Below are 230686 nucleotides of genomic sequence, written 5' to 3'. Positions count from 1 at the left end.
GATCTAACTGATGGGCGAATTCATGAAGCACAACGTTACGTCCATCTCTCCAGTTATTAATGTCTTGTTTCACTTGTTCCCAAGACACTACTACTTGATCGTTTGTCCACGATTCACCTAGTCTGGCCACACGCCTTTCCTCAATAACATATTTTCCAACGGAATTCGTTTCCTGAACAAAATAAGCGTTGGGATACACCAGAATTGAACGAAGTCTGGGGAAGTACTGCCCACGTTCATTTAATAGAAGTAAACAAGCAACAGCAGCAACACTCAATTTCATTTCCTCTGTCACCTGTAATCCTCTACAGCCAATAAATTGCTTTTCTGTTAAGAAAACTTGAATATGTCCCTGAAGTCGTCTGAGTTCATCGGGAGAAAGACACAGATAAATGGGAAGATTATTTTCAATAATGGCATTCCAAAGTGGGGGAAAAGGACGATGTTTGAGACGGTTTCTTCGCCTTTTGACTCTAACGGGATTGACTAAAATCCCAATCAGAATCAGCCCAATGATGATAAATACAACTATTGTTTGAATCATTGACTTCTGAATAGGTTACATATTTAAGTCACTGGTGAGCAGAAAATTTAGATAAAATAATTGTTCTTATTGTGGCTCAATAACTCAAATTAAATGGGACTTTTCTTGCTTTTAGGGACTTCCAAGAAATAAATTATCCACTCTTGTGGGGTGGGCGACACGAGCGCCCGTTGACAGGGGCGGACAAGATGTCCACCCCATAAGAAAAGTTGTATATTTTTTTATTTGTCAGTCCCTTACAAAGTTTCATAATCCCACATATCACCGTTATTGAATCAGAATTATGCAAGATTGGACCTTGGCAGAAAGGCTGTTTTGAAGTCCTTGCTCAACTTTGACAATCAGTTTGTCAAAAGCTTCTTGATTTGCTGTCAGTTGTTCTTGAAGAACTTTCTCTAACTCAGGCTTTATTTGATCGCATATATCCTCAATTTTTTTGTCGCTCAAAAAATTAGAACGAATCCAACTAGGTACATCTACATTTGTCTTAATTACTTCTTGAACACCCTTACGATTTAGCTCCATTCCTGCTGCCATCAACGAAGCCCCATATACTAGTGCAATCGGCCAGGTTAAATGCCCAGTTAGGATGAGAGTGATAATGCTAGCCACAGCGCCTCCACCAATTACTATATTGACGATAAATGCTACTGTCTCAGCCAGAATAGCATCTCCAATTTGTAATTCTGGGTTAACAAAAGTTGGGTCAATACTATCCTGAAACCTTAAGCTGCTTCTAGGTATGTGAAACTTTCGACAGATTGGATCGGTTTGTGCGGCTAAATCAGGTTGGATTTTATTGCTAAACCAAGATGCGCATTGATGATTAATTATCTGCACGGCGCGATCGCTTTTGAGCCACTGTTCTGCCCGACCGATCAAAGCTGTTTCTAAATCGGCTAAAGTCCGTATTTTGTTTTTTTGCCAATCTTTTAAACTTGGTTTAACTGCATTGACAATCAAGCCATCCGCCAAAGGCTTAGTTAGTGATGCGATTAACTCTGGAATATGCCTTTCAATCAAACCTTTAAGCTGGTTTGAGGTAAATAGTTTGTTCACTTCTTGCTTAAAAGCAGCAGCACGCAGATCCCATCTTCCTACTCGTGCTAAACCCATTGCAATGCACCGTTCCGGTTCTGGATCGGGGCGAAGCAGCGTTTCTGGTTCGGGAAACATTTCCTGACAAAGAACGTGCGTAAACTTCATGCGAGATGCACCACCAGTCATCAGCACAAGTTTGGGCACGATTCCACGTTTTTCTAGCTTTTCTTTTGCTTCCTTTAAAGAGTCACTAAATGATTTAATCCAACTATGATTTTCCAGTTCAGGTAAGGGTTGATTTAAAATTTCCTCCATCATCAATTTATTCACTTGGGGAATAAAATAAATCTGTTCGTTGATCGACTCGAACCCACGCGCAAAGGATTCAGGATCGCTGTATAACTGTTCATTAGAAAAGTAATCTTCTTTAGCTTTGCGACAAGCAAGTTCACAACGAGCTTGGTGATGGGGATATTCTTTAAATACTTTTTCCAGTAATGCTTTTTGTTCGTGGTTGGCGAGAGTCCGGGCAAAAATAGCTTTGTCAATTAAGGATGCTCCCAAAGTATTACTCCCGAAATCTATCGGGATTTCTTCTAAGCTTTTAACCAGAGTAAAATCTGTGGTTGAAGAACCAATATCGACAATTAGCACCGAGCCAACAAGTTTGTCATACTCCAACTTCCCGGCTTCCTTGGCTTGCATGAAAGCAGCCCGCGATTCCGGTACAACATTGAGTTGGGGAATACCAGCTTCTTGAAGTAGCTTTTGGTATTCGGTGCGATCGCTAACTGACCATCCTGAAGGGCAACCAATGTAAAAATAGCTACTATCTCCACCTGCAAGTTGTTTGCTTTCTTTCAAAAGGCGGTAGTAGGTTGCCACAAAAGTGCTAATTGTTTCCCGATATTTGGGATCGTTGTTGGGTTTTTGCTTGAAAGAAATTGTCAGTTGGGTGACACCAGCTTGAATTAATGCTTGTTCGCCGACTAGATAACCGAGTTTGGGATGCCAGCCAAGAGCTGTAATTTGGTTTTTTTTGTTATTAATTTCCAACATCTGGGGGGGTTCGATGCTTTCCACGATCGCTTTCGCTACAGCCGTTTCACCGTGTCCCAAATCAAAACCAATTGTTTCTAAAATTTCCATACTTTTATTATCTATTATTCTCTAGCAGAGGAATATGCTGGTTCAATTACCCTACCGCGCCTAATTAAGCGATCGCCTTTCAACAAAGCTGGCGTTAGAGTCACGTGTTCTTTGGTATCGGGGTCAATACTTGGCTCAAAGTCAAAATATTCGCGATCGCTATTCGATCGGTAAATTTGAGCGTTAATTCCCTGAGACATTAAAATCTGTGGCAGAAGTTTCGCCAGTTCATAAGCCATTTGGGGTTTATCAAGTTTGGATGCGCCCATTAGTCTTTGGAGAAAATTCAATAACTCTGGCAATTCTTCTATTGCTAAATCGCCTTCATGTTTATTTGATTCTTCTACTCTAGCCACTGCTAGGTCGATAGTGTTGAGAGCATCGCCAAGGTGATCTAGAAATACTTTGCTATCAACCCGGAGAATCGCTTGAGGTAATTCCAATACTCCTTCAGATATAGAATTATTTTGCTGGTTGTTTGATTCGAGTTTAAGTACAATTTCTAGTCCGATCAGTAGAGAAGTTAATAAGATAGCCATCCACGCACCTGGGTTAGTTTTAGTTAAAGAAAACAACGAACCTAAGATGCCTATATAAATTAGTCCCTTTAGCAGTTTCAGGATTAATCTGCTGCTAAACAACTTTGTCCCTGTATTAGTAATTTGTCTTTGTTCTGTTGGAGCAACTTGAAGATAGTTAGCCGCAGCCAAAGTGGCGATGGACTGCCGCAGCGTATCCAGGAAAAAGGAAGCCAGACGAACTTGAGCCAAATTAAGCTTTTCAATGTAAATTCTTTCGAGATGATCGAGTCGGTTTTGCACCAGTTTAACTATTTGCTCAATCCCGATTGTGTTATCAATATCTATCTGGAGTTGGTTGCGTTCTTCGCTAAAAAGTGAAGTAATTGTTTTCATTGCATTGATTAAGACTTTAACGTTATTAATTAGAAGTGAAATGAACACTCGTTTTTTCATTTCACTCGGTAATCAGATAATGACGAAATAATTCATAATTATTAATTATGAATTAGGTTGATTGCAAATTACCCCATCAAAAGGAGGAGCAGAATGTTTATCTGCGTCATTGCAGACTACGGTACAGGAGATCCGGCATTTACTGAAGTCACACAACGTCTGCTGATGACTTTTCCCCATGCTCAAATTCATTTGCTTTCGGTTCCAGCATTCAGTACCTTAGCAACGGGATTCTGGATTGCCCAACTCGGACTCAACCCTGGCCCTAGCGATCGCCTAATTTATCACAACTGTGCGCCTCGTCAGGACGATCCTGAAGCTCGTCGAGATAATGAAGGTGAAGGGTTAACTTATGCCCTTCTATCTAATGGTGTAAAAGTAGTGGGTGTGAATGCAGGCTACACCCTCTCCTTTATCAAAGACCATACAAAGGAGTTGCGAGTCGTCAACGTTTCCCGTGGTGGTTCGCAGTTTCGCTCACGAGATGTATTTCCTCCAGCTGCAGCTGCGGTTATGAATGAAGATTTTAGCATTCTGGGAGATAGCCTCAAGAGCGAGCAAATCCCAGATGTTCCACCAGATCGCATTGCCTGGATTGATGGCTACGGCAACATTAAAACAACTATTGGGGCGCATACAGTTAACTTGGAGCCTCAAAGCAAGATCGTCATCCGAATTGGAGATGTGGTCAGTGATGCAGTGTATTCTGATGGCAGTTTCAAGGTGTCTGAAGGAACTTTAGCCTTTGCTCCCGGTAGTTCTGGTTGGTCAACAGGTGATTCCGGAGAACCATTGCGCTTTTTAGAGCTATTTTTGCGAGGAGGGAGTGCTTGGGAACGCTTTGGTCGTCCCCGTGTGAATCAGCAAGTAACTCGAATTGTCTGAAATCGGGTAATTGGCTTGTGTTACTGTCAGTAGACCGAAAATTTTTCCAGAACCCTTACCAGCCGTTGATTAGAGTTTAGAAACACAATTTGCCGGAATCCTGTTAGAGTCTGCTTTTCCAGAAACGAGGTTGTTGGTGGTTTAAGGGTGCATTACAAGCATAAACGCAGCTCGCACTTCGACACCTTTCGGCTTCGCGGTAGTTGAATCTCGACTTCGCTCGATTACCGCGCAGTCGAAACTCAGGGCAAGAAGCTCAGTGACCATCGTAGACATCGCGATCGTCAACATCAAAACCTCGTCTGAAACCCTGATTCTTTCGTCAACAAAAGTTTTCGATCTACTGACATTTAGTCTTACCGTCAGTCATAACGTGTTATTATTTGCTTCGAGATTCCTAGCTGTTTGTTCTGATAAAATACAGTGCTTGTTTTTGTTATCCCACTCAAAAGTGCACAAGTTTCCAATTCCTGGGAGCGTGTTACACAATTATTTGAAAGATGTATTAAATCAGTTTGCAATCAAACCTCACCTAACTTTCACGTTATTGTTGTTTGTAACGAAAAGCCCAAAATAGAATTCACTCATCCTCATATTACATACATTACAGTTGATTTTTCACTTCCAAACGAGCCTACCCCTGTAGCCAAAGGAGATACAGATAAAGGGCGTAAAATCTTAAAAGGATTGATGTATGCGCGTCAATTTTATCCCACTCACACTATGACAGTTGATGCTGACGATTGTGTGAGTCAAAAGTTAGCGAAATTTGTTCAACAACATCCTGATTCTAATGGATGGTTTATAAATAAAGGTTATAAATATCAAGAAGGCAATAATTACATCTATATCAAAAGAAGCAATTTTTATAAAATGTGCGGTACTTGTAATATTATTCGATATGATTTGAATGATCTACCAGAAACCGCAGAATATAATCGTGGCTACGGATACTATAAATATTATATAGACCACGCTAAAGTGAGAGAGATTTTAAAGAACAAAGGAAAATCCATTAAATCATTACCATTTCCAGGTGCAGTTTATATTTTGGCAACAGGAGAAAATCTTTTTGAAAATTCAAAAAGATTAAGATTTAGCATTTTTAATCGTAAATTATTAAATCAATCATTGAGAGACGAATTTGGATTATACAATCTACAGCAATCCAAAGAGATTTATCAACTATCAGAATTGTAAATTTTTTGGGAAAAAAATCTCATAAATGGTCTTATACAATCTGTTAGCAAAGTGTAACGCACCAAAAGCTTGAAATTGTGCCGTAGTTTCTGCGCTAACACAACGCCAGTTACTACAACGTAAAGCCTTCTCTTTTCCCAAAGTGAGACGCTACGCGTAGCTTGCTTCCACCAAGTGGTAAGGAGAGGTTTGTCTGCAATCATTGGTGTCAACTTAACGTAAAAACAAGTCTAGAACTAGCTTTTAGATTGCCTCGTTCCCAGTCTCCGACTGGGAATGCTCGTCTTTGAGGCTCCGCCTCTCTTGCTGGTGGCAGCAGCCCAATTGAAGTGCATTTCTAGCCAGAGGCTAGAAACAAGGTTTTAAAGGAGTTTCAGCTTAAGTTGACACCAATAATCTGCAATACGCCATACGTAGGTTGCTTCCCTGTAAGGGTACACCAACAGCATGACTTCTCTACGAGAGGCTGCGCCAACGCTTAGAGCAAGTACTCAAGCGTCGGAAACCTCCGCAACGCACTGGCCCACTACGTGTATTTTATAAATCAAATATTAGTCCTATATAATGGAGTCTTTTGCGAGGCTGATAGGCTACAGTGCCACTATGCCAAAATTTAAATCAAAATCTCAGCAATCTAAAAAATCAAAATCGAAAAAGCAGGCTAAAAAGGAAACTTCTACCCTTAGTCTCAAAGAACAGTTAGCCCAAAAGCGCAAATCTGCTCAAGTACGTAAAGAACTTACTAGCTTACTCACCACCGCCGTTTTTGGCGGTGTCTTCGTTGGCATTCTACTTTTTTTCGTAGCTGGAATTAAAGCAGCAGTCCCTGGTGTGTTAGGGATAATAGTCATGTCCCTTTCCTACAAATATCCGCGCCAAGCCCTATATGCCTTCATCATTTACATACCTGTGGGAGGTACTGTCACCTACTACTTGGGCAATAGTCCCATACTCCAATTAGCTAAAGATGCCTTTTACGTTCCAGCGCTAATTGGACTTTGGCAGACTTGCCGTAGACAGGGGCTACCGATAATTATTCCCAAAGGCATTAAAATCCCACTTTATATTGTTTTGGCTTGCAGTCTGCTAACACTGTTGTTTGTTAATGGTGGACAACAATTTAACCCGCCTAGTGCAGGACTATTAGAAAAAGCACCCCCAGAAATACCATTAGGTATGGGAATTCTGGGACTAAAAGTATTTTTAGGCTATGTCCCCCTGATTGGTTGTGCCTACTATCTAATTCGCGATAAGCGGGATTTTCTATTTTTATTGCGCCTCCAGATTGTCCTCACACTGATTTGCTGCGCGCTAGGATTTATTCAATATTTTTTACTACTAACTGGTGTATGTCAGGGTACTAGAGGTCTTGAAGGAGATGCTTTATTTAGAGCAACACTCGAAGCCCGATGTTATTTTGGTGGAGCGCTAGTATATAGTCCCGAAGAAGGAGTTATTCGCCTACCAGGGACATTTGTAGCTCCTTGGCAGTGGGCTTGGTTTTTAATTTCTAGCACCTTTTTTACCTTTGCCACCGGCTTCACCGATCCCTCGCCAATATGGCGGATTATCGGTTTAGCTTCGATAGCGGGAGTCTTTATCGATGCTGTAATCTCTGGGCAGAGAATCGCCTTAGCTTTAGTACCAATCTGCTTCGGGATTTTGCTATTGCTTACCGGACAACTTGGCAACCTGAAACGATTTATCCCCATAGGCGTGGGACTTGCCTTCATTCTGGGAATTGCGATGGTGACTAACCCTGCTGTCGTACAAGAGAGAACCGAGAGTTTTGTCAGTCGTTGGAACGCTTCACCACCTCAAGATTTTATCATCCAGCAGTTTGAAGAAAATTGGAAAAACGTAGACGGGCCATTGGGAAGCGGCTTAGGACGAGCAACAAACTCTGCCCGTGTGATGGGCCAAACTAAACTTGTGGAAACCTACTATCCCAAAGTACTTTATGAAGTGGGAATTTTTGGATTACTATCATTTTTGGGTTTGGTAACAAGTTTAACAATTCTGGGCTTTAAAACCTATCGCTCGATAAAGAACCGTAATTTCCGTAGTTCCGGAGCCGCTTTGTGGGTGTTTATATTATTTATTAGCACCAACACTTACTACTATCCTCTGGATGTCGATCCTGTTGCTGCCTATTATTGGTTTTTTGCGGGAGTTCTTTTTAAGTTACCAGAACTGGAGAAACAAGATAAGGAAGAAGCCAACCCCCAACAAAAAAAGAAGAAACGTTTAAAAACAATTTAAACGAAATAAAAATGGCCAAAGATATGATTGGAGGTCAAAAATCCCTCAGTATTTCAAACCTACCTCGAAATTCTCGCCATACACTTATTTTTCGATGATACTTATTGATAGGTAAGTAATTTCGTAGTCAGAGAGAGGAATGAAAGTGAGGTTTTTCAAAATCCGTGAAAATACAGTATGTAAATTAAAGCAATAACCACTTACTGAATTTCATGAAAATTAATTTCTAAAAGGCTATTATAGAGACAGTAAAATTACTTAAATAAAATTTATGAATAATTGGCCATTAGTTACTGTAGTTATTGCAACCTACGGACGAGAAGAAGCGCTACGGGATAGCATTGTGGATGTCTTAAAACAGGATTATCCAAATTTTGAAGTTTTAATTGTAGACCAAACTCCAAAACACCAACCAGAAATTCAAGCCTACTTAGAAGAGATGGCAAAGGCAGGTAAAATTAAATGGTTGCGCTTAGATTGGGCAAGTTTACCAGGGGCGCGGAATTATGCTGTCCGGCGGTCATCTGGTGAAATAATATTGTTTATTGATGATGATGTTCAGTTAACCCCAGGATTGTTAGCAGCCCATGCGAAAAATTATGTGCAAAATCCAGAGGTGGGGGCTGTAGCCGGTCGGGTCTTTGACAGAATGAAATTAGGTGATTCTAAAGGAGATTTAGAGATTGAATATCTGCCTCCCGAAGCTATGGACCCAGGAATTGCTTGGTATCATATTGATTTAGTACATACCATCAAACCCCAACAAGTGCTGACAGCGAGAGGCTGTAATATGTCATTTCGTCGCGAAATTTTTACTAAGTATGGATTGAGGTTTGATGAAAGGTTTCGCGGTAGTGCAGTACGCGAAGAGTCAGATTTTTGTTTGCGGGTAAGACAGACGGGATATAAGATTTGGTACGACCCAGAAGCCCATTTGGTGCATTTAGGCGAAGAAACAGGCGGTTGTCACGATATTAGTATGCGATCGCTAAAATATCAACTCACCTTTTACCACAACCATTTTTTACTAGGGCTGAAAAACCTCACTGTTACTCAAGCTTTACGCCTATACGCCCGTTTATTTGATTGTCACGTTCTCGGACGGCCACCTTGTCACAAAAGCGGTTCCCCCATCAAAATTGCCAGTCGCGCTATTTTCTACACTTTGGGTTTTTTCAAAGCCTTGGGTACTGTCATTCAATCACTTTGGAACGATGGTCAAATTTACAGTCGATTGGATGAACAAGTTTAGCTAGGAGTTAGGAGTTAGAAGTTAGTGAAGGACAAATAACAAATACTTCGACTACGCTCAGTACAAGTGACAAATGACAAATGACAATGAAAATTTTAGTTGCAAGTCACACTTATATCGTAGACCTTAACTGTGAAAAATTACGCGCTTTATCTCAACTAGAATCTGACATTGAAGTGACAGTTGTAGTCCCAAAGCGCTGGAAACCAGGCGGTGTACAAAACAGAATTATTGAAACTGAATACCGCAATGAAGGCAGATTTAAAATAGTTCCAGTTTCTAATTTTAGTCAAAATCATCAGGGACTTCTTACCTTTGGCGCTGATTTGATATCTTTATTAAAACAATTTCGCCCGCAAATCATCCAAGTTGAACAAGGTTCTAGAGCCTTGGCTTATACTCAAATGATTGCCTTAAATCAGCTATTAGGACTCAAGTCAAAAAATATATTTTTTACCTGGTGGAATCTTCCTTATGAACTGAAACTACCAATTTCTCTATTAGAAAAATATAACCTCAAGCACAGCCACGGGATTATTTCTGGCAATCAAGATGGAGCAGAAATTTTGCGGCAACGGGGATATACAGGTGCAATTAAAGTCATGCCACAACTCGGTGTAGATGAAAGTTTATTTACTCCTAAAGCCCAGCCAGAGTTAGCAGCTAAGTTGGGCATTGAAAAAGAAGATTTTGTAGTAGGTTTTGTAGGGCGATTTGTGCAAGAAAAGGGGTTATTAACGCTTTTGCAAGCTTTAGCTACTTTGAAAAATAAACCTTGGAAATTACTATTATTGGGAAGAGGAGAGTTGCAAAGTGAATTAATCAAAATTGCAGCAGAAAACAATATTAAAGAACGATTAATTTTGATAGAAAGTGTTCCCCATGATGAGGTTGCAAATTATATCAATTTAATGAGTACTTTAGTATTACCTTCAGAAACAACTTATAAGTTTAAAACCTTAACTTCTGCTGGCTGGAAAGAGCAATTTGGTCATGTACTAATTGAAGCAATGGCTTGCCAAGTTCCTGTAATTGGTTCGGATTCTGGGGAAATTCCCTATGTAATTGGCGATGCTGGCTTAGTATTTCCTGAAGGTGATGTTCAAGCTCTTGCTAATTGCTTAGTTCAATTAATGGATAAACCAGATTTTGCTCAGACTCTCGGTGAAATGGGTTATCAAAAAGCAATGATTCAATATACAAATAAAGCTTTGGCTAAACAGCAATTAGAATTTTATCAAGAGTTAGTCATTAGTCAGTAGAGACGCGATTAATCGCGTCTGTACATTGGTCATTAGTGAATAATAAATGACAAAAGACAAAGGACAAATACTTCGACTACGCTCAGTACAAGTGACAAATGACGAAGGACAAATGACAAAAAAATGAAAGTGTTACAAATTGTCCCCTCAATTTCTCTAATTTACGGCGGGCCGAGTCAAATGGTACTTGGATTAGCTCCAGCGTTAGTCAAAGAGGGAGTAGAAGTTACAATTCTCACAACTGATAGTAATGGTGATAATGGTCAAACACCTCTGGATGTCCCTTTAAATCGCCCAATTAAACAAGATGGCTATGAAATAATTTACTTTCGTTGCGCGCCGTTTCGTCGCTACAAATTTTCCCTCGATTTATTAAACTGGCTAAAACGTCACGCTCATGAGTTTGACATAGCACATATTCATGCTCTATTCTCGCCAATAATTAGTGCTGCTGCTCTTGTGTGTCGTCAGCAAAAGCTACCTTATATTTTCCGTCCTTTGGGTACTCTCGATCCGGCTGATTTACAGAAGAAAAAGCAATTAAAACAGCTTTATGCCGCAATTATAGAACGTCAAAATTTAGCTAGTGCCGCAGCAATTCATTTTACTAGCGACCAAGAAGCTAAAATATCAGAACGATTTGGAGTATCTACGCCAGATTTGGTGATTCCCTTGGGTGTGATTCCCCGTCAATCTTCTGTTAAAAATGTATACAGTCAGTTAGAAATACCAAAGGATGTACCATTGGTGCTGTTTATGTCACGAATTGACCCGAAAAAAGGGTTGAATTTGTTGATTCCGGCGCTAGAGAAGCTGTTAGCGGTTGGTTATAAGTTTCATTTTGTCTTAGCTGGGACTAATCCCCAAGAACCAGATTACGAACAAAAGATAATATTCCAAATTCAAAATTCACCATTGCGATCGCACACTACAATTACAGGCTTTGTCACTGGTGAGTTAAAAATTAGTTTACTACAAGCGGCTGATTTATTTGTCTTACCTTCCTACTACGAAAATTTTGGGATTGCTGTAGCTGAAGCGATGGTTGCAGGTGTACCCGTAGTCATTTCTGACCAAGTGCATATTTGTCAACAGATACGTGATAGCGAGTCGGGTTGGGTAGGTGCAACAGATGTGCAAACACTGGTAGAGTTACTACAAAAAGCTTTGGAAAATCCCGCAGAACGCCAACGACGAGGATTAAACGCCCAAAAGTATGCCTTGGAAAATTTTAGCTGGGATGCGATCGCAAAGCAAACAATCCAAGCCTACCAGGAAATTCTCACAAATAAATGAATTTAACCCAACGCAGATAATAAAAGTTTTTGCCAAATAGGTGCTAGAATCGCTTTGACAAGGATATCCGCAATCGCAAAACCAATCCTAATTGACTAGGACTTACCCATAAATAATAAATTTTTACACTATGAATTTTCAAATAGCTCAGGTGATACCAAGTTTCACGCCTCGCCCAAGCCATAATTTGCAAGATTTGAATCCTCGGAAGTTAATAGAAAAACTATTAGATATAGGATACAAACGCATATTGTTATGTGGGACAATGTTGGATCAATTTAACGATGGCATATACCTATGGGTAGACGATGATGTTGATATGCTGTTAGGCTGTTACTTGTATCTAGAGCAAATTATCTTGCTAAAAAAGCCATATAAGCACTTCTCATCACTTGGTGATGGATTATTAACTATTAGTTCAGAGTCTAATACGGAGATAACGAAAGTCACATTAGAGTACTGCCCCGGCTTAAATGTAGCTAATTTAGTTACACATACTATAACTGTGGCTGCTGATGAATATGTGGGTGGTGGAGAAGTATCGTTTATGAAATACTAAATCTTGTGTATTCTGGCAAACAAATTAATTTAAATCAACGCAGACAATAGCAGTTTTTGCCAAATAGGTGCGAGAATTGCTTTGACAACGATATCCGCAATCACAAAACTAATTCCAATCAACATATAAGTTTTCGGAAAGGGAGACTTTGGAACTTCCCCTCTGATGCGAGTTATTAGATTTAATCCTAATGCAGCTAAAGCTACCCCAGTGGCGATAAACCCGATTATCCGCAAAATTGACCACGGATACCACCCTAAAATAGCTGCTAGCCAGGGTTTAGCACTAACTTTTACTAATTCTGCAACATAAAAATTCATGTAGTTCAGCATCCAAGTGCCGAATATCAATGCCGCACTACTTAAGGTGAGAACGCAGAGAATAGAAAAAATTCCGTATTGCAATAAATGGTCTGGTAAAAATAAACGGATTGTTCCTTCCATACCTTCTCCCGTGCGAATCCAGTGGAACATTTCTGTAGTGTATGACTGTCCGCGAAGAATAACTTTTGCTGCTGTTTCTGGTACGATTGTTGTTACTATAATCACGGCAATACTCTGCAAAACTCCCCACAGTAACATCCACCAAAAAGCACTTTTATATTCTTGACGACGCACTTGTAAAAAGAAAATGGGATAGGGGACAGCAGCACCTAAAATCGGCATCAACTGGGGAACTCCAAAAACAAAACTTGCTGTTGTGCTGAGGATAACACCAATCACTAAAAAGATTACTATCATCATAAGTAATTCAAAATTCAAAAATAATAAATATATTTGTAGTTTTTATTCTGACTATTTGCTTTATAGCGTTTCCCAGGCAACTGAGGTACACCTAAGTCTTGCTCACCAAGGTTAATAGCTTTAAAAACGTACCTCACTAGGTCGGGAACCGCTATATAACAATTGAATTTGTAATAAACCTCATCTATGTTGAAACCTAGAGTTTTTTAAAAGATATATTGATGTAGGTTGGGTGGAGTGAAACGCAACCCAACATTACCACCAAATTTTATGTTGGGTTACGCTATCGCTGCACCCAACCTACTTATCTCGCAGTTGTGCTGAGGAGAACACCAATCACTAAAATTATTACTATGATCATAATTAGTTTATAATTCAAAAATCATAAACATAATTTGTACCCTTTCTTCTCAATACTTACATTATAAAAATTAAAATTTTAACAGTTTCAAAACTTATCAAGATATTGTATCTATGCCAATAAAGGTTCCCGTAATTCTGCAATAATCTGGAAATATTATTAATCAAGAAGCCTAGACCTGCAATGGCTTGTACTCAGCTATTGCCCTGATATTTGGAATTCTCTATGTAAAGAAAAACCTCTAAAAAAACATATTAATTAAATGCATATATGTGTACTTTAGTCAATATAATTCTTGCAAAAGTCCGGGAAAAGGGGAAGGGGAAAAGGGTAAAGAAACTCAAAATCCTTTCCCTTTAACCTTTACCCTTTCCCCTCTCTTGCAAAAATATATTTTTGCAAGAGGTCTAATAGTTTTTACCTCTCTTTCGTCCCTTATCCGAGAGCGCTGACAACCTAAAATTTTGTTTCAAACTGCTAAAGTCCGACTGAGAAATAGGGGTTTTATGTCATGATGGCATAGCATACTAGAATATATATGCCTTTCTAACTACAGGGAATCTCTCATGGCTCTCCGTCTAGGTGACACAGTACCCAACTTTACGCAAGCCTCAACACACGGCGACATCGATTTTTACCAATGGGCAGGTGACAGCTGGGTTGTGCTGTTCTCTCACCCTGCTGATTTTACACCTGTTTGTACAACAGAACTTGGCACAGTTGCCAAGCTCAAACCAGAATTTGACAAGCGCAATGTTAAAGCGATCGCACTCAGCGTTGATGACGTAGAATCCCATAAAGGCTGGGTGGGAGACATTGAAGAAACTCAAAGCACCACTCTGAACTACCCGATTTTGGCGGATGCAGATCGCAAGGTTGCCGATCTGTACGACATGATCCACCCGAATGCTAATGCGGCGGTAACAGTGCGATCGGTTTTTGTGATTGACCCCAATAAGAAACTCCGCCTGAGTTTTACCTATCCTCCCAGCACAGGACGTAACTTTGATGAACTGTTGCGGGTGATTGATTCTCTGCAATTGACTGATAATTACAGCGTGGCGACACCAGCTGACTGGAAAGATGGAGAGGATGTTGTAATTGTCCCCTCACTCAAAGATCCAGAAGTACTCAAACAGAAATTCCCCAAAGGTTACGAGGAAGTAAAACCCTATCTACGGGTAACTCCTCAGCCTAACAAGTAAATCTGAAAATGACTTCTGATAAAAAGCAAGGGCGCAAAGATATAACTTTGCGTCTTTGTTTTTTTGCGTGAGAATATAGTCAGTGGGCTAGCATCCGAACCTGGAGGAAATCCCGATGTTCTCATCCCCTTTGGTTTTGCAAATTCCGTCATCAATGCAAATGACAGACGAACAATTTTTTGAATTCTGTCAGGTGAATCGTGACTTACGCATTGAGCGAAATAAATTCGGAGAATTGGTAATTATGCCTCCTACTGGTTCAGAGACAGGAAATCGAGAAGGTAACATATTTGGGCAATTGTGGGTTTGGTCGGAACAAGATGGTACAGGTATAACTTTTAGCTCTAGTACCGGATTTAAATTATCAACAGGTGCAGAACGCTCTCCAGATGCTTCCTGGATTAAACTAGAACGGTGGAATTCTCTGTCTCCAGAACAACAGCGGAAGTTTGCTCCTATTTGTCCAGATTTTGTAGTTGAACTCAAATCTGCTAGCGACAACCTCCAAACTTTGAAAGAAAAAATGGAGGAATATATGAACGAGCCAGGAATACAGTTAGGCTGGTTAATTGACCGTAAGCAGCGTCAAGTTTATATTTATCGTCCTGGATTGCCAGAGGAATGTTTAGATAATCCTGCTAGTGTAAGCGGCGAGTTGGTATTACCTGGGTTTATTTTGAATATGAGTAAAATTTGGTGAGAAAATTTTATCGAACAGAATACATAATATTACTTGTTATACCAAGCTTTTCGCCACTGTTGCATTTGTTTAATTTCTATATCTTGGGCTTTAACAATTTCTTGGGCTAATTTCTTGATTTCAGGGCGTTTCGACTTACTTAAGGCATCTTGCGCCATTGTTACAGCTCCTTCATGGTGAGGAATCATCGCATTGATAAAGCGCAGATCGAATTCCGCATCAGCTGCACCTAAATCTTGACTCATCACCATAGTTTTCATTTGGTCAGATGACATTTCTATCATGTGGTTCATTTGACTGTTGTAAGCCATTGGTTTATCTCCCGCCTTGGGATACCAAGCTTGTCGCCACTGCTTCATCTGAGTGATTTCTTGGTTTTGCGATTTGATGATATTGTCTGCTAGCTTTTTGATTTCAGGGCGTTTTGATTTCTGCTGCGCAACATTCGCCATTTCCACAGCCCCTTGATGGTGCGGTATCATAGCATCGATAAATCGTAAATCAAAATTAGCATCGGCTGGGCCTAAATCCATTCCCATGCTGTGATTCATCATGCCACCACCGTGATTCATCATCTGCTTGTCATTAGCATTGCTGGTGGTTTCCTTTGACGCTTGGCTTTGGTTCTGGGAAGCAGTATTGCTACAGCCTGTAATTAACCCACTAGTTGAAGCGATCGCAACAAAAGTTAGCCCTAAAAAGCCATTCCTTAAAAATAGCAGTTGCATAAATCTTACTTAACATATTTTTAATTTTAACTATCTAATAATCCAATGAAATTAAGATAAAATTTAAAGATTCCCAACAACTTATTTTTACAAAGCCGGGGATCTTGTTTGTCATTGCACTGATTGCTCATGCCTATACTCGGTACATAGGAGATTTATCGGGTTTACGAGCGATCGCTAATGCCTGAACCTGCTACTGTAAAATCGATTGCTGACGGTATTTCAGAAGACTAAGTTATCTTGAACAAGAACGTTTACGTGCCGAAGAGGCAGAAGAACGCGCACAAGCAGAGCAAGAAATTGCTCGACTGTGGGAGGCTTTACGTATACAGGGCATCGACCTAGAGAATATTTGATGACATCAAAAAATTAATTAAATACATTTTCAAGTTAAAATTTAGTAATCAATGTGTAAAAAAGCGTAATCTTCTGAAAGTAGGGCATCGTTTGCAAGCAACAGAAATTAAGGATCGGTTAAAGTCCCTTATTGAGCAAGCCTCCTCGATAGATCATAATCTAGCGAGAAGATTAGATGAAATCAATCGTTGGGTAAAAGACATTAAGCCAGGTTCTCTGACTGCAAAACCCTTTGTAATAGCCTTTCTGTTAGAGGTGATTACAGATTCTACAATTTGGCTGATGATTAAATCCTTACCTTCAGAAGAAGAACAAAAAGCAAAATTCGAGATGATGACGCCGATTGAGAGATATTGGTATGGTTATCTCTTTCCCAGATGGTTCAATGCAAGTGACTCCAAGTTTCATATTTGGAAACAAAAATTGATGGCAGGCGAGTTTAATCAGGTTGATAATGATATCATTAGATCGATAGCTCAAGATATTGTTCAGCGAGAAGGTAGTTTTTGGCAGCGTTATATAGCCGACCTTTCTATGGCAACAGATTTAATTGTTAGTCGTAACAATCAACCACTGTGCATTCAAGTTACCAGTGTTAGTGAAGAACTCAATCATCAAAAGTACGAAGCTTGGCAAAATACACTGCGATCGTGGGAAATCGAGAGGGGGCTGTTTTTAAGTTACAATCCCAAAGATACTAATTTTGTCAACCAGTTAGTCAACGTGGCCCTGTATAACAGTGATTACCTTTCTGGTGGCAAATATTTAAAATTTTAGTGACTTTTCAGGAATTTCATATTTCAGATTTGTGTCTAGCCTATATACTTACGTGCTAATTACAGCTTTTATGCCTAATAAGAGAGAAACTCACTGCAACAATCAAGTAGATACATTTGCTGAAGCTTTAGCGACGGCGCGACAAATGCAGCAGAACTGGTTAACTTACGGTGTTGATTTTGTCAATATTTACGTTGAAAATGTGGAGGGAGACTGGCTAGAAACGTGGGGACATGATGAAATATTAGGTAATTTTCAATTAGATACTATTAAAGAATTTCTGGTAAGTAATGATACTGTAGCTGTGAGGGTAAGAGAGCATTTAGGAGAGCGATCGCTGTTTGATTTTGCAGTAAACTTAGATGAAGTTTGGAAAATTTCCCAAATAGATGACAGGCTATCTGCTGTGAGAAGCTTGTTAGCTGGTGAAGGAAATAGTGTTGATACAAATGATATCAGATTAGTGGATTTAGCAAATAGTCTACTAGTAAAGTTGACAGAGATTTTGTGAAATTTAGAATCACAGCAGCAGACACAATAAACCGTTTGTAGAGACGGCGATTTATCGCGTCTTTGTCATAACCAGGTTCATATCCCCCTCATCCCCTTTGTGGAATCTAAACATCTGTTATTGTATCCATCAATGAAGATGTCGCTAGATAAGGTAGGATATTTTGGAACCAATCACAGCAAGTGCGATCGCAACTCTCGCTTTTACCAAAGCATTTGAGCAAAAAAATTGTAGGTTGGGTGGAGGCTTTGCGTAACCCAACCCAACATATATAGGAATCCGATTTGATTCCTGAATCACTCGTAGAGACAGGGGACAGGGAACAGGTAAAAAGGAATAAAAGTGTACTGAGTTTTTTCAGAAATCAAATATGAGTCCTATATCTGAAGTTTTGATAAAACGGGCAAGACGAACTGGTAACTGAGCATCGACAATAAATTTCATGAGGCGATTCGATGAATGCTTTTGACTTGGCACAGTCGAGCGGCAAATAACAAGACAGCCAAAATATCTTTAGATTCTAAATCTTCATAATCTGCCAAGATTTCCTCAGTAGTCATGCCAGAACTGAGCAGTTCCAAAATAAACTCAACTGGATAACGAAGTCCTCGAATGCAGGGTTTACCGTGGCAGATATTTGGATTATGAGTGATGCGTTGTAGAAGTGTGTTATCCATAAACTCTTACCATATTTTTGTTCTCATCTTTTAATTTTAGATGCGAACTAACAGCAGTCCATTGCGATCGCACTAAGCTAGATGTTAAAACTTTGGATGTATTGACTTATACGCAAATTACCCCACTCTCGCTGCGATCGCACACATTTAACCCTCTTCAAAATGCACCATAACCACGTTAAGCTGAATTAGAGTGGCAATTTATTGCGCTTTTTAACATGCAAATCTCTGTTTGAGTCAAAATTTAATTTTTTCTGCTTGAGAAACCCGGAATGCTAGACCGAATTTTTGATTACCTCGACTTTCATTTCACCATTGAAGCCCCGATAGTTCTGCTGATCTTGGTGCTTTTAGAGGCGCTGTTATCTGCCGACAATGCCATCGCCCTCGCGGCGATCGCTAGGGGGCTGGAAGACGAAGAACTTGAGCGTAAAGGACTCAACTTTGGTTTAGTCGTTGCTTATGTGCTGCGAATCACCCTGATTCTCACTGCTACTTGGGTACAACAATTCTGGCAATTTGAATTATTGGGCGCTGGTTATCTGCTGTGGTTGGTATTCCAACACTTTACCTCGGAAGAATCCAATGACGAACACCATCACGGGCCGCGTTTTAATTCGTTGTTGCAAGCCATACCCGTGATTGCATTTACAGATTTGGCATTTTCTTTGGATAGCGTGACAACTGCGATCGCAGTTTCTCAAGAAAAATGGCTAGTGCTAACGGGTGCAACAATTGGTATTATTACGCTGCGATTCATGGCGGGATTGTTTATCCGTTGGCTAGACGAATACGAAAACCTAGAAGACGCAGGCTATGTAACTGTCGCCTTGGTGGGCTTACGTTTGTTGTTGAAAGTAGTTAACGATAGTTTAGTTCCACCAGAATGGATCATGATTGCTGCCATCTTCCTGATTTTAGGCTGGGGATTTTCTAAGCGCGTTAGTACTGAATTACCCCAAGTAGAACCGGAAAAGAGCGAAGTCTCTAAATAAGTGAGGACGAAGGAAGAGTTAGGAGCCAAGAGTGAGGAGTTAGGAGTTATTAATTATTATGAGTTTTTAACTTTGGGACTTCCAACAAATAAATTCTCCAATCTTGTGGGGTGGACATCTTGTCCGCCCAAGGCTTGGGGCGCTCATGTCACCCACCCCACAAAAAGTAGTTGAGTATTTTTTTATTTGGAGTTCCCTTTTAACTCCTAACTCCTAACTTTTAACTCCTAACTCCTAACTTCTAACCCCCCATTACTCGTGCAACCAAGGCGTTAAGTGTGGTTGCCAACTGACTAATTCTTCATCCTTAAACCATAGGGCTATTTCCCGTTGCGCGGTTTCTTGAGCATCAGAACCGTGGATTAAGTTGCGACCAATATTCAGACCAAAATCGCCCCGAATCGTTCCCGGCTCTGCTGTTAAAGGGTTCGTCGCACCAATAATCTTTCTAGCAGATGCCACGACACCATCACCTTCCCATACCATTGCTACCACTGGGCTAGAAGTGATAAATTCGACTAGACCAGCAAAAAAGGGACGTTCCCGGTGAACATCATAGTGTTGTTCAGCCAATTCTCGACTGACTTTTAGTAACTTTAAACCAACTAGAGTAAAACCTTTAGTTTCAAAGCGACGGATAATTTCCCCCACTAGTCCCCGCTGTACTCCATCAGGTTTAATTGCTAAGAATGTGCGCTCCATTACTATCTCCCAAAGCTTAATAAAGTTTTTATCTAGTCAATTGTCCTTTGTCCTTCGTCCTTTGTCGTCCTCTGTCTTGAGTCTAAGGGTTTTGCACTAATGACCAATAATCAATACTTCGACTACGCTCAGTACAAGTGACTAATGACTAATGACTAATGACTAATGACTAATAACATACGACTCTTGACCAATCAGAGTTTATCTCAGAAATTATCCTTGGGTGCATATACGTTCCTAAATGAATGCGCTAAATTGTTAACTCGTGGGTGAAAAACAGAGGTTAGGAAAAAATGGGTGTTGAGTCAACTGCTACATCTGACGAGGTGGTACAAGTACCGTCCAATGGACAAAAAGAAGTGAAAAATCACAAGCAAAAAAAACTGTTACCACCGAGTTCTACCACAGGAGATTTACCTCGCTCCTGGAAAATTGAGGATAGCGAAGCCTTGTACCGCATTGAAGGATGGGGACAACCTTATTTTTCCATTAACGCTGCTGGTAACGTTACCGTCGCACCCAAGGGCGATCGCGGGGGATCTCTTGACTTGTTTGAATTGGTCAATGCCATGAAGCAGCGCAACTTGGGACTTCCCATGTTGATTCGCTTTTCTGATATTTTGGAAGACCGGATTGAGCGGTTGAATGCTTGTTTTGCCAAAGCGATCGCTCGCTACAATTACCCTGGTGTCTACCGTGGTGTGTTTCCCGTCAAATGCAATCAAGAACGGCATTTGATTGAGGATTTAGTCAAATTTGGCAAACCCCATCAATTTGGTTTAGAAGCCGGTTCCAAGCCAGAATTAATGATTGCTCTAGCTGTGTTGGATACACCAGGAGCATTGTTAGTTTGCAACGGCTACAAAGACCGAGAATATATCGAAACGGCAATGTTAGCCCAAAGACTAGGGCAAACACCAATCATCGTCTTAGAACAGATTGAAGAAGTTGATTTGGTAATTGATGCCAATCGCCAGTTAGGTATTAAACCGATATTAGGTGTTCGTGCTAAACTCAGTACCCAAGGTATGGGACGTTGGGGAACCTCTAGTGGCGATCGCGCTAAATTTGGTTTGACAATGCCTGAAGTCATCGAGGCTGTTGACAAGTTACGCGAAGCTAACCTGCTCGATTCTTTGCAGTTGATGCACTTTCACATCGGCTCACAAATCTCTGCCATTAATGTGATTAAAGATGCTATCCAAGAAGCCAGCCGCATTTATGTGGAATTGGCAATGCTGGGAGCGGATATGAAATACCTTGATGTTGGTGGCGGCTTGGGCGTAGATTATGATGGCTCCCAAACCAACTTTTATGCATCGAAAAATTACAACATGCAGAACTATGCCAATGACATCGTGGCAGAGTTAAAAGATACCTGTGCAGAGCGGCAGATTCCCGTACCAACACTGATTAGTGAAAGTGGACGAGCGATCGCTTCCCATCAGTCGGTACTGATTTTTGATGTTCTTAGTACTAGTGATGTTCCTCTCGACAACCCAGAACCTCCACAAGAGGGAGAATCCCCAATTATTAATTATCTTTGGGAAACTTACCAATCCATTAACAAAGAGAATTATCAGGAGTTCTACCACGACGCAACACAATTCAAAGAAGAAGCCATCAGCCGCTTCAACTTAGGAATTTTACGCCTTAGAGAACGAGCCAAAGCCGAACGCCTTTACTGGGCTTGTTGTCAAAAAATTCTTACCATCACTAGACAGCAAGAATACGTACCCGATGAACTAGAAGACCTAGAGAAAATCATGGCTTCCATCTACTACGTGAATATGTCAGTGTTTCAATCGGCACCAGATTGCTGGGCGATCGATCAACTATTCCCGATCATGCCAATCCACCGCTTAGATGAAGAACCAACACGGCGGGGAATCTTAGCAGACCTTACCTGCGACAGTGATGGCAAAATCGATCGCTTTATTGACCTGCGCGATGTCAAGTCGGTTTTAGAACTGCACACCTACAAGCCCGGAGAACCCTATTATTTGGGAATGTTCTTAAATGGAGCTTACCAAGAAATCATGGGCAATTTGCACAACCTGTTTGGCGACACCAACGCCGTTCACATCCAATTAACGCCCAAAGGCTACCAAATTGAACACGTTGTCAAAGGTGACACCATGAGCGAAGTAGTAAGCTATGTCCAGTATGACTCCGAAGATATGGTGGAAAACATTCGCCAGCGCTGCGAGAAAGCATTAGAAGAAAAGCGCATCACCCTAGCGGAATCTCAGCGACTACTGCAAACCTACGAGCAGAGTCTTAGAAGATATACGTACTTAAATAGTTAAGAGTTAGGAGTGAAGAGTTAGGAATAAAGTTAAGAGTTAGAAGTGAAGAGTTAGGAATAAAGTTAAAAGTTACAAGTGAAGAGGGAAACATGAAATAATAACTCCAAACTCCAAACTCCTAACTCCTAACTCCTAACTTTAATTTGTATTTGTCCCCAACAATTCCTCTATCGCTTGTCGCTCAACAGGGGTATGTGATGGCGGTGTCTGACGGGCATCGGTAATCAGCCAGTCTAAAGCAGCAGCTTGAACATCGATCGCAGCGCCGGTTTTATCTACGCAATAACGTCCAAATACCAGCTTATCGACTAACCGGATTCCAGGGCCCAGGCGCGACCATTCAAAAATGACGCTGTTTTCCACTGTTGCACCACTACATATCCAACAATTGGGGCCAATCATGGCTGGGCCGACAATTTTAGCTCCGTCTTCGATTCTCGTCATCCCACCAATATAAACTGGGCCTGTAATATCCACTTTGTCCCAATTTACGGCGACATTTAAGCCAGTGTAAATACCAGGGGCGACTTCATGACCAGGAATTTGCACATTCTTGATTTCACCCAGCAGCACGCCGCGAATCGCCCGCCAATAGTCTGGGACTTTACCAATATCTACCCATTCAAAGTCCATAGGAATGGCGTAAAAGGGGGCTTTGATTTCTACCAATTTGGGAAACAATTGGCTACCAATGTCATATTCAACATTAGAGGGAATATAGTTAAAAACCTCTGGCTCAAAAATGTAAATACCTGTGTTGATGTTGGTGCTGAGGGCTTCTTCAGTTGAAGGTTTTTCTTGGAAAGCTTTGACACGTCCCTCTTCGTCAGTCACAACCACACCATAGCTAGAAACTTCTTCCTTCGGAACAGATTTAGTGATAATAGTAGCGATCGACCCTTTAGCTCTATGCCATTTAACTGCCGCAGTTAAATCCAAGTCAATTAAAGCATCACCACATAAAACTACAAAGGTATCATCAAAAAACGGTGAGAAGTCTTGGATGCGCCGCATTCCTCCAGCAGAACCTATCGCTTCCCCCACCAGTTTTCCGTCGTCATCAATTTTCCCTTCAAAGGAATAGGCAATTTGCACCCCAAACCGCTGACCATCACGGAAATAGTTTTCTATTTCCTCAGCCAAATGACTAACATTGACTAGAATCTGGTCAAATCCATGATGGCGTAACAGTTCTAGCAAAAACTCCATCACTGGCTTTTGCAGGATGGGCATCATCGGCTTGGGCATAGTGTACGTAATCGGACGCACGCGAGTACCCTTGCCAGCCGCGAGAATCATCGCTTTCATAAAAATTTATTCCTCAACCACAAGCCAGTTTACTTTCATCGAGTGATACTTAATCATCAGTTTTGATTTCTGCTCTAAGTCATCCCCCAGAATAGGGATAACAGGAACTTAGCGTTTATTACAACCATCGATATACTTAGATGACAAGCGATCGCTTATCTTTTCAATTTACTCGGATTTTGGGGCTGAATCAAAAATCTATGACAATCTAGGCAGCAGCTATACTGGAGCCAGGAGGAAAATCCCATAAAATAAATTCCTATTTTTCTCACAAGCAAGCCTGAAATCTTGATGCCAAAGACTCACTTTGCTTTCTGCTTCACTTCGACTCCTTTCAAATCAGCACGGGCTGAACCTTAGCTATCCGCTAACGGAACTCAGCACTCTTCATGGACTTAGTTCATCGGATTCTCAAAAGGTTTGCCGATATTAGCTGAATCTCTAGTTAAGCGAATTTTAATTTCATGATAAAAATCCTCTTGAAATAGCTCTACTTTCGATTGAGCCGAGAGTAATAGTAGTGCCCAGAAAACGCTAACTAGGTTACTGTGTTTAGACTCATGTCCAGACCCATGTCCAGAGCCATTTTGGTTAAGAAGTTTTGTCTTAGTCCATAATTCTACAAGTTGTTCTAAATTCAACCAATTTTGTTCTAAACTTAGCTCTCTTGTCGACAATTTCAATACCTGCTCCAGTTCTGTGGCGACTTCTGTCAGATTTTCTTGGTGAGCTAACTCCAGCGCCTCTCGCATACTTTGAACGCTAGGTTGACGCCTGGGACGAATCGGTTTGCTGACTTTTTCTACCAGTTTCAGTTGGTTAGCCATAATCTGCAATTGCTCAATTAATTCTTGCAGAGTCACCCGGCGCTTTGGTGGTGGCATCGCTGCTGGACGACGACGTAATTGCCGTTCTAAGGGTAGACGATGACCCTGATGTAATATACCGTCTTCATCTGACAATAGAGCATCATCTTCTACACCATCTTGTGCATCTTCTACTGTTGACAATTGCATCAAGGTATTTGCCTTGAATAATACCAGCATTGATGCTGATAAAAATGCCTGTCCAGATTGAGACAAGTCCGCTTCATAGCCTCTTGTTATTGCCCCCGGTGCCATCAGTTCTAAATAGCGGTCAATCACCTCGATCACTTGGACATCCCAAGGATCAATTTCCCCTTGCTCGGCTTGGTAAATCAAAAATGTGATTGTTTCTAACAGCTCGGAAGCTTCCATCAACAGGTTCTAAGTTAATTAATGAGAATCAAAAGACTATAAATTCAAGACTAAACTAATTGACTATTGGCAAAGCGTATACTCTATACATTCGCTTGCGCTTCTTTTTTCAGAACTTGCCTGCTGGCAATATCCTCTAAAATTTGTAATCGATCACCATTGTGAATTGTGAGATTAGATTGTGCAACTTTTGATCTTGGGCATTGGACATGGGGCATTGGGCATTGAGAAGAGACAAGGTAGACAAGGAAGAGGGGGGAGATAAGAAAGAGACTTGTTCAATAATTCCCCCTTGTCCCCCTTGTCCCCTTGTCTCCCTTGTCCCTTTGTCCCCTCTGCCCCCCTGCTCCCTTAATCAGGAGGCGAATCATGGGCAATAGTGACAGTTGAGACAAAATCACTCGGCTTGCCGCTCTTAATCGCATCGAAAGTGCCCTTAATAGTACCAGCAATTGGAACAGCAACAATTGTCCCTAACAAGCCAGCAATCTCAAATCCCATCAAAATAGCTACAAAAATCCAAATGGGATTGAGTCCGATAAAATTGCCGAGTATTCTGGGAGCTAACAAGTTATCTTTAAGCTGTTGCATGAGAATTGCCGCGATCGCAACTTGAACTGCTAACCACCAATTTTGCAGTAGTACTAAAATTGTCACCAGACCAATACCCAGAGACGCCCCAATAAAGGGAATGAGTTCTGAGATCCCGATTAAGATGGCAAACAACAGGGCAAAGGGCACTTTCATCACTAAGAATATTGGTGTCAAAGTTAGCACCATGAACAATCCTAGTAATAACTGGCCAAGGAAGAAGTTCTGAAAGTTTAAGCGCAAGGATGTGGTGAGGGGATCTCCAATGTTAGAGGGCAAAAGATTGATCAGACCATACCAGACGCGATCGCCATATAAAAGCATATAAAATGCAAGCACAATGACTAACACTAAGTCAACTAATCCAGAAAGTAGTGTTCCAGCAAATCCTACTGCACCAGAAGCTAGCTGTTGTAATAAATTCTGAATGTTGGCATTGATTTGACTGCTCACAACACTTAAATCAATTCGCAAATGTCGTTTCTCTGCCAGCATCTCAAATTGCCTTAGGTTTGTTTGACTGGCTGCTAACCAATCAGGGATCTTATTTAACAGTTGGATTGTTTGGTCAACGATCAAGGGTACTAGGGTAACGCCTAAAATTCCCAGCAGAGTTAATGTTGCCAGTAAAACTAAGATCACCGCCTGAGTACGGGTGATCCGGGCACGTTCAAAGAACTTAACCGGGTAATTTAGGAGAAAAGCCAGAATCGTCGCAATGCTCAAGACAGTTATGGGATGCTGGAAATAGCGAAAAAGCACAGACAGCAACCAGATATTGAGAGCGATAATCGGACCGCTCAGACCATAAATTAATAAGCGTTGAAGGGAGGCTGAACGGCGCATCTGACGCAACCTATTTTAAATATTTCTTGAGAGAATTTGTAAAATTCTTGATGGCACTGATTATCATCATAGATATTTTTAACAAAGATATATATATAAGCGTATCTGATAGCAAGGAAACAAATCACAATGGACAAAACTGTAGCTGGCCTTCGCAAAGACTACACCTTGGAAGGCTTGAGCGAACTCGAAGTAGAACTCAATCCTTTTATCCAATTTAAAAAATGGTTCGATCAGGCACTTGCCGCACAGCTCCCTGAACCGAATGCCATGACCATTGCCACAGCCACACCAGACGGTAAGCCTTCAGCCAGAATGGTGCTGCTTAAAGATTTTGATCGACGAGGCTTTACCTTCTTTACTAACTACAATAGTCACAAAGGACAAGAATTAGCAGAAAACCCCCAGGCCGCTTTAGTTTTTTGGTGGGCAGAACTGGAACGTCAAGTCCGGATTTCAGGGTATGTGGAGAAAGTTTCCGAAACTGAGTCTGACCAATATTTTCACAGTCGCCCAGCTAACAGTCGCCTGGGTGCATGGGTATCTAATCAAAGCGAGGTCATAGAAAGTCGAGAAGTCTTAGAGCGACGCTTGCAGGAGTTTCAAAGCAAACATGAAAATCAGGAGATTCTTCGACCACCTCATTGGGGCGGCTTACGAGTTATCCCTACAGAAATTGAGTTTTGGCAAGGACGCCCTAGCCGTCTGCACGATCGCTTGCTCTATAGCCGTTTAGATAATAGCACTTGGAAGATTGAGCGGTTGTCACCCTGAAGAAGAAGCAAGAGAGCAGGGAGCAGGGAGCAGCTTTCAAGGGCAGGCTTTTAGGCTTTCGATAAATAGTTGAGAATGTTCTCAATTATTGAACGTAGTTTTAAGTTCTCAGACAATGGTTTTGGTTTTAAAATCCCAAAAATTTGTCTAATCAAAAAAACCTGCCCCAGAAAGGCAGGGAGCAGGGGGCAGGGGAGCAGGGGAGCAGGGGGGCCTTTCAAGGGCAGGCTTTTAGGCTTTCGATAAATAGTTGAGAATGTTCTCAATTATTGAACGTAGTTTTAAGTTCTCAGACAATGGTTTTGGTTTTAAAATCCCAAAAATTTGTCTAATCAAAAAAACCTGCCCCAGAAAGAGCAGGGGGGCAGAGGAGACAAGGGGACAAGGGGGAATTCTTAAACAAGTCTCTCCCAAGTCTTCCCCCTCTTCCTTGTCTACCTTGTCTCTTCTTCATGCCCAATTCCCAATGCCCCGCATCACATTACCACTGGGCGATCGCATCTTGAATTGCTGCCCTTGCTTCTGATAGAGATTGGGCGCGGGCATCACCCTCATTCAGGCTATTAGCGTTAATAAATTGAATGTCTGTAAGCCCAATAAAGCCGAAAATTGCCCGCAAGTAGGGTTCTTGGAAGTCGTAGGCAAGAAAAGGAGATGTGGCGCTAAAGTCACCGCCGCGAGCTGTGATGATAACTGCTTTTTTGCCTTGGACTAACCCTTTAAAACCTTGAGCATCTAAGGCAACAGTCCGGTTAATACGAACGATTTGGTCGATGTAAGCCTTAAAGGTGGAAGGTATATTGAAGTTATACATTGGCACTCCAAAAACGTAGCGATCGGCTGCCAAAAACTCATCAACCAGTTCGTTAGAAATCCTAAGTGCCTCAGTTAATTCTGGGGTATGGGTTTCTGGTGGTGAAAATGCCGCCGCAATCCAAGCTTCATCAACGTGAGGAACTGGGTGATGCCCTAAATCTCGATAGGCGATCGCATCTTCAGGATGCGCTACTTTCCAAGCACTGACGAATTCCTTAGATAATTCTCTGGAGTGCGATCGTTCACCACGGGGGCTGGAATCAATATGTAGAATGTTTACCACAAATATCTCCTGATTAACAAGGATTTATGCTTTTACTTTTTTTGAATCTTTATTTCAAAGCATTACATCAGATACTAAAAGTAACTAGTTACTAAAGTAAAGTAAAGTATTTTTAGGGCTATTGTCTAAGATATTTTAATTGTGGACTTCAAGACAGTTCCATCCACACCGAAAGCTCTTTCATATCAAATAGAGGAAGTTTTTGAATACCAGCTTTTTCAAGGCTGTTGTCTTCCGTTCTTCCGCGCCAGATTACGCAGAGTACAAAGTCTACGATCGCTCCTTCATTACGCAACGCTTCGGTACTTTTTACAACCTGACCACCTGTTGTAATCACGTCTTCAATGATACACAATTTTTTTCCTTGGATATCAATTCCTTCTGCTATTTTCTCAGTACCGTATTCTTTTTTTGTCTTCCGAACAAAGACAACTGGTAATTCAACTTCTAATGAAATTGCTGTTGCTAAAGGAACTCCCCCTAATTCCAGTCCGGCTAGAATTTCCGTTTCTGGTGGAATCTTTTTTACCATTTCTTTAGCTAACTGCTTCAGTAACAAAGGATTAGATTCAAACTGATATTTATCAAAGTAATGAGAAGATATCTGACCAGAACGTAACCGAAACTCGCCTTTTAAATAGGAAACACGAACAATTTCTTTAGCTAATTCGCTATGACTCATTTTTACAAAAAGCTGGAGAAAAGGTAAAAAAGCCGATGCATTTTCCATCGGCTTCGCTAACAATATTTAACAGATAAATAGTCTACTGTTCTTGGATTGCTGCTGCTTTAGGAGGAAACTGAATTCTGGGATCTGGCATGAAATTATATCTCAAGTACAATCCTCCTGAGACAAACAGGATAATTAACAACCCACCGATACCAAGGGGACTAGGAAGCCAGAAAATAGCTTCTATGTGATTTAGCTCACCAGGCTGGAGTTTCCACACTAATTGATTGCCATTTTTTTCTGGCTCAATTGCAGTTTCAGTTAGTTGAATATTTTTGGCTCCCCAAGGAGTCTTCAAGCTAAATTCCAAATCAAGAATTGAACCAGCATTCGCCAGAACATTACCTTTGCTGGCAATTAGAGAGAGCGATCGCAAGTCCAAATCATAAATCAACCGATTTCGGACTAAAAGTAAAAAATTATTCTCCTCCAAGAGAACGTTTGATTCAATTTTCGGCAGTTCTGAGCCAGATTCGCTCTGTACAGACTCAGAGGGTTGATTCGCACGAGAGTTAAAGAATTCGTTGAACTTCTCTTGCAATTCCCTACCACTGCTAAAAGGAATTGTGACGATGATTTCTTCTGGGGAAACTCGCTGTGCTTTACCCTCAAGTTGACGGGCGCGGCGTTCTATGCTCTTTAACCACTCATACACCGAATCGCCGCTAAAACTGGTTAGCCGTTCTCCCAACTTAATATGCTGTACTAGTTCGCCACTATTTGAGTTGGCAAAGTTAAGCCCCACATCGTACTTCACACAGCCAGTCAGTAGCAGAGATGTTAACAGCACGAGCCACAGAATAGGATTTCGGATGGGAAAGACTCGGTTCATTCGATTTCGACCATTCAGTCGTGAGGGCAATTTCATATTTGCCAACACGAAATTAAACGATCTGACTAACCACAAGAAAATCTTTCCGAAAATTGAAGAATTCATAACTATAAATCTCCCCAAAAGTCAACAGATTTTGGATTTTAAATACTTCGACTTCGCTCAGTACAAGTTTTGGATTTTGGATTGACCCCACTGATAAACGGATAAAGCTCAAAAATTTTAAATTTTGGATTTTGGTTCATGCCTCAACCCTTCTGGGTGAAGCATAAACCACAAGAATCCAAAATCCAAAATCCAAAATCCAAAATTATTATCAGCTAGGAGTTCCGGAAAAATTCAACCAAACCAAGTACGAGATGGTTAAACCAATGGCAATTAGCGCCACCCAGATAAAGCGATTATCTCTGGTATTGACCTGACTGAGGTCAACAAATTCTCGCTCGGCAGGTTTTGGCTTTTGCTCCCCAGAAGATTTAGTAGACTTAGCAGGTACAGAAATTTTGAGTTCATTATCGGCTAATGCGCCCAAATCGGGGATTTCGGTCATCCATTCGCTGGGTCTTTTCAGCTTTGGTGCTTTTAAGATATAAAGCATCCGCCGCGCTTGTTTGCTGATTTCAAAATGGGCATGGCGTTTGAGTCTTTCGCAAAGAGCGATCGCATCATCCGTGCGTCCAGCCGCTTCATAAGCTGTCACTAGATGAATTTCTACTTCGCCCCCAAGACGAGAATTACGAGCTAATAGAGCGCTGGCCTTTTCTAAATTTTCTACGGCTTTGCGGTATTGCCCATTCTCAAAGGCAACTTTCCCAGCCTGGTAGCGGGTTTTAGCAATTTCTAGACTTTCTGTATTCACGTCTTATACAAAAATTAGCACTATTTTCATTTTGCCAATGCCAGCAATCTTTTTAGAATCTTTTCAAAAGCTGGCAATCTGAAAGTGGATAAACTTCTAAAATTTTAAGTAAGTAGCTGCGACTATTTTCTGATTAAAAATTCCGGTATCAAATGCAGGTGAGCAAAATTATGTTGAAAATCAAGCATTCGCAACTGAATTGGCTCTTAGCAGGTATGACTTTAGCAGTGATGGGTGTAAGCATTGCTCCAGCTTCTGCCCAGCGCGCATTCGTGATTGATAGTGGTTATGGAGTCAGGCGATCGCATTCCGCCCAGCGCGCATTCGTGAATGATGGTGGTTATGGAGTCTGGCGTAGCTGCGGAGCAGCTTGTCGTCAGACATCGCCTTCTGTGGGTTCCTTTATTTATGGTAGTCCGATTCCTACGCCGATGCCTGTAGATCCAACAACAGGACTGATACCACAACGCAATCATTACCGCGATTATTCCTATCCCCAGTTCAGGCAAAACGTGAGAAATTTCACGCCGATCGATCCAACAATTCGAGACTCAACCCTAGTTAATCCAGTAATTATCAATAATTCATGGCCTCGTACACCATTTAGCGGTGGGCGATCGCGAGTTATTATTACCTATCCTCGGTAGAGTAGGGAGATGAGGGGATAATAAGAACTCTTTACTCCTCACTCCTCACTTCTCACTGAGCACTCGGCACTCTAATAGGTAAACTGCGAACCGAGAATCATCGTCCCAATCCCAACATCAGTAAAGATTTCTAGTAACAGGGCGTGGGGAATGCGACCATCGATAATGTGTGCGGCACGGACTCCTTGAGCAAGCGATCGCACACAACAATTCACTTTGGGAATCATCCCACCGCTAACTATACCATCAGCAATCAACTCGCGGGCTTCACGAATATCTACTTTCGGAATCAAAGTAGATTGGTCTTTGTAATCTTTTAAAATTCCACTGGTGTCAGTCAGTAAAATTAACTTTTCTGCCCCTAATGCAGCAGCGATTTCCCCGGCTACGGTATCGGCGTTAATGTTATAAGCTTGTCCCGTTTCGTCTGCGGCGACGCTAGAGACTACCGGAATATAGCCATTGCTAGCGAGGGTTTCCAAAATCTTGATATTCACATTGGTGACTTCCCCCACAAAGCCGATGCCTTCTTCACCTTGGGAACGGGCTGTAAATAGATTACCGTCTTTACCGCAAAGTCCTACAGCCAATCCACCAGCTTGGTTAATCAAGGAGACAATTTCTTTATTAACTCGACCAACTAAAACCATTTCCACCACATCCATTGTGGCAGCATCAGTGACTCGCAGACCATTTTTAAACTGTGGTTCGATGCCCAGCTTATCTAACCAACTGTTAATTTCTGGGCCACCACCGTGGACTACAATCGGACGCAAGCCCACGCAGGATAAGAATACAATGTCGCGGATAACTTTGTCTTTGAGTGCGCTATCTTTCATTGCTGCGCCACCATATTTGACAACAACAGTGCGACCGGTGAATTGTTGAATATAAGGTAGTGCTTCGCTGAGTACACGTACACGAGTGGCTTCAGCTTGCCTGATGTATTCAGAATCGTTGACCGTCATGAGGAGCCGCCGTTAAGAGTTAAAACCTATTTCAGTAAGTGTAGAAGACTTTGTAACTCGTCACAATCTCTGATGCCATTGAGTATGTCTGTACTGATAAGCCATAGCTGTTTAGTTCGTCTCAGAAATGTGAAAATCTATAAAAGAAGGACTAGCAACCAAAATCGAAAATTATCAGGAGAAATATGGATACACCGATTCTCGATCGGCTAATTGAAGAATTAAAAGTGATGCCTGAAGACTTGCAATATCGAGTGCTGGAGTTTGCCCGAACTTTACTAGGTTCGCAAATTCATGGTGTTCCAGGTAAACAATTATTAAATTTTGCAGGTACAATATCACCAAACGATATTCAGTTGATGCGCGAAGCGATTGAAGAAGGTTGCGAACAGGTAGATATAGATGAGTGGTAGATACCTGCTTGACACTAATATTATTATTGCTTTATTTGCAAATGATATCGAAGTAAATAATCAGCTGGTAAATGCAGAAGAAATTTTTATTCCTAGTGTTGCTATTGGTGAATTGTTTTACGGTGCAATAAAATCAGGGCGATCGCAAGGGAATTTAAAACGTATTGAGGAATTTATTGCCAGAAATACGGTCATTGGATGTGATGTAGAAACTGCCCGTAAATATGGTGAAGTTAAGAATAAATTGCACCTCAAAGGTCGTCCATTACCCGAAAATGATATTTGGATTGCATCTGTTGCAATTCAGTATCATTTAATTCTTGTTACGCGAGATGCTCATTTTCAAGAGGTTGAAAACCTACAAACAGTAGCTTGGTGAATACGTCTTGTACACAAGTAGCTTCAGCTTGCCTGATGTATTCAGAATCGTTGACCGTCATGAGGAGCCGCCGTTAAGAGTTAAAACCTATTTCAGTAAGTATAGAAGACTTTGTAGCTCGTCACAATCTCTGATGCCCAATTTAAGTAAGTATATTTGTACTATAATGACTCTAGCAATCTGGCTGGATTTGTAAAAATATGGTTGCTTGTTGTGTAGATAACACAGCAATAACAGTAATAGTGGCAGTATCTCTTTTGTAAGGAGATACTTTTATAGGACTTACGCACTCAGATCCCCCAACCCCCTTAAAAAGGCAGGGCTGTTTCATCCGAAATTTCAGGGATTTTGTCAAGAGTATGAGTCAGAAATTTGCTTGAGTGGGAAAAACAAAAACTACCACCTCAACCAGTAAATTTAAGTGCAATCGTCATTTTCCTGCCCAATCAGATTTTTAAGTCACCTGATTTTTTTGCTTGAAACGCTTGTAAATCAGTGCCTTTTAGGGAATGAATCAGCCCTGCCTTAAAAAGGGGGCTTTAGAAGTTCCCCCCAATTTATCGGGGGGCTAGGGGGGATCTAGGCTTCAAGCTTCAGTGCGTAAGTTCTATTTTAGTGGTGTTAATAAGCGCTTTATTAGAGTCATGGATATTAAAGAATTACTCAAACAGTATGCCTCTGGGGAAAGAAATTTTATTGGCGTTAGTTTAAGGGATGCTAATTTACTAGGTATTAACTTGAGCGAGGCTAATTTAAGCAACTCTAATTTAAGAAATGCCGAGTTACATGGGGCTAATCTTCAACGAACTATTCTTAAAGGAGTTGATTTACAAGGAGCAAATCTACGTTATGTAATGCTAGATGAAGCAGATTTGAGTAATGCCGATTTAACTGAGTGCAATTTTCAATATGCCAGCTTAAAAAGGGCAAAACTAACAAACTGTAAAATCTTGGAAAGCAGTTTAGAAGGTGCAAATCTAGAAGGTACAAATCTAGAAGGTGCAGAAATAGTCGATACAAGTTTCGAGGATACAAATCTCACAAATGCTAATTTAAGTAATGCTGAGATTGGAGAATCAAGTGGTTCGCCAGAATTCAGGGGCGCTATTTTGTGCAACACGATTATGCCAAGTGGTCATATTTGCAACGACAATTGTAATCCTGCTGCGATTAAAGATATTTTGTTGCAACGTTACGCATTAGGAGAACGGGATTTTACAAACAATTTCAGTTATGTTGAATTAAGGCTTTCTGATTTGCAAGGAGCTGATTTAAGTGGTGTACAGCTTCCTGGTATAAAACTGTGGAATGGTCTTTTACAAGGCGTAAATCTAAGTAATGCAAATTTGAGTGGTGCTTGGTTAATTGAAATTTTTTTCCAAAATGCCAATTTAGAAGGTATTAATCTTGAAGAAAGCAAATTGAGTAGCTCATCTTTTAAATCCACTAATTTAAGAAGATCAAACTTCAAAAGTGCTAGATTGGACGTGGGAAAACATGGTTTTGTTGTGACAGATTTAACAAATGCAGACTTCACTGAAGCGGATTTGAGTAATGCCAATTTAGAAAGAACTATAGTCAGTAAAGCTAATTTTACTAAAGCTAACTTAATAAATGCAAATCTAAGTAAGACTGATTTGATGCGTGCCAATTTCAGCGAAGCTAACTTAACTGGAGTTAACTTGAGTGAAGCAGTTTACTGTTCAGAAACAATTTTTCCTGCAAATGTTGATTTATCTCAAGCTATCCCAATTATCTCTGGAGTAAATTTATCTGGACATCACAAATATCTTTTATCTTGCAGAGATTTACACTCTCTTAATTTAAGTAAAGCTAACTTAAGCGGTCTTTACATGAATGATGTTAATTTGAGTGGTGCAAACCTTAATGAATCTAATCTTAGCAATACTCGTTTAAGTCATGCAAATTTAAAAGGTGCAAGTTTAATAGGTGTTAACCTTACTAAGGCTTCTTTAGGTGGTGCTAATTTAAGTAATGCTGATCTTAGTTATAGCATCATGACTAATACCAATTTAGTAGGAGCATTTTATAATTCAGAAACTATTTTTCCTAATGGTACTGATTTATCAAAAGCTATATATCTTGATTCAGGCGCAAATCTATCTAATATCTTTTTCACAAAAATTAATTTAAATAGAGTTAATTTATCTAACACCAACTTAAGTAATTCAATTTTAAAGTATATTGACCTAAGTTATGCAAACCTAAGTTATGCTAATCTAACTAATGCCAATTTGGAAGGCGCGATTTTAGATGGTGCAAATCTGAAAGGAGCAATATTCAGTACTACTATTATGCCTGATGGTAGTGTTCGGAATAACTGATACTAAATAAATCACTGTTGCCAAATTACCCGACACAACAAGCAAGCGATCGCTCTTTCAAACCTCTAAAATTAAAATCATTCGGCTGAAGCTAGGGAATGAAAATGACCACACTGCTAATTCAAACTGAAAGCACACCCCTAACGGTAAATTTCCCCTCTCTTGTAGAGATGACAAATGAGCAGTTCTACGAATTTTGTCAAGCCAATGGAGATTTACGAATTGAGCGTACTGCCAATGGGGAAGTCATCATTATGCCACCAGCTTTTTCAGATACGGGCAACCGTAACTTTAACATTGCTGCACAGCTTGGGTATTGGACTGAACAAGATGGCACTGGCATAGGCTTTGACTCCAGTACAGGTTTTACACTACCCAATGGAGCGATGCGTTCCCCTGATGCTTCTTGGATTGAACTGGAGCGCTGGAATGCCTTAACAGATTCACAAAAAGCTTCGTTTGCACCAATTTGTCCCAGCTTTGTGATTGAGTTGCGCTCCTTAAGCGTAGGCGTAGCCCGTCGTAGACATCGCTTGATAAAATTACAAGAGAAAATGCAGGAGTACATCGATAACGGTGCATCATTAGGCTGGTTAATCGATCGGCAGAATCGAAAAGTCTACATTTACCGTCCGAATCGAGAAGTTGAAATTTTGGATAATCCCGAAGCAGTTAGTGGCAATCCAGAATTACCAGGGTTTATCCTGCGGATGAGCAAAATTTGGTAATTTGAGTCTTCCTAATGAGAAACAGGTTTTTTCAGCACACTAGGAATTGCCTCAAGTATTCGCTTGGCAACATCTTCAGGTGTATCTCCCTCTCGCTCGATGATGTGCAAATCGGCTTGAGAGTAAAGTGGTGTTCGTTGTTCGAGGAGCGATCGCAACTTAGCTTTAGGATCGATATCTTGCAGCAGTGGCCTTGTGGTATCCTTAGCTAAACGGCTGTAAATTATCTCCACTGGCGTATCTAGCCACACTATCAAACCGTGGTGCAAGTAACCCCAATTTTCTCGCCGCAATACAATGCCCCCACCAGTTGCGATAGTCAACTTTGTAAAAGCGCAAACTTGTGAAAGTACGTCGCTTTCTAACTGGCGAAATCCAGCTTCACCAACTTGTGCAAATAACTGATTGATAGATTTACCTGTTGCTTGGGCAATTACATCATCGGTATCTACAAACCCATAACCCAGTTCTTTTGCTAGTAAGCGCCCTACTGTCGTCTTACCAACGCCCATAATACCAATTAAGTACAGGTTGACTCCTTGTAATAAGCTGCTCACCAGTTGCTTCGCTCCAATTCTGAGTGCTGAGTCACAGTTTCTAATTATAAACTTAACGATTCATACGTGCGTATTCAAGCAATGCCTGGGTTAGGTTGTGCCAACACACTCGATCGCCCATCACATTGGAAAAGCGATCGCTAATAAGATGATAATCATAATATAATTTGTTCTTATAGGAGCGTTTCTCGATCGGATGTCCAAAATACCAGTAATCTCAGAACACATTGAAATTACTCCGGGTGTGTGTGGGGGTAAACCGCGCATTGCTGGACACCGAATTAGAGTGCAAGATATTGTTATTTGGCACGAACAGATGGGGCTTTCCCCTGACGAAATCGTTTATCATTATCCCAGCATCACTTTAGCTGATGTCTATGCTGCTCTAGCTTATTACCACGATCGTCAAGATGAGATCAGGCAGCAAATTGCAGAAGGAGAAGCCTTTGTTAGAGAAGTACAAACTGAAACTCCTTCGATTTTGCAAGAGAAACTAAAGAATCGAAATGACACAAAAAATTCGATTCCACCTAGATGAGAATGTTAGTAATGCTATAGCAGAAGGCTTACGTCGTCGTGGGATTGATGTGACGACTACATCAGAAACAGGACTGATAGCTGCATCAGATGGAGAACAGCTTTATTTTACAATATCTCAGAATCGGGTAATTTTCACTCATGATGATGGCTTTGTGATACTTCATCAAGGTGGCTTGATTATGCACTCAGGAATTATTTACTGTGCTCAAAATCGGCGCTCAATTGGGGAAATATTGAGGAGTTTAATTTTAATCTGGGAAGTTCTTGAGCCAGAAGAAATGAAATATCAACTTGAATTTATCTGAAAGCTTTTATTGTTTTACTTAAATGTAAAAAAGCAATGCGATACTTTCTGGTGTGTCCGTTACGCGTAGCTTGTTTAAGAGCAGGGGTATGCTAACGCATCTTGGGCGACTCCAGTTTTTCACCTTGATTGAGTATCTGACTTGGTTACTCAGCATTTATTCTATGTATTTATCTAATCAATTAGAAAGATAAACTCTAGCAGTATTACTGCTATGACTTTGATAAACTCCATTAGAAATTTCCGCAGAATTATAACTGTAAAGTAGACATCTCAGGAATTTATTTTCAACGGGCATTAAGGGTTTTTCCTTTGCAAATTCAAAATCAACGTGTAACTTTTATCACTTGAGATTGGTTTTAGCCTATACAAATACATCTTCTATTTGAGTTGAATGAATTACTGTTATTACTAATATGAATGTATTTAAAGTAACTTAGGCAATAAAGTAACGATTCTTCTCTGAAATTACCATCAGTAATAACTGATGAATTTCTTAGGAATGTAGTAATTTTTCGGAAGTAACTAGGTAATTGCTGCATAATAATGCCTATGCTTAACCAAAAAATTAACTTAGCTTGTTTGAAACTTTATCCAAACAATATCTGTCTATCTGAATAATCAGGGTTTTTACTCTGATGGATAATTTTAAGTATACACAATACCGTGTTTCTAACAGCACAGGGTCGTTATTCTAAAAGTTCAGTTATAACAAGACTCGCTCAATTAAATGTTTTTAATAAAGGTGTAAATAATGACTGATTTACCGCGATCGCCCAAAAAAAACTTGCAAATAAATTGAAGTTTCGACACAAAGACTACTGCATATTCCACCCCAATAAGCCTGAATGAATAAATATTGTATGAATGAGGTGTCAACCATGACTCGAATTCGTGACGTTGTAGAAAGAGCTTTAGCAACTGGTTATTTGACAGTTGAAGCTGAAGATCAACTACGACAACTGTTGACTACTCGATATGACTTGGAAGATTTTAATGCTTTCATGACTTTGCAGGAAGCCGCTATGACTGGTAAGGTCAAGCAGGAGTCTAGAGAGCGGTGTGGCATTAAATAGAGATGTCGCCTGCTACATCTCACCGACGGGGGCGTTTACCATCATCTTCAAAATCATCATCATCCTCAAAAAATTCCCAATCATCATCATCGGCTTGATTGGTAGTTGGCGGCTGGTAAGGGGGGATAATTACTCGGTAATCAGCATCGTAAATTGATTCAGTTTTTCCTGCTGCCGTATTTTTTGGCTCGCGGTAGCTGTAGGAATAAACTGAACCAGACCGAGAGCTGCTTTTGGCTTCTGATTGACGTTCGTAAGTTGTTGAGTCTCTAGGTTGTTGAGCCTGAGAATTAGGAATAGATGCTTCTTCTGACTTTTCATCAAAGTTCCAATCATCATCTCTACTGCTATTTGTCTCCCAATCATCAAATTCCTCACTGCTAGGCTCTTCTCTTTTACTAGCTGGTGGTGGAGGATTAGCAGGGCGAGATGTCGGTTCTTGTCTTTGAGTTGCCTTCGCACGACTTGAAGGGGCGGTTGCTCTATTAGAAGTTTGGCGTTGTCCTGCCACAAAATAATTGGATAAATTAAATAAGGTAGCAATCAATATCGATGTGAAAGCACCAGTGGCAGTACTGAACAAAATCCATATCGCTAGTGGTAATGGTTGAGTTCGCACGCCCAAAAATACTAGCGATAGGGCAGGTGAGAAATTTTGGACTAATAACAGCGTTAGTCCTCCCAGTACTGCCACCAATAGAATTAAGCGAATTACAGCCATAGCAATTTTGTCAGTTGTCATTTACTGAAGAGGAAAGGGGGCAGGGGGCAGAAGGCAGGGGACAGGGGGAAAACCTCATAAATAAATTTATTGACCCTAATAGAGCCGAGAATTCCAGAATCTTTCTCCCTCTGCCCCCTGCTCACTACTCCCCTGCCTCTTTGGTCAGTGGTCAGTTATCAGTCTGAATATTATTCGTTAATTACTCTTCACTGACTACTGACACTATCAGCCATCTCTATCATTACCTTTTTAGGACTATTGTGAAATTTACAATAAATCCACTCAGGGTGTTAGCGACGACCTTGCCACCGCTGAATTGGAATACAGTCAATATCTAGTTGATCTAAAGCACGGGCAACTACAAAATCAACTAAATCCTCGATGGTTTGGGGATTGTGATACCAGGCGGGAATAGCGGGGACAACTCTCACTCCAACTTCTGCTAAAGAAGTTAAGTTACGCAGGTGGATGAGGCTAAAAGGCGTTTCACGCGGGACAATAACCAGCTTTCGCCCTTCTTTGAGTTGGACATCCGCTGCCCGTTCTAGTAAATCGGAACTCAAGCCAACTGCTAGCTTTGCTACTGTACTCATGCTGCATGGAATAATCATCATCCCCAGAGTGGCAAAGGAACCGCTGGCAATTCCGGCTCCGACATCGCTCCAAGGATGACACCGGAGTTTACCGGCAAGTGCAACACCAGCTTGCTCTCGCCAGAATTGTTCTTGCCCGGTTGGTTCTGGTGGCATCCGAATTTCCTGTTCTGACTGCCAAACCATGTAAGTTGATTTAGAGGCAACCAATTCAATGCTATACTCCGCTTCTAGCAAAAATTTGATCGCGCGAACAGCGTAAATCAGACCAGATGCGCCCGATACGCCTAAAATTAAAGGTTTGGTGTTATTTGACACGTAAAGTTTAGTTTATAAGAGGCAGGGGGCAGGGGGCAGGGGGCAGGGGGAAAGGTACAAACCTCGCCGTAGGCGAAAGCACCGTTGCTCTCATTCTTTCCTTGGTTGAGAGCAACAAGCGTAAGTGGCGTGGTTTTTCTCCCCTGCTCCCTGCTCCCTGCTCCTCTGCTTTTTCACTTTACTCATCCTCAGAGTAAGGATCTAGGTCATCAGGCTCCATATCATTTGGTAAGTAGAGGTCTGAAAGGTCTTCACGGGAATCATTGCCAGTTAAACCTTTGGCAATGCCATCGCTACCGACTGTTACCAAATCAATTTGCTGACGGTAGTAATCGACACTCTTAACTTGGACGGCGACGCGATCGCCTAATCGATAAGAAGCGCGATTTTTGCGCCCAAATAGTGCTTGTTGTCTGGCGCGATATTCATACCAATCGTCTTTGAGAGAACTGACGTGTACCAATCCTTCTACTCGCAAAGGCACACCAGGATTACTGCTGGATTCCACCTCGGCTGCTGGTACTTCAATTTCCACAAAGAAACCGTAGGATTGAACCCCGGTAATCACGCCTTGAAATACCTGACCGATGCGCTGCTTCATCAGTTGGGCTTTTTGCAGTCCGGCTAAATCGGCTTCGGCTTCTTGGACTTCTTTTTCTCGGTCGTTGATTTGGACAATTACCCTGGTCAAATCGCTTTGCAGTTCTTGTTGCAATTCTGGGGGTAAAACGTTCCAGTTAATTTCCTCATGGCTGGAGGAGTGGCGGAGGTTAACGCGCTCTCTGACACGGGTATTGCGGCGATCGCGTCCGTTTTCCAGTAGCGTGTAATACACTCTCTGCATCAGCAAATCTGGGAACCGCCGCAAGGGAGCGCTAAAATGAACATATTGCGGTAGTGCCAGACCAAAGTGAGATCCTTTGGTGGTACTGTATGCAGACGGTTTCAGTGTATCTTGTAATAAGTAGGTAAGAACTTGCTCGGAGGGAGATTCAGCAAAAGCTGTGGTCAAATGTTGGTAATCTAAGGGTTGGATATCAACTTCTGGATCTAATGTGAGGTCAACGCCTAAATTCACTGCCAATTTCAGCATTTCCTGGACATCTTCAACATCAGGTGTGCCTTGGACTCGCCAGATAGCCGGAACACCAAGAGCATTTAAGTGAGTTGCAAACAGTTGATTAACTAATAGCACCAACTCCGTGAGTAGCGATCGCACTGGTAAATCATTCACCACCACAGCACCGAGAATTCCCTCATCATAATAGGCGTTTTGGCTAGGCGGCAGATTCAACTGGAGGCTACCACGATTTAACCGTACCTGTTTCACGGCTGTTTGCAAGGCTTGGAGGTCTTGCAGGATTTGGAAAACCTGTGATGATTTATCTTCAGCTTCACCTGTGAGAATTGCTTGGGCAAGTTCTGTACTCAGTGCAGTCTCGACATTGATGACACTGGGTTGAATTTCCCATTCCAGCACTTCTCCCGATTGGGGATCGATGGTAATTAAAAAAGAGATAGTTAAGCGATCGCTCCCAGGTACTAAAGAACAGCGTTCTGCTACAGCTGGGGGCAAGATTGGCAACACCAATTCTCCCAAATACACTGATTTGCCTCGTTTGAGTGCTTCTCTATCTAAGGCTTCGTCAGGTTGGACATAGTGAGAAACATCGGTGATATGAACGCCCAAAAGCCAATTTCCGGCTAAGTTTTTTTCTAAACTAAAAGCGTTTTCTATAATTTTGGTATCGCTATTTACTCCTTCAATCGTGAGAGTAAACAAATTACGTAAATCTAGCCGATTTTTCAGGTCTGCTTTGAGGAGCTTTTTGGGCAACCTCGCAGCTGCTTCTAGAACATTATCTGGAAAAGTCCGGGAAAGGTCGTGTTTGCACGTAACTAAATCTATATCAGCAGCAGCTTCGGCATCACTACCGAGGATTTGCACCACTCGACCAAGGGGAGGATATTGTGCCAACGGGTAACGCAAAACTTCCACATGAACCAAATGATCGATCGCTTCTTCTAACTTTGCCCCGTTAGGTTGAATCTTGAGTTCAAACAGTAAGCGATCGTCTAAAGGCACAGCCCGAAAACCAGTTTCTACTTGCTTAATTCGTGCCAGTAAAGTGTGGTTAGAGCGTTCGAGAATCAACTTCACCTCTCCTTCAGGAGAGCGACGGCGACTGCCTTCTTTCAGAACTCTTACCAAAACGCGATCGCCATTCCAAGCATTACTCAGATGACTTTCGCGGATGTAAATATCCTCGGCTCCTTCCACATCTTGAATAGCAAAGCAAAAGCCTTTACTAGAACAACGGAGTTTTGCCTCGATTATTCCCTCTTCTGAGACACGGCGGTACTTGCCCCGTTCCTTCACTAAAATACCGATTTTTTCCAGAACATCTAAGGCAATGTGAAGTTTTTGTAAACTTTTTTCATCTTCACAGCCAAGTTTCTTTTCTAAAACCTTCCGAGCTACCAATTTATCATCGGTGAAATTGGCAAGGAGTGTAGCGATTGAAAATTCCATGCAGTGAACCGACCTTTGGTCAAAACATCATTTGTTGTTTAATCTGGTTCTTTTCTGTATACTCTCACGGCTTACAGAAACAAGCTGGAAACTAATTGCTCTGAAGCAAGCTTCCTAAGTTCTAAGGAAAGGAAGCCCGACCCAGTAAAAGCGGGAAACTACTCCCGCAGTTCCTTTGCAAAGAAGCCGACCCACGGACAACTCTGGGCGTTTACGAACTTCTCACTGCACGATGCTCTCAGAATTCGCCTGCGTTCAAGTTCCTTCACCTAACCAAACTTAAGATTGCACGCCTGATTAAAATTTAGCCCCGCTAGTTAATTACGCGACGGGTTTTTAAGAAGCTGGGTTTAGAGAATCCATACTGCCCAAAAGCGCTATGCAAGGAAGCCACTGCTGTGAGGTAGCCCCAGTCTTGGCGGTTCCCGTCGATAGCGCAGCGTTAGCGAGTTATCGAGCGTCTGGGGACTGCCGAACCCGGAGGGTCTTTTCCAAGGAGAGACGCTAAAAGCCTTAGCGAGTCTGCGAGCATCTGAGGTCTCCCCAAGTAAAGCAAGTGGCGTGGAAAGTACAGGTGTTTGATTGTCTAGAGAGAAGGTAATTTTACGCCATTAGACTCTGATTTTTAACTAAAAGGAACTGCTGGTGAACCCAATTTTCCCACATGTAGAATCGGTAACAATTAGGTAAGCAGCTTAATAAGCAGCGAGGGCGAACCTTATCTCCATTATTGTAGATTTAGAGCGCACTTCCAGAAAATAGTTCTAGATATCGAGTTGGCTAATCAGTATAGCATTGCAAGCAAGACTACCCAGATAAGTTAGCACTGACCAAAAATTTCGTCAAAAAAGAGCTACTGCTACAATTAGGACATCCAGGCAAGGGACTTCCAATTAAAAAAATAATCAATTACTGTGTAAGCAGGGGAGCAGCACAACTCTTGGAGACGCTCCGCGTAGCTTGCTTCCACGAAGTGGTACGACTCATTTCGGCTACGCGGTAATTGAGCGTAGTCGAAATTCAATGACCAACGCTCAGTGACCGAGGAGCAGGTGGTCACTGAGCGTAGCCGAAGTGGGAGCAGGGGAAGAAAGAAGAATATCATTTAAACAAATTGATTAATTTATTCTCTGGAAGTCCCCAAAGCAAGAATATTACCTTGACGGCTCAGAGCAGAGAATTATACCTACTCATTGCCTGCCAAGAAACTGATGATACATAGTAGGCAATTAAAAATGAATAAATACAATATTGGCAGGCAGGAAAGGGTATCGAGTGGATGTAAATTAAAGTAAGGGCAGCCGATCTCGCTTGAATATACAGGCAGTATCAACCCCGTTATTAAAAATATTTAGATTGGTAGCAGTATTATGTTGGCTCAATTCCAGAGCTTGTATCCCAAGGGCAGTTTGATTTCTGAATTAGTGCAAATTTTTCAAGGAAAATATATTGTTCGGGCAAGCGTGCAAATTGAAGGCGTAACCCGTGCTACGGGTATGGCAGCAGCAGAAACAGTAGAAGCAGCAGAAGACCAAGCTAGAAACAGGGCGCTGATAGTTTTGGGTATTACAAACGCGCCACCAGAATCAATCGCGTTGACTTCAAATCCAGTTTCGCCAGCACAGCTAAATCCTGACTTAAATATTAAAGGTGGATTGAATGAGCCTGCTGCTTATTCCTCTGCAAAAAATGAGAATTTTGTTAGTAGTCAGTGGCCAGCAGTCAGCGACAAAGAAATCTCTATACCGCCTTCCAAAGAACGGAACATCAAACCAGAAGTAGTAACAAGTAGTAAGGAACAATACGGGTATAGCAATGCTGCGCCCCTAGCAAGCGATACCTATAGCCAAGATTTAGGTCAAAATCCGATGACTGCCAACCGGGAGCTAGAATTCGATCCTCCAGTTGAGAACTTGGAAATAAACTTTGATAACCAGCCAGAAAATCAAACCTTTCCGGCAATTTCTGCCAACAATGTCACACCATTTACACCCCGGAGTTACAGCCCTCAAGAAAATGCCACTACCCCGTCAGTGACAGGAAAGAGAAAGAAAAAAGCTGAACCAGTTGATTTATCAGATGTAATTGCTAAAACAGATGTCGAACTTCAGCGTTTAAACTGGACACCAGAACAAGGACGGGAGCATCTGATTAAAACCTACGGTAAGCGGGGGCGGACTTTGCTGACTGAAGAAGAATTACACGGATTCCTCAAATACTTACAATCTCAGCCAGACCCAATAGCAGGATTTTGATTAGTCATTTGTCATTAGTCATTAGTCATTTGTAATGACTAATGACTAATAACATCGGCTCTTGAAACAGTAACGAAGCTATGGAACCTGTGAATTTTTCTGAAGTAATTGCTCAAACAGACGTTGAAATGCAGCGATTAGGCTGGACAACAGACCAAGGACGGGAACATCTGATAAAAAATTATGGGAAGCGATCGCGTACTTTACTGACACAATTAGAATTACTAGACTTCCTCCAATACCTTGAATCTCAACCATTAGATCGAGTTGTGACTGCCAAAATTAATGTTGACATCGAACAGTTATGTTGGACACAACAGCATGGGCAAATTAATGCTGAAATCGAACGGTTATGTTGGATGAAAGAGGAAGAACAGAAGTATGTCATAACAACTTCTAGCAAGCAAAGTCAGAATTCGCCTACCCAAGAAGAATTATTAGAATTACCCAAATATTTAGAATCTCAACCTACAGTAGAATACTCTAGCGTTCTTGATGCAGAATATAAAGAGTTGCAAAATTTCTCTACATACTCAAAAAAATCAAATAAGGTAATTCCCAAAATGTCTTTTGAGGATTTATCAAATGTAATTGCTAAAACAGATGTCGAAATCCAGCGCTTAGGCTGGACACCAGAACAGGGGCGGGAGCATTTGATTAAAACCTACGGTAAGCGCGGGCGGACTTTGCTAACTGAAGAAGAATTACACGAATTTCTCAAATACCTGCAATCTCAGCCAGACCCAAGAGCAGGATTTTGATTAGTCATTAGTCTTTTGCTAATGACTAATGACTAATGACTAATGACTAAACAACAGCAACTGCTGGGCGACTACCAGCGGAGTGACGGTCAATCACTTGGTCAATCAAACCGTAGTCCCTGGCTTCCTCTGGCGACATGAAAAAGTCACGTTCAGTATCTTCAGCAATGCGCTCAATTGGTTGACCTGTATGTTCGGCTAAATAGTCATTTAGCCGCCGCTTATGATAGAGAATTTCCCGCGCCTGAATTTCAATATCAGTCGCCTGTCCTTGAGCGCCGCCTAGAGGTTGATGAATCATAATCCGAGAATGGGGTAGGCTCATCCGTTTACCCTTAGTACCCGCGCTGAGGAGAAAAGCGCCCATACTCGCCGCCAATCCGGTACAAATTGTACAGACATCAGGGCGAATATGTTTCATAGTGTCAAAAATGCCCATACCAGCCGTCACCGAACCACCGGGAGAATTGATGTACATATAAATGTCTTTCTCCGGGTCTTCAGCATCCAAATACAGCAGTTGGGCAACAATCAAGTTGGCAATATTGTTATCAACTTGTTGTCCCAAAAAGATGATGCGCTCACGTAACAGCCGTGAGTAGATGTCAAAGGCGCGTTCACCTCGACCCGATTGTTCAATAACGATAGGAATCATGGAAGCGTGTTTGTGGCTACTTTAAATACATTTTATCGGTGACAGCCCGAAACTGGGGCTGATCTCTACTATTCCCAGGTAGATATAAGTAAATCTTGGCTATTCTGTCTGATTCAACAAAGGAGCAAAATGTGCTTTTGCAATAGATTCAACCTCCAAGGGCACTTTTTAGCGACAAAAGCTGTCTAAGAAAATATCCCGGTTTAGGGAAGAATAAATCAAAAAACTTCAATTGTCGCCAATCTTATATCTCGGACTTTACTGTACAACCTTGGCGATGTATCGACTAGACCGATAACCGAAATCCGATTTGCTTAGGGAATTATGTTAACGAGCAGTAACATTTTAAACATTTTTTTAGGATTTCCTTCGGCATTTATCAAGTTATTTTTGTTAGATTCGGTAAATCGCGAGTACGAGGTGTATTTAGAATAACCAGTCGCAGTTGAAATGCTATCCATTCACAAGAGACGTGCCATGCTGGAAAAACTTATACAAGCCGCCATCATCACCTTCTTGCTCCATCTGATAGCAGGACTTAGCCCAAATACTTTAATACAAACAAAGACAGCATCACCTGTGCGAGAAACGCCACCAAATATTGTTAGCTTGCTATTGCGATCTTTTCAATAAAAATGTTTCATAAATTGCAGTGGTGTAAGTAATAAGGCGTACATAAACCTAATTATTAGGGACTGACAAAAAATAAATTATCCTAAATTATTTGTAGATTTGTAGAGGCACAAGGCCTTGTGCCCCTATGTTCGCTGAAAGTCCCTTGTATAACAATAATTAATTGCTTTGTAGTTAGCGCTGACTACAAAACTGCATTTTTTACACCAACTTACTTAGGCGAGATGAAAAACAAAGTAATAATTCGTTCGTTGAGTTTCTTACTTAATGTATATAGCTGTCTTAAGCTAACATTCTTGAGAACGGGGTAGACTGAGCAAAGAAGGCAACTACTGGCATTTGATCATGACTAATCGCCTTGCTGAAGCTAAGAGCCTCTATCTCCGCAAACACGCCGAAAACCCGATTGATTGGTGGCCTTGGTGTGATGAAGCACTTGCAACTGCAAGAGCGCAAAATAAACCGATTTTTCTTTCCATTGGCTATTCTAGTTGCCACTGGTGTACTGTCATGGAAGGCGAGGCTTTTTCTGATATTGCGATCGCTGACTACATGAACAGCAATTATCTTCCGATTAAAGTAGACAGGGAAGAAAGACCAGACCTCGATAGCATCTATATGCAAGCTTTGCAGATGATGAGCGGTCAAGGAGGTTGGCCTTTAAATATTTTTCTTTCCCCAGAAGATTTAGTGCCGTTTTACGCTGGTACTTATTTCCCTGTAGACCCCCGCTATGGTCGTCCGGGATTTTTGCAAGTTTTGCAAGCGCTTCGTCGTTATTACGATACAGAAAAAGCGGACTTACAACAACGTAAAGCCTTAATTGTTGAGTCTCTGCTCACGTCTGCGGTGTTGCAAGACGGTACAACAGATGAGCTTGAAGACCATGAATTACTCCGCCAAGGTTGGGAAACTAGCACAGGTGTAATTACTCCTAGTCAATCTGGCAATAGTTTTCCGATGATTCCCTACACAGAATTAACACTGCGGGGAACTCGATTTAATTTTGAATCTCGTTATGATGGCAAGCAAGTTTGCACCCAACGGGGACTAGACTTAGCGCTGGGGGGCATTTATGACCATGTAGGCGGTGGTTTTCATCGCTATACTGTTGACCCGACTTGGACAGTACCCCACTTTGAAAAGATGCTCTACGACAATGGACAGATTGTCGAGTATCTGGCTTATTTATGGAGTGCAGGAATACAAGAGCCAGCTTTTGAAAGGGCGATCGCTGGTACTGTACAATGGCTGAAGCGGGAAATGACTGCGCCTGAAGGTTACTTCTATGCTGCTCAAGATGCCGACAGCTTCACAGAATCCACGGCTGTAGAACCAGAAGAAGGAGCCTTTTATGTCTGGAGTTACAGCGAACTACAACAACTGTTAACGCCTGAAGAATTAACCCAATTACAACAGCAATTTACGGTGACGCCTAACGGCAACTTTGAAGGACGTAATGTTTTGCAAAGACGCCATTCAGGTCAACTGAGTGCAACGCTGGAAAAGGCACTGAGTAAGCTGTTTACCGCTCGTTACGGCGTTAGTCCTGAATCTCTAGAAACTTTTCCCCCGGCTCGAAACAACCAAGAAGCAAAAACCACTAACTGGCCAGGTCGCATTCCCTCTGTGACAGATACAAAGATGATTGTCGCCTGGAATAGCTTGATGATTTCTGGGCTAGCTAGGGCTGCTGGGGTTTTTCAACAACCTTTGTACCTGGAATTAGCAGCACGAGCGGCGAATTTTATTTTGGAAAATCAGTTTGTCGATGGGCGTTTCCAGAGACTCAACTATCAAGGAGAACCAACCGTTTTAGCCCAGTCTGAAGATTACGCTTTGTTTGTTAAAGCTCTCTTGGATTTACAAGCTTGCAACCCTGAGCATAAGCAATGGTTAGAAAAAGCGATCGCTATCCAAGATGAATTTAACGAATTTCTCTGGAGTGTAGAATTAGGTGGTTACTATAACACATCAAGCGATTCTAGTCAAGATTTAATTGTTAGAGAGCGCAGTTACGCAGATAATGCTACACCGTCAGCTAATGGAATTGCGATCGCTAACCTTGTCCGTCTCGCCTTACTTACCGATAATCTAGATTATTTGGATTTAGCAGAACTTGGTTTGAAAGCTTTTAGAAGTGTAATGCATCGCGCTCCCCAAGCTTGTCCTAGCTTGTTTACAGCTTTGGATTGGTATCGTAACTCTACCTTGATTCGTAGCACCACTGAGCAAATAAACTCGCTGATCCCCAAGTTTCTACCAACGGCTGTGTTTGCCATAACATCTGATTTACCAGAGGGGAGCGTTGGGTTGGTTTGCCAAGGCTTGAAGTGTCTAGCACCAGCAGAAAGTGTAGAACATTTATTGCAGCAAGTGGAGAAAAGTCAGGTGAGGGCGGGAAATAGTTTTATTTTTCCCAACTAGAATGTTGCCAGCAGGTCATCCACTCCCGATCGTAACTTTCTGCGCGGTTGCTCATTTGACCCCGTATAATGATGATGCCTAAACAGACCAAGGATTAACCATTACAAGCCCTATCCCAGCAAAATCTTTTTCGTTACGGGTGACAAGTGATAAAGAGTTATGAATTGCGATTGCTGCAATCAGAGAATCCATGAGAGGTAGAGGTCGCCCATTCTGTTCTAGTTGCCCAACTAAATTCCCCACAACACCATTGTTGAGATATCTATACTTAAGATTCTTTGTTGAAAGCGATTGGGTAGAGTTTGATTCAGCCAAGTTGTTAGAGATTCTTTGCACTTAGATGCAGTAATTTTGCTGATGCCTTTAGCGATTTCGCCAATTGTAATGACGCTGAGGTAAAGTGTTTCTGGCACTTGGGCATCTAGCCAATCTAAAACTTGTTGATGTGGTTGTTTGGCAACAAGTTCGGAAATTACGCAGGTATCAAGGAGGTAGGTCATAGGGTGAAGGCATCGCGGTGAAGGGTGCGATCTCGACTCAGGTCAAGTTCTTCGGTAAGTTCAGCTAAAGGGGATTGACGGAAAAACTCTGAGAGTTTGCTTGGTTGATCTGGGTGGGTGTCATTGTGTGTGGTCAGGCTTTGGGCAAGTATTTGGATGATGTACAGTTTATCGTTGGGGGAAAGCTGAAGGAGTTGTTGTTCAAGTTCTTGGATAGGCATGATGGGGTTTAAGTAGAAGATAAATTTATTCTACTTTCAGCGTCAGGGGTTAATTTAGTTTGACTCGTTTTTTACCCTCTGTTTTTTTGACGAATGACTATTAACTCATGTAGCAAATTAACAGCGATTGTGTTATCTGGAGGTAAGAGTTCTCGGATGGGTCAAGATAAAGCCTTGATTCCCATTCAAGGGATACCATTGTTGCAGCGAGTTTGTGGGATTGCTCAAAGCTGTGCTGATGTTGTTTATGTAGTAACTCCCTGGCCTGAACGCTATCAAGACTTGCTTTTGCCTGGTTGTCAATTTATCCGAGAAGTACCTTTATCTGGAGAATCTCTAGCCCACGGGCCTTTAGTTGGATTTGCTCAAGGACTAGCCGAAGTAGAGACAGAATGGGTACTGCTGCTAGCTTGCGATTTGCCGAGGTTGCGAGTTGAGGTGTTGCAAGATTGGGTAACTAGACTCGATCGCGTCGGGGATAATGCGATCGCAGCTTTAGCTTGTCATCCCAAAGGCTGGGAACCTCTGTGTGGTTTTTATCGCCGTCGCTGTTTGCCACAACTCCTAGAGTTTATCAACCAAGGGGGGCGATCGTTTCAGCAGTGGCTTCGGCAATATCCAGTAGAAGTTCTGCCCTTAGCAGAACCCGAAATGCTACTTAACTGTAATACACCAGAGGACTTGGCTTTAAGTTGAGTTGGAGAGTGGGGACTTAATCGTGAACTGAACCTGCCGAAACTTTGGTAATCTACGCGCAGCGTCTTGATTCTGAATTAGGAATTCTGACTCCTGAATTCTTGCCTATTCAACGTTTTAGCCCTAACGTGGAACTGCTAACTATATGTATTAATTAAGGATGCGAGGAGGAATCATGGGGCAGACACAGGAGCTAGGACAAATTATCATCCTGAATGGTGTCCCGCGATCGGGAAAGTCGAGCATTGTCGCAGTGATTCAGGAGACATTTGATGGTCTGTGGATGAATTTGGGTGTTGATAGATTTATGCAAATGACTCCCGCACGATACCTGCCTGGGATTGGTTTGCGGCCAGGGGGAGAACGCCAGGACATCGAACCCTTTGTTCCCATTCTTTACAGCGCCATGTATGAGTCTATCGCTGCCCACAGCCGCTTGGGTCTGAATGTCGTGGTTGATGTCGGACACCATGACGCCTACGCAATAAAGCGGGGTATTCTGGCTGATAGTGCCCGACGTTTGAAGGGATTGCCGGTTTTGTTCGTAGGCGTTCACTGCCCCATTGAGATCGTTATGGAACGACGACAAAACACGGGGTGGAATGTGGGAAGTACAGCTGACTCCCCCATACCACATCCGGTTCAGTTATGGCAACGTGAAGTCCACATCCCTGGCATTTATGACCTGGAAGTGGATACCTCTTTGTTAAGCCCAGGTGCGTGTGCTGAGATAATACGCCAGTACCTCGCAGATAGTCCAACACCGTCGGCATTCCAACGACTCGCTACACACTATACTTAACCTGTAGTTATAACTGTGTTAACTATATTTGGTATGAATTTGTAAAGTGTGTGATTCTATCAGTTAAAAGTTAAAAGGGAAATTCAATCCCTTTTTACTAATTTTGCAAGAAGTCTACTTAACTCGACAGAATTTGCGATCGCTATCACTCTGAGGATATTGCCAAGAATAGGCAAAGTGGCTAACTCCCTTAAGTTGGGGGGCAAATTGGCGGAGTGCCTGCATTTGCACCTCTAGGGATGGACGATTACTAACAGATTTTCCCCACTGACCGGCTAAAGCTGGGATTATCTGCGTACCCGGTTTTGCCATACTCAAAACCCGTTGCACTTGCGACACGATACAACTGACATTACCGCAATTTCCATAAGCCATAGGATGCCACTCTAATGTATTGGGAAACCGATCCCAAGGTTGCAAACGAGAATCATACCCTTGTCCAACAGTTTGGTTGCCATCAGGAAAAAACACCACTCCTGTAGAAACACCTTGCTGCTTTGCTGGGTAACTAGCGATGGTGACAAAATCTAGAATTCCTTGCATAGCGTGGGCAACGGCAAGCTGCCACAAGTCCCATTGTAAAATTCTTTGTCTATCGATTGCAGACAAGATTGACTTTTGCGCTAGTGGGATGCGTCCTTGCCAAAGAGGTTCACCTTCTTGAGGATAAAGTTTATCAACTTCAGCTACATCTCCCCCAGTGACAAATCCCTTGCTTAAAAAGCGACGAATCAAGTCCAGCGCTTTGTAATTCTGTGCCCGTTTAAATAAAGCTTCTTGGGTTGCGGGACTAAATAGCCATAAATCTGAAACTTTAGTGGCGATAGAATCACTTCCAGCTTGGCGAGGATAACGCACGTAATCCAATAGCAAGCCATCTGGACGACGGCGCAAAACTTCTTGTACCAATTGGTAGTAGTCGCGTTTTGCTTGCAGGTTGTAGGGGTCGATAAATAGTTGAGAGCCATTATCTACCACATATAAACTTGTTTGACCTTTGCCATTACGAGCGATCGCACTTTCTCTATCTGGACGCTGGGCGTAAGTATAGCCGAAATTTGTGGTAAACATCCAAGCATATACCTTTAAACCACGTTGCCGACCTTTTTTTATTGCCGTGGCGAGTATATCAATGTTTTCTGCCCCTGGAGTGCGAATCACAGCAGGCCAAACCGTCGGGTTAGCTCTTGCTGGTAATAGTACCTGCCCATCGTAAAATACTTCTATATAAACTTGGTTATAGCCGCCATTAACAATCCGATCCATAATTTGATCGATTATTCCTGGCTGAATGTCACAAGGATACAAGCGTAACCAAATGGCTTGGGTTTGCGGCCAAGTTCGAGAGCGACATTGCTTTAATTTCTGCGCCTGTTCTTGTATTATGCTTTGGTAGCGCGTTTGAGCATCTTGTTTGCCTTTGAGCGCTGACAAACGTAAGTTTTCTTTTTGTTGCGCCGCAGCTGATGATAACTGACAATACTCAGTTACTTGCGCTCTTGCTGGTTCGCTTCTCAAGTTGGGGAGCAACAAACTACTAGTAAAAACAACAGCGAATAAGCGCCGCCAAAATAATATCGATCTTGCAAAGTTCAAGGGACGGTTAGACATATCTAGCAGTAGATGGACACAATAATCATCGACCCCAACTTAGATAATTGTGGGCAATGTGTATCAAAATTTATAGTTCAGTAACAAGGATTTTGAAACCTACTTTTTCAAGACTCCTAAACAGGTATTTGTGTTGCCATTGGCTCTAGAAGGGTAGGTTTCGCCGCTTGGGGAACTCCAAATTGTGCAATCAACGCTACTTCTTCCTTGTCTTTTGGAAGGCTTACGCAAAATAGCTCTCAAACTCTATATTCCCCTGACTCCACCAAAGTTCTGGGTGAGGGAAGCTGCCACTCAGAGTTCTCTGTGCCTTGGAGCAGTTATTTCTCAAAAATAGGATGCAGCCGAAAGTTAACCATTCAATCTCCACCCACTATCAATCAATACAGTTCAGAATGAGCAAGAAAACCCAGATGTAGAGACGCGATTTATTGCGTCTTGAAAGACCAATTATCTACACCAATAACCCTTAAACCAAGCATATTGTACTATCAATACTGCTTAGGGTAAAGCATTTTTAACTTGGAATTGGGTTTAGGTTAAAGCTTTTTATTTCCCCTTTCACTTTTTCTCAAAACCTACGCAGTATTGACCCGCTATGTTTAGAAGTCTTAAGTATTTTGTTAAATAAAATAAACTCTGAACACAATAAATACATAATTATTTTTTTCTGATTTAATTAAATATGACATGCTGTCATACTCAATATCGATATATATTCCCCATTTCAAAACTTACAACAAAGTGCAGCATTTTTTCGACTAAACCTATCTCTAGGATCGATCAATTAGTAGCTCTTTGTTGTGAGAGGAATATTAGCATTCTGCCTAAGGAACAGCAGGAATAAAATACTTATTTTTTCTAGCTGAATCAACTCGAAAATATTTAAAAATGCGGAATATCTTAGATTATATCCGTATATTGCTGTGCTACTCAATCGCTCATAAAATTATGAAGAAATTACCGATCGCTTTGATTTTAGTAATATTTACTACTGTCAGCATCCTGTTAGGGCCAAGTAAAGCGTATGCCCAATCTTTCCAGCCAAATGTCCAAGGTGTGCAGAGCCAGATAAAATATACTCGCAGTAGTGTTTTTTCTGAAAAAGGTAAAAAGGATTTAAACTCATTGGCAAATGCGTTGGCACAAATGCGAGCTTTGGCTTGTCAAGATTCTAAAAGTTGGTATTACCAAGGTGCAATCCATTGGACTCCAGGTTTGAGTAATTTTCCCCAGAGTAACTCACTCTGTAACAAATATACTGAAGCTGCATTCAACGATCCACAGCAGCAACAAGAGGTACAAAAACTGTTAGAGGCTTGGCAACATTGTACTCATGGAAGATCCGATCAAAATTTAAACTTACCCATCGCTCAAATTGCTGGCAAGAATTTTTTACCTTGGCATCGACTTTACCTAGTTTACTTTGAGAAAATTGTTCGTAAACTCTCTAAAGATCCTCAATTTGCAATTCCATACTGGGACTACACTAGGGCAGATAAAAGAACTATGCCACCGGAATTTATCACATCTAGCTCTCTATATACAAACTTGAGAAATAGTGTCCTCAATTTTGTTGGTGGAGCGGTTGAACAAATCGAACAACAACAGATTAAGAAGGATAAAAACAAAGCATACAAAACTAATATTTTTAATCAATCGCCTCTCAATTTTAGTAATCAAATTGAGAACTCACCTCATGGTGAAATGCATGGTTACATAGGTGGTGATGTTGGTGATGCAGCCAATCCTATCTGGAATAATCAGCCTGCTCCCGCTCAAATCGGGCTAATGGGAGATGTTGGTACTGCTGGATTTGATACTATCTTTTGGATACATCATTCTAGCATCGATCGCTACTGGGAGTCTTGGCAAAAAGCACCAATAAACCCAGAACAAAAAGAAGCTAGACAAGCGAAACCGGAGGATTTGCCACTACCATCGAATTTAGCCCCAATCTATACCTTTGCTGATGAAGATGGTAATCTAGTAAGTCATAACACTCCTCAATCAGTTATTGATGCAATTTATAGTGTGGACTATAAATACGATCGGCTAGATCCAGATGCAAAAGTAGCACTTGTTAAAAGCGTTGTCATAAAACCAACAGAATTGAGGGCTAGACTAGCCTCACCCGTTTCTGTTCTGGCTGATGGGCAACAACTTCATCAGAGCTTAAATAAATTAACAGATGTGACTGTGCCATTATCTACTCCTCTGCAAAAGATTCCTGTATTATTAGATGCTCGGACTGTAACGGAATCTGTGGGACAGGAATTATATTTGTTGGAAGTTAAATTGTCTTTCACAGAAAAACCAATCGGCAACTATAACGTCTATGTCAATTTGCCCCGTACCAAGTCGATCTCTAGCATAATCAGCGATATAGATCGCTACTATGTTGGTTCTGTTAACTTCTTTGATGTGCATGGCGAAGATGCAAACAGTAAAACCTTTGTTTTTGATGTCACTAAAGAAGTTAATGCACAGTTATCTGAATTGAAAGAGCCTCAGACAGAAAATATAGAGGTAAAGTTTGTCTCAGATAGTACTGCTCGTTCGCAGGAAATTTACATTGAAAATATTACGCTACGCAAATTAGCGTAACTAAAATCTGACTTATATAAGTAGTTTGAAAGACTTTGAGTGAATTTAAGGCGATCGCGTTTATCTCGCTTCAATTATATGAGGTATGCGATCGCTTTCACCTATTTGTCACTAAGCTACTGAATTTGCCAACAACACTATTCTGTTATCTTTGCAGTAAAATTTAATAAATAGCAAGTAAATATTGACAATAAGTTTACATTATGTATAGGTAAATTATGACCAAGCTGATTTTTGCTCTGGTTTTAATCATATTTACTATTGGGAATATACAGAACTTAAATAATACATACGCACAGGTATCTCAAAATAACATTCGCCAAATTAATTGGAAAAATCAGGTTTTAGTGAATACCCAATCATCTTTTAATCTTGCAACTCAAGAGCAGCAGCAAGCAAAGTTTATTTCCTCTCAACAGGTTAAAACAAAGTTGACAGATAATCCATTGACACCAACGCAAGTAACTTTTCCCTTATCTACCCCTCTGGAAATTGATACAGCTAGGTCTGAGGAAGTTTATCTACTGGAAATTCAAGTTGCTTATCAGGGTGAGCCAAAAGGAAACTACAGCGTTTATCTTAATTTACCAAACCTCAAAGCGATCGCTGATATCGATACTTACTATATTGGTTCGGCTAATTTCTTTGATCTACCAAGTCCAAACCAAGGTATAAAAAAGTTTAATTTTTATATTACACCTGAGTTGATTAAGCAGGTGCAAAAGCGCGTAAAACCATCAAAAATTCAAAATTTAACATTGACTTTCATTCGCGACCAAGGTCATGCAAGCACAGAGCTTGTTATCGATCGGGTTGCACTATCAAAATTATGAGCTGCTTGAGTCTGTGTGCAGCTCTGGCTACATAAACAAAATTGAAAATTTTCAACTTGGATTCAGATCAACTCAAGAAAGTGGTAAGAGCTAATTTGTCAACTCAAGTAAAGTACTTGTCTAATCAGGGTTTCAGTAATTTAAGTCAATACAGCACTTATTCGCTGAAACTTAGACCTAGCAATGAGTTGAGTACCCTTCAGATTTTCTTTACGAATAAGCTCTAAAACTAATTCGTAATTCATATTTATAATCAGTGTTGGCTCTGTAGCCATTTTAATTACGAATTAGAAATTACGAATTAGTAATTAAATAGTTAACCGCCACGCTTTAGCGCTGTCTCTACCTGCTGCAACTCTTTTTCTAGACGATTTTTGAGTTTTTCAGGTACAGGACGATTTGGGTAAGAACTGTAATGTCCAGCCAGAGAATTGAGGGCTGTCCGTATGGTTGTAAACGAGCCAAGACCAGAAACAGAGTTAACCCGCTGGTAGCGAGCTGAAAAGTCATTAATTTTTTGCCGCGCTTCTGCTTGAATTGCTGCCTTGTCTGGTGAATCTTGTGAAAGATCCAGAGCTTGTCTCATAATATTGACCACAGCTAAGGTGTCTTGACGATAATCCCCAGTCAAACTATCTGGACTGCCAGAACAACCCATTAAGCCGATAGCTACAACCAAAACCAGCGCAAGCAAACGCGACCAATAGCGCTTCATCTGCATAAGTAAAACAATACGTAAATCAACGTCCATCCTATCTTGGATTGGTAACTTGGGGATCAATTGAGTGGGGAATGGGGGGTGGAGGGGAAGCAGGGGGAGCAGCACTTCGACTACGCTCAGTGACCGAGGAGCAGGGGGAGCAGGGGGAGCAGCACTCGACTACGCTCAGTGACCGAGGAGCAGGGGAGCAGGGGAAGCAGGGGAGCAGGGGGAGAATAAAAATTACCTCTTTTCCCAATGCCCAATGCCCAATTCCTAACGACTAATAACTTTTTGATAAAGAGTATCTCGTTGTTGGTAAGGTCTTCCTAAAGAAGCGATCGCAGTTTGCAAGGTTTCCACTTCCATATACGTACCGCCCAAAGCACCTGCCATTGTGGTAATGTGTTCCTCCATCAAAGTGCCGCCGATATCGTTGCAACCCCAAGCTAAGGCTTCTGTCGCACCTGCAAGCCCCAGTTTTACCCAACTCTGCTGATGGTTGGGAATCCAATTACCTAAGTAAATCCGCGCTACAGCTCCTAATAGCAGAGCATCACTCAAAACTGGTTGATCGCGTCCGACACGGCGACGTAATGATTTAGGCGCTTCTTGACCTACGAAGGGTAATAAAATAAACTCTGTAATCCTGGCTGGATATCCCCGATTGATAGCAGTTTTTTGGAGCGATCGCAATTTTTCTAAATGCCCGATTTGCTGTTCGTGGGTTTCAATATGCCCAGATAACATGGTGCTGGTGGTATGCAAGCCTAATTTGTGAGCAGTGCTGACAATTTCTAGCCAAGTGGCTGTGTCAATCTTCTCTGGACACAATATCCGCCTGACTTCATCATCTAATACTTCCGCTGCTGTTCCCGGCATTGAGCCAACACCAGCATCATGCAAAGCAGTAATCACCTCAGCATATTCCAGTCCGTCAAGTCTGGCAATAAATTGCACTTCCTGGGGAGAAAAAGCGTGTAAATGTATCTGGGGAAATTCCTGTTTAATGGTTTCTACGACTTTCAGGTAGTAGGGTAAAGATTTACCATTTATCAGTGCTTGTGGATTTAATCCCCCCTGCATACAGATTTCTGTTGCACCCCGTTTTACTGCATCTGTGGCTTTTTCCAAAATTTGCGCCGAATCTAACCAGTATGCATCGGTATCACCATCATCTCGACGGAATGCACAAAAACTACAGTGCTGCTCACAAATATTAGTAAAGTTAATATTACGGTTAATTATGTAGGTGACAGTATCGCCTGCTTGAGTGTGGCGGAGTGTATCGGATGTAGTACGTATTGCTGCGATCGCCTCTGGCTCTGTTTGTTGTAACAATACTACTCCCTCTTCGGGGGATAAGTCGTATCCCATCAAAGCACGTTCCAGAATTGTTTCAAACGCAATTTTTGTCAGCATTACTTTCTTAATTTCTCGGTAAATCTTAATTTTATGAGCTTGGAAATAATAAAATTCTACTTAATAAATATACTAATTTATTGTAAATCCCAAATTTGAACATAAGTTTTACCTTGAAAGCTGTTAAAAGAGCTTATCTTATCCCATAACACTACCTTTTTATAGTTTATAAAACCCATTAATAAAAAAATAATTGTGGTTCAACCACAACTATTTTAATTGATTAATCTATATCTTTGTATTAGCAGGAATCTTTAGTAAAATGATATTACTAATTTGTTCTTACTTGTGGTTTTCGTCGATGTTGTATTAACAATCCAATCGCCATACCAATACCGACAAAGGCTGTAAAGTAAAATAAACCAATCAATCGGATGTAAATTGGTGGTGCGATCGCTTCAACTTCAACTTCCTGTGCTACCTTCACTGGTGTAAATTGATGGCTAGATCCTGGTAAAGGAGTTGCTTCCACCTCGATTTTGTGAGGTGAACCATCGAAAAATTGTTCAAGCCATGTTAACTTACCTTGTTCGTCAGGAATACCTTTGTAGTCAAAGACTGTTAAATTGTGTTCTGTGGCGATCGCTTTTATCTGCAAAGCTACATCTGTTATCGGTTGTCCGGTTGTAGCATCTTTCACCTGTAACGCTAAATTCGCAAGTTTTCCGACAGTTGCGTTTTTATCTCCCTCTAGATTGATTTCTAATCCCTGAGATTTTTGAGATGATGGTGCGATCATTTCAGTACTAGTTGAGTGATGTTCGCTGCCATGAGCTTCTGCAACTTCTGCACTAATATTGATAACTAATAAGGTTATTATAGCCACTACAGTTAATGCACTTAATAAAAGGCGAACTGACTGTGGTGCAATTTCTCCTTGTTGTAGTTCTTCTTGTCCGCCAATAATCCAACCACCCAACAATCCAAGTGACAGTAAAATAGCTGCAATTACAGCAAAATATTTATATTTGATTGGATTTTCGTGGACATTTAAATTTAAGGTTTGTTCATAAGCAGCAAAAGTGTTTGCTACCAAAGGTGACACTTTAACGAATAGTTGGTAATTACCGCGGATGGGTAACATCTGCTGAATTTCTAGCTTCCCATCAGGTGCATTGGCATTCATTTCCAACAATTTTGTCCCCTCAACAATGGGAAAATCTGTTGTTAGCCAAGGATTACGCGGCGGTGTCAAAATTTGTAAATTAATTTTGGCATTTGTTAAAGATTTACCCGCAGCATCAACAGCTTGTAAAGTCAAAGTAACAGGAGATTGTGGTTTTTCTGCTTCTGCTTCAAAGGGGAGAATACGTTCTAAAGGTGGATTGGTAGAAAGTAGGACTTTGGACGTAGGAATTTGGGAACTTCCCACAAAGGAATAAAGAACTGACAAAACAATGCAAACAGCGCTGATAACTCCAAAAAGCCGATATTTTTTCATAAAAACTTACGGTAAATGTGAAGCTTATGTAATTTCTGCAAGTTAAGCTTTCATAGCAGTGGATGAAAGTTACTCCAGATTATTACTAAGTAAAACAATCCCAGTCAAAGAATTAGTCAGAAATCAGACATCATTTTAAATCAAGTTAAGGTGATGTAGAGATGGTTTGTTTATCATCTCTACAAAACCTAAAAGTTATTTCCCAGCAAAAAACTGGCGCGAAATTTGCACTATTTTAGCGTCGTAACTTTGTTATGTGATGTAGCAAAGCTTCATGCACCTAAAAATCTTGGGATTATGATAATTTAGTGACATGCAACGCCTAATGTGTGGTGACGCGTTGAGTGTGCTGTGTTATGAACCGCAGGATAGGTGGAGAACAAAACAGTCCAGATAACTAAAGAAGATAGGAGCATATAAAGTGTTACCTGCACAGGTTTGGATAAGGTAATACCTGCGGTCTTCTGCAATAGTGAAATATGAGAAAAACTAGTCATTTTTGACCTCCTAATAATAAATTTGGCTAATTCATCAATCAAAGGGCATAACGCCACTTGATTGCAAAAAGATATACCATCAACTTTGTATTTGACAAGTGTGTATCAAATGTCTTGTGTAATTCGACTTTAGTGAATACTATACTATCCTTTGACATCGGGCGATCGCGATGCAGAAATCTACACATAAAGTCCATACAAATAACAAAAGAATGACACATGATTTTGAGTCATGGCATTTTCAGCGCTGCTAACACGAAGGTAACAGATAAAAATTAAAAATTCTCATATTACCTAAGCATTCAAAATTCCTTGAATAAAGGTAACTTATGTTATCTCTAAACCAATTCAATACATTAGAGATTAGCAATAGTTTCTTGCTTGTGTCCATATTCAAGGTGCTATTATACTCATTGTTTATACTGGAAGTATTGCTGAAGCAATCAGCATATCAGGAATATGTATGAACCAGTTAGTTTTATCTAAATATTATTTATACATAAATAATCGTATAAATACAGTGAAAATCACGTAAATATTGCGAAAGTTTTTAGAGTTCATCTAGATTTAACAACTTAACTGGCAATTTAGAAGGACTTAAAAATTATTGACAATAATTATTAATTCCTCTAATATCTAAAAGCAATTGCAAATCTTTTGCAATTCTTTTTTATTGCTAACTGTAACTAAATGTCATGCCCAACAACTTCGCTCTAAGTAACGGAAAACCTTGGAGCCGCCGTCAATTATTGCAGCTGGGACTAGCAGGTGCTGGAATAACTGGTGCAGCTGGACTTTGGCAGATGCTAAATATACCAAGTAAGTCAATCGTGAAAGTGCCACCATTCGATAGGTCAGCACCAGACGATGTTACTAACCCAATGAAGATGTTGAGAGATTTTGATTATGGGACAGTGAAGCAAGAAAATGGGCGGACTATCCGAGAATTTCAGTTAACTGCTGGTTCTTCCATCATAAAACTCAATAGTGCTGTCTCTTATAACATCTGGGATTTAAACGGTCGCATACCAGGGCCAACGCTACGGGCAAAACAGGGCGATCGCATTCGGGTATTATTTCTCAACAACGCTGGACATTCTCATTCTTTACATTTTCATGGCGTTCATCCAGCAGAAATGGATGGTGTTCGCCCAATCAGCAATGGTAGCGCCACAATCTACGAATTTGATGCTGAACCTTATGGCGTTCATTTATACCACTGCCATATTGAACCAGTCACCCGTCACATCGCCAAGGGACTGTACGGAATGTTTATCATCGATCCACCGACTCCCCGTCCCCCGGCTGATGAAATCGTACTAGTGATGGGTGGATATGACGTGAATGATGATAGCCATAACGATTATTACGCCTTCAACGGTCTGCCCCACTATTACATGCATAATCCTATTGGCATTTACAAAGATCAGTTGATTCGATTGTATGTCCTCAACATCATTGAATACGATCCAGCAGTAACGTTTCATCTCCATGCCAACTTCTTTGATGTCTATCGCTACGGCATGACTATGACTGCTAGTGAGAAAGCAGATGTGATTACGATGGGTATCGCAGAAAGACACATTTTAGAATTTGCTTTTCGTTATCCAGGTAAGTATATGTTTCATCCCCATCAAGATGCGATCGCAGAAAACGGTTGTATGGGTCAATTTGAAGTACTTGCTGATAGTAACTCTCAAAATAATGTTAAACATTCTTGACAATATTCTTAGTAATTTGTAATTAATTTATTAAAATTTTCGCCAACTAGTTGATAAAAAATCTCATTATATGCAAAAGTAAAATCTATGACAATCTGTCAAACAAACTACTTTCTAGTAATAGTTTGAGTAATAGTTTGAAATGTTTCAATTAATACCTTTTAATTCGTGTGAGGAGCAAAGATGATAAAACTTCGTTATATCTGTTTAGCAGCAGCAACAGCGGTAATAGTTACCTTGAGTTCTTGTAGTAATACGCCAACCGCAGAAAATCCATCAGCACCAGTTGCTAGCACTCCAGCTACAGAGGCAGTAAGTAATAACAGTCATAGCGGTCACAGTAACAAAGAAAAAATTAATATTAACAGCGCTATATTGTCAGAATTGGATAAATTTGAAGCTAAACTAGGTGTTCCGGCTTTATCCAACAAAATCCAGGCAGCTCGTCCCTACGGTAGCCCAGAAGATTTAGTTACTAAAAAAGTAATTACTCAAGAACAGTTTGACCAAATTAAAGACCAAGTTGGCGTTCAAGAAGTGGTACTTACAGGTGAAGCAAAAGATGTTGATTATATGTCTAAATTAGGCTTAATGAAAGGGCATCTTTTGGTAGCCAAAGAACTGCTAGATCAGAATCAGCCGAAACAGGCAGAACCTCATATTGGGCATCCAGTAGAAGAGATTTACGTTGACGTGGAAGATCAACTTAATGAACGCAAAGTCAAAGAATTTAAGACAACTTTGGTGAGTTTGCAAGATTTAGTGAAATCTAGTCCGAAGGATAGCAAAGTCAAAACTAATTTTACCTCTTCAATGCAAGCAGTTGATGGAGCGATCGCAGCTTTGCCAGAAGCTCAACGCTCAAAACCAGGATTTACGCTACAGGTAATTAACGAACTACTAGATTCAGCCAACTCCGAATATGGCGCGGCGATCGCAAATGGTAAAGTAACCGCGCCAATTGAGTATCAAGACTCCCGTGGTTTTGTCTTTTACGCCAATGAATTATACAAAGGAATCTCTAGTCAAGTAGCTCAAGCAGATCCCGAAGCACACAAAGCGATCGATACTAGTTTTGCTGAACTAATAAAAGTTTGGCCCGCCGCCATCCCACCAGCAAAAGCAGTAAAAATTCCTAATGATGTTACCAAGCTAGTGAAAACCATTGAGGAAAACTCTCAAAAAGTAGTTGACAAATCCAATACCCAAGCACAACGATAACACTTTAATTTAATGGAAACTATAGGTTAAGGAGTTTAAAATAGTTAGGAGTTAAGAGTTAAGAGTTATGAGTTATGAGTTATGAGTTATGAATCCCAAACTACTAACTCCTAACTTCTAACTCCTAACTAATTACAACGAGTTTAAAATAGTTAGGAGTTAAGAGTTATGAATTATGAGTTATGAATCCCAAATCCCAAACTCCTAACTCCTAACTCCTCACTTCTAACTCTTAACTAATTACACTCCCTTCGTTACTTTAACTAACAACTGATGCAAGAACTTGACCAGAAAAAGACTATTGACCTGCTGAACGCCATCATGGAATTTGAACTAGCAGGAGTAGTGCGCTACACACATTATTCTTTGATGGTAACTGGCCCTAACCGGATTCCAATTGTAGCTTTTTTCAAAGCACAGGCTAGTGAATCTTTACTTCATGCCGAACAAGTGGGAGAAATTCTTACCGGTTTAGATGGGCATCCCTCCCTGAAAATTGCCCCAATGGAAGAAACCTACCAGCATAAAGTCAAGGATATCTTGGAAGAAAGTTTATCCCATGAAAAAAAGGCATTGGATCTGTATAAAAAATTGCTTGATACTGTCACCAATGCCAGCATTTACCTTGAAGAATTCGCTCGCGGTATGATTGGACAAGAAGAGATGCATAATCTCGAACTGAAAAAGATGCTACGCGATTTTGGTTAATAGTCATTAGTCATTAGTCCTTAGTCATTAGTCATTGGTCATTAGTCAAAAAGAAATTCAAAGGACAAAGGACAGATGACAAAGAACAAAGGACTAATGACAAAGGACAAAAGACAAAGGACAAAAGATGAATTTTAGTACTGCTCTACCTACTTTTGTAATCACACTTCGAGAAGGAGTGGAAGCTGCCCTTGTTGTTGGTATTGTGCTAGCTTTGCTAAAAAAAGCTAAACAATCCCGACTCAATTCATGGGTATATGCTGGTGTCGGCGTTGGCATTGTCGTCAGTGCCTTAATAGGCGTGTTATTCAGTTGGATAATTCAAGTACTGGGAGCTGCGAATCCTCAATACACCACCGTTGTTGAACCAGCGCTAGAAGGTGTATTTAGTGTATTAGCGATCGCAATGCTCAGTTGGATGCTAATCTGGATGACTAAACAAGCCAGATTCATCAAAGCGACAGTTGAAGGAGCAGTAACAGAAGCACTGACACAAAACTCCAATGCTGGCTGGGGTGTTTTTACTTTAATTTTAATTGCCGTTGTCCGCGAAGGCTTTGAAACTGTTCTCTTCGTTGCAGCAAATTTTCAACAGGGATTAATGCCAGCGTTGGGTGCTATCGCTGGTTTGGTAGCCGCATCTGCCATTGGGGTGCTGCTATTTAAATGGGGTGTCAAAATTAACATCCGCCAGTTTTTCCAGGTAATGGGCGTTTTATTAGTGTTAATTGTCGCTGGGTTAGTAGTTTCAGCCTTGAAACATTTTGACGAAGCAGTAGCTAACCTTGCCCTTAGCAGTCGTGCCACAGAAAGCCTTTGTTTCTATTACGAACGTTTTACAAAAGTCCACTCCTGTATTTTGGGGCCAATGGTTTCCAATACTTCCACAATCTTGCCTGACGAACAGTTTCCTGGGATTATTCTCAAATCTTTATTTGGCTATAGAGACAACCTCTATCTTGTGCAAGCAGTAGGATATGTGACATTTTTACTCACCATTGGAGGACTGTATTTCCGCAGCCTTGGGGGTACTTCTTCTGAAGGTAAAAAGAATATCCCTTTTGGTCAAAAACCAATTAGTTCTGCAAAAGATTAAAAGCACAGTCGGTTACCTCGTTTTCAGTCTCCCTTATTCCCAGTTTATGACTGGGAATTGCCTTTGGATAGCTACGCTAATGTCGATTCAAAAGTAGCTGCCTTAGTTAAAGTCACAGTTAATATTTTTGCCATTGTAATTGAATACAAATGTGTTCAAGTAATACCAATTTGAAAAAATAATCCGACAAATCAACCACTTGTAGAGACGCGATTCATCGCGTCTTTAACCATTCATCGCGTCTTTAACCAAGGATGTGTTGCAATCATTAATTGAATTGGTATACTCAAAAAGTAAATGAGCAAAATTTTTATATTAAATTCCTTACTATTGCTTTCTCAAATACTCAATCCAGAAGCCAAATTTTTAGATTTAAAAAATAAACTAGAAAAGAAAGGGTTTCAGGTAATCATTGCACTACCACCAAAACGAGGAGCTTATGGGTTATTAAGAGAAGCTGACAAAAAAATTTGGATTAATCCCGTAGTGTTTGAATTACATATTGGAACTCAAACACTAATCCATGAAACTGTTCATGCAGCGCAGGTATGTGCCGGAAAAGGAAAAATAAAAACTTTAGGTTTAGACATTCAACCAAGCAATTATGCTCGACCATTTTTTAGGCGCTATACCGATGTCAAACGACAAGATTTAGAAAGAGAAGCCTATGCAGTACAAACTCAACCTAATAGTTTTGAATTAGCTATATCTCTTCTTCAACAACACTGTAAATAGCTAGTTTAGTAAATGCAAAAGCTAAAGCGCCTTTATTTAACTGCTTTCTAATACAAAGTGTTATTGAGTACTAATATTGAGTGCAAATAATGCTTTAAAACACGAATTTATTAATTATTTTTTAGTACAAAATAACAATACAGATGCTTTGCAGGAGTTTCAAACTAATTTGAATGTTGAAGTAATCATAGTAATTGTCAAATTCATGTTGTCTTACTATCTATCGAGTACACGCATTTATAAGACGGTTTGGAAAACTAGGTTCTCTAGTATTAACTTGACACTCCTTTTTTCCAACTTCCCTGTTGTTTTTGATAACTCCTATAAAAATTCTCTCTTGTTGTAACTCAAATCGGCAAATAGCGTCATCAGAAGTGATAAAACTCGGTTCAAAGTTCTCATAAACACTAAAAATTTTACCATTTGGACATTTTACTCGCTCAACAAGATTAATATGATTACCTAGAGCTAATTGTACGATAAACACAAAAAGAATGAAACAGCCAAAAAATCCTGTTACTACAATACTAAAAAATTTTAGCAAGTCTTCTTTGAACAAAAAGCTATTGATAAATAGTAATAAAGGTGTGATATAAAAATATAATGCGGTAATTTTATTGAATAGGTCAAACTCAAAAATAATTTTGCTTGACCAATTTAAATCCCAGTTAAAAATGAGCGGTATTAGACTAATTATAATAACCTCTAAGTTGTCTGAAGGTCTATCAAGTCTACTTATCAAGAACAAACGAATCCATCGCCAAAAGTTTTTGAGAAGTTTCGCAATCTGCATTTTGAAATACTGGTATCTATAAATAATAATGCTTAATATAGCACTCAGATTTTATTTGTGAAAACATACTGACACTGAAAAGCCTGTTTGATCGGGGTTTTATCTAAATTACCTCCGATAAATGCATCCTTTATTGACTGTTATCGCAGTATTGAGCTAAGTACCCTGTGGTGTAAACAACGCTTGCTTAAGCTGCTGACAAGCCTTTTCTATTGCATTTATACTACCCGGATTCACTAGGCCAAAATAATCAAACACATAGACTCGGTTATTTTTAGTTGCTTGTAGTTGCTGCCAAAAAGCTTCCTTTTTCAACGAATCTAAAAGCGTCGCTTCTGAATTCCCTTGTGGAGGATTAACTAAAATTATCACCTCTGGATTTGCTTCTAAAACTTTCTCAGCCGAAAGCGTCACATAACCACCAATTGGGCTTTTTCCTTGTAAATCTGCTGCTATATTTTTCGCTTGAAATTTCGCCAGCAAATCTCCTGCCCAACTATTTTTATTTGGTGCTAAAATTGGTTGACGACTAACCAGTGCTAGTGTTGAAATACTCTGAGTTGGCTTATCTGGTAAGAAAGTTTTATAACGGTTTAACAAAGGCTGAGGATCGGCATTAATTAACTGAGCGAGCTTTTTAGTAAGTTCTTCTAGAGATTCCCAGCTATTCACCTTAGTGAGCAAAGTTTGAATTCCTAGCTGCTGAAGTTTTTGAATTGGAATGTTAGAAAAACCTTCAGCACCAATAACTAAATCTGGTTTGAGTGCTACTACTTTCTCTAAATTTGGCGGATTTTGGCCTTCACTAACACGCGGAACATCTTTAAATTTTGAGTCATTCTTAAATAGTTTACTCCCAGTAATTCCGACAACTTTTGTTCGATCGAGTCGGGAGAGAATGTCAGCAGAAAGTGAAGAAAGAGCAACAACTCTTTTTGCTGAACCTTTTAGTAATTGCTGAGAGTTTGTGTTAGTCGCCTCAGTGGTATTTTCCACTTTGGTTTGTGGTTGCTGAGTAGTTACAGTGGTGCAAGCAACTAAAACTATACTCAACAAAATTGCAAAAGCAGATAAGAGCCAACGACGATGCATATTAAAATTCTTTCTAAGGTAAGAATGGTATAAGATTGATATCGAGCCAGGATGTAATATACTGCTAACACAGATATACGACTATCCCAATGTAATTGTTCCAATCCCTAGTTAAACTTACTTCGTCTCCATCCAATTTTCACCAACACGCGCCTCCACAAGCAAAGGAACACTCAACTGCACTGCATTTTCCATCACCGATTTAATTTGTAGTTGTAATTCTTCCCACTCATTAGGGGGAATTTCAAATACTAATTCATCGTGAACTTGCAACAACAAACGCGCCTGATAGTTTTTCAAAACCTCATGCAATCTCACCATTGCAATTTTGATAATATCAGCGTTAGAACCTTGAATTGGTGCATTAGCCGCGGAGCGTAATAAACCTGCATCCAAAGCACCCAAATTCTTCAATTTACTCAGATCGATATCTTCTGGGTTACTGCCTTTTAGTTTGCGTAAACTGTTATTAGTAAAGTCAAAATAGCGACGGCGACCGAAAATAGTTTCTACATAACCACGAGCGATCGCTTCTTTTTTCACTCGCTCCAAATACGCAAATACTTTCGGATATCGTTCATTAAACCGCTTAATGAACTCGTTGGCAATGGTCTTATCTATCCCAGTTGAGCGTGAAAATCTTAGAGAACCCATTCCATAAATTACGCCAAAATTGATAGTTTTTGCTATTCCTCGTTCTTCTGAGGATATATTTTCTTTTTCAAAAACTAACCGCGCTGTCACAGTATGAACATCTTCATTTTGCTGATATGCTTGCACTAATATCGGCTCTTGACTTAAATGAGCCAAAATCCGTAATTCAATTTGTGAGTAATCAGCAGCCACCATTAACCAACCAGGTTCTGGCAAAAACGCCTTCCGAATCTGGCGACTAAAAGCTGTACGAATGGGAATATTTTGCAAATTCGGATTAGAAGAAGATAATCTACCAGTTGATGTTGCTGCTTGGTTAAAATCAGTATGTACTCGCTGGGTATCTGGACGCACCAATGCAGGTAATGCATCAACATAAGTAGACTTTAATTTAGATAGGGTGCGATATTCAACGATCGCTTTAACAAATCCAGTGTTATCATCTTCTTGAAGTCTTTCTAGTGTTGCTGCATCTGTAGAGTAGCCCGTTTGAATTTTACGAGAATGTCTGGTGCTTAACCCCAATTTTTCAAATATAATTTGGCTCAATTGCTTAGGAGAACCCAAGTTAAAATTTTCTCCAGCTATTCCAGTTGCTTCCTCTTTTAACCTGGCTAACTCAGTTTCTAAATGCTGCGAAAGTTCTTGTAAATAAGCTGAATTAATCCGAACACCTGTGTATTCCATTTCGGCTAAAACTGCTTCTAGTGGCTGTTCTACTTCCAAAAATAGCTTAGATAAAGCTGGAATTTTATCCAGATCCTCGCGCAATTTTGACACTAAACCAAAGGTAGAATAAGCATCCATCCCACAGTAATCTGCGACGGCGGGAATATCTATATCAGCGATATTTTTGCCTTTAGGAACTAAATCTAAGTAACTTTTAGCTATCAATCCCAAATATCGCAGCGACAAATCCATCAAATTATGACTTGAATCTGGATTTAGAATATAACTCGCTAGCATGGGATCAAACACCACTCCTGCCAAATTAATTCCTTGACTTCTAAGAACTAAGCGGTCAAATTTAGCATTTTGTAAAGCTTTGGGATAATCGGCACTTTCGAGAATTGGACGTAGTGTTTCCAGCACAAAATCTTTATGCAAATTTTCTCCAGTTTTGTGCCCTACAGGAATATAGGCTACCTCATCTGGTTGCGTTCCCCAACAACAACCAATTCCTACTAATTCAGCATCTCTTGGTTCTAAATCGGTAGTTTCAGTATCCCAAGCAACGGGTGTTTCTGGATTAGTGAATTTTTGCAAAACCCTCACTAACTCAGTTAATTTTGCTTCAGTGTTTATGATGCGTGGTGTAATTGGAGAAGTAGATTGTTGTGGAACTGCTGCTGTATCACTAGCACTGAAAAACCACAAATCATTATCTTCATCAGCGCTGAATTCTGAGTTAGTATTGGGATTAATTGCATTTGTTTTGGCTTCTTGATTATCTTCAACTTGGCCACCAAAACGTTGCTGAAGGTCGTTGATTCTACCTAAAAAAGACTTAAATTCTAATTTTTCTAAAATTGGTGATAAGACGTTTGTATCAAAGCCTTTTAATTTGCAATCTTCTAAATCAAATTCTATCGGGACATCTAATACTATGGTTGCCAAATAGCGAGACTTCTCGGCATCCTCTTTACCTGCTGCCAGTTTTTTCTGAGTTGCGCCTTTAATTTCATCTAACGCAGCATAAACATTCTCAAGTGAACCATAGGTATTTAGCAGCTGCACTGCTGTTTTTTCGCCAATTCCCTTGACACCAGGAATATTATCTGATTTATCACCACAAAGAGCTTTAAAATCAACAATTTGTGAAGGTAAAACGCCCATCTTCTCTTTGACTTGTTCTGCTTTAAATTCCGTGATGCTATTTGTAGAGCGCTTTAGGGCATCTGGACTAAAATTCAGAACAGTGATTTCTTTGTCAGAGTCGATTAGTTGAAATAAATCGCGATCGCCAGTCAGAATCTTCACCCTATACCCAGCCGCAGTTACTCGCTGTGCTAAGGTTCCCAAAATATCATCAGCCTCAAAACCAGGGGCAGTGAAAAAGGGTAGATTAAAGCCATTCAGCAACTCATGCAGGTTTGCTAAGTCGGGAATGAAGTCTTCTGGTGTTTCCGGGCGATCGGCTTTATAAGTCTCGTCCGCTTCGTGGCGAAAAGTTGCCTCAGCCAAATCAAAAGCGATCGCCATTGCTTGAGGCTGTTGTGTTGCCATTACTTCCAACAGGCACTTCACAAAACCAAAACATATACTGGTGGGAATCCCTGTTTTGGTACGCAGTCCTCCATCTCGCCCTTTGGCGAAAGCAAAGTATGAACGATAAGCGAGAGAGTGCCCATCTACGAGGATGAACGTGGGGCGTGTTGTAGTTGCAGAAGTAAAAGTTTCAGACATAGCCCTATTTTAGCTAGAAGCTTTGTCACATAGTTAGCAATTTCAAAGCTTTGGCTACCTTTATTGTTACTCCTTGATGTCAAGAAGCGGGTAAGCCCTCAGTTAACTGGTATCTTAAATTAAAGAACTTGAGTCAGACAACTGATTTAAAGGTAGATAAGCCACCTTCGCAAGCAATCAGATCGTCAAAATAAAAGTGCTGAAATCAGTTATGTATCAATTCATCGAGTAGCAATTTATCGATAAGTTGCCGATCGCGAATGCAGTTATCTTTACGATCCGAACCAGATACAGATTGGGAAACGCTCACAATTTACATAGGAGCCACATGAGTACAATCACGACTAAGGATGGTACGCAAATCTATTACAAGGACTGGGGACAGGATAGCCTATTGTCTTCAGCCACGGCTGGCCACTGAGCGCGGATGCTTGGGAATCGCAGATGTTTTTTCTCACCTCACACGGCCACCGCTGCATCGCACACGATCGTCGTGGTCATGGACGGTCGAGCCAACCGTGGAATGGCAAGGCGATCGCAGTTCAGGCAAATGTTGCCAATTGAGTGTGAGAGTCTGATGAAAGCAAACTATCTCCAAGGAGTTTTGCACCGATGGAAACAGCAGATGTCATTGTTATCGGCAGTGGTCAAGGAGGCATTCCACTGGCCGCTGATTTTGCCAATGAGGGACGTAAGGTTGTCTTGTTTGAGCGGGATGCTTTAGGTGGCAGTTGCATCAACTATGGCTGCACTCCGTCTAAAGCGTTCTTAGCAGCGGCTCATGCAGCAGGGCGATCGCGCCAGGCTCAGAAGTTAGGTATCCACACGGAAGTAGAAGTGGATTTTCCCGCTGTCATGGAGCGAGTTCGGGGAATCCGCAGCAGCTTTAATCAAGGGATTCACCAGCGATTGGAGACTGCGGGTGTCAAAGTCATTTGTGGCGAAGCTGCTTTTGTGGGTGAACGGACGGTCAAAGGTGGAGATGTTACCCTTCAGGCTCCTCTGGTAATTATTAACACGGGTACGTCATCGCTGATTCCTGACATTCCTGGACTTGCAGGAACTCCTTACCTGACCAACCGCAACTTCTTTGACTTGAACACCTTACCAGCCCGTTTATTGGTGATTGGAGGCGGCTATATTGGCTTGGAATTGGGACAAGGACTAGCGCGTTTGGGCAGTCAGACCCACTTAATTGTTCGGGGCGATCGCGTGCTTGGGCAAGAAGAGTCTGATGTCAGCGAGGTCTTAGCAGAAGCATTAAAGCAGGATGGGATTGGGCTTCATTTTGGAGTTAATGTCAATCACGTTGCTCATGAAAATAATCTGTTTAGGCTGACTCTAAGCAGTGGCGAACAACTTCAAGGAGAAGCGTTGCTGGTTGCGATTGGACGGAAACCCAATACAAGTGCATTAAATACAGCCGCCAGTGGAATTGAGCTAGACGATCGAGGATTTATTAAAATTGACGACCAGTTCCATACCACCTGTTCTGGAGTCTATGCGATCGGGGATGCTGCCAAACAGCCTGCCTTTACCCATGTGTCGTGGGAAGACTATCGCCGCTTAAAAGCAATTTTGTGTGGAGAAAACCGGACACGGAGCGATCGCGTTCTTGGCTATGCGGTCTACACAGAACCCCAGGTGGGGCGAGTGGGTATGACCTTAGAACAGGCTCAGAAACAAGGCATCAACGCGCGTGCTGTTACGTTATCCATGAGCCAAATTGCGCGTGCGATCGAGTGGGGGCATGACCTCGGATTTTATCGTATGGCGATCGACAGCGACACAGACAAAATTCTAGGAGCAACCCTGGTAGGCTACGAAACTGCTGAACTGGTGCATGTTTTTTTATCCCTGATAGAAGCAGGAGCAACCTGGCAGTTGTTAGAGCGATCGGTTCACATCCATCCCACCTATGGTGAAGCTTTACCCAGTCTGGCACGGTTGCTGCTTGGAGATAATATGCCAGGATGTCCGAATATGTGATATCGTGTCCGGTTAAAGACTTATCATGAAGACGGCAGGGGAGCAGGGGGAAAGAGGGTTTCCTGGTTTTTGCACAGATGCGGGAATTATAACTAATTAGGCGGACATCATATGAAGAGGTTTTATTGATGTACAACGTCAGTTGGCATTAATAATCTAAATGCCTAAGCCAAGAAGACATCCTCCTGACTCAGCTACAAAACTATTCTCTGTTTCGATTGCTCATTTACCCCTGGTACTAATGAGCTTTTTATATAGCCCAGTTTCTACGTATTTGCAGCTTTAGTACGGAAGCCAAGTAGAACCAACTCTTGGCAGATAAACCAGGCCAATTAAGTACGTGAGTATAAGCATAGTAACTAGATAGTAACTAGATCCTTAAGTTATCACCAGAAGTCAGGAATCTATCTTCTGAGCCTTTTATGTTTAATTAGGTTGACTTAGCTTACATCTCAGGAACCAACAAAAACTAGCTTAATATTTCGACATCAGATTACCACTATCAAAATCACTTTACCTTAATAAAACTTTATATATACCGTTGAAAAAGTCTATTTATCGAAGGAATTTAAACATAATAACTTTACAGAAAGTTACGTGTATTTATCAAGACTACAAGCAAAGTTTCGGAGTTAGAAATAGGTTAGTAATCCCGTAATGATTCGTTTCAGAAAGGCATCTTTTATCCATGACAACAAAACTATTCAACACTCTAGCTGCTGCTACAACCTTGGCAGGAATTGTTGCAACATCTGGAGCAGCTAATGCAGCTTCTCTCTCTTACAGTAGTTCCACTAATTACGATTTCACAAACATCATTGATGCACCTTTGAGCGTCCAAAAATTTGACTCATCTTTGGGCACACTCAAGGGTGTAACGATAAGTTTTACTGGCGACATACTTGGAAATGCAGGTTTTGAAAACAGGAGTCCAACCCCGACTCAAGTGACAGTAAATCTTGCTAGTCAACTCAACTTAAAACTAAATAATCAGTCTTTGTTTGCGCTCAATCCACAAGATATATCGAGTTATCAAGCTGCTAAATATGACGGCATCACTGATTATAGTGGCACCTCTGGAAAGACTATTTCTAATTTAACTGCCACACAATCTGCAACTCAGTCTTTCACCAATACCCAATTTTTGCAGTCTTTCACTGGTAATGGCGACATAGACTTTTTGTTCTCAGCTTTAGCCAACTCAGTAGTTACGGGTTCGGGCAACATGAGATCCTATATTGATACTTATGCCAAAGCAGGTATCAAAGTAACTTATGACTACGATGAGGTGAAAGCAGTACCTGAGTCTTCTGCCACACTGGGAATTGGTTTAATTGCTGGGCTTTGTTTGTTGTCACAACGCAAAAAAAGCTGGATCAAGATGTTTAATTAATAGACTTTCTTGAAGAGGTAGATTTCTTTTATCCTATCTATCAAGCAGACTCTCTAATTTAAATTAAAAAACCCGATTCTTCTCGAAAAAATCGGGTTTTTTATTGTGCTTATTAGGTTGAATTTTTAATAAGGTTTAAAACATCCTATTATTGGCGATCGCTATAAATAATTATTGATATGAAGTGGTTGATTAGAGAACCCAATTTTTTATATGACTCTCTACTGGTCGCCAGAGCCTGTTAACCTCTTACTGGAACTTAAAATTTAGGAAATTATGCCGAAAGCATCTACCGATCGTCAGGCTGCTGCAAAAGACATTAAACTACTAGTTTTGGATATAGATGGCACGATCGCCGGACACTCTAACACTATCAGCGAACCTGTAAAGCAAGCAATTTTTGCAGCGCAAGCACGAGGAATTCAAGTGGCGATCGCGACAGGTCGAATGTATCGTTCAGCCTTGCGCTTCCACCAAGATATCGGCTCTACCCTACCATTAATGGCCTATCAAGGAGCCTGGATTCAAGACCCGAACACCCAAAAAATTCATCGCCATTGGGTTGTTTCTAGAGAAATCGCCCACCAGTTACTCGACTATTTTGAACAGCCGGAATTGCGATCGCTTCTATCTGTTCACTTTTACATCAACGATCGGCTATACGTTCGTGAGTTAACCAGAGAAACCAAAATTTATGCAGAACGTTCTGGTATTATTGCGATTCCTGTGGGTGATTTACGTCAAGCCTTAACGAATGAACCGACAAAAATTCTTGCTTTGTCTGATGACACTGACTTAATCGATAAACTATTAGGAAATTTGCGCCGTCAATACACACCTGCTGAACTTTATATGACGACATCTGTTGCTACCTTTTTTGAAGCAACTAACGCCTCTGTAAATAAGGGGACTGCTGTACGTTACCTAGCCGAAGAGTTGCTGGGATTACAATTAGCCAACGTTATGGCGATTGGCGATAACTTCAATGATGTGGAAATGCTGGAGTATGCCGGACTTGGTGTAGCTATGGGCAACGCACCAGCAGGAGTGCAAGCGATCGCTAATTGGGTAGCTCCTAGCGTAGAGGAAGATGGGGCAGCAGTAGCAATTGAAAAGTTTTTGCTGTAGTGAAAGAATTTTTTCAAATCTAACCCATACAAATCAGAAAGGACACCGACGACTGGCCGTGTTTCGTCTCGGTGCCCCTGCTGGTTCGCTCCTCACACACCTGCTAATGTATCCGAGGTGGTGCATTGAGTCAATAGCTATATAAAAAGTTTTTATTTTTACCTAAGGGGCATTACCGATTTATAGCTCCAAAGGCGCAAAAACCCCCAGATTTTCCTCTAGGACAAATTTTAATACTGACTGAGTAGCCATGAGCAATCCCAGTCTAGCTTGGGCTAGCTCTGGTGAAGTAATTTTCACCTCACCCCAAATCCGGCAATTAGACCAAAACTTTTCAAAAGCTTGGCTCAAATTCAGTGCTACTTTTTCCCATTTCACAGAATCGCTAACATCAGGGCACTCTATGTTGTCTACCACTTGTATTAATTCGCCAATCAGACGACGCTCATCTGGGTGATTCAGTTGTAGTGTTCCGTCGCAATTAAGCCAAGGTAGTGGGTTAGGAAAAATAACATCCCAAAAAACTGGACTAGTATTTGGAACTGGTTCTCTAAGTTTAATCAATCCCTCTCGATGAGCCAGTAGCACTAGCGAACAGCAGCGTGCATGAGCATATTCAACAGCAAACAATGAATTGGGCATTGGGGATTGGGAAAGAGGAGGCAGGAGGCAGAAGTTCTTTAATTTTGAATTTTGAATTTTGAATTTTGAATTGATTTCTCCCCCTGCTCCCTGCTCCCTGCCCCCCATCTCCCCCTCTTCCCCTAAACTCCCGACTACGAGACTTTGTAACCAAGTCGCTAAGGCTGAGTGAGTTAATTCAAAATTTATCCAACCAGGGGGAACTATTTGGATGCTAAAAACGTCCTCACAAATCCCTGATAAATCTGAAGCGATCGCCCTAGCAAGCTCCATCGCTTTTCGATTCTGAGATTTTGATAGTCGCAAAGACACACTTGAGGTATAGATAACTCTATTGTCATTTCTACCTTTATGTAGAGGAATTTTTTCGTTTTTTATGCACTTATTTTCTATTCTATAAGTATCAATGCTTATCGATTTTATTAGATAACTATATAATAGCTGTTTGATTGACGTATATTTGCTAACTGGTGATTTATAATGCACGTAATATTATGGAAAGAGTGATGTAAGATATATTTGTTACATTTATGTCATCTATCTTGCGGTATAAATTTAATTTAGATAAAGAAAAATGAGAAGAGGATAAAATTTGATGAATAATCGATGAATAGTAAGTAAACTTTACTACCATCATTGTACAGTAGGAAGTATAACAAAAGAGTAGAGAGTAATTTGCTTTCTATTCTTTGGATTGGCTGGCGCTGTTAGGCGTTAAGCCTGCCTCGTCAACACAAAGACACTCCTTGCACCCTTTTATTTACGTCTTTGTCTTCAGCCGAACGCTCTTTGTTACCTATGCAATCTCCATCCTCCTTTTCTGAGGCATCACGGCCTTTTTTGACTTGGCAACGCATTCTTGACTGGGCTCAAGAACACTATCGTTGCCGCACCTTTAGCAAAGATGAGCGCATTCCAGCCCGGCCTGGATTGCTGTATTTGGTGCAAAGGGGTGCGATCCGTATGGTAGGAACCGCCCAAGTTAGTGCGACTGCCAGTCAGCTAACGTCTCGACGAATCAACAGAACTCCAGAAGAAGCGTTCTTGGGTTTTGTGGGAGCGGGACAGCCATTTGAAATTGTTGCTCAGTCACCATTCACACTCCAGGCTTACGCCCATGTCGATCAAACTGCGGTGCTGTGGATGTACTGGCATGATTTAGACAATTGGCCTCACTTCCGTCGCGAAGTTATGGATGCCTTTAGGTATCAGCACCAGCGTAAGCTGCTGTGGCTGAGTGCCTTGGGACAACGCCGCACAATTGACCGACTCTTAGGATTTCTCACATTGTTAATTGAGGAATATGGAGAGCCAGCAATGAGCGACACCGATCCTGATGTGATTCGCGGTTATTGTCTGCCCTTTCCCCTCACTCATGCCCAAATTGGTAGCGCGATTGGTTCGACTCGCGTCACCGTCACCCGCTTGATGGGTAAGCTGCGTCAACGTGGTTTAATCTTGACTCAAGGGGATAATCTCATTTGCTTGCCAGCAGAATCGATTAATAGAGCTAGTTAAGGTACAGTTCAGAGCGGCGATTTCCGCCACTCTGTCTTGAGTGCGATTCGCTCTTGTCAGCGAATTTTGACAAATCCGGCTTGGGTAATCAGTTGCTGTCCTTGCTCTGTCAGCAGTAAGTTGGCGTAAGCGACACCTGCTTGCTGCTCAGTCTGGCCATTCTGTTTGACCACCACAAACAGATTGCGGGTAATCGGGTATTTTCCTGATTGAAATGCCTCAATATTCAACTTGTTCCGTTTACCAGGACATTCAGACGGGAGGACAGAAGGTTCTTGGTATGGAGCAATGTATTGCCCTTGCGTGCGCCCCAACGGCAAGGACTTGATTGAGCATTGAGGAATCACCTCTGGGGCAGAAGCGTAGTAGATGCTACCAGGACTATCAGCCAATTTTTGCAAGGCTTGGGTGGTTGTGGAGATAAATTCTACATTGGAGCTGAAAGCTTGACCACCCAAGATGTCTTGGACAAAAAGTTCGACAGTACCGCCATCAGCAATACGACGAGAATAAGGCTTAATCGGGATATTGGGGCCGCCCACCTGGCTCCAATTATTGATTTTGCCTGTGTAAATTGACTTTAATTGTTCTACCGTTAGTCCTGGGATATTCAGGTTTGGGTTAACTGCAACCGCTAAACCATCAATTGCCACAGGAATTTGTTTCAAACTGAACCCACGCTGCTGGGCACGGCTTAATTCCGGATCTAGAACTGGTCGAGAGGACTGGGCAAAGGCTAGTTGACCGTCTATCAAGGACTGAATGCCAGTACCAGAACCAGGCGATGCATTGCTGGGTTCTACATAGCGCAGCCGTAACTCTGGCCGCGCGGCTTGAATTGCTGGATCGACTATTAGTCGAATCGGTGCCCAAGATGTACTGCCTCCGTAATTAAATAATCCTGTAGGAACATCCTTTACTGAAGTGAAAGTATTGCCACTAGGTTGTTCCGATCCGGTTTGGGGCGTTTTGGTGCTACCAGAATTAATTGTATTTAGATCGACACCAGATTTTCTACTAAACCACCAAAAACCGCCAGCTATTAGCCCGACGGTGATTAGGATGGATAATACAAGAATAGTTGTTTCATTTTTTTGAGACATAGTATAATTACCCGCGCGTCCATTCAATATAAGTGCTTTATAGGTGCTTGCTACTTGAGATTGTATTTGGAGGACGGGGATTTTGTTAGCAAATTCTGACTTTTAACTGCTTGAAAATTTAAAGTATAATATATAACATTTAAGTTATTCGTCTGCGATCTCAAGGTTTGAGTCGTGGTAAAAATAAATTGACAGTAAGATTTTTCCCCATAAAGCTCAATTTCCCATCTTGAGGGTTTTTCCAGGTTAAGTATTGGTTAATTTTTAATTTTTATTGGTGATTAACGCACTGGTTCAAAGTCATAACCAGTGCGAGAGCGAGAACCACGAACAATTTTTACAAGTTGCACTGAGGCATTGCGATCGCCTGATGCTAAAAACCGAATTGTACCAGAAGCACCAGTGGCAGAAAAGTCAGATGACAAGAGTGATTGTTGGACTCCCGCTCGTGTAGGATTACGTTCTAATGCCGCAATTAGAGCTACAGTGGCATCATAGCTGAGGGCGCTTCGCCAACTCACATCACCGCCCCATAACTGCCGCGATTTCTGGGGAAAATCTGACTTAGGATCGCTATCAATATGCCAGGGAACTGCCACTACCATCCCTACAGCTTGTTCTCTGCCAATTTCCAAAGTTTTAGCGGTGTAAACATCATCTCCCGCCAACAAAGTTAACTTTTTCTGATTAATTTGAATTACTTGCAGCGCTTTATCGAGAGTTTCAGTGTTAGCAGCTAACATCAACACTTCTGCACCTTGTTTAGTTGCTTGCTCTACACTTTTAGCTGCACTAAAATCCGCCCTGGATAAGTCAAATTCGCTAGCTACCTGTCCACCCTCTAGGGAAACAGATGAAACAAACTCCGACTTTAAAGACTGGCTATAGTTGCTCTGAGAATTAAAGAAAACCACTGCATTTTTTTTCTGCAAGGTTCTCACCATATAGTTAGCTAAAGTTCTCGCAGCCATAAAATCACTGGGAACTGTGCGAAAAACGTAGCGGCTAAAGTTAGAAATTTTGACAGATGTACTAGTAGAAGATATAGCTACAAGTTGTCCAGAAGTATAAATAGTACCTGCGGCTAAGGTGGAATCGCTAGTATTAGGCCCAACTACACCTAATACTTCGGAATTGCTGACTAGGGTAGAAGCGATTTGCTTGGCTATTTCTGGATTGTCGTCGTCATTAGCTATCCCTACCCTCAACGGTACTCCCTTGATTCCTCCTGAACTATTGACTTGATTTTGAGCTTGGGCTATGCCACGTAAAATTTCTAAAGCAGCATTGGGGTCAGTGCCGAATGGTACAGAGGCCACGATGGTATAGCTCCTGGAAGAACCGATTCGGGCATTGTTAAGAAAAATTAACGTTTCTGGATCGTTTCGATTGAGTTTTAAAGCAGCTGTGAAATTGGCGATCGCTTTATCATAACTTTTAGCTGCGATCGCCTGTACTCCTTCTTTTTTCACTGGAGAAATATCACCTGGAGTAAAAGATTTTTCTCCAAAACTAATACGGTCTTGTAAGGATGGATTGTTGCCTGGTTGTTGATTTGGAATGATGTTATTACCAATTTTGGCCCCATTGTTACTAAACCACCAAAACCCACCGCCAACTATGCCAGCTGTCAGCAGCAGAGCCAAAGCTAAAATTGTGGTTTCATTCTTTTGTGACATAAATAAGTTTCAATAAAATAAAAATATTTATTATGAAGAATTTAGAACTCAGGAGTCAGTATGAATTCTGTACAACTGGCTAGTGAATATTGGTTTCAAACCGTACTTCTCTACGAGACGCTACCGCGAAGGTCTCGCTACACGCTTTCGCCCTTAGCGGGCAAAACTATTATTAAATATACATTTTGTTTAATTGCGCCCACCGTTCCATAAGAAACTATAGACCATTAAAGATTAAACCAATAGTGATGACAACGGCTAAAAAAGACTAAGTGTTTCCTTTTTATGAGACATTTATTGTAGCTGTTAGCACCAGAAGTTTTTTAAAGTAAGAGAGATAATAATTTATAAATAAGTCGAAATACGGCTGTCAATGAAATAGCTACTAAGCCTGCTCCAACTGCTAAAATCACCACTGACGCAAGGTCAAGACCTCCCCGTAAAAAGGGGACAAAAAAAATAATCGCAAAAGTAATTGTTGGAATAATTAATAAATCGAACTTCTCAATCCACCGTCTCGTTTGGGCAAATATCAGTATTCCTAAAATCACACATGCAACACTTAAAGTAACTATTTCTGATTTTACTAGGCTGAAGAGGGCGATCGCGATCAATGCACCCTCAAATCCACTAAATGCCGCCCCACCCAATAATTCCAATGTAGAAAACGCTGGCTGAGTTGGTGGACGACGGGGAACGACGGGATTAGAACCTTGGGGTGGTTGTGGCGGGAGGGTTACAGAGGGCGAATTAGGTTGTGTGGGAGATTGAACCGCCTGTGAGTTAAGTGCATCTATAACCTCCTGGGCTGACTGGAAGCGTTGATTAGCAGCAGGTAACAGCATCTTGTCTAAAATGTCAGCAAGGTGAGGGTTGACACTGACTTGCGATCGCCATTTCCACTGGTTGCTATAGGCATCAAATAGTTTAACTGCTTCCTGATTTGTCAACAAGGTAATAAGAGTTACAGCTAAGGCGTATAAATCTGTAGATGGGAATACTTGACCCCCAGCCATCTGTTCAGGCGGTGCAAATCCCATCGAATAAATTCCTGTGGAAGAAGCAGCAGAACCCAGTGCAACATTTGTTACTTGCTTAACTGCGCCAAAATCTAGTAAAAAAAGTCTCCCATCACGACGGCGCATGATGTTTGAAGGTTTGATATCTCTATGGATAATGCCTCTGTCATGGACAAACTCTAGTACCCTCAGAATTCCTTGTAATACCTCTAATACTTGCTGTTGGGAAAATTTGCCTTGTTGAGCTAATTCTTCTTCTAGGGTTTGCCCATCAATATATTCTTGTACTAAGTAAAAAAATTGGTCTTGCTGTCCTGGTTGCAAACTATTAACTATCACTGGAAAGAAGGCAAATAAGTCAGGTATTTGCTCGTGATCGTTACCAAGTTGTGCTAAAACTTCTGCCTCTCTCTCAAACATCAACTGTGCTTGTTGCAGTTGATTTAAAGTTAAATTTCCCGCTGGTTGAAACTGCTTAACCACGCATTGACGCATTCCTGGTATTCGGCGATCGCGTGCCAAAAATGCTGCTCCAAACCCGCCCCTTCCCAGCAGCTTAGTTGGCACGTATCGACCATCTAGCATCAATGGCATACCACAGGTAGTGCAATACTTTTGCTGGGTTGTTTTCAGTGTCGTAACATCATCTAAATCGGCAAAATAGTTTTGTGGGCGTGGACAACGCGGACGAGTGCAGTAAACTTCCATTTTCGTGATTAGTCAAAATAATTCGTAATTGATAATACTCGCCTTCTCTACAAGATGATACGTAAATGGCAAGAAGCAAGCTACGTAATTCGTAATTAGTTCAGGTTACAGAGAAACTAAATTTATTAATGGGGAACACGAAACTTTTTTCCTGATGTCAAACCTTTGGTTTGGCTACAGCACCCTGCACGAACACAATGGGTTCATAATTACGAATTAAGTTAGCGACAGAGGAGCGTCATTACGAATTATTTGGTCATTTACAAAAAACAAAGGAAAAATGACAAAGGACTAATAACCTGATTTTAGTCTTCACCAGATAAGGTGGGTGTTGCTACCTCCAATGTAGTTAACACTAGACTTTTTTGTGTTAATTTTAACACATCTTGATTCCATCCTGGGTTAGCAAACTGGGGCAAAATTTCTTGACTAAAGGCTTCGGCGGCCTTGGATCTATAGCGATTGGGATTACAAATCAGCCACAGCGTCCGTTTGACGACAACGCCTTCAATAGGAGTACGGTGCAAAACGCCCATTTGTAACTCTTTAGCGATCGCACTAGTTGAAACAAAGGCAGCCCCCAAACCAGATTGCACAGCATTTTTAATCGCTTCAATGGAATTTAATTCCATTTCAACTTTAAAACGTCTGGTATCAATTTCACAGCGTGCTAGCACTTGGTCAATTACTTTGCGGATAGTCGATTGGGAATCTAAAGCAATAAATTGTAATTTATATAGGTCTTCTTTCTGAATTTTTTCAAGTTTGGTAAAAGGATGAAAGACAGGTAAAATCAGCGCTAGTTCGTCCTCAGCGTAAGGAATCACTTCTAAAGATTCTGACAGTTCGCCGGGAATTTCACCACCGATAATTGCCAGATCGACTTGTCCGTTAGCGACACTCCAAGCAGTCCGTCGGGTAGAGTGGACGTGTAATTGCACTGCCACATCTGGATATTTTTGTCGGAACATACCGATCATTCTGGGCAAAAGATAAGTGCCGGTGGTTTGAGAAGCACCGACAATTAAAGTACCACCTTGGAGATTTTGTAAATCCTCGATCGCCCGGCAGGTTTCCTGACACAGACTAAGGATTTTTTCACCGTAGTTTAAGAGTAAATGCCCAGCTTCGGTTAACTGGGCACGTCGTCCTCCACGGTCGAATAAGGGGACATCGAGTTGCCGTTCGAGATTTTGGACTTGCAAACTAACGGCGGGCTGGGAAACGTAAAGACTATCAGCGGCACGCTTGAAGCTTCCTTCTTGAGCGATCGCTTTCAGGATACGTAACTGATCTAAAGTGAAAGGAAGGTCAGACATAAGGCTCAACCCACAAACTTTTAAAGGAGCAGATGCACGTAACAAATCCGGTTTGGCAGCAATCAGCCGGACATGATTTGTTGCATATTAAACTTGAAGGCTTGACTCGAAAAAGACAGTAGCACAACATCTTGACTAAAGTCCCCTTTTGAATACTTTGTGGTATTGGTTGTACTGAATTCAGTTTTCTTTAAATTACTTCACCTGTGTATATGCTGCTGATTTCTTGGTTGACACCCAGTCATTTTGTCATACTGGGGTTACAAATAGTTTTTGCGATCGCTCACAGTGGAGGCGCTGCTTTACGCCCTTGGGCAGAAAAATACATTGGCCCAAGGTTTTATCGCATTCTCTTTGCATTAGTCAGCCTACCGTTGGCTGTGATATTAATTATTTACTTTTTTGGGCACCGTTATGATGGTTTGCAAATTTGGCAGGTACAAGGGGTGCCAGGAGTGCGAGAATTTGTTTGGCTGCTGTCAGCAATCTCGTTTTTGTTTTTATATCCTGCTACCTTCAATCTACTAGAAATTGCTGCTATTCAAAAGCCCCAAGTTCATCTCTACGAAACAGGAATTATTCGGATTACCCGTCATCCCCAGATGGTGGGACAAATAATTTGGTGTGTTGCCCATACTCTCTGGCTGGGTACTACCTTTACTCTTGTGACTTCCATTGGATTGGTGTTGCATCATTTGTTTGGGGTTTGGCACGGGGATCGCCGCCTGAGCGATCGCTATGGGGAAGCTTTTGAAATTGCCAAACAGCGAACTTCAATTGTTCCCTTTAAAGCAATTATTGACGGGCGTCAATCTCTCAAATGGCAGGAATTTCTCCGCCCTGCCTATTTGGGAGTTGCCATTTTTATAGCTTTACTTTGGTGGTCACACCCTCTGTTATTGGAAGCAACTAGTAGGATAGGATGGTAACTTTAGACGATCCCCAGTGTCAGCAGAAAATCCGAAACAGATGGAAATTTCAGCTTATCAAGCTTATCAATTGCTCCAAATCAATGTAGGATAAATTCAAACATCTAACAGTGGGGGTGCGTTCAGTCAGCTTGAGATTTTATTATTGGTAGTCGTTGGTCAGTTGCCTTTCTTTGAAAGAAAGTGGCAGATTCATCAAATCCCCAGGCGGTCACGGCAATCAGGAGTTTAACATCCAAAAAAGCCAACGCGACTTCTAGGGTCGCTTTTCTGTCAGAGACACATTAACGCGCTCAATTTTTGCCAATAATTCTGTGTCCTGAAATTTCTGTCCTGAAAGCATCTATCGGCAGTTAGTGACTTGCCAATCCTCCACTGAAGCAGTGCTGAGTCCTGAGTCCTGAGTAAAAGCAAGCAACTTAGTATTCATTGCTTGGAAAGTAGTCCCAATCCCCGCTTTACTCTAAAAGAAAAAGAAACGAGTTCCTCATTCAATCCCCTAACTTTTTGTTATGGACTTCTACTCAGCAACCAGAACTCGGAACTCAGCACTACTTAATTCAGTACTAATAGCTAGTTTGATATAAAAACCTTATAATCCAAGAGGCGTCATGGTGTTGTCGGTTAGTGAGCGGACATTTACTCAAGAAGTTTTAGAATCTCCTATTCCTGTTTTAGTTAACTTTGAAGCACCTTGGTGTGGCTTGTGCCGGATTATCCATCCACTTTTGTTGCAATTTCAAGCCCAGTGCGGCGATGAAATTAAATTAGTCGGGGTTAACGCCGATCAAAATTTTAAATTGTCTACTACCTATAGGCTAAAATCACTACCCACTTTACTATTGATTGAAAATGGCACTATTCGCCATCGCTTGGAATGCTTTCGCGGCAGGGAAGATTTACGTCTAGCTTTAGAAGAGATTAAAGCCAGCTACAGCAATTACCCCAAAATCTACAAAAGTTCAAAAACAGTGGACTTAGAATGCCGATCGGCCTGATGGATATTGGGTGTGGGGCATGGCGGCATTGGGGAGGCAGTGCGGTCTTGGGGTCTCCCCAAGCGGAGCAACTGCCGTCATTGAGCAAATAACTAATGACCAATGACCAATGACTAATGACTAATGACCAAATCTAAAACCATGCTTAATACCCCACCCAATCAGTCTTGGGTGGGTTATTTTATCCTAAAGGGTGTAGTCACAATTATTAACAGTTTCGACACGCTAATCAAGAATTCTAAAAGTAGGCGTCAGTGATGGAAGTAATCTATCAGTATGCCTGGCTGATTCCGGTGTTCCCTCTTCTTGGGGCAATGCTGGTCGGTCTAGGGTTAATCTCGTTGAATCAGGTGACAAACCGCCTCCGCCAGCTTAATGCTGTGGTGATTATCTCCATGATGGCAGCAGCTATGGTGCTGTCGTTTGCCTTGCTGTGGAGTCAAATCCAAGGACATCCCTCTTATACCCGCACCTTGGAGTGGGCAGCAGCAGGTAATTTTCACCTGAGCATGGGCTACACTATTGACCACCTGACAGCCCTAATGCTGGTGATTGTCACAACGGTAGCCTGTTTAGTTATGGTTTACACCGATGGCTACATGGCTCACGATCCCAGTTACGTGAGGTTTTACGCCTATCTCAGTTTGTTTGGCTCCTCAATGTTAGGTCTGGTGGTCAGCCCCAACCTAGTACAAGTTTACATATTCTGGGAACTGGTCGGGATGTGTTCCTACTTGCTGGTCGGTTTTTGGTTCGATCGCAAGTCAGCAGCCGATGCCGCTCAAAAAGCGTTTGTGACCAACCGTGTGGGTGACTTTGGTTTGTTACTCGGCATTTTGGGGCTGTTCTGGGCAACAGGAAGCTTTGATTTTAATATCATGGGCGATCGCCTCGCCCAACTCGTCGAATCAGGTTCGATCAGCAATTTTCTCGCTGTCCTGTTTGCGATTTTAGTTTTCTTAGGCCCAGTTGCAAAATCAGCCCAATTTCCCCTCCACGTCTGGCTACCAGATGCAATGGAAGGCCCCACCCCCATTTCTGCCTTGATTCACGCGGCAACAATGGTGGCGGCGGGTGTTTTCCTGATTGCCCGGATGTACCCAGTATTTGAAGACGTTCCAGCCGCAATGAATGTCATTGCCTTTACTGGGGCGTTTACGGCGTTTTTGGGGGCAACTATTGCCATTACCCAAAACGACATCAAAAAGGGCTTGGCTTACTCCACCATTTCCCAACTTGGTTACATGGTGATGGCAATGGGAATAGGCTCCTATAGTGCTGGACTATTCCACCTGATGACCCATGCCTATTTTAAGGCGATGCTGTTCTTGGGTTCAGGTTCAGTTATTCATGGTATGGAAGGTGTCGTCGGTCACGACCCCGCCTTAGCGCAAGATATGCGCTTGATGGGTGGACTGCGAAAGTATATGCCGATCACGGCAACTACCTTTTTGATTGGTTGCTTGGCAATTTCTGGTATTCCACCCTTTGCTGGTTTCTGGTCAAAAGATGAAATTTTAGGGAAGGCTTTTGAGGCAAACCCACTCCTCTGGTTTATCGGCTGGCTAACTGCCGGGATTACAGCTTTCTATATGTTTAGAATGTATTTCTCGACATTTGAAGGCAAATTCCGGGGTACTGACGAGAAAATCAAGGAAAAACTTAAGAAAGCTGCGGCGACAATTGTCCTGGAATTAGAGTCAGAAGAACCAGTCCCGAATTTTGGGCCTGGGGCGATGAAGAAAGGAGAATTGGCGGCAACTAGTCAGCATCATGAATCCCATGACTCCCACGGGCATCACAGCGACTCCCCCCACGAATCGCCGTGGACAATGACGCTGCCGTTGGCACTGTTGGCTGTGCCTTCGATTTTGATTGGTTTGGTGGGAACTCCCTACGCCAATTATTTTGAAGAGTTTATCTTTCCTCCTAGTGAAACTCTGACCGAAGTTATAGAAAAGGCTTCCGAGTTCAATCCGACGGAATTCTACATCATGGCGGGTGCTTCAGTCGGAATATCCTTGATTGCGATTACCCTGGCTTCGCTGATGTATTTGCGCCGTAAAATTGATCCGGCTGCGATCGCTGCTAAAATCCAACCACTTTACGAGTTATCCCTCAACAAGTGGTACTTTGATGACATTTACCATCGGGTTTTTGTCCTCGGCTTGCGTCGCGTAGCTAGACAAGTTATGGAAGTTGACTTCCGCGTTGTAGATGGTGCTGTTAACCTCACAGGCTTTTTCACCCTTGTTAGCGGTGAAGGTCTGAAGTACCTAGAAAACGGTCGCGCTCAATTCTATGCCTTGATTGTGTTTGGGGCGGTTTTGGGTTTAGTGATTGTCTTTGGTGTTACCTGATTTTCATAGGAGCAAAGGGGCGGCTGTCTGCCCCTTTGCCTCTACATTATTTTTTGAATTTTATGATTAAAGCATTTTCACGTCAGTAAATGATAGCTTATGCTTTAGAAAAATATAAAAATAGTAATTAACAGCAACAGCTTCAGAAGAGAAGGCCAGTACAAAATTTTAGCTATCAAGTTATCTTTATACTGTAGCAGCTTTAAATCCGGTTTTACGAGCATTAAAACAGCGTTAATAGTGATCACAAAAATGTATAAATAAATAACTAAGTAGAAAAACTCGAAATAAACAAGTCCTTTGGCAAGGACTTGTTCCCTAAGCGAAATTTGGTCAAGAATCACAATAAAAATAAAACCAGCACAAGCTGCCAAAACCTCCATAGTTTTATCTCTATCGGCAATTACTAACATTGCAAACAGCATGACAACGACTACAAACAGCGGCCCGATTCTGGAGATAAAAATACTGATAACTTGGCGTTTGGTAGTAATATTGAAATTAAGTTCAGGAACATTTGTTTTGAAAATAGTATTTGGTATCCCAAAATTGCTATCGTATGTTGCATAAAGATATTCAAAAAAACTATCTTCAATCTGCCAGCCATCCAAGACTAGTCTCTTATCTAAACCAGGATGGGCGCTGGGGTTAATAATTTTATAACTCTCAAAATCGGGCGTGAGAAACACTTGGCGGTTTAAATTATTTTGAGTATTAAAATCGCTGTGCCATAGCCGAATTTGAATATCTTTGTAGTCAAAGGGATAGTGAGAGTAATCCAAATTTTGCAGCACTGTAGCTTCCACATACCAACCAATAACCTCAACATTCCCTTGGGTATAATGGTAAGCTTCCTTCATTTGTACATCGTTGACACTGACAGCATCCGGCATAATAAAACCGCGAGTCAACCCATCGTGAATGCCTTTGGTATACTTCTGCCAGATATAACCCGTCATAAAAACTTTTTTAGCACTTTCAAATTCTAAGGACTGAATGAAAATTCCAGTAGGCACATATAACGGCGGCTTTCGGTTTAAGTTTTTATTTAACTTGACTTGCGGAGCCAATAATTTATCAACTTGTGCTTGATTAAGCAGGATGTTGTGATTGGTTATATAGTTGCGATCGCCCAAAGCTAATTTCCAAATCATTCCGATTTCTGTGGCAAACAAGATACTAGAGATTGACGACACTATCCACACTCGGCTAACACGAAACTCATAAGCCCGCAACATTAGAACTGACAAACAAATGAAAAACCAGAGCAAGGCTAAACAGCTTAAAATTAGCGTTTGTCGCTTAGTTTGGTCATCTAGCAAAACTTCTTGTTTGAGAAAGACTACTCCCACCACCCAATTATTCAGCTTAGTTGGTTGCAGGAAAAACCAAGAATTTTGACCTGTGGTTTCATCGAACAACTCCGCTTCGCCTTCCTTACCTTGAAGCGCCTGTTTAACTAATGCTAGGAGTTGTTTGTTGTTCTGCTTGGCAGCAATTTCAACCAAGTTGTTTTGCTGTTTTACATTATCAGTAATCGTATGATAGACAAAAGTTCCATTTTTAGAAAGAACAAAGGCGTAGCCCGTTTTTCCCAGTTCCAGTTTTAAGGAATCAATTAACTGTTGTATTTGACTTAAGGAATATTCACTAAAAAGCACTCCTTGCGGCAATTTTCGTTTACCCTGCAAACGATAGAACGGAGCATAAAATCCCACTATGGGTTCAGTCAAGAGAGACTGCTGTGACCTGCGGTAGGGTTCTCCCCAAGATGCTCCATCCTGCAACGTCTTGCGATACCAGGGATATTTTGTGTTGTCATCATTTTTCTCTTGTTGCCCTAATTGCACACTGTTGTTTACCCTGAAATAGACAGGTGCATCTAGCTTTTGGGATTTGCTTCTACTAACACCAAGTTCATAGGCTGCACCGAAGGTAGCAAGATAAGGGTTTTTTTCAATTTTTTGTTGGAGTTGCGCTGATAGTTGCTCATCGTTGATTTCATCTGTTGTGAGGGAGTTAGCAAGAGCAAGAGAATTATCTTGAGTGGTACGCAGTTCGTTCTCGATCTCCAGAGTCGTTAGCACAGCTTCTCGCTGGGCTTGGTTTTTAGCTTTTTGAAGTCTCTGCTGTGCACTGTGCCAATAGATGTAAAACCCAAATAGAGCTAATGCAAGAGTGATACCACAAAGGGTTAGTAATGCAAAGAATAGTATTTTTTGCTTTTTATTCTTTTCTATGAATGCCATTTATCAAAAGCGTAAATAAATTTTCTCGTAAAGTATTCTGACACTTTTCCATATAATCTACATATAAATTGGCTGTATCTATTTATAGTTAAAAGGATGTTACATATTAAGTGTTTTTTAGCAACTATCTTATTGGTGAGTTTGAGTGCTTGTACTAGCGAGCAAAGGCAAGTTTATACTCCACTAGACAGCAGAGTAAATGGCAATACTGGCTTAGATGCAAGTAAAACTGTACTGATTGACGGTTCGGGTACGGTTTCTGTCATTAGTGAAGCAATGAAAGAACAATTTAGAAAAGTAAACCCCAATGTAAGAATCGCTATTGGGAAGAACGGTACTGGAGACGGCTTTACAAGGTTTTGCCTTGGCGTAACTGATATCTCAATGGCAGCCCGTCCGATAAAAAAGTCAGAAATTGAAGCCTGTCAAAAAAACAACATTGAATTCGTTGAATTGCCGCTTGCCATTGATGGCATCTCCCTTGTAGTCAATCGCACCAACACTTGGGCTACTTGCCTCAAACCTCAAGAACTGAGCAAAATATGGGAGTCTGCGGCATCAGGCAAAATCGTTAACTGGAACCAAGTTCGTAATAACTACCCCGATCAATATCCCCTAATACTGGCTGGCCCGGCTGTAGGCACTGGTACTGTAGACTATTTTAGTGAGGTGATAATTGGCAAAAGTGGGAAAATCCGCAATGACTACAAAACCAGTGAAGAGGAAAGCGTAACTGTTCAGACAGTCGCATCTGAGCCGGGAGGTCTTGGCTTTACAGCCTTTTCCCGCTACCTAAAAAATCAGAACATTCTCAAGGCTCTTGCTATTGAGAACAAGGAAGGTAAATGTGTAGAGCCAAGCCCAGAAACGATCGCCAACAGCAGCTATAATCCCCTTTCCCGTCCTCTATTTATATACGTCAGCAAGACAGCTCTTAAAGAAAATCCTGCCGTCAAAGTTTTTGCAGATTACCACCTAAATGCTGCTAACCGTTCCTTAATCTCAGAAAGTGGCTACGTTCCTTTGCCAGATAACTTGCTAACAAAAGTGCGATTGCGTCTAGATCGTGCGATCGCTGGCTCGGTTTTTGAGGAAGGGTCGCCAGCCAATGTCAAATTTGCAGATCGATTAGCAAGTTCCAAACAGAGGTAGAAAACAGATACTAGCGTGACAAGTCTAATATGGTACTGGGTTTATTTAAACCGACGAATGACTCATAGTGAGTTGATAAACTGGCAAGGACCGACCCAGGAAGCATAGTGATAAATTAAAACTGAGTGAATCCTCTACATAGAGCGAAGTCACTCAAAGTTTGGGAGTGAACCGATCGCTTTTACCCAAGAATTGCGCCATCGTTTTTCTCCACACTACTGAGAAATAAGAGGCATTATGCGATTGGGTTGGAAAATTGTTTTATTCCTTTCCTCTCAAGGTATTAATTTTTTTGCCATCTCAAAATAAGCGAACGTACAGTTTTTAGGGTAAATTTTTGACTTGACTGGGAGTATCACAACGCACATTCCGCACCCGCAACTGTCAAAAAAGACTCCCAAGAGGAAAAATAGGGGACTGCCAATTTAATTAAATCAACCTAACGAGGAAGACGAAATCCCCAAAAAGCTGTTACTTAATAACTAGTGACTTTTTGCCAAACATGATTTTGATAGCAGACGAATTGTGATGAATACAGCTAATTTTCCGTGGCTGACGACGATTATTCTGTTGCCGATAGCCGCTTCACTACTGATTCCCATCATCCCGGATAAAGAAGGCAAAACAGTGCGCTGGTACTCCCTCGTTGTAGGGCTGATAGATTTTGCACTAATTGTTTATGCTTTTTATACTGGATATGATTTTTCCAATCCAGATTTGCAGTTGGTCGAGAGTTACGCCTGGGTACCCCAACTAGATTTGAATTGGTCAGTAGGGGCAGATGGCTTATCCATGCCCCTAATTATTTTGACTGGATTCATTACCACGCTGGCGATTTTAGCAGCTTGGCCTGTCACCTTCAAGCCGAAGCTATTTTACTTCTTGATGTTGGCGATGTATGGCGGTCAGATTGCCGTGTTCGCTGTCCAGGATATGCTGTTATTTTTCCTGGTGTGGGAACTGGAACTAGTACCGATATACTTTCTGCTGTCGATTTGGGGAGGCAAAAGACGGCAATATGCAGCGACAAAATTTATTTTATACACCGCCGGCGGTTCGCTGTTTATTTTGCTGTCTGCACTGACAATGGGATTTTACGGCGATACGGTGACATTTGACATGCGATCGCTCGCCTTAAAAGACTTCGCCCTCAATTTCCAACTTGCCGTCTATGCTGGCTTCCTGATTGCTTACGCTGTCAAGTTACCGATTATTCCCTTGCACACTTGGCTACCTGATGCCCACGGTGAAGCTACAGCCCCTGTACACATGTTATTAGCAGGTATTCTCCTGAAAATGGGCGGTTACGCCTTAATTCGGATGAATGCCCAAATGCTCCCCGATGCCCACGCTTATTTTGCACCAGTGTTCGTGGTTTTGGGGGTAGTCAATATCATCTACGCTGCCTTAACATCCTTTGCCCAGCGCAACCTGAAGCGAAAAATTGCCTATTCCTCAATTTCTCACATGGGCTTTGTGATGATTGGTATTGCCTCCTTCACCGATTTGGGGTTGAGTGGGGCAGTATTGCAAATGGTTTCCCACGGGTTAATTGGGGCGAGTTTGTTCTTCCTGGTTGGCGCAACTTACGATCGCACCCACACCCTAATGTTGGATGAAATGGGCGGTATTGCGAAGAGAATGCCGAAGATTTTCGCCATGTTCACCACCTGTTCAATGGCTTCTTTGGCATTGCCAGGGATGAGCGGTTTCGTGGCAGAATTAATGGTATTTGTAGGCTTTGCTACTAGTGATGCTTATAGCTCTACCTTCAAAGTTATCGTGGTGTTCTTGATGGCAGTAGGAGTGATTTTAACTCCGATTTATCTGCTGTCGATGTTGCGAGAAATTTTCTACGGTAAAGAGAACGAGGAATTAGTTTCTCACCAAGCTTTGATAGATGCTGAACCCCGTGAAGTATTTATCATTGCCTGTTTGTTAATTCCAATTATTGGTATTGGTTTTTATCCAAAATTGCTGACTCAAATGTATGACGCGACAACTGTACAATTGACAGCAAGATTGCGTGATTCCGTGCCGACATTAGCACAGCAAAAAGACGAAACACTAAAGGTTTCTTTGAGTGCGCCCCAAATTGGTAATTAAGTTGCGATCGCTACTTTAGTTTTGTTTAAATATTTATTGCTTTGAGGGCGGGTTTTGTACCTGCCCTTTTTGTTACTCATTTGAAACTTTTAATTGAGTAAAGTAATAAACCTGTATGGCAATACCCAAGGGTATTGCCCCAAAAACCTTAAACTACGTAGCAGGACTTTGTTGGGTTGCGCTTTGCTTAACCTAACCTACAATTTTTCTTAACTGAACAGTATTGACCTATATGGCGTAAGTGAGTAAATAGATTTTTTACAATTATTCTAAAAATAGATTATTAAGCTGATAGATTTGTTTGCAACCAGTGCAGTAAATCTTCCATAGCATTAAAATCTAATAAAGCTTCACTAAGAGTTTCTAATTGATTTAAAGAAAGAGATTGGATGCGCTTTTGCAATTGTGGTGATAATTCTCCCAATCGTTTTTGTAATAACCTTAAAATAAGCTGTTGTTCGCCTTCTAGTTTCCCTTCTAGTTTTCCACGCTCGTAGCCGATGCGCTCACCTGTAGTTACATATCTCATAGCTCGTAATAAATCATTTATTTAAAACTATATCCAAATCAACAAACTATTCCATAAATCGGTTTTATTCAACAAACTGAATTCGTACAGCATCTCGTAGACAAGTGGCTTTGTTACATAAAATAAGGCAAATAGCAAGCATATTTTAGGAATAATTTACGACTGCTAGAGTAGCAGCAGATGTAGTAGCTAGTTCACGACTTTGGCAAATCGGAATCTCAACCCAAAATTCTGCTCCTTGTCCTGGTTCAGAAATACACCAAATAGCTCCGTTGTGTTTTTCTGTGACAATCTGAGCGCTAATTGCTAGTCCTAATCCAGTGCCTTTACCTGCGGCTTTTGTAGTAAAGAAAGGGTCAAATAATTTTTGCTTAACTACTTCGGTCATGCCAGGGCCATTATCTGCAATTTGTACAGTTATGTAATCCGAGTTGCGTAACTCAGTACGAATTACAATCTGGCTGGGTTTAGCTTCTATATCTTCAAGAGTTCGCTTACTGTCATAACTATCGAGGGCATCAATGGCATTACTAATAAGATTCATAAACACCTGATTGAGTTGTCCGGCATAGCATTCTACTAAGGGAATATCACCATATTCCTTGACTATTTCAATTCCGTTATTTCCCGGCGTTTGTTTGAAGCGATTTTGTAAAATCAGTAGTGTGCTATCAATACCTTGATGAATGTTGACAGGTTTCATATCCGCTTCGTCAAGTCGAGAAAAATTTCGTAAGGAGAGAACTATTTCCCGAATGCGATTAGCTCCCATTTTCATAGAAACTAATATTTTAGGTAGATCCTCAGCCATAAACTCAAAGTCGATCGCTTCTATATGAGCTTGTACTTCAGGTGTTGAATGAGCATTAGATTTTTGATAGAGTTCTATCAGTTCCAACAAGCCCAGCGTATATTCACTTACATGGGTCAGGTTGCCGTAGATAAAGTTAACTGGGTTATTGATTTCATGAGCTACACCAGCCACTAGTTGACCTAAACTCGACATTTTTTCGGTCTGAATTAGTTGAGCTTGAGTCTGTTTGAGATTGTGCAGAACTTTGTTGAGTTGTTCTGCTTGGGCAGTAGCAGCAGCAGTAGCAGCGCGACTTTGATTATACAATTGGGCTTGGTCAATGGCGATCGCTAACTGGTCAGCCACGCCTCGAATGATTTCCACCTCATCATCACTCCAGGGGCGAAGCTCTCTACTATGTTCGCAGACAATCACACCCGATCGACCCGACTGAGTTTGAACTGAAACTATTAGTAGAGACTTAAAGCCCAATGTCACCAGTAAATTCCGACTCTTGAAATCAAGCCAGGAATCTGCCGCAATGTCATCAAAGCAAAGCAAATTCCCTTGCATAACAGCCTCACTTAAAGCTTCCACATTTTGGATCGGAGAACAGCCTAAAGGTTCTGTTAAGTCGGGAGCGCAAGCTTGCTGACTCAGTTCCAAGCTAGTAGATTCATCTTCTTGATAACACCAAAAAAACTGGCATTGATCGATCTGTAGCAGTTGCCGAACTTCACCCACTACTGTACTCAAAATCGTATTTAGATCCAGCGAGTTACGAATTTGACTAGATAGACGAGTTTTCAGAATTTTTTCCCGTTCAACTAGCTTTCGCAATTCGACTTCAGACTGCCTTAACTCTATCTGGGCAATATTACGATTAACACTAGCTCTTGCTAGTAGCCAAGAACCAATGCCAATTAGTCCTACTAACCCAGCATATAGCGGTAGCAATTGACTCAAAAATCGGTTTGATTTGGTTGTCAACGTCTCTGGTGACACCCACGAGACAATCTTCCAGTGATAGGATTTAGTATCAATTTGATTTTGACTTGGTGCAAAAGCTTGTCCTGCTCCCGTACTAGATTTTTGCCCTTCGAGAAGTGGATAGACTGTGGTAAAAGTGAACATTCCTTCAGTAGTTTGGAATTGTCCCGATTCTTGTTGAGAAATCCGCTGCCATGCTTGGGGAAAAGTTTTGCCAAAAGTGCGGTTTTTGCGGTCGGGAAACATAAATCCCCATTCATCTTCAGGCTTCGCCCCTTTTAACCAGTAGCCATCGGCATTCAGTAACATTCCCTGGCTAGGGGCGTTAGCAAAAGCTTGATTAAAATTGTCTAGCAGTTTTGCACCGAAATAATTTAACACCACAATGCCTCGTTTCTGCCCACGGTTATCAAAAACGGGAGTGCCAAAGCGGATCATTGGCTTCAAGGGTTGTTCAACCTGACCACGTTCGATGTTTAGGTCAAGAGGAGAGACAAATACTTGTCCTTGGTTCAGGCGGAAAGTGTCATTAAACCAGTAACGCTTGATTTGAACTTGCAGTTTTTCTTCGGGGACAATCCCTGGTTCACCCTTGTTAAAGTTGACTCTGACAATTTCCTTACCCGATCGATCCAAAAAGCGAATTTGGTCGTAAAGTTTTTTATATCCAGAAAATAATAAAAATTCTTGAGAAAGTGCCTGTTGTCTACCTACTCCCTCTAAAATTCTTTGTAGCTCGTTTTGTTTAGAGATAACCATCAAATCTGAGACAACCGAGTGAAAGTCTCCGCTAATTACTTTAGTTTGTAAATCTACCTTACGGAGTTCATTTGTTTTGAGCAGAACTTGCTCGGTTTGTACCTGTTGGTAGTAGATAGTAGCAATAACAACTCCAACTAAAGCTGACAATGGCAAAAAAACTATTAGGAAGTTTTTGATTAAAACTCGTGAATGGATCTGTGGTGACATCTCTGATACTTAGGTACAACTCAAAAATCGGGCTGAAAATTAGCTAATTTCCAGCTACGCCATGTTTTCTGAGTCAAGGTTGAGAGAAGACTTTTTCTCCTGGTAGGTATAGGTAATCAGCCCAGCTACCAAATTCACCATGAAATTGAATACTCTGCGACTTCTGGAATGTTCGAGTTGAACAATGTTCCGCCCTTTTTTGCTATTGTCAGTTACACACTCTGGTAGTCAGTACCGAAAATCCACGAGTTTAATGTAAAGATTTTACACTTATAAAGATTTAATTACTGAGAAGAAAGATACAAAGCAATCGCTAAACATGGCTTTTGATTCTTGCCATGCGATCGCACATCAATAGATTACGTACAATCTATCTAAAATCAGATTTGGCAAAACCGCTCATGTTAAACTACAATCCACTCCATTGTTTGCCATCTTCCGAAGAATTACCCGACTCAGATGATACCGCTGTGGATAATGAACTCCAAAATTTAATTCCCGGCTTGCTGAAAACGATACTGGCTTTGGTTTGGTGCGATCGCTGGAATTGGTTCTTTGGTGTTGACATGGGTATTTATTATCACCCAGATAAACCAGCTATTGTCCCTGATGGGTTTCTCAGCTTAGGAGTTAAACGTGTCATTGATGAGGACTTACGCCTAAGTTATGTGCTATGGGAAGAAAAGCAACTGCCAATTTTAGCACTAGAAGTTGTTTCTCAAATTTATCGCGAAGAATATAACACCAAGAAAGAATTTTATGCCAAAGAATTAGGAATTTTGTACTACGTTGTATATAGTCCCCTGCGGCGGAAAAAGACACCTTTGGAAGTGTATCATTTAGTTGATGGGGAATATATCTTAATGTCAGGAAATCCCGTTTGGCTACCAGAAATTGGTTTAGGAATTGGGCGAGAACGAGGAATTTATCAAGGTATAGTGCGGGAATGGCTGTACTGGTATGACGAAGAAGGGCAAAGATTGCTGATACCAGAAGAACGCATTAGGGAAGCCGAAGAACGCACAGCTTTTGAAGAACAGCGACGGGTAGAAGCAGAACAAAAAGTGAAAATGTTAATTGAAAGGTTGAATGCGCTAGGTGTCGATCCAGAAACTTTGTTATAGATTCACCAAATTTTGTAATTTTTGCTGCCTTAATGTTAATTAGCTTCCTGGCTAGGGAATGATATCTGTAAAGCAACTAATAGCTTGACGGTAAAAATCGTTATGGCTGGTTGCTCAATAAATATATTTACCAAAATCTGCATCAAAAATATGGAAGTCAAATTAGGATTTGGAGCAGTCCCAAAACCTCAATATGTTTTTGTCAGCAAAGAACCCGATCACTGCTGGTATATGCTATCCGAAGATGAAAGACGCATTCCAATTTATGAGAGAGCCTTAACTGGAGTAATTACAGGGATAGAAGTTAATAAAGAGGTTGAGAATACATTTGGAAAAGTTATAAGAACAGATTTAAATGTTTTGGCAGATAAACCTTATATTATCCGCTCAGGAAGCGATACCTATTTCAGTAAAGGCTTATTGCTGTCTTTAGATATTCTTTCTTTTGAACAACTGTGTCATCCCCTTACTATTGCCGTTAGTCCAGGAGATAAAAAAGTAGTGTTTTGTAACATTTACGATCCAATAACTTATCACTCTATAGGTGTTAGTTGGGATGGACATAATGAAATTGATTGGCAAGCTCTAGGGCAAAAAATTAGTTTAAAAATTAATAGAATTCAAACTTTGAATCAACAGCCAATACAAATATCTGCTAATACAACGGCATCAGAAAATCATGCAGTTTTGATAGATCAAAGTGATACATATTTAGCCCAGTTAAATTGGACTCCAGAGCAGGGAAGGGAGTATTTACAAAAGAAATATGGCAAGCGATATCGCGTCTACAACTCACTGATACAGAAATTCTGGAATTTATCGATTACCTGAAGCTACAACTAACCCAAAATTGCTCAACTTAGCTGCTGTTGGGTTAGTGTGCGATAACTGCGATTCCCCTTTTGCTACACCCAAATGCTAGGCTGGAATAATTGCGATCGCAGAATTAGAGTTAAATAAAAGTACCCGATATTAAAATACTTGCATGAACTCAAGCGTTGATTTGTTGACTCGCATTACTCAAACTCCTGGTCAGTGTGGTGGTCGTCCTTGTATTCGAGGCATGAGGATTCGTGTGAGTGATATTTTAGAAATGTTAGCTGAGAATGTCAGTGTTTCTGAGATTTTAGAGGATTTTCCCGATCTTGAACTCGAAGATATCCAAGCCTGTCTATTGTTTGCAGCGCGGCGAACTGACTTTCCTCGCTTGACAGCATGAAAATTTGGATTGATGCTCAGTTGCCTCCTACATTAGCACTTTGGCTGACTGAGACTTTTGACGTAGAGGCTACTGCCCTAAGAGAGCTTGGATTACGAGATGCTAAAGATGTGGAAATTTTTGAGGCAGCACGAGTTGCTAAGGCGGTAATCATGACCAAAGACAGCGATTTTGTTGACTTGGCCTGTCGGTTAGGAATACCACCTCAAATTCTTTGGCTTACCTGTGGTAATGTCACAAATCGCAATTTGCAGCGGCTACTTGCGATTGCTTTACCTGATGCAATAGAACGACTGCGCCAAGGAGAAGCAATTATAGAAATTAGCAATAGTTCATGAGTAAATTGCTCAACTCATACCAGTGGCTCTGGGAAAATCAACTGTGACTACATCACCGGGATTAAATGTTACTAAACTGTCTCTTCACTCTCAGGGAAAATTGAAGCTGCGTACTGTAACGAGAATGATGCTAAATCAAGCTGATCTTCGCGTTGGCTAGCAACTTCTAAGCAGACTTGAATTGCATCTTGCAGCATCTCTAACAAATGTTCATAGCTGTCTCCCCAAGTGTGGCATCCTGGTAGAGCAGGTACAGAAGCACACCACACACCGTCTTCTTGCCAGATAACTGCTTTAATTTTCATTACCAATCATCTCCACAAGACTCTAACTTAGATTTTAGTGTTAGGACTAGACGAGTGCGATCGCTTGTCCATTGTATTGAGGTGTTAGCCTTCCACAGGTGCGATCGCACAAGCAAGTAGTTACTCAAAATACATATATTCTTGGGTATTTTAACTTAAACTTAAATTAAGGTGATGAGCAACCATCCTGCAAAAAAAAGATGCTAACTTAACAATGAGGCATTAAGCTACAGATACATCTTGTGACAATTCCTCTAACTTCTCCCGCCTTAATGTATCTAATGTTTTGTTAGTGGGTTGATGAACTGTCCACTCATAGATATTAATAGAAGACCATCCAGTAAGCTTCTGACCCCAATCATTGTATTTCATTTTTTGCTCTTGATATTTGACATAGGCATGGTCAATAATTTCTGCACTGTCTGAATCATAATATCGAATATAAAGACGATCGCCTACAGAAACAAGCCCCCAATTAAGAAGATCATTCATGCGAGGTAATACTTGCCTCGATTGCATTTCTGGAATAGATGTACTTGCGATACTACTTACTGTCGGTTCTGCAATTTCAACGTAATATTTCTCTAGTGCTGGAGGTGGTATTATTTGCTCAACCTTAAAGAAGTACTGTTGGTCATACTGCATTGGGGAAATTATTATGCATCGAACATCAATATTATTTTTAGCCAACCAAGCACAGGCTGATAAAGTTTGTCCGTCAAATGAAGCTGCAATTAGAAGAATTCGTTGATCTTGGTTGAGTGTACCTTGAGCTTGATTATCTTGTAAAAATTTAGCTAGGATGCGAGTCGCAAGTTCGGAAGCTGTTAGACCACTTGATAATGCTTGCTGAAACTTAGGCTCATCTCGATGGCGCTCAATGTATGGTGCAAACAATTGTCGAACAATATCTTGCTGTGTTTTGATTAAAGCATAATTAGCCGCATATCGAATTGCTTGAAACTCAAAAGGCTCTTTACGTTTTGCTGTATCATCTCTATCGCGTTTTAACTCAATTAGAACAATATTTCCTTTCTTATCAAGTGCAACTAAGTCAGCGCGACCTGATAGCGTGTTACGTACTTGCTGACCAATAATAAGCAGGGTTTCTTCACCTTCAGGAAATAAAATCTCTACATTTGTGCGAACAAATTCCTCTAAGTCAGCTTCAGTAAGCCCAACCTCTTTCATCGTTCGCTCGTTTACTTCATTGCATGTAACAACTGTTCTGCCTGTTACTTGTATAATCTTGACAGGAAAGATGTTTGTATTGGACATTTTGGGTAGTCTACTGATGTGTATAAAGTGATTGAAGAGAATCACGACTCAATTTCAGGATACCCACCAATACTCTCAAAGTATCGCCTCATAGCTAATCGCAGTATAAATCGATTAAGAATTAACAAACCTTAATATTGCTATTGTAATAATTCGTAATAGACTTTAAAAAAGAACTGATTTGATATTTAATATTTAGCTTACATTGTGCAGTTTTGCATTGTATTGCAATGACACACCATACAAACAACTTTATGTAACGGGACGATGAGCAAAGAAAATATTACGTTTCGGATAGATAGCGATCGCAAAGCTGCACTTGATGCAATCGCAGCCCAAATAAACCGCGATCGCAGCCACATACTTAATGAAGCGGTAGCCACTTATTTAGAGATGTATCAGTGGCAAATTGAGGAAATTCAAAAGGGAATTGCTGAGGCGAATGCTGGAAACTTTGCCAGTGATGAAGAAGTAAAAGCGACTTTTGCAACACTCACCAATGTATATTAAGTGGCTGCGTAATACGCTTCATTCCACACAGTCACAATTACAGTTATTAAATATCGCTTGCTTCTGGTAGCCAGTCTTCATCCAACACTAACTCTACAGAATATGGGCATTCTTCTGGAAACACAGATAAAAGTATGCCCGTTTGCTTGGTTGCTTGCCGACGCGCCTTTTGATAACTTTCCTCAAGCTGTTCTGTAGGATAGCTCTTAAGACTAGGACTATCTTCTATTACTAACTCAATTTGGGTACGAGAATCGGTGATAGAATCGAGCCAACTATCTGAGCGACGCTGGGGTTGATATTGCCACTTGAGCAAATGCAAAAGTAAGCGAGTTAGTTGACTGGCAATACCCCGCCTTTCACTTTTGCCCAAGCCTTCAACCTCTTCAATCAGATGTTCTACATCAACTTCATGCCAGCAATGCGATCGCAATAGTTGGGCTGTCTGTTGAATCCACAAATTAAAATCTGCTTTATAAGTTGCACTCATAGCCGTTCTCGATCGGTTGCATAGTTTAAGCCATAGCACGTAGCTTTTCGGGCAGAAATCAATCTCATCAGTTTTTTTCAAGCCTCAAAAGTCTTCATCATCAACAAAAAATTCGGCATCGTCTTCCAATCGAGAATTACGCTGCCCAGTACCAGCAAGTCCCCACAGAGGTTGCAGCAGCGCCATACCAATTAACCCGACACCGGCACTAAAAGCTAGCACTAAACCCATTGGTATCTGAATCGATTGGAATGTTAAAAATTTTAACGATACGGGTGTAGCATTTTGGACTGAAATAATTGCGATCGCTATTACCCAAACTGCTACAACTAGAGATGTAAAAAAAGGAGCAAGAGTTTTCATACTTTGATCGAAATGAGGAGTTAGGAGTTAGGAGTTAGAAGTTAGGAGTTATATTTTGCTCGAAATTAGAAATAAGGAGTTAAGAATTGTTACTTTACAACTCTTAACTCCTAATTCATAACTCTTAACTCTTAATTCCTAACTCTGGCAAATTAAACTGCTACTGCCTCTAGTTTAGCAATGGCACTTTCTAACTCTTGGGCGATTTGGGTGAGTTTTTCGGGAGTGTTGGTTTCTAGGTAGACGCGCACCAGTGGTTCTGTACCGGAAGGACGCAGTAGAACCCAGCTACCTTCTTCTAAATACAGCTTAATACCGTCTTTACGCCCCACTTCCTTGACTTTAATTCCTGCTACCTCTGTAGGTGGATTTTTGGTAAAGGAGTCGATAACGGCGATTTTATGCGCCTCTGTGAGGTGCAAGTCTAAGCGGTTGTTGTAAAGTGGGCCATCGGCTTCGGCGATCGCTTCTTTGACAAGTTGACTTAGCGGTTTGCCTTCATAGGCGATCGCTTCTGCCACCAGCATATCGGCTAAAACCCCGTCTTTTTCGGGAATATGCCCAATAACACTCAAACCACCTGATTCTTCTCCACCGATTAACACGGCAGTTTCGCGCATTTTTTCGCCGATGTATTTAAAACCAACTGCTGTTTCGTAAATTTGCAGCCCATTTTTAGCAGCGAAATTATCCAGCAGGTGAGTTGTAGCGACAGTACGGACTATCGCGCCAGTTCTACCTTTATTTTTGATTAAATGACGTGCTAGGAGTAGCAGCACAGTATTCGGAGTAAGGACGTTTCCTTGTTCATCAACGATACCAAAGCGATCGCTATCTCCATCCGTTGCCAAGCCCAAATCAGCGCGATCTCGAACAACTGCTTCCACTAACTCAACTAACTGTTCTCCTTTGGGTTCTGGCATTCCACCCCCAAATAAAACATCTCTCCAATCGTGGAAACTTTCTAGTTGAACGCCACTATGTTGCAAAACTTCATCTAAATAGCCGCGAGAGGTAGAATACAAAGCATCGTACTTTACCTTTAAATTAGCGCTTTTGATCTTTTCTACATCAAGTAGAGTGTAGATAAATTGTAGGTAATCTGGTTTCGGATCGAAAATGGAAATTGAACCTGATGGGTTGTTCCCAGGCAACTCATCCGATGCACCTTCTATATTTGCCACAATAGTATCAGTAATCTCTGGAGTGGCAGGCCCAGCATAATCGGGTATATATTTAATTCCACAGTAAGGTGCTGGATTATGGCTAGCAGTAAACATTAACGCCCCAGCGGAATTTAGGTGACGGGCATTGTAGGCAATTACTGGTGTGGGACAATCCCGATCAGTAATTTTTACAGTCCAACCCAAGTCTGCTAATACTTGGGCCGCTGTTTGGGCAAACTGGTCAGCTAAAAAGCGAGTATCGTAGGCAATAAGTACTGGTCTATCTTTTGTGTAGGCTGTTTCTAAGTAAGTGGCGATTGCCCTTGTTACTTTTCTCACATTAGGAAAAGTAAAGTCATCGGCAATAATCCCTCGCCATCCATCGGTACCAAATTTTATCTTGCTAGACATTTTTGCCACTTGCTCCGGTACATTATCAGTACTATAAAAGCTTCCCGCAAAGCGTGTGTAGCAGCAAGTATCCTCCGAAGTTCTTTTCTAAGCAAGCCTTAGCTTAAACTTCTCCCCACCGTATTTTCTCTCACTGTTTCTGAGCAATGTCAACCCCCGATCGACCTTTTGCCAGTTATCACCTTTGGTCTCTAGTTGCCCCAGCGACTGGGCAAGAACGCTGGCACTGCCAGATGAGACGGGGGTTTATCAAAGCACGGCAACACGAACCACAAGTCAAAGCGCTTTTAATGCAAGCCACCGCGCCCCAGCGTATTGGCATACTAGCTCAGAAAGGCGTTTATGAGTTTCATCATCACAGGCATCTGTTGAAGCAAGCAGATGGCGTAGAAAGAGTTGCCCAGCTACTTAAATTAGGCAACTCAAGCGTTCAAGTTCAGCAACGCGTGCTGCAAATTTTGCAAAAATATCACGATTCGCCGTTGCTTTTGGATAAAGATATTATCCAATTAACTCCAGGTGATGAAGGCTTTCCTAAACCGATAGTAGTTGAACAAGAAGATTATTGCTTTCGCTTATACGCGGCTATGGACTGCGTTTTTATTGAGTCTGATAGCACTTTACATATTTTGGATTTCAAAACTGGCAAGTCGGCTTTTGACAAACGACAGGCATTAGTTTACTTATTAGCTGCTCGTTATCTTTACCCTGGGCGAAAAGCTGTAGCATCATTTTATAATTTAGAAATATGTAAAAAATCAGACTTAATTAGTATTAACAATAGTGAATTAGAATCCTTAAAATTTGAGTTAGCGAATATTGCTCATAAGCACCAGCACGATTTGCATAAATATCAGGAAGAAACTAGTAATTTCAGTAAAATATTCCCTCCTAATCCTGGCTCTCACTGCCGCTTTTGCCCATTTAACTCCATCTGTGAGTTTGCCGATTTTAAGCAGCATCAATCATATCCATTGCCTAGTTTAAGAAGTTTAAGAGTTAATAGCTAATTAGTTTATTTACTTGGTTCATTTTTCAAAAATAATAAATACTCGTATTTTTACTGGACTGATTTTCTTCTCCTATCAGACAACCTAGATGTCAGATACATCGATTTTTATCTTTGGTTGTAAGGAGTTAAGACTAGTGCGATTAACCACAAATAAATCCGTATTTAGATTAGTAGGAATTTCGACATTTCTTTTACTTCTCATTTTTAAAGGGATTTTACCTCAACCTGTTTATGCATTGCTGTTGTCTCCAGATGCTTGTGCTGTTCAAGCTAGATGTGCTGCTGCTGGCTCGGAATTAGCTCCTACTGCGAAGACTGCAATTAGCAGTGCAACTAAAGCTCAAAATGAGCAGGTTCCAAATAAAGCTCAAGAGAGATATTGTTCTTTTTATCCACTTAATTTAGTTTGTGGCCCACAAGGTCAATCTTCAGTTCTTTATAATTACAAATTTCATCAAACAGTACATTACAGGAAGTCTGATTCTCCTGACAAATTTGTAACTCATCATTATCGAAGTTGGCGACCGGCGCCAGGGGCAATTAGAAGTTTAGCTCAACCTCCAGGTATTGAATTTGGTGGTGGTTATCCTCCATCTGGTGATTATGTAACCTGGATTCGTTTAAATGATGGAGATGGTAACAATCAAACTCGTGGAGTTGTTTATGAATATTCAACTGGCGATACCATGACATGGGATGATTATGCAAATTATTCTAACAATAATATTGAGGGAGAATGGATTAGCGATGTAGTTCGTGCTGATATACCGCCAGATAATTCATCTCCTTATGATAGGAAAGATTGACTTCAATAAAAGCGCGATATGGCTGTTCAATTAATAAATTTTCATCAAATTAGAGGTTACTGGGATGAATGAGCTTTATACGCTTCTCCAAAAAATTAAAGAAAATCCAGTTATGTACATAGATAAGCCATCAATTACTTGTCTTGATTCATTCTTAACTGGGTATATAGATGGTCTAATCACACTCGGATTTACTACAATAGACTCTTGTGGAATGGAAGGGTTTCAAGAGTGGATACAAGAAAGAGCAAAAACTAATGTGAGTCAATCTTGGGCTGGGATAATTCTCTCTTACTCTGGAAGCGAACGAGCAGCTTTTAATAGGTTTTTTGAAGAATTTGAGCAGTTCTTAAAGCAGAAAGATAATTCAAAAATTCAAAAAAATGAAGATATTTCAAGGCTTAGTGAGGATATGAGTTTTCCTCAGTTTGATATTTACAGCGAGATTATAACTAATATAAAGAAAAGACCAGGAATGTATTTAGGAGCTAATTCAATTACTAGACTAGATATGCTTTTGCGAGGATATAGTCTGGCTCGAAGAGAAGTTGGCGTACCTCCAACTGAGCCAGAAAGGGAATTTGAAGGTTTTCAATCATGGATTGAAGAAAAATATGGAATTAACTCAGGTCAGTCATGGGCTAAGATAATTCTTTTTTATTCTGTAGACGAGCATGAGGCACTACAGAAATTTTTTGAATTGTTTGAAGAATACTTGAATATGAACAAGAATTCAGAAGTTGATGAAAATAGTGGTTAAGTAGAGAGTATTAAGGTGCGTTACTACCGGATAACACACTCTACTGACGTGGCAAGCTTAAAATAGTGCGTTAGATGTAGGTTGGGTTGAGCAACGCGAAACCCAACATCGATCGGAGTGTTGGGTTTCGTTCCTCAACCCAACCTACAATTTTTTTTGCAACAATTTAGTCTTGCCACGCCACTACTTACTTTCTGATGGTCTTTCCCCAATTCCTAATGCCCTAATTTAAAAAGGTGGTAATTCTTTAATAATTGTGAACCGAATATGATTTATCGCCAAATCACCGATGGGAATATCTTCTTTAGTTAGCCGTTCACCTTTGCTTGTCACCGTTTCAAAGGTGATGCCTTTGCCAATTTCAATGTGATACCAGCATAAGCCCATAAAAAAGCGCGTTGGATAAGGGCCACCTTCACCTATATCGTCAGGATTTGATTCCATTGGCAACCAACCAAAATTGGGGACGTAGAATTCTAGCCAAACATGATTAAAGTCGGGTTGTAACGGTACTCCTACGAAGTCACTATGGGGAGGACATTTGTACCTGCCTACGGTACGGCAGGGGATGCCATTTAAACGGGATAAAGCAAGTAAAACGCCGACATATTCACCACAAGAACCAACACCCCGCTCTAAAACCGTATCTGGTGTATCAATGTAAGGTTTAATACCGTAGGATAACTCATCATAAACGTAGTTGCGGATGCTGTGCATTTTCCGCAACACATTGGTTTCAGAACCAATCGCTTCTCTGGCGGCACGGCGAACAATTGTAGTATCCATTGCTAAATCGTCGTCGTCCACTAGGTAGCGTGTTTGTAATTCTGGGGAAAGTTCAGGTATATTTTCTACATCTCTGGGTGTAATCCGATATTTAATCCCTCGAACTTCCAAAAGTGCTTTCCAGCCAAATATATGCCGTTCGCCTGGGGCAAGAGAATCAAATTTAAAGACTGCTACGCGTTGTCCTTCTATCACTTCTTCGGTGAAGGGTATACCAATAGGTTCAACGTGTTTCACCTTTTGACGCTCAGTTTCCGATGGTAGGGCGATGCGCCATTCCACATCGGGTAAATAAACCTCGTCTAGGGGTGCAATTTCTTCAGCATAAGACATTTCAATCAGATAGCCATTAGAGAGGGCGTAGCGCTTATCTGGCTGGTAATGATAATACAGAGGATGAATAAAAGTGCGATCGCGGAATGTTAGCTCATGACTCGGATCGGCATTGGGGTTATCCCGGATATAAGGCTCTTCTGAGGCGTAGGCGACGTAAATACTTTCTTTGCCTGTTTCGGCATTTTTATGGATTGCTATGCCCGTAGGACATTCAAAGGGTGTCAGGACGCTAAATTGCAGTTCTCCTGTGGCTCTGTCCATCGCGTAAACTGATTGTTCGGTGCGATCGCAAATCCATAGCATTTCTTGGTTAACTGCCAAATTCTCTATCCCAACTCCAGGGGCATAAAATCTGGTAATTTCTTTTCGGGTTTCGCGTTCAAAAACTAGAATGTAGCCTAGCCTTTGGCAACTTACATAAACTGTTGTTTCCCAAACAGCAACCCCATCAGCGGCATAAGGCAATGTTACAAAATGTTCCAGATCCAAAGTGTTGAGCTTGCACGAGTAAACACTATTTTCTCGGCTTACCCACAGGGTATCATCCCACACCGCTAGACCAGTGACATCGGTAAATTCTTCAACTTGATGGAAATTGAGAATTCTGCTGTTGTCAGAGGTAGGATCGATCTCCAGTAGATGCCCTTTAATACTGTCAATAGCAATCAGTCTATCTTTAATAAAAGTAATGCCACACAGGGCAGCAGCAGTAAGCGGTCGAATTGTTTTTTGCCCAAACATCTGGCTAACGGTCAAAGTGGGGAGTGCAAAACTCATAAAACCTTGTGGTAAGTGTAAAAAACCCTCACCTTTAGGTAGGAGAGGAAACATGACCGAAGAGGGGAAAGGGGGAAGGGGGAAGGGGGAAAGGGTGCAAGCCCCTAAACTTTATTTATCGAGGGGAAAAAGATTCAATTCCAGACTATTGCGCGAGAATTGAGGCATCCTTACTTCAAGCCCCTAACTTTAGTTATGGGGTTCTCTTTCCCCTTTCCCCTTTAACCTTTTCCCTGCCCAAAGGGCATTGACTCAAGCGGTTTTACCGCCGTCACACCAATCGCTTGATATAGGAAATCCTAGTCGAGCAATGGCTCCCCCAATTGGGGTAGATGAAGAGTGCTGAGTTAAAAGACTGCCCATAATGGGCGTTGCTCTTACCAAGTACATCAATTAGTGGTTTTCGATCGCCACGTTTACAGCGGAGTACTAATAATTATCGGTACAATGTGTTCCGAAAAACTCTTTCGTGAGAAATAATACTATGTCAAAACAGGAGGAATTTACAAATATTAAGAATTACATATACACTCATACAACTGAGCGATCGGCTTAATGTAACTTTAAAAGATGGAATTCCTGCCATCACTAAATTATGATCGAATTTTGTAACCATTTGCTGTGACCTACACGATGTCTGCTAATTCTCTGCCTGAAGGTGCCGCCGTTTGGCATAGTTTAGAAGTTGATAAAGCGCTAGACCTGCTTGATAGTAATGCAGACAGCGGCTTAACACCCCAAGAAACTCAACAGAGATTGCAAAAATACGGCCCCAACGAACTTGAAGAAACTGCTGGCCGTAGTGCTTGGGAAATTCTGCTGGATCAGTTCAAGAACATTATGTTGTTGATGCTGATTGGCGTGGCTCTGATTTCTGGGTTTTTAGACCTGATGGCTTTACGGGCGGGCAGTTTGAAGCCTGGTGAAGTGCCATTTAAAGATACGATCGCTATTTTAGCAATTGTTATCCTCAATGGCATACTTGGCTACGTCCAAGAAAGCCGCGCTGAAAAAGCCTTGGCAGCCTTGAAAAAAATGACCTCTCCCTTAGTGCGCGTCATCCGTGACACCAGACTGGTGGAGATAGCAGCCAAGGAACTAGTTCCAGGGGATGTCATGCTGCTGGAAGCTGGGATGCAGATAGCCGCAGATGGACGCTTGATCGAACAGTCTAATTTACAAGTGCGTGAGTCGGCATTAACTGGTGAAGCCGAGGCCGTGAATAAACAGGCATCACTAAAATTGCCGGAGGAAACATCATTAGGCGATCGCTTAAATGTCGTCTTTCAAGGAACTGAAGTAGTCCAAGGACGTGCCAAGGTTCTGGTGACTAACACCGGCATGACTACAGAACTAGGCAAAATTGCCACCATGTTGCAGGCGGTGGAAAGTGAACCCACACCTTTACAGCAACGGATGACTCAACTGGGTAATGTCCTAGTTACAGGTTCTTTAATTCTGGTGGCGATCGTTGTCGTTGGCGGTGTCATCAAGGACGGAGGTTTTAAAAATATTCAAGAACTCTTGGAAGTTTCCTTGAGTATGGCGGTTGCTGTAGTACCGGAAGGTTTACCAGCTGTAATTACTGTCACCTTGGCACTGGGAACCCAGCGAATGGTGCGCCAAAATGCCTTGATTCGCAAATTGCCAGCAGTGGAAACATTGGGTTCTGTAACGACCATCTGTTCTGATAAAACCGGCACCCTGACTCAAAATAAAATGGTGGTGCAATCGATTTCCACCAATAATAAAACTTTTCGCGTCACTGGCGAAGGTTATGCCCCCATAGGGGACTTTCAGTTAAACGGTCAAAAAATTTCTTTAGAGGAGTCTCCAGAAATTTCCGCGTTATCAGTCGCCTGTGCTATTTGTAATGACTCCGTGTTGCAAAAAGAACAAGGTGAATGGGCAATTTTGGGAGATCCGACAGAGGGGGCATTACTCACCCTAGCGGGAAAAGCCGGAATTGAAAAAGACCAGTGGAACAGTAAGTTACCTCGCGTTGCGGAGTTTCCCTTTTCCTCAGAACGGAAGCGGATGAGCGCGATCGCTCAGGTGGAGCAAGTAGCCACAGGTGAAGCATCTTCGAGGGGTATCGATCCTGCGATCGCTGGTTTTCTCCAATCGGAACCTTACTTAATGTTTACCAAAGGTTCTCCAGAATTAATCTTGGCACGTTGCACTCAGATTCATTTGGGTAATGATACAGCCCCCGTGAGGGAAGAACAACGCCAGAAAATTTTGGCAGAAAATGACCTGATGGCGAGTAAAGGTTTACGGGTGCTAGGTTTTGCTTACAAACCCCTTACGGAAATCCCACCAGAAGGTTCAGACGAGACATCCGAGCAAGATTTAGTCTGGCTGGGATTGGTGGGAATGCTAGATGCGCCACGCCCAGAAGTCAGAGCAGCCGTGCAAGAGTGTCGAGAAGCAGGTATTCGCCCAGTAATGATTACTGGCGACCACCAATTAACAGCACGAGCGATCGCCACCGATTTGGGAATTGCCCAAGAAGGCGATAGGCTACTTACAGGTCAAGAATTGCAACGGATGACTGACCAGGAATTAGAGCAAAACGTTGACTTGGTAAGCATCTATGCCAGAGTTTCCCCTGAACACAAACTGCGAATTGTCCAAGCACTGCAACGCCGGGGTCGATTTGTCGCGATGACAGGTGATGGTGTCAACGATGCCCCAGCCCTCAAACAAGCCGACATCGGTATTGCAATGGGCATTACTGGCACTGATGTCAGTAAAGAAGCGAGTGACATGGTATTACTTGATGACAACTTCGCTACCATTGTCAGCGCCACCAAGGAAGGCAGAGTTGTTTATACCAACATCCGCCGCTTTATTAAATACATCTTGGGCAGTAACATTGGTGAAGTTCTCACAATTGCAGCCGCCCCTTTAATCGGCTTGGGAGGCGTTCCCCTGACTCCCTTACAAATTTTGTGGATGAACTTGGTGACAGACGGTTTACCAGCCTTAGCATTAGCTGTGGAACCTCCAGAACCAGATGTGATGCAACGTCCGCCTTTTAGCCCCCGTGAAAGTATTTTCGCTAGGGGATTGGGTTCTTATATGATTCGCATTGGCATCATCTTTGCCATTATTACCATTGCCTTAATGTGGTGGGCTTATCAACATAGTCATGCCCCAGGCTATCAAGGCGATCGCGATAGTTGGAAAACAATGGTATTTACCAGCTTGTGTATTGCTCAAATGGGTCATGCGATCGCTATTCGCTCCAACAACCGACTGACCATTGAGATGAATCCCTTCTCGAATATCTTTGTATTAGCGGCTGTTGTCGTCACCACGATTTTGCAGTTGATGCTAGTTTACGTCCCACCCCTGCGAGATTTCTTTGGTACTCATTACCTGAATATGCAAGAGTTGGGGGTTTGTATTGGTTTCAGCGCCTTAATGTTCGTGTGGATTGAAGCGGAGAAGATATTCTTGCGGATTATGGGCAAGAAGGCTGTTTGAAAAAGAAATTTTAGATTTTAGATTTTAGATTTTAGATTTATCTTCAATCCAAAATCTAAAATTTAAAATCCAAAATTGAACTTATGTACCTAAAAACTCTAAACCTCCGACAATTTCGCAATTATCAAGACCAGCAGGTTGAGTTTACTGCTGCTAAAACAATTTTGGTAGGTAATAATGCTCAAGGAAAGTCTAATTTGTTGGAGGCGGTGGAGTTGCTGGCGACATTGCGATCGCACCGCATCACCCGCGATCGCGATTTAGTTCAAGAGGGAGAAGCCATAGCCCAAATTGATGCCACCCTTGAGCGACAAACAGGTGTTAGCGACTTGACCTTGACCTTGCGCCGCAATGGTCGCCGTAGCGTTGCTCTCAATGGTGAATCTATCCGCCGTCAAATGGATTTTCTTGGCGTTCTCAATGCAGTCCAATTTTCCAGCTTGGATTTAGACTTAGTACGCGGCGGCCCCGAAGGTCGCCGCAACTGGTTAGATACACTATTAATTCAACTCGAACCAGTTTATGCTCACATTTTGCAGCAGTATAACCATGTGTTACGCCAGCGCAATGCCTTTTTAAAACGCCATGTAGAGACTTTGGATGCAACATCTTTACAATCAGAACTAGCGCTGTGGGATGCACAGTTAGCTACTACAGGAACTAGGGTAATTAGACGACGCGATCGCGCTATCCAAAGATTAGCCCCTATTGCTACCACCTGGCACGGCAGTATCAGCGGCAGTACAGAAGTTCTACAAATCAAGTACGTGCCGAATATTCCTTTAGAAGATAACCAGCCAGAAGAAGTGCAGCAAGCTTTTTTAGCAAAAATTCAGCAGCGAGCCGTAGCTGAAATGCACCAAGGCACGACTCTTGTCGGCCCCCATCGAGATGAAATAGAATTAACGATTAACCAGACACCTGCTCGTCAATACGGTTCTCAAGGTCAGCAACGAACGCTGGTTTTAGCTTTAAAATTAGCCGAATTACAATTAATTGAAGAAGTCGTCAAAGAGCCACCATTACTATTACTAGATGATGTTCTTGCCGAACTAGATTTATCCCGCCAAAATCAATTGCTTGATGCCATTCAAGACCGTTTTCAAACCTTGATTACTACTACTCATTTGGGTTCTTTTGATTCTCAATGGTTGAAATCTTCACAAATTCTGTTTGTGAAGGCAGGAGAAATAAGGCAATATCAATAATTTTAAAAATCATATTTATACTAATTGAAGCATATTTTATACCAATTCGTAATTCCTAATTAAAAAACATTAAAGTAGGTATACTGAAAATCTACTCCTTTGGTTCCCTCAAGCTGGCAATTTGATAAATGTACGTTTTGATAGCTCTCTAATTCAGATAATTGATTATCTGGTATTCCCTTATTCATATTTTCAGATAAAGGTAAATTAGGAAGCTCAATAACTCTATGTTTCTTAGGAATATTTTTTATTAAAAATAATAGCTAGCTAATTATTGATTTCGTTTTTCAAACCTTTTAAAAACGCTGAGAACTAAAAAAGTCAGCATTGCACCGATTAATCCTAACTGCCATAAACCACAGCCAGCAGCAATTCCCAATGCAGAAGAAACCCAAATAGCCGCTGCTGAAGTGAGTCCGTGAATTTCAAGTTGCTGTGACTCTTGGGAAGATTGACGCACAATTTCTCCAGCACCGAGAAATCCTACACCAGCTGCAATCCCTTGAATCACACGGCTAAGTGCATCAGGACTAGATTGCAGTCCTTTTGTTTGCATGATTATTAAGGTAAATAAGGCTGAACCTAAACTCACTAGCATGTGAGTTCTTAAACCCGCTGGTTTGCGCCTAATTTGACGTTCTAAGCCGATGATTGCTCCAATAAGCAATGCAATACATAGCCGGAAGCTGATATTCAGCCAATCATTAGTTGCAAGGTAGTAAGTGTTTGCCAATGTTTAGTCTGATATGGAGAATTCTATATACTAGGTTAAATCGTAATATTTTTATAAAAATAGTACAAAACTATTCTAATGTTTTATTAATGGAGTTTAATCCAATGGGTGTAGTGCAATAGCCTATCTCGTATTTGGATTCTATCAATCCAGGAATGGTTTTGAAACTGAGAATTAATATTTTCCCTTATTAGGATTATTTTTCAATAAGAGATTATTTTGGTCAATGAATGGAGATTTGCATTATTAAATTGCGATCGCGATTCGGATTTGGGCAAACTACATGAATTTTGAGTTTATGAAGTAGTTTTTTGGCTATTTAAAATGACTTAGCCAGAGAATTATACCTTAAATTGTTAGATTTAACCCATACACTGAACAATTAAATATGATAATGACATGTACAAGTCGAGCAAATAAGCTATACAGCGTATTTAAAGTTGCTGAAGTACACAACGATTCGTCTCAAAGCCAGGTATAAAGCCTGTTTTACTTCTGAATTCTGTTAGCACAGCGGGGTGCAGCCCATTCTGAATTCTCCTCTATCCTGCTTCCACCGTAACTTTGTAATTCATCCAAAAGAAAGCTGCTGTAAGTCCTGAGTACTTTTTATTCAGAAGTCAGTAGATTAACCTGATAACATACCAAAAAGAAATGGCTGTGGCTACAAATAAACAACTAACAAATTGAGTGAATAAACTCTACTGGCTAGATCAAATTAAACTACAAGACCGTGCCAAAGTAGGTGACAAAGCCTTTTACTTGAGCAAAATTATTCAGCGTGGCTATCCGGTGATGCCTGGTTTTGTAGTTTCGGCAGAAATTTTGCGGCAATTTCTCGAAAATCTCAATAGTTCAGAATCATTAATAGCTGACTTACCCCATTCTTCGCTACACCTGGATGTTACTAATTGGCGCCAACTTCAGCAGGTGGCTAGTCGCTTGCGCCAAGAAATTCTGACTGCGACTATAACCCAGGAGTGGGTGAGTACAATTTTTCAAGCAGCTAGAGAATGGAAAACTAGCTGTTTAATTCTTCGACCTTCCTTGGGAGTATCAACTGCTACTCCAGGAATAAACAATATATCGGGTTTACTAGAGTCGGTATTTTGCCAGTGCGAACCAGAAGCGATCGCTTTGGCTCTAAAACGTACTTGGAGTCAAATATTTCGGGCCCGGAGTCTATTATATTGGCAGCACTCAGGAATTAATTTGCAACAAATTAATCTCGCAGTTTTGGTGCAACCTGTTGAAAATGCGATCGCCTCTGGCTCGCTCACAACCAATGCCTCTGGATGGGAAATTGAAGCTACTTTGGGATTAGGAATTGCGATCGCTCTTGGCGAAATACAGCCAGATATTTACTACATTCAACCAGAAACTGGGGCTGTACTTGAGCAACAACTGGGCAATAAAATGCTGGCTTATGGTGTCGATGATGCAGCATCTAAAATTTTTTTGCGACTCGCGCCGAACTCAGCGTTAACACCAGCTCGCACCTGTCTGATTACTTATTTAATTCCAGAAGCCCAACAAAAACAGTACTCTTTACAAGAAGAATACTTACAACAAATAATTACTCTGGGAACTCAACTGGTAAGTGAACTAGGTAAAACTTTTACCATTAAATGGACTCTCGCTGGGCAAACTACATCTGGTAAGCTCTACATCACACAAGTTAATCCTTCGCAATCTATGATTCCCCACTCACACTTGATTCGGGGACTAGGAGCAGCCGGAGGACGGGTTGTAGCCACTGCCCTGGTAATTATTAATCCGCAACAGAAACCCGAACAACTACCGAAGGGAGTAATTTTAGTAGTACCAACGATTACCCCTGATTGGTTGCCATTATTGCAACAAGTTGGTGGTATTATCACTGAACAAGGGGGATTAACCAGTCACGCGGCAATTCTAGCTAGAGAATTAGGTATCACAGCAGTAGTAAACGCCACATCTGCCACAACTTTAATCCAAACTGGCGAACGATTGCTGCTTGATGGCGACAGAGGAGAAGTTTATCGCATCAAAGGAGACTCAAAGGAAGAGATGGAGAAAGGAAGAGAAGAAAATCTTCTTACCTCCCATCACCCCAACCCGAAAGCGCCTCATTCTGCTGTTACGTCTCATCTACCTATGATTGCTACCCAATTGCTGGTTAACTTGAGTCAGTCCACTTTAATAGAACAAGTGCAAAACCTGCCTGTGGATGGAGTGGGATTGTTACGTTCCGAATTGATGGTACTAAATATATTGAACGGGCAACATCCCAATAGTTGGATTTTAAGTGGGCGTCAGGCAGAATTGTTAGAGCTATGGTCTGAGCAGATTATGCAATTTGCTCGTGCCTTTGCCCCAAGACCAGTTTTTTATCGTTCTTTAGATTGGCGATCGCAAGATTTACCATCATTGCGTGATAGTTTAGAATCTTCGCCACAATCGATGTTAGGCGAACGCGGTACTTTTAGCTATTTACGAAATCCCACAGTATTTGAGTTGGAACTGCAAGCTTTGGCAAACGTACAGCAAGCTGGTTACACCAATGTCAACCTACTGTTGCCTTTTGTGCGGACTGTAGAAGAATTTATTTTTTGCAGTCGCCAAGTTGAGCAAGCTCTTTTAACTGAGGTGTCACAGTTTCAATTGTGGATGATGGCAGAAGTGCCAAGCGTCCTGTTTTTACTGCCAGAATATGTCAAAGCAGGTGCAGCCGGAATTTCTATTGGTACAAATGACCTGACCCAATTATTGCTAGGAGTGGATCGAGAACAAGGACAGCTAGCAAAAGTATTTAATGAACGTCATCCAGCAGTTATGAGTGCGATCGCTCAACTGATCCAAATGGCTAAAAGTGCCGATATACCTTGTTCAATCTGCGGTCAAGCACCAGCTGTCTATCCAGAAATTATTGATAAGTTAGTGGAATGGGGTATAACTTCCATTTCTGTTGAACCGGAAGCAGTCGAACGAACATATCAAGCGATCGCTCGTGCTGAACAACGCTTAATTTTGGCAGCAGCACGACGAAAGCTTTATTAGTTAGGAGTTAGGAGTTAGGAGTTAGAAGTTAGGAGTTAGGAGTTAGGAGTTAGGAGTTAATTGCTCGCTGCCAATTATTTAATGTAGCCAGTTTCGCGCAAAAACTTCCGTAAATCGGCAAAGTATTTGGTGCGATCGCTTTTTTTATAAGCTTGTTGCACTTTCCCCCATCCATCCTGTCCTTGATTCAACAGATATTTATCTGCCAGATAAGCTGCTAAAAAGCCCTTGCCATCATCGCCTTGTTGCCGTGCCTGGAGATAAGTTTGCCATAGCTCTGAGGCATCATTGGAGATTAATTTAGGATAGCTACGAGTCACATCGACCATTTTCCCTTGGCGATAACGCCAAATTTGCAAGGGGTAGCCAGAAGCAGCATAAGCTGTAAAAGCATAGGCAAAGCGATCGTCTCGACTTTCAAACTCTGGCAATCCATCTTTGTCTAAATCTTTTAGTTGATAGCCACCATTGCCCCATTCATGACGAATCTTAATATACTTTTGAGATTTGCTGTCGTAGCGATAAATCAATGAATAAGTACAACAGTGCGCTCCACCTGTAAAGAAATCGGCAATTATTTCTGGTTCTTTGTTACCGTCCAAGTCTTGCACAGGTAAGTTATTTTCTTGTCCAGATATATTCCCCACAGGTCTGTCATATTCATCTTCTTGCGGTAGTTTCTGATCCAAAACAGTTTTACCCGCCCGGATAATTTTCAACCGAACATTTTTATACTGATATTCTTCTGGTTTTTCGTAAGATATTTCTGCCCGCACATTGCCCAATTCTCCAGTTATTGTTTCTGCTATTGCCGTTTGGGTAAATATAGCCGTTGCACTCAAAAGAGCTAAACCGATTAGAGATTGACTGATAAAGGAGCGAATAGTAATCATCGTTGGTGTTGTATATAGCACATTCAACTTTATACAACACCATCAAAATGTCAATATCGGTAAATTGCCGCAACGGCTGTGCTATACGGAATCTCTTCAAAGGGAACGGCGTAAACCGTGCCACCATTTAGTAAGGTATGAGCAGCAACAAAATCCAACAAATCCTCATCACCTGCTTCTTTTTCTGGGTGCAAATAAACCGTTTCTGAGGTTGGATCGAATAAACCCCACTGTTGCTGACCAACTGCAACTAGTAATGAATCCACGCGTTGGTAATAAGCCGCTGAGATAACTTCTTGGAGGTTGTTAGATGCTTTACCAGTATCACCACCAAACAGTTCGTGAAATTGCTCTAAAACTGCTTGCTGTGACTTTTGGAAATCAGCCTCGACAATCGGCCAAGCTTGCTCGTGTAAATCTTGGGCGCTGAGAATTTCTGGATTACCGATAATAGCTTCATCCATTAAATGCTGGTAAGTATTCGCCTGTCTATACAAAGGCAAGAGATACTCTACTCCAGCCAGCACCAAAGGCGCTTTTTGTAATTTCAGTTTTTCGTATAATGCGCGATCGACAATTTGAAAGAATTGGAGGATGTCTTCTTGACGTTTATCCCTATCAGGGCTTCCCTGTCCGTGAAACGTACCTGGTTGCGAAAAAGTATTGGAAGTTCCCCCTTTTGATGTGGCGATGCGAAACTGACCTTCTTTAGCAGTATCGTCTTTTTGCAGAGCTTCATCTACACTTTTAGGAAGATTTTCTACTTCCACTTCATTGATGCTGTAGCGTGTTCCTTCAAAGAACCTGACATCTTGTTGACTCAAAGCCAGGATATAGAAGCGACCATTGCCATTTAAAATTGGCAGCAACGGCTTGATGTGAAAGCGGTCTGTAACTACGACCAACTCTTGAAAATCAATTGGTAGGGGATAGTAACGAAAAATGTCTTCAGAAATAAAAATCGCCAGCCCTTGCTCTCCCATTTGCTCCCAAAACTCTTGGTTATCAATTTCCTGGGATTTTTCCAACAATGCGATCGCATCTTCCTGTGTCAAACCCGCATCAATTAAACGAGTCTCTGCTTCTCTGACCAAATTTTTAAAGCGAATTGGATCTTGTCGCACTTCTGGCCCGGCTGGGTGCGTTGGCATATAAATGGAAACACAATTTCCTTTTGGCTGTTCTATTAATGTCTTGATTTCCTCTTTCGAGATTAATTGCATATTATATCCCTCCTATCAACATGACTAGATACATCAGACCAGACCATCAATATTCAACGATCTGATAAGACGTTATTCTCAGGTGATGGCGGTTGAAGTTCAACCATTTGTTTCTGAGTTTATTTCACCTTAAGGAGGGTTTTGTTGCATCTTTCTTTTGATAGGCAATATTCATCAAGGGAATTACTAATTAAAATTCCTAAATTAAGAGCCAAAATTGCCACATAGATCAAATGTTTGGCGTATTAGAGTTTGTGCGTCCTGAGTTTATCCCTATTCTGCTGTTTGATTGGCTAAGACCTAAAGTTACTCGTTTCATAATCCAGTACAAACCTGCAAGTACCACAAAGGTGATAGCAATAATCACCAGGGGTTGTTTTCCCAGAATTTCTTCTACCCCTTTGGTAAGTACGGCATCGGGTTGAGTAATAAAATCCCAACTGTTGAAACGCAAAAATCGCCCCCAATAAACACCAACAGCACAGAGAAAATGTGTAATTGTCTCAACGCGCCAAATCCATTGGCTCTTACCGATACGATGTAAATAGTGACCCCAATTAATTAACGATATTACATAAGCTTCAAATCCACTTAAAATTACTAGTAAATACAGAGGAATAAGTACTAAAGTAATCATCCACACCGATTGAATCGTGCGGATATCATCTATCAAGTGAATTACATCGGTCAATAAATATGGTGCATTTGGTAAGAAAGCATAGAAAACTAAGAATCCTAGCCACCAAAGCCAAGTGCCACCTCGCCTCATGCGAAATAGCCAGACACTTAAAGCCAAAGGTATAAAAGCCAGAAACAAATTCCAAGTCATCCAACTCATATTAATTCGCAAGACCTGCACGACTCTGGCTATCAATTCTTCTTTCATAGGTGCTTACTCGGAAGATGTTTGATTGATGTAGATTCACTCTGTAGTGTTAGTGTTAACCTTAGCGATTAAGTTTTTGTCGCTTCCAAGAAAATTAATTTTCTCCAACATCAGACAATATTTTTGTGTCAGTTAGAAGTAAATGCATACTGATATATGTCCAAAATTTAGAGTTTTTGTGTATTTTATGCTGGAGGATGAAATTTATCAATCAATCGCTTAAGTTTACTAGTATAGCCAGAAAATCATCAGAGTAAAAGATACCACCGAAAGGTAGTCTGAGCAATAAAAACGCTGCGAATAAGTGATGGTGGACTATACGGTTCGGATAAGCATTTTTCACTTTCCTTGTGGTCTGGGGAAAGGGTAAGGGGTAAAGGGTAAAGGATGTATTGAAAACCTTTCCCCTTTTCCCTTTGCCCTTTAACCGAAGCGTATTGCCTAACTAACGCAGTAGCACTCGACTACGAGGGCCGATCGCTTGTTTTGCTAAAGTGGGCATTGTACAACTTTTGGTAGAATCTTGCGAACAAGCGGCTTGAGCAAGGGTTGCAGGGTTGACAACTACTTGATTCATCTCTAAAGAATTACCATTACTCAATTCCATATTAGGTGTAGTAGAAATTGATGGTGAGTTAGACCTAGATGTGTACGTTGTCGGTGTCGAAGAAGCACCACTATCAACTATTGGTGTAACAGTGAACGTGTTACCGCCATCAACCATTGGCGTAACAGTGAATGTGTTTCTATCATTAACTATAGGTGCAGGAGCGATCGCACTACCATCACTAACTACAGGTGTAGGGGCGATCGCACTACTATCAATTACTGATGGAGGAATGGGTGTACTACCACCGCTAATTACTGGCGGGGGAGTGGCTGTACTACCACCGTTACTTACTGCTGGGGGAGTGGCTGTACTACCACCGTTATCAGTAGTTGGTGTCGGAGTTATGAGAGTTGCAGTTGCAGGTACTTTGATTTGTATTCTTGCCAGGGGTGCGTTAGTCATTTCCAAAGATGTTACCTTTGGCGAACCTGGGAGATCGGATTTGAAATCAAAGACTGTGGGAGTAGCGCTACCATTGCGATCGCTATATCGGACTCCATATCCACTCACTTCAAAAGTGCCTTGATACTGGTTTCCAGTGTTTGGATCGGTGACAATACCAGTGTATAAGGCTTTGGTGAGATTAAATTCATCCTGAACTACTCCTTGAAATGTGGTTCCTGCCAATTGTCCCTGATATTTATAGGGTGTCAACTCACCGCCAGAGAGAATCGGCGAAGTGAGAACGCCATTAAAGGAGACAATCGGAATGCCTTTAAAGTCAACAAAATAATGCAGACTACCATCAGAGCGTGTTTGTACCTGTACATAGTCTGACTTGTATATAGGAACATAATTAGGATTGTTCTTAGTACCTAAGTTCCGCGAGTAAGTCCCCGTGTCGTCTGTATCAACACGAGTAATGCTTTGATTGAAATTGGGATTATTTCTGGGAAGTTGGATAGTACCCGATAATGTACCAGTGCTTTGAATTGTGATTTGAGCAGAAGCACTTGTTCCACCTAAACCGATGAAGACTGCGGCTATGCTGCTGCTAACAAGAAAACAACCCAAATGAACTGATGAATTTAATTTCATGAAAAATTTGCTCCTTTAATCACATACAAAAAAAATACGCGTATGTTTACGCATGACTTTTCCTTGCTCCTAATGGATCGTGAAAGCATCCAATACTGAATTAAGGAGTATAAAATAGCGTATTTTATTACATTTACATCAGTACAAAATTAAAACCGGAAACTTGCTCTTAATGTCCCAACGATTAATGCATCGTTAGCAGCATTGTGGTCGGGATTGAAAATAACGAATAAGCCTGGAGTCAAGGCGATATTATCGCTGAGTTGGGCGCGGTAAAAAACTTCTACGTGAATTGATGTGTCACTACGTCCACCTGCTGTCCCCCCATCAGAAAAGTTGGGAAAATTGAAGCCGTCGGGTAAAGTACTGGAAGTAATTTTGGGCGGTTGTCCAACGAGAACGCCTCCTAAATTCCCAGGATGCAACAAATTAGGAAAAGCCGCGAATACCATCCAGTTGGTAGTTTCTACACTTCCCGAAAGGTTAGATGGCTTGGAGGAAGTAAAGCCACCCCAACCACCCAATTGCAAGTTAGGGTTAATTCGCCAAGCAACGGTAGCACCAATGGCTTGGGTATCGAAAGCTGTAGGATTTGCAAAAGGTGAAATCAGTTGAGAATCGCCAATACCACCTCCCAGTAAGCCATCTGGGGAGTGGGAATAGAGATAATGTACGCCGACATCGATATTATTTGTGGGTGCTAAACTTAACTGAGCGCCAGCAGTATATCTACCGCCAAATAGTCCGCCCTGCTTGGTGTCGCCCGGAAAATTGGGTATTTCGGCACTATAAACGCCTTGCAAACTGATGCGATCGCTAATCTGCCAGTCAAAGCCTATACCACCACTACCGTTACCAATACTTAAAATCGGGTTCCGCTGACCAAATAGAGAAATTGCACCATCGCTAGAACCTTCTAAGGGGCTAATACCGCGAAAGGTGTTAATCGGGTTGACTCCCGCCGTACCTACGACGATTCCCAAGTTATTCGAGGCGAGAAATCGATAAGATAAGTCACTAATAACTAGATTGTTGTCTGTATTTGACTCGAAACCCAAGCGCCCCATATTAGTAGATAACAACGATGCATTAGAACCCAAATTACCAGCAGACAACCCTGTTAACAGCAAATCTCGCCCTGTAAATGAAGTTGCTAAGGTTAGTTGGGCACTACTTGTAAAAGTCAGATTGGTTTTTCCCTGGCGTTCAGGTACTCCATCTCTCGGAAACAAATCGACATCGGGACTATTGGTTCCCTGAACGCTAAAAATGGCTTGACCAAATAATCTGGTAGTTGTGGAAAACCGATTTCCTTGTAATTCACTAGTCTGCTTTTCCACAACTTCGACGCGCTGCTGTAATTGCTGCAACTCTGCTTTGAATTCGCCTTGCAATCTTTGCAGGAGGATTAAATCTTCATGATTAACAGTATTAATTTTATTGTTAGGGTAGGCGTAGCCCGCACTTCGGCTGCGCTCAGTGACCGCCGCAGGCATCGCATCGTTTATCTTCTCCAAACAAGCATTTAAACCAGCCGCAAATTCATAACGGCTGATGCTACGATTCCCCAGATAAGTCCCATCAGTGTATCCCGCAATGCAGCCATAGCGTTCTACTAAAGACTGCAAAGCACCAAAAGCCCAATCGGAGGGTTGCACATCCTGGAGTTGCGATACTGAGGTGACTTGAGACATTGGGTTGTCTGAGTCTGGAGGATGAAGAGATTGGGAAAATTCTTCTGTACTTTCCTGGTTCTGTACAACTTCTGCGACAGGTTGAGTATTTTTTAATTCAGGTAAGTTAGGCGAACTGATAAATTGAATTTTGTCTCTACTTTTTCTAAGTATATTCTCGTACTTATTTTTTATCGCTGACGAGGTAGTTATATCTGGTTGCACGAATTCAGGTGGTGTAATTTCAGCAGGTGAGACAACTTGAGATAAATCATCCTGTGTTGACTGCTGCACCGGATTTTCTGGCAGAATTACGGACTTTTCTGGTAAATTGAGCGCAGATATTGGCGCTGTTGCCAGCACACTCGCCATCAGTAGACTCATATCACTCCTGGTATTTCATTTGACTTGCACCAATACTTCTTTTGACAGATAAAGTTGGTGTATATCAGGAAAATTTTGGAATAAAAGTGATAAAAGTTACTGGCTATCCGAGAGGCATCACCGTGTCAGTGAAGAAGGGAATAGGTTACAGGTTATAGGGTACAGATTATTCCCGATCGCCTGTCACCTTTGCCTCTCTGCCCAATGCCCCAGATAGATTATTCTGGTTCGCTACAATACTTATTCATCTGATTCACTAATGTATCTGACTGTTTGCCAAGAGTTGTAGCTGTCGTCAGTGCTGAATCAATTTCGGTTCTAGCCTTTTGGATTTTTTCTCTTCCAGATTCTGAGGCTTGTGCTGTCTTGGTTGCACCAAGCGCTTTACCTGCTTTGGCGATCGCTTGACTAAGATTTTGAAAAATCTTCACAAAACCGCTTTGAAATTCTTTCAGCTTCGGATCTTTTAACTTCAGTTCTGCAATGGATTTAGTCACAAAGTCTAAATCTTTAGATAACTGTATGCTAGTTATCACTTGTGTTCCTTTATTTTTATCAATTAAAGAAGTTCCAGCATTCACAACTCGAATCAGTCGCTGGCACTGGGAAACTTTATTCTCACTGCAACTAGCAACTAATAAAGCAATACTTAGGCTCACAGGAGCAAGAAGAATATATTTACGTAAAACAGACATTAACACCCCAACAGCAATCAAACCCACAATATAGTATCCAATATTACGGGGAAATGAGAGGATTGGGCAGAGGGGCAGAGGGGCAGAGGGGAGAAGACCTTTTACTGCTGCCGTGAATCAGAGCGGAACATAGGTTTGAGTACATCCACTTCTTATAAGTTATAAGTGGTTCTCGTACCTTACGGGAAGCTAGCGCAACAGGTGGGGTTAATCCCTTTGTTTTGTCTTGTCTCCCCTGCCCCCCTGCTCCCTTGCTCCCCTGCCCCTCTGCTCCCACTTCGGCTACGCTCAGTGACCACCTGCTCCCCTGCTCCCTCGCCCCATTCCCAAATCACCAATCTATCGGCAAACCCAACTGGTCTAAAGTAGCACCATCTTGTAACAGTGGTTGAATATCGCTGTCTATTTGAATACGACCACCAGATAGTACCAAAGCGCGTTGAGTAACTCTGCTTAACCAATTTAGATCGTGGGAAGCAATTAAAATCGCTTGCACGGGTAACTTTAATAATACTTGCCCCAAATGACGACGCCATGCTGGATCGAGACCGTTAGTTGGCTCATCCAAAATTAGAATTGTTGGTTCTAGGGCTAAAATTGAGGCTAGGGCGGCTAGGCGTCTTTGTCCACCAGAAAGTTCGTGGGCGGAACGATTAGCGTAGGCTTCTAGACCAAAATCAGCTAATAACTGCCTAGCGCGATCGCTAGCCTCTGCTGATGATATCCCATAGTTACGCGGCCCAAAGGTAACATCTTCCAAGATAGTCGGCATAAATAGTTGGTCGTTGGCATCTTGGAAGCTAAAACCAATTTGACGACGCACTTGGGGTAAAGTTTGCGGTTCTACGGGAATGCCATTAATGGTAATTTTTCCTGTTTGCGGTTGTTTTAAGCCGATTAAGTTCTCCAACAACGTGCTTTTTCCTGAACCTGTTGCTCCCATCAATGCAACGCGATCGCCTTTGTTCAAGGTAAAAGATATTTCCTGTAATACTGGCTCCTGGCGAGAATATGCATACACCAGGTTCTCAACCTCGACTACAGCTGCATGGGGGTTATGGGTTGATAATTGGGGATTAGAAGATAAGGATTTCAAAATTGACAAACTCTATATGTAAGGGAGTAGAGAAGCGATTAATCGCGTTTTAGGTAGAGACACGATTAGTCGCGTCTCTAGTAGGGAGTGGGTTAAATTCTGTAAGAAGTTAGGGTTACACTAGCAGCGATCGCCCAAGCTAGTAACAGGGCAAAACGTTCTTTTGGTCTGAGGCTAGAATCTATGGGTAATTGTCCGTTGTAACCACGAGCTACCATTGCCGCATAGACTCGCTCTGCTCGATCTAAACTGCGGAGATACAAAGCTCCAATCATCGCAGCACTGGCATAGCGCAACCATCCCGTAGTTCCATTCAGACCGCGTAGTTGGGCACTGCGCCGCATCCGCGTTACTTCTGAGAGCAAAATTTCCATATATTGCCCAGCTAATAACAAGTTTTCCTTTAAAGGTGCTGGTACTGGTAATGTTTTCAGGGCAATGCCGAAACTGTGGGGCGGTAAGGTTAACAAAAAACTATTCATCGTCACTAGACAAACCAGCGAACGAACTAGCAAAAAACTGGCTCGTTCCCATCCCAAGGGCAATGCTAGCAATGACAAAAAAATCAATTCTGTGCCGAGTAATCCTCCCAATTGGCGAATTGGTACGCGCAAGAAGCAAGCCCATAAAAGTGCGATCGCGCCATATACACTTAGTCCATACCAGGCATGATGCTTTAATAAAGCTGCTCCCACCACGATCGCTAGAGACAGTTGTAAGCGTAGCGGTAAGGAAAGTTTAAGCATTATTCGGTTTCACTACCTTGGCAATTCCAAAGGCAACAGCAAAGCAAACCGCAGCTCCCACCAGTCCAGCGATACTAGTGCCAATTGGCCCCAAACCCTCAATTCCATAGTCAGCTAAGGGAGTCGGCACAATTATCCGTACTTTCTCGGCTAAGTGAATGAAGCCAGTATTTTCAGCAACTTTCTCCAAACCATCGGGCCATGCTGAAGCAAACAGTGACAGCACTCCCGCAATCAAGAAAATGGTGACAATAGGTACTGACCAGCCGCGAAACTCTTGCTGTTCGCCTGGTAACAAATCTGGTCTGGCTCTGGACAGATAAGTCAGCACACCCCCGGTAATCATTCCTTCGCCAATGCCAATCAAAATATGCACGCCAGTCATGGCTGGTAAAACTATGGCTACCGGTGCAGTTCCAGAGAGGGCTAATTCAATGGCACAAGCGATCGCAGCTACCACTACACTCACACCAGCTGCGATCCCAGCAGCCAAGGGTAAGCGCCCTTTAGACCCTCCAAACAGCCGTTGTAAGGTTTCGGTTAAAACCCAGCCAACCCAAACTCCAACTACTGCCATGTTAAAAATATTTGCTCCCAAGGCTGTAATGCCACCATCAGCAAATAACACGGCTTGAATAATTAAAACTGTGGCGAGACACAACGTTCCTGCCCAAGGACTGCCCAAAACGATCGCAGCTAAGGTTCCCCCTAACAAGTGACCACTAGTACCTCCTGCTACTGGAAAATTGATCATCTGGGCAGCAAAAATGAAGGCGGTGGTTAATCCCAATATCGGGGCACGACGAATACCAAAAGCCTCTTGCGATCGCCCGAAGGCAACAAACAACGCTGCCACACTCGCTAAACCAGTAGCCCCGGCCACCGGAATAGAAACAAATCCATCAGGAATATGCATGATCTACCCTGTATTTTTAGAGGTTCATTTAACTCAAAACAAGCAATAAAACTACGCCATCTAATTTAATAACAAACAAAATTTTTCTCTTTTTTGCAATGCCCTACCGGGGGATTTTCTAGTGCTACTTTTGACATATTTACAATCTACTGTTTACTAAATAGTATACTTATTTAGTAATATATTAGTTTTTGTTAGGCTGGATTTTTTATATTGCTAAACCTTGACAAATATTCCAAAACGAGACTGTACATATCTAGTCTCATTTGGTTCATCAAATTACTCCTAAAACAGGTAATAAAGAAACATTCACTGCCTCTTACTCTTATGGAGTAGTTCGTTTTTTCAAAAATCAAATAGGAATTTCTAGCTGCTCCTACAGTTAAGAAATAGCTACAAGTATTTATCAAAATGTTATTTTGATTTTTATTTGTTTTGTAGTGTTTAATTAATTCAATATTTGTTGCATCAATAAATAAGTTTTTACGCGTGTAACAAGCTTATGTAATCAGCATTTGCACTTTATTCTTAACTTTGCTGTAAAAACAATAATGTATAAGCACATTAATAAAATTTCCGATACTCCATATTAAATTAATATTCTTTGTAGTATCATTAAAAAATTATAAAGATATGCTGAATAAACTGTATATTTGCTGACTTAGTTTACTTAAAAATACAGGATGTTTTGCTAGAAAATACGTAATTTTTCGTATAGTATCATAAAAACAAGGGGTAAGATGTAAAATTTAGATTAATTTAGGAAAATATTGGGAATCGAAGTGCGGAAATTACTAAACTTTCAGGGCAACTAACTGTAACAAAAGGATTCCTCAATTTTTGAGTAACTAGGTTCAGTCAATAAAGGCACCAGATGTTTGATTCTATTTTCCACGGACTTTACACACCCTCGTTTTGCAATTTGGAATATGAAAACAAACTCATCGAACTCGTTGTTAACAGTATCAACTGGCCCGCTAAAGATTTCAGAGTTGCCCCCCAACCCCGTGGATACAGATGATAATTCTATTCATCTTTCTCTAGTAATTCCTACTTATAAAGAGCGTGACAATATCAAGAATGTAGTCAGCATATTGAGTAAATTACTGGATGAATCTATTGCAGGAAAGTATGAACTAATAGTGGTAGATGATGATAGCCCAGACCGAACCTGGGAGATAGCGCAATCTTTGACGACAGAATACCCCCAGTTGCGAGTGATGCGACGCCAACAGGAACGGGGGCTATCTTCAGCAGTGATTCGTGGATGGCAAGCAGCGACAGGCAGTGTGTTGGGGGTGATTGATGGAGATTTGCAGCATCCACCAGAGGTATTAATACAACTGTTGGGTAATATTGAGCAGGGAGCAGATTTGGCAGTAGCTAGCCGTCATGTAGAAGGAGGCGGTGTTAGTAGCTGGAGTGTTGTTAGGCGTTTCTTGTCTCGTGGCGCTCAGTTGTTAGGCTTGGTAATCTTACCGGGGGTATTGGGCAGAGTTTCTGACCCGATGAGTGGTTATTTTATGGTGCGTCGGAGTGCGATCGCAGGTGTAACACTCAATCCAGTTGGATATAAAATTCTCCTAGAAGTAATTGGCCGGGGAAAAGTAGACCAAGTTGCCGAAGTTGGGTATGTATTTTGCGAACGCAAAGAGGGCGAGAGTAAGGTGACATGGAAGCAATATATAGATTACATCCACCACTTAGTAAGATTGCGGCTTTCCACGGGGAAAGTAGGACGATTGCAAAGAAAAGTCAATTTTCCAGTTGGTCGATTTGTCCGTTTTGGGTTTGTTGGCTTTAGTGGTGTGTTTGTGGATTTAACGGTGTTTCACTTGCTGCGTACTGTAATTCATTTAGGTTTAACCCGCAGTACGATTCTTTCGGCCGGAGTGGCAATCGTCAATAATTTCCTATGGAATGATATATGGACTTTTAGTGATATTTCTCAGAGGCAACGTGCTTCGCATCAACGTTTCAAGCGATTCTTGAAGTTCAGTGCGGTCTGTTTGGCAGGAGTTATATTACAAGCTCTAATAATTAACTTTCTCTATAATATCTTGGAAATAAATCAGTATTTAGCTAAGTTGATCGCGATCGCAGTTGCTACCATCTGGAATTTCTGGGTTAATTTGAAACTTAGCTGGCGCGTCACAGACGTGAAATAATCACAACGAGGGATTTGAGCTTTAGATTTTTGTTTTTAGATTTTAGAACGAACTTAAATCTCAAACGTCAAATCTACAAATCCATGACTGTGAGGCCTAGCAATGAGAGTTATTTTCCAAGGTGCATTTTATTTTTACAAACAAATTATCTCGTTGCTATCTGCATCTGCTATACATTTCCTGCCTCTGGCAGATAAAAACTCTGGCTCACAACGCAAGCATTGGCATAATTGGCATCGCCTTCCTCCTCCCTGGGTTCATCTCTTGCCGATCTTAATCTGGTCGATTGTCGGCATCAGCTTGCGTCTAATCAACTTGACTGCAAAGCCTCCTTGGACTGATGAGTTTGCCACCTTGGTGTTTAGCTTGGGGAATACTTTTTTATCAGTTCCCCTCGATCGAGCGATCGCACCTGATATCCTATTACAACCACTGCAACCAAACCCAGCGGCTAGTATTGGTGATGTTATTCATAACTTAGCGACACAAGATAGTCATCCACCACTGTATTTTGTGCTGGCTTACCTGTGGATGAAATTATTTCCCAGCAATGGAGGATTAATATCGCTGTTTGGGGCGCGATTGCTACCAGCTATATTCGGCGCTGCCTCCATTCCGTGTGTTTACGTATTAGGTAGAGTAGCGTTTCGTTCGTCATTAGTGGGACACTTGACTGCTGCCATGATGGCAGTATCACCTTATGGCGTATTTTTAGCACAAGAAGCGCGTCATTACACTTTGGCAATCTTATGGGTAATTGGTTCCCTCACCTGCTTAGTAATTGCCACACGTCATATTCAAAACCGCACACCTTTACCTATATGGGTAGCACTTTTTTGGATCGGAATTAATGCTTTAGGTATTGCTACTCATTATTTTTTCACCCTTACCCTTTGCACAGAAGTCGTAGTTTTGATTTTTCTGGCTTGGCTTCAATTGCAAACTAGCAGTCCGGCAAGTGAACTTGACGGGGTAAAGGGGAAGGGGGAAGGGGGAAAGGGTTTAAATCCCAAACCCAGTGCCCTTTCCCCTTTCCCCAGCCCTCACCAAGCATTGTTGACTTGCCAGACTACTAGCAGCAAATCTCTTTTCTTCTCTCCTCCCTGGCGGCGTATCTATGCCGTTGCTATAGGTACTTGTGTAGCGGGTTTAATTTGGATACCAACCTTGTTAGAGAATGAAAATCGTGGTGCTTTGACCGAGTGGATTCGAGGTTCGCGCGTTGGACTAGAGTGGTTAAGCCCAATTTTTCAAGCTTTAGGAACATTGATTGCAATGATTTCCTTATTACCAGTTGAATCTTCACAAGCTTTGGTTGTGATTCCTTCTGGAATAGTGATGCTGACTTTCTTTATTTGGGCAGTACCAATTTTGCTGCGTGGGATAAAAATTCAACTACAGCACCCAGAAAACCGGATGATGATTCAGGTACTTGCTGGAGTAGTTATCAGTGCGATCGCCATCTTCTTTATCTTTACGTACTTTTTGGGTATTGACCTTACCAGAGGTGCTAGATATAACTTTGTTTACTTTCCCGCGATCGTGGTTTTACTAGGCGCAAGTCTCGCAGTTTGTTGGCATCCTCCCCAGATGGAAACAGAGCCAGGGAAAAATGAGATAACAAGCATAGGTAAATGGGGAATAAACGGGAAAAAAGCCGTAATGGTAATTTGGTTAATGGGATTTTTCAGCGCAGTTACAGTAATTTGCAATCTCGGCTATCAAAAATATTATCGCCCTGACCTGTTTGTGCAACTAATTCAACAAACATCCCCAACACCAGTACTGATTGCCACCACCCACAAAACTTATGTACACACTGGGGAAATGATGGGAGTTGCGAGGGAGATTAAACTTGCAAATTCACTCCAAAATCCTTTGTTTCTCCTTGCTCATCAAGATCGAGATCCGAATGCTTCCACCATTGCTCTGGAAAATACTTTAAAAAAATTACCACGACCTTTTGACTTGTGGCTAGTAAACTTTCACGCACCCGTAGCAGAAACCGTCAAAACATGTGTGACATCTGATACTCAATCTTTGCCACCCGTAGACGGCTACGAATATGAACTTTATCATTGCCAATAAATAGGGGGCAGGGGGCAGGGAGCAGGGCTTTCTGGGGCAGGTTTTTTTGATTAGACAAATTTTTGGGCTTTTAAAACCAAAACCATTGTCTGAGAACTTAAAACTACGTTCAATAATTGAGAACATTCTTAACTATTTATCGAAAGCCTAAAAGCCTGCCCTTGAAAGAGGGAGCAGGGGGCAGGGGGACAAGGAGATAAACAAAACTCCTAACTCTTGTACAGACGCGATTAATCGCGTCTGTACTCTTAACTCCTAACTCAGCACTCCTAACGCCCAATCCCCAATGCCCAATCTATATGCATCTTGTGGAAGTTCCTCAAATATGAATATCCATAGGAGACTAGAGAAAGAAAAACAAAATATATCTGACACGTTTTTCAAATAGCGAAAGCTGTAACTAGTTAAGGAGGATTTATGCGTGCAGTACTGATGGCAGGCGGTTCGGGAACGCGGCTTCGCCCGTTAACTTGCGATCTGCCAAAACCGATGGTGCCGATTCTAAATCGACCAATTGCCGAACATATTATTAATCTCCTCAAACGACATCAAATTACAGAAGTTATTGCAACATTGCATTATTTACCTGATGTCTTGCGAGACTATTTTCAAGATGGCAGCGATTTTGGCGTCCAGATGACTTATGCTGTCGAAGAAGATCAGCCTTTGGGTACAGCAGGCTGTGTAAAAAATATTGCCGAACTTCTTGATGAAACCTTTTTAGTTATTAGCGGGGATAGCATAACAGATTTTGACCTGACGGCAGCGATCGCATTTCACAAACAAAAGAAGTCAAAAGCTACTTTGATTTTAACCAGGGTTCCTAATCCGATTGAATTTGGAGTGGTGATTACTGATGAGGAAACACGGATTCGGCGATTTTTAGAAAAACCCTCTAGTAGTGAAATTTTTTCTGATACCGTCAACACTGGTACTTACATTCTCGAACCAGAAGTTTTGGAATATCTGCCAGCAAACGTTGAATGTGACTTTTCTAAAGACTTATTCCCCTTACTACTAACAAAAGATGAGCCAATGTATGGTTACATTGCTCAAGGTTACTGGTGTGATGTCGGTCACTTAGATGCCTATCGTGAGGCTCAGTATGACGCGTTAGATCGGAAAGTGCAGTTGGATTTTGCCTATAAAGAAGTTTCTCATGAATTATGGGTAGGCCAAAATACTTACATCGATCGCACGGCTGTGATTGAAACCCCGGCTGTGATTGGTGACAATTGCCGTATTGGGGCAAGAGTACAGATTGAGGCAGGAACCGTAATTGGGGATAATGTCACTATTGGCGCTGATGCTAATCTCAAACGTCCCATCGTGTGGAATGGGGCATTTATTGGCGAAGAAGCACATCTTTCTGCCTGTGTAATTTCCCGTGGCACTCGTGTAGACCGCCGCGCCCATGTATTAGAAGCTGCTGTTGTGGGTTCGCTTTCTACGGTGGGAGAAGAAGCTCAAATTAGCCCTGGTGTGCGCGTTTGGCCCAGTAAAAAGATTGAGTCAGGAGCAGTTTTAAACATTAACTTAATTTGGGGGAACACAGCCCAACGAAATTTATTCGGTCAACGTGGTGTCCAAGGATTAGCTAATATCGACATTACTCCAGAATTTGCCGTGAAACTGGGAGCTGCTTACGGTTCTACTTTGAAACCTGGTTCTAAAGTAACGGTTTCCCGCGACCAGCGTAATATTTCTCGGATGGTGACGCGATCGCTGATTGCTGGTTTAATGTCGGTAGGTGTTGACATTCAAAACCTTGATGCTACAGCTATCCCCATCGCCCGTACAGTTATACCCACAATGTCGGTAGCTGGTGGTATCCACGTCCGGGTACACCCAGACCGCCCTGACTACATTCTGATTGAATTCATGGATGCCAAGGGCATTAATATCACCAAAGCCCTGGAAAAGAAAATTGAAGGGGCTTACTTTAAGGAAGATATGCGGCGGGCGCTAATTCATGAAATTGGCGATGTATCTTATCCTAGCCAAGTCATGGAGCGCTACTGCACTGCTTTTGAGAAATTATTGCATGTTCATACACTCCGCAACAGTCGGGCAAAAGTGGTGATTGACTATGTTTATGCCGTATCAGGGGCAGTTTTACCTCAAATGTTGGATAAATTTGGCGCTGATGCAGTGGTATTGAATGCCAGTGTCAATAAAACGGCAATGTCAATCACCGATCGCGAAGGATTGCTGACTCAGTTAGGTCATGTAGTGGAGGCATTGAAAGCTAACTTTGGGGTGCAAGTATCCGCTAATGGAGAACAGCTAATTTTAGTTGATGAATCCGGCTACCCAATTCGTGGGGAAATGTTAACAGCACTGATGGTAGACATGATATTAACTGCTAACCCCAGAGGAACAGTAGTTGTACCAGTTCATGCTTCTAGTGCTATTGAACAAGTCGCCCGTCGCCATGATGGTAGAGTGATTCGCACTAAAGCCAACCCTACAGCTTTAATGGAGGCTTGCCAGAAAAACCCGAATGTGGTAATAGGAGGTAGTGGAGAGACTGGTTTTATTTTCCCGCAACTGCATCCGGGATTTGATTCCATGTTTTGTATTGCCAAGATAATTGAGATGTTGACTATACAGGAGCGATCGCTTGCTGCTGCGCGGTCAGAATTGCCCCGTGTAATTCACAAAAGTTATACAGTCCGTTGCCCGTGGACAGCCAAGGGTGCTTTGATGCGTTACTTAGTGGAAACTCACCCAGCGCAAAACCTAGAACTCATCGATGGAGTAAAAATTTGTCAACCCTACGATGACAGTTGGCTGTTAGTTTTACCAGATGCCAGCGAACCACTGGTGCATTTGTATGCAAATAGCAACGATCGCGAATGGGTAGATGAGACTGTGAGAAACTACCGCACCCGTGTTCAGACTTTTGTGGAAAGGCAACAAGAATATCAACCAGCCGAAGTGTAATTCGTAATTCGTAATTCGTAATTGAATTCTTTAATTACGAACTACGAATTATCTTGACCACCCGCCCAACTATCGGGAGGAAAGTAGGCTTTCGCCTTTGCCCTTGTAGTTTACTCAAAGTATTAAAACTTGACATCTATTTATAATAATTCAATAGACGCGATAAATCGCCTCTCTACAATGCCATTCAAACCAGTATTTTGGCATAAGGGGCAATTTCCGTTTGATTTAAACTATCTTCTTGCAGAGTGCGTTATTCACTCTTAATATAAAACTACGGTAACTCGATTGATTTACCGCATTTAAAGCAGCCAAAGGACAATATCACATAACTCCTGCAAGATCGAGTCTTGTATCGCTTTTAGTCTAAACTCTTTTGTTCAAGCGTCGATCTCAATACTCCTATTCGAGTCAGTGCGAGGTTTTTGACCAATTAAGGTATGAGAATTCTTGCTGCCTCGTCTAGTTTTCGGTTTGTTTCCTGAAATACTTAACAAAAGTTTACTCATTTAAATGAAAAAAACTCTCAATTAGTCTGATAGGATATCTTCAGAGTTATTGAGACTAATACTCATTAAGCTGGTCATGTATTTCAGCTATTTGCAAACTTTCTGAAAAGATAACGCTTTTGACTTGCGTGGCTGTTCAAACACTGGAGTCGATGCCTTGATGGGCAGATTAACCAACCTCTCAGGGCGACTTTTCAGCAGGGCACACAACTATTTATTTATCAGGTGTCAATATGTCAAAAAAAATTGGTTTGTTTTACGGGACTCAAACTGGCAACACTGAATCTGATGCTGAAAAAATTCGGGATGAGTTTGGTGATGATGTTGTGACATTACATCCCATTTACGAGGCGGATAGTAGCACTTTTGATGAATATGACTTGCTGATTATTGGTTCTCCTACTTGGGATATTGGTCAACTTCAGAGCGATTGGGAAGGCTTTTTCTCCGATCTAGATGAAATAGATTTTAGTGGAAAGCTAGTTGCCTATTTTGGTGATGGAGACCAATATGGCTATGCCGATAACTTCCAAGATGCAATAGGAATTCTAGAAGAAAAAATTTCCCAACGAGGCGGTAAAACTGTTGGTTACTGGCCAACTGATGGATATGACTTTGAGAATTCTAAAGCTTTGAGAAATGGTAAGTTTGTCGGATTGGCACTTGATGAAGGTAGTCAATCTGATTTAACAGATGAGCGAATTAAAACTTGGGTTGCTCAGTTAAAGAAAGAATTTGGTTTGTAGAGATTTAGGGCGTACAGCTAACTGTACGCCTTTGTTGAAACTGATAATTTAATTTAGAAGTTATAGGTATTTATGTCTGATTCATTTGATGTTTTATGGTTAAGTGCCAGTCCTGCTTTGCAGCGTTTTGATAAACCATTACTTGAACATTTATCTAGGTATATAAATGTCGCCCAGTGGGAATATCAGCAAACTAAAGATGAAGCTAGTTCCATAGATCAAGCTGTAGATTTACTGTATGAATTTTTAGAATGGCGCGGCCCCGTGCATTTAGCAGGTCATGCTATGGGTGGTGCGATCGCCTTAACCTTTGCGCGGCGATTTCCGCAAAAAGTGCGATCGCTCACTCTGCTAGCTGTAGCAGCTCAACCTGCAAATAATTGGCAAGCTCACTATTACTTTCAACGACAACTTTTTAGCATCAGCCGTGAGTTAGTTTTAGCAAGTAGCGTTCGCAGTCTGTTTGGCAATCAACCACCTCATACCACTAAAAAGTTAGTAGCTGCTTTAGATAAAGATTTAGAACAATCTCCCACGTCACACTCTTTATTTAAGTTGGTTTATTTACCCAAGGGTGGAGTTTCTATGCCAATGATGGTATGTGGTAGCAAAAGCGATCCGGTAGTCAACCCTCCTGCATTGCATGATTGGTTAAATTGGTTCAAGCCAGAAGATAAACTCTGGGAATGTCCTCAAGGGTATCATTTTTTTCACTATTTTTATCCTCAACAGGTTGGCGAAGAGATTTTGGGTTTTTGGCAATGCCACCATCCGCATCTACTGGAAGCATCTGCACTATCTTTTAGCACTTCTACAAATTGATGTCTGGTGACAAGCCTTACGGCTACGCACTTGTGAAATTTGGGGTGTACTGGGTGCGTAGCTTGCCGCCGTAGGCATCGCTAATTAAATCTTTTTTCCTGTCACACACTACGACTTAACTCATAGTTAGGAATAGGGCGATCGCTAATCACTGCATAGAGAACATCTGGATCGAGGTCGGCTCCCGATGGCCATTGAATTGTGCCTACTTCGTGGTTTAATTCAACCTGAGCAAAGTATTTTTTATCTTGCAAAGGTGCAAAAACACCTGTAAATTTAATCAGTTTACTAACATCAATTATTCCTTCCACTTCGTTTTCAAAACGGATATATAGTTGATAATTTTCCCTTGGCTCTACTGCAATAATGTCTTTTAACATATTTTACTACTCCAATGGTAAGACGCTATTGAGGAAATCAGTTAGCCTGTAAGGTGGTAAAAGTTTGATAATAAAAAAGATTGACACAGCCATTGTTGGCTTCTCAATCTCGTAACCCCACTCCCACTTTGCAACAGCTATGCAAAATCTCACCAGAATTACTCGCAATCCTGAAGTTATGGGTGGCAAACCCTGTATTCGCGGAATGCGTGTCACCGTTGGTACTGTCGTTGGCTTAATGGCATCTGGACATAGTAATAGCGACATCCTCAAGGCATATCCTTATCTTGAAGAAGCTGACATATATGAAGCACTTGCCTACGCTGCATGGCGGGCTGAAGAGATTGAAGTTCCTCTCAGAAGTGCATGAAAATTTTGATTGATATGAACCTTTCTCCTGACTGGGTTGCGGTTTTTGAGAGGTACAATATCTCTGCTGTCCACTGGTCTACGGTTGGCGATCCCCGCGAGAAAGATTCAATAATTATGGAGTGGGCAAGAACTAATGGATATAAGTAAGTCGGTGAGAATAAATCAAACTAGATTAAGTAACGTAAAAAATATTGGGATTATTTCGTAGTGAGGACTAAAGTCCTCTTATGAGGTCTGAATCCTTACCTACAAACCTTGAATTATTTACACCTCTCTACTTATTGTCTTTACTCACGATTTAGACTTCGGCTCCCTACTAGCTGCTACAGGTGCCGATACTCCCAGTGTCATTCAAGTTCGTACCCAGGATGTTTTGCCAAACAGTATTGAAAATCTAGTTATTTCAGCCCTGAATCAGTTTGAGTCTTTACTAGAGACAGGCGCATTGGTCACTGTTGACCAAGCTCAATCTAGGGTGCGTATTCTACCAATTAGACGCGGATAGTTTTAGGGAAATATAGCTAACTCAGTTTCCGGGTCAAAAAAGTGAATTTTCTCTGGAGTTAGCGATAACCATAGTTGTTCACCAGCTTTTACAAATCGGTCTGGTGGGATTCGCACTTGCAAGGAATTGGCTGTAGTGGCTCTTTGAGATCCTGGTTCGGCAATCTTAACAGCAAGAAAGGAATCGTTGCCGAGATTCTCTACCAAATCTACTTGCACGGGTAGATTTTTGGTGGCAGGCATACTCAAGTTCAAGTGTTCTGGGCGAATGCCTAAAATTAGAGTTTTTCCATCATATTTTTGTAAAGCTTTTCCCCAGACTTCTGGGAGGGTGAAACGAAACTGGGAACGAGTAATCAACTGCGGGGCATGAAATTCTACAGAAATAAAATTCATCGGTGGTGAACCAATGAATTCTGCTACAAAAAGATTTGCAGGGCGGTTGTAAAGTTCTAGGGGAGAAGCAACTTGCTGAATTTTACCCTCAGACATAATCGCAATGCGATCGCCCATTGTCATCGCTTCTGTTTGGTCATGGGTAACGTAAATCGTCGTTGTCCCCAGTTGGCGCTGCAATTTGACAATTTGGGCGCGGGTTTCCGCCCGTAGTTTGGCATCTAAGTTAGAAAGCGGTTCATCCATTAAGAATACTTGCGGGTCACGGGCGATCGCTCTTCCCAATGCAACCCGTTGTCTTTGTCCTCCAGATAGTTGTTTGGGTAAGCGATTCAGCAATGTTTCGATTTGCAACAGTTGAGCAACACTACGCACCTGTTCATCCACCGCCCGTTCTTTGTCAGAAATATAGCGCAATCCTTTAGGTAACTTTCTGGTCGCTCCGACAAAAAGATTTTCCGCCCACGTCCGAAGATGTGGAGTATTTTCTCCTCTGCTCCTCTGCTCCTCTGCTCCCCTGCTTCCCCTGCGGCGCAACCCAAAAGCGATGTTGTCATACACCGTCATGTGCGGATAGAGGGCGTAATTTTGAAACACCATTGCGATGTCGCGTTCCTTGGGTGGTAAGTCATTGATTAAGCGATCGCCTATCCAGATATTACCGCCAGTCATCACTTCTAACCCGGCGATTAACCGCAGCAAGGTACTTTTACCGCAACCAGAAGGGCCTACCAGCACCATAAATTCACCGTCTGCGATCGTCAGGTTAATCCGCCGCAAGACATTGACACTTTCCGCCCGCTCTTGGGCTACATCGATTTTTTCCCCAGGCGTGAGGGGAGATTGGGTTTGTGAGGTAACACTTTCCCCTTTACGCGGGGAAAAACTTTTATAAACGTTTTCTAAAATTACTTGGGACACAACTAATTATTGTGATTGGGGATTGGGTATGGGGCATTGGGCATTGGGGATTGGACTAATGACTAATGACCAATGACAGTTTAGCGCCCATCATAATACACCTTCAGGGTAAATACGAAAAGTTAAAAAAACAGCTTGCACTATCAAAAGCAAACTATTCTAAATTTTAGGGCTATCAAGAGGTGTTGTGATGACTACCGATGTACCTAAAAATCTTTCCCAAGACCCAAATATTAACCCTATCCATGACATTGTAGACGTACAAACTACAGATTGTTGCATTGTGGGTGGGGGGCCAGCAGGAGCAGTATTGGGGCTGTTGTTAGCGCGTCAAGGTATTTCTGTGATGCTGCTAGAAGCACACAAAGACTTCGATCGCGACTTTCGCGGCGATACAATTCATCCATCGGTGATGGAAATTATGGAGGAATTGGGATTAAGCGATCGCTTGTTAGAACTTCCCCATACCAAAATGCGCCAAATTAGTATTCAAACTCCTCAAGATAATGTCACATTCGCAGATTTTAGCCATCTGAAAACCCATTATCCCTACATTACAATGCTTCCCCAGGTAAAATTCTTGGAGTTCATCACCCAAGAAGCACAAAAATATCCTAGTTTCCATCTAGTAATGGGTGCGAATGTGCAGGAATTAATTAGTGAAAATGACGTGATTCAAGGTGTCCGCTATCGGGGAGGCGGTGGTTGGCACGAAATTCGGGCAATACTGACAGTTGGTGCAGACGGTCGCCACTCACGTTTGCGACACTTGGGTGAGTTTGAATCCATCGAAACTTCGCCGCCAATGGATGTCCTCTGGTTTCGCCTACCGCGTCAGCCAGAAGACCCTGAAGGAGGAATGGGGCGCTTTGGTCAAGGTAAGCTAATCGCCATGCTTGACCGTGGCGATGAGTGGCAAGTTGCCTATGTTATTCCTAAAGGAGGCTATCAACAACTAAGGGCTGCGGGTTTGGAGGAATTAAAAAAATCTGTTGTCGAAGTAGTGCCAGAATTCCAGCAACGTATTCAAAATTTACATGATTGGTCACAAGTAGCTTTTCTCTCGGTCGAGTCCAGCCTTGTCAAACGTTGGTATCGTCCGGGACTGTTAGTCATTGGTGATGCAGCTCATATAATGTCCCCCGTTGGTGGAGTTGGCATTAACTACGCGATTCAGGATGCTGTAGTCGCGGCGAATGTACTTAGCAAACCGCTCAAAAACCGAGAAGTACAACTGAGTGACCTAGCAAAAGTACAACGTCAACGCGAGTTGCCCACACGCATTATTCAAGCGTTTCAAACTTTTATCCAAAAGCGGGTATTGGCCCCGGTTATCACCTCAAATCGCACCTTTGTACCACCTGCATTTTTGCGCTTACCCATCTTGCGCGACCTTCCAGCCAGGTTGATCGCCTTGGGTGTTTTTCCAGTTCATGTCAAGGCTTAATTTTTGCCAAAAATTTTTTCTATTTAATTAACTTAGTGGTACAATTATACTACTCTATGCAGAATTGAATGCTCAATTTAGTCAAGCGAGGGTGGCGAACGGTATACTCAATGCTGTTCAAAGCGATCGCTTGACTTTTATGCTAGAAAGGATTAAAAACTTAGGCATTATTAAAAAATGCAAACAATTAAACATATCTAGATATTAATTGGGACTACATAGAAAAACCTTCTCTTTTTGAATCAGTACTTTTTGCAGTCAGGAGTAATTTTAATGAACAGCTGCGTTTTAATGGCGGAAATTATTAACGAACCGCAACTCCGCTACACAGCAGATAATAATTTGGGAGTCACGGAAATGTTGGTGCAATTTCCGAATTCTCAAAAACCAGAAGATCCGCAAGCCACACTAAAAGTTGTTGGCTGGGGGAATTTAGCAACAGAAATTCAGCAAAACTACCATAAAGGCGATCGCGTCATCTTGGTAGGACGTTTAAGTATGAATACTGTTGCGATGGAAGGTTTTAAAGAAAAACGCGCTGAATTGACGGTGCAACAAATTCAATCTGTTGGAGGTAGTTTTAATACCGATCCATTACCCTCAGCAACCCCAACTCCATCATTTACTGAAACTGCTCCCCGACAACCATCTTCAGCATCTCGTCCGGCACAGAAAGAGGTTCCCACTTACGAGTCACCACGTTCAGCGCCTACTCCAGCGACAAATCCTGTTAGCGTTGCTCCCCAAGCGAAAACTTACGAACCCGTACCCCAACCGACAAATTATGAGCGAACCACTTATCCAGCAGTGAAAGAGGAAGAACCAGATCCAGATGATATTCCGTTCTAAAAGTTGGTAGTTGAACGTGTATTCAATTTGCTAACTAATGATTGCGATTAGACAATCTTCACAAATAGCCATCCTTGAGGATGTGCTATTTTTTTGTTTGCGTTGACGCTTTGCGTTTTGTTGTGAAAAATTTACCTACTCTTATATCAAGTTCGGCTAATTAGTTATAATTCCCGAATCTATGCATCAAGCTTGATAATCCAAAATCCTTTTTAGCGGTAGCAATCGAGACAACAGAATTGTTTCAAATTACAATACAGATTTGGCAGCATAAATAGCTGTAAAGAAAGCTAGTGCAACTCAATCAGCCGAAAATTATCTTGATGGATGAGGCAACTATAGGAATCCGCTTTGATTCGGAGAAATTATTTGCGTAGGGAGGGAATAGGGGATAGGGAATAGGGAAGAAGGAATAAATGTGTACTGAGTTTTTTCACGCAATCAAATACGAGTCCTATAGTTCTCAAAACATTAAAAATTGTAGTTGAGGTCTAAGCAGTGAAAAACCGCCAAGGAGTCTAAAAATCAAATTTATCGACACATACATCAAAACTCTTGTTAAAATCCAAATAATTTTAAGTTAGAATTCCTACCCAACTCCTATGAGAGAAACTGTCCTAGAGGTTCGCAATCTCCAAGTTGAATTTCCCGGTGATGGCAACACTGTCAAAGCTTTGGATGGTATTTCCTTTGCGCTGCATCGAGGTGAGACTCTAGGAATAGTAGGAGAATCGGGAAGTGGTAAATCAGTGACAGCCTTAGCTGTGATGGGTTTGTTGCAAACTCCTGGCATAGTGAGTGGCGGTGAAATCTGGTTTCGTCCGCAGGAAAATGGCAACCCCATCGATTTGGTAACATTGCCTCCTGAGCAAATGCAGTTACACCGGGGTGGCGACATCGCCATGATTTTTCAAGAACCGATGAGTTCGCTTAATCCGGTTTATAACATCGGGTTTCAGCTAACAGAAGCGATTATGCGGCATCAAAATGTGTCAGCAGCCCAAGCACGACAAATTGCGATCGCAGGTCTGCAAGAGGTTAAACTTCTACCTAGCGATGAGGAGATCCAACAGCAGTATATCGAAACTTGGCATCAAACCAACGCCAAATTATCTAAACCAGATGGGCCAAAGTTGGCACAGTTGGTTAAAGAACACAAAGAAGCCATGCTGGAACGCTATCCTCATGAACTTTCTGGAGGTCAGTTGCAACGGGTAATGATTGCAATGGCAATTTCTTGCAACCCATTAATCTTAATCGCCGATGAACCAACCACAGCTTTGGATGTGACGGTGCAAGCGACTATTTTGGAGTTAATGCGAGAATTGCAGCAAAGCCGTGACATGGCAATGATTTTCATCACCCACGATTTGGGGCTAATTTCAGAAATTGCTGACCAAGTAGCGGTGATGTATAGAGGTAAAGTTGTCGAATCTGGTACTTCTGGGCAAATTTTCAGTAGTCCCAAGCATCCATATACTAAAGGTTTGATAGCTTGTCGCCCCACACTCAACCGCCGTCCCCAAAAATTACTCACTGTTTCCGACTACATGAGTGCAGAAGAGACGCCAACGGGACAAGTAGTAATTCAGCCGAAAGAACCCGCACAACCCACAGAAGTTACCAAAGAAGAGATTGCTGCAAGATTGGCAAACTTTAATGAGAAAGAACCCCTGCTGCAAATCCGCAACCTGAAAGTTAGTTTTCCAGTGCGTGGGGTGTTCGGTAGTATAAAAAGTTATAATATGGCAGTTAATGGCGTTTCTTTTGATGTTAAACCAGGAGAAACACTAGGTTTAGTGGGAGAATCTGGTTGCGGTAAAACGACCCTTGGCAGAACTTTGCTGCGCTTAATTGAACCGATGAGTGGTCAGATTATCTTTGAAAAACAAGATATTACTAGCCTCAAAGGAGAACGGTTGCAAAAACTGCGGCGGGAAATGCAAATAGTCTTCCAAAATCCTTTTAGTTCCCTCGATCCTCGGATGAAGGTTGGGGACGCGATAATGGAACCTTTGTTAATTCACGCTGTTGGGAAGACAAAACAACAACGACGAGCGCGAGTAGTCGAACTTTTAGAACGGGTGGGGTTGAGTGCAGATGCGATTAACCGCTATCCTCATCAGTTTTCTGGCGGTCAACGCCAACGGATTTGCATAGCTCGTTCTTTGGCGTTAAATCCTAAGTTTATCATCTGCGATGAGTCAGTTTCAGCGCTAGATGTTTCAGTACAGGCGCAGGTATTAAATCTTCTCAAAGAATTACAGTCAGACTTTCAGCTTACTTATATCTTTATTTCTCACGATTTAAGTGTAGTGAAATTTATGAGCGATCGCATTTTAGTCATGAATCGCGGTCAAATTGTTGAAGAAGGGACAGCCGAAAGCATCTACCAAGAACCTAAAGAGGAATACACGCAAAAATTAATTGCTGCGATTCCTACGGGTAGTGCTGAACGGGTGCGAAGTCGTCATCAGAAGGCTTTATAGAAACAGAATTCAAAAGTCAGGAGTCAAAATGGGCTTGACTCCTGAATCTGAATTCATTTTCAACAGATATTGGTGCAAACAAAGTTAATTACATCTGCAAGTCCAGAGTGAGTTTTTAAATTAGTAAAAATAAAAGGTTTATCGCCGCGCATTTTTTTAGCATCTCGTTCCATCACACTTAAATCTGCACCAACATAAGGTGCTAGATCGGTTTTGTTAATCACCAATAAATCAGACTTGGTAATACCAGGGCCACCCTTGCGGGGAATTTTATCACCAGCTGCAACATCGATGACGTAAATTGTTAAATCCACCAATTCTGGACTAAAAGTAGCAGCCAAATTATCGCCGCCACTTTCCAAAAATACCAAATCCAAATCGAGAAAACGTTCTTCTAATTGTTCAATTGCCGCCAAATTCATCGAAGCATCTTCGCGAATAGCAGTGTGAGGACAACCACCAGTCTCTACACCCAAAATGCGATCGCTAGCCAACGCCTGAGAACGCACTAAAAACTGAGCATCCTCTTGAGTATAAATATCATTCGTCACCACCGCAACCTGATACTGCTCGCGCAATCCCTTACATAAAGCATCAACTAAAGCCGTCTTCCCCGAACCCACTGGTCCTGCAACCCCTACTCGAAATGCATTCATTTTTATTTGTCCTTTGTCCTTTGTCATTTGTCATTTGTCATTTGTACTGAGCGAAGTCGAAGTATTTGTCCTTTGTCATTTGTCATTTGTCACTTGTACTGAGCGAAGTCGAAGTATTTATCAAAAGTCGGAAGCTAATGACTAATACAACTCTTGGAAAGGCTGCACTTCGACTACGCTCAGTGACCACGCCAAGGACTACGCGGTAGTTGAATCTCGACTTACTTCTCCTGTCGGAGAGGCTGCGCCCGAAGCGTAGCTATGCCGCAGGCTTTACGACTACGCGGTAGTTGAATCTCGACTTCGCTCGATTACCGCGCAGCGATGCACTGAGCGCAGTCGAAGTGTCGAAACTCAGTACAAGTCGCTCGATTACCGCGTAGTCGAAACTCAGTGCAAGTGACTAATGACTAATGACAAAGGACAAATGACTAACTCCTAAATAACCTTGTATACTGCGTTTCATGCTGCATACTTGCCAGCGACAAACCCCAACTACAGCAGGCGAGTCGATCGTCATCCAACGCGAGAATTTCTAATGCCGCAGCACTGAGTAGTGGTTGCAAATCTAGCAATAACTGCTGTCCTGTTGTTTGCCCAAGGGGGATCAGTTTCACGCCAGCAGTAATCAAATTACTTGCCCAACTGTGCAGATATGCGAGTAATGCGGCTTGGATGCTGATTTGCCAATGGGCAACGGCAATACCAAAAGCGATCGCATAATTGCAAGGATTACCTACAGCATAGGTAATAGGCATAATCTGCGATTCTAGTTTACCAAGTAATTGGATCAGCGATCGCCCCATCTGCCAACTAGAGGCGCGTAATTCTTCTGTTTCCCTAGCAGCCGATAGCCACAAATTCCAACGGCGTAGCGACTCAATATCACCTATTTTTACAGCTTGCTGCGATCGTACCATCACCGCCGCCTCTAACCGAATTGCCCCGTAGAGCAACTCTGCTTTTAACCAATCTTTGAGATGTGTGTGGTTAGCGATCATACCATTTTCTACCAGCATTTCCAAACCTTCAGAATAACTATATGCTCCTACAGGTAAAGCGGGGCTAGCCAACTGTAAAATACTCAAAAGATGACTATCAGTGAGCATGATGGTGTTGTCCATAAGCTCCTAATTCTGGCTGAAACGGTAAAATTTCCTCTTTAACTTCTAACCCTAATTGTTCCAACATAGTGCGTAAAACTGAATCTGAAGATAAGCGTAAATAAGTTGGAGTAATTTCTACTGGTACATGGCGATTTCCCAAATGGTATGCCGCCCGTAATAACAAAAGTGATGTTTGGGCAAAAGCAGTTATTACTAGTTCTGGTTTGGCAGTAATTCTGATTAAACTGCTATGGGTTTCTTCTTGTAGAATATCGCCATCGTGTAAAACAGTTCCTCTGGGTAAATGTAAAAACACAACCTTACCATCTGGCGTTTCAAAACGATGACGGCTGCGGGTGCGTTCTTCTGCTGTTAGCGCCAGAGTAAAAGTAACCGCAGCATCGTAATTAGGTGGTTTAAGTTGGGTAAATGTCAGCATACAGAGTTTAGCCTGAACTTTTGCTTTTCATTATGGTTCTAATTTAAATACAATATCTGCCTTGCCAGAAGAAAAGATAAAATTAAACAAAGGCAACGAGCCAAACGGGGACAATCATGAACCAAGCCATTGAGGGAGTACGCTGGACAATTCACGATTTAGAGGTTCTACCCGAAAATGAGTGGACGCGCTATGAAATTATTAATGGAGAACTCTTTGTGGCTCGCACACCTCACCGCCGTCATCAACAAGTTTGTGGCAAAATATTCCGACAACTCGATGTTTGGTCAGATTCGAGTGGTTTAGGGGAAACAATTGTGGCTCCAGGAGTGATTTTTTCGCAAGCAGATAGCGTTATACCGGATGTAGTTTGGGTAAGTCGAGAACGACTGGCACAAATTGAAGATGAAGCGGGACATTTGACAGGCGCACCAGAGTTAGTAATAGAGGTTTTATCCCCAGGTAAACAAAACGAACTTCGAGACAAAGAAGCAAAACTGAAACTTTATTCAGTTCAAGGCGTGCGTGAGTATTGGATTGTCGATCGGTTTACTAAACAAGTCGAAGTTTATCGGCGAGAAAAAGCACAGTTGGTTTTAGTTGCTACTTTGTTAGGCGATGATGAAATCACATCGCCACTTTTACCCGGATTTTGTTGTTCTATCCGTTTATTTTTTCCTGACTAATCACAAATTCGATAATATTTATGCAAACCTAACTGCTAGATATAAATGCTTACAAAAATTGAAAAACTTTTGTCACACCTGTTGAAAAAATCTTCATAAATATGATCTAGTTCATAACAGTGTTCGTATCTCTGCATTAGGTAAGTTATTTGTGAAGCTGATGAATGATAAAAATTAGAATTGTACCTCTTCTCTTTCGTCACAAAATTACTTCTTTTCTTCCTTTGCTTTCTTCTCGTTAACAAAAAGGTTTAATTAGCAACTTCATCCTGTGGGCTACTAATTGGTAAGGTAAACCAAAATGTTGCCCCTGCATTCAATGCACTGTTTACGCCAATTTCGCCGCCGTGAGCATGGATGATTTGCTTACACAGATACAATCCTAATCCCAAACTTACAGAATTGCCGATGCCTGTACCCCGAAAGTAAAGGTCAAAAAGCCGATCGCTTTGTTGTTGACTAATTCCCACGCCGTTATCACTAACAGTACAATAAATCATGCCATCCTGATGGGTAGCATTGATTGTCAAAAGCAATTCTGGGGGATTATGTTTCAAAGCATTGACGATTAAATTAGAAAAAACTCGCCATAGTTGCGTGGGATCGGCATTCACTAATGGCAAATCTGCGGCCACCAGATTTGTCAGCTTGGCTTGGTTTTGTGCTATTAATGGCTCTAAATCAGCGATCGCAGCTTCGACAACTGCCAGTAATTGTACTGCTTGAAGTTGTAAAACAACACCTTGCATTTCACTGATATGAGTTTCCATCAACGAATTAATTAAGTTCAGTTGGCGATCGCTACTTTGAATCATCCGCTCTAAAATTGAGCGGGAAATCGTAATATTTTTCTCTGAACGGGCAAGCAAATTCTTCAACACCATTAAAGTACCCAGCACTGGGTTGCGTAAGTCGTGGGAAACTGCATGGAAAAATACTCGTAGTTCTTCTTCAGTTTGCTTGCGCTGGGTAATGTCTTCAATCAAACCTTCGTAGTAAAGCAGTTTTCCCTTTTCGTCACGAACTTCGTAGGCTTTTTCGGAAATCCAGACAATACTCCCGTCTTGACGATAAATTTGGGACTCGAAATCGGAAACGCTGCCATACTTTTCCATCAGGCGCACAAATTCTGCTCGGCGGTTCGGGTCAACGTATAATTGTTCAATATCAGTGAAATTTGCTGTCACCTCGTCTACTAAGGAGTAGCCATAAATCCTCGCTAAAGCAGGATTTGCCGTAATATAATGTCCATCGGGACTGCTTTGAAAAATTCCTTCAACGGCGTTTTCAAAAATGCTGCGATATTTAGCTTCGGCAACCTTGAGTTTTTGGTAGGCAGATTCTAGTTCTTGGCGGGCGAAAAATTCCGAACGTTGCAGGCGATCGTACAGATAAACACCGATGTCACATATAGTACAAAACCAGAAGATATATAAAATGAACGTTACATTATATATTCCTGGGTGTTCGGGGATTGATGTTTTTAGCCCAAGTACTGTATTCACACCAAAATAGTAAATCAGCACACTCACTTGAGTCAGCAAGTGAAGAATCCAGCAAACAGGCATCAACACAGCTTGGCTCAAGAACAATAGCGACCAGCCGATGGTATCGGGTAGTGCGAAACCTCTGATGGTTGCAAACAACTGCGACGCTAAACTAAGTGACCAAGAAGACCCCAAAAATAATAAATCTGGACGATGACGACCTAATTTAGTTTTATGTAAAGCAAGGCAAATAATTATAGTTGCAAGCATTGCAACATTAATTACCAGGCGTTGAGTTCTAAGTACTTCTGGCAGCGGCTGCAACTCTGCAAAAGGAAAAAACAGACCGTAAATGTCTCGCAAAGTAAAAGACAACAGACAGATCAGCGCCAGCCATAACCATAAACGTAATCTTTGCCACAAAAAACGATTACGCCAAACTCTGTAAAGAGTAATGATTTCATCTGTTGTTTGTGCAGAAAAGGTTTTTCTCCACCACCTTTGCACTGTTGTCAATGGAGTAGCCATTAGCATCCGAGCAACTTTGCCCATATCTTGAGGGTGTTTCCCTTACTTAATAGACTTCTTGGCATTTGTCGGGAAAGGGGGAAGGGGTAAAGGGTAAAGGTTTTGTATTTAACCCTTCCCCTTTAACCAAAACCTTTTCCCACAAGAGTGCAAAAAGCACCTTTGCAAGAGGTTTAATATTGCCATAAATAACACCCTCTCATTTTTTGGTGATTTATGGGCGATTTCTTGCGGATGAAGTTGCTAAAGGTAGTGTAAACCAGAAAGTTAACCCACGCTTGCGGTTACTCATAACCCCGATTTCGCCACCATGCGCCTTAATAACTTTCTGACAAAGATACATTTTTAAGCCAATGCTTGTAGAGCAGCAATCTTGAGGATCGCGGACATGCAGATCGAAGAGGCGATCGCACTCTGCTTTACTCATTCCCACACCGTCATCTTGAATCTGAGTGCGAATCATTCCCCCTTCAATGGTGGCACTCAGGGTAAAATTTAATCCTGGCGGATTATTTTGCAAGCCATGTGCGATCAAATTGACCAAAACTTTCTGCAATCGAGTCTCATCTGCCATTACTAACGGTAAGTCTGCCCGAACCAAGTTCTTCAAAGTCGCTTGATTTTGTGTCAGCATCGGTTCCAACTGGGAGAAACATTCGCCCACTAGGGTGCTTAGTTGTAGAGGTTCGAGTTTGATTTCAATACCCTGTTTTTCACAGGAATTAATTTCTAGCAATGAGTTAATCATTGTTAGTTGGCGATCGTTACCCTGAATCATTCGCTCGATGATTGAGCGAGATATTGGAATTGCAGATTGGGCAGAAGAGGCAGAGGGGCAGGGTGCGGTGGGCAGAGGGGAAAATTCTCCCTTGCTCCCTGCTCCCTGCTTCCCTGCTTCCTTGCTCTCCACTCCCTGATTTAATAAATTCTTTAACACCATCAAGTTACCCATCACGGAAGTTCGTAAATCGTGGGCAACTGTGTGCAAAACAACATCTTTGACACGATGCAAATTTTCAACTTCTTGCATTTTCTGCTGCAACTGTGCTGTCCGTTCTTGGACTTGGTATTCTAAATTAGTGTTGAGTTCTGCTAGCTTTTGGCATATCTGACTTTGTTGAATTGCGATCGCTAGCTGTTCTGACATCTGCTGTAACAAATCAATTTCTATTAGCTGCCAATGACGCGGCCCTGAGCATTGATTGGCAATTAACGCCCCAAATAATTCGTCACCTAGCATAATTGGTACAGCCAAGCTAGCCTTCGTTTGGAATTTTTGACAGTGTGCTTTTACTTTGGGAGATGCTGATATTTGCGTTACGTCTTCAACGACACGTACAAGATTATCTTTTAATAAGTTTCTTAATTCTTGTAGATAAGCTTCATCATTAGTAGACCAACCTGAGACTGATGGATACTTAGGATCTACTGATTCGGCAAGAGTTTTGACACCTAAATTAGCATTATTTAAACCAATGAAAACTCGATCTGCTTGTAGAAATTGCCTGACTTCCGTCACGGTGGTTTGAAGAATTTCCTCTAATTTCAGCGAAGATCGAATTCTGACTAGGGTTTCTGCCAACAAACGATCGCGTTGGGCACAAAAGCGTAATTGTGCTTCTACTTGTTTGCGTTCTGTAATGTCGTGATGCACTGCTAAAATGGCAGGAATACCATTTAAATCAATGACTTCGGCTGACAGCAGCGTTGTAATTATCTCGCCAGATTTTTGCCGAAAATCAATTTCTAAGTTACGAGCAACTCCGGTGCTTTGCAACTCTTGCACTAAGTTTAGGCGATCGCGATCGTTTACCCAAAGATTTAATTCAAAAGAAGTTTTACCAATTGCCTCATCTCGCCCATAACCGGAAAGATTCACAAAACTGTCGTTAACTTCGATAAAGCGTCCTTCTTGCAGCGTGCTAATGGTAATTGAATCGGGGCTGCAACTAAAAGCTTTCGCAAATTTTTGGGCAAGATTTTGTAAGGCGACTTCCCCTTGTTTGCGATCTGTGATGTCTCGGACAATTGCTAATACCTCATCTGTACCACTAACTACCAACCGCGCCTCATAATCTCTGATTCCCAAAGATGTTGGTAGTTGATATTCACAAGTTTGCAAAATTCCAGAATCTAAAGTTTTAGCGATCGCTACTTGGCTAATGGCTGCAACATCACTCGGCAATAACTCTTGCAGATTTTTTCCAACTATTTCTTCTCTCGAAAGAGTGATATTTGCACCGTCACTTTTCAAATCTAGATACTCGCCATCGCGGCTGATGCGAAACATCAAATCGGGGATAGCATCCAAAATTGCTTTATATCGTGCCTCACTCTCAAGCAATTTTTCTTGGGCTTGTTTTCGGTCTGTAATATCCATAACCAAACCATGCCAAAGAAAATCACCTGCTGCTTGTAATTCTGGTTGCAAAGTACCTTGAATCCATTTAAGTTTGCCACTAGGCGTAATAATCCGACTTTCCCAATGCCAAGGTGTAAGAGTAGTACGGCAAACAGCAATAGATTCTGTAAAAGCTTTTATATCTTGTGGATAAATCAGTTTGCATAACATTTGAAAGTCTGGCTGTATAGCCTCTGGTTCTAATTCATACAAATATTTACAACCAGAACTAATATAAGGAATAAATACAGAACCATCCTGCCGTTGCAGAATTTGGAAAATCATTCCCGGTAGATTGGCAGCAATTGTTTCCAATAGAGGGATCTTCTCTGGTAGAAAATCTGGTTTCTGCGGTGATTTTACAATTTCATCCACTCTTAGACCCTTTGATATATAAGCAATTGGCATAATATTCAAGGTAATCATAGCCATTGTAAAAGTTTTTAGCTGTCAGCACGATCGCAAACAGCAGAAAAAGTGGCTCTACTTTCAGCGTAGTTCTGGATGCTGCGATCGCATTCACCCAATCGGGTGAACCATTTGTCAAAGAGCGAATGACTTTAGGAGTGCTGACAGAATACCCTGAGATAATCAACTTCGATCGCAACAATCAGATAGAAAGTAATTGAACGATACATTTAATCTAGTTTTACCTAAAGGTAAAAACTAATCATGGGCAATCCCAAGTGGGGTACTTGCAATAGATTTGAGAGGGATGAATGCAATTACAACAGACACAAATTTTAGAAGAAACACTATGGGAAGCAGTTCTCAATCGAGACTTTGCTTTTGAAGGTAAGTTTTTCTACGGTGTTCGCTCTACAGGCATTTATTGCCGACCTATTTGCCCTAGTCGCAAACCGAATCGGAATCAAGTTTGTTTTTTCCAGTCGGTACAAGATGCTGAAATTGCAGGTTTTCGACCTTGTAAGCGCTGTCAGCCACAATCTGAAATAGTTCCAAATACAGCCAAAATCTTAGCAGTATGTCGATATATTGAAGCACAAGTTGATCGCATACCAACCCTATCGGAATTATCCTCTCAGGTAGAAATGAGTCCTAGTTACCTACAAAGAATATTCAAGCAGATAATTGGCGTATCGCCTTTTCAATATGCAGATGCGCTGCGTAGCCAACGGTTGAAGCAGCGTCTTCAGTCAGGAGAAGAAATTGCTGATGCAGCTTACAACACGGGGTATGGTTCAAGTAGCCAACTGTATGAGAAAGCACCTAAACAATTAGGAATGACACCAAAAATTTACCAACAAGCTGGAAATACAATCAACATTGTTTATGCGATCGCTCTATGTTCGCTAGGATATTTGCTTGTGGCAACAACAGAGAAGGGTATCTGTGCCGTTAAACTAGGTGATGAAGCAGACAAGCTTGAACATATCTTAAACCAGGAATTTCACCAAGCGCACATCATACGTGACGATCGCACACACAAGGAATGGATACAAGCAATCCTCGACTTCATTGCGGGAGGTGAAACGCATCTTAATTTACCACTTGATGTCCGTGGGACAGCATTTCAGAAACAAGTGTGGGAAGCATTACAAAAAATTCCCTATGGCGAAACCCGCACTTACACTGATATCGCCCGTGATATTGCCAAACCCCAAGCAGTCCGCGCGGTGGGTAATGCTTGTGGCGCTAATCCGATCGCGGTGATTGTACCATGTCATCGGGTGCTGCGGAGTGATGGCAGTCTTGGTGGTTATCACTGGGGAATTGAGCGCAAACAAAAACTGCTTACACAAGAATCGAAATTTCTCAAAGATGACTCAAACACCTGAACTAGAATCGTTGACTGAAGAAAGTCTTACCCGTGGTTTAATGGTGCTTGCCAAACTGGATAGTGATTTGGCTGGGATTTTAGAAACACTGGGGCCTCCACCGATGTGGAAAAGAGAACCGGGTTTTACAACACTTCTGTGCATCATTCTAGAACAGCAAGTTTCCGTAACAGCTGCAAGGGCTATATTTAACCGTCTATGTGCGGTCGTTATAACTTTAACGCCAGAAAACTTTTTGATATTAGATGATGCTCAATTAAAAGCGATTGGATTCAGCCGGCAAAAGATTCTATACTGTCGTGGGTTGGCGAATGCTATTGCAACTGGTCAGCTTGACCTCAGCAAGCTAGAAACAATGGACGAAACTACTATCAGAACAGAGTTAAAGCGCCTCAAAGGTATCGGAGACTGGACAGTTGATATTTATTTGCTCATGGCGCTGCAACGTCCTGATGTCTTTCCTAAAGGCGATTTAGCGATCGCGATCGCTTTCCAAAAACTCAAAAACTTGGCGACGCGTCCAACACCAGCACAACTAGAAGCCATGACACAGCACTGGCGACCGTGGCGAGCAGTTGCGGCAAGACTTCTATGGCATTATTACCTAAGTAATCCTAAATAATTGCTACTTCTCCCTTGGCGCACTCGGCGGTTCGTATTATAAATATAAACTAAATGGCAGAAAATCAATTAAGCCTAACACCAGAAAATGATAAAACTTCAAAAATCCTGCCGATAATCATAGTAATAATTGCATTATTCGCTTTATCTTCAACAGCAATATTTATTAAAATTGCTGTTAGAGAAATGAGCGCTGTTGCTACATTATTTAATCGTTTATGGATAGCGACTATTATCTTTGGCTTATGGAGTGGAATTAACCAAGTACGGACTCAAATTAAAGATGATGAGCCTGTACTACCACAGCAGCCTTATCCAATCAAAGAGATAGCGCTTTTAATCGCAGTGGGTCTAGTTCATGTATTAGGTCGATTATCTTGGACTTGGTCGCTAACTCAGACTGGTGCAGCTAATGCTAATGCCTTGGGTAGCCTCAATCCGCTATTTACTACTTTAGGAGGATGGCTATTTTTTAATCAAATTTTTGGGCGCAAATTTATCATCGGTTTGATCTTAGCTATAATCGGTGCGATCGCGGTTGGATTTGAAGATTTATTGCGTTCTAATAATAATATTACAGGTGATGCTGTTGCTCTCATCTCATCGATATTTTATGCAGCAAACTTTTTACTTATCGAGCAGATCGGAAATAAGTTTTCAACGAGCGCTATTCTTCTGTGGCGTTGTGCGATCGCAACTTCATTGATGATTCCAGTAGTACTAATCTGGGAAAAACAAGTTTTCCCAGTTACTTTGTCGGGATGGTTAGTAGTATTTGCGCTAGCTGCTATTTGCGAAGCCTTGGGTCATGGGCTAATTGTATACAGCCTCAAAAATTTCTCATCAGGATTTATTTCTTTACTTTTACTACTCAATCCAGTGATTGTTGCGATTCTTGCTTGGATACTTTTCTCGGAAAACTTGAGTATTTTTAACTTGTTAGGATTGGCTTTAATTGTCGGGGGTATATATTTAGCAATTTCTAATAAAGAAGCTGTGCAATCTAAAATTAATAGCCAGATTCAATCTCCAACAGAAACAGATTCATCCGCCAGTTCCCCAAAATAATACCAATTTGAAAAAAATAATGCGACAAATAGACCGTATTGTAGAGACGCGATTCATCGCGTCTTTACCCAAGGACGTGTTGCAATCATTAATTGAATTGCGATAAGAAACGATGGCACAGCCCGCCACAGACATCGCTGTTTCTATGGCACTACTACTTGAGTAATGCCAATAGTAAGTCGGTTACAGTTTACCAGTGAATACCTTTTGGGCCGGGCCTGTCATGTAAACCCGTTGGTCGATTTCTGACCATTCAATTTGCAAGGGGCCACCTGGTAATTCTACAGTGGCGGTGCGATCGCATTTCCCGGTTAACACACCAGCTACTAAGGAAGCACAAGCACCAGTCCCGCAAGCTAAGGTAATTCCAGCACCCCGTTCCCATACCCGCATTTTCAAATAGTCACGGCGTACCACTTGCATAAATTCGGTATTTATGCGTTGGGGAAAAACTGGGTGATGCTCAAATTTTGGGCCGATGGTTTCTAGTTCAATTGCTGCGACATCTTCTACAAAGGTGATGCAGTGGGGATTTCCCATATTTACACAGGTGACTTCCCAAGTTTGCCCCGCCACCTCCAACGGCACAGAAATTACTTTTTCTTCGGCGGGTGCAAGAGTGGTAGGAATTTCGCTAGCGAGTAACCTGGGTAAACCCATATCTACTTTAACTTGACCATCAGATAAGAGTTGGGGAGTCATTACACCACCCAAAGTATGAATGCGATATGAATCTTGATTCCGGGATTCCCCTTCTAAGTCTGCTAAAAAGCCAGCTAAACAGCGAATGCCATTGCCACACATTTCTGGTTCAGAACCATCGGAATTAAAAATTCGCATGGTGTAGTCAGTGCCGTTTTCTCCAGGTAAGGCAAAAATTACACCATCAGCACCGATACCAAAATGGCGATCGCACAACTCGATCGCTTGCTCTGGAGTCACTACAGGCAAAGATGACGAGCGATTGTCAATCAAAATAAAGTCGTTGCCTAGACCATGATACTTAGTAAATTCGATTGCCATTTCTTCAAGGATGAATTATCAAGGATTAGTTACTCTTTATTTTGCCTTGTAGGTTCATCTTTACTAAAAATGCTTACTGAATTTGACACCACTTTACCCAGTATTAGACAAGTCCAAAACCTGATAAAACAAACAACACCAGTAGAGTTAAAGCTGCTGACTGGTGATGTACTCACAGGAAAAGTTTTATGGCAAGATCCACAGTGTATCTCTATTGCTGATGAAAACAGTCAGCAAACCACCGTTTGGAAACAAGCGATCGCCTACATCAAGCCGAAAGTGAGTTAGGAGCGAGGCAGAAACATCACAACCCATCGCTTTAAGTGATTTCTCACAAAGAATCTACCCAGGTTGACGAGTTTCGACACTTCAACAGGCTCAGTGCATCGCTTTGCTCAACTATCGATCCCTTAGTTGGTTGAGCGTACCCCTCCGGGGAAGCAAGCTACGCGTAGCGTCTTGTAGAGAAGTCGAAACCAACGGCGACGGTAGATTTATTAACGGAAATTGCCTTATCACTTGCTTCACTCAAATTAAAAATTCAAGCCCACGGCTTAAGCCGTGGGCTTGGAATAAAGATGCCTTGCGCCTTGCATCTCGAAGCAATTCTTTATTTATTGTGAAATACAAGCCCACAATTAAAGTTGTGTATTTTTAATTTTTTCATCACTATACTCAGGTTTTTGCAGCACAAACCCACTGATTGCGTCCTTGTTCTTTAGCTTTATATAAAGCTTTGTCTGCGGCATTAATTAAATCTTGAGATGAACTTTTATCTGTTGGCATTTGAATTGCAACACCTAAACTGACAGTCACAAAATATTGAAAATTATTCTTCTTCTTATGGGGAATTTTTAACTCTTGAATAGATTTTTGAATCAACTTAGTTATTTTAATCGCACCTGATTCGTTCGTATTTGGTAAAATTACAACAAATTCTTCACCACCATAACGAGCTAGTAGATCGGTAGGACGCTTTAATACAGATTGTGCAGCACGAGCAACTTGTATTAAGCATTCATCCCCAGCTAAATGTCCATAGGAATCGTTATAATCCTTAAAATAGTCGATATCAAATATAATTAAAGATAAATAATTTTCACTTAATCTTAATCGATCCCATTCCTGCTCTAAAAACTGATCGAAACAATGACGGTTGGCGATTTGGGTTAGAGCATCTAGCTTACTAAGTTTTTCTAGCTGAGAATTTGCTAGTTCTAAAGCATTGTTTGCTTGAGCAAGTTGATTAGCTTGAGAGCGGAATTGCTCTAATAATTCAGAATGTTCTAAAGCTACATTAAACTGAGCAGCTAACTGGTGGATAAATTGAATTTCCGACTTTTTCCACTCGCGCGAACAATGGCACTGATGAACGCATAGTAATCCCCATAAAGTTTTTCCTTTCATTAAAGGTGCAACAATTTGTGCCTTGATTTGAAATTGCTCTAACAGTTGAATGTGGCAATCTTTTAGCCCAGCTTGATAAATATCTGATACTACCTGTATACGCCCTTGGTGATAAGCAACTGCATAGTTTTCACCAAAACAATTATCCTTTACCTTGATGGCGATCGTAGAATCGTAGTCAGGCAGTACATTCTCGGAGACAAATTCACCAGAGGTATAGTTCGATCCCGGATCAAATCGAAAGATACTGACGCGATCGCTCCGTAAAGCCTTACGAATTTCTCGTACAGTAGTCTTAAACAAGGTGTCTAGATTCAGAGATTCACGAATTTCAGCAACTAAATTAAACAAAATATCCTGCTGCTGATTTGCTTTATACAGTTCTACTGCTTTTTGTTCTGCTTGAGCTAAAAATTCTGCTTGTTTAACTGCAAATCCTAACTGCGTTGCAATCTGAGACAAAAACTGAATTTCTAATTGTTTCCATTCATGTGGCTGTGAATGCTGATAAGCAGCAAGCACTCCCCACAGTTTTTTTCCCACAAATATTGATGCAGTTGCATAAGCTCGAATATGGAACTGTTCTAAAATTTCTATATGGCATTGAGATAAGCCTGCTGCGTAAACATCTGAAACAACTAAAGCTTCATTATTACGATACCGCCCACCTTGATTTTCTTGTAGATAAGAGTCATTCCAAACTGTATTTTTTCCTAATGTATCTACATCATCCCATCCAGTTTCTGCAAACTCAAAGTCGCTAACAAATTCTCCACCCCAGTTTTCATAGAAACGATAAACGGCAATCCGTTCGACTCGGAGTAACTTGCAAGTTTCTTTAGTAGCTGTACGAAAAATTGTTTCTAATTCAAAAGAAGCTCGAATTTTGCTAATAACTCGGTAAAGCGCCCTTTCTTGCTTTTCTAGCTGCTGAATTTGAACTTGTTTCTCATAGAGTTGAGTTTCTAAATTACTAACACTAGGCTGTCCTAAAAGCTTACAGAGTAAATTAGCAGATGCTCTAGTAATAATACGTAAACTTGTGTACAACATTATAAGTATAATTTCAGAAATATTTAAAAAATGAAAAGATACAGCTACAACGATGTAAAAACGTAGTTTTTCTTAGTTTATAACCATTATCGCGTAAGAAAGTTTCGCGATCGCTTCTCTTCATCTGACTTTTGCCATTAAGCCTTAAAAAGCTTTTTCACAAATAATTTTGGATAAAGTACTGTAAATACAGTACAGTAATTAGCATTATCGCTAAAGTATCTGATAACTGAAAATATGAGAGGAAAAAGTATTGTAAAGACAGAATAAATTTGTAAACAGTAAAGCTCAATTCTTAGATAAATTCAGTTATCAAACAAAGTAATCAAATTCAATAGACCAAAAACTTCTGCGATTGACAAAGATCAAGCAGATGACCCCATCAAATACTTTTTTGCAAAAGAGAATCAAAATTTAGAGTAGTCAAAGGCAAAAGATCGCCAATCCTCAAGCTTGATTTGTCGTCTTATCCTGCAACCAGTTTTCAAACATCCTCTTAAGCTCTTACAGATGGATTGTTACCGAAACTGAACTGCAAATTACTCAATCCCTGACGATCTCCGCATCAGAGATAACATCTTGGATCTGGGTATTATCCTAAAAGAATATGAAAAAGCACCCCTTCAGAGCCAAGTCACTACCATCCCAAAGGCGCGATCGCTATATTGAGCCACTTAGCTTGTGGAGTCTTAAAGTTCAATCAGTTACACTATCGACAGGTAGAAAGTCTTTGAGCGCTTCTGCTTCACCAGCTTTTACCACTGGGATAGACAGGGGTACTGAACTAGCGATCGCAAATAACTGTTGTAGTTGACTCAAACCTGTCAAGCCACCACATAACAATACTTGGTCGCCGACTTGCAAATCCAAACCGCCATCAGGATAGCGGATAAACTTACCATCTCGCCGGATCGCCTGTACTTGGACTCCATATTGCTTGGCGATATCTAAATCTGCAAGGGTTTTACCTAGCGTTGGCGCGTCTGCATTGACTGTAACCCACTGACAAGCACTATTTTCTCCGGGAACAGCCACTTGTCCCTTAGCGAATTCTGCCAAAGCTGCCAGTTCTTCATTAGCTCCCACCACCAACAAGCGATCGCCTTCTGCCAATTTGGTTTGATTATTGGGATAATCGATTTCTTCGCCGTTAGCGCGGCGAATTGCCATCAAACTCGCTCCTGTTAAGTAGCGCATATCCGCTTCTTCTATGCTCATCCCAATTAAGGGCGAATTAGATGGTAAAGGATACCAACGCTGATTTAAATCGCGGGTGGCTTGGCGCAAATCACGAGCAACTTCAGTTGCAGAACGCTCTGGCCGCAAATCTAAATAATGATCGTTGCGGATTTGCTGCATTTCTCGTTGGACTACAGGCGGCGACAACAAGCCTAAGCCAGTTAATAAATAGGTTGCCATTTCTAAACTGGCTTCAAACTCTGGTTGTACAACTTCCCTGGCTCCCAATTGATACAGCACCTCAATATTTCTATCCTGGTTAGCACGGACAACCAAATCTAATTCTGGGCGCAATTCTAAAGCGCGTTTCAAGCAAAGACGAGTACTTATGGGATCTGGAAGTGCGATCGCCATTCCTTTGGCATGATTCACCCCGGCAGTTTCCAAAACGTGTAAACTGACGCAATTACCATAGACATAAGACACCCCAGCCTCGCGTAACTGCTGAATTCTCCTCTCCGATTGGTCGATTACTAGCACAGGTAGGTCGTGTTGCTGCAACAACTTCACCAAATTCTTGCCGACTCGCCCATAGCCACAAACTACCACATGGTCTTTGAGAGGCAAATCTTCCGACACATCCTGCACCTCATCTTCTTCTAAATACGGTTTTAACCAAGGCATTGATTCGGCAAAGTTAAATAAAAATGGCACTAACCGCAGTACAAAAGGAGTCAGCATCAGAGTGACAGCGGTAGTTCCCAAAATTAATAAGTATATTTGTCGAGACACCAGCCCCAAAGACTGCCCTTCACTAGCGAGAACAAAGGAAAATTCTCCAATTTGCGCCAATCCCAAACCGGCAATTATGGCTGTTTTCAAAGGATAGCGGAACAGTTTTACTAAGGGCGTGATAATCAAAAATTTACCGACAAAAACTATTGCCACCAACCCCAAAATTAATTCTAGGTTGTTCCACAAAAACACTGGGTCAATTAACATCCCAATGGCAGCAAAAAACAAACTGGCAAAGATATCTCGCAGTGGTTCGACATAAGTCAGGGTTTGGTCGGCGTACTCTACCTCAGAAATCATCAAACCCGCGACAAATGCCCCCATTTCAATAGACAGTCCCAAATGCTCTGTCAACAGGGCAATGCCTAAACACAGGGCTACAACCCCTAATAAAAATAATTCTTTACTTTCGGTACGGGCTAGCAGTTGCAACAAAGGCGGTATCAGCCAAATCCCCGCAGCTACAGCCCCAGCAGCAAATAAAGCAATCGAACCTAGCGCTGTGAGGACAGCAATGCCAATAGTTTCTGCTGGTTGGTTGAGGGCTGGTAAGACTGCTAACATCAGTCCTAGTGCCAAATCCTGGACTACCAAAATCCCTAGCATCACTTGCCCGTGGGGCGTTTCTGTTTCGTTACGCTCCATCAAGCACTTAAGGACAACGGCTGTGGAAGACAGGGACAGAATACACCCCAAAAACATCCCCTTCGCAGGTAAGGCTCCCCAAGCTCCGCTTAACCCGCAGACTAAAACTGTCACCAAAATTGTCAAAGCAATCTGGAGTCCACCTCCACCAAGAGCGATCGCTTTTACCTTCTTGAGTTCCGCAAAGGAAAATTCTACACCCAAGGCGAATAACAAAAAGGCGACCCCGAACTGTGCCAGAGTCTCCACTTGAATTAGTTCTTTAATCAATCCCAGTCCCGTTGGCCCAATGACTATCCCACCAATGAGATACCCCAGCAGCACGGGTTGTTGCAAAAGTGCCGCTAATAGTCCGCCACAGGCTGCAACACCTAGAACTAAAACTAAATCAACAATTAACCGAAAATCTTCTTGCACCAGTTTTAAAAGAACTATTAAGACCTATTAATTCAGGATACAAAGTTTTATATATCCCAAGATAGTTTGTTTAGATATTGGGCATTGGGCATTGCCCAATACCCATTAAATTTTAGGCGAACTGAGGGCATTCAATAACAGCAGTGACCACGGCATTTTTATATCGGGTATGAGCCATGAGTACTTTCTCAGTACAGGCAATGCAGCAGGTAATACAAAACGTAGAGAGCGTAGGGATGCGGGCCGATCGCCATTTTCATCTACAAGATTATATTTCTTAGCCAGTTCGGCAACAATCTGCACGCGTCCTGTATGGCGGATTATATTTGGCTCACTAGCAAGTGCAGCGATCGCTCGTCCAGTAAATAAGGGAGTTTCCCAGTTGTAGCGATCGCTCAAGAATGAGTTTTTCAGGTCAGTAGCATTAGTTTGGTTCGTTTCAGAAGCAAAACGAGAAAAAAGCTCAGTACCGACAATACCCGGCCAAATTGAAACAGAAGCGACGTTATAGGGTTTTAACTCAACAGCCATATTAGCAGCAAGGCGATCGCAAGCTGCTTTGCCAACACCATAAACTGTATTAAACAGATAAAACATACTACCCCAGGAAGAAATAGTACAAATTAGTCCAGACTTACGCTTAGTCATCATCCGAGCTGCAAAAACACTTGCAACATAGTGGCTGCGAAGACCAACGTTGTTGCTAGCATCCCAAAGACTTGGTTCAGAATCCCAAAAAGGCTGTCCCTGAGCGTCTTTTAATGCCTGAACTCCTGAGTAAGCATTATTTACCAGTAGGTCGAGTTGGCCATTCTGCTCATCTTGAATGCGATCGAAAAGCAAACGCACCTGCCGATCGTCGCTGTGGTCTACTTGGACGGGAATGCATACACCACCGACTTCCTCAATGGCTGATTTCGTTTCACTAAGACTCCCTGAAACCCCATCACTGGAGGAGTTGTTCAGGCTGCGACCCGTGATATATACAGTTGCACCTGCTTCACCAAGGCCAATGGCAATTCCCCTACCGATTCCCCGCGTAGCACCTGTTACTAAAGCCACTTTACCTTCAAGATGTTTCATGAGCGCTCATTTCTAATCTTTTAGCGTTAAATATTGATTATTACAATATTCTTTCGTCGCTGTGACTGAAACAACTTCTACTTCTATGGGTTTTTCTTTAGTTCCGTCGATCAGAAATTCACTAGCTCCTTCACGAGGTTTTTTCGGATTTCCCCAATCATAGGTGTAACCTAAACCCGTCCAAGGATAATGTTCTTGACTAGCAACGGCATAAGAAGTTGTGTATATCTCTTGCAAAATTGGATAACTAGCAGGAATCGGAATCTTAAAAACATTACAAGTAGAATCATTAATTTCTGGATCGACACATGGTCTACTTAAATCTTCAGCTTTCACCCACATTTCGACAAAATGCGTCTTATTTGAATTTCTATTTAAAATTAAGCCTAAATACTGCTGTAACCTCAGAGAAAGCATAATATTACCGGGAATCTTTATACCGATTCCCTTACAATTTTGACAAAATTCCTTAACTTGAGGAACGGCTGTTAACCAAGTCCGTGCTTCTATGCTTTTTTTTGTATCTACTTTCCAGTCTTCATTTGGGTTTTTGACATATTTCCAACTGGCCATCAGATATTCAATTTTGCCATTATTTTCTCTCCACTTGATTTGAGGATTAGTTTTTGACAACGACCAAAGATTTTTTACTACTTTATCTTCAGTCGGTCTTTTTGCATCCTCAAGTGCTGCATCTAACTGTTTTTTCAGAGCCTTATAACTTTCTAGTTTATTTTTCTCCAAATACTCATTGACATTTGGATTAGTTTCTAATTGCGCTAATAAATCCTTTCTGAGGTTTGATGTACTCTGTATGGGAATTTCTCTAGCTAGCAAACTGGAAGATCCAACTGCCAAAAATGCACCTGTCAAGCCTAAAAATACTTGAGTATTTAATTTTTTCATTAAAATAGTCCTGTGGATTTATAACAATAGAGGTAATGTTACATCTTGGGTCAAACCCAAAGATTGAATCTGATTTTATATTTATGTTTGGCTGAAATGCTATTGTGCTTAATATTTTTAATTAACTTTATCTGTATAAAAATTAATATCTATAGCAATCCTAAATCATTCGCGATCGACAAGATCCCCGACTTCTCAAAGAAGTCGGGGATCTGCGGGTTCAGTATTTTTTACTCAGCACTTCTTTTTCCAGCTAACATATCTGCAACAGAAAGCGATCGCAGTCAATCTGAAAATATTTACGTATAATTACTGAAAAAAATAGCCATTCTCAGATAAATCGACTATATCTTACGGATACAGCAATGCTCATTAGTCTGTTTCTGGAAAATATTATGAGGCTACACTAACAATCTCTCGCCTGTGGAAAATATTGTTTTCTCGTTTATATGAGGGGTCTGACCCCCTACCGATGGCAGTGGGAAGGGGTTTTGGTCAAGCCATGCTTGTTGGTAATCAACTTGAGCGTTTATTCACAGGATGACGCTGGCTAAACAAGCGATTAAACTATGGATAATGTCAAGCAATTGTTGCTTTTAACACCACTTACATAAATTTAATCTCATTGTTAAATCTAAAACCTCATTCTGTTAGATAAAATACCAGTTATGCCAGCGTATCAAGGAAGTTATGGGGAAACCACCGATTTAATTATTGGTGGTAATAACCAAGAAAACCTCGAATTAACAGCAAATTCTGCTCCTGTGGGTGCTCTTGCCACAAGACAAGGAACTTTTTCTACGTTTCTTGCTCCCCTGACTCAAGATACTTTCAAACAGGTTGTTAAGGATGTCGAGCAAAAATTACAGATTGTCCATCAAACCCTATCAATGCTCGATTCTCATGGGTTTGAAACCATTCTGCAAGAAATGTTGCATTCGATTACCTTAAAAACTGGAGAATTACTAGGGGCAGACCGAACGACTATATTTTTATTGGATGAAGAAAAACAAGAACTTTGGTCAATTTTAGCTGAGGGCGAGGGCGGTCGCTCTTTAGAAATTCGTATCCCCGCTAATAAAGGTATTGGTGGTGAAGTCGCCACTTTCAAGAAAGTTATCAATATTCCCTTTGATTTTTATAACGATCCGCGATCGCATTTTGCCCAAGAACAAGAAAAGAGAACTGGCTATCGCACCTACACCATGCTAGCTTTGCCACTTTTAAATGAACATGGGCAATTAGTTGCAGTAGTGCAATTACTGAATAAATTAAAATCTAAGAATAATTATGATGCTTCACTTGCAGAGCGCATTGATACCAGAGGTTTTAGCCGTGCTGACGAACAATTATTTCAAGAATTTGCTCCTTCGATTTGTCTGATTTTAGAGTCCTCACGCTCTTTTTATGTAGCGACTCAAAAACAAAGAGCAGTAGCGGCGCTGATGAAGGCAATCAAGTCACTTTCTCAAAGTAGTCTTGACTTAGAAGACACTCTGAAGCGGGTGATGGATGAAGCCAAGGAACTGATGAATGCCGATCGCAGTACACTATGGTTAATAGACCACGATCGCCATGAATTGTGGACGAAAATCACTCAGGATGATGGTTCAACCAAAGAGTTACGAGTCCCCGTAGGTAAAGGCTTTGCTGGGATAGTCGCGGCTTCTGGCAAAAAGCTAAATATTGGCTTTGATTTGTACTACGATCCTGACTCAGAGACAGCCCAAAAACTAGACCAGCAAAATGGCTATCGCACTTGTAGCTTGCTTTGTATGCCAGTATTTAATGCCGATCAACAACTGATTGGTGTTACCCAACTCGTAAATAAAAAGAAATCCGGGGATTTTCCCCCTTATAATCCAGCTGATTGGCCCAAAGCTCCCGACTGCTTCCAAGCTAGCTTTGACCGCAACGATGAAGAGTTTATGGAAGCTTTTAATATTCAAGCGGGAGTCGCGCTGCAAAATGCTCAGTTGTTTGCCACAGTCAAGCAACAAGAACAAATGCAACGGGATATTCTGCGTAGTCTTTCCAATGGCGTGGTTTCCACTGATAAAACTGGGTTAATTATCGCCGCCAATGAAAGTGCCAAGCGTTTGCTAGGACTGGAGCCAGAAGACCGTTTAGAAGGTAAATTAGTTACTGACGCGATCGGCATCAAAGAAGGCGACTTTAGCAAGTGGTATCAGGATGCTTTACATGCAGTTGACTTAAAAGGTCGTCAACAATATTACCCGGATCGCACACTTATCAGCACTGGTACAGAACAACATAGTATCAATTTATCGATTAACACAATAGCCGATGCTAGCGACCAAGAGCAAGTCCGGGGGGCGCTGGTAGTGATGGAAGACATCAGTGATGAAAAGCGGCTCAAGAGTACGATGTACCGCTATATGACCCAGGAATTAGCCGAAGAATTGCTGAAATTAGATGACGCTAAACTAGGAGGCGATCGCAAAGAAGTTTCGATTTTATTTTCCGATATTCGCGGCTACACCACATTAACAGAAAACTTAGAAGCAGAAGAAGTGGTGAGTATGCTCAATGAATATTTTGAATCAATGGTGGAGGCAGTCTTTAAACATAAAGGTACTCTTGACAAATATATCGGCGATGCCATCATGGCTGTATTTGGTTCTCCTCTACCATTAGAAGAACACGCTTGGATGGCAGTACAAACATCCTTAGAAATGCGCGATCGTTTACACGAATTTAATCAACGTCGCCATATAGATAATAAGCCTAGAATTAAAATCGGTATTGGCATCAACTCAGATACCGTGATTAGTGGGAATATTGGCTCTAGTAAACGGATGGAATTTACCGCCATTGGTGATGGCGTTAATCTTGGCTCTCGATTAGAAAGTGTTAGTAAACAGTACGGTTGCGATATTATTATTAGCCATAACACTTTTAAACCTTGCCAAGATAATATTTGGGCTAGGGAACTAGATTACATTCGTGTTAAGGGTAGAAACGAACCAGTAGCCATATACGAATTACTGGGTTTGCGTTCCAATCCAATTGAAAGCGAAAAATTGCAAGTGATTGAGCATTATCACAAAGGACGCGAATATTACCTCAAACGCGATTTTAACCGTGCTAGAGCTGAATTTGCCCTAGTTTTGGCAGCAGACAGCCAGGACAAAGCTGCTATGTTGCATCTGTTGCGTTGTCAGCATTGGTTACAATCACCCCCAACAGAATCAGATTGGGATGAAGGAGTCTGGACATTTCAGGAAAAATAACTCCACCGACTTATCGATTAGGGCTTGTAACTAATACCAATTTTAAAAAATATATAGATTAACTGATTATTTGTCACTGTTAACAACTTGTGTAGCAGATTTCAAGTTGGCGAGGTACATCAGCTAAGGGATTACCAAGAAATAAATTATTCAATCTTGTAGGGTGGACATCTTGTCCGCCCTAACCATTGGGCGGGCGAGACGCCCACCCCACAATAAAAATTGAATGTTTTTTTCTTTGGAAGTCCCTAAATCTGTTACCCAGGTATAAAGCGTGTTTTACTGCTGAATTCTGTTAGCACAGCGGGGCGCAGCCCATTCTGAATTCTGCTGGATTAATTTTACTCTATAAAAAAATGACTAATTAACTTTAACTAAATCAAACATTCTATAATTATAATGATAGTGAAGCAGATAATATTCAACCTTAAATATCTAAAACAATAGGCTGTTTAAATAGAGTGACTTGCTAGATTAAGAAATTAAACAATATGCTGAAAAATGACTTTCAGTAAATCTCCTTGTTTAAAAGGCTTAGTTAAATAGCCTGATGCTCTCACCATCTTCGCTTTAGCTCTATCTAAAAATCCTACTTTTTCTGACACCATAATCACAGGTGTATTTTTAAAATATGAGTGTTTACGCAGCAAAGAGCAGAGTTCATATCCATCGAGATTAGGCATTGATATATCCAACAAAATTATGTCGGGTTTTATACGGATAATCTGCATTAGAGCTTTTAAGGAATCAGTGACTCCGATAACAGAAAAGGTTTGCTCATCTAAATAACTTTTAATAGCATTCAATACCGTAGGATTGTCATCAATACACAAGATTGTGTAGATTTTTCTGTCAGCAGGCGGTTGGATGATTTGCTGACCCCTGTGTGCATTAGTATTAATCGAGTAAGCTGCTGGTTTAGAGCCGTGTATTTTAGGCAACTTTGGCGTAGTTTTGGCTTTAGATTGTAGCTCATTTATTCGGAAAAATTGTGAGGTATCCGATTGATAACTTGGTGATGTTTGACGATAAACCGCCTCATTTTGGGGCGTTAAACATCGTTCAACTAATAAACGAACATTTAGATGACAAAACTTTGGCATATCATCTAGAAAACTCTCAGGAATAAATTCATAACTTCCCTCCTCTAAATTTAGAAATGACTCTATAACTTCTAGGGCTAATTGCTCTATCAGCATTGCTGCTTGAGAAGAACTGATATATTTCTGATTTACTAACCAACAAATAGCCAGATAATCTGGGTTCGGTATCGCTTGATTTTCAATACCAGTTTCAAATATCGCCCGCAACTGATCTTTGATTCCGTCAGGAAGAGTAGAAATTTGCTGACTCAAACGTTGCAAATTTCGGTAAAGCGGCTCAAACATTTTCTCTGAGTAGCTGGCATAAATTAGTTTCCCCTCATCTACATATATTGACCAAGAGCCTGATGTGCTAAACACTTGTAAACAACCAGTAACCGACTTACCAGTGATTTTTTTCAACAAAGGTAGGGGCTGGAGCTTTTGAAAAAATCTGTATCTACTAATTGGAAGTGTCTTCATTGCGATCGCTCTGAAATAAAATTAACATTTGCAGGCAAAATTAGTGAATTACCTTTTTGGAATTCACGTGACTTTGTTGAAAGCACTGTTCAGATAAATATAGCGGTCATATTTGAGTTAGTACAGAGATTCCACACCCCCCTACTCTTAATTCACCAATCTCTGTTAAGCTATAATCCACAACTTACAACTAAACCAATTAATGCTACTGACCAATAGCAAAATTGCCCGACTAGTTGCCAGGATATAGTATTTCAAAAATTAGATTGGTTTTCTGTATCTTTAGCTAATCTAGCCAATCTAACAGTAACTCAAGTGCCACACAAAGACCATTGGCTCTCGCCCATCAGTCACAAAAGTATCATTGTTATCCGTATTTTGTCGCCTAAAATTATAGATACTTGAATTCTCTTGCAAAAGTTTTTTGTCCCTAATCCTAAAGTCTGGAGTGACCAAAATCTACTGTAATGTAAACGTAAATGTTTCTCCATCAAGACTTATAAGCATTAATTCCGCGCTGACGAAGTATGTTTTTATATCCGTGACGAAAGTCGTCGGGTACTTTTTCAAGAAGTTTATTCTTGAGGGCAACTTCACAATCAAAAAAGTATTATTCAAAACTAAGCATTCCAAAAGTTCAATATCTTACTTAAGTTTGTGATTGTAGAGCAACTCTTAGTCTTGGGATTTGGCAAAGCGATCGCTTGCACAACAATAATGGTAAACCTCGGCCCAAGAATGAGTTTGCTGATAATTGCCGCCATGATGGTGTGTGGTGAGATGCGCAGGCGACTAAATCAGCAGAAGGGAATCTCTTCATAAGTACTGGAAACGGGTTTTAATGTTGTGTGAACCAAATAGCCACCCTGCACAAATTGGAGTGACAAATTCAAGAACTTACAGGGAAATTCTTGATTAGTAGTAGATACCATGCAAAATACTTGCTTTCAGCTAGATGGTAGATAACAAGTAACATACTCACTAAAACTTAGATTACTATAATTTTCAAAAAAAATTAGTAGAAACATCTAAACTTCATGATAAATCAGTAAAGTAAACATGAAAACTAATTAATATCATCTTCCAGAAAATTGTTATAAATATTTATTTGTTTAAATGTCTGGGAAAGCTGAAAATGTATAGTAAAAGATAATTATATGTTTGCTTATGGAATTACACTTAGAAAAAACTGAATTATTGTCTGGTAGCAATTTAACCGAAAAATCTTAAGTTTGAAAAATCACAAATATAAATACAAAATTGTACGCTTAGGCGTAGCTTGTCGTAAACATCACATTCATCAACCCATAAGATATATGTCGCAAAAAGACGCAAAGAATTTCTTTGCGTCTTCAGAGTGAGATTTATAAGTGGACATTCTCACCGTTATACTTTCTCCATCTTCTTAAAATTGCTCCCGCCAGCACCAGCTTAAAAGTGTACCACCAGCTATCAGCTTCACTATTTCCAGCAGCCAATAACTACCGTGTAGTAAATTCATTGTCGATGGAATAGCAGCAGCAGCTTCAAATAGGTTGAGTTGAATTCCTATAGCGCACATCTGCGGAGTTAAGAAATAGGTGTCAAGCACAGCGATAGTCAGCAGCAGCACAGATAAAACAATACTGCCAATACTCCAGTGATATCGGGTTTTGCTCAAAGCTAGTGCCCCAGTCAACACTACAGCAGCCGATAATAATTCCATCCGATTGAAGTTCCAAAAAATCGTATAGCCTGCTGTCGTAAAACCAGCTTGACTCATCATCCCAGAAAGATAAAGGCTAGGCATAATTACCCAGTCTAAAACTAGACTAGCACTGAGCCAAAAGCCCAAGGTCAATACGATCGCGGTTTGCCAAATTGGCCGTTTGAATTCAATGTTAGAAATAGCAGTCATAAAATAATTGCGTGTGTTGTATTTCTTTAGTTTCTAACTTCACCAGCAATTTGACAACTAATATCAACTAACCTTTACAAAGCGATCGCTCTTAACATTCTGAAGTCAATACCAAGATTTTTTAAACTAAGTTAATAAATCTTAAGATTTTATAAAAAGCAATTTAAATAGATTTTTTTGCGATAAATACTCAAGCACAACTCTTGAGCAACTCTTTAAAATCCATAACTCAATACGCTTAGGTTAAGAGTTATTTATGTTAAGGTTGCCCTTTAATTATGAACTCAATCCCAATATTTATAAATACTTAACTTTTTCTTGTAAAGCAACTAAGCGATCGCACTCATTCCCTCCTTTGACAGCTATCTAGCATAACAGTAACATTGTAATTTTTGAACGCAGATATGATATAAAACAGCGTGTAAGTAGAGCGGTGTGGAAAAATAAAACTATGTTAAGAAAAATTAAATAGACTCAAACCCTCTTCCCTCTTGCCCTCTGCCTCACAACTTTTAGAGAGGCTGCGCCCCTTTGCGTAGCTATGCCACAGGCTTTATGACTACGCTACAGTGACCACCTGCCGACGCTCGCGGACTCGCTTGCCGCCGGCGCTATCCTGCCTCATCTCAACTATAAATATTCACGCCGACCTACTTATCTTTATTTTGTCACTTTGGGAGAACCCAATCGCTGAAAGACTTTCAGAGCTTGAATTTTCAAGTTTGGCTACAAATAGTTACTATTAGAAAATAGAGGCTCAAAGGTTGACTCAATCAAAGTTTCAGAATCTTGCTTCGATTATTGTTTTCCAAGAGTGACAAAACAGGTTTATTCCATAATGTCTTAGACTACGCCACTTGCGATCGCATATCGTAGCAATATTTTACTATCTATGTGAATTAGTGTACTGTTGAGTTCATTCGGTAAATTGCGAGCTTTTACCCGTGAATCTGCCTGCAAAAGTGAAACATTGTATGTACGTGCATCTATAACCGACAAAAGCGACGAATTTTGAGCAACGTAATCCATAATTACAGCAGAAATCATGTATTTGAACCACACCTATCGCAGGAGTGCAAGTCCTTGCGCCCCTACTGCGTGGTCTATTTACCTGAAAATAGCTGTAAATTCACTAGATGTCTGTTATATCAAGTCCGGTTAATTATTTATGATTACCGCATCTGTGCAAAAATCCGAAAAGCCTTTTTCCCCTACTCCCTGCGATCTAAATGATAAGTCTTTAGTCGGACACGATATTAGATATAGTTTTTGTAGATATATTTTTGTATAAAGTATCTATCTTGAGACATACTTATTGTAAATATTTGGTTATTTAGTACACTTCGCATGGTGGATTGACTTAAATATATTTACAGATGTTATGATTTGTATTACTGTAATGTTATGATTTGTGTTGTACTTTTCAGGTACCAATTAGTAAATTATTTTTTGGTTTAAGCTGAAAAGGCTTAATTTGAGGCTAAGAAGGCAATTTCAGCAAACTTAGAAACCTTTAATACACACAAGTATTCCTTAAAAAAGTTAAACTTTTGTTACAAGGAACTCAGATACATTTAAATTCTGAATTTTCAGGAGTTGCTGAGGTAAGTATGTTGGTTACGGGGTACTAAGTTTACCTATTCAAGAGCTACTGTACTGAGATTTTTGAAGAAAATGCAGTGAGTCATCTTTGTTTTTAGCCATTTTATGGTTTGAGACTAATGCAAAAAAACAGCGAGATGAGGATTAATCATTTCTGTAATATCAAATGTCAGCCTAGAGATAGACAATGATAAACAATATGAGTAGTTTACTAAGATATGAGTTTTGCAAAGTCTAACGATCGAGAAGTTGTTAGAGACAAATATAGTGGAGTTAAGAAAAATTCAGGTAAACTTCCTAAAAGTCCACTGTTATTATGAAGCAAATAGAATGTAGCAAGTTTAGTAATATAAGGTTTGAGACTAATGCTAACAAATAGCGAACTAACGATTAATCAGGGTTCTAATCTCAAATTGAAGTTGGGAGATCAACGATACAATCAGTTATCTCGGTTAGAATTTTTGCAGAATCGTACAGTTGGAAAGCCACTATATCTAGATATAGTGGAATCAATCTGAATTCAGATGAATTTCCCAAAACTAAAGTCAATAATCCACAGAATAAGCGGGCAAATATTATGCCAATATGTTGCTAGTGGGGTTAATTGACTTGTTTGTGGTTAATACCGAATTAAGGGTTAACCCATCTACAGAACTTACTCAAATGAATAGTGTTGTTTAAAAACATTGCCAGTCAGTAATAAACGTTAGCTTTTAATAAAAAGCTAATTTTGTCTTGTCTTTTATCTGAAAAGGTAAAAAGCATAGCTGTTTGCTGGCATTCATGAGGGTAAATCGCAACTATTACCGAAATCTCACAATTTTGTAATTGAAATCAGGTCAACACACATGAATAAAGTTCAAGCATCATTTGAAGCTACCGAAACTGCGTTTCACGTGGAAGGTTACGAAAAAATCGATTTTAGTCTTGTCTATGTGAACGGTGCATTTGATATTGAAAACCGAGAAATTGCAGATAGCTACGCAAAATTTGGTCGCTGTCTGATTGTAATTGATGCCAATGTTAATGAACTTTATGGCGATCAAATCAGGTCATATTTTAGACACTATGACATTGAACTGACGGTATTTCCGATCATCATTACAGAGCCGGCTAAAACCCTGGCAACCTTTGAAAAAATTGTTGACGCTTTTTCAAACTTCGGCTTAGTTCGTAAAGAACCAGTCTTAGTTGTCGGTGGTGGTCTAGTTACTGATGTGGCTGGATTTGCTTGTGCTGCTTACCGTCGCAAGAGCAACTATATCCGCATTCCTACCACGTTGATTGGTTTAATCGATGCAGGTGTAGCAATTAAGGTTGCAGTTAATCATCGTAAGGAAAAAAATCGCTTAGGAGCATATCATGCGCCTTTGAAAGTAATCTTAGATTTCTCATTCTTGAAAACCTTGCCAACCGCTCAAGTTCGCAATGGGATGGCAGAGTTGGTGAAAATTGCGGTAGTTTCTAACTCTGAAGTCTTTGAACTGCTATACAAATATGGCGAAGAACTGCTTTCGACTCACTTTGGATATGTGAATGCAACACCGGAAATTAAAGAGATTGCTCATAAAGTCAACTATGAAGCAATCAAAACTATGTTGGAGTTAGAGACTCCTAACTTGCATGAAATAGACCTCGATCGCGTCATCGCCTACGGTCACACTTGGAGTCCTACCCTAGAATTAGCACCTCAGATACCTCTATATCATGGTCATGCGGTGAATATAGATATGGCTTTGTCTGCAACCATTGCAGCACAACGCGGTTATATCTCCACACAAGAGCGCGATCGCATCCTAGACTTGATGAGTCGTATCGGTTTATCACTCGATCATCCTCTTTTAGATGGGGATTTGCTCTGGTATGCTACTCAGTCTATAAGCTTGACACGAGATGGCAAACAACGCGCAGCTATGCCTCGTCCGATTGGTGAGTGCTTCTTTGCCAACGATCTGACTCGTGAAGAACTTGATGCTGCCTTAGCTGAACACAAACGTCTTTGTGCTAAATACCCTCGTGGCGGAGAAGGGGTTGACGCATACATTGAAAGTCAAAAAGGCAAGCTAGTAGGGGTGTGAAGATATGACCAAAAACGACTCATGATACAAGCCCCTAAATTTATTTACGGGGATCATTAATTTTGAATTTTGAATTTTGAATTTTGAATTCGGAGCGAAGCGACGTGACGAGTGTTTTAGGGCGAGAAACAGCTAGACCGATAACGCCACACAGTATCTTAGTAGCCCAGCTACAGCAAACCCTCAAATTAGCCCAAGAGAAGAACATTCCCGTAGAAATATTAGATTCTTTACGGCAGGGAGTTCAATTAGCGGCGGGTTTAGATCCCTACTTGGATGATTACACTACCCCGGAATCGAGTGCATTAACAGCATTAGCGCAAAAAACAAGCATTGAAGACTGGAGCAAACGCTTCAGTGATGGTGAAACAGTGCGTCAATTAGAGCAAGAAATGCTCTCAGGACATCTGGAAGGACAGACATTGAAAATGTTTGTTCATATCACCAAAGCAAAGCGCATTCTAGAAGTAGGAATGTTCACAGGGTATTCAGCTTTAGCAATGGCAGAAGCATTACCAAGTGATGGGCAACTTATCGGTTGCGAAGTAGATCCTTATGTTGCTGAATTTGCTCAAGCTTGCTTTAGTGAGTCTCCCCACGGCAACAAAATCGTTGTGGAAGTAGCACCTGCTTTAGAAACACTCCATAAGCTGGCTGCTAGAAAAGAAGTATTCGATCTGATCTTCATTGATGCCGATAAAAAAGAGTATGTAGATTACTTCCAGATCGTGTTGGATAGTAACTTACTGACTCCCGACGGTTTAATCTGTGTGGATAACACTTTGTTGCAGGGACAAGTTTACCTACCACCCGAACAACGCACCGCCAACGGTGAAGCGATCGCTCAGTTCAACCGCGTTGTCGCCGCCGATCCTCGTGTCGAGCAAGTTCTATTACCCATCCGGGATGGGATAACGCTAATTAGACGCGTGGTGTAACAAAGTTTGTAGAGATGTTGCAATGCAACGTCTCTACAATAAACACAAAGGAAAGACTTATGGCACAATCAATTTCTTTATCTCTGCCTGAATCCCCAACGTCATCAACAGGTGTTCGGGTTAAGGTAGTAGCTCTATTCAAAACTCTCGGTACTCTGACATTATTACTAATAGCCTTGCCGTTCAATGCTTTGATAGTATTGATATCTTTGCTGTGGGGCATTGTGCGTTCGCCGTTTCCGAAAAAAGCTGTTGTAGCTGCTCATCCTCAAACTATCTTGGTAAGTGGAGCCAAGATGACTAAAGCATTGCAACTTGCCCGCTCTTTCCATGCCGCAGGACACAGAGTTATTTTGATTGAAGGTCACAAATACTGGTTGTCTGGTCATAGATTCTCAAAAGCGGTAAGTCGTTTTTATACAGTTCCGGCTCCGCAATCAGACCCAGAAGGCTATATCCAGGCGCTAGTAGAAATCGTCAAGCAAGAAAAGGTTGACGTTTATGTACCTGTATGCAGTCCTGTAGCTAGCTATTATGACTCTTTAGCAAAGCCTGTATTATCAGAATACTGCGAAGTTTTTCACTTCGATCCAGATATAACCAAAATGTTGGATGATAAATTTGCCTTTACCGATCGGGCGCGATCGCTTGGTTTATCTGTCCCCAAATCGTTTAAAATCACAGATCCTCAACAAGTTATCAATTTCGATTTTAGTCAAGAAACCCGCAAATATATTCTTAAAAGTATTGATTACGACTCGGTTCGCCGCTTAAATTTAACCAAACTTCCCTGCGACACCCCAGAAGAGACAGCAGCCTTTGTCAACAGTTTACCCATCAGTCCCGAAAAACCTTGGATTATGCAAGAGTTTATTCCTGGTAAGGAATTATGCACACATAGTACAGTGCGGGATGGGGAATTAAGATTGCATTGCTGTTCAAACTCTTCTGCGTTTCAAATCAACTACGAAAACGTCGAAAATCTCCAAATCCGTCAATGGGTGCAACACTTCGTCAAGAGTTTGGCACTGACTGGGCAAGTTTCTTTCGACTTTATCCAAGCTGAAGACGGTACAGTTTATGCCATTGAATGCAATCCCCGTACCCATTCGGCAATTACAATGTTCTACAATCACCCCGGTGTTGCAGATGCTTATCTTGGTAAAACTCCCCTAGCTGCACCTCTGGAACCCCTAGCAAGTAGCAAGCCGACTTACTTCCTATATCACGAAATCTGGCGACTAACTGGTATTCGTTCTTGGAAACAATTGCAAACATCGGTTAATACTCTAGTGCGGGGCACTGATGCTATTTACAGTCTTGATGACCCTATACCATTTTTGACTTTGCATCATTGGCAGATTCCCTTACTTTTGCTGAAGAATCTCCAACAACTCAAAGGATGGGTAAAAATAGACTTCAACATTGGCAAACTGGTGGAATTAGGTGGCGATTAAATAATTTGTAAATTAAAGAAGAATTCAGTACATCATAGCCCCTTCCTCGCTTGCATACGGTGTACATACCACCCCCTCTAACTCCCCCTTGCCAAGGGGGAGAACCGGATTATTTCCCCCCTTGGCAAGGGGGGATTAAGGGGGGTAAATCCAGGGTTTGGGTTTCATTACCAAGATGTGTATAGACCGTAGCCTTGCTTACAAAGAGGGGTTCTCATGGCCCACTCAACTGAGAACCGCTATATAAATTCTAATACTACATAGGAAGATAAATCATGCCAGTACTTCGTATCCTTCATTTAGTTGGGTCTGCATACAACGATTTTTACTGTGATTTGTCACGCCTTTATGCTCAAGACTGTCTCGCGGCAACGGCAGATCGATCGCACTATGAATTTCAGATTGCATATATCACACCCGATCGCCAATGGCGATTTCCTCCCTCCCTTAGCCCTGAAGATATTGCTGATACTAAACCGATGACTCTGGCTGATGCCATACAGTTTCTAACAGCACAAAACATTGACCTCGTGTTACCACAAATGTTTTGTATCCCTGGAATGACTGAATACCGGGCTTTATTCGACTTGCTGAAGATCCCTTACATCGGCAATACTCCAGATATCATGGCAATAACGGCGCACAAAGGCAGAACCAAAGCAATTGTGGAAGCCGCAGGGGTAAAAGTGCCTCGTGGAGAACTGCTTCGCCAAGGAGATGTTCCGACAATTACACCTCCAGCGATCGTTAAACCCGTAAGTTCCGATAACTCTTTAGGGATGGCTTTAGTCAAAGAGGCTACTGACTATGACACTGCTCTTAAGCAAGCATTTGAATATGCTTCAGAGGTGATTGTAGAAGAATTCATCGAACTCGGTCGAGAAGTTAGATGCGGCATCATTGTCAAAGACGGAGAACTAGTGGGTTTACCCCTTGAAGAGTATCTGTTAGACCCCCACTCCAAACCCATCCGCAGCCATGCTGATAAACTCCAACAAACAGAGGATGGCAACTTGGGTTTCGCTGCTAAAGATAATAAAAAGTCTTGGATTGTAGACCCGAACGACCCGATGACCCAAAAGGTTCAGCAAGTGGCTAAGAAGTGTCATCAGGCTTTGGGTTGTCGCCACTACAGTTTATTTGACTTCCGCATCGACCCAAAGGGACAACCTTGGTTTTTAGAAGCTGGATTGTATTGTTCTTTTGCCCCCAAAAGTGTGATTTCCTCTATGGCGAAAGCAGTGGGAATCCCTTTAGATGAGTTATTAATCACGGCTATCAATGAAACGTTGGGCAGTAATCAAAAGGTATTGCAGAATTGCTCGTGAATTTCTCGGTATAAATTTTTCTGCTTGTAGTGGGTAGGAGAGCGATCGCTAATTAACGTGAGTTCGACAAGCCCTTTTTTGACCTCTCCCCCAACCCTTTTTGGACACGGAGAGGGGGAGCCAAAACCCTAATTTCTCGTTGCTCCTCCCTTTCCCCGTGGGAGAGGGAGGTTGGGAGGGAGAGGTTCATCGAACTCACGTTAATTAAAAGTCGGTTGAGATTGCGATCGCTTTGCCAACGCCCGCCATAGGATACCCAAATGACTGTAGGGCAACGCTTTTAAAAGGTTTTTAATTCCTAGTCAGTGGTTGTTAAATTAATGCGTAAGCATTTCCTCAAAGAGGGATAAGTAACGATATGCTTGTAGCTCGCTCGGATACTCTTGTTCGGCTTTTTCACGAGCGTTCGCGCCAAGTTTTTGATGCCGTTCTTTGTCTTCTATTACCCAGATAATCCCATTTGCTAAGTCATCACAACTAAAACATTGCGCTCGATATCCATTTTTTTGATGTTCAACTATATCTTTGAGTCCCGTTGAATCAAAAGAAACCACAGGTGTGCCGCAGGACAGGGATTCACAAGCAGTCAGTGGCAAATTATCCTCAATCGATGGCACAATCATGACATCCGCAGATGAGTAGAGAAGTGCGAGCTTATTTCGATCGTCAACTTTGCCTAAGTAGTGTACCTTAAAACCTAAATCAACTGCCTCTTGAGGTTGAGATGAACCAAAAACAATTAATTCAATCTGCTCTTTCCACTCAGACTGACTGAGTTTTTGCAACGCTGATTGCAATAGTTCAAATCCTTTTCTGGGATTGCCAGTTCCATTAATTGCTCCAAATAGAAGTAGTTGCTTATTTTGTGGGAGGTTAAGTAACTTTCTGGCTATTTGACGCTCCGTCGGTTTATAAGTGTTGATATCTAATCCGTTGGGAATAACTCTGATGTCACTATTTGAAAATAGTGAACTGGATTTAGCACATTCAGCAAGCCAATTACTAGGAGTGACAATAGTCAGCTTGAGATTTTGCCATGCTTTAATTTTACGCTGCCAAACCCAGCGAGATAAATCCCAGCTTTGCTTGCTATTGAGTTGAGGGCAATTTCCACAAGATTTTGTATAGCGATCGCATCCTAGAGAATAGCAACATCCACCTGTGAATGCCCACATATCATGAAATGTCCAAACAATCGGCTTATTGAATTTTGCCAGTGCTTCAATTGGTATAAATCCGTCACATATCCAATGCAAGTTAATGATGTCTGGATTAAGTCTAGCAATTTGCGATGTAACTGTATTAGGGAGCCATTGCAGCCGGAAAAATGTCGGGTTACGTTGCCTATTTCTATAAATATTTAGTGGTAAATCATTTAAAAGCGGCCGAGCTTTCCAGATTGTTTCCGCTACCTTATTGGGAGAACTGACCACAGTAGAGTCAGCTATTCTTTTATCTTGAATTAGCATCTGAGAATCAATTTCTAACCTCAGTAGTTCCTGATGTAGCCAATAAGCAGCACGAGCAGCTCCCGCCCCTCCCTTGGGATCGTAGGTATTAACTAATAGAGGCTTAATCATTGTTTATTTAACTATTTATTCACTTACAGAAAGTTTAAGGCTACCTAAACACAATCGGTAGATAATTGAATATTAGAGGATTTTCAGTTAAAAAAATATCCCGTCGTAGAGGCGCAAGACCTTGCGCCCCTACAAATCTATAAATAATTTGGGATAATTTATTTTTTGCAAGTCCCTAGTACAAATTATTTTCTAACTCGATCGAATTATTCATTTGTACCAATTAGTAATGCGGTTCAACTCTCGGAAATATATCGCAGTCTATCGGCTCGCCAGGTTTTTTGGTTTTGAATGAATTCAATTCTGGCAAATCAATTTCTTCAATCGGTCTGAAAGGCCATGCTTTCGGGCGGTGATAATAAGTAATATCATCGCCAGTCCAATTTGTGACTACCGCACGTCGTTGTGTGGTTGATATGTTGGTTGCTGAATGATGAATTGTCAGAAAATGATGAACCAAGCAATCTCCAGGCTCCATATCCCAAGATAAAATTTCCTGCGGTTCTGGCTCTACAAACCAGGAGGGGTTTGATCCTTCACGTAACTCTTTGCCCCATCGATGAGAGGCTTTGATATACTCTAATCGACCATTTTCTTGGTTGACACTATCTAAAGCCAGCCAAATTTTACAACACTGCCAGCCTTGTATAGGCCAGTAAGGTAGGTCGTTATGCCACCCAACACGGCTGTTTGTTTTCGGCTTTTTAACAAAGAAACCGTCAGTCAAAAAGTTGAGTTTTTCTGATTTCAAGACTTGAGCGGCGAGCGTTGCTAGCGGAGATTCAAAAGCCAAAGCACGAAAATCAGCATCAGTGAGCCATAAGCTACTGCTATGTTCCACATGACCTTCTGATTTGGGGATGCCCTTAACTTCTAAAGGGCCGGGGATTAATACATTCTTATCAACGGCTGTTCGCATCCGTTCTACCCAGATGTCATCCAAAACATTTTTGACGCAGATAACACCGTCTCGCTCGAAAGCTTCAACTTGTTGGGTGGTAATTTTTGATCTGTCTACCTTAAGCATTACGAAAAAACGAATAAAGTCAGATTTATGTAATAACAGATTTATAGAATCTGCTTTACTGACATTAACTTAGTCACTAAGTTATAAATCTTTATTACTGTAAAGTAAAGATAGAAGTTAGCAGTTCTTCCTATAGGTGGATAAATCTCCAAGTTAAGTACAACTTTTTGTTTTCATATTTGCAACAAAGAAATTTCATCCTAACTACCTAAGTCTTTTTTAACAATGAGTGGCACAAGTGAAGCTAATCGTAATACACCAGATACAATAAATACTTCTGCTATGCCAAAAGACCCAGCAAATTGAGCGATGAAGCCACCAATAGTTGCTCCTAAAGCACCACTTGCTCCAGCAACAGCTGCTGCGATCGCAAAATATATAGACTGATTTTTCACTGGTGCAATCTCTATCTGAAGATTGTTGTTACACAAGTCAACTCCTCCCCAATTAGCTCCAATAAAAATGTGTAACAGCGGCAACCATAGCCAGAGATCGAGAGGACTAGAACCCATCTTTAGCCACAGCCAGGGTATGATTGCAATGAGAATTCCATTAGAAATTAGAATCGGACGATTGCCTATTTTATCTGCTAATCTACCCCAGACGATCAGCATTAGCATGTGTGCTCCTGCTCGCAGACTGTTGTAGAAAGTTACCCAACTCACATCCAAGTTCAATGTGTCTAGCAAGTAGAGGTTAAAAAACGGGGCACTTAGATTAACAGCAAATGTCCATGAGCCGAAATAAAGTAGAAACACCAAAAAATTAGAGTTTTTCCAAATGCTGTTATCTATCTGATTTTCAGGAGTTGGCATTTGCGGCACAGAGATTGGTTCAGATATTTCACCAAGTTCATTTGGTGCCGAGTCCAACTGAATCTCACTGGTTTGAGATGAGTTAGCATAATAAGTATTTTGTAGTTGAGGGTTTATATCAACCTGAAAATACTGACACCCCAAGCTTACAATTCCAAAGATAATGCCTAAGAGCAAAACCACCCCATAACCTTGAATAGCTCCCCCATACCAATGTGATACGGCTAGACCGGCTATTGGCAAACCGACCAACTCGGTTAAGTTAGCAAGGCTATTGCGTAGCCCGAAATATCTACCTCGTAATTGCCGTGGAACCAACATTGCTATCCAACTCAACCAAGATGCGGCTCCTAGTCCTCCTAAAAAATGGCTGCATACGAGAATCAAAAGCGACAATATCACTAATTGGTTGGAATTAAGCCCTCCCCAACTAAAGCTAAAAATGCCAATTACTAAAATCAGCCATAGTAGCCGACCAATCCCATGAGTGCGAAGCGAATACTGAAAACGGCTAGTGCTGCGTTCAGACAAATAAGCACCCATCGGCTGAAAGAGATTTACCAGCATCGGGATAGAACTCACCATACCAAATACCACTGGACTGGCATCTAACCCTACCAAGAAATTACCTAGCAAAATTCCACCAGTACCAATAGAGAAAAGTGCTGCGAAAATACCATCGATAGTAGAAGCACTCAAACTGGTGCGAACAGCATCTTTAGGAATACGAGGGCTGAGTGTTGAGCTAGGAGAGAGTGTTGTTGATGGTGAAGCAATCTGAGCAATTTCTATAGAAAGAGGCGCACCTGTTTCAATTTGAGAAGAATCCATAAATCTAGTATTTAAGAAAATAATTTAGAATTTACGTATCATACACATGTACTATACTAAGTTTAGGCTTTTAAGCTGTGTCTAACACCAAAAAGAGTTGCAGTCAACAATTGAAATGTATATATTGACTGTTTGTTATCTTTTGTGCCTAAAATTATTGTCATTGATGTGCTGAAAATCGTTTTCAAGTTTACAGATGGCAGTTTATCTCTGGTTTCTTGATTGAAACCGCAGGAATAGTCTAGACTTCTTGGCATTTGTCGGGAAAAGGGGAAGGTGGGGTTCCAAGAAGGGGAAAAGGGAAGGGGTAAAGGAATAGAATTTTTCCTTTCCCTTTAACCTTTTCCCTTTAACCTTTACCCTTTTCCCCAAGAGTACAAAAAGCACAAATGCCAAGAGGTCTTCTGTATACTTATCGGGTATTTTGTTTTTATTTTAAGAGTTGATATACCCGATTTGCGAAGTGAGATAGCAATACTACCTCAACGGTCTGGAAAAACCGGGTTTTAAGATGCAGGTATCCGCAGAAGCAGTATCGATCGCGGGTGAGCATAAAAGCATAAATTAGAAGTCAAAACGGAAGAAAAAGGCATGACCCGCACTGAATTCCGCTATGGCAGGTTTTAGCACGTAATTTTGCTACTTATCCACGTTTAGAATGAACAGGTTCAAGCAAAATACAAAGATGGCATTCTCAAGCTGACGCTGCTCAAGGCTAAATCTGAGAAGAACAAGGTTGTAAAAGTATTCTGGGAGTTAGAGTGTCTTTTTTTGTTTCATACAACAAAGCCGATGAAGAAGAAAACCTGTTTTGGATACTCAGATATCGGAGCTTATATGCCAAAGTTGTTGGTATTTAGTGCCTACGTTGCGATCGTTGTTTCGGCTTTCTCGCTGTCTGGCTGTATACGCGAAAAAACAAAAAAAATTGTCGGATTTTCGCAAACGGAGAACATTGGGCCGTGGCGCATTGCCGAAACAAACAGCATTAAGGAGGAGGCCGCCAAGCGTCAGAAAACTTATGATTTTCTGATGACAGATGCCCAAGGGCAGACATCGAAGCAATTTGCCGACATTGAGGATCTAATCGCACGACAAGTTGATGTTATATTTCTTGCACCACGTGAGTATGAGGGTCTTACGCCCGCCCTCGAAGCAGCCAGAGCAGCAAAAATACCAGTTTTTCTCATCGACCGTGAAGCAGCAGGAAGACCAGGCGAACATTTCGTCAGCTTTCTGGGGTCGGATTTTATCGCCCAAGGCCGCCGCGTTGGTGAATGGCTAGCCCAAGCGACCAACGGTAAGGCATCCATCGTGGAACTCACAGGAACAGCGGGTTCATCGGTTGCAATCGATCGGGCTAAGGGATTTCGTAATGCGATCGCTAGTTATCCCAACATGAAAATCATCGCCACGCAGACGGCGGATTTCTCACGGGCTGCGGCCCAACGGGTAATGGAAAACATCATTCAGGCCAAGGGTGCCGACATTACCGCAGTGTATGCTCACAACGACGAAATGGCATTGGGTGCTATCCAAGCTCTCAAATCCGCAGGTATGAAGCCTGGTAAGGATGTGATGGTTGGTTCAATCGATGGTCAGAAAGCCGCGCTTGAGGCGATTATCCGTGGTGAGCTTGGTGTCAGTGTCGAATCGAACCCGCGTTTTGGCCCACTTGTTTTCGCCACAATGGAAAAGTATTTTGCTGGCAAGAAAATTCCTCCGAGGATTATTCTCAAGGACAGACTCTTCGATGTTACCAATGCGAAGGATTTCGTAGATGAAGCATACTAATACCAATTTGTAATTCGTAATTCGTAATTCGTAATTAAGAAAGTCAGATATTGTTTGGGTTTCGGGGTTTGAATATGTTGCCGGATTTTAGAGAATTGGTACAAGTAGTTCTCACCCTAAAATAGAAAAAAGATAACCTGGAATTTTCCTGAGCTTCCATGATGGACAAAAAAGATTGCTATAGTGCGAAGTGAAGGTTCTCTACTATCGGCAATTAAGATAAAAACTGGGTAAAGCCGATGAATCAGGCGACTCGAAATGTCCTGTGGATGACAGGCATAAAAAAAAGTTTTTCCGGTGTGCCAGCGCTGTGGGAGGTGGATTTTGAACTGAGGGCAGGCGAGATTCATGCACTGGTCGGAGAAAATGGTGCTGGCAAATCGACGCTGATCAAGATTATGACGGGGGCTTATCGGCGGGACTCAGGTGTTATGGAGTACGAGCAGAAAACCGTTGCATTTCAGAACCCAACCGAAGCGCAGGCGGCAGGTATTGTAGCCGTCTACCAGGAAATTCAACTGGTGGGTTTGCGAACCGTTGCCGAGAATATTTTTCTGGGTAGGGAGCCGCATCGCTTCGGCATCATTGATAGACGGGTAATGAATACTAAGGCCGCCGATATTCTGGAGCGCCTGGGGTTGCATATCGACCCGCGCTCAGTGGTTGGTTCGCTCAATATTGCCCATCGCCAGATGGTGGCGATCGCCCGCGCCATATCCTTTGGTGCGCGGGTGCTGATCCTCGATGAACCCACGAGTTCGCTGACGGAAACTGAAGTTTCTGTTCTTTTTGATGTCATGCGTCGCCTAAAGTCGCAAGGAACATCCATCGTCTACGTCAGCCACCGTTTTGAAGAACTTTACGCCGTGTGCGATCGCGTCACGGTACTACGTGATGGGCGCAACACCGTGACGCGATCGCTCTCTTCGCTGACTCGTCTAGAACTCGTTTGTTTTATGCTAGGTCGTAAACCCGAAGAGGTAAGCCAAGGAGTCACGGCATTTGCAGAACACTCGCAAAACACGCCTTGTCGGTCAGTGCTGCTCCAGGCGGAAGCTCTCAAATATAAAAAACGGCTCAATGGTGTTTCCATTGAAATGCGGCATGGCGAAATCGTTGGGCTTGCGGGTTTGCTCGGCTCTGGTCGTAGTGAAACGGTGCGTGCCTTGTTCGGGGCTGAACCTCTTGAAGGTGGAACTGTAAAACTCGAAGGTAGTCTTTTATGCCTGCGCGATCCTCATGATGCCATAGACGCAGGCATAGCTTTCCTTTCTGAAGATCGCAAGGCGGACGGGATCATTCCTGAGCTTTCGGTACGCGAAAACCTCACGCTTGCTGCCCTACCGAACCTTACACAATGGGGCATTGTTTCCAGAAAACAACAGAGCGAACTTGTAGAGCGTTTCATGCAGCGTCTTGATATCAAGGCAGCCAGCGCCGAGCAGAAGATCCACGAACTATCGGGTGGCAATCAGCAGAAGGTGCTTCTGGCGCGATGGCTGTGTAAGAATACCAAACTTCTTCTCCTCGATGAGCCAACTCGCGGGATCGATGTTGGTGCAAAGCGCGAGATCCAGCAGCTAATCGCCGAACTAGCAGAGCAAGGGCTGGGAGTTCTGATGATTTCATCAGAAGTGGAAGAGTTGGTTGAAGGTTCGCAACGTGTCGTCGTCCTGCGTGACGGACAGTCAATTGCGGAACTCAGTGGCGAGCAGAAGAACATCAAGGCAATTCTGCACGCAATGGCAGAAGGTGCAGATCGTCAGGAAGCCGTCGGTGGACAATCCCAAACAGAGCAAAATACAAATGAGTAGCAAGAAGTCCGATCTGGGTTGGGGAACCCTGTGGAACCCAAACTTCGGTGCATTTGCGGCACTCTTAATTCTCTATGTTGCCAACGCCATCTTCACACCGCGTTTTGCAACAATTAGCAACACATTGAATATGTTGCTGCAAGTATCCACAACAATGTTGGTTGCCGTTGGTATGACCTTTGTGATTGCCTCCCGTGGCATCGACCTGACGGTTGGCTCTACTATGGCATTGGTTTCAGTCATTGTGGCATTGCTGATTAAGTATGGGATGACTGTGGCCATCTTGTTCGCTTTGAGCGCGGCTCTGTTGGTTGGTTTTATCAATGGCTTTCTGATCTCGCGTCTGAAACTTGATGCTTTGATTACCACCTTGGCGGCTCTGATCTTATGGCGTGGGATTGCTCAGGTTATCGGGGACGGTAAGCTCGTTCCTTTCGTCAATCCGACATTTGAAGCGCTGGGAAAGGGCTATCTCGGTTCTATACCAATTCAAGTTGTCATTGCAGCAGTAGCGATCGCGGCAGCTTTCTTCTGTATTCGCTCTACACTTTTGGGCCGTCATATCGTTGCAGTCGGCGGCAACGAGGAGGCTGCACGGCTTGCGGGTATCCGTGCGGAGCGCGTGAAATATATAGTTTATATAATTAGCGCCCTGCTTGCCGGGTTAGCCGGACTTATCGAAACAGCGAGGCTGGGCATGGGCGATCCGAGTAAGGTCGGTGTCAACGCAGAATTTGATGCGATCGCGGCTGTTGTTGTTGGCGGCACGCCCTTCTCTGGTGGTCGGGCAAATATCCTCGGCACTGTTGTCGGGGCCTTGCTCATGCAGGTGATTTCCACAAGTTTCAATATGCTGCTGATTCCCTTTACCTGGTCATTAGTTTTGAAATCCGTAATCATTCTTTTCGCCATTTTTTTGCAGCGTCCAAGGGAGGTTTAATGCGTCATGCCTGCTACAAGGTCTCTTGCGCTTACGGGTTTGCGGCATCTTGCCAAGCTCCTCACCTCCCAAGGCGTGCTACTCATGCTTTTTAGTTTGGCTGTTTTCGCATCCTTTCGTTATGAAACGTTCCTGACACCTGTTAATCTCATGAACATCATGCGACAGAATAGTATGCTGGCGATCGTGGCGCTAGGCATGACTGTCGTCATCTTGAGTGGAGGAATCGATCTGTCTGTGGGTTCCCTTGTTGCTCTAGGCGGTGTTGTTACAGCAATGCTTGCAGGACTTGGAAGCTTCGTGGCGATCGCCAGTGGCATTGCTAGCACCACGTTGCTCGGTGTAGTCAATGGTCTTCTTGTGTCTCAGGCGCGGCTTCAGCCGTTCGTTGTTACCTTATTCACTGCCAGCGCTGCACGCGGTCTGGCGTTGAGCATCACCGAGGAAAAGTCCATTGCCGTATCATCGGCAGCATCGGGATTTATTTGGCTGGGTAGAGGATTCATTGGTTGGGTTCCTGTACCTGTGCTGATAGTTGCACTCTTATATTTTGCAGCTTGGTTTATGCTGCACAGAAGCCGATTAGGTTTGCACATATTCGCTATTGGCAATAACGAGGAGGCTTCTCGGCTCATGGGCGTGAACCCAAACCGAGTAAAGCTGGCAGTCTACACATTTAGCGGGTTGCTGTCAGGGCTTGCTGGTATTATTCTCGCAGGCCGTTTAGGGGCGGGTCAGCCCGTCGCTGCCTTTGGCTGGGAAACAGATGCGATCGCCGCCACCGTCATGGGAGGAACGTTTCTCGCAGGAGGTCAAGGGAGCGTGTTTCCGACGCTAGTCGGTGTACTTTTACTAGGAATGATGTACAACCTTTTAAATCTTGAGGGAACCATTACTCCTTGGTGGCAGCTCGTACTTCGTGGGGCCTTCTTGCTTTTGGTCGTGCTTTTTCAGCAGCGTATTGTGCAGAGAAGCTGAGTTTATTGAAACGGTTGCAGTTGTTCAGAGTTTCTGAGTCTGTTCAATAGTTATTGACTCTAAGCGATCGCTTTACAAGAAAGGCAGAGGGCAGAGGGCAGCTATGCTGAAGTTCAGGAGTATCAATTAAAACTAAAGTTGCAGGGTATAAAGCTCAGTCAAAACTGATAATTATACCGAGACTGCTTGCAGCGAGGTATAAAACGTCCTTGTTTCAATGCCACTCTTTTAAGGGTGGGTTGCCTTCTGCCTTCTGCCTCCTGCCTTCTGCCTTCTGAATCATGCTCGACTTTACCAAAAACTATTATTAACTTTTAACTGCTGGCAGATGCTTTTTTTCAGTTTTCCTACTCTGCATACTCAGCTTTTTCCGCCATGTCTCCATATAAATGTAAAACACTGGAGTCAGATACAGAGTTAATATCTGAGAAAACACCAATCCACCAACGATCGCAATCCCTAAAGGACGACGCGCTTCTGAACCGACTCCTGTCCCCAAAGCAATGGGTAATGTCCCAATTAAAGCTGCCATCGTGGTCATCATAATTGGACGGAAACGAATCAAGCAAGCGGCATAGATAGCATCAAAGGAATTTTTTCCTTCCTTTCGCTGGGCTTCAATGGCAAAGTCTACCAGCATAATCCCGTTTTTCTTGACGATGCCGACTAAGAGAATTATGCCGATGAAAGAGTAAAGATTTAAATCAACCTGGAAAATCAGCAGCGTCAGTAATGCACCAAAACCCGCCGAAGGCAAACCAGAAAGAATGGTGATTGGGTGAATGAAATCCTCATAGAGGATACCGAGAATCAGATAGATGACTACAATAGACACCAACAACAGCACGCCTAAATCATTGAAGGACTGTTGAAAAGTTTGGGCTGAACCTTGAAAGCTGGGTGTAATTGTTGAGGGTAGCACCTCACTGGCTACTTGCTTGATGGCATCTGTAGCCTGACTTAGAGACGTTCCTGGAAGTGTGTCAAAAGAGATAGTTGCAGAGGGGAGTTGAGCAACGTGAGTAACCGTGAGCGGGCCGACACTCTGGCTAATATTAGCGATCGCACTCAAAGGAACAAGTTTTCCAGTACTTGATTGCACATAGAGCATCGATAGAGCGCTAGGATCTCGTTGAAATTCCGGTTTTACTTCCAAGATTACATAGAATTGGTCATTTGGGGTATAGATAGTTGACACCTGGCTAGAACCATAGGCAGCGCTGAGGGTTTGTTCAACTTGTTGGGCAGTAATGCCAAGGGTTGCAGCTTTGTTGTGGTCAAATTTGACTTGGATTTGGGGAGTGCTGAGTTGTAAATCGGTGTCAACATTCTGGAGTCCTGGTAGGGTTTTGACTTTATCTACAAGTTTAGGAACGTATTGGCGCAGGTCTTGTAAATTCAAACTCTGCAAGGTGAATTGATAAGTAGAATTGGTTTGTTGTCCGCCAATGGGAATAGCTGGCGGAGAACGGAGGAAGGTTTTAACCCCAACTACACGTCTCAACTTGGGGGTTAACTCTTGAATGATTTGGTCAGCATTCAATTGACGTTGAGAACGTGGCTTGAGCCGAATCGTAATTCGCCCGGAGTTTACCGACGCATTCGGCCCACTTGCACCCACAATCGAGTCAACGGCTTCAATGTTAGGGTCTTGACGAATGATATCAACAACCTTTTGCTGGTGACGGCGCATATCATCAAAAGAAATATCTTGCGCTCCTTTGGTGTTGGCCGTCAGTTGTCCGGTGTCTTCTGTAGGAATAAATCCTTTGGGAACGATGACGAACAAATAGACGGTCATTACCAGCAGAATGCCAGAACCAATCAGTGTCATCAAGCGGTATCTTAAGACAGGCTTAAGAGTCCAATCATATCCCCGCAGTAGTAAATCAAATGCCCGTTCTGAAACTCGATATAGCAGATTTGGTCTTTGTTGATGCGAACGCAGAAAGCGACTGCATAACATGGGGGTGAGACTGAGGGAAACAAAACCCGAAACCAAAATTGCCACTGCGATCGTCACGGCAAATTCATGAAATAATTTCCCGATTATGCCACTCATGAACATGATGGGGATGAACACCGCCACTAGGGAAAGGGTCATTGACAAAATGGTGAAGCTGATTTCCCTCGATCCCTTCAATGCCGCGTCTAGGGGAGATTCGCCCATTTCTCGATAACGGACGATATTTTCTAATACAACGATCGCATCATCCACGACAAAGCCCACGGAAAGGGTCAACGCCATCAGTGAAAGGTTGTCTAGGGAAAAGCCCGACAGATACATTACCGCAAAAGTCCCAATAATCGCTACAGGTAGCGCCAAACTGGGAATTAGCGTCGCAGTGATGTCACGTAAAAATAAGAAAATCACCAAGACAACTAGACAAACCGAGAGAACCAAGGTAAATTTCACATCGTTGACAGAGGCGCGGATGGTTTGAGAGCGATCGTACATAATCCCCATCTCAATAGATTTGGGAACTTGTTCGCGGAGTGTAGGTAAAAGTTCTTGGATGGCATCAACAATTTTTACCGTGTTAGCACCTGGTTGCGGCTGCACAGCCAGAACAACGGAATGACGGTTTGTTACTTTGCGATCGCTATACAAATTCGAGACTTTGACGTTTTGTTCGCTGTTAATTACCTGCCCCAAATCCTGGAGTCGCACGGGTGCACCATTCTTGTAAGTTACAATTAGCTGGCGATAGCTGGCAGCATCGGTGAGTTGACCGTTCGCCTGAATCGTATAACTTTTGTAAGTGTCAGAGAGACTGCCGGTTGGTAAGTTGACATTTCCCTGTTGAATTGCAGTTTTTACCTGATTTAGACCAATTCCCCTTGATGCTAACTCTCGCGGGTCAAGCTGGACGCGGACTGCATATTGCTGTTGACCATAGACCTGTACCTGAGCAACACCATCAATCATTGAGATTGGCTGACCAACTGTTACCTCTGCGTATTCATCTACTGTGGAGATTGGCTGTGTCTCAGAATACATATAGAGGTAAAGAACCGGTGAGACAGATGGGTTAACTTTGCGATAGGTAGGCGGGTGAGGCATTCCGGCTGGCAGTTGTCCTGCTGCTGCTGAGATTGCTGCCTGTACATCTTTGGCGGCATCTTCCACTCTGCGGCTAAAGTCAAATTGTAGGGAAATGTTAGTGCTGCCTGTGGAACTGGTGGAATTGAATGAATTGAGTCCGGCAATTTCGGTAAACTGTCTTTCTAGGGGTGCGGCGACTGAAGATGCCATTGTTTCTGGGGTAGCACCAGGGAGACTAGCGGAGACAGAAATAAAAGGATATTCAACGTTGGGTAGGGCGCTGATGGGTAACAGTAGATAACTCATGAGACCGAAAATGAGGATACCCATCATTACCAAGGTGGTCATGACTGGACGACGGATGAAGAGTTCTGAAAGGTTCATGAGTTTTGTTCTCCCAGAAATGTGGTGAGGATGCGATCGCTAAATATAATTTCAACGTGAATTTGATCGATTTGTAATAGGTGCAACAACTTTATCTCTGATTTCTAAACATATCTAACGCCTCTTTCACTGCTTCTTTAACAACTGGATCTGGATCTTCTAAAAGCTGCGATACAAACTCCACAGCCTCAAATGCTTTGATTTTTCCTAAAGCAAATGCCGACCGACTCCGAACCCATTTGCTAGGATGTTGAAGTCCTTGAATTAAGGCATCTACTGCTCGAAGTTCTTCGAGTACTAATACTACAGAAAAGCCAGAATCATATTTTTCGTCTTGCAGCAGATTCAGAAGAGTATTAACTACTTTATTTTTCAGATTATTTGGGGGAATTTCTATTCCATAGCTATTGCTCATATATAGGTCGTTATGAAGTAGTTGTACGGTTTGCCAAGAGGAATCTTCAGGAAATATTTTCAGAAATCTTTCGAGAGCTAAGTCTGTAATTTGTGAGTTGTATTTTCGATATGCAGCAGCATACTTTTTCTCATCTTTCTCTATGTAACCTTTGCCATCGATGAATAATCCCCCAGTCTCATAAGATTCTGCTAGAGTCAACATCATGGCTGTTAAATTGGTGTATTGCAGTGAAATTTCTACAATTTCGGAGATATGAATTACAGGAGAAGTTGTTTGTTCATCATCTGTCGCGACAACGGCTAAAAACTCGATATCTGACATACAGACTGGCAAGACAGGTTTACCTGTATACTTATACATCAGGGCTATCTCTTCATGTTCCTCTACCCAAGTTTGAGCTTCTGACGCTGCTGACTCTAAACTTAAAAGAAACATAGGATAAAATATCCAATCATCTGCACAGCTATCCATTGGGTATCCATTTGACCATTCATAAATTTCCCGAACTTCTTGAGATACTTGAAAAGATAGGGTACTCAACACATTATCTATTTCTAATGGAGTTAAACCTGATGCCAATGATGAAATCTTTGCTGGATAATTTTCTTGAAACCAGTAATGAATTCGCTCCAATGCATCTTTAATATCTGACATAAGTGTCTAATTTGTAATTCGTAATTGAGAAAATCAGAAGTAGGGTGTGTTATGCCGTAGGCTAACACACCTGGAATTGTTGACGATGCGTTAGTTGAAAGCATAACTATATTTAAATTTATTAACTCTCTGTTTCCTCTGCGTCTCTGCGGTTCGTTTAAAAAATGATTAACTTCAGCATTGACATTTTTTAAAATTATTGCTGGGCTAATAAGCGAGAACGAATTAGGCTCAAATCAGGTTGAACATTTGACAGATGTTTATGAACAGATTCAGCTAATTGTTCGCGTTGTTCGAGGTATAATTCCACAGCATCTCGATGTCGAAGGTAGTAGCCAATTGTCAGATATACATCAGATAATGACAAGGATGAGTAACGCCCAACAATAGATTCAGGGGATGCACCATCTTGAAAACTACGAATCACCAGTTCTAGCAAAACCCTTGTATTACCTACCCGAATTGCACCTGTTGCATCTTCACTTAAGGGAGGAATTTCTTGTTCTATTGTTAAAGTCATAGTGTAATTATTCCAAAAACGCTAATATCTAAATTTTAGTGGGGTGCTATTTCGTAATTCGTAATTCGTAAGACTATATTGCTTGTAGAAAATTACGATCGCCCACCTGAAAATGAAAATACCCGCCGGAATTTAACTTGATTAAGCTTCTTCCGCCACGATTCCATATAGATATAGAATACGGGTGTTAAATACAGAGTCAATATCTGAGAAAACACTAGCCCGCCCACAACTGCAATACCTAGAGGACGGCGGGATTCGGAACCAGCCCCAAATCCGATCGCAATCGGCAAGGTTCCCATTAATGCTGCCATTGTTGTCATCATAATCGGGCGGAAGCGCACTAAGCAGGCTTGATAAATTGCCTCGGACGGTTTTTTACCTTCTTCTCGCTGGGCTTCAATTGCAAAGTCCACCATCATGATGCCGTTTTTCTTCACAATGCCCACTAAAAGAATTATGCCGATAAAGGAGTAAACATTGAGTTCGACATGAAATAATATCAGTGTTAACAATGCCCCAAAACCGGCTGATGGCAAACCAGAAAGAATTGTAATTGGGTGAATGAAATCTTCATAGAGAATACCCAGGATCAGATAAATTACTAAGATGGCGATCGCTAACAATAAACCCAAACTCGGCAGTGAACTTTGAAATACCTGGCTTGCACCCTGAAAGCTGGTACTAATGCTCTTAGGAATCACCCGATCGATCAGTTCTGTAATTTTTTGGTTGGCATTTCCCAAGGACGCACCGGGAGCGAGGTTAAAGGAAATGGTGGCGGCGTTCATCCGACCGTTATGATTGACCATTAACGGGCTGACTCCCTGAGATAGTTTGGCGAATGTCTTTAGAGGAACTGCCACTCCTGTGCTGGAGTTAATATATAAGGTCAACAGAGCATTGATATCTTGTTGAAACTGGGGTGCTAATTCCAAAATCACCTGATACTCATTGGTTGCTGCATAGATGGTTGACACTTGGTAGGAACCGTAAGCACTTCTGAGGGTATTTTCGATTTGCTCGGCGGTAATCCCATAAGTTGAAGCTTTATCGCGGTCAATGTCTATTTGAATCTGGGAAGCAAACTGTAAATCGCTGTTGACATCCTGGAGTTCTGGCAAGTTCTTCATCTTCAGCACAAGTTGAGGAACATATTCCTGTAAGGGTTTGACATCAGAACTCTGAAGTGCAACCTGATAAAGTCCTGTGCTTTGTTGAGCGCCAATGGGTATCGCTGGCGGATTTTGTAAGAATACTTGGATGCCTGGAACAGTGGCAAGTTTGGTTCGCAAATTTTGCACGATTTCGTCAGCCCCTAGTTGGCGCTGCGATCGCGGTTTTAACCGAATAAACAAACTACCGGAATTGGCTGCAACTGCTGCCCCACTGCCATTAGCACTGGCTCCTGCGCCGATATTGGAGTTGACTGCATCTACATTTGGGTCTTCACGAATCAGGTTAGCAACTGTCTGCTGATGCTGAACAAGATTATCAAAGGATGCATCTTGGGCTGCTTGGGTAATGCCTGTAATTTGTCCGGTATCTTCGCTAGGAATAAAGCCTTTGGGAACTACCAGCAACAACCCAACTGTCACCACCAATAGAACGACAGATAAAATCATCGTGGTGAAGTGATATTTTAAGACTTTTTTCAGACTCCAATCGTACAAACCAAGGAAGCGATCGAAGACATATTCGGAAGCTTGATATAACCGACTTTGATTAGCATGGTCTACGGGACGCAGAAAACGGCTGCACAACATCGGAGTCAAAGTCAAAGACACAAAACCAGAAACGAGAATTGCTACTGCGATCGTCACAGCAAATTCATGAAATAATCGTCCTAGCACTTCACTCATGAACAACATGGGGATGAACACTGCAACCAAAGAAAGGGTCATCGATAAAATTGTGAAACCAATTTCTCTCGATCCATTCAACGCTGCTTCTAAGGGACGTTCCCCCATTTCCATGTGACGGACGATATTTTCTAGCATGACGATCGCATCATCCACTACGAAACCCACCGAAAGGGTCAACGCCATCAGTGACAGGTTATCTAGTGAGTAGTGCAGCAAATACATCACCGCAAAAGTGCCAATCAGCGAAACGGGTAACGCCAAACTGGGAATCACTGTCGCTGAGAGGTTCCGCAAAAAGATGAAAATTACTAAGATAACTAAAGCGATCGTCAGAATCAAAGTAAATCTGACATCATCTACTGAATCTCGAATCGATTGAGATGCATCATAGAGAATCCCAATTTCTACCGATGCCGGAATCTGTTCTCGCAAATCCGGGAGCAATTTCTTAATCGTGTCTACGACTTGTACCGTATTGGTTCCGGGCTGTCTTTGAATGGTGAGAATAATGGCGCGGGTGTTATTGTACCAGCTTGCCACCTTGTCATTTTCTACACTGTCAACAATCCTACCCAGTTGATTGAGATAGATGGGCATTCCATCTTTATAAGAGACAATCAACTGACGATAAGCAGCCGCATCCTCAAGTTGACCGTTAGTTTGAACTGTAAAATTCTTGTGATTTCCCGAAAGACTGCCGGTAGGCAAATTGACGTTACCCTGTTGAATCGCCGTCGCAACCTGATCTAGCCCAATTTGCCGCGTTGCCAATTGCTGGGGATCGAGTTGAATTCGAGCCGCATACTTTTGGGAACCGTAGACAGCTACCTGTGCCACCCCATTGATTGTAGATAGCTTTTGCGCCAGATAAGTCTCGGCATAATTATCTACCTGGGAAAGGGGCAGTGTGGGAGAGTCTAAGTAAAGGTAAAGAATCGGTTGGTCTGCGGGGTTAACCTTACTGTAAGTCGGAGGATTGGGTAAATCGTCAGCAATTTGCCCTGATGCTCCCGATATCGCCGCTTGCACATCCTGCGCCGCGTCATCGATGTTTCGACTCAAGTTAAATTGCAGGGTAATTTGAGTCTGTCCCAGAGTGCTAGTTGAGTTGAGCGAATCGAGTCCAGCAATACTGGAAAACTGCTTCTCTAAAGGACGGGCAACCGATGCTGCCATCGTTTCCGGGCTAGCTCCCGGTCGGGAAGCACTTACCTGAATTGTGGGATAATCTACACTTGGTAAATCGCTGATGGGCAGCAAGCGATAACTCATGAAACCGAAGATCAAAATCGCTGCCATCACCAGAGTTGTCATGATCGGGCGGCGGATAAATGGTTCCGAAAGGTTCATGATTCACCTCCACCAGACTTAGGAGATTCTCCCCCTTGCCCCCTGCTCCCTGCCCCCCTTCCTCTTCTTGGGGAATTTCCACCTGCATTTGAGTCATTGCCGACTGTTTTGATGCGGATTTTGCTACCCGAAACCAGATTCGCTTGACCATCGGTGACAATTTTATCGCCTGGTTGCGGCCCTTTCTGAATCACATCTAGCCCCTGAATGGTGCTGCTAACTGTAACTGGAACGTTTTCTACCGTCATGTCTGGCTTAACTACAAAAACAAACTGTCCATCGGGGCCATTTTGCACGGCTTGGGAAGGAACAACCGTTGCATTTGGTTGTTCGGTCAGCGTTAACGTTGCGTTGACAAATTGGCCGGGAAACAAGTGTCCCTGAGTGTTGTCAAAGTCGCCAATCAGTTGAATTGTCCCCGTGGTGTTATCGACCGTGTTATTGACAAATGTCAAAGTACCTGGTATGGAACGAGATGGATTGTCGGGGAATGTCACATCTACCTTCAGCTTGCCATTCTGCATATACTTTTGTACTTGGGGCAGATTTGTTTCAGGAATGGAAAAAGCAACTTGAATCGGGCGAATTTGGGTGATGGTAACAAGTGGAGTCGTGCTATTGGCTTGTACCACATTCCCCTGAGTCACCAAAATATTGCCAGCGCGACCATCAATCGGCGCATAAATTTTGGCGTAGGATAATTGCACTTTGGTATTTTCTAATGCTCCTTGGTCGGAAACGACAACAGCCTGAGCATTAGCGATCGCAGCTCGATCGCCTTGGACAACAGCCTGAGCATTAGTCAGCGCCACGCGATCGCTTTTCAAAACAGCCTCAGCATTAGCGATCGCTTCTCGATCTGCTTGTAGGGTTGCTGTCGCCGATTTACTATTAGAAACGTATTGCTGTGCTTGATCTAAACTAATCGCGCCTTTCTTATACAACGCACTATAGCGATCGCTCTGTCCCTGAGCAAATTCTGCTTGCGCTCGATCTTTAGCTAAATTCGCTTGCGCCTGTCGGACTAAAGCTTGGTCTTTGACTAAAGTGGCTCTAGCTTGGTCTACCTGACCCAAGTCTCTAGTTAATGCATCTCTAGCTTGTTGTACTGAGGCTTGGTCTTTGGCTACAACACCTTGAGCTTGCTGGATTGCAGCAGCTTGCGATCGGTCATCTAGGGTAAACAAAAGTTGTCCCTTTTTTACATCCTGACCTTTCTTGAAATAAACGCCAATAATCCGCCCGCTAGCTTGAGGCGTAATCGATACTGTAGACCCCGCTTGCACATTACCGATCGCCTGCAATTGTATCGGAACCGTTTTTTGTGTCACCATTGCCACAGTTACAGGTGTAACTTGTTGCTTATTACGCCCAGATTTTTCACTTTTGTCTGACTTGGCTGCACCTGCATAGATGCCAAAAAAACCTAATCCAGCCAGTAATAGCACGCCCAAAATTATCAAAGTAATCTTTTTCTTTTTTGGCGATCGCGGTAGCTCTGGTTCTATGCTGTTCTCTGTCAAATCGTTAGAAATTTCATGGTTCATCAGAACCTCCAATGCATTTTAGTTAATTAAAAACCGTGAAATCCTTTACTACCTCAACTGCCGCCGATCCCAATTTCATTTGAGGCGGCACATCTAAATAATTCGTTTTTTCCGGTTTGCTCGATGTGCCTTGTCAAATCATGATGATTTTGTTTATTATAAATCAAACAAATTATATTTATAAATACGTCTTAAGTAATCATGTTTAAAATATCTCATTATCTTAAGGGATACTTTTTTAGCTGCGTTTACTTATTATTTCTTAGTTGCCGATATAGAAGGTGGAGAGCTTGTTTTTCTATCTGTCTGACTCGTTCCCGACTAATACCCATGCGCTGACCAATCTGTTCTAGAGAAAGTTCATTTCCATCTGTTAATCCAAAGTGTAAGTTGATAATTTCTTGTTGCTGACTAGATAAATTTGACAATAAGTCTTCCAGCTCTTGATTGAGAGATTGCTCAGTAGTATAGCCATTTTGAGAATATCTATAATCTTCGATTAAATCTTCTAACTTTACATCTTTCTCTGAACCAACTTGAAGATCGAGAGAGACAGTTTGACGAGCCAAAGTTAGATATTGTCGAATCTGATTAGGCTCTAAAGAAAGTGCATGAGCAATTTCCGTAGTGGTAGGAACGCGACCCAGTTTTTGAGATAACTCTCGCTGAACGCGCTTAATTTTGTTTAATTTTTCATTGATGTGACTGGGTAATCTAATCGCTCGTCCTTGCTGGGCGATCGCTCTGGTAATTCCTTGACGAATCCACCAGTAAACGTAGGTTGAAAATCTGTATCCTAAAGTTGGATTGAATTTTTCAATTCCTCTTTCTAAACCCAAAGTACCTTCTTGAATTAAGTCCATCAGTTCTAAGTTCCGTCTCTGATATTGCTTTGCAATTGACACCACAAGCCGGAGATTAGACGCCATCATTTTCTGCTTGGCTTTTTTCCCTTGATTTAACTTTTGAAGTAGTTCTTGTTCGCTTAACTGCATCTGGTCAGCCCATTCTGACAGTGTGGGGGTACGATTTAATTCAACAGTCAGTTTTTCGGATTCAGCAAGTATTTTTATCATTTGCTGAACTTGTTGGGCAAAAAAAACTTCTTGCTCCTGCGTTAACAGAGGTATCCGCCCAATTTCTTGAAGATAAGCACGTACCGTATCAGTTGTAAATTGAGATGCTTTGCTTGTGTTAGCAGCTTTAGTGTCTGGGAATGATGTTAAGTTACTCATGTTGAGTTAGCCTCTGCCTATTCTATTAATTGGGGTATTTTTTATTCGGGAAAAAGTGCAAATAGTGACTTGATGGACCATAAAGGGTTTTATAAAAAAACCAGGTATCAAGTACTAGTTCCAAAAGAGCAATCAGTACCCAAATTGCTAATGAAACAATTACAGGTAGGCTGAGATCGGGAAATTTCCTTTGCAAATCGATAATGCCAAATAGCAGTAAAAATACAAGGGAAACTCCTAGAAGAAATGACAGCTTGACAATCGCGAGAATGAACCGACTCATCTCTAGGATGCGATTGTAAAGCCGGGAAAATCTTTCCAGTATTTCTTCCATGTTATTGATGACAAGTAAAATTTGTTGTTGGTGCAAATGGGTAGCTAAAGAGCATTGTTGCTGCACTTGCGTCAATTCGTGTTCATTCTTAAAATTATCTAAAAGCTTGTCCCAAGATAACACCTGAGAGCTATTTGACCAAATTGGGAAATCCTTTAAATGTAAAGGAACTAAATAGTTAATCAGTGCGATCAGAGTTTCATCAAAATTATTGAGTTCGGGGGGAAGAGACTGAGTTAAACGAATCAGTTGGTCAATCTGAATTTGAAGTGTATAGTAATCCTCATATCTCCTTTGAGCGATCAACTGACTAGTAAAAGTGAGGAAAACAATTAACACACCCAATAAAGCAGCTAGTGACTGGGATACAGCAGAAAAGAATTCAATCGCTACCTGTTTAGGTACTGTTAGCCAAGGGGCATTTTCCCGCATAGCAAAAACCAAGGTGGCAACAAATACAAACCCGACAATTGCTAGCTGATGGTGGGTAACAATAGCTATGATTGTCCGCACTAAAGGAGTGTTGCTGAGTTGAACCAAGATTTGCAAACCTGGGACTGGTTCACAAATTTGAAGTCGTTGGGCTTTGCGGGTTGACATGATAGAAAGATACAGTTCCTAGCTTGTTCACAACAGTGTTTATTAAGGAAGGCAGGAGGCAGGAGGAAAACTGCTCGGTTGTTGAGCGACTTACCCTGAGTTTCGACTGCGCGGTAATCGAGCGAAGTCGAGATTCAACTACCGCGTAGTCGTTGGCGTGGTCACTGAGCGAAGTCGAAGTGCAGCCTCTCCAAGAGTTGGGAGTCGAAACATTGTTTCCTGCCGCGATCAGACGGGTCTTGTGTTTAAGACCCTCACCAAATTTTCAATTTGGAGCTGCTTATTCAAAAGTGGTCTGAATCTTCAATTGAGGTAAAACCCCCTGTCCCCTGCCCCTTGCCTGCTTCATTTCCCACGCTGTAAACTCACATGATTCCCCCCAGACTGAATCAATTTGCTTAAATCAGCAACAGCGCTAGCATATTGAGGATCGGCTAATGTCGCCAAGGTTCGGTTTTGCACTAAGGCTTTCTGTTGTGCCTCGGTTAATGCCACGTTAATATCTGGGGCAATGCCGACATGATTGATATCTCGACCTTTCGGTGTATAGTATTTAGCGATCGTTAGTTTCAGCCCCGAACCATCCTCTAGTGGCTCTACGGCTTGAACTAAACCTTTACCGAAGGTGCGAGTCCCGATTAAGGTGGCGCGATTGTCGTCTTGTAGCGCTCCCGACAGAATTTCGCTGGCGCTAGCAGATCCCTTATCAACTAATATTACTAAGGGTTTGTCGGTGAGAGGATGGCCCGATGCATTGTAGCTCTCTTTCACTTGGTCTCTATTTACCAAAGACACGATCGCTCCTTGCTTCAACCACATACTGGCAATTTGCAAACTTGCATCCAGCAATCCACCCGGATCGGAACGCAGATCCAAAACGTAGCCCTGCACCTGTTGTTTTTCTAATGCTTCAATTGCCTGATGCATCTCTGCGGGGGCAGTTTGCGTAAACTCTGGCAAACGAATGTAACCAATTTTGCCTGCTGCTGTTGTTTGCGTGTTGTAAGTTACAGGATGGATAGCAATATTGGCGCGAGTAAGTTTGTAAGTTTGCGATTGATTGCCCCGTTGAATCATAAGTACTACCTTGGTTCCCACGGGCCCTAGAATCCGCTTCACGGCATCGTCAATTTTCATCCCCTGCGTTTTTTGACCGTTAATTTGGACAATTACATCGTCCGGCAAAATACCGGCTTTAAAAGCAGGGGTTCCTTGAATTGGGGCGACAACGGTTAAGGCTTTAGTTTTTTCATTCTGTGCCAGTTCCAGTCCTACGCCACTGAGGTTGCCAGAAATATCGTTATTTAGGGCTTTAAATTCTTGTGGGTCGAAAAACTCGGTGTAGCGATCGCCTAATTTCGCCACCATTTCTTCAATCGCCCCATAAGCCTCTTTCTTGGAACTATAGGAACGGTTAAGATACTGCTGGCGAATTGCTTGCCAATCTTGATGGTTAAAGCTGACATCAACATAGTTTTTATCTAGGATTTGCCACACCTCATCCACCAGTTTTTGAGAACTAGGTTGTGGTTTACCTAGAGCTTTGGAAGTGTAGAGACTAGTTCCTACAAAGATTGTGGCTATAACAGCCAGTTCTATCTTGACGAGCAATTTTTGTTTAAACATACTTTAATTGAAGAAGAATTCAGTATCCAGAATTTAGAATCTAATCAATCAAGGGACGAATATCCATAGTTGCAGATAATTACTTCTAAATTCTCACAGATGATTCTTGAATTATGTTTTGATAAAACTGTACAAACGGCAGAAACAACCATTCATTTGAAATTTCTAGAACCATTATGCAATCATAATTACGAATGACAAATTACGAATTATCTTGAGATTTTCCTTTGCGGTGGGGATAGGCAGTCTTAAAAATATCCTGAATTTTAGTCTTTTGTTCAGCAGTAAGATTCAGGCTAAACACTGCTTTACGCATTTTTTCGCCTTTTTGTAATTTCGTTGATAATTCCTTTACCTGATCTGGGGTCAGAACTGCCTCAACTTGCTTGCGAATTTCTTCACGCTTATGAGCGCGTTCTGGCGTATTCGCTGCTGGATTTGTCGTAGAAGTATCAGATACCTTTGTGCCAGAATCATTCCCTTGAGACACATCTGGAGATTTAGAACTGCAACCTGTCATTCCGCCAATTAGGATAGTTGCAAGTAGCAGGGTTGGTAAAATTATCTGTTTTGTAATCATTTATTTCTCTGGTTTTTATTGTGTGTAGAACTGTTCTGACTCAATTTCAGTTGATGAAAGTTGTTGATTTACTTCCACCAGCTAATCTTAAAAGTTGGAACGAGTTTGCACATGAGCTAGAATTCCTAACCTGACCAGGAAAAAAGTACTCAAATTATTGTGACTTTTTTCCTAATTTAGAAATAATTAAATAGTCAGAACGGCTCTACCCATACTAAAGACAGATTCGTTATATAGAAAGAGAGTTTAATTTCAACAGCACCTATCTCTCAGCTTCCTGTCTTCTGCACCTATTTCCCTCTAAAATAGTGAAAATACCTATGGTTTTGTTACAAAGACCATTGAGTTGGAACAGTTCTATGGTTAGCTTGACCTATCCATCTTTTCGTCTGTTGCTTTACCTAGAGTGGCTGTTATTAGCCACAGCAGCGTTCATGGAAGTTCTGCTGCCGTTTCAGTTGTCCTGGTCTTTGCCGCTAGGAGTTATGGCGATCGCAACTTTCAGCTTGATGGGTTTGAAGCTACCAATGGTGAAGCCGGAAAGTAAATTAATTTATACAGCCCTGGAATTTGGTTTAATTTTACTGCCAGCAACTCAACATACTTTATCGACTCGCTCCGTTTTCCTGCTGTGTCTGGTATTGGTGATGCGGAGTTGTCTCATATTTAAGCGATCGGGACAGTTGGCTGTCTTGATTTTATCTCTGCTTGCTTATGGAACGCTGCTTTTATCAAGACCGATTGTACCTGAGAATTTTCTGCCAGATAAGCTGATCCTCATGTCCTGGGATTGGCGATTAAGTAATATATTATTGTTTAGCTTAACCTTAGTATTCGCTTTATTGTTAATTAATGCTCTGCTTGCAGAGCGCCAAAGTCGAGAGCAGTTAGAAATTGCTCATCAGCAATTAGAGATCATCAATCAACAACTGTGTCAGTATGCCTTGCGGATTGAAGATCAAGCAACCTTGCAAGAACGCAACCGAATTGCCCGCGAAATTCATGATGGGTTGGGACACACTCTCGCCGCCCAAACCATTCAGATTAATAATACTCTGTTGTTTTGGCAATCAAATAATGACAAAGCATTAACATTTCTCAAACAGGCAAAAGAACTGGGGGCTGAAGCGCTGTTAGAAATTCGGCGATCGCTTTCGGTTTTGCGTTCAAATCCTTTGCAAGGGCAATCTCTCAAATCAGCTATTGAAAAGCTGCTGACAGATTTTCAGCAAACCACAGGTATTGAACCATCTTGTAAAATCGATCTCCCGCACACCTTACCAACAGAAGTAAACACGGCTTTATTCCGCATTGTGCAAGAATCGCTGACAAATATTTGCAAACACGCCGAGGCGACGAGTGTCACCGTTAAACTTCTGGCTCACACTGGGATGATTCATCTGTCAATCGAAGACAATGGAAAAGGTTTTAACCCCACTCAAAATACAACCGGGTTTGGATTACAAGGGATGCGAGAACGGTCGGTTGCACTGGGCGGTCAGTTAAATCTCCACAGTCAACTAGGAACAGGTTGCTGTATTTCTGTTTCTTTGCCACTCTCAAAGCTATTGGTGTTTTAGCTTATGATTCGGATTTTATTAGTTGACGATCAGCATCTTATTCGCCAGGGACTTAAGAGTATGCTTGAGTCCAATGCCCAGATGCAGGTAATCGGTGAGGCGGAGAATGGGCAACGGGCACTCGAACAGGTTGCCGCACTGAAACCCGATATTGTACTAATGGATATTCGGATGCCCGTAATGGATGGAGTTGCTACCACAAAAGCGATCGCTCAACAATATCCTGAAATTAAAGTTCTCGTCCTCACCACCTTCGATGATGATGAGTATGTTTTCCAGGCGATGCGGCTGGGTGCAAAAGGCTATTTGCTCAAAGACACCGAACCAGATGAATTAATGTTAGCAATTCGATCCGTCTACAAAGGACAAACCCTACTCGGGCCGGGATTGTTTGAGAAAGCACTCACGCCAGCTACCACACCTGTCACGTCTGTGCAACCCCCTCCAGAATTAGCACAACTCACGGCCAGAGAATTAGATGTATTGCGGTTAATTGCTAGTGGAGCTAATAACCGAGAAATTGCCGAATCGCTGTTTCTTTCAGAAAACACTGTTAAGAATTATGTTACTAATATTCTCAGTCGCTTGAGTTTACGCGATCGCACTCAAGCCGCTTTGTTTGCCCATTCGTTGTTTAGTGGACTGAAGTAGAGTAGACCTCTTGGGGAAAAGGGTAAAGGTTAAAGGGGAAGGGGACTTTTGCAGAGCCTTTTCCCCTTGCCCCTTCTCCTTTTCCCGACTTATGCAAAAAGTCTAGTAGTCTGCCAACCCAAAAATGCTGAGTGAGGGCTGGGGAAAGGGGAAGGTGGGGCCCCCACGAAGTGGGGATAAGGGGCAGGGGTAAAGGGTAAGGGATTTAAAACCTTTCCCCTTTCCCCTTTCCCCTTAAAAGAGCCAAGTTCACTTGGCGAACTACTAGTCTACTTGGGCAAGAAGTCAATAGACTTCTTGGCATTTGTAGGGAATTGGGTTTGGGGAAAAGGGGAAAGGAACAATAAAAAACATCAGTTCCTTTTCCCGCAAGAGTGCAAAAATGACTTTTGCAAGAAGTCAATGCACATTGTGTCTTAATACACAACAACTGAATATAGATATTTTGACATACTCTTTCAGCGATAATTCTTGTTATACAGCAGCCTACAGGGAGAACTAAATATGACATCTCCAGAAACGGTTACATGGCTACAAGAACGCACAAGTTTAGGAATTCTCTCGCCTGAAGTATTAAATGCGATCGCTCAAGTAATTGAAGAACGAGTTGTACCCGGCGAAACTGACTTAGTTAGTGAAGGCAATTCTCCAGAAGCCCTTTATATTCTTGTAGAAGGTCAACTCGAAAGCAATAGTACCAATCAAAACAACCCAGCTTTAGCTTGTGGATTTCTCCCCGGTGCAGTGATTGAACTCAAAGAATTGCTGTTGGATGAATCAACTCCATTCACAATTACGACAGTAACCGAATGTCACTTGTGGGTTGTACCTGCTGCTAAATTTCGGGAATTAGTCACTCAATACCCGGAAATTGCTCAGGCTTTTTCGCGTCAATTGGCTCAAGAATTAGCTCAGGTAACATCTGCACTTGGCTATGAACAAGAACGTTCTATTGCCTTGCGTCCATATTTAGTCACCAAAGCACAACGCGGAATTGTTGGTACAAGTCGCTATGCTGTGCGGTTGCGGGAGCAAATTCGAGAAGCAGCTGGCGATCGCAAATCAGTAGATATTTTCGGAGAACCAGGGTTAGAAAAAGACAATATAGCAGCTCTTATCCACTTTGGTTCTCCGAAACGGCGAGAACCAATTATTAAACTAAATTGTGGTATTCTCCAAACTAGCGGTGCAGATTTATTTGGTCGTGCTGGCGGCAAACCAGGGCTGTTGGAATGGTTGGGAGAAGGTACTCTAGTTCTCAACAATATCCAAGAATTGCCCGAAGAATTATTACCTGCGGTGACGGAGTTGCTCAAAACTGGTAAATATACCCCCGTCAGTCGTTCTGGAGATTCAACACCCAAACCTCGTCCCAGTCAAGCCAGAATTCTGATTGTTTCAGAAAAAACTCAGCCGACAGTTGAACGTTCTGTTGGTCACATTATTAAAGTACCACCGCTACGGGTGCGGAAAGCTGATATTCAGACACAGGTAGAATATTATACCAGTCTTTATACACGCTCTCGAGGGATTTCTAAACCGCACATTACCCCAGAAGCTTTGCGTCGCCTCCAGTCTTATGATTTTCCTGGCAATCTCAGGGAATTGAAAAATCTGGTAGAAAGAGCGATTGTCCAAGCTGAGGGTGCAAATGAATTAACAGAAGAAATTTTCTGGCCCGCCGAAACTAAGAAAAAACGATTTCGGGTAAATTTGTTAAATGCCTATCCTGATTTGCGGCGGTTTTTACGTAGTGATTGGTGGCCCGATCGCATTAATTATGGTTTTACTGCAACGGCTTTTGCGATTATTGTGGCAATATTATTTATTGGGCCGCAAACCCGCGATCGCAATTTCGTCTTAAATCTATTTTGGGCTTGGTGGTGGCCTTTCTTCTTATTTCTCTTTCCCTTTTTAGGACGTATCTGGTGTTCTGTTTGTCCCTTCATGATTTATGGAGAAATCACCCAAAAGCTCTCTTTATGGCTGTGGCCTCGAAAACTCAAACGCTGGCCGAGAGAACAAGCTGAAAAATGGGGCGGATGGTTCCTCTTTGGTTTATTTACCCTAATTTTCTTATGGGAAGAACTCTGGCATTTAGAAAATACAGCTTACCTCAGCGCTTGTTTGCTGCTATTAATTACTGCTGGGGCAATGATTTTCTCGGCTATTTTTGAGCGGCGGTTTTGGTGTCGCTATCTCTGTCCCATCGGCGGGATGAATGGTTTATTTGCCAAACTCTCAATGACCGAACTCCGGGCACAGCAAGGGATATGTTCTGCCAGTTGCACCACTTATCAGTGTTATAAAGGCGGGCCGCAAAAGGGCGAAGGTATGGAAACGAATGGATGTCCTTTATACTCACATCCAGCCCAATTAGAAGATAACCGAGATTGCGTACTGTGCATGACTTGCCTGAAAGCTTGTCCCCATCGCTCTGTTGAGTTCAACTTACGTCCCCCTGGAATTGAACTGTGGACAACTCATGTACCCCGTACTTATGAAGTAGCATTATTGTTATTGCTGTTAGGTGGTATATATTTACATCGCTTGCCAGAATTGCAATCTTGGTTAGGCTTACAACTGGATTTAACTGATTTTTGGCAGCACTTGGGATTATCGCTGCTAGTGTTAATTATTCCCGCCGTTCTTATCTTTGGGGCTTATAGCTTGCTCCAACTGTTCAACGCTAACCGTAAGCCTCGAAAATTTATAGAGCTTGCATATAGCTATCTCCCATTAGTTTTAGGAGGAAACTTAGCTCACTATCTACGTTTAGGCTTAAGCGAAGGCGGGCGGATTTTACCTGTTACCTTTGCTACTTTTGGTTTGAGTGGCGAACCATTGCCAATATTAGTTGCTCACCCGGCCGTGATTGAGTTTTTGCAAGGTGCAACAATAATTTTCTCCGTGTTACTGACTATGTTTTTAACGCAAAAAATTGCCAAGCAACCAGCGCGATCGCTCATACTGCAACACCTAACAGCGATCGCTTTGGGAGTTAGTATGTGGGCAATTATCGTCTTTTGAGCTTTATACCATTTCACGAAATGCTAGATACAAATGATAAGTCTCTAACTCTCCCCCTGCTCCCACTTCGGCTACGCTCAGTGACCACCTGCTCCCCTGCACCCTGGGCTAGGTGGAAAATGTCAGTTAAGAACATTCTTCCCTACGAACGTGATAGAAAATACTTATATGATTTATGATTTTTGACTCATAGTGTAAGGATTACAGATAATGCACGTTATAAAAAAACCCATCAAACCAGCAACTTATATATCATTCCTCCACATTTACCAAACGACTTGGGGGACTGCTGGTGATATTTGTTTAATCCGTGAATCTGTAGCTAATGATAGTACATCGAAGTTTATCGGGCACAAAATCCAACTAGTAGTTCCAAGAGGATTGGAGCGCGATCGCATCGCCAACTGTCCAATAATTAAAGTTGCAGGTAATGTTGGCGACGGACATCCTAAAGAGCATCCGTTGGAATGGGAGGCTTATGAAGGTGTAAGTGAAGAAATAGCTTTAGCGGCTCTCAAACCTTGGGGCTTCAAGTTAATTGAACTCTAATGTAGCAAACCAGGCTTCTAAATCCGCGATCGCTTGAAAATCTAACAATGCTTCACCAAGATTTTCTAATTGTTCTAAAGAGAGATTTTCAATCCGGTTTAGCATCTCTTGGGGTAATTCTCCCACCCGTCGAGTAAGTTGACGGAGAATGAGCAATTGCCCTTCTGTCTTTCGCCCTTCTTCTCGTCCTTGTTCCCGTCCTCGTTGTTCGCCTTCAGCGAGAATTTCTTGATAAATCACTGACTCGCGCATCATACCCTCCCGAAATAATTGTCGAATCAAATCTTGATTGTATTTTAACCCCGCTAAGATTTGGGTATAAGCGGAAATTTCTGGTCGTTGTCTTGGCTCAAGTTGACTAACTTTTCTCACAACTTGTTGCAACAATCCTTGAGGTTGCGTGGTTGCGGTCAGTGGTGCTAATGGTAACAAAGCTGGGTCATTGAGGAATAGTTCAGGATTTTCTTCCCATAAGCGAATCACGCGATATTCATGACGGGTAGTTTCGACACAGAAGACAGTTTCAATTACTGTTCCCGGTGCAGGGGGAAGCAGTAATACGACAACTTGCGTTATTGGTAGACGATATAAACGATACAAGCGTACCCAATAATCTAGCATCCGCAGGGGTAGGGGTGGTGTAGATTCTAGTTTGGTTTGAAATTCCAGGTGGAGAATGCGTCCTTGTAGCTGTAAAAATGTGACATAATCAGCGCGAATTGGTTCGATGCTCAATTCGGTTTTGAGAACTGTGACGGAAGTTTGCGGTGTTCCTAATACCCAACTGGCAAAGGTAGCAGGATGTTTTTCGGATAGTAGTTTGCAGAGGTTATCAAAAGACATTAGCGATCGCCAACAATCAAATGAAGTATTGTTATTATCTCGTGGAGTACAACTCAACCTGAATAATGTTGTTGTAATTCTGGATAGCATTTATTACGCAGGTCAATCAGAATTTGCACAGTGGCGATTTTTAAGCTATTTCCTGGGTGGCGGCACTGATGAAGTCAAAACACTGCTCACATGGCTGGGTTTTCCTGACACTAAAACAATTCCTGTTTCATTAACCCACGATCGCGGTGATAAAACTCTCAAAATATTTGCCCAAGCTTGGGAACCTAGTCAAGGTTTTGTACGATTACGGGAAGACTTAGCAAAACAAATTGCTGTAGTTGCGAGAAAAGTCTCTTGGCAACCACAAGATATTGTTATTTTAGAAACTCACTACAACAACCTCAAAAACGCCGGCTCCACCGAAGCTGATTCACTGCAATCAGTAATAGTTAACCTCAAAAGGTGGCAGTGGTTGTTCAACGCCAGAACAACTATTTTGATTCACGCTGCCTTTTGGCTTGTCCTCATCTTCGCTTATCCCAAATTTCCCCAAGTTCAAGCCATCTTCTTCTGGAATCCTTGGGTGAGGCGCATTCTCGGTGTCGGCTACGTCGGCTTAATTCTCACCTGGGTTCCCTTTTTCCGCGAAAAGTTATTTGAACCCTTCAAGCCTTCTCTACTAGCCGATGCCGGGTTAGATAATTTTAACCCCGAAGCTTACTTCCCAAATTCTAAAGTGAAAGTTCCCGGTGTAGATGAACCCGTACCAATTACCCAAGTGCTACCTAGCATCAAAGGACAAGTCATCTTGGAAGGTGATTCTGGCTTGGGTAAGTCAATGTATCTGCGCTATTTGGTCAAAACTTCTGGGCGGCTTGTGGTTTATCTACCTGCACACAAGTGTGACAAAGGGGTAATTGAGGCAATTCAAGCCAAGCTGCACGGACAAGCACAAGATGCTGATTTTCTCAAGAATTTAATTTACAGTGGCGCATTAGATATTTGCATTGACGGACTCAATGAAGTTACCGCCGACACCAGAGCAAAAATCTGTCAGTTTGCCGAAAGCTATTTCCGGGGTAACATCATCATGACCACCCAACCCCTAGAGTGGACACCACCCTCAACAGCCAAAATATATAAATTGCTGCCCCTTGAAGAACCACAAATTCAGCAATTTCTGATTTCCCGTCAGCCACGACTGCCCAAAAATGCCAAAGTTCAAGGTACTAATTATGAGCAAGCCACTGCTAGTTTTTTAACCAAAGCCCTCAGTAATCAGCAATCACCACAAGAATTAAGCGCGATTGAGAAGGTTCTCTCTAATCCAATGGATTTAACTGTGGTAGCCCTGATGCTATCCCAAGGCGAATACCCCGATTTGTTTCACTTGCAACAACATCAATATAATTTGATGGCAGCAGAATACTTGCAAGACTGGAACCAGGAATTTCCGCTGAAAAAATTCTCTGATGCTGTCTATCAAATGCGGTTGAATGATGAACAGGCGTTACCTGCGGATGAATTTTACCAGGTATTACAGTCTTTGTCAGACGACAAATATAAAATGGTTGTCAGCCGTCAGTGGCAAGACGAAAAAGGCGAAGCCAAGAGAGAATGGTACTTCCGCCACGATAAGATTATGGATTTCTTTTTGGTGCAGAACTTTCTCGGCGAGAGTGAGGAAGCTAAAAACCGTCTCCTTGACCACATGGACGACCCTCGTTTTCGTGGTGTCTACTTTTTGCTAGCAACCTTACTCCCGTTAGATGCAGCCACAGAACTGAAGGAAAAATTAGTTCAATACGCTGCCGATACCAAAGACCATACTGTGAGTGATACCTTTGTGCAATTGTTGCGGCCAAGGACGTGAGATTAATTCGTAATTCGTAATGGGCTACGCCCCGCTACGCTAACGTAATTCGTAATTTAAGAAAGAGACTTATAGTCTGAGGCGAAATTTTTGATTTAATTCAAATGAGCCTTTTATCTCCATTAATGAGCCTTTTATCTCCATTAATGAACCTTTTAGCTCCATTAATGAGCCTTTTATCTCCATTAATGAGCCTTTGAACTCCATTAATGAGCCTTTTAGCTCCATTAATGAGCCTTTGAACTCCATTAATGAGCCTTTTAGCTCCATTAATGAACCTCTGAACTCCATTAATGAGCCTTTTAGCTCCATTAATGAACCTCTGAACTCCATTAATGAGTCTAGACTAAGAGGTTGTTTGAAAAGTGGTTGGCTGTGATTTTAGGCACTTATTGATCCCCCCAACCCCCCTTAAAAAGGGGGGCAAAACCTTTCAAAGTCCCCCAATTTATCGGGGGATTTAGGGGGATCTAGAACGTTTTGCTACCAAGAAGAGGACTTTTCAAACATCCTCTAAGGGTAAATTCTTAATTTAATAAAAATCTGACCTTTCACATCATGTAGAAAAGCTAACGCTAAACCTAATCCCTGAGCAAGCTTCATTAACTAGGGAATAGAAGCGAGGTTTTCTAAATAAGAGTGAAAAGTCAGATATTGGAATGACTGGAATAAAGAGATTGTGTCTGTCCTACTGCCAAGTAGAATCAATGCTCAGTTCACTTGGAACTAAGATTAATACGTAGGCACAATGATTCGACGTTCCCAGCCGCGATCGCGCTCATAGCGACGGTTATTATCAATGTTGCGAAGGTTATTTTCGCGCTCATATCGGCGATTATTTTCGCGTTCATAACGACGGTAATTATCGCGCTCATAACGGCGATTATTTTCGCGCTGATAACGACGGTAATTATCGCGTTCATAACGGCGATTATTTTCGCGTTCATATCGGCGATTATTTTCGCGTTCATAACGGCGATTACGATCGCGCTCATAGCGACGGTTATTGTCGCGATCGTATTGGCGATCGTCACGAATATTCCAAAGGTCGTTCTGGCGGTCATAGTCATCATTTCTATAGTGACGACTATGAAGTTCGTAGTTACCTTCATCGTTGCGTTGATAGCTGTAGTTATCTAACTCAGCAAGATAAGATGCTGGTGTATTAGCATCAGCTTTTGGAGAAATAGCCAAAGCTGAAGCAGATGCTATCAAACCGGCGAGCAAAATAGAGGTAAAGCGGTTCATGATGTGAGTCAAAAATTGTTGACAGTAATTTATGCAAGTCCAGTCTGTTTAGGAAGAGCAGATTCCACAAGTCTTTAAATTAATCCTAACAGTATTGAATAACTCGAAAAGTTTTCTTAAGTGCGGCAATCGATAAAAGTTTTGTTGTCTGTGATACTTTCTGACCTGCAAATTCTAGTGAAAAGTTAAAATTAAAATGATTTTTTGAACTGGATGAATCCACCTTTGAACTCCGTTAATGAGTATTCAAAACTCATGAATTCACCTGATTAATATTGTCAGTAGGTTTAAATCAATTTATGCAGAAAGTTTACAGGTTACTGCAAAATTAGGGTTTCAGCCTGCAAGTAGAACGCGATAGCACCTTTGCCAAAACCTAAGTAGGCAGACATAATTAAACGTGAGTTCGACATACCTCTCCCTCCCAGCCTCCCTCTCCTTTTAGGCTACGGTGTACACACAAGTCCAAGTAAAGTAATAAGGGAAGGAGTTGTGGGGAGAAAAAGGTGATGGAAAATCCAATCAAAAGACACGCGCAAGCAGTTGAGGGAAAAGCATTTGGAGACCCGCGACTCTCTAAAAGGGGGCAGCATTGTACGAAGCTTTGGGAAAAAATCAATCAGTGAGCATTCGCCAAATAAGTAAAAATAGAGCCGAACAAGTAGGATACTATCGGTTTTTGGAGAATGAGAATGTGACAGTAGGGGAATTAGTGCGAAGCCTATCAGACGAATGCGTAACTCATGTAGAAGGAAAGCATATATTAGCTATCAGTGATACAAGCGAAATTAACTTGCAGTCTCATGTAGGCAGGTTGAAAGCAAAGGGTGTCGGTGTAGTCGGAAACAACACGGATGTAGGATTTTATATTCATCCAACACTAGTATTAGATGCAGCAAATGGATTTCCCTTGGGGATAAGTACAGTACAACTGTGGACGAGAGATATTAACCATCAGGATAAGCATGAGCGCAATTACAGCCGATTACCAATAGAAAAGAAAGAATCATACAAGTGGCTACGTTCTGCCGAAGAAACGCAAAGATGTTTAACTATTGGCAATGCCAAAATAGTGACTCACATCGCCGACCGCGAAAGCGATATGTATGAGGAATTTGCTACAGTCCCAAATCAAGACAATCATGTGTTGGTGAGAGCGCGCATTGACCGTCGCCTTGTGGGAAAAACCCAATCACTTTATACATACTTAAATGAACAGCCCAGTGAGGGTACTTATACAGTCAATGTGCCGTCAGATGCACGCCAAAGTAGAACAGCAAGGGAGGCATTATTAATTGTTCGCCGTGCGGTAGTGAAAATTCAACGTCCAGATAAGTTGAATGGGCAAGATTATCCCCCTAGTGTGACACTTTACGCAGTGGAAGCAGTTGAAGTCAACCCACCATCAGGTCAAGCACCGATTCATTGGCGATTACTCACTACCCACCAAGTCGTTTGTTTAGAACAAGCACTACAGGTGATTCGATGGTACACATGGCGATGGCGAATTGAACAACTGTTTGCCACACTCAAAACTGCCGGATTAAATCTCGAAGCCACCCAATTAGAGTCGGTTACCGCCATTCAACGATTAACTATATTAGCCTTGTCTGTTGCTGTGCGAATTTTACAACTGATTGGTGGACGGGATCATCCTGATTTACCGGCAAATATTGCTTTTTCTCATGAGCAACAGCAATATTTATCTACTATTGCTCCTACTTTAGAAGGTAAAACTCGACTGCAACAAAATCCCTATCCTCCTTCAACTCTTGCTTGGGCGACTTGGATTATCGCTCGGCTTGGTGGTTGGTCTGGTTACAAATCCCAAAAACCTCCCGGTATTACTACTTTGAGCCGCGGACTTGAGCAATTTGAATCCACCTTTTTTGGCTGGAAGCTCGCTCTGGGCAAACTTGTGTGTACACCATAGCCTGGTAGGAGAGGGGCTGGGGGAGAGGTCAAAATCGCACTCGTCGAACTCACGTTAATTAAATATAAAATAAACTCCGAGTTTGTAGCGAGCGATTTATCGCTCAGAGCAAGGATTATCAGGACTAAAGTCCTTACTACAAACAATAAATTTATTTATGCCTAGATACTTACCACCTAGCCAATGATTTGAATCTAATAGACAAAACGCACACCAATTATAATTAGTGTGCGTCTTTGGTTATATTTTAGAAATTCTCGAACTTAGCGATCGCATCCTTCATTTTATCTACCACCTCATCGACAGGGATAACTCCTAATTCTCCAGAGGCGCGGGTACGGATACTCAAGGTATTAGTTTCCACTTCCTTAGCTCCTACCACTGCCATCACGGGTATTTTTTCTTTCTCTGCATTGCGAATCTGTTTACCCAAGCGATCGCCACTGGTATCAACTTCTGCACGGATGCCCAAGGCTCTCATTTTCGCTACCACATCTTTAGCAAAGTCTAGCTGTGTATCGCCCACTGGTAGTAATCTAGCTTGCACTGGCGCTAACCACAAAGGAAAATCACCTGCATATTCTTCAATTAAGATCCCAATCAACCGTTCCAGCGAACCAAAAGGCGCACGGTGAATCATCACTGGGCGTTTGCGAACACCATCTTCAGCGACGTATTCCAAATCAAAGCGTTCTGGCAAGTTGTAATCTACTTGTACAGTTCCTAATTGCCACTCCCGTTCTAGGGCATCACTAAAGATAAAGTCGAGTTTAGGCCCATAAAAAGCTGCTTCTCCAATACCTTCAAAGTGTTCCATCCCCAAGGTTTCAACTGCACGGCGAATTGCACCTTCGGCTTTGTCCCAAACTTCATCTGAACCGATGTACTTATCACTAGCAGGATCGCGGAAACTCAGTCTAGCTTTAAAGTTCTTCAGTTGCAGCTTATTGAACACCGACAAAATCAAATCCACTACACTAAGGAATTCACTATCGAGTTGTTCTGGGGTAACGAACAGGTGAGAATCATCTACAGTAAAGCCGCGCACCCGCGTTAAACCGCCCAATTCCCCTGATTGTTCGTAGCGGTAAACAGTGCCAAATTCCGCCAGTCGCATCGGCAATTCCCGATAAGAACGTAACTCACTTTTATATATTTGGATATGGAAGGGGCAGTTCATCGGCTTCATAACGAAGCCTTGTTCCTGTGCAGCAGCTTCTTGATCGTCCGCCATTAAGGGGAACATATCTTCTTTATATTTCTGCCAATGTCCAGAGGTTTTAAATAAATCTACTCTGGCAATATGAGGTGTTACTACAGATAAATAACCCCGTTTTACCTGTTCTTGCTTGAGGAAGTCTTCTAAAGTACTGCGTAACAGAGTGCCTTTGGGTGTCCACAAAGGTAAACCCGGCCCCACTAGATCGGAAAATACAAATAATCCCAGTTCCTTACCCAGTTTTCGGTGATCTCGCCGTAGCGCTTCTTCTTTGCGTCGCTTATATTCAGCGAGTTGTTCTGGACTTTCCCAAGCGGTGGCGTAGATGCGTTGTAATTGGGCTTTAGTTTCATCTCCACGCCAATAAGCGCCAGCAACGCTTTCTAGTTCAATTGCTTTCGGGTTTAATTCACTGGTATTTTCCAAATGAGGCCCTGCACACAAATCCCACCATTCATTCCCCAGGTGGTAAATTGTGATTGGTTCGTTTTTGATATCTGCCAGGATTTCTAGCTTGTAAGGTTCCTTAATTTCCTGAATCCGGCGTTCGGCTTCTTCGCGGCTGACTTCTTCCCGAATTACTGGCAATTTGCGATTGATAATCTTCGCCATTTCTTTCTTGATGGCTTTGAGATCGTTTTCGCTAAATGGTTCTGGACTGTCGAAATCATAGTAAAAACCATTTTCTATCCAAGGGCCGATTGTAACTTGCGCCTTGGGAAACAGCTTTTGTACCGCCATTGCCATAACATGGGAAGCAGTGTGGCGAATCTTTTTTAAGTTCTCCGATTCGCTGGTACGCGGTAAATAGATTTTTTCAACTTGTTCTAACTGTTGTGACTGATTTGATGAATTTGGCGACATTGGCTGCTGAACCGTTGGCGAGGTGATTACAAAAGGTGATTTATCTGAATCTGTAAGCTTATTCAACTATAACGACTTTGGTTAAGTAGTCATTTGTCATTTGTCATTGGTTATTGGTATTCAACTATAACGACTTTGGTTAAGTAGTCATTTGTCATTTGTCACTTGTACTGAGCGTAGTCGAAGTATTTGTCATTTGTCATTGGTTATTGGTGCATACCCCATCCCTTGCAATGCCATGAGCAGTTCAACAAAGCTCACCGTAAACTTACTTTGATGGTGGACAGAAAAACTTTTTCTTGCATCGGAGTAATTCAAACTATGTTACAGAGTGGGCGTGCTTTCTCTTAGACTAATGACTAATAACTAATGACTTTGTGTAGCGGTTTGATTCTGATACCATTTCACAAAATACTTGATACAAATGATTCGTCTTTAATTCTTTCCCCCTGCTTTCTGCCTCCTGCTCCCTGCCGTCTATTTGTATCACTTTTAAAGTGAAACGGTATGAGTCCTGAATTTTGACTCGTGAATTCTTCAATCCAAAAATAAAGATAAATTTTTGATTTGTTACCTGAATGTCAAATTCAGGATTGCCCGCGTAGGCGTAGCCCGTCGTAGACATCGCGAAATTATCTTATGAATTACAACTCGATGTCATATATACCTATAGATGCCTGTCCAAAGGCACTGTACAAACCAGATATCAAGACTATATAATAAATTTTGTGTTCTTTGTTACAAAATTTTACATCAAGAAATTATGAGAGAAATCTAAAAAGTATTAAGAAACGTAAATAACGTTAATATTAGTAAGCAAGTTTGAAATATTCCTCTTATTTATGTCAGACTCAAATTTACCAGGGACTGAGTTGTTGAAAACGGTTTTAGATCCGCTGCTGGAAGATTTTCAGCATTGGTTTACGCGATCGCGCCATTTACTCGAAACTGAGGAACTCTCATTTATGAGTCATCAAGAGCAATCTGACTTGCTCTTGCGGGTTAAGCAAGCCCAGGATGAACTAAATACGGCGAAGATGCTATTTAATGCAACTGATAAACAAGTCGGAATTGATATGGCAACTTTAATGCCTTGGCATGAATTAGTAACAGAATGCTGGAATGTCGCAATGCGCTTTCGTCAAGGACGTGAAGTCTAAGCGCTAAATTTCGGCAGACAACTTAGCGATGTCTCAAGACTTACCAAGAAAGCGTCTACGCAAGATGGTAAATCAGTCGTTAAAAAGATAGTAGAAAATTCTTAACAATTTCTTAACATTAACTGGATTAGCAAAATAATGTATCCTATGCTACCGTAAGTGGAATAACGGTTGACAAATAGCTCCATATAAGTGTAAGCGCCTGAAAAGTGCGTAGAATATTCGTCTTAACTGTGAGTACAGTATCGGCGAAACAAAGCGTTACAAAATAAAGTTTTAAAAATTGCTGTTCTGGAGGAAAATCCAATGTTACATCTGCTTTACATTCTTGCTTTTACAATCCTTGCATTTATAGCTGTTGGCAACTTAATTCGTAACCTGATTATGTTCAGTTTCGATCGGGAGCGAACTTACCCGACGAATTCCTCGCCAATGAATAACCAAGGCAACTATGGTTATTATTCATCAAAAAAACAGTTTGTACCCCATCCAGAGTTATTAGATAGCGCTGGAAATTTAATTAAAGAGCCACTTTTGGTAATGCGTTCGATTAACGTTGAAGATGCGCGTCAACATCTTGATGCACTTTACGAAGCATCCCCAGGACATAAAAGAGATAATTCCGAAGAAGCATAATGTAGAGACGCGATTAATCGCGTCTGTTAGCAATTTGGGTGTAAATGATTGTTGTTTTTACATCCTTAATTTTTTTTAGTAGAAATTTATTAGTATCCTGAAATTTGAGGCGATCGCATCGTCAGGCTGGTAAGTTAACAGTTTTTAGAACAAATCGTATTGACAACGTAAATACATCTTGCCTAGACTATGAGGTGTGGATGTTTTTTTTGTGCTTAATGGTGTCACCTTCCTTTGGAACGAGGAGAAAGCATCTTCTGTACGTCGTCTACATTGAGCGTGAAAATGACATGATTCGGATCATCTCGGCTCGGAAAGCGACGCGTAAGGAACGTGAATACTATGAAAGCTGAAGTTTTAAAAAAGCGACTCGATAAAAATCGTCCAATGACGACAGTCACAATTCGCATTCCCGAAGATGTGATTGAGGATTTGAAGCGAGTAGCACCATTGTTAGGGTTTTCTGGTTATCAACCATTAGTTCGCGCTTACATCGGACAAAGACTCCGAGCCGATCTTGAGCGACTTGAGGGTGATACTGTTTCTACATTGATTGCCAGCTTGAAACGGCATGGTGTGAGTGATGAGATAATTCGTGAAGCACTCAGCGAAGCTACTAAGCGGTAGTTTTCAATTTTTCTGTCGCAATCAGCAGTTAAACAAGGCAAGGTTCTGGCACACCTTAAGATTTAGGTCTGAATTATAACTGTATGACATCTCATTTGAACAGATATAGGAAATATCTTGGAGCAGATAACAAATGGGAATAGAGGGAAACTTAAAACAAATATCCGCACCTTTTTTAGAGATAGCGAAACAAGATTTGTATGTGTTGGACTTGTATCTTCATGCAAAAGAAGCCCTAGAAACCGGAGCAGTTCAACATCTACCTACCTACTTAAAAAAAAAGGAATAAATGATAACTTGGACGCTCTTATTGCTGAAGAGCAATGGAAAATTGGAAGACTAGATATTGATTCATATTGGCACGCAATTCACTACTTGCTAACTGAGGACATATCTCCGTGGGAAGAATGTCAGATACCTTTTATTGTTGCCCGAAAAAAGGAAAACAACCGATTGCTAATCAATGCGGTGATGGGCAGAACCTCAATTGAAGGAACAAAACGTAGTTTCAAAGATTTCGGCCCTGTAAAATATCTTGTTCCCTCAGAAACTCAGCAAATCTCCGAAGCGCTGCTTCAAATTTCAGAAAAAGAGTTTGCTAAGAGATATGAAGAAGCTTGTGTGCTGAATCCAGATGTTTACAGAACATTATGGGATGAGGAAGTAGATGAATATTGGTATATCTTTCAGTGTATTTCAGATTACTACAGGATAGCTGCTGAAGAAACCAGAGGTATGCTGCTCTACCTCGGTTGTTTTTACGGGGTTGATTTCATGTGGGAAATGCAAGACTAATGCCGCAGGCTAATAATTCGGTTGCAACGGACTGAAAGAAACCCTAGAGTTGATGCAAAAGTTATCTGCGGCTGCTTAATTTTGACATTATGTCACTGAGCAATCGCACTAAATCATAAAATAGGGAGTAGGGAATTAATTTACTACTCCCTACTCTCTTTCTAAGCTTCAATAACTACCCGCAGATTGCCGCGTTTTTTCGCAACGCGACAAGCAGTCGTAGTCCCAGAACGCTCGAATTCCAAATCGAGGATAGTGGGGCCGACTCGCAAATTATGAAATGACAGACGATTAATCGATTCTGGCAAAGCGGGGTCGATGATTCGCAAGCAGTTATTTTGAGCGTCAGGCACCAAGTTGACCATCATTTGTAGTAATTGGAAAACACTACCCGTAGCCCAAGCTTGGGGAGTACACGCAACTGGATACTGCACAGGAGCATTATCACCGTTCCGTTCGTAACCGCAAAAAAGTTCTGGAGGTCGTTGATAGGGTTGCTGCTGAGTCATGTCAAATAAACCTTGGAATATTTCTAAGGCTTGATCGATAAGACCGAGCGATCGCAATCCCATTGCAATCAAAGCGTTATCATGGGGCCAAACCGAACCAATGTGATAACCCATCGGATTATAAGCAGGTGACAAACTACTTAGAGTCCGAATGCCCCAACCATTAAACATATCAGGTGCTCGCAACCGTTCTGCTACACTATGAGCTTTTTCGTCTGTGAAAAGTCCCAAATGCAGACAATGACCAGGATTTGAGGTAATACTGTCTACTGGCTTACCTTCTCCATCCAAAGCCAGGGCGCAGAAATCTTGATCTTCTACCCAAAAATCTTGATTAAACCGAACCTTAAGATTTCTCGCCTCTTCTTGCCAACGATCTGCCAAATCAAGCCGCTTCTTCATCCTAGCTATTTCTGCTAGGCGTATTTTTGCAGCATAGACGTAAGCTTGCACCTCACAGAGAGCAATTGGGCCGTTGGCTAATTCTCCCTTACGGTCTACAATACAGTCGCCAGAGTCTTTCCAACCTTGGTTAACAAGACCGCGTTTGGATCTACGGAAATAGCTGAGATAAGTGGTTTCTTTGGTATTGCGATCGATCCACTCCATTGCCGCTAGAGCATTGGGCCAAAGTTGCTCTAAGAGTTCTCCATCGTGAGTCCAAGCATAGTGTTCGGCATAGAGCATCAGCCACAAGGGAGTGGCATCAACTGTACCGTAGTAAGGTGTATGGGGAATTTCTTGACAACGAGCCATTTCTCCCAAACGTAACTCGTGCAAAATCTTACCCGGTTCTTCTTCGCGCCATTCGTCGTCAATTTTACCTTGGTATGTCGCCAGTAATATCAGAGTTTCCTTGGCGATTTGCGAGTTTAACATCAGGCTTTGAGAAGCTGTAATCAGCGAATCTCGCCCAAATAATGTCGAAAACCAAGGTACTCCAGCGGAAACAGTCTTATACTTACCAAAAGACTGGCGCAACAAATACATATCTTGTTCAGCCCGCTCAATCACTCGATTGAAGGTACTCTTATCTGAGCTAATGCGAGTAATTTGTTGTACCCAGTGTTGCTCCTCCATCCACTCAGCAGCTTTCGCTTGTCCTAAAGTGGTGGCGGCGCTCACGGTTGAACTGGACTGGTTGTTTCTCAACATATTCACTCGGTAGCCCAGCTTTTGAGTTTCGTGAGAAGCCAACTCTAGCTGCCAAACCGCAGTGTAACCTTTGAAATTGTCTGGTTGGTGATGCTGGAATAAAATTCGGGATTCCATCACTGAACCATCCAAACCTTGATAGGCGAGTGTTAAGGATTCTTCTCTATAGGCAGATGGCTCTTTAGGTACTGGTGCAACACCATCGACGCGATCGGATGTTCCTTCCTCAGTCGTCGGTTCTACTAGGCGTAAAAGCCGACCTCGTTTTTCTCTGTCATAGCCACGGACTTCAAATAAATCAAGAAAATCCGCATCAAAACTAATACTTAGTTCAAAATTTACAGTGGTTGTGCTGTAGTTAGATACTTCTATTTCTTCAAATAATGCTCCATTCAGCACGATTTCTCGGCGAATTCCGATAGTCTCGGCTTTGAGGCGTTCGTCGATTCTGGGGTTGGTACACAAAACTGAGAGTGCAAAACCTTTTTCAGCAGTACTACTGAGGAGTACAGGCGATCGCCCTTCAATTTGCACTTCCAAGCGACTAAGAAATCTCGTATCACAACAAAACAGTCCCATACTGGGATTGCCATCGTTAAGGGAACAGCCAGAAATATTCCCGATAGTATCTGTCACAAAAAATAAATCATCATCTTTAACCGTTAGTGTCGGTTGCGATCTTTCACTCACAACACAAGGCCACTCCGGGATCGGTAATTGTTCGGCAGGAATAAAAGTTTTTCCATCCAGAAAAATTTTTTCTGGGGTGATTAGCGTATCCGGTGTCATTAGACAAAGTTCCGTGTACAGGTCTATATTTTTGTGGTCTTTTGAGTATAAGTCTCTTACCCAAGAGGCAGAATGAAAGAATAAATACCCTTTTGCTTTGAGACAGAGCAACTAAATTTATTTAGGTCGATAAAAGAAAGATTTGTGTCTCGACACGTAGTTTAAACAAAAAACAGCGTATCGTAGAGAGACACAAAATTTTAAATAATCTTTGATATTTGATTAGACTAATTTATGATAATTAATTGATTAAGTTTAATCAACATTAGTGATTAAGTTATGTAAATATTGCAGTCATGATTTTTGGCTAAGAAAATTTATTTAGCAAGCAGAAATCAACGTCGGCAAAGTAGGCAATGTCTACGATAGGCTATTTTACCAACGTATGGACTATAAATCGATCGTCGGTGGTTATTAGCGGACACAGTAGTTAAAACCATACAATAATTAATGTTTTAGTACTTATTCCCGAAAAAATTTACCTGTACAAGCAAAAGCATCAGTTAACCTGAATGTATATTGGGCGTAATAGGTTGTCAATCAGTAAATCAAGTGTACCCACGCCCCTTAATTAGTAACAAAGTGTTGCGACTAGCTTTGGCGAAAAGCGCTTTTTAGCGTTCTTTACATATTGCAACTATCTATTTAACTTGAGAGTCCCTTGAAATTTGTACAATGCAGCTGTGACGTGGATCTGATCGAGGTTGAGCGTTTAACAATAATTCATGAGCATTTCGACTTCTGTGCTGAGTGATCTGCTAAAGTCCCTACCCTACTTGCGGCCCCAGCTATATTTTAAGGCTTCACTAACGGCGCTCTCCCACGCGATGGAAGATCAAGTTTTGGCTGCGACTTTAGCGAAACCCCTTGTAATTGCTAGTTTCCAGCGAGAGCGATTCTACCGCCAAGAAGCTCATCGCTACCAGCGACTTGCTTTGCGAAGTAATCAAATATACGTATTATCTGCTCCAGAAACGGATTTTGCCAACAGTTCGGAACACTATGAAAAAGTGGCTTTTGAGGCAACGGATGGCTTAAGTCAGGAGTGGCATTTGGTAGTGATTGCTGACAATTATGCTACTTGTTTGGTTTGCCGAGAAAACCTTGGTTCTCTTGCCAAAAACAACCAACTACCGGAACTAAGCCCTAATTTGGATATAGACACAGCCCGAAGATTTGAGGGAATTTGGACATCAGAAAGGGGAGTTAGCCTCAAAGCCGCCGAATTGTTGTTAAATAGGGTTTTGGTTTATAGACCAGAACTGACAAGTAAAATTCAACAGGCACGTCAGAGGTTTGGCATTGGCGAACCGCGAAACTACTCTGGAACCGAACAGGTAAACGAGTACGCCTGTGACATTGATACAGATCCCTTTGTGCAGCGCTTAGTAACTTATTTGCAAGCTAGTCAGTACAAATTGCACAAAGCTTACCGTTCTATTGCTGCCCAAGCACGAAAAGAGCGATTAGTCAACTCGATTAGTACTGCGATTCGGCGATCGCTCGATCCTCATGAAGTTCTCCAAGTGGCGGCACAAGAATTAGGGCAACACCTAGAAGCTTGTCGCTGTTTAATTTACCGCGCTCAAGCTACAGATAGCCAAGCGATAATTGAACACGAGTTTTTGACCCCTGGTATCTTATCTGTTTGCGGACAAACCTGGGAGTTAGAGAAAAATTCCCTATTTCGGGACATCGTAGAACTTGGCGAAGGTGTTTGTGTAAGCGATACGCTCAGTGACCCCCGCGTTACCAAATCGCCAGGACTTTCTACCATCGCCAAAAAGTTTGCCATTCGTTCTTGGCTGATGGAACCAGTATTTTATCAGGGGCGATTATTAGGGATTGTGGAGTTACATTACTGTCGGATGCCACCCCACGAATGCCAACCTGGAGAATTGGATTTGGTAGAAGCGATCGCTACCCAAGTAGGAGCAGCTCTCATTCAAGCGGAAGCTTACGCTAACCTAGAAGAACTTAACCAGCAACTAGAAGCTCTAGACCGCACCCGCAGCAACCTCATAGCCATCACCGGACACGAACTGCGTACTCCCCTATCCACAATTCAAGTGTGCCTAGAAAGTCTCGCTAGTGAGCCGGATATGCCCTTGGAATTGCAGCAGGTGATGCTCAACACCGCTCTTTCCGACTCGGAACGGATGCGAAAACTGGTACAAGATTTTCTGACACTTTCAAACTTGGAAAGCGGCCGAGTGGAATGGCATCCAGAATCCCTCACCTTACAAGAATGCGTGGATTTAGCACTCAGCCGAAATCGCACGCGTTCCTCAACGGAAAAGCCGCCCCAAATCAAGACTCAAATTGCTGAAAACCTACCTTTAGTAAGAGCTGACGGTGATTGGCTAGTCGAGGTACTGGCAAAACTCATAGACAATGCTTTGAAATTTACGCCACCCCAAGGAGAAATCACGATTAAAGCGATTGACAACAGCCGTCAAATGGTCGAAGTGACTATAGCTGATACTGGACGCGGCATTGAACCAAATCGTTTAGAAGTAGTTTTTGACCGCTTTTATCAAGAAGAGGGATCGCTGCGCCGCACCACCGGCGGAACTGGACTTGGTTTAGCAATTTGCCGTCAAATTGTTAATGGCTGGGGTGGGCAAATTTGGGCAGAGTCAACTGGCAAAGACCAGGGCAGTCAGTTTCACTTCACCATCCCGATTGTTCGGAGTAGCCAAGAGGAAAAGCGGACAAAAGTCAAGAGTAAATAGGCAGGGGGCAGAGGAGCAGGGGGCAGGGGGCAGAGGAGCAGAGGAGCAGAGGAGAAATAATAACTCCTAACTCAGCACTCCTGAAGAGTATGGGGCATTGGTTTTTAACAAATGACAAAGAACTAAGGACAAATGACTAAAAACTGTTACAGTCTATAACGCGATCGCAATATGATCCTGGTTGCGATGTTAGGATTCCCTAAAAACGTTGAGAGAATAGACTTTATGGCAGAAACACTCTCTGGACAAACCCCGCTATTTGCTGGTAGCACTGGTGGCTTGCTCACAAAAGCAGCAGTCGAAGAAAAGTACGCTATCACTTGGACTAGCCCGAAAGAGCAAGTTTTTGAATTGCCTACAGGTGGTGCTGCTGTTATGCGGAAAGGTGAAAACCTGCTGTATATAGCTCGTAAAGAATATGGCATCTTTTTGGGCGGTCAGCAACTCCGAAAGCTCAAAATCACAGATTACAAAGTTTACCGGATTTTACCCAACGGAGAAACTACCTTACTTCACCCAGCTGATGGTAACTTCCCTGAAAAGGTAACTGAAGGTCGTGACAAAGTGCGTTATGTAGACCGTCGGATCGGACAAAACCCCAGCCCCTCTAAAGTTAAGTTTAGCGGTGTTACTACCTACGACGCTCCGTAACTAACTGTTAGTCGCTAATGGGTAATTAGTAATGGGTAATTGGTAAATAAAAACCCATTACCCATTACCAATTACCATTTACTTTTGTAAAATAATGATTTTTCCGGATTTCTCCCAGTTTTCTACCCTAGCGCAACAAGGCAACTTCGTCCCGGTATATCAAGAATGGGTAGCGGACTTAGATACGCCCGTATCTGCTTGGTATAAAGTCTGTGCGGGTCAGCCTTATAGCTTTTTGTTGGAATCCATCGAAGGTGGGGAAAAACTGGGACGCTATAGTTTAGTGGGCTGCGATCCGGTGTGGGTTTTGGAAGCAAGGGGCGATCGCACGACTCAGAAAAACCGCGATGGTTCGCAGGTGGTTTTTGCTGGCGACCCTTTTACAGCTTTAGCCGAATGTTTAGCACCTTATCACCCAGTAAAATTACCACAGCTACCGCCAGGAATTGGCGGTTTGTTTGGGTTTTGGGGCTATGAATTGATTCAGTGGATTGAGCCGCGTGTGCCCATTTATCCACCAGATGAGCGGAATATCCCTGATGGATTGTGGATGCAAGTAGACCACTTGTTGATTTTTGATCAGGTGAAGCGGAAAATTTGGGCGATCGCTTATGCTGATTTACGCGACCCGAATGTAGATTTAAAAGCAGCATATCAACAAGCGTGCGATCGCGTCACCCAAATGCTCGAAAAACTATCTCTACCCCTATCGCCAGAAAAAACTCGATTGGAATGGAATCCGCCAGGGAGCAGAGGAGCAGGGGAGCAGGGGAGCAGGGAGCAGGGAGCAGAGGAGTATAAGAGTAATTTTACCCGCCCTGATTTTTGTGCCAGTGTAGAGAAGGCGAAAGATTACATTAAAGCAGGCGATATTTTCCAAGTAGTAATTTCCCAGCGACTATCAACAACATACACAGGCGACCCTTTTGCCCTTTATCGGTCGCTACGTCAGATAAATCCTTCGCCTTACATGGCTTACTTTAACTTCCAAGATTGGCAAATCATCGGTTCTAGTCCGGAAGTAATGGTGAAAGCCGAAAGCGATTCTGATGGTGGAGTAATAGCAACGGTACGCCCAATTGCTGGGACGCGTCCGCGAGGTAAAACTACGAAAGAAGATGCCACCTTGGCTCAAGATTTACTCCAAGACCCCAAGGAAGTTGCTGAACACGTGATGCTTGTGGATTTAGGGCGGAATGATTTGGGGCGTGTTTGTCAAAGTGGTAGCGTCAAAGTCGATGAATTAATGATGGTTGAACGCTACTCCCATGTAATGCACATTGTTAGCAATGTTGTGGGTAAATTAGCAATTGGTAAAACAGCATGGGATTTACTAAAAGCTTCCTTCCCCGCAGGTACGGTAAGCGGCGCACCCAAGATTAGGGCGATGGAAATTATCCACGAGCTAGAGTCTAGCCGTCGTGGTGTTTATTCCGGCGTGTATGGGTATTACGATTTTGAAGGACAATTAAATACTGCGATCGCAATTCGCACGATGGTAGTGCAAGATGGTACTGTCAGCGTACAAGCCGGTGCAGGTTTGGTAGCTGATTCTGAGCCAGAGAAAGAATACGAAGAGACGCTGAATAAAGCTAGAGGTCTATTAGAGGCGATTCGTTGTTTGCGTTGAAGTAGTGACTGAAAAAGGGAATAAGGTAAAGGTTAGAGAGTAGAGATTATTTTCTGTAACCTGTCACCTCTCCCCTAACCCCAATCCTTTTTACTACCTGTATGGCTTCTCTCCCATACAATTAATTGCACACTGGTTTTTGTTGCTTAATTGTAAAACTAGGCTTGATATAAGTACAGTAACAGTTCGATCTGCGGTATGAGAATCCAGACCAGACTTTAAAAGTTGATATACCAATACCCTTCTATTTTGAATTACATAGGTTTTACTTTGAACAGCAAGATGTTTGGAAACAATTTGTGCTACTTCTAAGCCCACGTATCCACAATAGCGCGACAAATTGGGAAGCTTTATAAATCCAATCAACATCAAACTTTTTCCAAAGCTAAATAGAGTTTTTTAAACTTATTGAAAATTTAAAAGAAGTCTTGGTATCCAAATCCAAGACCTCTGTTGAAGTTACTACACATTAGAAACGAACAAAATTAGAGCTAATTTGTAAACTCAAGTAAAGTACTTGTTTAATAAGGGTTTCAGTAATTTAAGTCAATCCAGCACTTATTGGCTGAAACTCAGACCTAGTAATGAGTTGAGTACCCTTAAGATTTTCTTTACGAATCAGCTCTTACTCATCCTAATTAGTTGAAGTAAATCGCCCAAATAATTCCAGTTACTCCTATGGCAATTAAAAGGTTAGTGAAAAATCTGCCGAACTCAATTTCTTGTCTCAGTCCTTTGTCATCTTGACCGACAGTAAAAAACAATCACCAGGCTTGATTTGCATTAATAATCTCAAAGTTGTTGAAATCAGGTCTAAAAACAACGAGTCCAATTAAATCTTTTTTAGGATAATCAAAATCAGTTTTCATAAGTAAGTTTGCCTCTAAATTGCTTTATTCGTCAAGTGAAGAAAATTAAGAAATCTCAAAGTGTCTTCTTCAAAAGCTGGTTAGCCATCCAACCAAACCGTGTCCGGTGATAACTTCCACAGCTATGAGTGAAACAAAAGCAATCATTGCCAAACGCCCATTGAGTTTTTCGGCATATTTTGTGAATCCTATCGGTGGAATTTCATCAACATAAACTTTGGGTTCAAATGCAAATCTGTTGAGTTTACTGCGTTCGTTAATGGTAAAACCTTTACTTGCCATTTTTGACTGTTTGTTTTTGCTTTCTGTAAACGAATATTAAATATTGTAAATATTTTTGGCAATTGCTTGACATGAAAATAAAAGTAGTAATAACCGTACTAGATGAGTAGGGTATTTCGGATGTATATGAGAACTAGGCGTGTCTACAGTCGGCTCAATACAGTTCGGTTAAAGCAAGAGACGCGATGAATCGCCGATTATTGTAGAGACGGCGATTCATCGCGTCTTTGTAATGATTTATCGCATCTTTGCGAGCCAAAATTTTCATCAAAAAATCTTAACCGAACCATATTGACGCTTGTGATGCTCGATAGCGCATAGGTTCAGCTAAGGATTATGGAAATCCTATGCACACAAAAGTACTAATTGCATTAAATTAACATCAGTAAAATTTATATTTTTAATAAGTAGAAATTATCGGTAGATAGCTGAGAAAGTATTGCTTATTTGTAACGAACTTGTTATGTTTCTTTACATAAAGAAACATAAACACCAGCAATGCGTTAAACCACTGTTAATCAAGGCTTTCTAAATAACTATGCAGTTGAGCCTGCAAAGTGCTTTGCCAAGTATCTAAACTCAACGGCAACAGCATCACTATGCCTTTATTAGAACTATCTATGTCTACAACAGGCTTTCTAGTGATGTAAAAACTACTGAGTGCCTTTATTAACACTTAAACGCATTTTTCCTCGGTCTTTGCACATTTAATTTTTCACATTCGGTAGAACTGTAATTTTTTTGGAATTTCTGCTATGTCTTTTACCATCCAGTCGGCTCAAAGTATTTTTCCCGGCACCCTAGTTGCTGATGTTGTTCCAACCGTTGTCGAATCATTCTCTAAGCTCAATGCTGAAGATCAACTAGCATTACTTTGGTTTGCTTATACCGAGATGGGTAGAAGTATTACAGTTGCCGCTCCTGGAGCAGCCAACATGATCCTTGCACAAGGCTTACTCGAACAAATTAAGCAGATGCCTTTTGAGGCTCAAACGCAAGTCATGTACGATTTGGCTAACCGTGCTGACACTCCTCTGTGCCGTTCTTATGCATCCTTCACCGTGAATATCAAGTTGGGCTTTTGGTATCAGTTAGGAGAATGGATGGCTCAGGGAATCGTTGCTCCAATCCCACCAGGTTACAAGCTTTCTTCTAAAGCTGCCAATGTCTTACAAGCCATCCGCAATGCAGATTCGGGTCAACAAATTACCATCCTACGTAATACCGTAATTAGCATGGGATTCGATCCGAATGCTCCTGGTAGTTACAAAAAAGTTTTAGAGCCGGTAGCTCCTCCCACTGCACCAGCATTTCGGACTAAAGTCACCATTGAGGGCATCGACAATCCTACGGTACTTGGCTATATCAACAACATGAATGCCAATGACTTTGATGCTGCGGTTTCTCTGTTTACCTCCGAAGGTGCTTTGCAACCTCCCTTTGAAAGACCAATTGTTGGTCAAGACGCAATTCGTGCTTATATGCGTGAAGAATGTCAGGGATTGAAGATGCTTCCAGAGCGTGGTGTATCTGAGCCTGTGGAAGATGGCTATACCCAAGTTAAAGTTACAGGCAAAGTCCAAACCCCTTGGTTTGGTGCCAGCGTAGGTATGAATATTGCATGGCGCTTTTTGCTAGATCCTCAAGGTAAAATCTTCTTTGTAGCGATTGACTTGTTGGCTTCTCCAAAAGAACTGCTGAACCTAGTACGTAAATAGAGGGCTAGATTAGTTGCTGCTTAAGCGTCGATGAGTGAAGGAGCAATCGCTACCTCACCACGCTTAAGCAAAAAAACTGATAGCGCCTTATTTGGTATCTTCATGTTGCGATCGCTATTGAAAACAACCGATTTTATCAAGGAACGCAGGAGGCAGAGGGCAGGAGCAAAACTGCCCGGTTGTTGAGCGACTTGCCCTGAGCGTAGTCGTTGGCGTGGTCACTGAGCTTAGTCGAAGTGCAGCCTCTCCAAGAGTTGGGAGTCGAAACACTGTTTCCTACCGCGACCAAAGGGAACTCTTTACTTGTTTATATTTAAATAACAATATATCTTTGGATAGAGTAATAATTTATTCATCTACCAAGGGTAATAGATTATCAATGACTTTTTTCAATTCCTCTGAGCCGCTCCTGCGTGAAAAACAGCAAGAGCTAGATTTTCAAGATATTCAAGGTCTAGTCTGTCTCAACTACCAATTTGGAAATTTCATCCTCTTTTCAAAGTTTTATACTCGCGTCGATCAAGCATTTATTCTCTGGGGACTAATTTCATCTGGAATTTTTGTAACCGCACAGTTTCTGCCCATTAGCTGGAGTAGCCAAGCAATTTTGTGGTCAGTGCTTACCTTATTCGGTGCATTTGGGATGGTAAGTTTAACTTGGTTTTGGGCAACTGTAGAACAGCTACGCTGGGTTGTTTATAGCTGGGCGATTTTAATCTTAATGGGTTTAATCTTGACCGATCTGAGCATTTTTTTGGGATGGGGAGAGGTGTTGATCCGTTTGTGTCCACTGTGGTTAGGATTAAGTGCCATCGGTTACTTTTGCACCGGAGTAGGAATGCGTTCGCGCACATTTATTTTAATGGGATTTATTCATTTGCTGGGAATCTTAGTTTTACCTTACTGCGGTGTCATGCAGTTTCTCTCAACAGGGCTAATTATGACCGTTAGTTTACTGTTACTAGCAGAATTACAATGGGATATGCAATCTTCAAGTGATTACAGCCAATTAACACCACAACAAAAGCAGTTTAACCAAGTACAGTCTCAACGGCGTCAAATGACTAGCTAAAGTTATAAAGAATTAAAATCTTGCTTTAGACAAGTTTGTATAAACAATATAGCTATATCTCTAGGCTAGCTAGTGTTTATACTTGGGAGAGAGAGTTTTTCACTCAACTGTTAGCTATTCTATGTTTATGAAAACAGACAGCACTGTATGGGTGTTATGCCGCTGTGGCCCAATATCAAACATCGAAGATGAGCGATGACAGATGTTTGGACAGTGTAAATCAATAAAAATCCTTGACGGTGTGGAGTTTTTGTCGCTTCCTCCACCTTATTATCACTGAAGGGAAGGTGAAATTCTTCATCAGAGCGGTCTAAGGTGATTAACGTCTTGTGTTTTTTACGTTACAAGTTAGTTTTGAAACTCCAATATCCTTGATTCAAAATAAATTAAGGATACTGAAGTTTCAAGACTAATGTAACTATCTGTTAATTGGCGTTTGTGTGTCAAAATACTCACGCCAACGACTAATTTGACTGTCTTTGAAATCTACAACAATTACGTCATCAGCTTGATTACGGCGACCTGTCGCTTTTTCTGTATCTTCGTAGTACCATTCTACTGCTGCCTGATTTGCTCCCATAATAATCCGTTGGATGTCTATTTTAATATCTGAATACTGTTGTTTAAAATTGGCAAGTCCTTCTCGAATTCTTTCTTGTCCCCGCCAGCATTGACCAGGCACGATTAATTCTCCATCAATCGTAAACAATTGTGCAAGAGCATCGACATCTTGAGCGATCCATGCATCTCTAGCTTTTTCTATCAATATCTGCATATCTTGTTGGTTCATAGACTGACTGGCAAATAAAGGTGTGCTAAAAGTTAAGCTAACAAATATAGTTCCTAACACTAGCCATTGAGATAACCAAAGCATCTAGATTTTTCTACCCTCTAAAGTATCGAGCTTATAGAGCCTTAGTAAAATTTAACCAGAAGTTGTTTGCATTGCGATCGCTCTCCATAATCTCTTGGCAGCGATCGCACCCCACACAGCACTACACTAGAAAGTAAGATGCTCAG

General features: G+C 41.8%; 191 protein-coding genes and 4 pseudogenes (1 of these 195 only partly in view). 101 read left to right on the top strand and 94 right to left on the bottom strand.

The genetic code is table 11. The features are described 5' to 3' along the window. From ACR5KR_RS19085 to ACR5KR_RS19075, 3 genes are all read right to left on the bottom strand, one after another. A protein-coding gene (locus ACR5KR_RS19085) for a M90 family metallopeptidase (RefSeq protein ID WP_448267605.1) crosses the window boundary here: on the bottom strand, positions 1 to 544 show its 5' portion. It extends 281 nt beyond the left edge of the window; the window shows 544 of its 825 coding nt (coding positions 1-544); it begins with the start codon at positions 542 to 544; its stop codon lies beyond the left edge, outside the window. A 267-nt stretch (positions 545 to 811) separates the two neighbouring features. Beyond that, positions 812 to 2734 (bottom strand): Hsp70 family protein, encoded by a 1923-nt coding sequence (locus ACR5KR_RS19080; RefSeq protein WP_448267604.1) that lies wholly within the window; start codon positions 2732 to 2734, stop codon positions 812 to 814. Positions 2735 to 2748: 14 nt separating this feature from the next. Continuing rightward, on the bottom strand, positions 2749 to 3648 hold the full coding sequence (locus tag ACR5KR_RS19075) for a hypothetical protein (protein WP_445630979.1): 900 nt from the start codon (positions 3646 to 3648) through the stop codon (positions 2749 to 2751). Between the two features lie 153 nt (positions 3649 to 3801). On the opposite strand from ACR5KR_RS19075, the gene ACR5KR_RS19070 reads away from it, so the two are divergent. The 7 genes from ACR5KR_RS19070 (at position 3802) to ACR5KR_RS19040 (ending at position 12424) form a co-directional block, all read left to right on the top strand. Further along, the gene (locus ACR5KR_RS19070) at positions 3802 to 4593 is read left to right on the top strand and encodes an SAM hydrolase/SAM-dependent halogenase family protein (RefSeq protein ID WP_448267603.1); all 792 of its coding nucleotides are present in this window, start codon (positions 3802 to 3804) and stop codon (positions 4591 to 4593) included. A gap of 423 nt (positions 4594 to 5016) precedes the next feature. Beyond that, a complete protein-coding gene (locus ACR5KR_RS19065) occupies positions 5017 to 5793 on the top strand; it encodes a glycosyltransferase family 2 protein (RefSeq protein ID WP_445630981.1) in 777 nt (258 codons plus the stop codon). 603 nt (positions 5794 to 6396) lie between these two features. After that, entirely contained in the window at positions 6397 to 8055 is a 1659-nt protein-coding gene (gene hpsL, locus ACR5KR_RS19060) for a hormogonium polysaccharide biosynthesis protein HpsL (protein WP_445630982.1), read from the top strand. A 271-nt stretch (positions 8056 to 8326) separates the two neighbouring features. After that, positions 8327 to 9307, top strand: a complete 981-nt coding sequence (gene hpsN, locus ACR5KR_RS19055; RefSeq protein ID WP_448267602.1) for a hormogonium polysaccharide biosynthesis glycosyltransferase HpsN — start codon at positions 8327 to 8329, stop codon at positions 9305 to 9307. A gap of 86 nt (positions 9308 to 9393) precedes the next feature. Next, positions 9394 to 10569 (top strand): hormogonium polysaccharide biosynthesis glycosyltransferase HpsO, encoded by a 1176-nt coding sequence (gene hpsO, locus ACR5KR_RS19050; RefSeq protein WP_448270260.1) that lies wholly within the window; start codon positions 9394 to 9396, stop codon positions 10567 to 10569. Between the two features lie 123 nt (positions 10570 to 10692). Further along, positions 10693 to 11865 (top strand): hormogonium polysaccharide biosynthesis glycosyltransferase HpsP, encoded by a 1173-nt coding sequence (hpsP, locus tag ACR5KR_RS19045; protein WP_448267601.1) that lies wholly within the window; start codon positions 10693 to 10695, stop codon positions 11863 to 11865. Between the two features lie 130 nt (positions 11866 to 11995). Continuing rightward, positions 11996 to 12424, top strand: a complete 429-nt coding sequence (locus ACR5KR_RS19040) for a hypothetical protein (RefSeq protein ID WP_448267600.1) — start codon at positions 11996 to 11998, stop codon at positions 12422 to 12424. Positions 12425 to 12453: 29 nt separating this feature from the next. Here ACR5KR_RS19040 and ACR5KR_RS19035 read toward each other — a convergent pair whose 3' ends face one another. Further along, complete coding sequence (locus ACR5KR_RS19035; protein WP_448267599.1) at positions 12454 to 13167, bottom strand: hypothetical protein; 714 nt, start codon at positions 13165 to 13167, stop codon at positions 12454 to 12456. A gap of 927 nt (positions 13168 to 14094) precedes the next feature. Between ACR5KR_RS19035 and ACR5KR_RS19030 the strand changes: the two genes are divergently transcribed. Next, positions 14095 to 14733 (top strand): peroxiredoxin, encoded by a 639-nt coding sequence (locus tag ACR5KR_RS19030; protein WP_334914041.1) that lies wholly within the window; start codon positions 14095 to 14097, stop codon positions 14731 to 14733. A 115-nt stretch (positions 14734 to 14848) separates the two neighbouring features. Continuing rightward, positions 14849 to 15433 (top strand): Uma2 family endonuclease, encoded by a 585-nt coding sequence (locus ACR5KR_RS19025; RefSeq protein WP_448267598.1) that lies wholly within the window; start codon positions 14849 to 14851, stop codon positions 15431 to 15433. Positions 15434 to 15462: 29 nt separating this feature from the next. On the opposite strand, the gene ACR5KR_RS19020 is transcribed toward ACR5KR_RS19025, so the two are convergent. Continuing rightward, positions 15463 to 16161, bottom strand: a complete 699-nt coding sequence (locus ACR5KR_RS19020; protein ID WP_448267597.1) for a DUF305 domain-containing protein — start codon at positions 16159 to 16161, stop codon at positions 15463 to 15465. Positions 16162 to 16608: 447 nt separating this feature from the next. Between ACR5KR_RS19020 and ACR5KR_RS19015 the strand changes: the two genes are divergently transcribed. After that, on the top strand, positions 16609 to 17295 hold the full coding sequence (locus tag ACR5KR_RS19015) for a hypothetical protein (RefSeq protein ID WP_448267596.1): 687 nt from the start codon (positions 16609 to 16611) through the stop codon (positions 17293 to 17295). A gap of 70 nt (positions 17296 to 17365) precedes the next feature. Continuing rightward, complete coding sequence (locus tag ACR5KR_RS19010) at positions 17366 to 17806, top strand: hypothetical protein (RefSeq protein ID WP_445630990.1); 441 nt, start codon at positions 17366 to 17368, stop codon at positions 17804 to 17806. A 440-nt stretch (positions 17807 to 18246) separates the two neighbouring features. Here the strand turns inward: ACR5KR_RS19010 and ACR5KR_RS19005 are convergent, their stop codons facing one another. Next, positions 18247 to 18483, bottom strand: coding sequence for a DUF433 domain-containing protein (locus ACR5KR_RS19005; protein WP_445630991.1), 237 nt, complete (start codon positions 18481 to 18483; stop codon positions 18247 to 18249). A 272-nt stretch (positions 18484 to 18755) separates the two neighbouring features. Here ACR5KR_RS19005 and ACR5KR_RS19000 point away from each other — a divergent pair, with 272 nt between their 5' ends. Then, complete coding sequence (locus ACR5KR_RS19000) at positions 18756 to 19478, top strand: TerC family protein (protein ID WP_445630992.1); 723 nt, start codon at positions 18756 to 18758, stop codon at positions 19476 to 19478. A gap of 252 nt (positions 19479 to 19730) precedes the next feature. Here ACR5KR_RS19000 and ndk read toward each other — a convergent pair whose 3' ends face one another. After that, positions 19731 to 20180: a nucleoside-diphosphate kinase gene (gene ndk / locus ACR5KR_RS18995; RefSeq protein ID WP_322670768.1), complete on the bottom strand. Its 450-nt coding sequence runs from the start codon at positions 20178 to 20180 to the stop codon at positions 19731 to 19733. Positions 20181 to 20473: 293 nt separating this feature from the next. On the opposite strand from ndk, the gene speA reads away from it, so the two are divergent. Continuing rightward, positions 20474 to 22489: a biosynthetic arginine decarboxylase gene (gene speA / locus ACR5KR_RS18990; protein ID WP_445630993.1), complete on the top strand. Its 2016-nt coding sequence runs from the start codon at positions 20474 to 20476 to the stop codon at positions 22487 to 22489. A gap of 138 nt (positions 22490 to 22627) precedes the next feature. Here the strand turns inward: speA and ACR5KR_RS18985 are convergent, their stop codons facing one another. The 3 genes from ACR5KR_RS18985 to ACR5KR_RS18975 all read right to left on the bottom strand — a co-directional run bounded on the left by ACR5KR_RS18985 (position 22628) and on the right by ACR5KR_RS18975 (position 26472). Further along, complete coding sequence (locus tag ACR5KR_RS18985) at positions 22628 to 23797, bottom strand: sugar phosphate nucleotidyltransferase (RefSeq protein ID WP_445630994.1); 1170 nt, start codon at positions 23795 to 23797, stop codon at positions 22628 to 22630. A gap of 395 nt (positions 23798 to 24192) precedes the next feature. Next, positions 24193 to 25035 carry a segregation/condensation protein A gene (locus tag ACR5KR_RS18980; RefSeq protein ID WP_448267595.1) on the bottom strand — a complete coding sequence of 281 codons (843 nt, stop codon included), beginning with the start codon at positions 25033 to 25035 and terminating at the stop codon, positions 24193 to 24195. Positions 25036 to 25386: 351 nt separating this feature from the next. Beyond that, on the bottom strand, positions 25387 to 26472 hold the full coding sequence (locus ACR5KR_RS18975; protein ID WP_445630996.1) for an AI-2E family transporter: 1086 nt from the start codon (positions 26470 to 26472) through the stop codon (positions 25387 to 25389). Positions 26473 to 26601: 129 nt separating this feature from the next. Here ACR5KR_RS18975 and pdxH point away from each other — a divergent pair, with 129 nt between their 5' ends. Beyond that, positions 26602 to 27246 carry a pyridoxamine 5'-phosphate oxidase gene (gene pdxH / locus ACR5KR_RS18970; protein WP_322692728.1) on the top strand — a complete coding sequence of 215 codons (645 nt, stop codon included), beginning with the start codon at positions 26602 to 26604 and terminating at the stop codon, positions 27244 to 27246. 481 nt (positions 27247 to 27727) lie between these two features. Here the strand turns inward: pdxH and ACR5KR_RS18965 are convergent, their stop codons facing one another. The 4 genes from ACR5KR_RS18965 to ACR5KR_RS18950 form a co-directional block, all read right to left on the bottom strand. After that, positions 27728 to 28345, bottom strand: a complete 618-nt coding sequence (locus ACR5KR_RS18965) for an FMN-dependent NADH-azoreductase (RefSeq protein ID WP_448267594.1) — start codon at positions 28343 to 28345, stop codon at positions 27728 to 27730. A 148-nt stretch (positions 28346 to 28493) separates the two neighbouring features. Continuing rightward, positions 28494 to 29075 (bottom strand): orotate phosphoribosyltransferase, encoded by a 582-nt coding sequence (pyrE, locus tag ACR5KR_RS18960; protein WP_448267593.1) that lies wholly within the window; start codon positions 29073 to 29075, stop codon positions 28494 to 28496. A gap of 34 nt (positions 29076 to 29109) precedes the next feature. Beyond that, a complete protein-coding gene (locus tag ACR5KR_RS18955; RefSeq protein WP_448267592.1) occupies positions 29110 to 30012 on the bottom strand; it encodes a DUF3153 domain-containing protein in 903 nt (300 codons plus the stop codon). Between the two features lie 211 nt (positions 30013 to 30223). Continuing rightward, the gene (locus ACR5KR_RS18950; RefSeq protein WP_445631000.1) at positions 30224 to 30766 is read right to left on the bottom strand and encodes a tetratricopeptide repeat protein; all 543 of its coding nucleotides are present in this window, start codon (positions 30764 to 30766) and stop codon (positions 30224 to 30226) included. 170 nt (positions 30767 to 30936) lie between these two features. Between ACR5KR_RS18950 and ACR5KR_RS18945 the strand changes: the two genes are divergently transcribed. Beyond that, complete coding sequence (locus ACR5KR_RS18945) at positions 30937 to 31413, top strand: hypothetical protein (RefSeq protein ID WP_445631001.1); 477 nt, start codon at positions 30937 to 30939, stop codon at positions 31411 to 31413. A 71-nt stretch (positions 31414 to 31484) separates the two neighbouring features. On the opposite strand, the gene argB is transcribed toward ACR5KR_RS18945, so the two are convergent. After that, entirely contained in the window at positions 31485 to 32381 is an 897-nt protein-coding gene (argB, locus tag ACR5KR_RS18940) for an acetylglutamate kinase (RefSeq protein WP_322692735.1), read from the bottom strand. A 185-nt stretch (positions 32382 to 32566) separates the two neighbouring features. Between argB and ACR5KR_RS18935 the strand changes: the two genes are divergently transcribed. The 4 genes from ACR5KR_RS18935 (at position 32567) to ACR5KR_RS18920 (ending at position 36246) form a co-directional block, all read left to right on the top strand. Next, complete coding sequence (locus ACR5KR_RS18935; RefSeq protein WP_292736938.1) at positions 32567 to 32794, top strand: hypothetical protein; 228 nt, start codon at positions 32567 to 32569, stop codon at positions 32792 to 32794. Next, entirely contained in the window at positions 32784 to 33173 is a 390-nt protein-coding gene (locus tag ACR5KR_RS18930; RefSeq protein WP_445631002.1) for a type II toxin-antitoxin system VapC family toxin, read from the top strand. Before ACR5KR_RS18935 ends, ACR5KR_RS18930 begins: the two co-directional genes overlap by 11 nt. A gap of 644 nt (positions 33174 to 33817) precedes the next feature. Then, entirely contained in the window at positions 33818 to 35518 is a 1701-nt protein-coding gene (locus ACR5KR_RS18925; protein WP_448267591.1) for a pentapeptide repeat-containing protein, read from the top strand. Positions 35519 to 35622: 104 nt separating this feature from the next. Continuing rightward, positions 35623 to 36246, top strand: coding sequence for a Uma2 family endonuclease (locus ACR5KR_RS18920; RefSeq protein WP_448267590.1), 624 nt, complete (start codon positions 35623 to 35625; stop codon positions 36244 to 36246). Between the two features lie 11 nt (positions 36247 to 36257). On the opposite strand, the gene ACR5KR_RS18915 is transcribed toward ACR5KR_RS18920, so the two are convergent. Next, positions 36258 to 36803, bottom strand: a complete 546-nt coding sequence (locus tag ACR5KR_RS18915) for a shikimate kinase (protein ID WP_448267588.1) — start codon at positions 36801 to 36803, stop codon at positions 36258 to 36260. A gap of 196 nt (positions 36804 to 36999) precedes the next feature. Between ACR5KR_RS18915 and ACR5KR_RS18910 the strand changes: the two genes are divergently transcribed. The 3 genes from ACR5KR_RS18910 (at position 37000) to ACR5KR_RS18900 (ending at position 38723) form a co-directional block, all read left to right on the top strand. After that, positions 37000 to 37341 (top strand): DUF433 domain-containing protein, encoded by a 342-nt coding sequence (locus ACR5KR_RS18910; RefSeq protein ID WP_448267587.1) that lies wholly within the window; start codon positions 37000 to 37002, stop codon positions 37339 to 37341. Further along, on the top strand, positions 37310 to 37648 hold the full coding sequence (locus ACR5KR_RS18905; RefSeq protein ID WP_448267586.1) for a DUF5615 family PIN-like protein: 339 nt from the start codon (positions 37310 to 37312) through the stop codon (positions 37646 to 37648). The genes ACR5KR_RS18910 and ACR5KR_RS18905 overlap by 32 nt, the downstream gene beginning before the upstream one ends. A gap of 880 nt (positions 37649 to 38528) precedes the next feature. Then, a complete protein-coding gene (locus ACR5KR_RS18900; protein WP_289797223.1) occupies positions 38529 to 38723 on the top strand; it encodes a hypothetical protein in 195 nt (64 codons plus the stop codon). 19 nt (positions 38724 to 38742) lie between these two features. On the opposite strand, the gene ACR5KR_RS18895 is transcribed toward ACR5KR_RS18900, so the two are convergent. The 3 genes from ACR5KR_RS18895 to ACR5KR_RS18885 all read right to left on the bottom strand — a co-directional run bounded on the left by ACR5KR_RS18895 (position 38743) and on the right by ACR5KR_RS18885 (position 42891). Further along, positions 38743 to 39444 (bottom strand): LapA family protein, encoded by a 702-nt coding sequence (locus ACR5KR_RS18895; protein ID WP_448267585.1) that lies wholly within the window; start codon positions 39442 to 39444, stop codon positions 38743 to 38745. Between the two features lie 293 nt (positions 39445 to 39737). Next, positions 39738 to 40358 carry a flavin prenyltransferase UbiX gene (locus ACR5KR_RS18890; protein WP_179065018.1) on the bottom strand — a complete coding sequence of 207 codons (621 nt, stop codon included), beginning with the start codon at positions 40356 to 40358 and terminating at the stop codon, positions 39738 to 39740. 178 nt (positions 40359 to 40536) lie between these two features. After that, on the bottom strand, positions 40537 to 42891 hold the full coding sequence (locus ACR5KR_RS18885; protein ID WP_448267584.1) for a ribonuclease R family protein: 2355 nt from the start codon (positions 42889 to 42891) through the stop codon (positions 40537 to 40539). A gap of 1370 nt (positions 42892 to 44261) precedes the next feature. Between ACR5KR_RS18885 and ACR5KR_RS18880 the strand changes: the two genes are divergently transcribed. Together ACR5KR_RS18880 and ACR5KR_RS18875 are read left to right on the top strand one after the other, a co-directional pair. Then, a complete protein-coding gene (locus ACR5KR_RS18880) occupies positions 44262 to 45146 on the top strand; it encodes a hypothetical protein (RefSeq protein WP_448267583.1) in 885 nt (294 codons plus the stop codon). Positions 45147 to 45226: 80 nt separating this feature from the next. Beyond that, positions 45227 to 45907, top strand: a complete 681-nt coding sequence (locus tag ACR5KR_RS18875) for a hypothetical protein (RefSeq protein WP_448267582.1) — start codon at positions 45227 to 45229, stop codon at positions 45905 to 45907. Positions 45908 to 45953: 46 nt separating this feature from the next. Here the strand turns inward: ACR5KR_RS18875 and clpP are convergent, their stop codons facing one another. Continuing rightward, the gene (clpP, locus tag ACR5KR_RS18870; RefSeq protein WP_445631010.1) at positions 45954 to 46562 is read right to left on the bottom strand and encodes an ATP-dependent Clp endopeptidase proteolytic subunit ClpP; all 609 of its coding nucleotides are present in this window, start codon (positions 46560 to 46562) and stop codon (positions 45954 to 45956) included. A 477-nt stretch (positions 46563 to 47039) separates the two neighbouring features. Between clpP and ACR5KR_RS18865 the strand changes: the two genes are divergently transcribed. Beyond that, positions 47040 to 47195: a hypothetical protein gene (locus tag ACR5KR_RS18865; protein WP_322713238.1), complete on the top strand. Its 156-nt coding sequence runs from the start codon at positions 47040 to 47042 to the stop codon at positions 47193 to 47195. Positions 47196 to 47540: 345 nt separating this feature from the next. Then, a complete protein-coding gene (locus ACR5KR_RS18860; RefSeq protein ID WP_448267581.1) occupies positions 47541 to 49622 on the top strand; it encodes a thioredoxin domain-containing protein in 2082 nt (693 codons plus the stop codon). A gap of 78 nt (positions 49623 to 49700) precedes the next feature. Here ACR5KR_RS18860 and ACR5KR_RS18855 read toward each other — a convergent pair whose 3' ends face one another. Genes ACR5KR_RS18855 through ACR5KR_RS18845 form a run of 3 tightly spaced genes read right to left on the bottom strand, consistent with a single transcriptional unit; the run spans position 49701 to position 50343 of the window. Beyond that, positions 49701 to 49865 (bottom strand): hypothetical protein, encoded by a 165-nt coding sequence (locus ACR5KR_RS18855; RefSeq protein WP_448267580.1) that lies wholly within the window; start codon positions 49863 to 49865, stop codon positions 49701 to 49703. Then, a complete protein-coding gene (locus ACR5KR_RS18850) occupies positions 49853 to 50122 on the bottom strand; it encodes a PIN domain-containing protein (RefSeq protein WP_448267579.1) in 270 nt (89 codons plus the stop codon). Before ACR5KR_RS18850 ends, ACR5KR_RS18855 begins: the two co-directional genes overlap by 13 nt. Further along, positions 50119 to 50343, bottom strand: coding sequence for a hypothetical protein (locus tag ACR5KR_RS18845; RefSeq protein ID WP_448267578.1), 225 nt, complete (start codon positions 50341 to 50343; stop codon positions 50119 to 50121). Before ACR5KR_RS18845 ends, ACR5KR_RS18850 begins: the two co-directional genes overlap by 4 nt. Before the next feature lie 93 nt (positions 50344 to 50436). On the opposite strand from ACR5KR_RS18845, the gene ACR5KR_RS18840 reads away from it, so the two are divergent. Continuing rightward, complete coding sequence (locus ACR5KR_RS18840) at positions 50437 to 51039, top strand: molybdenum cofactor guanylyltransferase (protein WP_448267577.1); 603 nt, start codon at positions 50437 to 50439, stop codon at positions 51037 to 51039. Between the two features lie 175 nt (positions 51040 to 51214). Next, complete coding sequence (locus ACR5KR_RS18835; protein WP_445631015.1) at positions 51215 to 51841, top strand: chloramphenicol phosphotransferase CPT family protein; 627 nt, start codon at positions 51215 to 51217, stop codon at positions 51839 to 51841. 114 nt (positions 51842 to 51955) lie between these two features. Here the strand turns inward: ACR5KR_RS18835 and ACR5KR_RS18830 are convergent, their stop codons facing one another. Continuing rightward, on the bottom strand, positions 51956 to 53452 hold the full coding sequence (locus ACR5KR_RS18830) for a family 10 glycosylhydrolase (RefSeq protein ID WP_448267576.1): 1497 nt from the start codon (positions 53450 to 53452) through the stop codon (positions 51956 to 51958). An 891-nt stretch (positions 53453 to 54343) separates the two neighbouring features. On the opposite strand from ACR5KR_RS18830, the gene ACR5KR_RS18825 reads away from it, so the two are divergent. Then, positions 54344 to 56059 carry a tyrosinase family protein gene (locus ACR5KR_RS18825; RefSeq protein WP_448267574.1) on the top strand — a complete coding sequence of 572 codons (1716 nt, stop codon included), beginning with the start codon at positions 54344 to 54346 and terminating at the stop codon, positions 56057 to 56059. Between the two features lie 218 nt (positions 56060 to 56277). Further along, positions 56278 to 56892, top strand: coding sequence for a hypothetical protein (locus ACR5KR_RS18820; RefSeq protein ID WP_448267573.1), 615 nt, complete (start codon positions 56278 to 56280; stop codon positions 56890 to 56892). A gap of 316 nt (positions 56893 to 57208) precedes the next feature. Here ACR5KR_RS18820 and psb27 read toward each other — a convergent pair whose 3' ends face one another. The 4 genes from psb27 to ACR5KR_RS18800 all read right to left on the bottom strand — a co-directional run bounded on the left by psb27 (position 57209) and on the right by ACR5KR_RS18800 (position 60952). Next, positions 57209 to 57613, bottom strand: coding sequence for a photosystem II protein Psb27 (gene psb27, locus ACR5KR_RS18815; RefSeq protein ID WP_335007745.1), 405 nt, complete (start codon positions 57611 to 57613; stop codon positions 57209 to 57211). A 255-nt stretch (positions 57614 to 57868) separates the two neighbouring features. Beyond that, complete coding sequence (gene cofH, locus ACR5KR_RS18810; protein WP_448267572.1) at positions 57869 to 59014, bottom strand: 7,8-didemethyl-8-hydroxy-5-deazariboflavin synthase subunit CofH; 1146 nt, start codon at positions 59012 to 59014, stop codon at positions 57869 to 57871. Between the two features lie 271 nt (positions 59015 to 59285). Then, positions 59286 to 60455 (bottom strand): hypothetical protein, encoded by a 1170-nt coding sequence (locus ACR5KR_RS18805; RefSeq protein WP_448267571.1) that lies wholly within the window; start codon positions 60453 to 60455, stop codon positions 59286 to 59288. Positions 60456 to 60760: 305 nt separating this feature from the next. After that, entirely contained in the window at positions 60761 to 60952 is a 192-nt protein-coding gene (locus ACR5KR_RS18800; RefSeq protein WP_448267570.1) for a CbtB domain-containing protein, read from the bottom strand. 695 nt (positions 60953 to 61647) lie between these two features. Between ACR5KR_RS18800 and ACR5KR_RS18795 the strand changes: the two genes are divergently transcribed. The 5 genes from ACR5KR_RS18795 to ACR5KR_RS18775 all read left to right on the top strand — a co-directional run bounded on the left by ACR5KR_RS18795 (position 61648) and on the right by ACR5KR_RS18775 (position 66433). Continuing rightward, positions 61648 to 62673 (top strand): multicopper oxidase domain-containing protein, encoded by a 1026-nt coding sequence (locus ACR5KR_RS18795; RefSeq protein WP_448267569.1) that lies wholly within the window; start codon positions 61648 to 61650, stop codon positions 62671 to 62673. A 183-nt stretch (positions 62674 to 62856) separates the two neighbouring features. Continuing rightward, positions 62857 to 63894: a helix-hairpin-helix domain-containing protein gene (locus ACR5KR_RS18790; protein ID WP_445631022.1), complete on the top strand. Its 1038-nt coding sequence runs from the start codon at positions 62857 to 62859 to the stop codon at positions 63892 to 63894. 273 nt (positions 63895 to 64167) lie between these two features. Next, the gene (locus ACR5KR_RS18785; RefSeq protein ID WP_445631023.1) at positions 64168 to 64602 is read left to right on the top strand and encodes a ferritin-like domain-containing protein; all 435 of its coding nucleotides are present in this window, start codon (positions 64168 to 64170) and stop codon (positions 64600 to 64602) included. 127 nt (positions 64603 to 64729) lie between these two features. Continuing rightward, on the top strand, positions 64730 to 65698 hold the full coding sequence (locus ACR5KR_RS18780) for an FTR1 family iron permease (protein ID WP_448267568.1): 969 nt from the start codon (positions 64730 to 64732) through the stop codon (positions 65696 to 65698). A 297-nt stretch (positions 65699 to 65995) separates the two neighbouring features. Continuing rightward, positions 65996 to 66433, top strand: coding sequence for a hypothetical protein (locus tag ACR5KR_RS18775; RefSeq protein WP_445631025.1), 438 nt, complete (start codon positions 65996 to 65998; stop codon positions 66431 to 66433). A gap of 220 nt (positions 66434 to 66653) precedes the next feature. Here ACR5KR_RS18775 and ACR5KR_RS18770 read toward each other — a convergent pair whose 3' ends face one another. From ACR5KR_RS18770 to polA, 3 genes are all read right to left on the bottom strand, one after another. After that, positions 66654 to 67226, bottom strand: a complete 573-nt coding sequence (locus ACR5KR_RS18770) for a hypothetical protein (RefSeq protein ID WP_445631026.1) — start codon at positions 67224 to 67226, stop codon at positions 66654 to 66656. Between the two features lie 156 nt (positions 67227 to 67382). After that, on the bottom strand, positions 67383 to 68318 hold the full coding sequence (locus ACR5KR_RS18765) for an ABC transporter substrate-binding protein (RefSeq protein ID WP_445631027.1): 936 nt from the start codon (positions 68316 to 68318) through the stop codon (positions 67383 to 67385). 117 nt (positions 68319 to 68435) lie between these two features. Continuing rightward, positions 68436 to 71378 carry a DNA polymerase I gene (gene polA, locus ACR5KR_RS18760; RefSeq protein WP_448267567.1) on the bottom strand — a complete coding sequence of 981 codons (2943 nt, stop codon included), beginning with the start codon at positions 71376 to 71378 and terminating at the stop codon, positions 68436 to 68438. Between the two features lie 444 nt (positions 71379 to 71822). Here polA and ACR5KR_RS18755 point away from each other — a divergent pair, with 444 nt between their 5' ends. The 4 genes from ACR5KR_RS18755 (at position 71823) to ACR5KR_RS18740 (ending at position 75888) form a co-directional block, all read left to right on the top strand. Further along, the gene (locus ACR5KR_RS18755) at positions 71823 to 71942 is read left to right on the top strand and encodes an alpha/beta fold hydrolase (RefSeq protein ID WP_448267566.1); all 120 of its coding nucleotides are present in this window, start codon (positions 71823 to 71825) and stop codon (positions 71940 to 71942) included. 48 nt (positions 71943 to 71990) lie between these two features. After that, complete coding sequence (locus tag ACR5KR_RS18750) at positions 71991 to 73367, top strand: dihydrolipoyl dehydrogenase family protein (RefSeq protein ID WP_448267565.1); 1377 nt, start codon at positions 71991 to 71993, stop codon at positions 73365 to 73367. A 688-nt stretch (positions 73368 to 74055) separates the two neighbouring features. After that, complete coding sequence (locus ACR5KR_RS18745) at positions 74056 to 74760, top strand: choice-of-anchor E domain-containing protein (protein ID WP_445631030.1); 705 nt, start codon at positions 74056 to 74058, stop codon at positions 74758 to 74760. Between the two features lie 276 nt (positions 74761 to 75036). Next, positions 75037 to 75888: a Cof-type HAD-IIB family hydrolase gene (locus tag ACR5KR_RS18740; protein WP_448267564.1), complete on the top strand. Its 852-nt coding sequence runs from the start codon at positions 75037 to 75039 to the stop codon at positions 75886 to 75888. A 180-nt stretch (positions 75889 to 76068) separates the two neighbouring features. Here the strand turns inward: ACR5KR_RS18740 and ACR5KR_RS18735 are convergent, their stop codons facing one another. Then, positions 76069 to 76803 carry a DALR anticodon-binding domain-containing protein gene (locus tag ACR5KR_RS18735; RefSeq protein WP_448267563.1) on the bottom strand — a complete coding sequence of 245 codons (735 nt, stop codon included), beginning with the start codon at positions 76801 to 76803 and terminating at the stop codon, positions 76069 to 76071. Positions 76804 to 77328: 525 nt separating this feature from the next. Here ACR5KR_RS18735 and ACR5KR_RS18730 point away from each other — a divergent pair. After that, positions 77329 to 78048, top strand: coding sequence for a Crp/Fnr family transcriptional regulator (locus ACR5KR_RS18730; RefSeq protein WP_096536235.1), 720 nt, complete (start codon positions 77329 to 77331; stop codon positions 78046 to 78048). 56 nt (positions 78049 to 78104) lie between these two features. Here ACR5KR_RS18730 and ACR5KR_RS18725 read toward each other — a convergent pair whose 3' ends face one another. From ACR5KR_RS18725 to ACR5KR_RS18710, 4 genes are all read right to left on the bottom strand, one after another. After that, entirely contained in the window at positions 78105 to 79151 is a 1047-nt protein-coding gene (locus ACR5KR_RS18725; RefSeq protein WP_448267562.1) for a PstS family phosphate ABC transporter substrate-binding protein, read from the bottom strand. Positions 79152 to 79432: 281 nt separating this feature from the next. Then, entirely contained in the window at positions 79433 to 80830 is a 1398-nt protein-coding gene (locus ACR5KR_RS18720) for an ABC transporter substrate-binding protein (protein ID WP_448267561.1), read from the bottom strand. Between the two features lie 323 nt (positions 80831 to 81153). After that, the gene (locus ACR5KR_RS18715) at positions 81154 to 82557 is read right to left on the bottom strand and encodes a protein kinase domain-containing protein (protein WP_448267560.1); all 1404 of its coding nucleotides are present in this window, start codon (positions 82555 to 82557) and stop codon (positions 81154 to 81156) included. Positions 82558 to 82862: 305 nt separating this feature from the next. Further along, positions 82863 to 83876 (bottom strand): LysR family transcriptional regulator, encoded by a 1014-nt coding sequence (locus tag ACR5KR_RS18710; protein WP_335007605.1) that lies wholly within the window; start codon positions 83874 to 83876, stop codon positions 82863 to 82865. Positions 83877 to 84088: 212 nt separating this feature from the next. Here ACR5KR_RS18710 and ACR5KR_RS18705 point away from each other — a divergent pair, with 212 nt between their 5' ends. The 4 genes from ACR5KR_RS18705 (at position 84089) to ACR5KR_RS18690 (ending at position 88163) form a co-directional block, all read left to right on the top strand. Beyond that, positions 84089 to 84805, top strand: coding sequence for an NnrU family protein (locus ACR5KR_RS18705; protein WP_448267559.1), 717 nt, complete (start codon positions 84089 to 84091; stop codon positions 84803 to 84805). Positions 84806 to 85416: 611 nt separating this feature from the next. After that, positions 85417 to 85803: a thioredoxin family protein gene (locus ACR5KR_RS18700; protein WP_322679819.1), complete on the top strand. Its 387-nt coding sequence runs from the start codon at positions 85417 to 85419 to the stop codon at positions 85801 to 85803. Positions 85804 to 85926: 123 nt separating this feature from the next. Continuing rightward, positions 85927 to 86061 (top strand): hypothetical protein, encoded by a 135-nt coding sequence (locus tag ACR5KR_RS18695; RefSeq protein ID WP_322713217.1) that lies wholly within the window; start codon positions 85927 to 85929, stop codon positions 86059 to 86061. Continuing rightward, positions 86061 to 88163, top strand: a complete 2103-nt coding sequence (locus tag ACR5KR_RS18690) for an NAD(P)H-quinone oxidoreductase subunit 5 (RefSeq protein ID WP_445632074.1) — start codon at positions 86061 to 86063, stop codon at positions 88161 to 88163. The genes ACR5KR_RS18695 and ACR5KR_RS18690 overlap by 1 nt, the downstream gene beginning before the upstream one ends. Before the next feature lie 104 nt (positions 88164 to 88267). Here the strand turns inward: ACR5KR_RS18690 and ACR5KR_RS18685 are convergent, their stop codons facing one another. Then, on the bottom strand, positions 88268 to 90412 hold the full coding sequence (locus ACR5KR_RS18685; protein WP_445631038.1) for a PDC sensor domain-containing protein: 2145 nt from the start codon (positions 90410 to 90412) through the stop codon (positions 88268 to 88270). A 96-nt stretch (positions 90413 to 90508) separates the two neighbouring features. On the opposite strand from ACR5KR_RS18685, the gene ACR5KR_RS18680 reads away from it, so the two are divergent. Further along, entirely contained in the window at positions 90509 to 91564 is a 1056-nt protein-coding gene (locus ACR5KR_RS18680) for a PstS family phosphate ABC transporter substrate-binding protein (RefSeq protein WP_445631039.1), read from the top strand. 528 nt (positions 91565 to 92092) lie between these two features. Further along, positions 92093 to 93670 carry an NAD(P)H-quinone oxidoreductase subunit 4 gene (locus ACR5KR_RS18675; RefSeq protein ID WP_448267557.1) on the top strand — a complete coding sequence of 526 codons (1578 nt, stop codon included), beginning with the start codon at positions 92093 to 92095 and terminating at the stop codon, positions 93668 to 93670. 283 nt (positions 93671 to 93953) lie between these two features. Here ACR5KR_RS18675 and ACR5KR_RS18670 read toward each other — a convergent pair whose 3' ends face one another. Continuing rightward, positions 93954 to 94199, bottom strand: coding sequence for a DUF4351 domain-containing protein (locus tag ACR5KR_RS18670; protein WP_448267556.1), 246 nt, complete (start codon positions 94197 to 94199; stop codon positions 93954 to 93956). A 145-nt stretch (positions 94200 to 94344) separates the two neighbouring features. Next, the gene (locus ACR5KR_RS18665; protein WP_448267554.1) at positions 94345 to 96951 is read right to left on the bottom strand and encodes an ATP-binding protein; all 2607 of its coding nucleotides are present in this window, start codon (positions 96949 to 96951) and stop codon (positions 94345 to 94347) included. Between the two features lie 401 nt (positions 96952 to 97352). Here ACR5KR_RS18665 and ACR5KR_RS18660 point away from each other — a divergent pair, with 401 nt between their 5' ends. The 4 genes and pseudogenes from ACR5KR_RS18660 (at position 97353) to ACR5KR_RS18645 (ending at position 99632) form a co-directional block, all read left to right on the top strand. Beyond that, complete coding sequence (locus ACR5KR_RS18660) at positions 97353 to 98075, top strand: Uma2 family endonuclease (protein ID WP_448267553.1); 723 nt, start codon at positions 97353 to 97355, stop codon at positions 98073 to 98075. Positions 98076 to 98225: 150 nt separating this feature from the next. Further along, positions 98226 to 98938, top strand: a pseudogene (locus ACR5KR_RS18655) (hypothetical protein). A 122-nt stretch (positions 98939 to 99060) separates the two neighbouring features. Next, the gene (locus tag ACR5KR_RS18650) at positions 99061 to 99294 is read left to right on the top strand and encodes a DUF433 domain-containing protein (RefSeq protein WP_448267552.1); all 234 of its coding nucleotides are present in this window, start codon (positions 99061 to 99063) and stop codon (positions 99292 to 99294) included. Continuing rightward, positions 99291 to 99632, top strand: a complete 342-nt coding sequence (locus tag ACR5KR_RS18645) for a DUF5615 family PIN-like protein (protein ID WP_448267550.1) — start codon at positions 99291 to 99293, stop codon at positions 99630 to 99632. Before ACR5KR_RS18650 ends, ACR5KR_RS18645 begins: the two co-directional genes overlap by 4 nt. Before the next feature lie 71 nt (positions 99633 to 99703). On the opposite strand, the gene ACR5KR_RS18640 is transcribed toward ACR5KR_RS18645, so the two are convergent. The 3 genes from ACR5KR_RS18640 to ACR5KR_RS18630 form a co-directional block, all read right to left on the bottom strand. Continuing rightward, positions 99704 to 99937 carry a type II toxin-antitoxin system HicB family antitoxin gene (locus tag ACR5KR_RS18640; protein WP_448267548.1) on the bottom strand — a complete coding sequence of 78 codons (234 nt, stop codon included), beginning with the start codon at positions 99935 to 99937 and terminating at the stop codon, positions 99704 to 99706. Continuing rightward, complete coding sequence (locus ACR5KR_RS18635) at positions 99937 to 100065, bottom strand: hypothetical protein (RefSeq protein WP_448267546.1); 129 nt, start codon at positions 100063 to 100065, stop codon at positions 99937 to 99939. Before ACR5KR_RS18635 ends, ACR5KR_RS18640 begins: the two co-directional genes overlap by 1 nt. A gap of 94 nt (positions 100066 to 100159) precedes the next feature. Then, complete coding sequence (locus ACR5KR_RS18630) at positions 100160 to 101128, bottom strand: hypothetical protein (RefSeq protein WP_448267544.1); 969 nt, start codon at positions 101126 to 101128, stop codon at positions 100160 to 100162. A 354-nt stretch (positions 101129 to 101482) separates the two neighbouring features. On the opposite strand from ACR5KR_RS18630, the gene ACR5KR_RS18625 reads away from it, so the two are divergent. Continuing rightward, positions 101483 to 101725 (top strand): CopG family ribbon-helix-helix protein, encoded by a 243-nt coding sequence (locus ACR5KR_RS18625; protein ID WP_448267542.1) that lies wholly within the window; start codon positions 101483 to 101485, stop codon positions 101723 to 101725. A gap of 46 nt (positions 101726 to 101771) precedes the next feature. Here the strand turns inward: ACR5KR_RS18625 and ACR5KR_RS18620 are convergent, their stop codons facing one another. From ACR5KR_RS18620 to ACR5KR_RS18610, 3 genes are all read right to left on the bottom strand, one after another. Beyond that, the gene (locus tag ACR5KR_RS18620) at positions 101772 to 102215 is read right to left on the bottom strand and encodes a DUF29 domain-containing protein (RefSeq protein ID WP_448267540.1); all 444 of its coding nucleotides are present in this window, start codon (positions 102213 to 102215) and stop codon (positions 101772 to 101774) included. Positions 102216 to 102299: 84 nt separating this feature from the next. Further along, positions 102300 to 102578, bottom strand: coding sequence for a LapA family protein (locus ACR5KR_RS18615; RefSeq protein ID WP_448267538.1), 279 nt, complete (start codon positions 102576 to 102578; stop codon positions 102300 to 102302). Positions 102579 to 102730: 152 nt separating this feature from the next. Next, positions 102731 to 104155: a phosphoglucomutase/phosphomannomutase family protein gene (locus ACR5KR_RS18610; RefSeq protein WP_448267536.1), complete on the bottom strand. Its 1425-nt coding sequence runs from the start codon at positions 104153 to 104155 to the stop codon at positions 102731 to 102733. A gap of 146 nt (positions 104156 to 104301) precedes the next feature. Between ACR5KR_RS18610 and ACR5KR_RS18605 the strand changes: the two genes are divergently transcribed. From ACR5KR_RS18605 to ACR5KR_RS18595, 3 genes are all read left to right on the top strand, one after another. After that, complete coding sequence (locus tag ACR5KR_RS18605) at positions 104302 to 105165, top strand: PD-(D/E)XK nuclease family protein (RefSeq protein WP_445631047.1); 864 nt, start codon at positions 104302 to 104304, stop codon at positions 105163 to 105165. A 136-nt stretch (positions 105166 to 105301) separates the two neighbouring features. After that, positions 105302 to 105973, top strand: a complete 672-nt coding sequence (locus ACR5KR_RS18600) for a hypothetical protein (RefSeq protein ID WP_448267535.1) — start codon at positions 105302 to 105304, stop codon at positions 105971 to 105973. A gap of 64 nt (positions 105974 to 106037) precedes the next feature. Next, complete coding sequence (locus ACR5KR_RS18595; RefSeq protein ID WP_448267534.1) at positions 106038 to 106733, top strand: hypothetical protein; 696 nt, start codon at positions 106038 to 106040, stop codon at positions 106731 to 106733. Between the two features lie 228 nt (positions 106734 to 106961). On the opposite strand, the gene ACR5KR_RS18590 is transcribed toward ACR5KR_RS18595, so the two are convergent. Beyond that, positions 106962 to 108632: a transglutaminase domain-containing protein gene (locus ACR5KR_RS18590; RefSeq protein ID WP_448267532.1), complete on the bottom strand. Its 1671-nt coding sequence runs from the start codon at positions 108630 to 108632 to the stop codon at positions 106962 to 106964. Between the two features lie 633 nt (positions 108633 to 109265). Between ACR5KR_RS18590 and ACR5KR_RS18585 the strand changes: the two genes are divergently transcribed. Next, positions 109266 to 112124 (top strand): cation-translocating P-type ATPase, encoded by a 2859-nt coding sequence (locus ACR5KR_RS18585; protein WP_445631051.1) that lies wholly within the window; start codon positions 109266 to 109268, stop codon positions 112122 to 112124. An 83-nt stretch (positions 112125 to 112207) separates the two neighbouring features. Beyond that, on the top strand, positions 112208 to 113332 hold the full coding sequence (gene recF / locus ACR5KR_RS18580; protein WP_448267531.1) for a DNA replication/repair protein RecF: 1125 nt from the start codon (positions 112208 to 112210) through the stop codon (positions 113330 to 113332). 271 nt (positions 113333 to 113603) lie between these two features. Here the strand turns inward: recF and ACR5KR_RS18575 are convergent, their stop codons facing one another. Then, positions 113604 to 114065: an MgtC/SapB family protein gene (locus ACR5KR_RS18575; protein ID WP_445631053.1), complete on the bottom strand. Its 462-nt coding sequence runs from the start codon at positions 114063 to 114065 to the stop codon at positions 113604 to 113606. 690 nt (positions 114066 to 114755) lie between these two features. Here ACR5KR_RS18575 and ACR5KR_RS18570 point away from each other — a divergent pair. Continuing rightward, positions 114756 to 117104 (top strand): putative PEP-binding protein, encoded by a 2349-nt coding sequence (locus ACR5KR_RS18570; RefSeq protein ID WP_448267529.1) that lies wholly within the window; start codon positions 114756 to 114758, stop codon positions 117102 to 117104. 74 nt (positions 117105 to 117178) lie between these two features. Here the strand turns inward: ACR5KR_RS18570 and ACR5KR_RS18565 are convergent, their stop codons facing one another. The 9 genes from ACR5KR_RS18565 to ACR5KR_RS18525 all read right to left on the bottom strand — a co-directional run bounded on the left by ACR5KR_RS18565 (position 117179) and on the right by ACR5KR_RS18525 (position 127264). Next, the gene (locus tag ACR5KR_RS18565; protein ID WP_448267527.1) at positions 117179 to 117997 is read right to left on the bottom strand and encodes a hypothetical protein; all 819 of its coding nucleotides are present in this window, start codon (positions 117995 to 117997) and stop codon (positions 117179 to 117181) included. A 50-nt stretch (positions 117998 to 118047) separates the two neighbouring features. Beyond that, entirely contained in the window at positions 118048 to 119220 is a 1173-nt protein-coding gene (locus tag ACR5KR_RS18560) for a baeRF3 domain-containing protein (RefSeq protein WP_448267525.1), read from the bottom strand. Positions 119221 to 119449: 229 nt separating this feature from the next. Further along, positions 119450 to 120106 carry a DUF1361 domain-containing protein gene (locus ACR5KR_RS18555; protein ID WP_322670693.1) on the bottom strand — a complete coding sequence of 219 codons (657 nt, stop codon included), beginning with the start codon at positions 120104 to 120106 and terminating at the stop codon, positions 119450 to 119452. Between the two features lie 445 nt (positions 120107 to 120551). Then, positions 120552 to 121754, bottom strand: coding sequence for a hypothetical protein (locus tag ACR5KR_RS18550; RefSeq protein WP_448267523.1), 1203 nt, complete (start codon positions 121752 to 121754; stop codon positions 120552 to 120554). A 149-nt stretch (positions 121755 to 121903) separates the two neighbouring features. Beyond that, positions 121904 to 123811, bottom strand: a complete 1908-nt coding sequence (locus ACR5KR_RS18545; RefSeq protein WP_448267521.1) for an iron uptake porin — start codon at positions 123809 to 123811, stop codon at positions 121904 to 121906. Between the two features lie 218 nt (positions 123812 to 124029). Continuing rightward, a complete protein-coding gene (locus tag ACR5KR_RS18540) occupies positions 124030 to 124506 on the bottom strand; it encodes a hypothetical protein (protein WP_448267519.1) in 477 nt (158 codons plus the stop codon). A 331-nt stretch (positions 124507 to 124837) separates the two neighbouring features. Further along, positions 124838 to 125602 (bottom strand): energy-coupling factor ABC transporter ATP-binding protein, encoded by a 765-nt coding sequence (locus ACR5KR_RS18535; RefSeq protein ID WP_448267517.1) that lies wholly within the window; start codon positions 125600 to 125602, stop codon positions 124838 to 124840. Between the two features lie 92 nt (positions 125603 to 125694). Continuing rightward, complete coding sequence (locus tag ACR5KR_RS18530; RefSeq protein WP_448267515.1) at positions 125695 to 126348, bottom strand: energy-coupling factor transporter transmembrane component T family protein; 654 nt, start codon at positions 126346 to 126348, stop codon at positions 125695 to 125697. Next, positions 126341 to 127264, bottom strand: a complete 924-nt coding sequence (locus tag ACR5KR_RS18525; RefSeq protein WP_448267513.1) for an energy-coupling factor ABC transporter permease — start codon at positions 127262 to 127264, stop codon at positions 126341 to 126343. Before ACR5KR_RS18525 ends, ACR5KR_RS18530 begins: the two co-directional genes overlap by 8 nt. A 929-nt stretch (positions 127265 to 128193) precedes the next feature. Here ACR5KR_RS18525 and ACR5KR_RS18520 point away from each other — a divergent pair. From ACR5KR_RS18520 to ACR5KR_RS18500, 5 genes are all read left to right on the top strand, one after another. Next, positions 128194 to 129432: a glycosyltransferase gene (locus ACR5KR_RS18520; RefSeq protein ID WP_445631063.1), complete on the top strand. Its 1239-nt coding sequence runs from the start codon at positions 128194 to 128196 to the stop codon at positions 129430 to 129432. A 102-nt stretch (positions 129433 to 129534) separates the two neighbouring features. Beyond that, positions 129535 to 131520 (top strand): glycosyltransferase family 39 protein, encoded by a 1986-nt coding sequence (locus tag ACR5KR_RS18515; RefSeq protein ID WP_448267511.1) that lies wholly within the window; start codon positions 129535 to 129537, stop codon positions 131518 to 131520. 417 nt (positions 131521 to 131937) lie between these two features. Beyond that, entirely contained in the window at positions 131938 to 134466 is a 2529-nt protein-coding gene (locus ACR5KR_RS18510) for a sugar phosphate nucleotidyltransferase (RefSeq protein ID WP_445631065.1), read from the top strand. Between the two features lie 742 nt (positions 134467 to 135208). Then, positions 135209 to 135721, top strand: a complete 513-nt coding sequence (fldA, locus tag ACR5KR_RS18505; RefSeq protein WP_445631066.1) for a flavodoxin FldA — start codon at positions 135209 to 135211, stop codon at positions 135719 to 135721. A 72-nt stretch (positions 135722 to 135793) separates the two neighbouring features. After that, positions 135794 to 136543: an alpha/beta fold hydrolase gene (locus tag ACR5KR_RS18500; RefSeq protein WP_445631067.1), complete on the top strand. Its 750-nt coding sequence runs from the start codon at positions 135794 to 135796 to the stop codon at positions 136541 to 136543. Between the two features lie 101 nt (positions 136544 to 136644). Here the strand turns inward: ACR5KR_RS18500 and ACR5KR_RS18495 are convergent, their stop codons facing one another. After that, positions 136645 to 136923: a DUF2442 domain-containing protein gene (locus ACR5KR_RS18495; RefSeq protein ID WP_448267508.1), complete on the bottom strand. Its 279-nt coding sequence runs from the start codon at positions 136921 to 136923 to the stop codon at positions 136645 to 136647. A 139-nt stretch (positions 136924 to 137062) separates the two neighbouring features. On the opposite strand from ACR5KR_RS18495, the gene ACR5KR_RS18490 reads away from it, so the two are divergent. From ACR5KR_RS18490 to ACR5KR_RS18480, 3 genes are all read left to right on the top strand, one after another. Then, positions 137063 to 137293, top strand: a complete 231-nt coding sequence (locus ACR5KR_RS18490) for a DUF433 domain-containing protein (RefSeq protein WP_292741094.1) — start codon at positions 137063 to 137065, stop codon at positions 137291 to 137293. Beyond that, entirely contained in the window at positions 137290 to 137442 is a 153-nt protein-coding gene (locus ACR5KR_RS18485; RefSeq protein ID WP_448267507.1) for a DUF5615 family PIN-like protein, read from the top strand. The genes ACR5KR_RS18490 and ACR5KR_RS18485 overlap by 4 nt, the downstream gene beginning before the upstream one ends. Before the next feature lie 112 nt (positions 137443 to 137554). Continuing rightward, on the top strand, positions 137555 to 137800 hold the full coding sequence (locus ACR5KR_RS18480) for a DUF5615 family PIN-like protein (protein ID WP_448270258.1): 246 nt from the start codon (positions 137555 to 137557) through the stop codon (positions 137798 to 137800). A gap of 2 nt (positions 137801 to 137802) precedes the next feature. Here ACR5KR_RS18480 and ACR5KR_RS18475 read toward each other — a convergent pair whose 3' ends face one another. Beyond that, positions 137803 to 139116, bottom strand: a complete 1314-nt coding sequence (locus ACR5KR_RS18475) for an ABC transporter ATP-binding protein (protein WP_448267505.1) — start codon at positions 139114 to 139116, stop codon at positions 137803 to 137805. A 190-nt stretch (positions 139117 to 139306) separates the two neighbouring features. On the opposite strand from ACR5KR_RS18475, the gene ACR5KR_RS18470 reads away from it, so the two are divergent. The 3 genes from ACR5KR_RS18470 to ACR5KR_RS18460 all read left to right on the top strand — a co-directional run bounded on the left by ACR5KR_RS18470 (position 139307) and on the right by ACR5KR_RS18460 (position 143901). Continuing rightward, the gene (locus ACR5KR_RS18470; RefSeq protein WP_448267503.1) at positions 139307 to 140563 is read left to right on the top strand and encodes an FAD-dependent oxidoreductase; all 1257 of its coding nucleotides are present in this window, start codon (positions 139307 to 139309) and stop codon (positions 140561 to 140563) included. Between the two features lie 273 nt (positions 140564 to 140836). Then, the gene (locus tag ACR5KR_RS18465) at positions 140837 to 141412 is read left to right on the top strand and encodes a single-stranded DNA-binding protein (protein WP_448267501.1); all 576 of its coding nucleotides are present in this window, start codon (positions 140837 to 140839) and stop codon (positions 141410 to 141412) included. Between the two features lie 602 nt (positions 141413 to 142014). After that, complete coding sequence (locus ACR5KR_RS18460) at positions 142015 to 143901, top strand: ABC transporter ATP-binding protein (protein ID WP_448267500.1); 1887 nt, start codon at positions 142015 to 142017, stop codon at positions 143899 to 143901. 59 nt (positions 143902 to 143960) lie between these two features. Here the strand turns inward: ACR5KR_RS18460 and ureG are convergent, their stop codons facing one another. The 3 genes from ureG to ureE all read right to left on the bottom strand — a co-directional run bounded on the left by ureG (position 143961) and on the right by ureE (position 146102). Then, a complete protein-coding gene (gene ureG / locus ACR5KR_RS18455; RefSeq protein ID WP_322713846.1) occupies positions 143961 to 144557 on the bottom strand; it encodes an urease accessory protein UreG in 597 nt (198 codons plus the stop codon). Between the two features lie 431 nt (positions 144558 to 144988). Continuing rightward, on the bottom strand, positions 144989 to 145681 hold the full coding sequence (locus ACR5KR_RS18450) for an urease accessory protein UreF (RefSeq protein ID WP_448267497.1): 693 nt from the start codon (positions 145679 to 145681) through the stop codon (positions 144989 to 144991). Further along, positions 145656 to 146102, bottom strand: coding sequence for an urease accessory protein UreE (gene ureE, locus ACR5KR_RS18445; RefSeq protein WP_448267495.1), 447 nt, complete (start codon positions 146100 to 146102; stop codon positions 145656 to 145658). Before ureE ends, ACR5KR_RS18450 begins: the two co-directional genes overlap by 26 nt. A 116-nt stretch (positions 146103 to 146218) precedes the next feature. Here ureE and ACR5KR_RS18440 point away from each other — a divergent pair, with 116 nt between their 5' ends. Beyond that, positions 146219 to 146788, top strand: a complete 570-nt coding sequence (locus ACR5KR_RS18440) for a Uma2 family endonuclease (RefSeq protein WP_445631081.1) — start codon at positions 146219 to 146221, stop codon at positions 146786 to 146788. A 251-nt stretch (positions 146789 to 147039) separates the two neighbouring features. On the opposite strand, the gene ACR5KR_RS18435 is transcribed toward ACR5KR_RS18440, so the two are convergent. The 3 genes from ACR5KR_RS18435 to ACR5KR_RS18425 form a co-directional block, all read right to left on the bottom strand. Continuing rightward, positions 147040 to 148827: a PAS domain-containing sensor histidine kinase gene (locus ACR5KR_RS18435; protein ID WP_448267493.1), complete on the bottom strand. Its 1788-nt coding sequence runs from the start codon at positions 148825 to 148827 to the stop codon at positions 147040 to 147042. Positions 148828 to 149017: 190 nt separating this feature from the next. Further along, the gene (locus ACR5KR_RS18430; protein WP_448267491.1) at positions 149018 to 151636 is read right to left on the bottom strand and encodes a PAS domain S-box protein; all 2619 of its coding nucleotides are present in this window, start codon (positions 151634 to 151636) and stop codon (positions 149018 to 149020) included. Beyond that, positions 151572 to 151811 (bottom strand): hypothetical protein, encoded by a 240-nt coding sequence (locus ACR5KR_RS18425; RefSeq protein WP_448267489.1) that lies wholly within the window; start codon positions 151809 to 151811, stop codon positions 151572 to 151574. Before ACR5KR_RS18425 ends, ACR5KR_RS18430 begins: the two co-directional genes overlap by 65 nt. A 112-nt stretch (positions 151812 to 151923) precedes the next feature. Here ACR5KR_RS18425 and ada point away from each other — a divergent pair, with 112 nt between their 5' ends. Genes ada through ACR5KR_RS18410 form a run of 3 tightly spaced genes read left to right on the top strand, consistent with a single transcriptional unit; the run spans position 151924 to position 154692 of the window. Further along, positions 151924 to 153003 (top strand): bifunctional DNA-binding transcriptional regulator/O6-methylguanine-DNA methyltransferase Ada, encoded by a 1080-nt coding sequence (gene ada, locus ACR5KR_RS18420; protein WP_448267487.1) that lies wholly within the window; start codon positions 151924 to 151926, stop codon positions 153001 to 153003. Beyond that, positions 152987 to 153625, top strand: coding sequence for a DNA-3-methyladenine glycosylase family protein (locus tag ACR5KR_RS18415; RefSeq protein WP_448267485.1), 639 nt, complete (start codon positions 152987 to 152989; stop codon positions 153623 to 153625). Before ada ends, ACR5KR_RS18415 begins: the two co-directional genes overlap by 17 nt. Positions 153626 to 153678: 53 nt before the next feature. Further along, on the top strand, positions 153679 to 154692 hold the full coding sequence (locus tag ACR5KR_RS18410) for a DMT family transporter (protein ID WP_448267483.1): 1014 nt from the start codon (positions 153679 to 153681) through the stop codon (positions 154690 to 154692). A gap of 183 nt (positions 154693 to 154875) precedes the next feature. On the opposite strand, the gene dapF is transcribed toward ACR5KR_RS18410, so the two are convergent. After that, complete coding sequence (gene dapF / locus ACR5KR_RS18405) at positions 154876 to 155715, bottom strand: diaminopimelate epimerase (RefSeq protein WP_448267481.1); 840 nt, start codon at positions 155713 to 155715, stop codon at positions 154876 to 154878. A 69-nt stretch (positions 155716 to 155784) separates the two neighbouring features. Here dapF and ACR5KR_RS18400 point away from each other — a divergent pair, with 69 nt between their 5' ends. Continuing rightward, entirely contained in the window at positions 155785 to 156003 is a 219-nt protein-coding gene (locus ACR5KR_RS18400) for an Hfq-related RNA-binding protein (protein ID WP_445631090.1), read from the top strand. Positions 156004 to 156390: 387 nt separating this feature from the next. Here the strand turns inward: ACR5KR_RS18400 and ACR5KR_RS18395 are convergent, their stop codons facing one another. From ACR5KR_RS18395 to ACR5KR_RS18380, 4 genes are all read right to left on the bottom strand, one after another. Further along, the gene (locus ACR5KR_RS18395; protein ID WP_448267478.1) at positions 156391 to 158175 is read right to left on the bottom strand and encodes a diguanylate cyclase domain-containing protein; all 1785 of its coding nucleotides are present in this window, start codon (positions 158173 to 158175) and stop codon (positions 156391 to 156393) included. A gap of 696 nt (positions 158176 to 158871) precedes the next feature. Next, the gene (locus ACR5KR_RS18390) at positions 158872 to 161211 is read right to left on the bottom strand and encodes a cation:proton antiporter domain-containing protein (RefSeq protein ID WP_448267476.1); all 2340 of its coding nucleotides are present in this window, start codon (positions 161209 to 161211) and stop codon (positions 158872 to 158874) included. Positions 161212 to 161316: 105 nt separating this feature from the next. Beyond that, positions 161317 to 162294 (bottom strand): SDR family NAD(P)-dependent oxidoreductase, encoded by a 978-nt coding sequence (locus tag ACR5KR_RS18385; RefSeq protein ID WP_448267475.1) that lies wholly within the window; start codon positions 162292 to 162294, stop codon positions 161317 to 161319. 12 nt (positions 162295 to 162306) lie between these two features. Further along, a complete protein-coding gene (locus tag ACR5KR_RS18380; protein ID WP_448267474.1) occupies positions 162307 to 163200 on the bottom strand; it encodes a hypothetical protein in 894 nt (297 codons plus the stop codon). Between the two features lie 668 nt (positions 163201 to 163868). Here ACR5KR_RS18380 and ACR5KR_RS18375 point away from each other — a divergent pair. Further along, a complete protein-coding gene (locus tag ACR5KR_RS18375) occupies positions 163869 to 166454 on the top strand; it encodes a GAF domain-containing protein (RefSeq protein WP_448267473.1) in 2586 nt (861 codons plus the stop codon). A gap of 482 nt (positions 166455 to 166936) precedes the next feature. Here the strand turns inward: ACR5KR_RS18375 and ACR5KR_RS18370 are convergent, their stop codons facing one another. The 3 genes from ACR5KR_RS18370 to ACR5KR_RS18360 form a co-directional block, all read right to left on the bottom strand. Continuing rightward, positions 166937 to 168019: a response regulator gene (locus tag ACR5KR_RS18370; protein WP_445631097.1), complete on the bottom strand. Its 1083-nt coding sequence runs from the start codon at positions 168017 to 168019 to the stop codon at positions 166937 to 166939. A 1405-nt stretch (positions 168020 to 169424) separates the two neighbouring features. Then, positions 169425 to 169916, bottom strand: coding sequence for a hypothetical protein (locus tag ACR5KR_RS18365; RefSeq protein WP_445631098.1), 492 nt, complete (start codon positions 169914 to 169916; stop codon positions 169425 to 169427). An 843-nt stretch (positions 169917 to 170759) separates the two neighbouring features. Further along, positions 170760 to 170963, bottom strand: coding sequence for a hypothetical protein (locus ACR5KR_RS18360; protein ID WP_448267471.1), 204 nt, complete (start codon positions 170961 to 170963; stop codon positions 170760 to 170762). 920 nt (positions 170964 to 171883) lie between these two features. Here ACR5KR_RS18360 and ACR5KR_RS18355 point away from each other — a divergent pair. From ACR5KR_RS18355 to ACR5KR_RS18335, 5 genes are all read left to right on the top strand, one after another. After that, on the top strand, positions 171884 to 172036 hold the full coding sequence (locus ACR5KR_RS18355; RefSeq protein WP_448267470.1) for a hypothetical protein: 153 nt from the start codon (positions 171884 to 171886) through the stop codon (positions 172034 to 172036). A 330-nt stretch (positions 172037 to 172366) separates the two neighbouring features. Then, positions 172367 to 173596, top strand: coding sequence for a sedoheptulose 7-phosphate cyclase (locus ACR5KR_RS18350; protein WP_448267469.1), 1230 nt, complete (start codon positions 172367 to 172369; stop codon positions 173594 to 173596). A 104-nt stretch (positions 173597 to 173700) separates the two neighbouring features. Further along, positions 173701 to 174534, top strand: a complete 834-nt coding sequence (locus ACR5KR_RS18345; RefSeq protein WP_448267468.1) for an O-methyltransferase — start codon at positions 173701 to 173703, stop codon at positions 174532 to 174534. Positions 174535 to 174593: 59 nt separating this feature from the next. After that, positions 174594 to 175991 (top strand): ATP-grasp domain-containing protein, encoded by a 1398-nt coding sequence (locus ACR5KR_RS18340; protein ID WP_448267467.1) that lies wholly within the window; start codon positions 174594 to 174596, stop codon positions 175989 to 175991. 275 nt (positions 175992 to 176266) lie between these two features. Continuing rightward, positions 176267 to 177319 (top strand): D-alanine--D-alanine ligase family protein, encoded by a 1053-nt coding sequence (locus ACR5KR_RS18335; RefSeq protein ID WP_448267465.1) that lies wholly within the window; start codon positions 176267 to 176269, stop codon positions 177317 to 177319. Between the two features lie 317 nt (positions 177320 to 177636). Here the strand turns inward: ACR5KR_RS18335 and ACR5KR_RS18330 are convergent, their stop codons facing one another. The 3 genes from ACR5KR_RS18330 to ACR5KR_RS18320 all read right to left on the bottom strand — a co-directional run bounded on the left by ACR5KR_RS18330 (position 177637) and on the right by ACR5KR_RS18320 (position 181572). Then, on the bottom strand, positions 177637 to 178899 hold the full coding sequence (locus ACR5KR_RS18330) for a glycosyltransferase family 4 protein (protein ID WP_445631103.1): 1263 nt from the start codon (positions 178897 to 178899) through the stop codon (positions 177637 to 177639). 223 nt (positions 178900 to 179122) lie between these two features. After that, a complete protein-coding gene (locus ACR5KR_RS18325; protein ID WP_448267463.1) occupies positions 179123 to 179926 on the bottom strand; it encodes a phytanoyl-CoA dioxygenase family protein in 804 nt (267 codons plus the stop codon). Between the two features lie 200 nt (positions 179927 to 180126). Beyond that, the gene (locus ACR5KR_RS18320) at positions 180127 to 181572 is read right to left on the bottom strand and encodes an MFS transporter (RefSeq protein ID WP_448267462.1); all 1446 of its coding nucleotides are present in this window, start codon (positions 181570 to 181572) and stop codon (positions 180127 to 180129) included. 487 nt (positions 181573 to 182059) lie between these two features. On the opposite strand from ACR5KR_RS18320, the pseudogene ACR5KR_RS18315 reads away from it, so the two are divergent. The 5 genes and pseudogenes from ACR5KR_RS18315 to ACR5KR_RS18295 form a co-directional block, all read left to right on the top strand. Beyond that, positions 182060 to 182319 (top strand): annotated as a pseudogene (locus ACR5KR_RS18315) (Hsp20/alpha crystallin family protein); the annotation flags it as partial. Positions 182320 to 182364: 45 nt separating this feature from the next. Beyond that, positions 182365 to 183366 carry an ABC transporter substrate-binding protein gene (locus tag ACR5KR_RS18310; RefSeq protein ID WP_448270255.1) on the top strand — a complete coding sequence of 334 codons (1002 nt, stop codon included), beginning with the start codon at positions 182365 to 182367 and terminating at the stop codon, positions 183364 to 183366. 239 nt (positions 183367 to 183605) lie between these two features. Beyond that, positions 183606 to 185180, top strand: coding sequence for a sugar ABC transporter ATP-binding protein (locus tag ACR5KR_RS18305; protein WP_448267461.1), 1575 nt, complete (start codon positions 183606 to 183608; stop codon positions 185178 to 185180). Further along, positions 185173 to 186120: an ABC transporter permease gene (locus ACR5KR_RS18300; RefSeq protein WP_445631108.1), complete on the top strand. Its 948-nt coding sequence runs from the start codon at positions 185173 to 185175 to the stop codon at positions 186118 to 186120. Before ACR5KR_RS18305 ends, ACR5KR_RS18300 begins: the two co-directional genes overlap by 8 nt. A gap of 159 nt (positions 186121 to 186279) precedes the next feature. Then, the gene (locus ACR5KR_RS18295; protein WP_448267460.1) at positions 186280 to 187098 is read left to right on the top strand and encodes an ABC transporter permease; all 819 of its coding nucleotides are present in this window, start codon (positions 186280 to 186282) and stop codon (positions 187096 to 187098) included. A 307-nt stretch (positions 187099 to 187405) separates the two neighbouring features. Here ACR5KR_RS18295 and ACR5KR_RS18290 read toward each other — a convergent pair whose 3' ends face one another. The 9 genes from ACR5KR_RS18290 to ACR5KR_RS18250 all read right to left on the bottom strand — a co-directional run bounded on the left by ACR5KR_RS18290 (position 187406) and on the right by ACR5KR_RS18250 (position 201257). Then, the gene (locus ACR5KR_RS18290; RefSeq protein WP_448267459.1) at positions 187406 to 190528 is read right to left on the bottom strand and encodes an efflux RND transporter permease subunit; all 3123 of its coding nucleotides are present in this window, start codon (positions 190526 to 190528) and stop codon (positions 187406 to 187408) included. Positions 190529 to 190619: 91 nt separating this feature from the next. Continuing rightward, a complete protein-coding gene (locus tag ACR5KR_RS18285; RefSeq protein WP_448267458.1) occupies positions 190620 to 191600 on the bottom strand; it encodes a HEAT repeat domain-containing protein in 981 nt (326 codons plus the stop codon). Between the two features lie 196 nt (positions 191601 to 191796). After that, positions 191797 to 192120, bottom strand: a complete 324-nt coding sequence (locus ACR5KR_RS18280) for a DUF433 domain-containing protein (protein WP_448267457.1) — start codon at positions 192118 to 192120, stop codon at positions 191797 to 191799. A 92-nt stretch (positions 192121 to 192212) separates the two neighbouring features. After that, positions 192213 to 195335, bottom strand: coding sequence for an efflux RND transporter permease subunit (locus ACR5KR_RS18275; protein ID WP_448267456.1), 3123 nt, complete (start codon positions 195333 to 195335; stop codon positions 192213 to 192215). After that, on the bottom strand, positions 195332 to 196882 hold the full coding sequence (locus tag ACR5KR_RS18270; RefSeq protein WP_448267455.1) for an efflux RND transporter periplasmic adaptor subunit: 1551 nt from the start codon (positions 196880 to 196882) through the stop codon (positions 195332 to 195334). Before ACR5KR_RS18270 ends, ACR5KR_RS18275 begins: the two co-directional genes overlap by 4 nt. Positions 196883 to 197130: 248 nt before the next feature. Beyond that, positions 197131 to 198117 carry an RNA polymerase sigma factor, RpoD/SigA family gene (locus tag ACR5KR_RS18265; RefSeq protein ID WP_445631114.1) on the bottom strand — a complete coding sequence of 329 codons (987 nt, stop codon included), beginning with the start codon at positions 198115 to 198117 and terminating at the stop codon, positions 197131 to 197133. 25 nt (positions 198118 to 198142) lie between these two features. Further along, positions 198143 to 199051, bottom strand: a complete 909-nt coding sequence (locus ACR5KR_RS18260) for a hypothetical protein (RefSeq protein ID WP_445631115.1) — start codon at positions 199049 to 199051, stop codon at positions 198143 to 198145. Positions 199052 to 199396: 345 nt separating this feature from the next. Then, the gene (locus tag ACR5KR_RS18255) at positions 199397 to 200677 is read right to left on the bottom strand and encodes a S41 family peptidase (RefSeq protein WP_445631116.1); all 1281 of its coding nucleotides are present in this window, start codon (positions 200675 to 200677) and stop codon (positions 199397 to 199399) included. Positions 200678 to 200879: 202 nt separating this feature from the next. Then, on the bottom strand, positions 200880 to 201257 hold the full coding sequence (locus ACR5KR_RS18250) for a hypothetical protein (protein ID WP_445631117.1): 378 nt from the start codon (positions 201255 to 201257) through the stop codon (positions 200880 to 200882). Positions 201258 to 201616: 359 nt separating this feature from the next. Here ACR5KR_RS18250 and ACR5KR_RS18245 point away from each other — a divergent pair, with 359 nt between their 5' ends. From ACR5KR_RS18245 to ACR5KR_RS18230, 4 genes are all read left to right on the top strand, one after another. Then, positions 201617 to 202837 carry a sensor histidine kinase gene (locus ACR5KR_RS18245; protein ID WP_448267454.1) on the top strand — a complete coding sequence of 407 codons (1221 nt, stop codon included), beginning with the start codon at positions 201617 to 201619 and terminating at the stop codon, positions 202835 to 202837. A gap of 3 nt (positions 202838 to 202840) precedes the next feature. Further along, positions 202841 to 203488 (top strand): response regulator transcription factor, encoded by a 648-nt coding sequence (locus ACR5KR_RS18240; protein ID WP_448267453.1) that lies wholly within the window; start codon positions 202841 to 202843, stop codon positions 203486 to 203488. 504 nt (positions 203489 to 203992) lie between these two features. Beyond that, positions 203993 to 206518 carry a cyclic nucleotide-binding domain-containing protein gene (locus ACR5KR_RS18235; protein ID WP_448267452.1) on the top strand — a complete coding sequence of 842 codons (2526 nt, stop codon included), beginning with the start codon at positions 203993 to 203995 and terminating at the stop codon, positions 206516 to 206518. A gap of 210 nt (positions 206519 to 206728) precedes the next feature. Continuing rightward, complete coding sequence (locus tag ACR5KR_RS18230) at positions 206729 to 207067, top strand: hypothetical protein (protein WP_445631121.1); 339 nt, start codon at positions 206729 to 206731, stop codon at positions 207065 to 207067. Here the strand turns inward: ACR5KR_RS18230 and ACR5KR_RS18225 are convergent. Then, on the bottom strand, positions 207053 to 207910 hold the full coding sequence (locus tag ACR5KR_RS18225) for an Rpn family recombination-promoting nuclease/putative transposase (protein WP_448267450.1): 858 nt from the start codon (positions 207908 to 207910) through the stop codon (positions 207053 to 207055). The genes ACR5KR_RS18230 and ACR5KR_RS18225 overlap by 15 nt on opposite strands. A gap of 49 nt (positions 207911 to 207959) precedes the next feature. Between ACR5KR_RS18225 and ACR5KR_RS18220 the strand changes: the two are divergent. Further along, positions 207960 to 209774 (top strand): annotated as a pseudogene (locus ACR5KR_RS18220) (NACHT domain-containing protein); the annotation flags it as partial. Between the two features lie 69 nt (positions 209775 to 209843). Here ACR5KR_RS18220 and ACR5KR_RS18215 read toward each other — a convergent pair. Further along, positions 209844 to 210086, bottom strand: coding sequence for a hypothetical protein (locus tag ACR5KR_RS18215; protein WP_448267449.1), 243 nt, complete (start codon positions 210084 to 210086; stop codon positions 209844 to 209846). A gap of 420 nt (positions 210087 to 210506) precedes the next feature. Beyond that, the gene (locus ACR5KR_RS18210) at positions 210507 to 211022 is read right to left on the bottom strand and encodes a hypothetical protein (protein ID WP_448267448.1); all 516 of its coding nucleotides are present in this window, start codon (positions 211020 to 211022) and stop codon (positions 210507 to 210509) included. 604 nt (positions 211023 to 211626) lie between these two features. Here ACR5KR_RS18210 and ACR5KR_RS18205 point away from each other — a divergent pair. After that, the gene (locus tag ACR5KR_RS18205; RefSeq protein WP_448270096.1) at positions 211627 to 212955 is read left to right on the top strand and encodes an IS4 family transposase; all 1329 of its coding nucleotides are present in this window, start codon (positions 211627 to 211629) and stop codon (positions 212953 to 212955) included. A 247-nt stretch (positions 212956 to 213202) separates the two neighbouring features. Here ACR5KR_RS18205 and thrS read toward each other — a convergent pair whose 3' ends face one another. Together thrS and ACR5KR_RS18195 are read right to left on the bottom strand one after the other, a co-directional pair. Continuing rightward, positions 213203 to 215038: a threonine--tRNA ligase gene (thrS, locus tag ACR5KR_RS18200; protein ID WP_448270254.1), complete on the bottom strand. Its 1836-nt coding sequence runs from the start codon at positions 215036 to 215038 to the stop codon at positions 213203 to 213205. 352 nt (positions 215039 to 215390) lie between these two features. After that, entirely contained in the window at positions 215391 to 215663 is a 273-nt protein-coding gene (locus ACR5KR_RS18195) for a hypothetical protein (protein WP_448267447.1), read from the bottom strand. A gap of 217 nt (positions 215664 to 215880) precedes the next feature. On the opposite strand from ACR5KR_RS18195, the gene ACR5KR_RS18190 reads away from it, so the two are divergent. The 5 genes from ACR5KR_RS18190 to ACR5KR_RS18170 all read left to right on the top strand — a co-directional run bounded on the left by ACR5KR_RS18190 (position 215881) and on the right by ACR5KR_RS18170 (position 218256). Continuing rightward, positions 215881 to 216198 (top strand): DUF2605 domain-containing protein, encoded by a 318-nt coding sequence (locus tag ACR5KR_RS18190; protein WP_322698212.1) that lies wholly within the window; start codon positions 215881 to 215883, stop codon positions 216196 to 216198. 306 nt (positions 216199 to 216504) lie between these two features. Continuing rightward, complete coding sequence (locus ACR5KR_RS18185) at positions 216505 to 216834, top strand: DUF2973 domain-containing protein (protein WP_194045128.1); 330 nt, start codon at positions 216505 to 216507, stop codon at positions 216832 to 216834. Positions 216835 to 217034: 200 nt separating this feature from the next. Continuing rightward, positions 217035 to 217187: a BrnT family toxin gene (locus ACR5KR_RS18180; protein WP_448270252.1), complete on the top strand. Its 153-nt coding sequence runs from the start codon at positions 217035 to 217037 to the stop codon at positions 217185 to 217187. Further along, positions 217177 to 217461 (top strand): hypothetical protein, encoded by a 285-nt coding sequence (locus ACR5KR_RS18175; protein ID WP_448267446.1) that lies wholly within the window; start codon positions 217177 to 217179, stop codon positions 217459 to 217461. The genes ACR5KR_RS18180 and ACR5KR_RS18175 overlap by 11 nt, the downstream gene beginning before the upstream one ends. A 117-nt stretch (positions 217462 to 217578) precedes the next feature. Continuing rightward, positions 217579 to 218256, top strand: coding sequence for a DUF1877 family protein (locus tag ACR5KR_RS18170; protein WP_445631127.1), 678 nt, complete (start codon positions 217579 to 217581; stop codon positions 218254 to 218256). Between the two features lie 161 nt (positions 218257 to 218417). Here the strand turns inward: ACR5KR_RS18170 and ACR5KR_RS18165 are convergent, their stop codons facing one another. Next, positions 218418 to 220709, bottom strand: a complete 2292-nt coding sequence (locus ACR5KR_RS18165; protein WP_448267445.1) for an amylo-alpha-1,6-glucosidase — start codon at positions 220707 to 220709, stop codon at positions 218418 to 218420. A 725-nt stretch (positions 220710 to 221434) separates the two neighbouring features. On the opposite strand from ACR5KR_RS18165, the gene ACR5KR_RS18160 reads away from it, so the two are divergent. The 3 genes from ACR5KR_RS18160 (at position 221435) to trpE (ending at position 225725) form a co-directional block, all read left to right on the top strand. Further along, complete coding sequence (locus ACR5KR_RS18160) at positions 221435 to 223444, top strand: DICT sensory domain-containing protein (protein WP_448267444.1); 2010 nt, start codon at positions 221435 to 221437, stop codon at positions 223442 to 223444. 225 nt (positions 223445 to 223669) lie between these two features. Continuing rightward, positions 223670 to 224095 carry a photosystem I reaction center subunit II PsaD gene (locus ACR5KR_RS18155; protein WP_445631130.1) on the top strand — a complete coding sequence of 142 codons (426 nt, stop codon included), beginning with the start codon at positions 223670 to 223672 and terminating at the stop codon, positions 224093 to 224095. 94 nt (positions 224096 to 224189) lie between these two features. Next, a complete protein-coding gene (gene trpE / locus ACR5KR_RS18150) occupies positions 224190 to 225725 on the top strand; it encodes an anthranilate synthase component I (RefSeq protein ID WP_448267443.1) in 1536 nt (511 codons plus the stop codon). Between the two features lie 638 nt (positions 225726 to 226363). Here the strand turns inward: trpE and ACR5KR_RS18145 are convergent. From ACR5KR_RS18145 to ACR5KR_RS18135, 3 genes and pseudogenes are all read right to left on the bottom strand, one after another. Continuing rightward, a pseudogene (locus tag ACR5KR_RS18145) lies at positions 226364 to 226594 on the bottom strand (hypothetical protein). 69 nt (positions 226595 to 226663) lie between these two features. Beyond that, on the bottom strand, positions 226664 to 226876 hold the full coding sequence (locus ACR5KR_RS18140; RefSeq protein ID WP_445631133.1) for a high light inducible protein: 213 nt from the start codon (positions 226874 to 226876) through the stop codon (positions 226664 to 226666). Positions 226877 to 227390: 514 nt separating this feature from the next. After that, positions 227391 to 227552: a hypothetical protein gene (locus ACR5KR_RS18135; RefSeq protein WP_448267442.1), complete on the bottom strand. Its 162-nt coding sequence runs from the start codon at positions 227550 to 227552 to the stop codon at positions 227391 to 227393. Between the two features lie 79 nt (positions 227553 to 227631). On the opposite strand from ACR5KR_RS18135, the gene ACR5KR_RS18130 reads away from it, so the two are divergent. The 3 genes from ACR5KR_RS18130 (at position 227632) to ACR5KR_RS18120 (ending at position 229666) form a co-directional block, all read left to right on the top strand. Then, positions 227632 to 228594 (top strand): orange carotenoid protein N-terminal domain-containing protein, encoded by a 963-nt coding sequence (locus ACR5KR_RS18130; RefSeq protein WP_445631134.1) that lies wholly within the window; start codon positions 227632 to 227634, stop codon positions 228592 to 228594. A gap of 30 nt (positions 228595 to 228624) precedes the next feature. Beyond that, positions 228625 to 228780: a hypothetical protein gene (locus ACR5KR_RS18125; RefSeq protein ID WP_448267440.1), complete on the top strand. Its 156-nt coding sequence runs from the start codon at positions 228625 to 228627 to the stop codon at positions 228778 to 228780. Positions 228781 to 228973: 193 nt separating this feature from the next. Then, positions 228974 to 229666: a hypothetical protein gene (locus ACR5KR_RS18120; RefSeq protein WP_448267438.1), complete on the top strand. Its 693-nt coding sequence runs from the start codon at positions 228974 to 228976 to the stop codon at positions 229664 to 229666. A gap of 418 nt (positions 229667 to 230084) precedes the next feature. Here ACR5KR_RS18120 and ACR5KR_RS18115 read toward each other — a convergent pair whose 3' ends face one another. Next, on the bottom strand, positions 230085 to 230540 hold the full coding sequence (locus ACR5KR_RS18115) for a nuclear transport factor 2 family protein (RefSeq protein ID WP_448267437.1): 456 nt from the start codon (positions 230538 to 230540) through the stop codon (positions 230085 to 230087). Positions 230541 to 230686 lie beyond the last annotated feature (146 nt).

It is taken from the genome of Nostoc sp. DSM 114159 (genome assembly GCF_053470285.1).
Note: the sequence above shows the minus strand (reverse complement) of the source record. Positions and strands in the feature narration are given on the sequence as shown.

Coding starts and splice junctions, on each gene's coding strand:
- ACR5KR_RS19080 (WP_448267604.1), bottom strand. CDS start 2,734: ATGGAAATTTTAGAAACAATTGGTTTTGATTTGGGACACGGTGAAACG.
- ACR5KR_RS19075 (WP_445630979.1), bottom strand. CDS start 3,648: ATGAAAACAATTACTTCACTTTTTAGCGAAGAACGCAACCAACTCCAG.
- ACR5KR_RS19070 (WP_448267603.1), top strand. CDS start 3,802: ATGTTTATCTGCGTCATTGCAGACTACGGTACAGGAGATCCGGCATTT.
- hpsL (WP_445630982.1), top strand. CDS start 6,397: ATGCCAAAATTTAAATCAAAATCTCAGCAATCTAAAAAATCAAAATCG.
- hpsN (WP_448267602.1), top strand. CDS start 8,327: ATGAATAATTGGCCATTAGTTACTGTAGTTATTGCAACCTACGGACGA.
- hpsO (WP_448270260.1), top strand. CDS start 9,394: ATGAAAATTTTAGTTGCAAGTCACACTTATATCGTAGACCTTAACTGT.
- hpsP (WP_448267601.1), top strand. CDS start 10,693: ATGAAAGTGTTACAAATTGTCCCCTCAATTTCTCTAATTTACGGCGGG.
- ACR5KR_RS19040 (WP_448267600.1), top strand. CDS start 11,996: ATGAATTTTCAAATAGCTCAGGTGATACCAAGTTTCACGCCTCGCCCA.
- ACR5KR_RS19035 (WP_448267599.1), bottom strand. CDS start 13,167: ATGATGATAGTAATCTTTTTAGTGATTGGTGTTATCCTCAGCACAACA.
- ACR5KR_RS19030 (WP_334914041.1), top strand. CDS start 14,095: ATGGCTCTCCGTCTAGGTGACACAGTACCCAACTTTACGCAAGCCTCA.
- ACR5KR_RS19025 (WP_448267598.1), top strand. CDS start 14,849: ATGTTCTCATCCCCTTTGGTTTTGCAAATTCCGTCATCAATGCAAATG.
- ACR5KR_RS19020 (WP_448267597.1), bottom strand. CDS start 16,161: ATGCAACTGCTATTTTTAAGGAATGGCTTTTTAGGGCTAACTTTTGTT.
- ACR5KR_RS19010 (WP_445630990.1), top strand. CDS start 17,366: ATGCCTAATAAGAGAGAAACTCACTGCAACAATCAAGTAGATACATTT.
- ACR5KR_RS19005 (WP_445630991.1), bottom strand. CDS start 18,483: ATGGATAACACACTTCTACAACGCATCACTCATAATCCAAATATCTGC.
- ACR5KR_RS19000 (WP_445630992.1), top strand. CDS start 18,756: ATGCTAGACCGAATTTTTGATTACCTCGACTTTCATTTCACCATTGAA.
- ndk (WP_322670768.1), bottom strand. CDS start 20,180: ATGGAGCGCACATTCTTAGCAATTAAACCTGATGGAGTACAGCGGGGA.
- speA (WP_445630993.1), top strand. CDS start 20,474: ATGGGTGTTGAGTCAACTGCTACATCTGACGAGGTGGTACAAGTACCG.
- ACR5KR_RS18985 (WP_445630994.1), bottom strand. CDS start 23,797: ATGAAAGCGATGATTCTCGCGGCTGGCAAGGGTACTCGCGTGCGTCCG.
- ACR5KR_RS18980 (WP_448267595.1), bottom strand. CDS start 25,035: ATGGAAGCTTCCGAGCTGTTAGAAACAATCACATTTTTGATTTACCAA.
- ACR5KR_RS18975 (WP_445630996.1), bottom strand. CDS start 26,472: ATGCGCCGTTCAGCCTCCCTTCAACGCTTATTAATTTATGGTCTGAGC.
- pdxH (WP_322692728.1), top strand. CDS start 26,602: ATGGACAAAACTGTAGCTGGCCTTCGCAAAGACTACACCTTGGAAGGC.
- pyrE (WP_448267593.1), bottom strand. CDS start 29,075: ATGGAAAATGCATCGGCTTTTTTACCTTTTCTCCAGCTTTTTGTAAAA.
- ACR5KR_RS18955 (WP_448267592.1), bottom strand. CDS start 30,012: ATGAATTCTTCAATTTTCGGAAAGATTTTCTTGTGGTTAGTCAGATCG.
- ACR5KR_RS18945 (WP_445631001.1), top strand. CDS start 30,937: ATGTTGAAAATCAAGCATTCGCAACTGAATTGGCTCTTAGCAGGTATG.
- argB (WP_322692735.1), bottom strand. CDS start 32,381: ATGACGGTCAACGATTCTGAATACATCAGGCAAGCTGAAGCCACTCGT.
- ACR5KR_RS18935 (WP_292736938.1), top strand. CDS start 32,567: ATGGATACACCGATTCTCGATCGGCTAATTGAAGAATTAAAAGTGATG.
- ACR5KR_RS18930 (WP_445631002.1), top strand. CDS start 32,784: ATGAGTGGTAGATACCTGCTTGACACTAATATTATTATTGCTTTATTT.
- ACR5KR_RS18925 (WP_448267591.1), top strand. CDS start 33,818: ATGGATATTAAAGAATTACTCAAACAGTATGCCTCTGGGGAAAGAAAT.
- ACR5KR_RS18920 (WP_448267590.1), top strand. CDS start 35,623: ATGACCACACTGCTAATTCAAACTGAAAGCACACCCCTAACGGTAAAT.
- ACR5KR_RS18910 (WP_448267587.1), top strand. CDS start 37,000: ATGTCCAAAATACCAGTAATCTCAGAACACATTGAAATTACTCCGGGT.
- ACR5KR_RS18905 (WP_448267586.1), top strand. CDS start 37,310: ATGACACAAAAAATTCGATTCCACCTAGATGAGAATGTTAGTAATGCT.
- ACR5KR_RS18900 (WP_289797223.1), top strand. CDS start 38,529: ATGACTCGAATTCGTGACGTTGTAGAAAGAGCTTTAGCAACTGGTTAT.
- ACR5KR_RS18895 (WP_448267585.1), bottom strand. CDS start 39,444: ATGGCTGTAATTCGCTTAATTCTATTGGTGGCAGTACTGGGAGGACTA.
- ACR5KR_RS18885 (WP_448267584.1), bottom strand. CDS start 42,891: ATGGAATTTTCAATCGCTACACTCCTTGCCAATTTCACCGATGATAAA.
- ACR5KR_RS18880 (WP_448267583.1), top strand. CDS start 44,262: ATGTTGGCTCAATTCCAGAGCTTGTATCCCAAGGGCAGTTTGATTTCT.
- ACR5KR_RS18875 (WP_448267582.1), top strand. CDS start 45,227: ATGGAACCTGTGAATTTTTCTGAAGTAATTGCTCAAACAGACGTTGAA.
- clpP (WP_445631010.1), bottom strand. CDS start 46,562: ATGATTCCTATCGTTATTGAACAATCGGGTCGAGGTGAACGCGCCTTT.
- ACR5KR_RS18865 (WP_322713238.1), top strand. CDS start 47,040: ATGCTGGAAAAACTTATACAAGCCGCCATCATCACCTTCTTGCTCCAT.
- ACR5KR_RS18860 (WP_448267581.1), top strand. CDS start 47,541: ATGACTAATCGCCTTGCTGAAGCTAAGAGCCTCTATCTCCGCAAACAC.
- ACR5KR_RS18850 (WP_448267579.1), bottom strand. CDS start 50,122: ATGACCTACCTCCTTGATACCTGCGTAATTTCCGAACTTGTTGCCAAA.
- ACR5KR_RS18845 (WP_448267578.1), bottom strand. CDS start 50,343: ATGCCTATCCAAGAACTTGAACAACAACTCCTTCAGCTTTCCCCCAAC.
- ACR5KR_RS18840 (WP_448267577.1), top strand. CDS start 50,437: ATGACTATTAACTCATGTAGCAAATTAACAGCGATTGTGTTATCTGGA.
- ACR5KR_RS18835 (WP_445631015.1), top strand. CDS start 51,215: ATGGGGCAGACACAGGAGCTAGGACAAATTATCATCCTGAATGGTGTC.
- ACR5KR_RS18830 (WP_448267576.1), bottom strand. CDS start 53,452: ATGTCTAACCGTCCCTTGAACTTTGCAAGATCGATATTATTTTGGCGG.
- ACR5KR_RS18825 (WP_448267574.1), top strand. CDS start 54,344: ATGCGGAATATCTTAGATTATATCCGTATATTGCTGTGCTACTCAATC.
- ACR5KR_RS18820 (WP_448267573.1), top strand. CDS start 56,278: ATGACCAAGCTGATTTTTGCTCTGGTTTTAATCATATTTACTATTGGG.
- psb27 (WP_335007745.1), bottom strand. CDS start 57,613: ATGCAGATGAAGCGCTATTGGTCGCGTTTGCTTGCGCTGGTTTTGGTT.
- cofH (WP_448267572.1), bottom strand. CDS start 59,014: ATGCTGACAAAAATTGCGTTTGAAACAATTCTGGAACGTGCTTTGATG.
- ACR5KR_RS18805 (WP_448267571.1), bottom strand. CDS start 60,455: ATGAAAAAATATCGGCTTTTTGGAGTTATCAGCGCTGTTTGCATTGTT.
- ACR5KR_RS18800 (WP_448267570.1), bottom strand. CDS start 60,952: ATGACTAGTTTTTCTCATATTTCACTATTGCAGAAGACCGCAGGTATT.
- ACR5KR_RS18795 (WP_448267569.1), top strand. CDS start 61,648: ATGCCCAACAACTTCGCTCTAAGTAACGGAAAACCTTGGAGCCGCCGT.
- ACR5KR_RS18790 (WP_445631022.1), top strand. CDS start 62,857: ATGATAAAACTTCGTTATATCTGTTTAGCAGCAGCAACAGCGGTAATA.
- ACR5KR_RS18785 (WP_445631023.1), top strand. CDS start 64,168: ATGCAAGAACTTGACCAGAAAAAGACTATTGACCTGCTGAACGCCATC.
- ACR5KR_RS18780 (WP_448267568.1), top strand. CDS start 64,730: ATGAATTTTAGTACTGCTCTACCTACTTTTGTAATCACACTTCGAGAA.
- ACR5KR_RS18775 (WP_445631025.1), top strand. CDS start 65,996: ATGAGCAAAATTTTTATATTAAATTCCTTACTATTGCTTTCTCAAATA.
- ACR5KR_RS18770 (WP_445631026.1), bottom strand. CDS start 67,226: ATGCAGATTGCGAAACTTCTCAAAAACTTTTGGCGATGGATTCGTTTG.
- ACR5KR_RS18765 (WP_445631027.1), bottom strand. CDS start 68,318: ATGCATCGTCGTTGGCTCTTATCTGCTTTTGCAATTTTGTTGAGTATA.
- polA (WP_448267567.1), bottom strand. CDS start 71,378: ATGTCTGAAACTTTTACTTCTGCAACTACAACACGCCCCACGTTCATC.
- ACR5KR_RS18755 (WP_448267566.1), top strand. CDS start 71,823: ATGTTTTTTCTCACCTCACACGGCCACCGCTGCATCGCACACGATCGT.
- ACR5KR_RS18750 (WP_448267565.1), top strand. CDS start 71,991: ATGGAAACAGCAGATGTCATTGTTATCGGCAGTGGTCAAGGAGGCATT.
- ACR5KR_RS18745 (WP_445631030.1), top strand. CDS start 74,056: ATGACAACAAAACTATTCAACACTCTAGCTGCTGCTACAACCTTGGCA.
- ACR5KR_RS18740 (WP_448267564.1), top strand. CDS start 75,037: ATGCCGAAAGCATCTACCGATCGTCAGGCTGCTGCAAAAGACATTAAA.
- ACR5KR_RS18735 (WP_448267563.1), bottom strand. CDS start 76,803: ATGGAGCTTGCTAGGGCGATCGCTTCAGATTTATCAGGGATTTGTGAG.
- ACR5KR_RS18730 (WP_096536235.1), top strand. CDS start 77,329: ATGCAATCTCCATCCTCCTTTTCTGAGGCATCACGGCCTTTTTTGACT.
- ACR5KR_RS18725 (WP_448267562.1), bottom strand. CDS start 79,151: ATGTCTCAAAAAAATGAAACAACTATTCTTGTATTATCCATCCTAATC.
- ACR5KR_RS18720 (WP_448267561.1), bottom strand. CDS start 80,830: ATGTCACAAAAGAATGAAACCACAATTTTAGCTTTGGCTCTGCTGCTG.
- ACR5KR_RS18715 (WP_448267560.1), bottom strand. CDS start 82,557: ATGGAAGTTTACTGCACTCGTCCGCGTTGTCCACGCCCACAAAACTAT.
- ACR5KR_RS18710 (WP_335007605.1), bottom strand. CDS start 83,876: ATGTCTGACCTTCCTTTCACTTTAGATCAGTTACGTATCCTGAAAGCG.
- ACR5KR_RS18705 (WP_448267559.1), top strand. CDS start 84,089: ATGCTGCTGATTTCTTGGTTGACACCCAGTCATTTTGTCATACTGGGG.
- ACR5KR_RS18700 (WP_322679819.1), top strand. CDS start 85,417: ATGGTGTTGTCGGTTAGTGAGCGGACATTTACTCAAGAAGTTTTAGAA.
- ACR5KR_RS18695 (WP_322713217.1), top strand. CDS start 85,927: ATGACCAAATCTAAAACCATGCTTAATACCCCACCCAATCAGTCTTGG.
- ACR5KR_RS18690 (WP_445632074.1), top strand. CDS start 86,061: ATGGAAGTAATCTATCAGTATGCCTGGCTGATTCCGGTGTTCCCTCTT.
- ACR5KR_RS18685 (WP_445631038.1), bottom strand. CDS start 90,412: ATGGCATTCATAGAAAAGAATAAAAAGCAAAAAATACTATTCTTTGCA.
- ACR5KR_RS18680 (WP_445631039.1), top strand. CDS start 90,509: ATGTTACATATTAAGTGTTTTTTAGCAACTATCTTATTGGTGAGTTTG.
- ACR5KR_RS18675 (WP_448267557.1), top strand. CDS start 92,093: ATGAATACAGCTAATTTTCCGTGGCTGACGACGATTATTCTGTTGCCG.
- ACR5KR_RS18670 (WP_448267556.1), bottom strand. CDS start 94,199: ATGAGATATGTAACTACAGGTGAGCGCATCGGCTACGAGCGTGGAAAA.
- ACR5KR_RS18665 (WP_448267554.1), bottom strand. CDS start 96,951: ATGTCACCACAGATCCATTCACGAGTTTTAATCAAAAACTTCCTAATA.
- ACR5KR_RS18660 (WP_448267553.1), top strand. CDS start 97,353: ATGTTAAACTACAATCCACTCCATTGTTTGCCATCTTCCGAAGAATTA.
- ACR5KR_RS18650 (WP_448267552.1), top strand. CDS start 99,061: ATGAACTCAAGCGTTGATTTGTTGACTCGCATTACTCAAACTCCTGGT.
- ACR5KR_RS18645 (WP_448267550.1), top strand. CDS start 99,291: ATGAAAATTTGGATTGATGCTCAGTTGCCTCCTACATTAGCACTTTGG.
- ACR5KR_RS18640 (WP_448267548.1), bottom strand. CDS start 99,937: ATGAAAATTAAAGCAGTTATCTGGCAAGAAGACGGTGTGTGGTGTGCT.
- ACR5KR_RS18630 (WP_448267544.1), bottom strand. CDS start 101,128: ATGAAAGAGGTTGGGCTTACTGAAGCTGACTTAGAGGAATTTGTTCGC.
- ACR5KR_RS18625 (WP_448267542.1), top strand. CDS start 101,483: ATGAGCAAAGAAAATATTACGTTTCGGATAGATAGCGATCGCAAAGCT.
- ACR5KR_RS18620 (WP_448267540.1), bottom strand. CDS start 102,215: ATGAGTGCAACTTATAAAGCAGATTTTAATTTGTGGATTCAACAGACA.
- ACR5KR_RS18615 (WP_448267538.1), bottom strand. CDS start 102,578: ATGAAAACTCTTGCTCCTTTTTTTACATCTCTAGTTGTAGCAGTTTGG.
- ACR5KR_RS18610 (WP_448267536.1), bottom strand. CDS start 104,155: ATGTCTAGCAAGATAAAATTTGGTACCGATGGATGGCGAGGGATTATT.
- ACR5KR_RS18605 (WP_445631047.1), top strand. CDS start 104,302: ATGTCAACCCCCGATCGACCTTTTGCCAGTTATCACCTTTGGTCTCTA.
- ACR5KR_RS18595 (WP_448267534.1), top strand. CDS start 106,038: ATGAATGAGCTTTATACGCTTCTCCAAAAAATTAAAGAAAATCCAGTT.
- ACR5KR_RS18590 (WP_448267532.1), bottom strand. CDS start 108,632: ATGAGTTTTGCACTCCCCACTTTGACCGTTAGCCAGATGTTTGGGCAA.
- ACR5KR_RS18585 (WP_445631051.1), top strand. CDS start 109,266: ATGTCTGCTAATTCTCTGCCTGAAGGTGCCGCCGTTTGGCATAGTTTA.
- recF (WP_448267531.1), top strand. CDS start 112,208: ATGTACCTAAAAACTCTAAACCTCCGACAATTTCGCAATTATCAAGAC.
- ACR5KR_RS18565 (WP_448267527.1), bottom strand. CDS start 117,997: ATGATTACTATTCGCTCCTTTATCAGTCAATCTCTAATCGGTTTAGCT.
- ACR5KR_RS18560 (WP_448267525.1), bottom strand. CDS start 119,220: ATGCAATTAATCTCGAAAGAGGAAATCAAGACATTAATAGAACAGCCA.
- ACR5KR_RS18555 (WP_322670693.1), bottom strand. CDS start 120,106: ATGAAAGAAGAATTGATAGCCAGAGTCGTGCAGGTCTTGCGAATTAAT.
- ACR5KR_RS18550 (WP_448267523.1), bottom strand. CDS start 121,754: ATGAAATTAAATTCATCAGTTCATTTGGGTTGTTTTCTTGTTAGCAGC.
- ACR5KR_RS18545 (WP_448267521.1), bottom strand. CDS start 123,811: ATGAGTCTACTGATGGCGAGTGTGCTGGCAACAGCGCCAATATCTGCG.
- ACR5KR_RS18540 (WP_448267519.1), bottom strand. CDS start 124,506: ATGTCTGTTTTACGTAAATATATTCTTCTTGCTCCTGTGAGCCTAAGT.
- ACR5KR_RS18530 (WP_448267515.1), bottom strand. CDS start 126,348: ATGCTTAAACTTTCCTTACCGCTACGCTTACAACTGTCTCTAGCGATC.
- ACR5KR_RS18525 (WP_448267513.1), bottom strand. CDS start 127,264: ATGCATATTCCTGATGGATTTGTTTCTATTCCGGTGGCCGGGGCTACT.
- ACR5KR_RS18520 (WP_445631063.1), top strand. CDS start 128,194: ATGAAAACAAACTCATCGAACTCGTTGTTAACAGTATCAACTGGCCCG.
- ACR5KR_RS18515 (WP_448267511.1), top strand. CDS start 129,535: ATGAGAGTTATTTTCCAAGGTGCATTTTATTTTTACAAACAAATTATC.
- ACR5KR_RS18510 (WP_445631065.1), top strand. CDS start 131,938: ATGCGTGCAGTACTGATGGCAGGCGGTTCGGGAACGCGGCTTCGCCCG.
- fldA (WP_445631066.1), top strand. CDS start 135,209: ATGTCAAAAAAAATTGGTTTGTTTTACGGGACTCAAACTGGCAACACT.
- ACR5KR_RS18500 (WP_445631067.1), top strand. CDS start 135,794: ATGTCTGATTCATTTGATGTTTTATGGTTAAGTGCCAGTCCTGCTTTG.
- ACR5KR_RS18495 (WP_448267508.1), bottom strand. CDS start 136,923: ATGTTAAAAGACATTATTGCAGTAGAGCCAAGGGAAAATTATCAACTA.
- ACR5KR_RS18490 (WP_292741094.1), top strand. CDS start 137,063: ATGCAAAATCTCACCAGAATTACTCGCAATCCTGAAGTTATGGGTGGC.
- ACR5KR_RS18485 (WP_448267507.1), top strand. CDS start 137,290: ATGAAAATTTTGATTGATATGAACCTTTCTCCTGACTGGGTTGCGGTT.
- ACR5KR_RS18470 (WP_448267503.1), top strand. CDS start 139,307: ATGACTACCGATGTACCTAAAAATCTTTCCCAAGACCCAAATATTAAC.
- ACR5KR_RS18465 (WP_448267501.1), top strand. CDS start 140,837: ATGAACAGCTGCGTTTTAATGGCGGAAATTATTAACGAACCGCAACTC.
- ACR5KR_RS18460 (WP_448267500.1), top strand. CDS start 142,015: ATGAGAGAAACTGTCCTAGAGGTTCGCAATCTCCAAGTTGAATTTCCC.
- ureG (WP_322713846.1), bottom strand. CDS start 144,557: ATGAATGCATTTCGAGTAGGGGTTGCAGGACCAGTGGGTTCGGGGAAG.
- ACR5KR_RS18450 (WP_448267497.1), bottom strand. CDS start 145,681: ATGGACAACACCATCATGCTCACTGATAGTCATCTTTTGAGTATTTTA.
- ureE (WP_448267495.1), bottom strand. CDS start 146,102: ATGCTGACATTTACCCAACTTAAACCACCTAATTACGATGCTGCGGTT.
- ACR5KR_RS18440 (WP_445631081.1), top strand. CDS start 146,219: ATGAACCAAGCCATTGAGGGAGTACGCTGGACAATTCACGATTTAGAG.
- ACR5KR_RS18435 (WP_448267493.1), bottom strand. CDS start 148,827: ATGGGCAAAGTTGCTCGGATGCTAATGGCTACTCCATTGACAACAGTG.
- ACR5KR_RS18430 (WP_448267491.1), bottom strand. CDS start 151,636: ATGGCTATGATTACCTTGAATATTATGCCAATTGCTTATATATCAAAG.
- ada (WP_448267487.1), top strand. CDS start 151,924: ATGCAATTACAACAGACACAAATTTTAGAAGAAACACTATGGGAAGCA.
- ACR5KR_RS18415 (WP_448267485.1), top strand. CDS start 152,987: ATGACTCAAACACCTGAACTAGAATCGTTGACTGAAGAAAGTCTTACC.
- ACR5KR_RS18410 (WP_448267483.1), top strand. CDS start 153,679: ATGGCAGAAAATCAATTAAGCCTAACACCAGAAAATGATAAAACTTCA.
- dapF (WP_448267481.1), bottom strand. CDS start 155,715: ATGGCAATCGAATTTACTAAGTATCATGGTCTAGGCAACGACTTTATT.
- ACR5KR_RS18400 (WP_445631090.1), top strand. CDS start 155,785: ATGCTTACTGAATTTGACACCACTTTACCCAGTATTAGACAAGTCCAA.
- ACR5KR_RS18395 (WP_448267478.1), bottom strand. CDS start 158,175: ATGTTGTACACAAGTTTACGTATTATTACTAGAGCATCTGCTAATTTA.
- ACR5KR_RS18385 (WP_448267475.1), bottom strand. CDS start 162,294: ATGAAACATCTTGAAGGTAAAGTGGCTTTAGTAACAGGTGCTACGCGG.
- ACR5KR_RS18380 (WP_448267474.1), bottom strand. CDS start 163,200: ATGAAAAAATTAAATACTCAAGTATTTTTAGGCTTGACAGGTGCATTT.
- ACR5KR_RS18375 (WP_448267473.1), top strand. CDS start 163,869: ATGCCAGCGTATCAAGGAAGTTATGGGGAAACCACCGATTTAATTATT.
- ACR5KR_RS18370 (WP_445631097.1), bottom strand. CDS start 168,019: ATGAAGACACTTCCAATTAGTAGATACAGATTTTTTCAAAAGCTCCAG.
- ACR5KR_RS18365 (WP_445631098.1), bottom strand. CDS start 169,916: ATGACTGCTATTTCTAACATTGAATTCAAACGGCCAATTTGGCAAACC.
- ACR5KR_RS18360 (WP_448267471.1), bottom strand. CDS start 170,963: ATGATTTCTGCTGTAATTATGGATTACGTTGCTCAAAATTCGTCGCTT.
- ACR5KR_RS18355 (WP_448267470.1), top strand. CDS start 171,884: ATGCTAACAAATAGCGAACTAACGATTAATCAGGGTTCTAATCTCAAA.
- ACR5KR_RS18350 (WP_448267469.1), top strand. CDS start 172,367: ATGAATAAAGTTCAAGCATCATTTGAAGCTACCGAAACTGCGTTTCAC.
- ACR5KR_RS18340 (WP_448267467.1), top strand. CDS start 174,594: ATGGCACAATCAATTTCTTTATCTCTGCCTGAATCCCCAACGTCATCA.
- ACR5KR_RS18335 (WP_448267465.1), top strand. CDS start 176,267: ATGCCAGTACTTCGTATCCTTCATTTAGTTGGGTCTGCATACAACGAT.
- ACR5KR_RS18330 (WP_445631103.1), bottom strand. CDS start 178,899: ATGATTAAGCCTCTATTAGTTAATACCTACGATCCCAAGGGAGGGGCG.
- ACR5KR_RS18325 (WP_448267463.1), bottom strand. CDS start 179,926: ATGCTTAAGGTAGACAGATCAAAAATTACCACCCAACAAGTTGAAGCT.
- ACR5KR_RS18320 (WP_448267462.1), bottom strand. CDS start 181,572: ATGGATTCTTCTCAAATTGAAACAGGTGCGCCTCTTTCTATAGAAATT.
- ACR5KR_RS18310 (WP_448270255.1), top strand. CDS start 182,365: ATGAAGAAGAAAACCTGTTTTGGATACTCAGATATCGGAGCTTATATG.
- ACR5KR_RS18305 (WP_448267461.1), top strand. CDS start 183,606: ATGAATCAGGCGACTCGAAATGTCCTGTGGATGACAGGCATAAAAAAA.
- ACR5KR_RS18300 (WP_445631108.1), top strand. CDS start 185,173: ATGAGTAGCAAGAAGTCCGATCTGGGTTGGGGAACCCTGTGGAACCCA.
- ACR5KR_RS18295 (WP_448267460.1), top strand. CDS start 186,280: ATGCGACAGAATAGTATGCTGGCGATCGTGGCGCTAGGCATGACTGTC.
- ACR5KR_RS18290 (WP_448267459.1), bottom strand. CDS start 190,528: ATGAACCTTTCAGAACTCTTCATCCGTCGTCCAGTCATGACCACCTTG.
- ACR5KR_RS18285 (WP_448267458.1), bottom strand. CDS start 191,600: ATGTCAGATATTAAAGATGCATTGGAGCGAATTCATTACTGGTTTCAA.
- ACR5KR_RS18280 (WP_448267457.1), bottom strand. CDS start 192,120: ATGACTTTAACAATAGAACAAGAAATTCCTCCCTTAAGTGAAGATGCA.
- ACR5KR_RS18275 (WP_448267456.1), bottom strand. CDS start 195,335: ATGAACCTTTCGGAACCATTTATCCGCCGCCCGATCATGACAACTCTG.
- ACR5KR_RS18270 (WP_448267455.1), bottom strand. CDS start 196,882: ATGAACCATGAAATTTCTAACGATTTGACAGAGAACAGCATAGAACCA.
- ACR5KR_RS18265 (WP_445631114.1), bottom strand. CDS start 198,117: ATGAGTAACTTAACATCATTCCCAGACACTAAAGCTGCTAACACAAGC.
- ACR5KR_RS18260 (WP_445631115.1), bottom strand. CDS start 199,051: ATGTCAACCCGCAAAGCCCAACGACTTCAAATTTGTGAACCAGTCCCA.
- ACR5KR_RS18255 (WP_445631116.1), bottom strand. CDS start 200,677: ATGTTTAAACAAAAATTGCTCGTCAAGATAGAACTGGCTGTTATAGCC.
- ACR5KR_RS18250 (WP_445631117.1), bottom strand. CDS start 201,257: ATGATTACAAAACAGATAATTTTACCAACCCTGCTACTTGCAACTATC.
- ACR5KR_RS18245 (WP_448267454.1), top strand. CDS start 201,617: ATGGTTAGCTTGACCTATCCATCTTTTCGTCTGTTGCTTTACCTAGAG.
- ACR5KR_RS18240 (WP_448267453.1), top strand. CDS start 202,841: ATGATTCGGATTTTATTAGTTGACGATCAGCATCTTATTCGCCAGGGA.
- ACR5KR_RS18235 (WP_448267452.1), top strand. CDS start 203,993: ATGACATCTCCAGAAACGGTTACATGGCTACAAGAACGCACAAGTTTA.
- ACR5KR_RS18230 (WP_445631121.1), top strand. CDS start 206,729: ATGCACGTTATAAAAAAACCCATCAAACCAGCAACTTATATATCATTC.
- ACR5KR_RS18225 (WP_448267450.1), bottom strand. CDS start 207,910: ATGTCTTTTGATAACCTCTGCAAACTACTATCCGAAAAACATCCTGCT.
- ACR5KR_RS18215 (WP_448267449.1), bottom strand. CDS start 210,086: ATGGAGCTAAAAGGCTCATTAATGGAGTTCAGAGGTTCATTAATGGAG.
- ACR5KR_RS18210 (WP_448267448.1), bottom strand. CDS start 211,022: ATGAACCGCTTTACCTCTATTTTGCTCGCCGGTTTGATAGCATCTGCT.
- thrS (WP_448270254.1), bottom strand. CDS start 215,038: ATGTCGCCAAATTCATCAAATCAGTCACAACAGTTAGAACAAGTTGAA.
- ACR5KR_RS18195 (WP_448267447.1), bottom strand. CDS start 215,663: ATGTCTACGACGGGCTACGCCTACGCGGGCAATCCTGAATTTGACATT.
- ACR5KR_RS18190 (WP_322698212.1), top strand. CDS start 215,881: ATGTCAGACTCAAATTTACCAGGGACTGAGTTGTTGAAAACGGTTTTA.
- ACR5KR_RS18185 (WP_194045128.1), top strand. CDS start 216,505: ATGTTACATCTGCTTTACATTCTTGCTTTTACAATCCTTGCATTTATA.
- ACR5KR_RS18180 (WP_448270252.1), top strand. CDS start 217,035: ATGTTTTTTTTGTGCTTAATGGTGTCACCTTCCTTTGGAACGAGGAGA.
- ACR5KR_RS18175 (WP_448267446.1), top strand. CDS start 217,177: ATGAAAGCTGAAGTTTTAAAAAAGCGACTCGATAAAAATCGTCCAATG.
- ACR5KR_RS18165 (WP_448267445.1), bottom strand. CDS start 220,709: ATGACACCGGATACGCTAATCACCCCAGAAAAAATTTTTCTGGATGGA.
- ACR5KR_RS18160 (WP_448267444.1), top strand. CDS start 221,435: ATGAGCATTTCGACTTCTGTGCTGAGTGATCTGCTAAAGTCCCTACCC.
- ACR5KR_RS18155 (WP_445631130.1), top strand. CDS start 223,670: ATGGCAGAAACACTCTCTGGACAAACCCCGCTATTTGCTGGTAGCACT.
- trpE (WP_448267443.1), top strand. CDS start 224,190: ATGATTTTTCCGGATTTCTCCCAGTTTTCTACCCTAGCGCAACAAGGC.
- ACR5KR_RS18140 (WP_445631133.1), bottom strand. CDS start 226,876: ATGGCAAGTAAAGGTTTTACCATTAACGAACGCAGTAAACTCAACAGA.
- ACR5KR_RS18130 (WP_445631134.1), top strand. CDS start 227,632: ATGTCTTTTACCATCCAGTCGGCTCAAAGTATTTTTCCCGGCACCCTA.
- ACR5KR_RS18125 (WP_448267440.1), top strand. CDS start 228,625: ATGAGTGAAGGAGCAATCGCTACCTCACCACGCTTAAGCAAAAAAACT.
- ACR5KR_RS18120 (WP_448267438.1), top strand. CDS start 228,974: ATGACTTTTTTCAATTCCTCTGAGCCGCTCCTGCGTGAAAAACAGCAA.
- ACR5KR_RS18115 (WP_448267437.1), bottom strand. CDS start 230,540: ATGCTTTGGTTATCTCAATGGCTAGTGTTAGGAACTATATTTGTTAGC.